General features: G+C 63.5%; 215 protein-coding genes and 1 riboswitch (2 of these 216 running past the window's edge). Of the genes, 105 read left to right on the top strand and 110 right to left on the bottom strand.

Annotation, left to right across the window (positions count from 1 at the left end; all coding sequences use genetic code 11):
• On the bottom strand, positions 1-745 hold the 5' end (the start) of the coding sequence (prs, locus tag HUN39_RS06675; RefSeq protein ID WP_175093674.1) for a ribose-phosphate diphosphokinase. It extends 776 nt beyond the left edge of the window; only the first 745 of its 1,521 coding nucleotides appear in the window; its start codon is at positions 743-745; its stop codon lies off the left edge, out of view.
• A 30-nt stretch (positions 746-775) separates the two neighbouring features.
• Positions 776-1,432, bottom strand: a complete 657-nt coding sequence (locus HUN39_RS06670) for a dienelactone hydrolase family protein (RefSeq protein ID WP_175093673.1) — start codon at positions 1,430-1,432, stop codon at positions 776-778.
• Between the two features lie 149 nt (positions 1,433-1,581).
• On the opposite strand from HUN39_RS06670, the gene HUN39_RS06665 reads away from it, so the two are divergent.
• From HUN39_RS06665 to HUN39_RS06640, 6 genes are all read left to right on the top strand, one after another.
• Positions 1,582-2,145, top strand: a complete 564-nt coding sequence (locus tag HUN39_RS06665) for an HPF/RaiA family ribosome-associated protein (protein ID WP_175093672.1) — start codon at positions 1,582-1,584, stop codon at positions 2,143-2,145.
• A gap of 11 nt (positions 2,146-2,156) precedes the next feature.
• On the top strand, positions 2,157-2,600 hold the full coding sequence (locus HUN39_RS06660) for an archease (RefSeq protein WP_175093671.1): 444 nt from the start codon (positions 2,157-2,159) through the stop codon (positions 2,598-2,600).
• Between the two features lie 15 nt (positions 2,601-2,615).
• Positions 2,616-4,046 carry an RtcB family protein gene (locus HUN39_RS06655; protein ID WP_175093670.1) on the top strand — a complete coding sequence of 477 codons (1,431 nt, stop codon included), beginning with the start codon at positions 2,616-2,618 and terminating at the stop codon, positions 4,044-4,046.
• A 62-nt stretch (positions 4,047-4,108) separates the two neighbouring features.
• Positions 4,109-5,125 (top strand): hypothetical protein, encoded by a 1,017-nt coding sequence (locus HUN39_RS06650; protein ID WP_232365953.1) that lies wholly within the window; start codon positions 4,109-4,111, stop codon positions 5,123-5,125.
• 7 nt (positions 5,126-5,132) lie between these two features.
• Positions 5,133-5,804, top strand: coding sequence for a phosphoribosyltransferase (locus HUN39_RS06645; RefSeq protein WP_175093668.1), 672 nt, complete (start codon positions 5,133-5,135; stop codon positions 5,802-5,804).
• A 102-nt stretch (positions 5,805-5,906) separates the two neighbouring features.
• Positions 5,907-6,476, top strand: a complete 570-nt coding sequence (locus HUN39_RS06640; RefSeq protein ID WP_175093667.1) for a L,D-transpeptidase — start codon at positions 5,907-5,909, stop codon at positions 6,474-6,476.
• Here the strand turns inward: HUN39_RS06640 and yidD are convergent.
• From yidD to HUN39_RS06570, 14 genes are all read right to left on the bottom strand, one after another.
• Complete coding sequence (gene yidD, locus HUN39_RS06635) at positions 6,473-6,829, bottom strand: membrane protein insertion efficiency factor YidD (RefSeq protein ID WP_332310732.1); 357 nt, start codon at positions 6,827-6,829, stop codon at positions 6,473-6,475. The genes HUN39_RS06640 and yidD overlap by 4 nt on opposite strands.
• Positions 6,830-6,956: 127 nt before the next feature.
• A complete protein-coding gene (locus tag HUN39_RS06630; protein WP_175093666.1) occupies positions 6,957-7,463 on the bottom strand; it encodes an AAA family ATPase in 507 nt (168 codons plus the stop codon).
• A 94-nt stretch (positions 7,464-7,557) separates the two neighbouring features.
• Entirely contained in the window at positions 7,558-11,739 is a 4,182-nt protein-coding gene (gene rpoC, locus HUN39_RS06625; protein ID WP_175093665.1) for a DNA-directed RNA polymerase subunit beta', read from the bottom strand.
• A gap of 157 nt (positions 11,740-11,896) precedes the next feature.
• Positions 11,897-16,036 carry a DNA-directed RNA polymerase subunit beta gene (gene rpoB, locus HUN39_RS06620; protein WP_175093664.1) on the bottom strand — a complete coding sequence of 1,380 codons (4,140 nt, stop codon included), beginning with the start codon at positions 16,034-16,036 and terminating at the stop codon, positions 11,897-11,899.
• A 181-nt stretch (positions 16,037-16,217) separates the two neighbouring features.
• Positions 16,218-16,595, bottom strand: coding sequence for a 50S ribosomal protein L7/L12 (gene rplL / locus HUN39_RS06615; protein WP_175093663.1), 378 nt, complete (start codon positions 16,593-16,595; stop codon positions 16,218-16,220).
• Positions 16,596-16,637: 42 nt separating this feature from the next.
• Positions 16,638-17,153: a 50S ribosomal protein L10 gene (gene rplJ / locus HUN39_RS06610; RefSeq protein WP_175093662.1), complete on the bottom strand. Its 516-nt coding sequence runs from the start codon at positions 17,151-17,153 to the stop codon at positions 16,638-16,640.
• 500 nt (positions 17,154-17,653) lie between these two features.
• Positions 17,654-17,950, bottom strand: coding sequence for a hypothetical protein (locus tag HUN39_RS06605; protein WP_232365952.1), 297 nt, complete (start codon positions 17,948-17,950; stop codon positions 17,654-17,656).
• A gap of 92 nt (positions 17,951-18,042) precedes the next feature.
• Positions 18,043-20,457 carry a phenylalanine--tRNA ligase subunit beta gene (pheT, locus tag HUN39_RS06600; protein ID WP_175093660.1) on the bottom strand — a complete coding sequence of 805 codons (2,415 nt, stop codon included), beginning with the start codon at positions 20,455-20,457 and terminating at the stop codon, positions 18,043-18,045.
• A gap of 191 nt (positions 20,458-20,648) precedes the next feature.
• Positions 20,649-21,728 (bottom strand): phenylalanine--tRNA ligase subunit alpha, encoded by a 1,080-nt coding sequence (pheS, locus tag HUN39_RS06595; RefSeq protein WP_175093659.1) that lies wholly within the window; start codon positions 21,726-21,728, stop codon positions 20,649-20,651.
• Between the two features lie 280 nt (positions 21,729-22,008).
• Complete coding sequence (locus HUN39_RS06590) at positions 22,009-23,001, bottom strand: bifunctional enoyl-CoA hydratase/phosphate acetyltransferase (RefSeq protein ID WP_232365951.1); 993 nt, start codon at positions 22,999-23,001, stop codon at positions 22,009-22,011.
• Positions 23,002-23,016: 15 nt separating this feature from the next.
• Positions 23,017-23,544, bottom strand: coding sequence for a DUF3280 domain-containing protein (locus HUN39_RS06585; protein WP_175093658.1), 528 nt, complete (start codon positions 23,542-23,544; stop codon positions 23,017-23,019).
• On the bottom strand, positions 23,541-24,308 hold the full coding sequence (locus HUN39_RS06580; RefSeq protein WP_175093748.1) for a M48 family metallopeptidase: 768 nt from the start codon (positions 24,306-24,308) through the stop codon (positions 23,541-23,543). Before HUN39_RS06580 ends, HUN39_RS06585 begins: the two co-directional genes overlap by 4 nt.
• A 117-nt stretch (positions 24,309-24,425) precedes the next feature.
• The gene (locus HUN39_RS06575; RefSeq protein ID WP_232365950.1) at positions 24,426-25,040 is read right to left on the bottom strand and encodes an SCO family protein; all 615 of its coding nucleotides are present in this window, start codon (positions 25,038-25,040) and stop codon (positions 24,426-24,428) included.
• 104 nt (positions 25,041-25,144) lie between these two features.
• Positions 25,145-25,495 carry a hypothetical protein gene (locus HUN39_RS06570; protein ID WP_175093656.1) on the bottom strand — a complete coding sequence of 117 codons (351 nt, stop codon included), beginning with the start codon at positions 25,493-25,495 and terminating at the stop codon, positions 25,145-25,147.
• 153 nt (positions 25,496-25,648) lie between these two features.
• Here HUN39_RS06570 and HUN39_RS06565 point away from each other — a divergent pair, with 153 nt between their 5' ends.
• The 4 genes from HUN39_RS06565 to HUN39_RS06550 all read left to right on the top strand — a co-directional run bounded on the left by HUN39_RS06565 (position 25,649) and on the right by HUN39_RS06550 (position 29,634).
• Positions 25,649-27,166, top strand: a complete 1,518-nt coding sequence (locus tag HUN39_RS06565; RefSeq protein WP_175093655.1) for a helicase HerA-like domain-containing protein — start codon at positions 25,649-25,651, stop codon at positions 27,164-27,166.
• A 319-nt stretch (positions 27,167-27,485) separates the two neighbouring features.
• On the top strand, positions 27,486-27,701 hold the full coding sequence (locus HUN39_RS06560) for a DUF2283 domain-containing protein (protein WP_175093654.1): 216 nt from the start codon (positions 27,486-27,488) through the stop codon (positions 27,699-27,701).
• 181 nt (positions 27,702-27,882) lie between these two features.
• Positions 27,883-28,767 (top strand): RNA polymerase sigma factor RpoH, encoded by an 885-nt coding sequence (rpoH, locus tag HUN39_RS06555; RefSeq protein WP_175093653.1) that lies wholly within the window; start codon positions 27,883-27,885, stop codon positions 28,765-28,767.
• A 189-nt stretch (positions 28,768-28,956) separates the two neighbouring features.
• Positions 28,957-29,634 carry an SDR family oxidoreductase gene (locus HUN39_RS06550; protein WP_175093652.1) on the top strand — a complete coding sequence of 226 codons (678 nt, stop codon included), beginning with the start codon at positions 28,957-28,959 and terminating at the stop codon, positions 29,632-29,634.
• Here the strand turns inward: HUN39_RS06550 and HUN39_RS06545 are convergent.
• The 3 genes from HUN39_RS06545 to HUN39_RS06535 are packed head-to-tail and all read right to left on the bottom strand — an operon-like array spanning position 29,607 to position 32,033.
• Positions 29,607-30,356 (bottom strand): ABC transporter ATP-binding protein, encoded by a 750-nt coding sequence (locus tag HUN39_RS06545; protein WP_175093651.1) that lies wholly within the window; start codon positions 30,354-30,356, stop codon positions 29,607-29,609. The genes HUN39_RS06550 and HUN39_RS06545 overlap by 28 nt on opposite strands.
• Complete coding sequence (locus HUN39_RS06540) at positions 30,298-31,053, bottom strand: ABC transporter permease (RefSeq protein ID WP_175093650.1); 756 nt, start codon at positions 31,051-31,053, stop codon at positions 30,298-30,300. Before HUN39_RS06540 ends, HUN39_RS06545 begins: the two co-directional genes overlap by 59 nt.
• On the bottom strand, positions 31,050-32,033 hold the full coding sequence (locus tag HUN39_RS06535) for an ABC transporter substrate-binding protein (RefSeq protein ID WP_175093649.1): 984 nt from the start codon (positions 32,031-32,033) through the stop codon (positions 31,050-31,052). The genes HUN39_RS06540 and HUN39_RS06535 overlap by 4 nt, the downstream gene beginning before the upstream one ends.
• A 404-nt stretch (positions 32,034-32,437) precedes the next feature.
• Here HUN39_RS06535 and HUN39_RS06530 point away from each other — a divergent pair, with 404 nt between their 5' ends.
• Positions 32,438-32,809, top strand: a complete 372-nt coding sequence (locus tag HUN39_RS06530; RefSeq protein WP_175093648.1) for an endonuclease domain-containing protein — start codon at positions 32,438-32,440, stop codon at positions 32,807-32,809.
• Positions 32,810-32,956: 147 nt separating this feature from the next.
• Here the strand turns inward: HUN39_RS06530 and HUN39_RS06525 are convergent, their stop codons facing one another.
• From HUN39_RS06525 to HUN39_RS06515, 3 genes are all read right to left on the bottom strand, one after another.
• Positions 32,957-33,700: an oxygen-binding di-iron domain-containing protein gene (locus tag HUN39_RS06525; protein WP_175093647.1), complete on the bottom strand. Its 744-nt coding sequence runs from the start codon at positions 33,698-33,700 to the stop codon at positions 32,957-32,959.
• 61 nt (positions 33,701-33,761) lie between these two features.
• Positions 33,762-34,247, bottom strand: coding sequence for a DUF6790 family protein (locus HUN39_RS06520; RefSeq protein ID WP_175093646.1), 486 nt, complete (start codon positions 34,245-34,247; stop codon positions 33,762-33,764).
• Positions 34,244-35,794 carry an alpha/beta hydrolase gene (locus HUN39_RS06515; protein ID WP_175093645.1) on the bottom strand — a complete coding sequence of 517 codons (1,551 nt, stop codon included), beginning with the start codon at positions 35,792-35,794 and terminating at the stop codon, positions 34,244-34,246. The genes HUN39_RS06520 and HUN39_RS06515 overlap by 4 nt, the downstream gene beginning before the upstream one ends.
• A gap of 193 nt (positions 35,795-35,987) precedes the next feature.
• Here HUN39_RS06515 and parE point away from each other — a divergent pair, with 193 nt between their 5' ends.
• A complete protein-coding gene (gene parE / locus HUN39_RS06510) occupies positions 35,988-38,003 on the top strand; it encodes a DNA topoisomerase IV subunit B (protein ID WP_175093644.1) in 2,016 nt (671 codons plus the stop codon).
• Between the two features lie 163 nt (positions 38,004-38,166).
• Positions 38,167-39,231 (top strand): sensor histidine kinase, encoded by a 1,065-nt coding sequence (locus HUN39_RS06505; protein WP_175093643.1) that lies wholly within the window; start codon positions 38,167-38,169, stop codon positions 39,229-39,231.
• Between the two features lie 21 nt (positions 39,232-39,252).
• On the opposite strand, the gene HUN39_RS06500 is transcribed toward HUN39_RS06505, so the two are convergent.
• From HUN39_RS06500 to HUN39_RS06475, 6 genes are all read right to left on the bottom strand, one after another.
• Positions 39,253-39,645, bottom strand: coding sequence for a (deoxy)nucleoside triphosphate pyrophosphohydrolase (locus tag HUN39_RS06500; protein ID WP_014892397.1), 393 nt, complete (start codon positions 39,643-39,645; stop codon positions 39,253-39,255).
• A 17-nt stretch (positions 39,646-39,662) separates the two neighbouring features.
• Positions 39,663-40,181, bottom strand: coding sequence for a carboxypeptidase-like regulatory domain-containing protein (locus HUN39_RS06495; RefSeq protein WP_175093642.1), 519 nt, complete (start codon positions 40,179-40,181; stop codon positions 39,663-39,665).
• A gap of 67 nt (positions 40,182-40,248) precedes the next feature.
• Positions 40,249-40,929 carry an HAD family hydrolase gene (locus tag HUN39_RS06490; protein ID WP_175093641.1) on the bottom strand — a complete coding sequence of 227 codons (681 nt, stop codon included), beginning with the start codon at positions 40,927-40,929 and terminating at the stop codon, positions 40,249-40,251.
• 8 nt (positions 40,930-40,937) lie between these two features.
• Positions 40,938-42,185, bottom strand: a complete 1,248-nt coding sequence (argJ, locus tag HUN39_RS06485; RefSeq protein WP_175093640.1) for a bifunctional glutamate N-acetyltransferase/amino-acid acetyltransferase ArgJ — start codon at positions 42,183-42,185, stop codon at positions 40,938-40,940.
• Between the two features lie 203 nt (positions 42,186-42,388).
• Positions 42,389-43,291 carry a peptidylprolyl isomerase gene (locus tag HUN39_RS06480; protein WP_175093639.1) on the bottom strand — a complete coding sequence of 301 codons (903 nt, stop codon included), beginning with the start codon at positions 43,289-43,291 and terminating at the stop codon, positions 42,389-42,391.
• 125 nt (positions 43,292-43,416) lie between these two features.
• Entirely contained in the window at positions 43,417-46,374 is a 2,958-nt protein-coding gene (locus tag HUN39_RS06475) for a bifunctional [glutamine synthetase] adenylyltransferase/[glutamine synthetase]-adenylyl-L-tyrosine phosphorylase (protein WP_175093638.1), read from the bottom strand.
• Between the two features lie 294 nt (positions 46,375-46,668).
• On the opposite strand from HUN39_RS06475, the gene HUN39_RS06470 reads away from it, so the two are divergent.
• Together HUN39_RS06470 and HUN39_RS06465 are read left to right on the top strand one after the other, a co-directional pair.
• Complete coding sequence (locus HUN39_RS06470) at positions 46,669-47,517, top strand: ATP-binding protein (RefSeq protein WP_175093637.1); 849 nt, start codon at positions 46,669-46,671, stop codon at positions 47,515-47,517.
• Between the two features lie 113 nt (positions 47,518-47,630).
• Complete coding sequence (locus HUN39_RS06465) at positions 47,631-48,143, top strand: hypothetical protein (RefSeq protein ID WP_175093636.1); 513 nt, start codon at positions 47,631-47,633, stop codon at positions 48,141-48,143.
• 297 nt (positions 48,144-48,440) lie between these two features.
• Here HUN39_RS06465 and nth read toward each other — a convergent pair whose 3' ends face one another.
• Positions 48,441-49,145 carry an endonuclease III gene (nth, locus tag HUN39_RS06460; RefSeq protein ID WP_175093635.1) on the bottom strand — a complete coding sequence of 235 codons (705 nt, stop codon included), beginning with the start codon at positions 49,143-49,145 and terminating at the stop codon, positions 48,441-48,443.
• Positions 49,146-49,193: 48 nt separating this feature from the next.
• Between nth and HUN39_RS06455 the strand changes: the two genes are divergently transcribed.
• Positions 49,194-49,685: a DUF2244 domain-containing protein gene (locus HUN39_RS06455; protein ID WP_175093634.1), complete on the top strand. Its 492-nt coding sequence runs from the start codon at positions 49,194-49,196 to the stop codon at positions 49,683-49,685.
• A 33-nt stretch (positions 49,686-49,718) separates the two neighbouring features.
• Here HUN39_RS06455 and HUN39_RS06450 read toward each other — a convergent pair whose 3' ends face one another.
• The 3 genes from HUN39_RS06450 to HUN39_RS06440 all read right to left on the bottom strand — a co-directional run bounded on the left by HUN39_RS06450 (position 49,719) and on the right by HUN39_RS06440 (position 51,701).
• On the bottom strand, positions 49,719-50,360 hold the full coding sequence (locus HUN39_RS06450) for a DedA family protein (RefSeq protein WP_175093633.1): 642 nt from the start codon (positions 50,358-50,360) through the stop codon (positions 49,719-49,721).
• Between the two features lie 108 nt (positions 50,361-50,468).
• Positions 50,469-50,828 (bottom strand): hypothetical protein, encoded by a 360-nt coding sequence (locus tag HUN39_RS06445; RefSeq protein ID WP_232365949.1) that lies wholly within the window; start codon positions 50,826-50,828, stop codon positions 50,469-50,471.
• Positions 50,829-51,260: 432 nt separating this feature from the next.
• Positions 51,261-51,701: a VOC family protein gene (locus tag HUN39_RS06440; protein WP_175093631.1), complete on the bottom strand. Its 441-nt coding sequence runs from the start codon at positions 51,699-51,701 to the stop codon at positions 51,261-51,263.
• Between the two features lie 101 nt (positions 51,702-51,802).
• Here HUN39_RS06440 and HUN39_RS06435 point away from each other — a divergent pair, with 101 nt between their 5' ends.
• Both HUN39_RS06435 and HUN39_RS06430 read left to right on the top strand, forming a co-directional pair.
• Entirely contained in the window at positions 51,803-53,230 is a 1,428-nt protein-coding gene (locus tag HUN39_RS06435; protein WP_175093630.1) for a cation diffusion facilitator family transporter, read from the top strand.
• Positions 53,231-53,263: 33 nt separating this feature from the next.
• Positions 53,264-53,521: an exodeoxyribonuclease VII small subunit gene (locus HUN39_RS06430; RefSeq protein ID WP_029648658.1), complete on the top strand. Its 258-nt coding sequence runs from the start codon at positions 53,264-53,266 to the stop codon at positions 53,519-53,521.
• 15 nt (positions 53,522-53,536) lie between these two features.
• Here the strand turns inward: HUN39_RS06430 and HUN39_RS06425 are convergent, their stop codons facing one another.
• The 5 genes from HUN39_RS06425 to HUN39_RS06405 all read right to left on the bottom strand — a co-directional run bounded on the left by HUN39_RS06425 (position 53,537) and on the right by HUN39_RS06405 (position 58,465).
• Positions 53,537-54,895 (bottom strand): DUF3422 family protein, encoded by a 1,359-nt coding sequence (locus HUN39_RS06425; RefSeq protein ID WP_332310729.1) that lies wholly within the window; start codon positions 54,893-54,895, stop codon positions 53,537-53,539.
• A gap of 31 nt (positions 54,896-54,926) precedes the next feature.
• Complete coding sequence (locus tag HUN39_RS06420; RefSeq protein ID WP_175093629.1) at positions 54,927-56,567, bottom strand: alpha-D-glucose phosphate-specific phosphoglucomutase; 1,641 nt, start codon at positions 56,565-56,567, stop codon at positions 54,927-54,929.
• A 135-nt stretch (positions 56,568-56,702) separates the two neighbouring features.
• Positions 56,703-57,155 carry a hypothetical protein gene (locus HUN39_RS06415; RefSeq protein WP_175093628.1) on the bottom strand — a complete coding sequence of 151 codons (453 nt, stop codon included), beginning with the start codon at positions 57,153-57,155 and terminating at the stop codon, positions 56,703-56,705.
• A gap of 134 nt (positions 57,156-57,289) precedes the next feature.
• Positions 57,290-57,760 (bottom strand): cyclic nucleotide-binding domain-containing protein, encoded by a 471-nt coding sequence (locus HUN39_RS06410; RefSeq protein WP_175093627.1) that lies wholly within the window; start codon positions 57,758-57,760, stop codon positions 57,290-57,292.
• 72 nt (positions 57,761-57,832) lie between these two features.
• Entirely contained in the window at positions 57,833-58,465 is a 633-nt protein-coding gene (locus HUN39_RS06405) for a winged helix-turn-helix domain-containing protein (RefSeq protein WP_175093626.1), read from the bottom strand.
• A gap of 96 nt (positions 58,466-58,561) precedes the next feature.
• Here HUN39_RS06405 and HUN39_RS06400 point away from each other — a divergent pair, with 96 nt between their 5' ends.
• Positions 58,562-59,092 carry a L,D-transpeptidase family protein gene (locus HUN39_RS06400; RefSeq protein WP_232365948.1) on the top strand — a complete coding sequence of 177 codons (531 nt, stop codon included), beginning with the start codon at positions 58,562-58,564 and terminating at the stop codon, positions 59,090-59,092.
• Between the two features lie 48 nt (positions 59,093-59,140).
• Here HUN39_RS06400 and HUN39_RS06395 read toward each other — a convergent pair whose 3' ends face one another.
• Positions 59,141-59,812, bottom strand: coding sequence for a YggS family pyridoxal phosphate-dependent enzyme (locus HUN39_RS06395; RefSeq protein WP_175093624.1), 672 nt, complete (start codon positions 59,810-59,812; stop codon positions 59,141-59,143).
• Positions 59,813-60,010: 198 nt separating this feature from the next.
• Here HUN39_RS06395 and HUN39_RS06390 point away from each other — a divergent pair, with 198 nt between their 5' ends.
• The 4 genes from HUN39_RS06390 (at position 60,011) to holA (ending at position 65,023) form a co-directional block, all read left to right on the top strand.
• Entirely contained in the window at positions 60,011-60,574 is a 564-nt protein-coding gene (locus tag HUN39_RS06390; RefSeq protein WP_175093623.1) for an HdeD family acid-resistance protein, read from the top strand.
• A 145-nt stretch (positions 60,575-60,719) separates the two neighbouring features.
• Positions 60,720-63,356, top strand: a complete 2,637-nt coding sequence (gene leuS, locus HUN39_RS06385; protein WP_175093622.1) for a leucine--tRNA ligase — start codon at positions 60,720-60,722, stop codon at positions 63,354-63,356.
• Positions 63,343-63,972, top strand: coding sequence for an LPS assembly lipoprotein LptE (locus HUN39_RS06380; RefSeq protein ID WP_332310728.1), 630 nt, complete (start codon positions 63,343-63,345; stop codon positions 63,970-63,972). The genes leuS and HUN39_RS06380 overlap by 14 nt, the downstream gene beginning before the upstream one ends.
• 25 nt (positions 63,973-63,997) lie before the next feature.
• Positions 63,998-65,023, top strand: coding sequence for a DNA polymerase III subunit delta (gene holA, locus HUN39_RS06375; RefSeq protein ID WP_175093621.1), 1,026 nt, complete (start codon positions 63,998-64,000; stop codon positions 65,021-65,023).
• Here holA and HUN39_RS06370 read toward each other — a convergent pair whose 3' ends face one another.
• The 3 genes from HUN39_RS06370 to purS all read right to left on the bottom strand — a co-directional run bounded on the left by HUN39_RS06370 (position 65,024) and on the right by purS (position 66,479).
• Positions 65,024-65,380 carry a DUF1428 domain-containing protein gene (locus HUN39_RS06370; protein WP_175093620.1) on the bottom strand — a complete coding sequence of 119 codons (357 nt, stop codon included), beginning with the start codon at positions 65,378-65,380 and terminating at the stop codon, positions 65,024-65,026. It abuts the gene before it with no gap.
• 70 nt (positions 65,381-65,450) lie between these two features.
• On the bottom strand, positions 65,451-66,140 hold the full coding sequence (gene purQ, locus HUN39_RS06365) for a phosphoribosylformylglycinamidine synthase subunit PurQ (RefSeq protein ID WP_175093619.1): 690 nt from the start codon (positions 66,138-66,140) through the stop codon (positions 65,451-65,453).
• Positions 66,141-66,242: 102 nt separating this feature from the next.
• Positions 66,243-66,479, bottom strand: a complete 237-nt coding sequence (gene purS, locus HUN39_RS06360) for a phosphoribosylformylglycinamidine synthase subunit PurS (protein ID WP_175093618.1) — start codon at positions 66,477-66,479, stop codon at positions 66,243-66,245.
• Between the two features lie 33 nt (positions 66,480-66,512).
• Here purS and HUN39_RS19460 point away from each other — a divergent pair, with 33 nt between their 5' ends.
• Positions 66,513-66,647: a hypothetical protein gene (locus tag HUN39_RS19460; protein ID WP_269750307.1), complete on the top strand. Its 135-nt coding sequence runs from the start codon at positions 66,513-66,515 to the stop codon at positions 66,645-66,647.
• A complete protein-coding gene (locus HUN39_RS06355; RefSeq protein WP_175093617.1) occupies positions 66,644-67,756 on the top strand; it encodes an AI-2E family transporter in 1,113 nt (370 codons plus the stop codon). The genes HUN39_RS19460 and HUN39_RS06355 overlap by 4 nt, the downstream gene beginning before the upstream one ends.
• Before the next feature lie 155 nt (positions 67,757-67,911).
• Here the strand turns inward: HUN39_RS06355 and purC are convergent, their stop codons facing one another.
• Complete coding sequence (gene purC / locus HUN39_RS06350) at positions 67,912-68,706, bottom strand: phosphoribosylaminoimidazolesuccinocarboxamide synthase (protein WP_014892432.1); 795 nt, start codon at positions 68,704-68,706, stop codon at positions 67,912-67,914.
• 167 nt (positions 68,707-68,873) lie between these two features.
• Here purC and HUN39_RS06345 point away from each other — a divergent pair, with 167 nt between their 5' ends.
• Genes HUN39_RS06345 through HUN39_RS06335 form a run of 3 tightly spaced genes read left to right on the top strand, consistent with a single transcriptional unit; the run spans position 68,874 to position 70,633 of the window.
• Positions 68,874-69,248 (top strand): hypothetical protein, encoded by a 375-nt coding sequence (locus HUN39_RS06345; RefSeq protein WP_175093616.1) that lies wholly within the window; start codon positions 68,874-68,876, stop codon positions 69,246-69,248.
• A gap of 28 nt (positions 69,249-69,276) precedes the next feature.
• Positions 69,277-69,600 carry a DUF1476 domain-containing protein gene (locus tag HUN39_RS06340; protein ID WP_026222812.1) on the top strand — a complete coding sequence of 108 codons (324 nt, stop codon included), beginning with the start codon at positions 69,277-69,279 and terminating at the stop codon, positions 69,598-69,600.
• Between the two features lie 46 nt (positions 69,601-69,646).
• A complete protein-coding gene (locus HUN39_RS06335; RefSeq protein WP_175093615.1) occupies positions 69,647-70,633 on the top strand; it encodes a tyrosine recombinase XerC in 987 nt (328 codons plus the stop codon).
• Positions 70,634-70,887: 254 nt separating this feature from the next.
• Here HUN39_RS06335 and ribB read toward each other — a convergent pair whose 3' ends face one another.
• The gene (gene ribB, locus HUN39_RS06330) at positions 70,888-72,021 is read right to left on the bottom strand and encodes a 3,4-dihydroxy-2-butanone-4-phosphate synthase (protein ID WP_408631393.1); all 1,134 of its coding nucleotides are present in this window, start codon (positions 72,019-72,021) and stop codon (positions 70,888-70,890) included.
• Positions 72,022-72,272: 251 nt separating this feature from the next.
• Between ribB and HUN39_RS06325 the strand changes: the two genes are divergently transcribed.
• Entirely contained in the window at positions 72,273-73,034 is a 762-nt protein-coding gene (locus tag HUN39_RS06325; RefSeq protein WP_175093745.1) for a phosphodiester glycosidase family protein, read from the top strand.
• On the opposite strand, the gene HUN39_RS06320 is transcribed toward HUN39_RS06325, so the two are convergent.
• Positions 73,031-75,865 (bottom strand): valine--tRNA ligase, encoded by a 2,835-nt coding sequence (locus HUN39_RS06320; protein ID WP_175093744.1) that lies wholly within the window; start codon positions 75,863-75,865, stop codon positions 73,031-73,033. The two genes, HUN39_RS06325 and HUN39_RS06320, sit on opposite strands and share 4 nt — an antisense overlap.
• Positions 75,866-76,014: 149 nt before the next feature.
• Entirely contained in the window at positions 76,015-77,298 is a 1,284-nt protein-coding gene (gene eno / locus HUN39_RS06315) for a phosphopyruvate hydratase (protein WP_175093613.1), read from the bottom strand.
• 239 nt (positions 77,299-77,537) lie between these two features.
• Between eno and HUN39_RS06310 the strand changes: the two genes are divergently transcribed.
• The 3 genes from HUN39_RS06310 (at position 77,538) to HUN39_RS06300 (ending at position 80,633) form a co-directional block, all read left to right on the top strand.
• Positions 77,538-78,314: a hypothetical protein gene (locus tag HUN39_RS06310; RefSeq protein ID WP_175093612.1), complete on the top strand. Its 777-nt coding sequence runs from the start codon at positions 77,538-77,540 to the stop codon at positions 78,312-78,314.
• 46 nt (positions 78,315-78,360) lie between these two features.
• The gene (gene queF, locus HUN39_RS06305; RefSeq protein WP_175093611.1) at positions 78,361-78,822 is read left to right on the top strand and encodes a preQ(1) synthase; all 462 of its coding nucleotides are present in this window, start codon (positions 78,361-78,363) and stop codon (positions 78,820-78,822) included.
• A gap of 170 nt (positions 78,823-78,992) precedes the next feature.
• Positions 78,993-80,633: an adenylate/guanylate cyclase domain-containing protein gene (locus HUN39_RS06300; RefSeq protein ID WP_232365947.1), complete on the top strand. Its 1,641-nt coding sequence runs from the start codon at positions 78,993-78,995 to the stop codon at positions 80,631-80,633.
• On the opposite strand, the gene HUN39_RS06295 is transcribed toward HUN39_RS06300, so the two are convergent.
• Positions 80,545-81,627: a HoxN/HupN/NixA family nickel/cobalt transporter gene (locus HUN39_RS06295; protein WP_175093609.1), complete on the bottom strand. Its 1,083-nt coding sequence runs from the start codon at positions 81,625-81,627 to the stop codon at positions 80,545-80,547. The genes HUN39_RS06300 and HUN39_RS06295 overlap by 89 nt on opposite strands.
• A 124-nt stretch (positions 81,628-81,751) precedes the next feature.
• On the opposite strand from HUN39_RS06295, the gene HUN39_RS06290 reads away from it, so the two are divergent.
• From HUN39_RS06290 to HUN39_RS06275, 4 genes are all read left to right on the top strand, one after another.
• Positions 81,752-82,021 (top strand): type II toxin-antitoxin system Phd/YefM family antitoxin, encoded by a 270-nt coding sequence (locus HUN39_RS06290; protein WP_175093743.1) that lies wholly within the window; start codon positions 81,752-81,754, stop codon positions 82,019-82,021.
• Positions 82,018-82,407, top strand: a complete 390-nt coding sequence (locus HUN39_RS06285; protein ID WP_175093608.1) for a type II toxin-antitoxin system VapC family toxin — start codon at positions 82,018-82,020, stop codon at positions 82,405-82,407. The genes HUN39_RS06290 and HUN39_RS06285 overlap by 4 nt, the downstream gene beginning before the upstream one ends.
• Positions 82,408-82,470: 63 nt before the next feature.
• Entirely contained in the window at positions 82,471-83,160 is a 690-nt protein-coding gene (locus tag HUN39_RS06280; RefSeq protein WP_232365946.1) for a Crp/Fnr family transcriptional regulator, read from the top strand.
• A gap of 83 nt (positions 83,161-83,243) precedes the next feature.
• Positions 83,244-83,594, top strand: a complete 351-nt coding sequence (locus HUN39_RS06275) for a hypothetical protein (RefSeq protein ID WP_175093607.1) — start codon at positions 83,244-83,246, stop codon at positions 83,592-83,594.
• A gap of 72 nt (positions 83,595-83,666) precedes the next feature.
• Here the strand turns inward: HUN39_RS06275 and kdsA are convergent, their stop codons facing one another.
• The 3 genes from kdsA to HUN39_RS06260 are packed head-to-tail and all read right to left on the bottom strand — an operon-like array spanning position 83,667 to position 85,774.
• Complete coding sequence (gene kdsA, locus HUN39_RS06270) at positions 83,667-84,506, bottom strand: 3-deoxy-8-phosphooctulonate synthase (RefSeq protein WP_175093606.1); 840 nt, start codon at positions 84,504-84,506, stop codon at positions 83,667-83,669.
• A gap of 12 nt (positions 84,507-84,518) precedes the next feature.
• Positions 84,519-85,163 (bottom strand): uracil-DNA glycosylase family protein, encoded by a 645-nt coding sequence (locus HUN39_RS06265; protein WP_175093605.1) that lies wholly within the window; start codon positions 85,161-85,163, stop codon positions 84,519-84,521.
• Entirely contained in the window at positions 85,163-85,774 is a 612-nt protein-coding gene (locus HUN39_RS06260) for a glutathione S-transferase family protein (RefSeq protein ID WP_175093741.1), read from the bottom strand. Before HUN39_RS06260 ends, HUN39_RS06265 begins: the two co-directional genes overlap by 1 nt.
• A gap of 131 nt (positions 85,775-85,905) precedes the next feature.
• Here HUN39_RS06260 and queC point away from each other — a divergent pair, with 131 nt between their 5' ends.
• From queC to ykgO, 3 genes are all read left to right on the top strand, one after another.
• Positions 85,906-86,640, top strand: coding sequence for a 7-cyano-7-deazaguanine synthase QueC (queC, locus tag HUN39_RS06255; protein ID WP_175093604.1), 735 nt, complete (start codon positions 85,906-85,908; stop codon positions 86,638-86,640).
• Between the two features lie 140 nt (positions 86,641-86,780).
• Entirely contained in the window at positions 86,781-89,069 is a 2,289-nt protein-coding gene (locus tag HUN39_RS06250) for a TonB-dependent receptor (RefSeq protein WP_175093603.1), read from the top strand.
• Between the two features lie 339 nt (positions 89,070-89,408).
• Positions 89,409-89,534 carry a type B 50S ribosomal protein L36 gene (ykgO, locus tag HUN39_RS06245; RefSeq protein ID WP_018407448.1) on the top strand — a complete coding sequence of 42 codons (126 nt, stop codon included), beginning with the start codon at positions 89,409-89,411 and terminating at the stop codon, positions 89,532-89,534.
• 91 nt (positions 89,535-89,625) lie between these two features.
• Here ykgO and HUN39_RS06240 read toward each other — a convergent pair whose 3' ends face one another.
• Complete coding sequence (locus tag HUN39_RS06240) at positions 89,626-90,528, bottom strand: histone deacetylase family protein (RefSeq protein ID WP_175093740.1); 903 nt, start codon at positions 90,526-90,528, stop codon at positions 89,626-89,628.
• Between the two features lie 278 nt (positions 90,529-90,806).
• Between HUN39_RS06240 and HUN39_RS06235 the strand changes: the two genes are divergently transcribed.
• Positions 90,807-91,418, top strand: a complete 612-nt coding sequence (locus tag HUN39_RS06235) for a L,D-transpeptidase (RefSeq protein WP_175093602.1) — start codon at positions 90,807-90,809, stop codon at positions 91,416-91,418.
• Between the two features lie 675 nt (positions 91,419-92,093).
• Here HUN39_RS06235 and HUN39_RS06230 read toward each other — a convergent pair.
• The 4 genes from HUN39_RS06230 to HUN39_RS06215 all read right to left on the bottom strand — a co-directional run bounded on the left by HUN39_RS06230 (position 92,094) and on the right by HUN39_RS06215 (position 95,824).
• Positions 92,094-92,660 (bottom strand): hypothetical protein, encoded by a 567-nt coding sequence (locus HUN39_RS06230; protein WP_175093601.1) that lies wholly within the window; start codon positions 92,658-92,660, stop codon positions 92,094-92,096.
• Positions 92,661-92,737: 77 nt separating this feature from the next.
• Entirely contained in the window at positions 92,738-94,162 is a 1,425-nt protein-coding gene (lpdA, locus tag HUN39_RS06225; RefSeq protein ID WP_175093600.1) for a dihydrolipoyl dehydrogenase, read from the bottom strand.
• Positions 94,163-94,250: 88 nt separating this feature from the next.
• Positions 94,251-94,679, bottom strand: coding sequence for a DUF1772 domain-containing protein (locus tag HUN39_RS06220; protein WP_175093599.1), 429 nt, complete (start codon positions 94,677-94,679; stop codon positions 94,251-94,253).
• Between the two features lie 80 nt (positions 94,680-94,759).
• Complete coding sequence (locus HUN39_RS06215) at positions 94,760-95,824, bottom strand: GSCFA domain-containing protein (protein ID WP_175093598.1); 1,065 nt, start codon at positions 95,822-95,824, stop codon at positions 94,760-94,762.
• 162 nt (positions 95,825-95,986) lie between these two features.
• On the opposite strand from HUN39_RS06215, the gene HUN39_RS06210 reads away from it, so the two are divergent.
• Positions 95,987-97,036, top strand: coding sequence for a WcbI family polysaccharide biosynthesis putative acetyltransferase (locus HUN39_RS06210; protein ID WP_175093597.1), 1,050 nt, complete (start codon positions 95,987-95,989; stop codon positions 97,034-97,036).
• 142 nt (positions 97,037-97,178) lie between these two features.
• Here HUN39_RS06210 and HUN39_RS06205 read toward each other — a convergent pair whose 3' ends face one another.
• The 4 genes from HUN39_RS06205 to HUN39_RS06190 all read right to left on the bottom strand — a co-directional run bounded on the left by HUN39_RS06205 (position 97,179) and on the right by HUN39_RS06190 (position 101,069).
• Positions 97,179-98,018, bottom strand: coding sequence for a class I SAM-dependent methyltransferase (locus tag HUN39_RS06205; protein WP_175093596.1), 840 nt, complete (start codon positions 98,016-98,018; stop codon positions 97,179-97,181).
• 78 nt (positions 98,019-98,096) lie between these two features.
• Positions 98,097-99,398, bottom strand: a complete 1,302-nt coding sequence (locus tag HUN39_RS06200) for a polyhydroxyalkanoate depolymerase (protein ID WP_175093595.1) — start codon at positions 99,396-99,398, stop codon at positions 98,097-98,099.
• A gap of 154 nt (positions 99,399-99,552) precedes the next feature.
• Positions 99,553-100,515, bottom strand: a complete 963-nt coding sequence (gene cbiB / locus HUN39_RS06195; protein WP_175093594.1) for an adenosylcobinamide-phosphate synthase CbiB — start codon at positions 100,513-100,515, stop codon at positions 99,553-99,555.
• Complete coding sequence (locus tag HUN39_RS06190; protein ID WP_175093593.1) at positions 100,512-101,069, bottom strand: YbhB/YbcL family Raf kinase inhibitor-like protein; 558 nt, start codon at positions 101,067-101,069, stop codon at positions 100,512-100,514. Before HUN39_RS06190 ends, cbiB begins: the two co-directional genes overlap by 4 nt.
• Before the next feature lie 92 nt (positions 101,070-101,161).
• On the opposite strand from HUN39_RS06190, the gene HUN39_RS06185 reads away from it, so the two are divergent.
• The 4 genes from HUN39_RS06185 to HUN39_RS06170 all read left to right on the top strand — a co-directional run bounded on the left by HUN39_RS06185 (position 101,162) and on the right by HUN39_RS06170 (position 105,076).
• Positions 101,162-102,280, top strand: a complete 1,119-nt coding sequence (locus HUN39_RS06185) for a cobalt-precorrin-5B (C(1))-methyltransferase (protein WP_175093592.1) — start codon at positions 101,162-101,164, stop codon at positions 102,278-102,280.
• 270 nt (positions 102,281-102,550) lie between these two features.
• A complete protein-coding gene (gene cobU / locus HUN39_RS06180; RefSeq protein ID WP_175093591.1) occupies positions 102,551-103,081 on the top strand; it encodes a bifunctional adenosylcobinamide kinase/adenosylcobinamide-phosphate guanylyltransferase in 531 nt (176 codons plus the stop codon).
• A 75-nt stretch (positions 103,082-103,156) separates the two neighbouring features.
• Positions 103,157-104,218 carry an extracellular catalytic domain type 2 short-chain-length polyhydroxyalkanoate depolymerase gene (locus HUN39_RS06175; protein ID WP_175093590.1) on the top strand — a complete coding sequence of 354 codons (1,062 nt, stop codon included), beginning with the start codon at positions 103,157-103,159 and terminating at the stop codon, positions 104,216-104,218.
• Between the two features lie 267 nt (positions 104,219-104,485).
• The gene (locus HUN39_RS06170; RefSeq protein WP_175093589.1) at positions 104,486-105,076 is read left to right on the top strand and encodes an outer membrane protein; all 591 of its coding nucleotides are present in this window, start codon (positions 104,486-104,488) and stop codon (positions 105,074-105,076) included.
• Positions 105,077-105,773: 697 nt separating this feature from the next.
• Here the strand turns inward: HUN39_RS06170 and HUN39_RS06165 are convergent.
• The gene (locus HUN39_RS06165) at positions 105,774-107,072 is read right to left on the bottom strand and encodes an O-acetylhomoserine aminocarboxypropyltransferase/cysteine synthase family protein (protein WP_175093588.1); all 1,299 of its coding nucleotides are present in this window, start codon (positions 107,070-107,072) and stop codon (positions 105,774-105,776) included.
• 264 nt (positions 107,073-107,336) lie between these two features.
• Here HUN39_RS06165 and HUN39_RS06160 point away from each other — a divergent pair, with 264 nt between their 5' ends.
• Both HUN39_RS06160 and HUN39_RS06155 read left to right on the top strand, forming a co-directional pair.
• The gene (locus tag HUN39_RS06160; RefSeq protein WP_175093587.1) at positions 107,337-107,693 is read left to right on the top strand and encodes a hypothetical protein; all 357 of its coding nucleotides are present in this window, start codon (positions 107,337-107,339) and stop codon (positions 107,691-107,693) included.
• A 267-nt stretch (positions 107,694-107,960) separates the two neighbouring features.
• Entirely contained in the window at positions 107,961-108,197 is a 237-nt protein-coding gene (locus HUN39_RS06155) for a hypothetical protein (protein ID WP_175093586.1), read from the top strand.
• A gap of 64 nt (positions 108,198-108,261) precedes the next feature.
• Here HUN39_RS06155 and HUN39_RS06150 read toward each other — a convergent pair whose 3' ends face one another.
• Positions 108,262-110,424, bottom strand: a complete 2,163-nt coding sequence (locus HUN39_RS06150; protein ID WP_175093585.1) for a S9 family peptidase — start codon at positions 110,422-110,424, stop codon at positions 108,262-108,264.
• Between the two features lie 184 nt (positions 110,425-110,608).
• On the opposite strand from HUN39_RS06150, the gene HUN39_RS06145 reads away from it, so the two are divergent.
• Together HUN39_RS06145 and HUN39_RS06140 are read left to right on the top strand one after the other, a co-directional pair.
• Positions 110,609-110,779 (top strand): hypothetical protein, encoded by a 171-nt coding sequence (locus HUN39_RS06145; RefSeq protein ID WP_175093584.1) that lies wholly within the window; start codon positions 110,609-110,611, stop codon positions 110,777-110,779.
• 164 nt (positions 110,780-110,943) lie between these two features.
• Positions 110,944-111,273 carry a PsiF family protein gene (locus HUN39_RS06140; RefSeq protein ID WP_175093583.1) on the top strand — a complete coding sequence of 110 codons (330 nt, stop codon included), beginning with the start codon at positions 110,944-110,946 and terminating at the stop codon, positions 111,271-111,273.
• A gap of 147 nt (positions 111,274-111,420) precedes the next feature.
• Here the strand turns inward: HUN39_RS06140 and HUN39_RS06135 are convergent, their stop codons facing one another.
• Positions 111,421-112,431: a polyprenyl synthetase family protein gene (locus HUN39_RS06135; RefSeq protein ID WP_175093582.1), complete on the bottom strand. Its 1,011-nt coding sequence runs from the start codon at positions 112,429-112,431 to the stop codon at positions 111,421-111,423.
• Positions 112,432-112,737: 306 nt separating this feature from the next.
• On the opposite strand from HUN39_RS06135, the gene HUN39_RS06130 reads away from it, so the two are divergent.
• Positions 112,738-113,421 carry a tRNA1(Val) (adenine(37)-N6)-methyltransferase gene (locus HUN39_RS06130; RefSeq protein WP_175093581.1) on the top strand — a complete coding sequence of 228 codons (684 nt, stop codon included), beginning with the start codon at positions 112,738-112,740 and terminating at the stop codon, positions 113,419-113,421.
• A gap of 161 nt (positions 113,422-113,582) precedes the next feature.
• Here the strand turns inward: HUN39_RS06130 and HUN39_RS06125 are convergent, their stop codons facing one another.
• Both HUN39_RS06125 and HUN39_RS06120 read right to left on the bottom strand, forming a co-directional pair.
• Positions 113,583-115,133 (bottom strand): radical SAM protein, encoded by a 1,551-nt coding sequence (locus tag HUN39_RS06125; RefSeq protein ID WP_175093580.1) that lies wholly within the window; start codon positions 115,131-115,133, stop codon positions 113,583-113,585.
• 261 nt (positions 115,134-115,394) lie between these two features.
• Positions 115,395-116,450 (bottom strand): DUF2778 domain-containing protein, encoded by a 1,056-nt coding sequence (locus HUN39_RS06120; protein WP_175093579.1) that lies wholly within the window; start codon positions 116,448-116,450, stop codon positions 115,395-115,397.
• 835 nt (positions 116,451-117,285) lie between these two features.
• On the opposite strand from HUN39_RS06120, the gene HUN39_RS06115 reads away from it, so the two are divergent.
• From HUN39_RS06115 to HUN39_RS06105, 3 genes are all read left to right on the top strand, one after another.
• Positions 117,286-118,758, top strand: coding sequence for a P-loop ATPase, Sll1717 family (locus tag HUN39_RS06115; RefSeq protein ID WP_175093578.1), 1,473 nt, complete (start codon positions 117,286-117,288; stop codon positions 118,756-118,758).
• 76 nt (positions 118,759-118,834) lie between these two features.
• Positions 118,835-119,767 carry a glycine--tRNA ligase subunit alpha gene (locus HUN39_RS06110; RefSeq protein WP_175093577.1) on the top strand — a complete coding sequence of 311 codons (933 nt, stop codon included), beginning with the start codon at positions 118,835-118,837 and terminating at the stop codon, positions 119,765-119,767.
• A gap of 278 nt (positions 119,768-120,045) precedes the next feature.
• Entirely contained in the window at positions 120,046-120,459 is a 414-nt protein-coding gene (locus tag HUN39_RS06105; RefSeq protein ID WP_175093576.1) for a hypothetical protein, read from the top strand.
• A 95-nt stretch (positions 120,460-120,554) separates the two neighbouring features.
• Here HUN39_RS06105 and HUN39_RS06100 read toward each other — a convergent pair whose 3' ends face one another.
• Positions 120,555-121,154 (bottom strand): gamma-glutamylcyclotransferase, encoded by a 600-nt coding sequence (locus tag HUN39_RS06100; protein WP_175093575.1) that lies wholly within the window; start codon positions 121,152-121,154, stop codon positions 120,555-120,557.
• A 440-nt stretch (positions 121,155-121,594) separates the two neighbouring features.
• Here HUN39_RS06100 and smc point away from each other — a divergent pair, with 440 nt between their 5' ends.
• The 3 genes from smc to HUN39_RS06085 all read left to right on the top strand — a co-directional run bounded on the left by smc (position 121,595) and on the right by HUN39_RS06085 (position 127,082).
• A complete protein-coding gene (gene smc / locus HUN39_RS06095; RefSeq protein WP_175093574.1) occupies positions 121,595-125,050 on the top strand; it encodes a chromosome segregation protein SMC in 3,456 nt (1,151 codons plus the stop codon).
• A 193-nt stretch (positions 125,051-125,243) separates the two neighbouring features.
• On the top strand, positions 125,244-126,293 hold the full coding sequence (locus HUN39_RS06090) for an AI-2E family transporter (RefSeq protein WP_175093573.1): 1,050 nt from the start codon (positions 125,244-125,246) through the stop codon (positions 126,291-126,293).
• Between the two features lie 114 nt (positions 126,294-126,407).
• Positions 126,408-127,082 (top strand): ceramidase domain-containing protein, encoded by a 675-nt coding sequence (locus tag HUN39_RS06085; RefSeq protein WP_408631392.1) that lies wholly within the window; start codon positions 126,408-126,410, stop codon positions 127,080-127,082.
• On the opposite strand, the gene HUN39_RS06080 is transcribed toward HUN39_RS06085, so the two are convergent.
• Positions 127,037-127,636, bottom strand: coding sequence for a CPBP family intramembrane glutamic endopeptidase (locus HUN39_RS06080; protein ID WP_175093571.1), 600 nt, complete (start codon positions 127,634-127,636; stop codon positions 127,037-127,039). The two genes, HUN39_RS06085 and HUN39_RS06080, sit on opposite strands and share 46 nt — an antisense overlap.
• A gap of 313 nt (positions 127,637-127,949) precedes the next feature.
• Between HUN39_RS06080 and HUN39_RS06075 the strand changes: the two genes are divergently transcribed.
• The 5 genes from HUN39_RS06075 to HUN39_RS06055 all read left to right on the top strand — a co-directional run bounded on the left by HUN39_RS06075 (position 127,950) and on the right by HUN39_RS06055 (position 130,653).
• Entirely contained in the window at positions 127,950-128,297 is a 348-nt protein-coding gene (locus HUN39_RS06075; RefSeq protein ID WP_026222820.1) for an AtpZ/AtpI family protein, read from the top strand.
• Between the two features lie 171 nt (positions 128,298-128,468).
• Positions 128,469-129,236 (top strand): F0F1 ATP synthase subunit A, encoded by a 768-nt coding sequence (locus HUN39_RS06070; RefSeq protein ID WP_018407488.1) that lies wholly within the window; start codon positions 128,469-128,471, stop codon positions 129,234-129,236.
• A 45-nt stretch (positions 129,237-129,281) separates the two neighbouring features.
• Positions 129,282-129,503: a F0F1 ATP synthase subunit C gene (locus tag HUN39_RS06065; RefSeq protein ID WP_014892520.1), complete on the top strand. Its 222-nt coding sequence runs from the start codon at positions 129,282-129,284 to the stop codon at positions 129,501-129,503.
• A gap of 89 nt (positions 129,504-129,592) precedes the next feature.
• The gene (locus tag HUN39_RS06060) at positions 129,593-130,162 is read left to right on the top strand and encodes a F0F1 ATP synthase subunit B family protein (RefSeq protein ID WP_232365945.1); all 570 of its coding nucleotides are present in this window, start codon (positions 129,593-129,595) and stop codon (positions 130,160-130,162) included.
• An 11-nt stretch (positions 130,163-130,173) separates the two neighbouring features.
• Positions 130,174-130,653, top strand: a complete 480-nt coding sequence (locus tag HUN39_RS06055) for a F0F1 ATP synthase subunit B family protein (RefSeq protein ID WP_175093569.1) — start codon at positions 130,174-130,176, stop codon at positions 130,651-130,653.
• A 13-nt stretch (positions 130,654-130,666) separates the two neighbouring features.
• On the opposite strand, the gene HUN39_RS06050 is transcribed toward HUN39_RS06055, so the two are convergent.
• Both HUN39_RS06050 and HUN39_RS06045 read right to left on the bottom strand, forming a co-directional pair.
• Positions 130,667-131,275, bottom strand: coding sequence for a hypothetical protein (locus HUN39_RS06050; protein WP_175093739.1), 609 nt, complete (start codon positions 131,273-131,275; stop codon positions 130,667-130,669).
• 19 nt (positions 131,276-131,294) lie between these two features.
• Positions 131,295-131,831: an invasion associated locus B family protein gene (locus HUN39_RS06045; protein WP_175093568.1), complete on the bottom strand. Its 537-nt coding sequence runs from the start codon at positions 131,829-131,831 to the stop codon at positions 131,295-131,297.
• A gap of 327 nt (positions 131,832-132,158) precedes the next feature.
• Here HUN39_RS06045 and coxB point away from each other — a divergent pair, with 327 nt between their 5' ends.
• The 10 genes from coxB to HUN39_RS05995 all read left to right on the top strand — a co-directional run bounded on the left by coxB (position 132,159) and on the right by HUN39_RS05995 (position 141,044).
• Positions 132,159-133,022 (top strand): cytochrome c oxidase subunit II, encoded by an 864-nt coding sequence (gene coxB, locus HUN39_RS06040; RefSeq protein ID WP_175093567.1) that lies wholly within the window; start codon positions 132,159-132,161, stop codon positions 133,020-133,022.
• Between the two features lie 56 nt (positions 133,023-133,078).
• Positions 133,079-134,740, top strand: a complete 1,662-nt coding sequence (gene ctaD, locus HUN39_RS06035) for a cytochrome c oxidase subunit I (protein WP_175093566.1) — start codon at positions 133,079-133,081, stop codon at positions 134,738-134,740.
• A 113-nt stretch (positions 134,741-134,853) separates the two neighbouring features.
• Entirely contained in the window at positions 134,854-135,786 is a 933-nt protein-coding gene (locus HUN39_RS06030) for a heme o synthase (RefSeq protein WP_175093565.1), read from the top strand.
• A 12-nt stretch (positions 135,787-135,798) separates the two neighbouring features.
• Positions 135,799-136,008 (top strand): CoxF, encoded by a 210-nt coding sequence (locus HUN39_RS06025; RefSeq protein ID WP_232365944.1) that lies wholly within the window; start codon positions 135,799-135,801, stop codon positions 136,006-136,008.
• A gap of 2 nt (positions 136,009-136,010) precedes the next feature.
• Positions 136,011-136,604, top strand: a complete 594-nt coding sequence (locus HUN39_RS06020) for a cytochrome c oxidase assembly protein (protein ID WP_175093564.1) — start codon at positions 136,011-136,013, stop codon at positions 136,602-136,604.
• A 76-nt stretch (positions 136,605-136,680) separates the two neighbouring features.
• Entirely contained in the window at positions 136,681-137,571 is an 891-nt protein-coding gene (locus HUN39_RS06015) for a cytochrome c oxidase subunit 3 (protein WP_175093563.1), read from the top strand.
• A gap of 71 nt (positions 137,572-137,642) precedes the next feature.
• Positions 137,643-138,020 (top strand): DUF983 domain-containing protein, encoded by a 378-nt coding sequence (locus HUN39_RS06010; protein ID WP_018407500.1) that lies wholly within the window; start codon positions 137,643-137,645, stop codon positions 138,018-138,020.
• A complete protein-coding gene (locus HUN39_RS06005) occupies positions 138,017-138,757 on the top strand; it encodes an SURF1 family protein (protein WP_175093562.1) in 741 nt (246 codons plus the stop codon). The genes HUN39_RS06010 and HUN39_RS06005 overlap by 4 nt, the downstream gene beginning before the upstream one ends.
• Positions 138,758-139,013: 256 nt before the next feature.
• Entirely contained in the window at positions 139,014-140,420 is a 1,407-nt protein-coding gene (gene thrC / locus HUN39_RS06000; protein WP_175093737.1) for a threonine synthase, read from the top strand.
• Between the two features lie 21 nt (positions 140,421-140,441).
• Entirely contained in the window at positions 140,442-141,044 is a 603-nt protein-coding gene (locus HUN39_RS05995; protein WP_175093561.1) for a GNAT family N-acetyltransferase, read from the top strand.
• A gap of 137 nt (positions 141,045-141,181) precedes the next feature.
• On the opposite strand, the gene rph is transcribed toward HUN39_RS05995, so the two are convergent.
• Positions 141,182-141,895: a ribonuclease PH gene (gene rph / locus HUN39_RS05990; protein WP_018407504.1), complete on the bottom strand. Its 714-nt coding sequence runs from the start codon at positions 141,893-141,895 to the stop codon at positions 141,182-141,184.
• Positions 141,896-142,053: 158 nt separating this feature from the next.
• Here rph and HUN39_RS05985 point away from each other — a divergent pair, with 158 nt between their 5' ends.
• The gene (locus HUN39_RS05985; protein ID WP_175093560.1) at positions 142,054-144,153 is read left to right on the top strand and encodes an elongation factor G; all 2,100 of its coding nucleotides are present in this window, start codon (positions 142,054-142,056) and stop codon (positions 144,151-144,153) included.
• Between the two features lie 4 nt (positions 144,154-144,157).
• Here HUN39_RS05985 and HUN39_RS05980 read toward each other — a convergent pair whose 3' ends face one another.
• Entirely contained in the window at positions 144,158-145,462 is a 1,305-nt protein-coding gene (locus HUN39_RS05980) for an SCP2 sterol-binding domain-containing protein (protein WP_232365943.1), read from the bottom strand.
• 47 nt (positions 145,463-145,509) lie between these two features.
• Positions 145,510-145,962, bottom strand: coding sequence for a MarR family winged helix-turn-helix transcriptional regulator (locus tag HUN39_RS05975; RefSeq protein WP_175093559.1), 453 nt, complete (start codon positions 145,960-145,962; stop codon positions 145,510-145,512).
• Between the two features lie 136 nt (positions 145,963-146,098).
• Between HUN39_RS05975 and HUN39_RS05970 the strand changes: the two genes are divergently transcribed.
• Together HUN39_RS05970 and HUN39_RS05965 are read left to right on the top strand one after the other, a co-directional pair.
• Positions 146,099-146,308 (top strand): hypothetical protein, encoded by a 210-nt coding sequence (locus HUN39_RS05970; RefSeq protein ID WP_232365942.1) that lies wholly within the window; start codon positions 146,099-146,101, stop codon positions 146,306-146,308.
• 74 nt (positions 146,309-146,382) lie between these two features.
• A complete protein-coding gene (locus HUN39_RS05965) occupies positions 146,383-147,282 on the top strand; it encodes a pirin family protein (protein ID WP_175093558.1) in 900 nt (299 codons plus the stop codon).
• Positions 147,283-147,318: 36 nt separating this feature from the next.
• Here the strand turns inward: HUN39_RS05965 and HUN39_RS05960 are convergent, their stop codons facing one another.
• From HUN39_RS05960 to HUN39_RS05945, 4 genes are all read right to left on the bottom strand, one after another.
• Complete coding sequence (locus HUN39_RS05960; RefSeq protein ID WP_175093557.1) at positions 147,319-147,924, bottom strand: L,D-transpeptidase; 606 nt, start codon at positions 147,922-147,924, stop codon at positions 147,319-147,321.
• Between the two features lie 13 nt (positions 147,925-147,937).
• On the bottom strand, positions 147,938-149,083 hold the full coding sequence (locus tag HUN39_RS05955) for a lysylphosphatidylglycerol synthase transmembrane domain-containing protein (RefSeq protein ID WP_232365941.1): 1,146 nt from the start codon (positions 149,081-149,083) through the stop codon (positions 147,938-147,940).
• Between the two features lie 89 nt (positions 149,084-149,172).
• The gene (gene phbB, locus HUN39_RS05950) at positions 149,173-149,898 is read right to left on the bottom strand and encodes an acetoacetyl-CoA reductase (RefSeq protein ID WP_175093555.1); all 726 of its coding nucleotides are present in this window, start codon (positions 149,896-149,898) and stop codon (positions 149,173-149,175) included.
• Between the two features lie 116 nt (positions 149,899-150,014).
• Complete coding sequence (locus HUN39_RS05945; RefSeq protein ID WP_175093554.1) at positions 150,015-151,187, bottom strand: acetyl-CoA C-acetyltransferase; 1,173 nt, start codon at positions 151,185-151,187, stop codon at positions 150,015-150,017.
• Between the two features lie 244 nt (positions 151,188-151,431).
• Between HUN39_RS05945 and phaR the strand changes: the two genes are divergently transcribed.
• On the top strand, positions 151,432-152,061 hold the full coding sequence (gene phaR, locus HUN39_RS05940; RefSeq protein ID WP_175093553.1) for a polyhydroxyalkanoate synthesis repressor PhaR: 630 nt from the start codon (positions 151,432-151,434) through the stop codon (positions 152,059-152,061).
• Positions 152,062-152,231: 170 nt separating this feature from the next.
• On the opposite strand, the gene ychF is transcribed toward phaR, so the two are convergent.
• Positions 152,232-153,329: a redox-regulated ATPase YchF gene (ychF, locus tag HUN39_RS05935; protein ID WP_175093552.1), complete on the bottom strand. Its 1,098-nt coding sequence runs from the start codon at positions 153,327-153,329 to the stop codon at positions 152,232-152,234.
• Positions 153,330-153,451: 122 nt separating this feature from the next.
• Positions 153,452-155,230, bottom strand: a complete 1,779-nt coding sequence (locus tag HUN39_RS05930) for a di-heme-cytochrome C peroxidase (RefSeq protein WP_175093551.1) — start codon at positions 155,228-155,230, stop codon at positions 153,452-153,454.
• Positions 155,231-155,402: 172 nt separating this feature from the next.
• Between HUN39_RS05930 and HUN39_RS05925 the strand changes: the two genes are divergently transcribed.
• A complete protein-coding gene (locus tag HUN39_RS05925) occupies positions 155,403-156,734 on the top strand; it encodes a L,D-transpeptidase family protein (protein ID WP_232365940.1) in 1,332 nt (443 codons plus the stop codon).
• Positions 156,735-156,737: 3 nt separating this feature from the next.
• Here HUN39_RS05925 and HUN39_RS05920 read toward each other — a convergent pair whose 3' ends face one another.
• The 11 genes from HUN39_RS05920 to HUN39_RS05870 form a co-directional block, all read right to left on the bottom strand.
• Positions 156,738-157,178 carry a GNAT family N-acetyltransferase gene (locus tag HUN39_RS05920; RefSeq protein ID WP_175093549.1) on the bottom strand — a complete coding sequence of 147 codons (441 nt, stop codon included), beginning with the start codon at positions 157,176-157,178 and terminating at the stop codon, positions 156,738-156,740.
• Entirely contained in the window at positions 157,175-157,972 is a 798-nt protein-coding gene (locus tag HUN39_RS05915) for an ABC transporter permease (RefSeq protein WP_175093548.1), read from the bottom strand. The genes HUN39_RS05920 and HUN39_RS05915 overlap by 4 nt, the downstream gene beginning before the upstream one ends.
• Complete coding sequence (locus HUN39_RS05910; protein ID WP_175093547.1) at positions 157,969-158,769, bottom strand: ABC transporter ATP-binding protein; 801 nt, start codon at positions 158,767-158,769, stop codon at positions 157,969-157,971. Before HUN39_RS05910 ends, HUN39_RS05915 begins: the two co-directional genes overlap by 4 nt.
• Positions 158,766-159,788: an ABC transporter substrate-binding protein gene (locus tag HUN39_RS05905; RefSeq protein WP_175093546.1), complete on the bottom strand. Its 1,023-nt coding sequence runs from the start codon at positions 159,786-159,788 to the stop codon at positions 158,766-158,768. The genes HUN39_RS05910 and HUN39_RS05905 overlap by 4 nt, the downstream gene beginning before the upstream one ends.
• A gap of 15 nt (positions 159,789-159,803) precedes the next feature.
• Positions 159,804-161,138: a TldD/PmbA family protein gene (locus HUN39_RS05900; RefSeq protein ID WP_175093545.1), complete on the bottom strand. Its 1,335-nt coding sequence runs from the start codon at positions 161,136-161,138 to the stop codon at positions 159,804-159,806.
• Positions 161,138-161,902, bottom strand: a complete 765-nt coding sequence (locus HUN39_RS05895; RefSeq protein ID WP_232365938.1) for a hypothetical protein — start codon at positions 161,900-161,902, stop codon at positions 161,138-161,140. Before HUN39_RS05895 ends, HUN39_RS05900 begins: the two co-directional genes overlap by 1 nt.
• On the bottom strand, positions 161,838-162,302 hold the full coding sequence (locus HUN39_RS05890) for a DUF488 domain-containing protein (RefSeq protein ID WP_232365937.1): 465 nt from the start codon (positions 162,300-162,302) through the stop codon (positions 161,838-161,840). The genes HUN39_RS05895 and HUN39_RS05890 overlap by 65 nt, the downstream gene beginning before the upstream one ends.
• A 68-nt stretch (positions 162,303-162,370) precedes the next feature.
• Complete coding sequence (locus tag HUN39_RS05885) at positions 162,371-163,903, bottom strand: TldD/PmbA family protein (RefSeq protein ID WP_175093543.1); 1,533 nt, start codon at positions 163,901-163,903, stop codon at positions 162,371-162,373.
• A gap of 60 nt (positions 163,904-163,963) precedes the next feature.
• Positions 163,964-164,653 (bottom strand): RluA family pseudouridine synthase, encoded by a 690-nt coding sequence (locus tag HUN39_RS05880; RefSeq protein ID WP_175093542.1) that lies wholly within the window; start codon positions 164,651-164,653, stop codon positions 163,964-163,966.
• A 35-nt stretch (positions 164,654-164,688) separates the two neighbouring features.
• The gene (locus tag HUN39_RS05875) at positions 164,689-165,456 is read right to left on the bottom strand and encodes an SGNH/GDSL hydrolase family protein (protein WP_175093541.1); all 768 of its coding nucleotides are present in this window, start codon (positions 165,454-165,456) and stop codon (positions 164,689-164,691) included.
• A gap of 72 nt (positions 165,457-165,528) precedes the next feature.
• Positions 165,529-166,602, bottom strand: coding sequence for an acyltransferase family protein (locus HUN39_RS05870; protein ID WP_175093540.1), 1,074 nt, complete (start codon positions 166,600-166,602; stop codon positions 165,529-165,531).
• A gap of 271 nt (positions 166,603-166,873) precedes the next feature.
• Between HUN39_RS05870 and HUN39_RS05865 the strand changes: the two genes are divergently transcribed.
• From HUN39_RS05865 to HUN39_RS05855, 3 genes are all read left to right on the top strand, one after another.
• Positions 166,874-167,674 (top strand): enoyl-CoA hydratase, encoded by an 801-nt coding sequence (locus HUN39_RS05865; protein ID WP_175093539.1) that lies wholly within the window; start codon positions 166,874-166,876, stop codon positions 167,672-167,674.
• Positions 167,671-167,901 carry a transposase gene (locus HUN39_RS19620; RefSeq protein ID WP_175093538.1) on the top strand — a complete coding sequence of 77 codons (231 nt, stop codon included), beginning with the start codon at positions 167,671-167,673 and terminating at the stop codon, positions 167,899-167,901. Before HUN39_RS05865 ends, HUN39_RS19620 begins: the two co-directional genes overlap by 4 nt.
• A gap of 208 nt (positions 167,902-168,109) precedes the next feature.
• Complete coding sequence (locus HUN39_RS05855) at positions 168,110-168,766, top strand: hypothetical protein (RefSeq protein WP_175093537.1); 657 nt, start codon at positions 168,110-168,112, stop codon at positions 168,764-168,766.
• Positions 168,767-168,804: 38 nt separating this feature from the next.
• Here HUN39_RS05855 and HUN39_RS05850 read toward each other — a convergent pair whose 3' ends face one another.
• Positions 168,805-170,511 (bottom strand): hypothetical protein, encoded by a 1,707-nt coding sequence (locus tag HUN39_RS05850; RefSeq protein ID WP_175093536.1) that lies wholly within the window; start codon positions 170,509-170,511, stop codon positions 168,805-168,807.
• Between the two features lie 139 nt (positions 170,512-170,650).
• On the opposite strand from HUN39_RS05850, the gene HUN39_RS05845 reads away from it, so the two are divergent.
• Entirely contained in the window at positions 170,651-171,187 is a 537-nt protein-coding gene (locus HUN39_RS05845) for a SixA phosphatase family protein (RefSeq protein ID WP_175093535.1), read from the top strand.
• Positions 171,188-171,329: 142 nt separating this feature from the next.
• A complete protein-coding gene (locus tag HUN39_RS05840; RefSeq protein ID WP_175093534.1) occupies positions 171,330-172,436 on the top strand; it encodes a hypothetical protein in 1,107 nt (368 codons plus the stop codon).
• A 116-nt stretch (positions 172,437-172,552) separates the two neighbouring features.
• On the opposite strand, the gene HUN39_RS05835 is transcribed toward HUN39_RS05840, so the two are convergent.
• Both HUN39_RS05835 and HUN39_RS05830 read right to left on the bottom strand, forming a co-directional pair.
• Positions 172,553-173,371 carry a hypothetical protein gene (locus HUN39_RS05835; RefSeq protein WP_175093533.1) on the bottom strand — a complete coding sequence of 273 codons (819 nt, stop codon included), beginning with the start codon at positions 173,369-173,371 and terminating at the stop codon, positions 172,553-172,555.
• Positions 173,372-173,445: 74 nt separating this feature from the next.
• Entirely contained in the window at positions 173,446-173,778 is a 333-nt protein-coding gene (locus HUN39_RS05830) for a DUF6477 family protein (protein ID WP_175093532.1), read from the bottom strand.
• Between the two features lie 125 nt (positions 173,779-173,903).
• Between HUN39_RS05830 and HUN39_RS05825 the strand changes: the two genes are divergently transcribed.
• From HUN39_RS05825 to HUN39_RS05810, 4 genes are all read left to right on the top strand, one after another.
• On the top strand, positions 173,904-174,854 hold the full coding sequence (locus HUN39_RS05825) for an IS1595 family transposase (protein ID WP_175093531.1): 951 nt from the start codon (positions 173,904-173,906) through the stop codon (positions 174,852-174,854).
• A gap of 6 nt (positions 174,855-174,860) precedes the next feature.
• Positions 174,861-175,043: a hypothetical protein gene (locus HUN39_RS05820; RefSeq protein WP_175093530.1), complete on the top strand. Its 183-nt coding sequence runs from the start codon at positions 174,861-174,863 to the stop codon at positions 175,041-175,043.
• Positions 175,044-175,838: 795 nt separating this feature from the next.
• The gene (locus tag HUN39_RS05815; RefSeq protein WP_175093529.1) at positions 175,839-176,183 is read left to right on the top strand and encodes a helix-turn-helix domain-containing protein; all 345 of its coding nucleotides are present in this window, start codon (positions 175,839-175,841) and stop codon (positions 176,181-176,183) included.
• Positions 176,180-177,037: a DUF6456 domain-containing protein gene (locus HUN39_RS05810; RefSeq protein ID WP_175093528.1), complete on the top strand. Its 858-nt coding sequence runs from the start codon at positions 176,180-176,182 to the stop codon at positions 177,035-177,037. The genes HUN39_RS05815 and HUN39_RS05810 overlap by 4 nt, the downstream gene beginning before the upstream one ends.
• 260 nt (positions 177,038-177,297) lie before the next feature.
• Here the strand turns inward: HUN39_RS05810 and HUN39_RS05805 are convergent, their stop codons facing one another.
• Positions 177,298-177,729 (bottom strand): DUF1330 domain-containing protein, encoded by a 432-nt coding sequence (locus HUN39_RS05805; RefSeq protein ID WP_175093527.1) that lies wholly within the window; start codon positions 177,727-177,729, stop codon positions 177,298-177,300.
• The gene (locus HUN39_RS05800) at positions 177,713-178,372 is read right to left on the bottom strand and encodes a DUF2239 family protein (protein WP_175093526.1); all 660 of its coding nucleotides are present in this window, start codon (positions 178,370-178,372) and stop codon (positions 177,713-177,715) included. Before HUN39_RS05800 ends, HUN39_RS05805 begins: the two co-directional genes overlap by 17 nt.
• A 112-nt stretch (positions 178,373-178,484) precedes the next feature.
• On the opposite strand from HUN39_RS05800, the gene HUN39_RS05795 reads away from it, so the two are divergent.
• Complete coding sequence (locus tag HUN39_RS05795; protein WP_175093525.1) at positions 178,485-178,820, top strand: GIY-YIG nuclease family protein; 336 nt, start codon at positions 178,485-178,487, stop codon at positions 178,818-178,820.
• A gap of 383 nt (positions 178,821-179,203) precedes the next feature.
• Here HUN39_RS05795 and HUN39_RS05790 read toward each other — a convergent pair whose 3' ends face one another.
• The gene (locus HUN39_RS05790; RefSeq protein ID WP_175093524.1) at positions 179,204-181,135 is read right to left on the bottom strand and encodes a tetratricopeptide repeat protein; all 1,932 of its coding nucleotides are present in this window, start codon (positions 181,133-181,135) and stop codon (positions 179,204-179,206) included.
• A 744-nt stretch (positions 181,136-181,879) separates the two neighbouring features.
• Positions 181,880-182,302, bottom strand: coding sequence for a SufE family protein (locus tag HUN39_RS05785; protein WP_175093733.1), 423 nt, complete (start codon positions 182,300-182,302; stop codon positions 181,880-181,882).
• A gap of 136 nt (positions 182,303-182,438) precedes the next feature.
• On the opposite strand from HUN39_RS05785, the gene HUN39_RS05780 reads away from it, so the two are divergent.
• The 9 genes from HUN39_RS05780 (at position 182,439) to HUN39_RS05740 (ending at position 193,465) form a co-directional block, all read left to right on the top strand.
• Entirely contained in the window at positions 182,439-183,035 is a 597-nt protein-coding gene (locus HUN39_RS05780) for a LemA family protein (protein ID WP_018407545.1), read from the top strand.
• A 3-nt stretch (positions 183,036-183,038) separates the two neighbouring features.
• Positions 183,039-183,878, top strand: a complete 840-nt coding sequence (cysE, locus tag HUN39_RS05775) for a serine O-acetyltransferase (RefSeq protein ID WP_175093732.1) — start codon at positions 183,039-183,041, stop codon at positions 183,876-183,878.
• Positions 183,879-184,016: 138 nt separating this feature from the next.
• Positions 184,017-184,994 (top strand): glutathione synthase, encoded by a 978-nt coding sequence (gshB, locus tag HUN39_RS05770; protein ID WP_175093523.1) that lies wholly within the window; start codon positions 184,017-184,019, stop codon positions 184,992-184,994.
• Positions 184,991-187,801, top strand: coding sequence for a [protein-PII] uridylyltransferase (locus tag HUN39_RS05765; protein ID WP_175093522.1), 2,811 nt, complete (start codon positions 184,991-184,993; stop codon positions 187,799-187,801). The genes gshB and HUN39_RS05765 overlap by 4 nt, the downstream gene beginning before the upstream one ends.
• A gap of 55 nt (positions 187,802-187,856) precedes the next feature.
• Positions 187,857-188,453: a nucleotide exchange factor GrpE gene (gene grpE, locus HUN39_RS05760; protein ID WP_175093521.1), complete on the top strand. Its 597-nt coding sequence runs from the start codon at positions 187,857-187,859 to the stop codon at positions 188,451-188,453.
• 16 nt (positions 188,454-188,469) lie between these two features.
• Positions 188,470-189,474 (top strand): magnesium/cobalt transporter CorA, encoded by a 1,005-nt coding sequence (gene corA / locus HUN39_RS05755; protein ID WP_175093520.1) that lies wholly within the window; start codon positions 188,470-188,472, stop codon positions 189,472-189,474.
• A 218-nt stretch (positions 189,475-189,692) separates the two neighbouring features.
• Positions 189,693-191,210, top strand: a complete 1,518-nt coding sequence (locus tag HUN39_RS05750) for a Do family serine endopeptidase (protein WP_408631391.1) — start codon at positions 189,693-189,695, stop codon at positions 191,208-191,210.
• Between the two features lie 175 nt (positions 191,211-191,385).
• A complete protein-coding gene (locus HUN39_RS05745; protein ID WP_175093519.1) occupies positions 191,386-192,069 on the top strand; it encodes a response regulator transcription factor in 684 nt (227 codons plus the stop codon).
• A complete protein-coding gene (locus tag HUN39_RS05740) occupies positions 192,053-193,465 on the top strand; it encodes a sensor histidine kinase (protein ID WP_175093518.1) in 1,413 nt (470 codons plus the stop codon). The genes HUN39_RS05745 and HUN39_RS05740 overlap by 17 nt, the downstream gene beginning before the upstream one ends.
• Here HUN39_RS05740 and HUN39_RS05735 read toward each other — a convergent pair.
• Positions 193,357-195,795, bottom strand: coding sequence for a PAS domain-containing sensor histidine kinase (locus HUN39_RS05735; protein ID WP_175093517.1), 2,439 nt, complete (start codon positions 195,793-195,795; stop codon positions 193,357-193,359). The two genes, HUN39_RS05740 and HUN39_RS05735, sit on opposite strands and share 109 nt — an antisense overlap.
• 161 nt (positions 195,796-195,956) lie before the next feature.
• Complete coding sequence (gene pepN, locus HUN39_RS05730; RefSeq protein WP_175093516.1) at positions 195,957-198,593, bottom strand: aminopeptidase N; 2,637 nt, start codon at positions 198,591-198,593, stop codon at positions 195,957-195,959.
• Between pepN and HUN39_RS05725 the strand changes: the two genes are divergently transcribed.
• The 4 genes from HUN39_RS05725 to HUN39_RS05710 all read left to right on the top strand — a co-directional run bounded on the left by HUN39_RS05725 (position 198,585) and on the right by HUN39_RS05710 (position 204,594).
• On the top strand, positions 198,585-198,782 hold the full coding sequence (locus HUN39_RS05725) for a hypothetical protein (RefSeq protein ID WP_175093515.1): 198 nt from the start codon (positions 198,585-198,587) through the stop codon (positions 198,780-198,782). The genes pepN and HUN39_RS05725 overlap by 9 nt on opposite strands.
• 116 nt (positions 198,783-198,898) lie before the next feature.
• Complete coding sequence (locus tag HUN39_RS05720; RefSeq protein WP_175093514.1) at positions 198,899-200,071, top strand: efflux RND transporter periplasmic adaptor subunit; 1,173 nt, start codon at positions 198,899-198,901, stop codon at positions 200,069-200,071.
• A gap of 9 nt (positions 200,072-200,080) precedes the next feature.
• The gene (locus tag HUN39_RS05715; RefSeq protein WP_175093513.1) at positions 200,081-203,227 is read left to right on the top strand and encodes an efflux RND transporter permease subunit; all 3,147 of its coding nucleotides are present in this window, start codon (positions 200,081-200,083) and stop codon (positions 203,225-203,227) included.
• A 215-nt stretch (positions 203,228-203,442) separates the two neighbouring features.
• Positions 203,443-204,594 carry a TolC family protein gene (locus HUN39_RS05710; protein WP_232365936.1) on the top strand — a complete coding sequence of 384 codons (1,152 nt, stop codon included), beginning with the start codon at positions 203,443-203,445 and terminating at the stop codon, positions 204,592-204,594.
• An 18-nt stretch (positions 204,595-204,612) separates the two neighbouring features.
• Here HUN39_RS05710 and HUN39_RS05705 read toward each other — a convergent pair whose 3' ends face one another.
• A complete protein-coding gene (locus HUN39_RS05705) occupies positions 204,613-205,494 on the bottom strand; it encodes an alpha/beta fold hydrolase (protein ID WP_175093511.1) in 882 nt (293 codons plus the stop codon).
• A 173-nt stretch (positions 205,495-205,667) separates the two neighbouring features.
• On the opposite strand from HUN39_RS05705, the gene HUN39_RS05700 reads away from it, so the two are divergent.
• Together HUN39_RS05700 and HUN39_RS05695 are read left to right on the top strand one after the other, a co-directional pair.
• Positions 205,668-206,633, top strand: a complete 966-nt coding sequence (locus HUN39_RS05700) for an acetyl-CoA carboxylase carboxyltransferase subunit alpha (RefSeq protein WP_175093510.1) — start codon at positions 205,668-205,670, stop codon at positions 206,631-206,633.
• 155 nt (positions 206,634-206,788) lie between these two features.
• Positions 206,789-208,030 carry a L,D-transpeptidase family protein gene (locus HUN39_RS05695; protein ID WP_175093509.1) on the top strand — a complete coding sequence of 414 codons (1,242 nt, stop codon included), beginning with the start codon at positions 206,789-206,791 and terminating at the stop codon, positions 208,028-208,030.
• A 234-nt stretch (positions 208,031-208,264) separates the two neighbouring features.
• On the opposite strand, the gene HUN39_RS05690 is transcribed toward HUN39_RS05695, so the two are convergent.
• Genes HUN39_RS05690 through HUN39_RS05635 form a run of 12 tightly spaced genes read right to left on the bottom strand, consistent with a single transcriptional unit; the run spans position 208,265 to position 220,743 of the window.
• Positions 208,265-209,677: a cobyrinate a,c-diamide synthase gene (locus HUN39_RS05690; protein WP_175093508.1), complete on the bottom strand. Its 1,413-nt coding sequence runs from the start codon at positions 209,675-209,677 to the stop codon at positions 208,265-208,267.
• Entirely contained in the window at positions 209,674-210,438 is a 765-nt protein-coding gene (cobM, locus tag HUN39_RS05685) for a precorrin-4 C(11)-methyltransferase (RefSeq protein WP_175093507.1), read from the bottom strand. The genes HUN39_RS05690 and cobM overlap by 4 nt, the downstream gene beginning before the upstream one ends.
• Positions 210,435-210,851 (bottom strand): cobalamin biosynthesis protein, encoded by a 417-nt coding sequence (locus HUN39_RS05680; RefSeq protein WP_175093506.1) that lies wholly within the window; start codon positions 210,849-210,851, stop codon positions 210,435-210,437. Before HUN39_RS05680 ends, cobM begins: the two co-directional genes overlap by 4 nt.
• The gene (cbiE, locus tag HUN39_RS05675) at positions 210,830-212,032 is read right to left on the bottom strand and encodes a precorrin-6y C5,15-methyltransferase (decarboxylating) subunit CbiE (protein WP_175093505.1); all 1,203 of its coding nucleotides are present in this window, start codon (positions 212,030-212,032) and stop codon (positions 210,830-210,832) included. The genes HUN39_RS05680 and cbiE overlap by 22 nt, the downstream gene beginning before the upstream one ends.
• Positions 212,029-212,781: a precorrin-3B C(17)-methyltransferase gene (gene cobJ, locus HUN39_RS05670; RefSeq protein WP_175093504.1), complete on the bottom strand. Its 753-nt coding sequence runs from the start codon at positions 212,779-212,781 to the stop codon at positions 212,029-212,031. Before cobJ ends, cbiE begins: the two co-directional genes overlap by 4 nt.
• Positions 212,778-213,542, bottom strand: a complete 765-nt coding sequence (locus tag HUN39_RS05665) for a precorrin-2 C(20)-methyltransferase (protein ID WP_175093503.1) — start codon at positions 213,540-213,542, stop codon at positions 212,778-212,780. Before HUN39_RS05665 ends, cobJ begins: the two co-directional genes overlap by 4 nt.
• Positions 213,539-214,171, bottom strand: coding sequence for a precorrin-8X methylmutase (locus HUN39_RS05660; protein WP_175093502.1), 633 nt, complete (start codon positions 214,169-214,171; stop codon positions 213,539-213,541). The genes HUN39_RS05665 and HUN39_RS05660 overlap by 4 nt, the downstream gene beginning before the upstream one ends.
• Positions 214,168-215,448, bottom strand: a complete 1,281-nt coding sequence (gene cobG, locus HUN39_RS05655; protein WP_175093501.1) for a precorrin-3B synthase — start codon at positions 215,446-215,448, stop codon at positions 214,168-214,170. Before cobG ends, HUN39_RS05660 begins: the two co-directional genes overlap by 4 nt.
• The gene (gene cobN / locus HUN39_RS05650) at positions 215,432-218,848 is read right to left on the bottom strand and encodes a cobaltochelatase subunit CobN (protein ID WP_175093500.1); all 3,417 of its coding nucleotides are present in this window, start codon (positions 218,846-218,848) and stop codon (positions 215,432-215,434) included. Before cobN ends, cobG begins: the two co-directional genes overlap by 17 nt.
• 6 nt (positions 218,849-218,854) lie before the next feature.
• Positions 218,855-219,886, bottom strand: a complete 1,032-nt coding sequence (cobW, locus tag HUN39_RS05645) for a cobalamin biosynthesis protein CobW (RefSeq protein ID WP_175093499.1) — start codon at positions 219,884-219,886, stop codon at positions 218,855-218,857.
• Complete coding sequence (locus tag HUN39_RS05640; protein WP_175093498.1) at positions 219,883-220,545, bottom strand: CbtA family protein; 663 nt, start codon at positions 220,543-220,545, stop codon at positions 219,883-219,885. The genes cobW and HUN39_RS05640 overlap by 4 nt, the downstream gene beginning before the upstream one ends.
• A 12-nt stretch (positions 220,546-220,557) precedes the next feature.
• Positions 220,558-220,743 (bottom strand): CbtB domain-containing protein, encoded by a 186-nt coding sequence (locus HUN39_RS05635; RefSeq protein ID WP_175093497.1) that lies wholly within the window; start codon positions 220,741-220,743, stop codon positions 220,558-220,560.
• A gap of 51 nt (positions 220,744-220,794) precedes the next feature.
• A riboswitch (cobalamin riboswitch) is annotated at positions 220,795-220,990 on the bottom strand.
• Positions 220,991-221,038: 48 nt separating this feature from the next.
• On the opposite strand from HUN39_RS05635, the gene cobO reads away from it, so the two are divergent.
• The 3 genes from cobO (at position 221,039) to HUN39_RS05620 (ending at position 223,813) form a co-directional block, all read left to right on the top strand.
• Entirely contained in the window at positions 221,039-221,659 is a 621-nt protein-coding gene (gene cobO / locus HUN39_RS05630) for a cob(I)yrinic acid a,c-diamide adenosyltransferase (RefSeq protein ID WP_175093730.1), read from the top strand.
• A 184-nt stretch (positions 221,660-221,843) separates the two neighbouring features.
• Positions 221,844-222,887, top strand: a complete 1,044-nt coding sequence (locus tag HUN39_RS05625) for a sterol desaturase family protein (protein ID WP_175093496.1) — start codon at positions 221,844-221,846, stop codon at positions 222,885-222,887.
• The gene (locus tag HUN39_RS05620; protein ID WP_175093495.1) at positions 222,884-223,813 is read left to right on the top strand and encodes a DMT family transporter; all 930 of its coding nucleotides are present in this window, start codon (positions 222,884-222,886) and stop codon (positions 223,811-223,813) included. The genes HUN39_RS05625 and HUN39_RS05620 overlap by 4 nt, the downstream gene beginning before the upstream one ends.
• A 150-nt stretch (positions 223,814-223,963) precedes the next feature.
• On the opposite strand, the gene HUN39_RS05615 is transcribed toward HUN39_RS05620, so the two are convergent.
• Complete coding sequence (locus HUN39_RS05615; protein ID WP_123175284.1) at positions 223,964-224,155, bottom strand: hypothetical protein; 192 nt, start codon at positions 224,153-224,155, stop codon at positions 223,964-223,966.
• A gap of 422 nt (positions 224,156-224,577) precedes the next feature.
• Here HUN39_RS05615 and HUN39_RS05610 point away from each other — a divergent pair, with 422 nt between their 5' ends.
• A protein-coding gene (locus tag HUN39_RS05610) for a 30S ribosomal protein S2 (RefSeq protein ID WP_175093494.1) crosses the window boundary here: on the top strand, positions 224,578-225,468 show its 5' portion. The gene runs 162 nt beyond the window's last position; the window shows 891 of its 1,053 coding nt (coding positions 1-891); the start codon lies at positions 224,578-224,580; the stop codon falls past the right edge of the window.

The raw sequence follows: 225,468 nt of genomic DNA, 5'->3' as shown, positions 1-225,468 counted from the left end.
GCTTGTCGGCGCTGCTCGCGATGTGATCGCCATTCAGGGTGAAGACGATGTAGCAGTCGCGGCCGCGCACATTTTCGAGCGGCCTGATCTTATATTCGCCGTCTTCGAACTCGCGGTCTTCCAGCGGCGCGAGTTCAGCGCCAAGCGCCTGTGCGACGTCTTCGCCAGCAGATATGCTTGCGCCGAGCGCAAATAGCGCAAGGCTGCTCTCCGCTGTTTCGCGCGTCGTCCGTCTGGGCGCGCCATCCAGAACATGCGCCGAAATCGCGGTGAGCGCCGAGTCGATCGTGCTCCCGTCTTCCGAAAGCGGTGCCACCAGAATTTCCACAATGGCGCGATCGCGTCCACGTTCCGCGCTGGTGTATTGCGCGAGCACGGGTTGGCCGGTTCGCCGCACCTCCTTGAACAGACGACGCAGCCGCACTGCGCCGCGGCGATTTCCCGCTTCGCTCAGCCTGTCGCCGATCCGGTAGGGGCCCAATAACATCGCCGCGGCCGACGCGCCTTCGGTCAGGACGCCGTCGTCGTCCGGTCCCTCGAATCGATGAACGAACAAGGTTTCGGCGGCGCCGCGCTCTTCCGGCGCAAAGCTGATCGCGCTTCGCCGAGGCGCGACAGCGCCGGCGCGCGCCGCCTCCCAGCGCTCATGTATGAGATCGAGTTCCAGTCGTTTCGGCTGAGGCGCGAAGTCCAGACGGTCGAAAAGCCGCTTGAGCGGTGGTTCGGTCTGCGCCATCGTCGTCATTTCTTGAAACCTTCTTTCGTTGCAATGACGTCATTCATCCACCGCGCCGCGACTCGCGCAAAGATTCTCGACAAACCATTTGGTCGCGCGCTCGACGGCGCTCTCCAATGTGCCGGGCTCCTCGAAGAGATGGGTGGCGCCGGGAACGATGTCGAGACGGTTCCGGCATCTGAGCAGCTGCTGCGCGCTGCGATTGAGTTCAATCACGCCATAATCCAGTCCGCCGACGATCAGCAACGTCGGCGCTTGAACCCGCCGCAGCGCGTCGCCTGCAAGATCTGGCCGACCGCCGCGCGAGACGACGGCGGCGACGCGTGGTTCGTCGGCTGCGGCGACGAGCGCGGCGGCGGCGCCCGTGCTCGCCCCGAACAGCCCGATGGGCAAGCGAGCGGCGTCACTTTCTGCGGTCCAGGCGATCGCCTCGCCGACGCGCGCGCCGAGCAGTTCAATGTCGAAAACATTGCGGCGGAGTTCGCCTTCCGTGGCGGTCAGGAGATCGAACAGCAAACAGGCGAATCCCTGCGCGACGAGCCGCTCGGCGACATATCTGTTGCGCGGACTAAAGCGCGAGGAGCCACTGCCATGCGCGAAAATGATGAGCCCCTGTGGCGATTGAGGCAGGTACAGCGATCCCTCCAATCGATGGGGGCCGATTGCGACGTCGGCGGTCGTGAAGTCGCGCGTCATAGGGACCTCGTGCAGATTGGACGTTTCAGCCTACATGGCGTCCTAAATGGCGTCGCAGCATGAATCTTCTGTGTGGAGAAACCGCTGAGCCCTCGCCATATTCCCTTAAGGACGCTCGCTTGTCCGCCTCAGTTCAGAGGGAGGTTCGCATGCAAACGCAGCCGAAGATAGATTTCCAGGGCGTTGAGCCCTCATCCCGCCAGCAAGAACAAATCATGCGACAGATAGAAAAGCTCGAGGATCGCTACGGACGTGCGACAGCCTGTCGCGTCGTCGTGAAGGGTCCGGGCGCGCATCATCACACGGGCGGGCTCTACGAGATCAATCTGCATCTCGTCCTGCCCGACAAGCGCGAGGTTGCGATCGAGCGCACGCCCCATCAGGACGAGCGGTTCCAGGATTTCGATTTCGCGCTCAATGACGTGTTCAAACGGGCGCGTCGCCGGTTGCAGGACCAGGTCCGGCGCATGCGCGGCAAGGTGAAGCATCACGAGACGCCGCCGACCGGCGTCGTGAAGAAAATGGTGGCCGAGGATGGCTATGGCTTCATCGAAGCTCCCGACGGCCGAGAGATCTACTTCCACCGCAACAGCGTCGAAGAACCCGGATTTGACGCGTTGAAACCTGGCGCGCGCGTTCGCTACAGGGAGGAGGAGGGCCAAGAAGGCCCACAAGCAAGCCGCGTCACTCCGCTCGGCCGCGACGCCGCCTGAGCTTGGCCGTGATGGCTGTCCTCGGCGATCACTCGGCGACCGTGCGGTGGGAGCATTTTCCGCACGACGCCGACATCGGCGTCCGCGGCTATGGCGCGACGCCCGGCGAAGCCTGCGAACAGGCCGCCTTGGCCACGATGGCGGCGATCCTTGATCCGGCGACCGTTCGGCTTGAGCAGACGGTAGACTTTGCGCTCGAAGCGCCCCGCCTCGACCTGCTGCTCGTCGACTGGCTTAACGCGCTCATATACGAAATGGCGGAGCGTCGGATGGTGTTTGGCGCGTTCCATGTAAAGATCGAGAACGATCGTCTCAAGGGCCGCGCTCTTGGCGAGGCAGTGTCGCGCGCGCGACACGCGCCCGCCGTGGAAGTGAAAGGCGCGACCTACACCGAACTTGCCTTCGTCGAGGATAGGCCAGGACTTTGGCGCGCGCAGTGCGTCATCGACGTTTAGGCGCGGGAGGATGCGATGGACGTTTCACGTTTCGAAAAGCTCTCGGAGACGGCGTGGCGAATTGCGCCCTTCGAGGGCATGCGCGTGCCGGCGATCGTTTATGCGACTGAAGACCTCATGACGGAAATGGATGACAAGGTCTTCGATCAGGTGACCAATGTCGCGAAATTGCCGGGCATCGTGCGCGCTTCCTACGCCATGCCCGACGCGCATTGGGGCTATGGCTTTCCGATCGGCGGCGTTGCTGCTTTTGATGCAGACGAAGGCGGCGTGGTGTCCGCTGGCGGCGTCGGGTTCGACGTCTCCTGCGGCGTACGCACGCATCTGACGCATCTGACGCGCGAGCAGGTCGTTTCCGTTCAGCAGGAACTCGCCGACGCGCTCTTTGAGCATGTCCCGGCTGGAGTCGGTTCAGAGGGCGAGATCGCCCTCGATGCGCAGGGCATGAACGCCATGCTGCTCGGCGGCGCGCAATGGGCGATCGAGCGCGGCTTCGGGCGGCCCGAGGATCTCGATCGCATCGAAGAGAGAGGATGCGCGTCGGGCGCCGACCCCGCCGCAGTGTCGGAACATGCGCGAAAACGCCAGCGGCGCGAAATGGGCACGTTGGGGTCGGGCAATCATTATCTGGAGGTGCAAGAAGTCGCCGAAATCTTCGATGATGAAATCGCCGCCGCATATGGCCTCGTCAAAGGCGAGTGCGTTGTGACGATCCATTGCGGCTCGCGCGGCCTCGGCCATCAGATCGGCACGGAATATTTGCGCGAGATGGTGCTGTCGGCGCCAAATTACGGGATTGAGTTGCCCGATCGTGAATTGGCCTGCGCGCCGATCAAATCGGAACTCGGCCAGAAATATCTTAGCGCCATGCGCGCGGCGATCAATTGCGCGCTCGCCAATCGCGAGATCATCGGCCATCTGGCGCGACAGGTCTTCGCCAGATTTTTCGCGCAGGAAGGCTTGCCGCTCATGTTTGATGTTTCCCACAACACATGCAAGGTCGAGCGCCATGCGATCGACGGCGAGACGCGCCAGCTTTTCGTTCATCGCAAGGGCGCGACGCGCGCGTTCGGTCCCGGCCATGAAGGTTTGCCGGAGGCGCTGCGGCCTTATGGGCAGCCGGTGCTGATCGGCGGCAGCATGGGCGCGGGCTCCTATGTTCTCGCCGGCGTGAAGACGAGCGAGCCCCAGGCGTTTTCATCCGCCTGTCACGGCGCGGGCCGACGCATGAGCCGCCATGCGGCGACGCGGACCTGGGGCGGACGCCAAGTCGTTGACGATCTTCGCGCACAGGGGATCATCGTCAAGAGTCCGTCGCTGCGCGGCGTCGCTGAAGAGGCGCCTGGCGCCTACAAGGACGTTCGCGCGGTCGTCGATTCCGCCGAGGCGGCAGGATTGGCGCGAAAGGTCGCCTTTCTGAAACCGCTCATCTGCGTCAAGGGCTGAGAAAGCAGCGCGACATGGAGTCGATCCCCCATAGCGGAGCGAGCGCCATTGGCGAGGCGGACTTGCCCTCAATTGCCGAGAAGGTTCGATTTCTTAGCGCGCCCGGCGCCTATTCGCACGCTCCGGCGTCGGTGGCGGTGCTGGAAACGCATATGTCCTATGTCTTTCTGGCAGGCGATAAGGTCTACAAGCTCAAGAAGCCCGTTCGCTATCCTTTTCTCGACTTCTCGACGATCGATGCTCGCGAACACAATTGTCGCGAGGAGGTGCGCCTCAACCGCCGGCTCGCGGACGACGTGTATTTGGGCGTCGCGCCGTTGACCTGTGGTCCGATTCGCCGCATGGCGCTCGGCGGCGATGGCGCCGTCGTCGACTGGCTTGTCGTGATGCGCCGCCTGCCGCGCGACGCGATGCTCGATCGGCTGATCGCCGAAGATCGCTTGAGCGCGGCGCAGATCGACATGCTCTGCGACACCTTGGCGGCGTTCTATCGCGGCGTGGAACGCTCCTCGATCAGCGCCGAGGATTATGCGCTGCGGTTTTTTCGCGAGCAGGAAAAGAATCGAGACGTTCTGACGCGGCGGGATTTCGCGCTCGACCATGGGCGCACGCCCATTCTTCTCGACCTTCTCGACGCACGACTGGCGGCCAGCCGATCACTGTTGCAGGAGCGCGTCTTTCAGGGCCAGGTCGTCGACGGACATGGCGACTTGCGCCCGGAGCATATCTGCTTTCGCGACCCCATCGCCATATTCGACTGTCTGGAGTTCAACGCCGAACTGCGCCAGGTCGATCCCTTCGATGAGCTCGCCTATCTTGGCGTCGAATGTGCGCTGCTTGGCGCGAATGCGCTCGGCGTCGAACTCGTCGACAAAGTGGCGCAGCGACTCTCCTGCGCACCCCCGCGACGCCTGGTGTCGCTTTACGCGGCTTGGCGCGCGGTGCTGCGCGCGCGGCAGTCTGTGGCGCATCTTCTCGATGAATCGCCACGTGAGCCATCGAAGTGGGAACCGCTGGCGACGCGCTATCTGAATCTTGCGCAATCGGCGCTCGCCGCCGACAATCGGACGGGGAAGTGAGGGCGCCATGTCCTTTTACGACCGAACCGACGCTGGGCGTCGCCTTGCCGCCGAGCTTGAGAAATTCAAGGGCGAGGATGTTGTCGTCTTCGCCCTGCCGCGCGGCGGAGCGCCCGTCGCCGAGCCGATCGCGGTTTTGCTGAAGGCGCCTCTCGATCTCGTGCTTGTCAGGAAAATTGGCGTGCCCTTCCAGCCGGAGCTGGCGATGGGCGCCGTGGCGGATGGCGGCGCGCCGGTGATCGTGCGCAATGAGGACGTGATCGCCATGGCGGATGTGAGCGAACAGGAGTTTGAGAGCGTGTGCGCGCGCGAACTTGAGGAGATCGAGCGGCGCCGGCAGCTCTATCTTGGCCGCCGCGAGCGACCGGAGGCGAAAGGGCGCATCGCCATTGTCGTCGACGACGGCGTCGCCACCGGCGCGACGACGCGCGCGGCGCTGCGCGCCGTCCGCGCACGTGCGCCGAAGAAGCTTGTGCTGGCCGTGCCAGTCGCGCCTCCAGATACGCTGGAGTCTCTTAGCGCTGAAGTCGACGAGATTGTCTGTCTTGAGACGCATCGCGCGTTCGGCGCGATAGGGTTTTTCTACCGTGATTTTCGCCAGATCAGCGATGAGGAAGTGATCGAAATCCTCAACCGATGCGCCAAGAAGGCCGGGGACGCGTCGAACGCGACGATCTGAGCAGCCGACGGAGCGTATCGCATCTATGTCGTCGATATCAGCCACCTGAAATCAGCCATAATTGCCCAAAAAGCTCGGTCCGCGGCTTTTGGGAGATCAACCATGCGCCAAAACAGCGGATCGATCATTTTTGCCGCGCTTCTCTTCACGGCGGCCCCGGCGCAGGCTTTCGACAGCCCGATCAATCGCGGTCCGCTCGCCGACTTCCTCAACGTATTTCGCGAGCAGGCGATACCGCGGCAGGCCGTCTATTGGCGCCATCCGCAATTCAAGCGCGGCACGGTCGTCATCTCGACCAAGGACCGTCGGCTCTATTACGTGCTCGGCGACGGACGCGCGATTGAATATGGCGTCGGCGTCGGTCGAATGGGCTTCACCTGGTCCGGCGTGAAAACGATATCGCGCAAGCGCGAGTGGCCGGACTGGAGTCCGCCGCCGCAGATGCTCAAGCGCAGACCGGATTTGCCGCGCCATATGGCCGGCGGCATGGAAAATCCGCTTGGCGCGCGCGCGCTCTACCTCGGCTCGAGCCAATATCGCATTCATGGCTCCAACGAGCCGGACACGATCGGCGCCGCCGTGTCATCGGGCTGTATCCGCATGACCAACAAGGACGTCGTCGATCTCTACAGTCGCGTTAAGGTCGGGACGAAAGTCGTCGTGCTCAATTAAGGGCGCCCGGCGTTCACCTTGTCCTCGGGCGCGACGGCTTCGCAGACCAAGCGCTGGCGCCAAACGCCGTAGCGCCAGGGCGTAAGCGGGCGCGCATCGGCGCGCAGGGTTTCGGGCACGGGGTCGAAACCCGCGCCGCCGCCCGGACGGCAGCGGCAGATGCGCGCGAACCCCATCCAACCGCCAGCCCATAAGCCATGTTTCGCGATGGCTTCGTCGGCGTATTCCGAGCAGGTGGGCGCATAGCGGCAGAAGCGTCCCGCGAAGGCCGAGAAGGTGACGCGATAGACGAAGATCAGCGCGCGCGCCGCGCGAGCGGGCAGGGATCGCAGCAGGGCAAGGAGGGTCGGCACAAACACAATCTATTTCCGCCGGACGTGAATCTGAAGGGCGCGCGATACATTTCCCGGGCCTGAGCGAGATGGCCGCGCAGGAGGAATTGGGAAGGATCGTGTTTCCTGGGAATTGGGCGGGTATGCATCAGTCCGATTCTCGATAGACGATGGTATTGAAACCCTCAGACTGCGCCGGAGGCGCAAAATAGCTCGTGATTAAGTCGAACTGATCGTCTGTTACAAGGAACTCGTGCTCGCCGCGAGCGTAACGCGCATGCATGCGCGCCCTGCAAAGAGCGTCTGAAGCCTTCAGATAATGAAGCTGATGCGCGACGCCGGCGTTCTCGAAAATGCCGCGCATCCATTGCCGAGTAGCGACGGTGTTCGCCGGGAAATCCAGGACGACCGACAGTCCCGCGCGCATCACATCCTCTATATGCGGGCCCATTACATCGCGGAAGCGCGCCGAGTAACGCACATAATCCTTTACCGAATGCATCTCTGGACCGTAAAGGCGTTTCATCCACCTGTCTTCGCTGACCAGCAAGGTCGCCGGCGCCGCGGCGAGGCGATTGCAGAGCGTCGATTTGCCGGCTGCAATCTTGCCGCAGACCAAATGGAGGGTGGGTTGATGCGTAGTCACGATCATCATCCGCCAGTCGGAATTCGAAAACGAAACTCGGCGTTATATTGAAAAAGGCCGCCCGACGAGGGCGGCCTTTTTCGGTCTCAGTGTGTAGGCGATCTCATTCCGCAGGCGGCAGCGCCGGCGCAGGCTCGGCCGCTTCGGCGCCGCGCTGCTCGATGATGAGTTCGTCGCGCCCGCCCGCGACGGCGCGGAACTTGGACATCGCAGCGCCGGTGCCGGCCGGAATGAGCCGGCCGACGATGACGTTCTCCTTGAGGCCGACGAGCGGGTCGATCTTGCCGTTGACGGCGGCCTCGGTGAGGACGCGGGTCGTCTCCTGGAAGGAGGCGGCCGAGAAGAAGGAGCGTGTCTGCAGCGAGGCCTTGGTGATGCCGAGCAGCACCGGCGTGCCATGCGCAGGCTTGCCGCCATTCTCGAGCGCCTTGGCGTTCGCTTCCTCGAGCTCCAGCTTGTCGACCTGCTCGCCTTCGAGGAAGCCGGTGTCGCCCGGATCGACGATGTCGATCTTCTGCAACATCTGACGCACGATCACTTCGATGTGCTTGTCGTTGATGTTGACGCCCTGCAGCCGATAGACCTCCTGGATCTCGTTGACGAGGTAAGCCGCAAGCTCCTCCACGCCCTTGATCGCCAGAATGTCGTGCGGCGCCGGATTGCCGTCGACGATGTAATCGCCCTTCTCGACGACATCGCCATCCTGAAGATGGATATGCTTGCCCTTCGGGATCAGATATTCGACCGGATCCGCGCCTTCCTCGGTCGGCGTGATGGTGATGCGCTGCTTGTTCTTGTAGTCCTTGCCGAAGGCGACCGTGCCGGAGATTTCCGCGATGATCGCGTGATCTTTCGGACGGCGCGCCTCGAAAAGCTCCGCGACGCGCGGCAGACCGCCGGTGATGTCGCGGGTCTTGGCGCTCTCCACCGAAATACGCGCGACAATGTCGCCGGCCTTCACCGTGCCGCCGGGTTCGACGGCAATGATCGAGTCGACGGGCAGCAAGTAGCGAGCGTCGCCGCCGCGGGCCAGCTTGACGATCTTGCCATCGGCGCCCTTGATCAGGATCGATGGCTTCAGGCTCGCCGAGCGCAGGTTGAGGCGGTAGTCCATGACCATGCGCTTGGTGATGCCGGTCGATTCGTCGACCGTCTCCGACATCGATTGCCCTTCGACGAGTTCCTCGAAGCCGATGACGCCGTCGACTTCGCTGATGATCGGACGCGTGTAAGGGTCCCACTCGGCCAGTCGCTGGCCGCGCTTCACCTTGTCGCCCTCGTCGACCTTCATTTTGGCGCCATAGAGGAGGCGGTTCACCGCCCGCTCCTCGCCGTTCGGGCCGAGGATCACGATGGCGACGTTACGCGCCATGACGATGAGATCGCCGTCCGAGTTGCGGGCGAGATGGCGGTTGCGCACATGCACCTTGCCCTCGAAGTTCGACTCGATGAACGACTGGTCAGCCAGCTGCGCCGCGCCGCCGATATGGAAGGTGCGCATGGTGAGCTGCGTGCCCGGCTCCCCGATCGACTGCGCCGCGATGACGCCGACGGCTTCGCCCATGTTGACGGGCGTGCCGCGCGCGAGATCGCGTCCATAGCACTTGCCGCAGACGCCGTTCTTGGCCTCGCAGGTCAGGACCGAGCGGATCTTCACCTCCTGAATGCCGGCGGCGTTGATCGCGTCGATGTGCTGTTCTTGGATCATCTCGCCGGCCGGCACGATCACGGTCTTGCCGTCCTGCGACATCAGAGCCTCCGCCGCGGTGCGGCCGAGGATGCGCGACGTCAGCGAGGCGACGACCTGTCCCGCGTCGATGATCGCGCGCATGCGGATGCCGTTCTGCGAGCCGCAGTCGGTCGACGAGATGATGGAATCCTGCGCGACGTCAACGAGGCGGCGCGTGAGATAGCCTGAGTTCGCCGTCTTCAACGCCGTGTCGGCGAGACCCTTGCGGGCGCCGTGCGTGGAGTTGAAGTATTCAAGGACGGTGAGGCCCTCCTTGAAGTTCGAGATGATCGGGCTCTCGATGATCTCGCCCGAGGGCTTGGCCATCAGTCCGCGCATCGCCGCGAGCTGCTTCATCTGCTGCGGCGAGCCGCGCGCGCCGGAATGCGACATCATATAGATCGAGTTGATCGGCATGTCGCGGCCATGCTCGTCTTTGCTCACCGACGAGATGCGCTGCATCATTTCCTCGGCGAGCTTGTCGGTGCACTTCATCCAGGCGTCGACGACCTTGTTGTATTTTTCGCCCTGGGTGATCAGGCCGTCGTTATATTGCTGCTCATATTCCTTGGCCGCCGCGCGCGTCTCGGAGACGATCGCCTCCTTGTTTTCCGGCACGACCATGTCGTCCTTGCCGAAGGAGATTCCCGCCTTGAAGGCTTCGCGGAAGCCAAGCGACATGATGCGGTCGCAGAAGATGACCGTCTCCTTCTGACCGCAGTTGCGGTAGACGGTGTCGATCATGTTCGAGATTTCCTTCTTGGTCATCAGTCTGTTGACGACGTCGAAGGGAATCTTGTCGTGCCTCGGCATCAGCTGGCCGAGCATCATGCGGCCGGGCGTCGTGTCGAAAATCTTCGATACGCGCTTGCCCTTCTCATCATAGGTCCAGGCGCGGCCCTTGATCTTGGTGTGGAGCGTGACCGCCTTGGCGGCGATCGCGTGCTCGATCTCACCCTGGCTCGCGAACGCCATCCCCTGTCCGGGTTCGCCGTCGCGCTCGAGCGTGAGATAATAGAGGCCGAGAACGATATCCTGCGACGGCACGATGATCGGCTGACCATTGGCCGGGTGCAAGATGTTGTTCGTCGACATCATCAGCACGCGCGCTTCGAGCTGCGCTTCAAGCGACAGCGGCACGTGAACAGCCATCTGGTCGCCGTCGAAGTCGGCGTTGAAGGCGGCGCAGACGAGCGGATGCAGCTGGATCGCCTTGCCCTCGATCAGCACGGGCTCGAACGCCTGAATGCCGAGACGGTGCAGAGTCGGCGCGCGATTCAGCAGCACCGGATGCTCGCGAATGACCTCGTCGAGGATGTCCCAGACTTCCGGCTTTTCCTTTTCGACAAGCTTCTTCGCCTGTTTGACGGTCGCCGAATAGCCCTTGGCGTCGAGACGCGAATAGATGAAGGGCTTGAACAGCTCGAGCGCCATCTTCTTGGGCAGGCCGCACTGATGCAGCTTCAGCTCCGGGCCGACGACGATCACCGAGCGGCCGGAATAATCGACGCGCTTGCCCAAGAGGTTCTGACGGAAGCGGCCCTGCTTGCCCTTCAGCATGTCGGCGAGCGACTTCAGCGGACGCTTGTTGGCGCCCGTGATCACCCGTCCGCGGCGGCCATTGTCGAACAGCGCGTCGACGGCCTCCTGCAACATGCGCTTCTCGTTACGGATGATGATGTCCGGCGCGCGCAATTCGATCAGCCGCTTCAGACGATTGTTGCGGTTGATGACGCGGCGGTAGAGATCGTTCAAATCCGAGGTCGCGAAGCGGCCGCCGTCCAGCGGCACGAGCGGACGCAGATCCGGCGGAATGACCGGGACTTCCTTGAGGATCATCCATTCGGGGCGGTTGCCCGACTGGAGGAAAGCCTCGATGATCTTGAGGCGCTTCGCCAGCTTCTTGGGCTTGAGCTCGGTCTTCGCTTCGGAGATCTCGATGCGCAGCGACGCGGCGATCGCTTCCAGGTCCATCGACTCAAGAAGCTTGCGGATCGCTTCCGCACCGATCATGGCCGTGAACGTGTCTTGGCCATATTCGTCCTGCGCGCGCATATATTCGTCTTCCGACAGCAACTGACGCTCTTTGAGCGGCGTCAGGCCCGCGTCGAGGACGATATACGACTCGAAATAGAGGATTCGCTCAAGATCCTTGAGCGTCATGTCGAGCAACAGGCCGATGCGCGAGGGCAGCGACTTCAGAAACCAGATGTGGGCGACGGGCGCGGCGAGCGAGATGTGGCCCATGCGGTCACGCCGCACGCGCGCGAGGGTGACCTCGACGCCGCACTTCTCGCAAATGACGCCCTTGTATTTCATCCGCTTATATTTGCCGCACAGGCACTCATAGTCCTTGATCGGACCAAAGATGCGCGCGCAGAACAGTCCGTCGCGCTCTGGCTTGAACGTGCGGTAGTTGATCGTCTCTGGCTTTTTGATCTCGCCGTAAGACCAGGAAAGAATCTTCTCCGGGCTGGCGATCGAAATCTGAATCTGGTCGAAGGCCTGCGTCGCCACGACCGGATTGAAGAGATTCATGACCTCTTGCTGATTCATGGTCTTCTCCTAGGGCGCTGCGAATGCGGCTTCGAGCCTTATTCCGCGCGCCGTGAAATCCTTATTCAGGCCGTCACCGCGAAAAGCGAAACGGCGAAGCAATCCAGGATTGCTTCGCTTCGCTCGCAATGACGTTCTGCAGCTTCATCGGCAGGGATTACTCCGCCGCCTCGACTGCCGTCGGCGGCGCTTCTTCTTCTTCCGGCTCCGCGTTGGTCAGTTCGACGTTCAGCGCCAGCGAGCGCATCTCCTTGATGAGCACGTTGAAGCTTTCCGGAATGCCTGATTCGAACGTGTCGTCGCCGCGCACGATCGACTCATAGACCTTGGTGCGGCCGGCGACGTCGTCCGACTTCACGGTCAGCATCTCCTGCAGCGTGTACGCGGCGCCATAGGCTTCGAGCGCCCAGACCTCCATTTCGCCGAAGCGCTGACCGCCGAACTGCGCCTTACCGCCCAGCGGCTGCTGGGTGACGAGCGAGTAGGGGCCGATGGAGCGCGCGTGGATCTTGTCGTCGACGAGATGGTGCAGCTTCAGCATATAGATGTAGCCGACGGTCACCTTACGGTCGAAGGTCTCGCCGGTGCGTCCGTCGAAGAGCCTCACCTGACCTGACGAGGCCAGGCCCGCCTTCTCCAGCATGTCGACGATGTCCTTCTCGCGCGCGCCGTCGAACACCGGCGTCGCGATCGGAACTCCGCGCTTCAAATCCTTGCCGACTTCCACAAGGCTCGTCTCGTCGAGCGAGGCGAGCTCCGGATCGTCGCCGTAGATTTCGGTCAACGCTTTGCGCAAAGGCTTGCTGTCTCTGCTGCGATAGTAAGCGTCGACCGCCTGGCCGACCTGCTTGCCGAGACCGGCGCAGGCCCAGCCGAGATGCGTCTCGAGAATCTGTCCGACGTTCATCCGGCTCGGCACGCCGAGCGGATTGAGCACGATGTCGACAGGCGTGCCGTCCTCTAAGAACGGCATGTCTTCCTGCGGCACGATGCGCGAAACGACGCCCTTGTTGCCGTGACGGCCGGCCATCTTGTCGCCGGGTTGGATTTTGCGCTTCACCGCGACGAAGACTTTGACCATCTTCATCACGCCGGGCGGCAGTTCGTCGCCGCGCTGCAATTTTTCGACCTTGTCGAGGAAGCGGTTCTCAAGCCCCTTCTTCGACTCGTCATATTGCTTGCGCACGGCTTCGATCGACCCCATCAGCGCGTCGTCCTCGACGACGAAGGTCCACCACTGCGAGCGGGGATATTCGTCGAGGATCGCCTGAGTCAGCTTCTCGCCCTTCCTGAACGACTTCGGGCCGGCGATGCCGACCTTGCCGATCAGCGTTTCGCAGAGACGCGTATAGACGTTGCGGTCCAGAATCGCGAGCTCGTCGTCGCGGTCCTTGGCCAGACGCTCGATCTCCTCGCGTTCGATCGCCTGGGCGCGCTCGTCCTTCTCAACGCCGTGGCGATTGAAGACGCGCACCTCGACGATCGTTCCCTGAACGCCCGGCGGCACGCGCAGCGACGTGTCGCGCACGTCGGAGGCCTTTTCGCCAAAGATGGCGCGCAGGAGCTTCTCTTCCGGCGTCATCGGGCTTTCGCCCTTGGGCGTGATCTTGCCGACGAGGATGTCGCCCGCCTGCACTTCGGCGCCGATATAGACGATCCCCGCCTCGTCGAGATTCTTCAGCGTCTCTTCCGAGACGTTGGGAATATCGCGGGTGATTTCTTCCGGACCGAGCTTCGTGTCGCGCGCCATCACCTCGAATTCATCGATGTGAATGGAGGTGAACACGTCGTCCTTGACGATGCGCTCGTTCAGGAGGATCGAGTCCTCGAAGTTGTAGCCGTTCCAAGGCATAAAGGCGACGAGCACATTGCGTCCGAGCGCCAGATCGCCAAGGTCGGTCGACGGACCGTCGGCGATGATGTCGCCCTTCACCACAAGATCGCCGACGCGAACGAGCGGCTTCTGGTTGATGCAGGTCGACTGGTTCGAGCGCTGGAACTTCATCAGCCGATAGATGTCGACGCCGGGCTTGCCCGGATCAAGCTCTTCGGTCGCCCGGATGACGATACGGGTCGCGTCGATCTGGTCGACGACGCCGGTGCGGCGCGCCGAGATGGCGGCGCCGGAGTCGCGCGCCACGATCGCCTCCATGCCGGTGCCGACGAGCGGCGCGTCGGCCTTGACGAGCGGCACGGCCTGACGCTGCATGTTCGAACCCATCAGCGCCCGGTTGGCGTCATCGTTCTCAAGGAACGGAATGAGCGCCGCGGCCACCGACACGAGCTGCTTGGGCGACACGTCCATCGCGTCGACTTTCTCGCGCGGCACGAGCATGACGTCGCCGGCGTGACGGCAGAGCACGAGGTCTTCCGTCAGATTGCCGTCCTTGTCGACTTGCGCGTTCGCCTGAGCGACGTGATATTTCGCTTCCTCCATCGCCGACAGATAGGCGACTTCGCCCGTCACCTTGCTGTCGCGCACGCGGCGATACGGCGCTTCGATGAAGCCGTATTTATTGACGCGGGCGAAGGTCGCGAGCGAATTGATCAGGCCGATGTTCGGACCTTCCGGCGTCTCGATCGGACAGATGCGGCCGTAATGCGTCGGGTGCACGTCGCGCACCTCGAAGCCCGCTCTTTCACGGGTCAGTCCGCCCGGACCAAGCGCCGAGAGACGACGCTTATGCGTGATCTCCGACAGCGGATTGGTCTGGTCCATGAACTGCGACAGCTGCGACGAACCGAAGAATTCGCGCACGGCCGCCGCCGCCGGCTTGGCGTTGATCAGGTCCTGCGGCATGACCGTGTCGATGTCGACCGACGACATGCGCTCCTTGATGGCGCGCTCCATACGCAGCAGGCCGAGGCGATACTGATTCTCCATCAGCTCGCCGACCGAGCGCACCCGGCGGTTGCCGAGATGGTCGATGTCGTCGATTTCGCCGCGACCATCGCGCAGATCGACGAGCGCCTTGACGACCGCGAGGATGTCCTCGCGGCGCAGCGTCCGCGTCGTGTCCGGCGCGTCGAGATCGAGGCGCATGTTCATCTTCACGCGGCCGACGGCCGAGAGGTCATAGCGCTCCGGATCGAAGAACAGCGAGTGGAACATGTTTTCCGCCGTGTCCATCGTCGGCGGCTCGCCCGGGCGCATCACGCGGTAGATGTCGAACAGCGCCTCTTCGCGGATCGAGTTCTTGTCGACGGCGAGCGTATTGCGGATGTAGGGGCCGATATTGATGTGGTCGATGTCGAGCACCGGCAGCTCGTCGAAGCCCTTTTCGATCAGCAACGGCAGCGTCTTCACAGTGATCTCGTCGCCCGCTTCGGCGAAGATCTCGCCGGTGGCGGGGTCGAAGAGGTCCTGCGCGAGATATTGGCCGTAGAGCTCTTCGGGCGCGACTCGGATCGCCTTCACGCCCTTCTCGGCGAGTTGGCGCGCGGCGCGCACGGCGAGCTTCTTGCCGGCTTCGAGAATCACCTGGCCCGTGTCGGCGTCGACCATATCGGCGACGGCCTTCACGCCCTTGATGCGCTCGGCGTCGAACGGCATGCGCCAGTTCTCGCCGTCCTGCGTGTAAAGGATCGTCTTGTAGAACGTCGACAGAATCTCTTCGCCGTCGAGGCCGAGCGCGAACAGGAGCGACGTCACCGGAATCTTGCGGCGGCGGTCGATGCGCGCATAGACGATGTCCTTGGCGTCGAACTCGATGTCGAGCCAGGATCCGCGATAGGGAATGATGCGGGCGGCGAAAAGCAGCTTGCCCGAAGAATGGCTCTTGCCCTTGTCGTGGTCGAAGAACACGCCCGGCGAGCGATGCATCTGCGAGACGATGACGCGCTCGGTGCCGTTGACGACGAAGGTGCCGTTCGACGTCATGAAGGGCATGTCGCCCATGTAGACGTCCTGCTCCTTGATGTCCTTGACCGACTTCGCCTGCGTATCGGGATCGACGTCGAATACGATGAGGCGCAGCGTCACCTTGAGCGGCGCAGCGTAGGTCATGCCGCGCTGGCGGCACTCGTCGACGTCATATTTGGGCTGTTCGAACTCGTAGCGCACGAATTCGAGCAGGGAGACCTGCGAGAAGTCGGAGATCGGAAAGACGGACTTGAAGACGGACTGCAACCCCTCGTCAGGACGGCCGCCTTTGGGCTCGTCGACAAGGAGGAACTGATCGTAGGAGGCCTTTTGGACCTCGATCAGATTCGGCATTTCCGCCGCTTCGCGGATATGTCCGAAGAATTTGCGGATGCGCTTGCGACCGGTGAACTTTCTCGCCGACGTCTGAGCCATGTCGCTTTTCGAGCCTCTTTCTTCGTTGGGCCGACCGTCCCGCTGCGAGAGGTCCTTTGCCCGTCAAGCGCTCGTCATTGCGGCGTGATTCCCGCGTCCGTGAGCGCCTTCTTTTATCATTGGCCGCAGCCCCGGCGCGCCGGGGCTGCGACGATCGCGACGCCGCCAAAGGCGGCGGCAATTACTTGAGTTCGATCTTGGCGCCGACCTTTTCGAGAGCGGCCTTGATCTTCTCGGCCTCGTCCTTGCTCACGCCTTCCTTGATGGGCTTGGGCGCGCCTTCGACCAGGTCCTTGGCTTCCTTCAGGCCGAGGCCGGTGATCGCGCGGACCTCCTTGATGACCTCGATCTTCTTCTCGCCGGTCGCGGCCAGGATCACGTTGAACTCGGTCTTCTCTTCCGCGACCGGCGCGGCGGCGGCGGCGCCCGGAGCGGCGGCGACGGCGACGGCTGCGGCGGCGGAAACGCCCCACTTCTCTTCGAGGAGCTTCGCGAGTTCAGCCGCCTCGAGGACGGTCAGCGCCGAGAGGTCTTCGACGATCTTTTCGAGATTTGCCATTTGTTGCGTCCTTTGAATTTGGTTTGTCTGGTTCTCGGCCTCTTAGGCCGCGTCTCGATTGGCGTAGGCTCCGAAGACGCGCGCGAGCTTGGCGGCTGGCGCGGTCGAGAGCTGAGCGATCTTGGTCGCGGGCGCCTGGATGAGGCCCACGAGCTTGGCGCGCAGTTCGTCGAGGGACGGCATCGTCGCAAGCGACTTGACGCTGTCCGGATTCAGAGCAGTCTTGCCCATGGCGCCGCCGAGGATGACAAACTTGCTGTTGTCCTTAGCGAAGGCCACGGCGACTTTCGGCGCCGCCACCGGATCGTCTGAATAGGCGATCAGGGTCGGCCCCTTGAGCAGGGGCGCGATGGAGGCGACGTCGGCGCCATCGAGAGCGATCTTGGCGAGGCGGTTTTTCGCGACCTGGACCGTCGCGCCAGCATTGCGAGCCTGCTTGCGCAGGTTTTGCAGCTGGGCCACGGTCAGGCCGGAGTAGTGAGCGACGACGACGACGCCGGTCTTCGAAAAGACTTCGCGCAACGCCGCGACCGCTTCCTTTTTCTCCGCTCTGTCCACGGTTGCTCTCTCTAACTGGCGGGAATCCCGCCGGTTGCGACATGCCGCTCGCTTGAGGCGAGCGACGCCGTAGATCCTGTCCCCGTCACGGCGCAACGCCGCGGCGGTTGAAGGGGCGCGAACCAAATTCGAAGGACGCTCGCGGGAAGCCCGCTTGCGGCCTTTAAAATTCCGGTTTCCCCGTCTGTGCAGGCCGCCTTCAAGACGACGGATCGCTCCGCCTTCCCTTGGGCCGATTGAGCCGCTACAGGGTTGAAACCCCTTGCGTGCGCCGGCAGTCTCGGACAGGACATGGCCGGACGGGACACGAGGGAGAACCCCCGGGTCCGCCGGCCTATCCACCGCCTTTTCCTAAGTCCTGTAGCGGCTTGGGTCGAGGCGGAAGCTCAAATCTGAAAATGGGGCCGCACGTCGATTGGCCAGCCCCGGATCGTCTATTTAAGGGGAGTGGAGCGGTTTGCCAAGAGGGAAAACGATGTTTCTCACCCAGTTCAGCGGCGTTACCGCCGCCCCGGCGTGAACTCCATCCGCACGCGGCCGCCGCGCCCGCGCGAAAGCTCGGCGCGCCCGGAGCGCGACGCGGGACGAGAGACGCTGCGGCCCGAAGCTTTTCCGCTGTGGCCGCCCTCGCTGGCGACGCCGGGATAGGTCGCCCCATGCTGGCCGCGCATCGGCCCGAAGGAGGCGAGGCAGCGGTTATAGGCGTCCGCCTCCTTGATCGCTTCGCAATCGTCGATGCTTCGCGGCGCGGCGAGCGCCGGAGCAGCGAGGACAGCAAGGAATGCCGCAACCGCCACGGTCAAGCCGTGACGAGGAGCTTCGCGAAAAAGCCATCCAGCGGCCGCTTCACGGCTTTGGACGGCTTCATGGCGCTGGAGATGACGGCGGCTCATCCCCTCAGCGTCGCGCCGCATTTCTTTTGCGCCTCCGCCACGATCTTCTGCGCCACCGTCTCGATTTCCGCGTCCGTTAGGGTCCTTTCACGCGGCTGCAGCGTGACGGCGAGGCCGATCGATTTTCTGCCCTCTGGGACGCCCTTGCCCTCATAGACGTCGAAAACGGAGACATCGGCGATCAGGGTCCGGTCGGCGCCCTGCGCCGCCTTCACCAGATCGCCGGCCGCCGCTGTGCGATCGACGATGAAGGCGAAATCGCGCGAAACCGGCTGGAGATCGGAAATCTCCAGCTTCGGCTTGATCTTCGTCGGCTTCGCCTTGGGGGCGGGAAGCGCGTCGAGAATGATCTCGAACGCCGCGACCGGCCCCTCGACATCCATGATTTTCAGCGCGCGCGGATGCAATTCGCCGACATGGCCGACGATGTTCTTCGGCCCGAATTGCAGCGTCGCCGAGCGGCCGGGATGAAACCACGCCGGCCCGCCGGAAACGATCTGCAAGCCGCCGGCAGCGACGCCGAGCGCATTCAGCAGCGCGATGGCGTCGGCCTTGGCGTCGAAGGCGGCGGCCTCGCGCGCCGGCGCCGACCAGTGACGGCCTGCGCCGGCGAGGCCGCGCCGCACGCCCGCCGCTGCGAGGCGCTGGCCGGTATCGGCGGCGTCGAAGAAGATCTGGCCGACTTCGAACAGGTTTTGATCGCCAAGCCCCCGAGCGGCGTTGCGGCCGGCGGCCGCGACGAGGCCCGGCAACAGGCTCGGCCGCATGTCGGAAAGATCGGCGGCGATCGGATTGGCGAGCGCCAGCGACGGCTTGCCGCCGCCAAACGCCTCCGCCTGCTCCTTGGAGACGAAGGACCACGTCACCGCCTCGACGAGGCCCTGGCTGGCGAGCGCGCGGCGGGCGTTGCGGGCGCGTTTCTGCATCATCGTCAGCACGGGCGGCGCGACGCCCTCGGCGCGCGGCAGCGGCGTTGAGGGCACATTGTCGACGCCGATCATGCGCACGACTTCCTCAACGATGTCCGCCTTGCCCTCGATATCCGGACGCCAGCTCGGCGCGGCGACATGGGCGATGTCGGCGCCGGCGCTCTCGACGCTGAAGCCGAGGCGCTCGAGAATCTTCGCCGCGTCTTCACGCGGCGCGTCGATACCCGTGAGCCGCTTGGTTTCGCTCCAGGGAAAATTGATGGCGCGCGAGAGCAGCGGCAGTTCGCCCGCGAGCGTGAGTTCGGACGGCTCGCCGCCGCAGAATTCCAGCACGAGCTGCGTCGCAAGCTCGATCCCCGGCAGCGCAAAGGCCGGATCGACGCCGCGCTCGAAACGGTAGCGCGCGTCGGTGACAATGCCGAGCTTGCGGCCGGTGTGCGCGATATTCATCGGGTCCCACAGCGCCGTTTCGATCAGCACGTCGGTCGTCGAGTCATCGCAGCCTGAGGCCTCGCCGCCCATGACGCCCGCAAGCGATTCCGGCCCGTTGTCGTCGCAGATGACGACCATGCTCTCGTCGAGTTCATAGGTCCGTCCGTCGAGGGCGAGCAGCGTCTCGCCCATCTTCGCGCGGCGCACGACGAGATCGCCCTTCACCTTTTTCGCGTCGAAGACATGCAACGGCCGAGCGCGGTCGAAGGTGAGAAAATTGGTGATGTCGACCAGAGCGTTGATCGGGCGAAGGCCGATTTCGCGTAAGCGCGCCTGCAGCCAGGCGGGGCTGGGTCCGTTCTTGACGCCGCGCACGAGACGCAGGCCGAAGAAGGGCGCGAGATATTTGTCTTCTTGCGCGAAGTCCAGCGTCACGCCGACGGGGCAGGGGAATTCACCCTCAACGGGCGCAATGTCCTTGGTCTTAAGGACGCCGAGCTCCGCCGCCGCGAGGTCGCGCGCGATGCCGTAGACGCCGGCGGCGTCCGGCCGGTTCGGCGTCAGATTGATCTCGATAATGGGATCGTCGAGCCTGGCCCATTGCGCATAGACGGCGCCGACCGGCGCGTCTTCCGGCAGATCAATGATGCCTTCATGATCGTTGGAAAGTTCGAGTTCGGCCGCAGAGCACAGCATGCCGAGCGATTCGACGCCGCGGATGACGCCCTTGCCGAGCGTGATCTTCTTTCCGGGAATGTATGTCCCTGGCGCTGAAAAGACGCTCTTCATGCCGGTGCGCGCGTTCGGCGCGCCGCAGACCACCTGCACGGGCGCGCCGCTCCCCGTGTCGACCATGCAGACCCGCAAACGGTCGGCGTTTGGATGCGGCTTCGCCTCGATCACTTGCGCGATGGTGAAGTCTTTAAGTTGCGCGGCGGGGTCGTGCACATATTCGACTTCAAGGCCGATGCGCGTCAGCGTCTCGACGATCTCGCTGAGCGAAGCCGACGTGTCGAGATGTTCCTTGAGCCAGGAGAGGGTGAGTTTCATTTGTTGAGAACTTTGAAGTTGTCGAGCGCCGGCGCCAAGGGCGCGTCATGCCCGCGCTTGTCGCGGGCATCCACGCCGTGAGGCTGCGGAATAATGAAAGTGAGCGGCGTCATTTGCTTCGTGTCTCTATGACTGGTGATCTTTGCGTGGATGGCCGGGACAAGCCCGGCCATGACGCCGCGAGGTTGTTGCTAACCGCTCAATCCGCCCGCCAGCGTCGGGAAATCGAGCGGCCTGAACCCATAGTGCTCCAGCCAGCGCGTGTCGGCGTCGAAAAAGGCGCGTAGATCCGACATGCCATATTTGAGCATGGCGAGGCGGTCGACGCCGACTCCGAAGGCGAAACCCTGATAGCGGTCGGGATCGATCCCGCAATTTCTCAGCACATTGGGATGCACCATGCCGCAGCCCAGAATCTCCATCCAGTCTTCGCCCTCGCCGAAGCGGATTTCGCCGCCCTGGCGCCGGCACTGAACGTCGACCTCCATCGAGGGCTCGGTGAAGGGGAAGAAGGAGGGACGAAAGCGCAGCTTGACGCCCTTCACCTCGAAGAAGCTCCTTAAAAATTCTTCGAGCGTCCATTTGAGATGCCCGAGATGCGTCGTCTCATCGATGACGAGTCCTTCGATCTGATGGAACATCGGCGTATGCGTCTGGTCGAAGTCGCAGCGATAGACCCGGCCCGGGCAGATGACCCGGATCGGCGGCGTCTGCGACAGCATGGTGCGCACCTGCACCGGGCTCGTATGGGTGCGCAGCAGCCGCTTCTCTCCTGACTCGGCGGTCAGAAAGAACGTGTCCTGCATCTCCCGCGCCGGATGCCCCTCCGGGAAGTTGAGCTTGGTGAAATTATAGTCGTCGCTCTCGATGTCCGGCCCCTCGGCGACCGCAAAGCCCATATCGGCAAAGATGATGGAGAGCTCGTCCGTGACCTGCGAAATCGGATGGATGCGACCGCGCTCCAGCGGTCCCGCCGGCGCAGGCAGCGTCATATCGAGCGTCTCGGCCGCAAGGCGCGTCTCCAAAGCCGCTTCGGCAAGCTGTTCGCGCCGCGCGGCGATCGCCTCGGCCGCCTTGTCTTTCAGCGCGTTGATCTTCGCGCCCTCGGTCTTGCGGTCCTCGGGCGACATTTTGCCCAGCGTTGCGAGCAGCGCCGAAATCGCGCCCTTCTTGCCGAGCGAGGAGAGGCGCACGGCTTCGAGCGCCGCCTCGTCGGCGGCCTCGTCGATCTGGCGCAGCGTGTCTTCTTCGAGTTTGGCGAGGTCGGTCATATTGGTTTCTAATGTGGACGTTTCCTCGTCCGTCGAGACGCCCGCTCCGCGGGCTCCTCAGGATGAGGAAACGTAAAGCGCGCCGCTTGCGCCCTCATGCTGAGGAGGCGCCGCAGGAGCCGTCTCGAAGCATGCGGGCGAAGGTCAGCCGCCCTTTTCGGGAAATCTTGCGCCGCGTTCTGCCACGCGGAGGGCGATCTGTCGAGAACGACAGATCGCGCTGCATTTGGGCGCGCCCGCTTTGCGCGAAAAACCGGGTTCCACTTATTCGCAGCGCGCTCTACGGCGCGGCGCGCGGCCGATGCGTGAAAATCTGCGCCAGCGCCGAAGAGACGACGCGCGAATCGACGTCGTCGGCGCGGCTCGTCAGCACGATCGGGACGCGCGCGCCGAGGACCAGCCCCGCCGTATCGGCGCCGCCCAGGAACACGAGCTGCTTCGCCAAAATATTGCCTGCCTCGAGATCGGGCGCGACCAGAATGTCCGCGTCGCCGGCGACCTTGGACTCAATGTGCTTGGCGTCGGCCGCTTCGCGCGAGATGGCGTTGTCGAAGGCCAGCGGTCCGTCAAGCTCGGCGCCGGCGATCTGGCCGCGGTCGGCCATCTTGCAGAGCGCCGCCGCTTCGATCGTCGACGGGATTTTCCCCTCGACCGTCTCCACGGCCGAAAGCAGCGCCACTTTGGGACGCTCGATGCCGATCGCATGCGCGAGATCGACGGCGTTGCGCACGATGTCGCGCTTTGTGTCGAGCGTCGGCGCAATGTTGATCGCGGCGTCGGTGACGAGCAGCAACTTGTGATAATACGGCGCGTCGATCACAAAGACATGGCTGATCCGCCGGTCCGTGCGCAGGCCGGCCCCGTCGCGTATGACCGCGGTCATCAGCTCGTCCGTGTGCAGCGCGCCTTTCATCAGGGCATGCAGCCGGCCGCGGCGCACGAGCTCCACCGCTTGATCGGCGGCGGCGTGGCTGTGTGGCGCGTCGACGATCTCGACGCCTTCGAGCGAGACGCCGCTCGCGCGCGCGGCCGCCTCGATCTTCGCTCGTGGTCCGATGAGAGTCGGGACGATCAGCCCTTTGTCGCGCGCGGCGATCGCGCCTTCGACCGAGCGCGCGTCGCAAGGATGGATGACGCCCATGCGGATGGGCGGCAGCGCCTGCGCCCGACGCACCAGCGCGTCAAGCAAGGCGCCGCGCGTGCGGGCTTGCGCCACCATGGACCAGGGCGGGCGCGACGTCGCCGTCGGTTCACAGCCAGCGCTCTGGCTCATACGGGCCTCCTTCGCTCAATTCGGCGGATCGCGGGCGATGCGATCGACGAAGAATTTCGTCGCGCGCGCCCAGGATTGATCATTATCGCCGCGAAAATCGAACCCCTGATGATAGATCAGCTCGCCCGTCGAAACGCGCGCGATTGAAACGCCCATGCTGAGGATCAGCGTGCTGACTTTATTGACGACGCCCGTCAGAACGAGATCGGCCCCGGCCTTGCGGGCAAGCGACAATTCGCAGCCGTTGCAGGTGCGAATGTAGGTTTGTTTCAAGATCGCGTCGAGATCCGCCGCGATCGGGGCTCGGTCGACGACCTCATAGACGCGCCGCGCGGCGAGTCCCGCGCCGATGTCGTCACGCGCCCGCGCCAGTCTTTTTGCATGTTCGGCGCTTTGGTCGACAGGCTCGTTTGACGTGTCGACCAGCTCGAAATCGAGAACGAGCAGCCGGTTGCGCGGCTCTTCGGCCAGCGCCGACGCGGCTTGCGACAGCGGCAGGGTCAGGAGCAGGGCGAATCCGAGCAGGCGGCGGCGGTCGATCATCGCGGCTTGGCTCCATATTTGTGAAGGTGCGCGCCATGGGCGGAGAGCCAGGCTTCGGCGTGATCCGTGTCGGCGCAGAGCCGCCGCGTCAGCTTCCAAAATCGCGGCGAATGGTCGAGATGCACGAGATGCGCGACCTCGTGGGCGGCGAGGTAATCGAGCACGAACGGCGGCGCCATGATCAGCCGCCAGGAAAAGTTCAGCGAGCCGGAGGCCGAACACGATCCCCATCGGCTGATCGGATCGCGCAGGCCGACGCCGCGGGGCGGCAGACTGAGCGCGCCGGTATGACGGGCGACCGCCTCCTCAAGGTCGCGCCGCGCCTCCCGCTTCAAATAGTCCTGAACGCGGCGGTGCACATGTTCGGTCTGACCGGCGACGCAAAGCGCGAAGGGAGCCTCAGCGTCGTCTCTTGGCTCGATCCAGGTGACCCCGCGGCGGTCCGGATGATGGGCGATCATATGATCGATGCCGCGAAGAGGCGCGACCGAACCATGCGCGAAAGGAATGGTTGCAGGAAGCCTGTCGAGACGCGAAGCGAGCCAGGCGGCGTGGCGCTGAGCGAAATCTCTCGCATCGCGCAACGACGCCCGCTTCGGCATCGTCAACACCGCATCGCGTGCGGCGAAGCGCACGCGCAAAGTGAATCGCCGCGCATTCTGTGACCGACGCAAAGCGACGAGGATCGTTTCGCCGGCGTGGACCAATGTGAGAATCGACGCGCCGCCAGTTGGCGCCGGTCCTTCGCGCAGGAGTCGAAGCATAGCGCTCATGCTAGCGCAAAGGCCATATGAGTCGCGAGTTCCAAAATTGCGGCGTGATGAAAATATTTCCCTTGCGTTGCTTTTTTGCGCGCTCTGCGATGCAGGCGACCGCGCGCGCTACAGATGGCGTTCAAGCTCACGCGCGCCTTCGGCAGGGCGTCGCGCCACGTTGAACGGGCTCACGAAGCGGCCGTTCTTGTCCATCAGATAGACGACGGTGGTGTGGTCGACGGAATAGTCCTCGTCCTTGCCAGGCGCACGCTTAGAGAAGATGCGATATTCCCGCAACACGGGATCGATCGAAGCGCGCGGACCGGTGACGCCGATGATGCGCGGATCGAAATTGGAGAGATAGTCTTTGAGAGCCTCTGGCGTGTCCCGTTCCGGATCGACGGTGACGAACAGCGCGCCGACTTTCGTATCCGGTCCCATCGCCCGCAAGATCTCCGACATCTCGAAGAGCGTGGTGTGACAAATATCGGGACAATGCGTATAGCCGAAGAAGACGAGGAAGGGGCGGCCGAGAAAATCCTGCTCTGTCACCTGCTGCCCGGTATGCGCGGTGAGCTGAAAAGGTCCGCCGATGATTTCCGTCGACGTCGTCGGCTTGCCGCTGGTGAAGTAGACAAAGGCGCCGAACATGAGCGCGAAGACAGCGCCGACGCCGATCAGCAGCGGCCTCGAGATGCCTGGTCCGCTGGCGGATTGTGCGCCCTTTGCGCTGCGCTTCATTCCCTTTGCGCCACCCTTCGATCCGTTGGCCATCGTGCGTTTCCTGATTGTTGTCATGGGCGGCGCGCGCCGCAGCGGGTCCGCTTCGCGAACCGCGGATAGGATCAGTCCGCGAAAACTATATGGGCGTCATTGCATAAGTCCACGTCGCCTGAATCCTTCGCGTCGTCGAACGCCCAACGCGCCTGAAAGCGGCAACCTCTGGCGCCGGTGATCGGAAACCGCATGCGGCCTCCCGCGGCCAGCGGCGTATCGAGCTTGCCGACGATGGCTTCCGGGGACTTATCTTTTGCCGCCATGACGATCTCGAAGCTTTTCAGCGGCACGGGACGCTGGTTCTCCAGATCGACGGTTTGCGCCAGCTTCGCCGGCGCCGTTCGCGGCTTCGTTGCGCCGACCGCCTGCGCGACGCCGGCGGCGGCGATGACGCCGATCATCGCCAAGCGTAGCTTCATTGGACCTTCTCCCGGCGGGAACTTATCCCGCCCTTTTGCATTCGCCAAGCGCTGTCGCGCCGAGACCACGCCGAACCGGCCGAACATGCGCGTCCCGCGCCGATGGTGTAGCTTCGCGCAATTGCGATTCCTGACTGTGAAAGCGCTTTAACCATGAGCGAAACTCCGAGCCCCGCTCCAGGCAAAATCCTCGTCGGCGCAAGCGTAACGGACGGAAAACCGCGCGCTTACCGCTACCTTCTGCTCGCGCTTGGCAATCGCCATGGCTTGATCGCGGGCGCAACCGGCGGCGGCAAAACCGTTTCGCTGCAGCTGCTCGCCGAAGGCTTCTCGAACGCCGGAACCTGCGTCTTTCTCGCCGACGTCAAAGGCGATCTCGCGGGATTGTCGCAGCCGGGCGAAGGCAAGTCGGCCTTCGTCGCACGCGCCAAGGAGATTGGCGTTGCTTACGAGCCTGATCGGTTTCCCGTCGCCTTCTGGGACGTTTTTGGCGAACAGGGACACCCGGTTCGGGCTTCGATCTCGGAAATGGGGCCGCTGCTGCTTTCGCGCCTGCTTGATCTGAACGACACGCAAGAGGGCGTTCTGAATATCGTTTTCAAGGCGGCCGACGAGCAGGGCATGTTGCTGCTCGACTTGAAGGATCTGCGGGCGATGCTCGCGCATGTTGCGGAGGCCGCCGCGACATACAAGCAGACACACGGGAACGTGGCGCCCGCGAGCGTCGGCGCCATTCAGCGGCAGCTGTTGGTGCTGGAGACGCAGGGCGGCGCAAATTTCTTCGGCGAGCCGGCGCTCGACATCATGGATTTCCTGCGCGTCGATCGCGACGGCCGCGGGGTGATCAATATTCTGGCGGCCGACAGGCTGTCGCGCGCGCCGCGGCTCTACGCGACCTTCCTTCTTTGGATGCTTTCCGAGCTGTTCGAAACCCTGCCGGAAGTGGGCGATCTCGAAAAGCCGAAGCTCGTCTTCTTCTTCGACGAGGCGCATCTTCTGTTCAACGACGCGCCGAAGGCGCTGCTGTCCGCGATTGAGCAGGTCGTGCGTCTCATCCGCTCGAAAGGCGTCGGCGTTTATTTCGTCACGCAAAATCCGCTCGACGTGCCGGACACGGTTCTGGGCCAGCTCGGCAATCGCATCCAACATGTGCTGCGCGCATTCACGCCCCGCGATCAGAAGGCGGTGCGCGCCGCCGCCGAGACCTTTCGCGACAATCGCGCCCTCGAGGAAGCCGAGGCGATCATGCAGCTTGGAGTCGGCGAAGCGCTCGTCTCAATGCTCGACGCCAAGGGAACGCCGGAAGTCGTCGAACGAACGCTGATCGCGCCGCCGTCCGCCCGCGTTGGACCGATATCGCCGCAGGAGCGGAAGGCCGTCATGGCCGCGAGCGCCTTCGGGGGAAAATACGACACGATGGTGGATCGCGAATCCGCTTTCGAAATGCTGCAGGCGCGCGCCGTCAAGGGTGCGGCCGAAAGCGGCGCAGGCGGCGGTCTGCTCGGCGCGCTCGGCCGCATATTGGGGGGCATCTTTGGCAAGGGCGACAAGAAACGCATGTCGCCCGTGGAACTTGCGGCGCGCGCCGCGATCCAATCGGCGGCGCGGTCCGCCGGCACACAGATCGCGCGCCAAATTCTGCGCGGCGTGCTGGGCGGAATGTCGAAGTGAATTCGGGCGAAATCAGGACGGCCATCGAATCCATTCGTTGACATGGACGTCGTGATGAAGTCGACGCGCTATTTTTCTGAACAAGTGCTGCGCAAGCGACCCTATATTAATGAGTCGATGTGATTAATGAGTCGATGTGCAAGGCCGTTATAGCGTCACCGCTCAAGCGGCTGGTCCAACCAGATGGTCGGCTTCGTCATTGGGGATCGGTGGTCGACACACGCGACGGAAATGAGCGTATATTGAGGGTCATCACGCTCGAGGACGGCGAAACCCTGCACAACGCCTTTTTTGACCGAGATTTTAGGAAAGAAGACCAATGAAACTGCACTACTACCCTGAGACCGACAGTCTCTACATAGAATTGAAGTCCGGTCCAGGAACGGAGACGCGAGAGGTTGTGTCGGGCCTCAACGTGGATATTGACGCGTCTGGCGACGTGGTCGGACTCGATATCGACCACGCCTCGAAAAAACTCGATCTCACCACACTTGAGACGATTTCATTGCCCGTGCGAGTCGCCAAAGTGGCGTGACTGTTCTTTTGAGCGCGCCATTCACATTGCTGAATCTTAATCCGTGCTTTAGCCTCCCTTCACGCAATTGTCATTTTCCAGCCCTCTAGGGGCGCCCTATAATGTCCCCCTGTCGCGGCCGGCGTTTCGTGGCCGCGCTTTGCGGACCCGCCATACTCAGGGGGTTCGCCAGGAGGGACTTATGGCGAATGCCTTGCCAATCGTCTCAGAAGACGGCCTAGCCCGCTATCTATCTGAAATCAGGCGGTTTCCAATGTTGGAGCCGCAGCAGGAATATATGCTTGCCAAGCGCTGGCGCGAGCATGAAGACGCTAAAGCCGCGCAGGACCTGATCACGTCGCATCTGCGGCTCGTGGCGAAGATCGCCATGGGGTATCGCGGTTACGGCTTGCCGATCGGGGAAATCGTCTCCGAAGGCAATGTCGGCCTCATGCAAGCCGTCAAGCGCTTCGAGCCCGAGCGCGGCTTCCGCCTCGCGACCTATGCAATGTGGTGGATCCGCGCCTCCATCCAAGAGTATATTTTGCGCTCCTGGTCGCTCGTCAAAATGGGCACCACCGCGAGTCAGAAGAAGCTCTTCTTCAATCTTCGCAAGGCCAAGAGCCGCATCTCCGCCTTCGAGGAAGGCGACCTGAAGCCCGAGAACGTCGAGAAGATCGCGCATCGGCTTGGCGTGTCCAAGCAGGACGTCATCGACATGAATCGCCGCATGGGCGGCGACGCGTCGCTCAACACGCCTTTGCGCGAGGAGGGCGAAGGCGAATGGCAGGACTGGCTCGTCGACGACAGCGTCGATCAGGAGCATCTGCTCGTCGCCCACGAAGAAAGCGACAATCGCCTGAAGGCGCTGCGCGGCGCGCTTGATGTGCTCAATCCGCGCGAGCGGCGCATCTTCGAGGCGCGGCGACTGTCCGACGATCCGGTCACGCTCGAAACGCTGTCCGAGGAATTCGGCGTGTCGCGTGAGCGCGTGCGCCAGATCGAGGTGCGCGCCTTCGAGAAGGTGCAGGCGGCGGTGCGCGACGGCGTCGCGCGTATCGAGTCGGCGGCGGCGCCGGCGGCGTAACGGCTCCGGAATCCGAGGCACGATTGAACGACGCGGCGCAAGAAGCGCGCCGCGCCTTTCAGTCCGATCACGCCAAGTCGGTCTGCTCTCCGCAAAAAGTCGCACGAACTCACCAGAGCTGTTGCACCTGCCCCAAGCCTTCGCTCGCTCTATATTGGTGAGGAACTGGGGGCGCGCCAGAACAGCGACATGTCTCACTGGCTCATTGTCGGCGCCAGCCGCGGCATCGGACTTGAAACTGCGCGTCAGCTTTCGGCGCGAGGGGAGCGCGTGACCGCGAGCGTGCGCAGCGCGGCGGGCCTGGCGGCGCTCAAAGCGGCCGCGCCCGACGCGGCGACTTTGCAGTTCGATGTTCGCGACGCGGCGGCGATCAGCGCCGCCGCCGGGCAAGTCTGCGATCCGATCGACGTGCTGATCGCCAACGCCGGCGCCTATGGGCCACAGCGCCAATCCTCGACCGACATGGATTTCGAAGGCGCGCTCGATCTTCTCTCGGTCAATACGCTGGGTCCGCTGCGCGTCGTTCAGGCCTTCCTGCCGCTGGTGAAACGGAGCGCCCGTCCCCGCATCGTGTTGATGACCAGCAGATTGGGCTCGATGTCGCTGGGCGGGACGGTCAATGTCGCCTACCGCGTCTCAAAGGCAGGGTTGAACAAGATCGCGCAATGTCTCGCTGACGATCTGAAGGCGGAAGGCGTCGTCGTCGTCGCCCTCAGTCCAGGGCGGGTGCGCACCGACATGGGCGGGCCGGACGCGCCGCTCGACGTGCGCGACAGCGTGGCGGGCGTCATTCAAGTCGCCGAGTCGTTGACGTTCGCCGACACGCGCCGCTATCTCGACTATCGCGGCGAAGAGATTCCCTGGTGAATGGCCCGCGCCTGCGCCTCGATTTTCGCCGCCGCCTCTCTTTCCAGTTGTTTTCGTGGCGCCGGCACCTCGAGCGTCGCGACGACGCGAGCCGGACGCGGCGATAAAAGGAAGATTCTGTCCGCGAGCGCAATTGCCTCGCGCAGATCGTGAGTCACGATCAGCGTGGTGATGCGCCGCTCGTCGATGAGCCTTGCGATCATCTCGCGCAGATCCTTGGCCAGCGCCGCGTCGAGCGAAACAAGCGGCTCGTCGAGCAGCAGCAGGTCCGGCTTGACCGCGAGCGCGCGCGCAAGCGCGACGCGTCTGGCGAGCCCCAGCGAGAGTTCGCGCGGGAAATGCGATGCGTGCTCGGCGAGACCGAGTTCGTCGAGGAGCGCGGCGATGTCGTCTTCGCGCGCATGCGGCGCGGCGATGCGGATATTATCGATGACGCTGCGCCAGGGCAGCAAACGCGGCTCTTGGAAAACCATGCCGAGCCGGCCGTGTTCGGGCAGGACGATCGTTCCGATGTAGTCCTTGTCGAGTCCGGCGATGAGCCGCAGCAGAGTCGTCTTGCCGCAGCCGGAAGGGCCGACGACCGCGCCCGCCTGTCCCGCGGGCAGCGTCAGCCGCAAATCTTGCAGCGCGCGAAGCGGGCCGCCGCCGGCGGAATAATAATCCTTAGACGCGATCGAGACGTCGAGAGACGCCGCGCCGCCAGCGCGAGACGTGTCGTTCAAGTGGCTGCACCAGAAAAGTTTCGACGCCGAGCATCAGCGCGACGAAGGGAAGCGCGTAAGCAAGCAGAAGCTTCATGTCAAAGAGCTGAAAGGCCATGTTGATTTCAAAACCGACGCCGTTGGAGCGCCCCAGCAGCTCCACGACGAGGACGATCTTCCAGACGAGCGACAGGCCGGAGCGCGTCGCCGCCGCCAGATAGGGCGCGAGCTGCGGCAGGACGAGATGCTTGAAACGCGCGGCGGGCGAAAAGCGAAAGACATGCGCCATGTCCTCAAGATGCGGATCGAGCGCCCGCGCGCCTTCGCGCACGACGACGATGGCGTTGGGCAGCTTGTTGAGCGCGACGGCGCCGATCGCGGCGACTTCCGTGAGGCCGGCCCAGACATAGGCGAGCACGATGACGACCAAAGCCGGCAGATTGAGCAGCGTGACGAGCCAAGGATCGAGCAGCCGGTCGGCGAGCTTGTTGCGACCCATGACATAGCCGATCGCCGACCCGAAACTCATGGCGAGCGCGAAGGCGGCGACGACGCGCGCGAGCGTGATCGTGAGATTGAAGAACAGCCCGCCGGAGACCGCCTCTTCGTAAATCTTCTCGAAGACGGCCGTGGGTCCCGGAAGTCGGCGCGGATCGGACAGAGACGCGCCGATTTGCCAAAGCAGGAGCAGAGCCGCAAGCGAGATGAAACGGATCAACGCGGCTTGCCCTTGGCGTCCTTGTAGAAGGTTCCGGGATCGAGCGTTTTGCCGGGGCCGACAAGCTTTGCGCCGCCAAGCGCGGCGAGCGCGCCATAGAGCGTCCGGGCGTCGGCCTCTTCCTGCGCGATCGAGCGTTTCGGCGCGCCGGCGACATAGCGCTTGCGATAGATGTCGACTGTCTTGGCGTCCCTGCCGCCGAGGCGCTGCGCGATGACTGCGCCCCAGGCCCTGTCGGATGTCGCGATCAGCTCCTTGGCTTTCTTCGTCATCGAGAAGAACCGCGCCAGCGCGTCCTTGTTCTTCGCCGCGAAACCTTCGTCGAAGACATAGCCGGTGACGACGACGTCGCCTTTGGCGCCGAGCGCCTTTTCGACGTCGGTGAGTTCGACGGCGCGCGTGAAGCCTTGCGCCTCAAGATCGGCGGCGAAATTCCAGAATTCGAGCGCCGCGTCGATCTCGCCCTGCAGCGCCTTTTCGGCGATGAGCGGCGGCGCGCCATAGAGTACCGTTGCGGTCTTGTCGAGATCGACGCCATGTTTAAGCGCATAGGCTTTGAGCATCAGCCAGCTTTTGTCGAGCGGCCCGCCGGCGACGCCAAGTTTCTTGCCGACGAGGTCCTTGACGCTCTTGATCGCGGGGTTCTTGGTCATCACCGCGCCGATCGCCGATGAGTGCGGGTAGAAGGTCAGCTTCGCGCCCTGCGCGCGCTGGCGGGCGACCCATAGCCAATCGGAGATGATGAGGTCGGCGCCGCCGCCCTGGATGGCGATCTTGCCGGCGTCGGTCGAGGCGAGCTCGGTGGCGTTGATGTCGAGCTTGGCTTCCGTATCGAGGCCGAACGCCTTAGCGACGGCGAGTTCCCAGCCGAGCGTGCCGGTTTTCTGCAGCGCGATACGCAGTTTTTCCGCCTGCGCCGGCGCGGCGAGGAGAAAGACGCTGGCGAGACAGGCGGCGAGAGCGACGAAGAAGCGTTGCATGTTTTTCCTTAGGTTTCTCGGAACGTCTTACCGCAGGTTCGACATATCGTCGATGCGTCTGCGCCTTCACCCTCCCCTGCATTGCTTCGCAATGCGACCCTCCCTGATAGGGGAGGGTGGCTAACCGATGCACGAAGCTCGACGAAAACTCTCTTGACGATAGCGTTCGATCCCACTTGCGCGCTTTCACCCTCCCCTAGAGGGGGAGGGTCGGCGCGAAGCGCCGGGGTGGGGTGGAGCCGCATCGCAAATCATTGTCGTTAAGCGCACGGCTCGACGCGCGCCTGTTGACGGATTGATCCGTGCGGTCACCCCACCCCGCATTGCTTCGCAATGCGACCCTCCCCCTCAAGGGGAGGGTGAGGTTACGCCCTTTGCTCAAAGAAGCGTAAGAATGAAGCTCGATGAGAACGAACGACAAACTTAGCGGCTTTCGTCGAGCCAATGCGAAGCGGCTTCGCGCCAATACGACGAGCGCCGAAGATCGCCTGTGGCGCGCGCTCGAACGCGTGCCGCTCGTCAAGACGCATTTTCGGCGTCAGGCGCCGATCGGCCCTTATGTCGTCGATTTCGTCTCGCTGCGCGCGCGGCTTGTGATCGAACTCGACGGACCGTCGCATACGGAACCAGGCGCGGAGGAGAAAGATGCGCGCCGCACGGCATGGCTTGAAAGTGAAGGCTACCGTGTTCTGCGCTTTTGGAATGTAGACGTCTTCGACAATATTGATGGCGTGCTGGATACGATCCATGCGGCGCTTTACCCACCCTCCCCTTGAGGGGGAGGGTCGGCGCGAAGCGCCGGGGTGGGGTGGAGCGACAACTCAACTCGATGTCGTAAGCCGCGCGGTCCGCTGCACCTTTTCTGACGAATTTCTCCCGGCGATCACCCCACCCCGCATTGCTGCGCAATGCGACCCTCCCCCTCAAGGGGAGGGTGAGCGCGAACTTTTCGCTGCAAGCGCCGCGTCATAAAAATCGGCGAGCTGCGAGAGCAGGGCGGCGCAGTCGCCTTCGAAACTCGAGCCGTGCATTATGGCGAGGCGGCGGGGCTCGAGCGCCGCGAGCATGCGGATCGTCGGGCCGGTCATCGGCGTCAGCGAGGTGGCCTGGAAGGCGTTCTCCGCCGCGATTGCGGCTTCAAGCACGCTCTCCGTCGTGACGGCCGGTCCTTGACCGATCTGCGTGAGGAGATCGCCGCAGAACAGCGTGCGGGTCGTCTCCTCGTAGATCAGCCCCGATTCCCACGCATGCGGCACATGCGGCGTATCGATGTAGCGCACGCGCCTTCCGCCGATGTCCATGATTTCGCCATTCGCAAGGGCGCGCGGCGGTCGGTCGGCGAGATCGTTGAGCGACACCATGCAGGCGGTCTGGCCATGAACCACCTGCGCCCGCGGCGCGGCGGCGAGCCAGAGATTCATCGCGCCGCATTCATCGGCTTCAACATGGCCGAAGGAAATCCAGCGCAGCCGTTCGATCGGCATGATCGCGGCCAAGGCTTTCGATACGCATGGAAACAGCGAACGCGGCCCGCAGTGAAACAGCAGCGGCTCGTCGGCGTCGACGAGGAACTGGTTGAAGGTGAATCCGGCCGGCGCGGCGATCTCCGGCACATATGTCGACAGGCGATAGATGCGCTCGGCGATTTCATCGACCTTCGTTTCCATCTCACCCTCTGACGGCATTCGGTCGCCGCATGCGTGACTCCGCGCGGCCCTTCATCTGCGCCTAGCCTTTCTCCGCGCCCCATCGATGGCGAAGGTAAAGCAGCAGGAGCAGCCAAACGGCGATAAAGCCGTCGGAGAAAATCGTCAAAAAGTTGTAGGGCGCATAGTCCCCTGCGCGAAGCGTCTGCTCGATGTGGCCGTAGGTCGCCCCGAGCATGAACAACGACCATCCAAGCCCGGTGGCGAGCCAGAAGGCGCCGCGGATCCAAATGCAGAGAAAACCGAGAACGCCCCAGGCGCCGTCGTGAACGCCGACTTCGAACTGGAACGGGCTTCCCGGCGCCCAGCCGATGCTGCGCGCGGTCTCATCGGCGAAGAACACATGCGGGACGAAGCCGAGCGGCAGGCCGATGACTCCGACGTCGAGAACCAGCGCGTACAGCAGAAGCAGGCGAACGACGCGCGCGCGAGTCCTTGCGACTTTGCTTAGCGCCAGATGCGCCAGCGGCAGCAGCACGCTGAAGAGCGCGACGATGAGGCCGATCATGGCGACACGGCCGCTTTCGCGTCTTCGGCCGCAGCGGCGGCGACGCTGCGCTGGCCCGGTTTCAGCGCCTTGATCTGATATTTTTCACATTCCGCGCTCAACGCTGCGAGGCCACCGTAAAGCTCCTGAGTATCGCCATAGCCGATGGACGCGAATCGATAAATGAGCCGACGTACCAGGCTGGGCTTCAGGAAATAGCCGGAGTGGACGTCAACCTCGCCTCTGACATAGACCCAAAGCAGGCGCAGATGTCCAAGCCAGGATAGATTCGGCGACACGCCGGGCGCAGCGTCCGTCACCACCCCATGTCCCTCGGCGTCGATGCTGTCGGTGCAGTCGAAATAGGTCAGCCGCTGAGCGAATGACTCCTCCGACTGCACGGCGTCGAGTTCAGCGTAAAGCTCGTAAAGGGTGCGCGCGCCGACGCGCAGATTGCCGAGCGTCAGTTGTTCGGAAAGGCCCCAGCCGGTCAGCACGCCGACATTGCCGAGGCGATAGCCGAACCTGCGGCTCTTCGTCGGCAGCGAAAAGAAATTCGCCGTCGTCGAAATGTCGCGCAGGACTTCGTCGCCTTCGTTGGAGAAAAGATGGGCCTCCTGAAAGCGGATCAATGACGAATGCAGCGCATTGCTTCGGCCCAACAGCAGCACCTCTGATGGAATGTCGGGCGAGACCAGCACGAGGCGGCGCAATATAAAATTCTTTCCAATCTTCGATCTGAGCTCCCGCCGCCCGCGCTCCTCTTCGCTTCCGAGCGTCTCTGGGCCGTGGCGCATGGCGGCGATCGCGAGTGGGGAAAACACGTCGGAGAGAATGCGCACGGCGTTGGTCACGACGAAGCCGCCCATGCTGTGGCCGATAAAGGAAAGGTCGACCCTTCCGATAAGATCGTCGGGGTCATCGCTCGGCCGTTTGGGAAGCCTGTCGTCGATCTCGCGAATAAGATTGACGAGGTCGGGCACGCCGTAATTCGTCGCTCGGAAGCCGTCACGAAAATAGACGATGAGCCGCAAGCCAAAAAGGGTGAGGGGAATGACGGCCATCGCCGCAGTCACAGCCGTTACGACGACGCGCGTGAGCTTCCACCAGTCGCAAATCTCGAAAGAGAAGTTCACGAGATATACGGCGGCGAGTGAGACGAAGAGAATGCCGAGGAGGAATACTGGCGCAGCGTTCAAACCGCTTCGCCAAGGGGTTCCCATCGCTTCTGAGGGCCAACGATAGCCGATGCAAACGAGGCCGCGGTTCTTGAGCGCGTCGTCGTCGTTCAACGCGATGAACGACTCTTTGAAGGTTTCGAGAACTTTCTTTCGAGGCGTGTTGAAGCCATGGACGGTAATCAGGAGTTTAGGGTTTTTCTGATTCGCCAGTGTCTCGACGATCTTCTCTAATTCGGAAACCTTGCAGTTATCTGGAGCCGGCAGAACGGATTCCTTGTCGTCGATATTATCGGGCGCCGTGCTTTCGACGAAGAAAGCGGGTGTGAAGGCCCTGGCGGCAGGTGGTGGGGTGACCTCGTACACCGCTAATTGTTTGTCGTGCGCCATGGGGCCGCTCCGAAATTTTTGATTGAGCGATAAACCTAAGGTGAGTATTTAGCCGGGTCCGAGCATGCCTCAGCGTCGCCTGTGCGACAAGCCGAAGCGCTGTCTGCCTTTTTTGTGAACTCCCTATGTCGGCCAGGCGAGGACGCTTGCGCCGAACCGACCCATCCTGTCGCGAATCGCGCTAAGATCGCCCATGGCATCAAAACCCGATCTTTTCAGCGGCGCGCCGCGCAAGGCGCCCGCGTCGAAACCCGCCCCAAAGCGCGGGCCGGCGGAATATTCCGCCGCCTCGATCGAAGTGCTGGAGGGGCTCGAGCCCGTCCGCCGGCGCCCCGGCATGTATATCGGCGGCACCGACGAGGCGGCGATGCATCACCTCTTCGCCGAGGTGCTGGACAACGCCATGGACGAGGCTGTGGCGGGCCATGCGACCTTCATCGAAGTGACGCTGGAAACTGACGGCTGGCTCACGGTCAATGACAACGGCCGCGGCATTCCGGTCGAGTCCCATCCGAAATTTCCCAAGAAATCGGCGCTGGAAGTTGTGATGACCACGCTCCACGCGGGCGGCAAGTTCGATTCAGGCGCCTATCAGACCTCGGGCGGTCTGCACGGCGTCGGCGTCTCCGTCGTCAATGCGCTGTCCGAAAAGCTTGAAGTCGAGGTGGCGATCGCCGGCCAGCTTTACGGCCAGGAGTTTTCGCGTGGCCTGCCGCTCGGCAAGCTCAAGGCGCTTGGCCGCGTCAACAACCGGCGCGGCACCAAGGTGCGCTTCAAGCCCGATGCGCAGATTTTCGGCGCCGGCGCGCATTGGAAGCCGGCGCGGCTCTTCCGCATGTCGCGCTCCAAGGCCTATCTCTTCGGCGGCGTCGAAATCCGCTGGCGCTGCGATCCTTCGCTGATCGACCCCGGCGCGGACACGCCGCCTGAGGCGGTGCTGCGCTTTCCCGGCGGCTTGAAGGATTATCTGGCGCGCGAAATCCATGGGAAGGAACTCGTCGCCGATCAGCCCTTCGTCGGCAAGATCACGCGCGAAGGCGGCCATGGTTCGCTCGAATGGGCGGTCGCCTGGCTCGCCGAGGATGACGGCTTCGTCCACTCCTATTGCAACACGATTCCGACGCCCGACGGCGGCACGCATGAGGCAGGGTTTCGCGCCGCGCTCCTAAAGGCGCTTAAGGATCACGCCGAGCGGGTCGGGCAGGCGAAGCGCGCCAAGGACATTACCGCCGACGATCTCATGGGCCAGTCGGCCGCGATGATCTCGGTCTTCATGCGCGAGCCGGAGTTTCAGGGCCAGAACAAAAGCCGGCTGATGAGCGCCGAGGCGGCGCGCATCGTCGAAAGCGCGGTGCGGGACGCCTTCGACCATTGGCTCGCCGGCGCCCCCTCGCAGGCCAATAAGCTCCTAGATTTCGCCGTGGAGCGCGCCGAGGAGCGCCTGCGCCGGCGCGCCGAGAAGGACATCGCCCGCAAGACCGCGACCCGCAAGCTGCGGCTGCCCGGCAAGCTCGTCGACTGCACGAATAATTCGGCGCAGGGCTCGGAGCTGTTCATCGTCGAAGGCGACTCCGCCGGCGGCTCGGCGAAGGAGGCGCGCAACCGCACGACGCAAGCGATTTTGCCGCTGCGTGGCAAGATTTTGAACGTCGCCTCGGCCACGAAGGACAAGCTCCTCGCCAATCAGCAGCTCGCCGATCTGGCGCAGGCGCTCGGCTGCGGACTGGGCGCGCATTACCGCGACGAAGATCTGCGCTACGAGAAGGTGATCGTGATGACCGACGCCGACGTCGACGGCGCGCATATCGCGTCGCTGCTCATCACCTTCTTCTATCGGCAGATGCCGCGTCTCATCGAGAACGGCCATCTCTATCTGGCGCAGCCGCCGCTCTATAAGCTGACGCAAGGCGCGAAGACCGTCTATGCGCGCGACAATGAACATCGCGAGGAATTGATCGCCAAGGAACTGACCGGGAAGGGAAAAATCGAGACTGGCCGCTTCAAGGGGCTTGGCGAGATGAGCGCGGCTCAGCTCAAGGAAACGACGATGGACCCGAGCAAGCGCACGCTGCTCAAAGTCGTCGTGGAGCCGGAAGATCGCGAGGAGACCGCGGACTGCGTCGAGAGGCTGATGGGCAACAGGCCGGAAGCGCGCTTCGCCTTCATTCAGGAACGGGCCGCGTTCGCGACGGAACTCGTGGATATCTAGCCCAGGGCGATCGGGTGAGGAAACATACGCGAAAACGGGTTTCCTCGTCCTTCGAGACGGCCTCTATGAGGCCTCCTCAGGATGAGGAAACCCTTTGCCAAGCCCCTCGCGCCCGGACGCGTCCGGGAGTATGGTGTCGTCCTCCCACGACGATAGGCGCCGCGTGACCGACACGGAAATTCGCCCAACGACCGAGGATGCGCGCCCCCCGCGGTCCGTCTGCGACGAGCAGGCCTTCGCCCTGGAGCGGATGCAGCTCGCGCTCGACGCCGGGCGCACCGGCATCTGGGATTGGAACCTCCTGACGGGCGAAGTGCATATCGACGAGCGCGTACGCCGCTTGTGGGGCCTTCCCGAGGGCGTTCCGGCAAGCTTTGAAATCTTCCGCAGCGCGCTGCATCCGCAGGACAAGAAGCGTACGAAAGAGGCAGTCGGCGTCGCGCTCGATCCCACCCACGAGGGCGATTACGAGATCGAATATCGCGTCATCGGTCAGACCGACCGCATCGAGCGCTGGGTCTCGGTGCGCGGCCGCACTTTTTTCGACGAAGGCCGCGCGGTTCGCATTCTCGGCACCGCGCGCGACATCACGCCGCGCAAACAGCGCGAGCAGCATGTGCGCGTGCTCTTGCGCGAACTCGTGCATCGCTCGAAGAACCTGCTCGCCGTCGTGCAGGCGATGTCGCGGCAGACGGCCGCCGGTTCGCCCTCGGTCGAAGATTTTCAGCGCAAATTCGGCGCTCGCCTGCAGGCGCTGTCGATGGCGCATGATCTGCTCGTGTCGCAGGATTGGCGCGGCGCCTCGATGCGCGAATTGGTGCGCGCTCAGCTCGCCTATTGCATGGACGTGCCGCAGGGCGACGTGTCGTCGCGCGCGACGATCGATGGCCCGAAAATCATGCTGAAGCCGGAGGCGGCGCAGAACATCGGCCTCGCCTTGCATGAACTCGCCACGAACGCGCTAAGCTTTGGCGGCCTGTCACGGCCGGACGGCGCCGTCTCGCTGACATGGCGCTTCGAGGACGGTCGGCTCAATATCGAATGGCGCGAGAGCGGCGGCCCGGCGGTGGCGATGCCGCCGCGCGAAGGCTTCGGCCATAAGGTCATCAAGCGACTTGTCGCGCAGGCGCTCGATGGAACGGCGACGCTCAACTTTCCGCCCGACGGATTGATTTGGACTCTGTCGATTCCGGCGAGCTACGCGACCGTCAGGGACGATCAGGCCTGATCGCTCAAGTTCCTGTCGCACTCAACCCAGCAGATCGATCAGCGGACCGATCAGCGGCGCGTCGGCGGGCGGCATCGGATAGTTGCGCAGATCGCGGGCGCGCGCCCATTTCACCGCCTGTCCCTCCATCGGCGAAATAAAGCCCTCCCACTTACGGCAGACGTAAAGCGGCATCAGAAGATGGAAATCGTCGTAGGCATGGCTCGCGAAAGTTAACGGCGCGAGGCAGGGCGCGCAGACCCGCACGCCAAGTTCCTCTTCGAGTTCGCGCGCGAGAGCGTCTTCCGGCCGCTCGCCGGGATGTAGCTTGCCGCCTGGAAACTCCCACAGACCGGCGAGCTGCTTGCCTTCGGGACGTTGCGCGATCAGCACGCGATTGTCGGCGTCGACGAGCGCCGCCGCCACGACGAGCAATAGAGTCACAGGCGCCCTCAATTGCCGGAGAGAACGACTTTCACCGGGCCGTTTTCCTTGCCGGTGAGCGTCACTTCTTCATACATCGCGCCGCCTTCAGGCGTGGGCGCATCCTTTGGCTTCCAGATGAGCTGGGTGGTGAGATAATAGCGTCCGGGAGCGACATTCTCGAAGGTGAATCGCCCGTTCGACTCCGTCGTCGTCGTGCGGGTCAGAGAGGCGTATTGCGTGTCCGGCTCGACCTTTGGAATTGACGCGGCCGGCAGGAATTTCACCGACCCGTAAAAATTCTTGATGCGGGTCTGCGCATAGGTCGTGGCCGGTATCAGCCTCACGGTTTCGCCGGCGGCGTAGCGCACATTCGATCCCGAGGCGTCGCGCAGAAAGGCCTGTCCGGCAATGACGCCCCTGCCGGGCGCCCTGATGTAATTCGCCTGCGACGGATCGAAGCCGACGCCGGGGGTCGGGCCGCGCCCGGCGTTGCAGGCTGAGAGCAGTACGAGCGGCGCGACGAAGAGAAGCTTGACGCAACGCATGACAATAACGCTCCACCAGAACGCAGGTCGCACACTTTGACCAGCGCCGACGCCCACGCCCCGCGGATCAGACCGAAGAGGCGGCTTCGGCGGCGATCAGGCAATCTAGCACGTCATGCATCGATCTGACGACTGCGACGCACAGCGACCGCTCAGCCGCAGTCGCCGGCGCGAGGTCGGGAATCATGATCGTCATCGCGCCCGAGCCCACGGCGGACTGGACGCCAGCAGGGGAGTCTTCAAGCGCGAGACAATATTGAGGCGCAACAGCAAGCTCCTCCGCGGCCTTCAGAAAGGTCTCCGGCGCGGGCTTTGCCTCTTTCACCATGTCCGCCGTGACTTGCGCCGCGAAATAGTTCAGAAGACCGGCGCGCTCGAGCTGGCGTCTTGCAACCTCGCCGCTCGTCGACGTCGCGACGGCCATGGGCGTGGATCTTGACTGAAGATGCGCCAGGAGTTCGCGCACGCCGGGCTTAACAGGAATGCCGTCCCGGGTGAGCGCGCCAAAGCGATCCTCGAACAGGCCGTCGAAACGCCCCCGAACGAAACCGCCGCCGAACCGGCGTTCCATCAGCGCGTAGCAATTCGACCAGGGCGTTCCGAGCATCTGCAGAAAGAAGCCGTCGTCGGCCTCCAACCGCATCGCGGAACACGCATCGCTAATGGCGCGAAGATAGAGCCGCTCCGTGTCGAGGAGCGTGCCGTCCATGTCGAAAATCGCGGCGCGAACCGCGTTCGGGAGGATCATCCGGCGGATCAGCTCCTGTAATCGCCGTTGATCGCGACATAGTCCTTGGTGAGATCGCAGGTCCACACGGTCGCAGCGCCTTTGCCGAGTCCAAGATCGACGTTGATGACGATGTCGTCACGCTTCATGATCTGCGAAACTTCCGCTTCGTCATAGTCGGGGTCGCGCAGACCCTTGTGGGCGACGCGCACGCCGCCGAACCAGATCGCCAGCTTGTCCCGATCGGCTTTCTCGCCGGCCTTGCCGACGGCCATGACGATGCGGCCCCAATTGGCGTCCTCGCCGGCGATCGCCGTCTTCACAAGCGGCGAATTGGCGATGGAGAAGGCGACGCGCTTCGCCGCCTTGGCGCTGTCGGCGCCCGTCACCGTCACCTCGACGAATTTGCGCGCGCCCTCGCCGTCCCTCACCACTTGATGGGCGAGATCGAGCAGCACGGCGTCGAGCGCACGCTTGAATTCGATCAGCCGCTTGTCGCTCGCCTTCTCAATCTTCGGCGCGCCTCGCGTCTTCGCTGCGCCGGTGGCGAAGAGCAGCAGCGTGTCTGACGTCGACGTGTCGCCGTCGACGGTGATGGCGTTGAAGCTGCCCTTAACGCCGCTCTCGAGCAGCGCCTGCAGCGCCTCGGCGCCGATGGCGGCATCGGTGAAGACGAAGGCGAGCATCGTCGCCATATCCGGCGCGATCATGCCCGCGCCCTTGGCGAAGCCGCTGATCGTCACTTCGACGCCGGCGATCGTCGTTCTTCGGGTCGAGAGCTTCGGATAGGTGTCGGTCGTCATGATGGCGCGCGCGGCGTCCAGCCAGCCGTCGGGCCGCGCCTCCTGCGCGAGCTTCTCAAGCACGCCGTCGAATTTATGCGCGTCGAGCGGTTCGCCGATGACCCCCGTGGACGCCAGAAAAATCTGGCGCTCGGGCGCGCCGGTGGCCGCGGCGGCGAGCTTCGCCGAGAACTTGACCGCCTGTGCGCCGGTCTTGCCGGTGAAGGCGTTGGCGTTTCCGGAATTGACGAGCAGCGCCCGCGCCTTGCCGCCCTTCAGCTTGTCGCGGCACCAATCCACCGGCGCCGAGGGACATTTGGATTTGGTGAAGACGCCCGCGACCGTCGTTCGCGCGTCGAGCAACGCCAGCATCACGTCGGTGCGTCCGGCATAGCGCACGCCCGCGGCGCCGACGCCGAAGCGCACGCCCTCGAGCGGCGGGATTTCGGGCGCGGATTTCGGCGCGAGCGGGGAGACAGCGGCGTTATGAGCCATAGCGGAGCCTTGTCAATGGAGTGGACCTGCGCGGATGTGCCCGGCGCTACAGCTCCGCGTCAAGGCCGAGAAGCGGACCCGCGCAATTCACGCTCCCCCTTGAGGGGGAGAGTCGCGCCGTCATCCACGCGGGGGCGCCCCCACCCGAAAATGCTTCGCGCTTCAACCCTCCCCATTAAAGGGGAGGGCGAAGGGCTCGGCGCTTACTTCTTCTTGGCGTCAGCCGGCTTTTGCGTCGGGGCCGCCGGCTTGGCGCCTGGCGCGCCCTCGGCCGGCGCGTCGGAACGTTCGATCTTGGCGCCCTCGCGCAATTTCATGACGAGTTCGCTCTGCGCTTTCTGCACGACATAGCGGGCGACCTGATCCTTCACCTCATTGAGCGGCGGAAAAACTTTCGGGCGCTTCTCGTCGAGCTTGATGATGTGCCAGCCGAATTGCGTCTTGATCGGATCGGAGACCTGACCCGGCTCCATCTTCGCCGCCGCGTCGCCGAACTCCGGCACCATGCGGTCTTTCGTGAACCAGCCGAGGTCGCCACCCTTGGCGCCGGGGTCCTTGGAAAGTTCTGTCGCGACTTTGCCGAAATCCTCGCCGGCCTTGACGCGCTTCAGCGCGGCCTTCGCCTCTTCTTCGGTCGGCACCAGAATGTGGTGCGCGTGATATTCCGTTTCGGGCTTCTGGTTCTTCGCCGCTTCGTCATAGGTCTGCTTGACGGCAGCTTCAGTCGCCGCATTCTTGGCGACGTCGCCGAGCAACGTCTCCATCAGCGCCTTGTCGCGCAGATAGGCGAGCTTCTTGGCGAATTCCGGCGTCTCGGCGAGCTTGTCGGCCTGCGCTTTCTGCACGACGAGCTGCTCGTCGATCAGGAAGTCGAGCACATAGGTTTCGCGCGCCTTTCCTTCAAGCTGACGCGGAATGGCGGCGCCAAGATCCTCCATGGCGAGCTTCAGGTCCTCGTCGGTGATCTCGACGCCATTGACCTTGGCGAGGGTTTTCGCGACCGCAGATGTCGCGCCGACGGCGCTCATCGCCAGCAGGGCGGCGAGCGCGGTCGCTCCGAGCGCGGCGCGGGCGAGAGAACGCGCATTCTTGCGGGCGTGAGACATGATGTGCTCCAAAAAGAGGCCAGGGCGGCCCTGAACAAAAGCGGCCGTCGCCGCTGGCGGGAAATGCTCCTGCGCGAGGAATCCGGCGTATCTATGCCCGAGGAGCCGGTTCTGACAACTCCCGGCTACGCCGAAACCGGGCGCTCGGCGACCTCTCCGACGACGCTCGTGAAAATTTCCCGGGTTCTCTTCTGCGTATCGGCGAGCAGGGCTTCGAGATTGGAAAGATCTGGCGCGTCGCCGACGCGCAGCAGCAGCTCCGTTAGTCCGCGCGGCGCGTCGGCGGGACGGAAAGCGTCGTCGATGGCGAGCCGCAGCAATTGCGTCAGCCCTTGATAGAGCTTTGAGGCCTCCGCCAGCGCGTCCGCCGCGCCTGCGTCGAGAAATCCGGCGTCTTTGACACGCTGCAGGGCGAGCGTGGCGTTCGTTGAAAAAAGCTCAGGATGTTGCGGGCCATGCAGCAGCATCAAATATTGCGCGATGAACTCGATGTCGATCAATCCTCCGGGGACTTGCTTAACCTCCCAGGGGCTCGTCGCGCCCTTTTCCTTTTCTATTCGCCGGCGCATGGACAAAACGTCGTCCTTGAGTTTTTGCGCGTCGCGAGGACTCGTCAGCGCCACGCGGATCGCCGCTTCGACCCGTTGTGTGAACGGCTCAGGACCCGCGACGACGCGGGCGCGCGTCAAGGCCATGTGCTCCCATGTCCACGCTTCGTTGGCCTGATAATCCGAAAAGGCGGCGAGACTTACTGCGAGCGGCCCGCTGTTGCCGGAAGGGCGCAAACGAAAATCCACCTCATAGAGCAGGCCTTCGGCCGTGGGAGCGGAAAGGGCGCTGATCAGCCTCTGCGTGAGGCGCCCGTAATATTGCTGCGTTGAAATCGGCCGTCCGCCGCCCTGTGATTCCGCCAGCGGGTCGGCGTCGTAGAGCAGCATCAGATCGAGATCGGACGCGGCCGTCATCTCGCATCCGCCGAGCTTGCCCATGGCGACGACGGCGCACGCGCCGCCATCGATCGTTCCATGAGTCCTGGCGAATTCCTCGCAGACGTGCGCGAAGAGCCGGGCGATCAGCGTTTCGGCGAGTCGCGTATAGGCGAAGCCGGCTTCCGCTACCGACAGTGAGCCCGTCAGAATGCGCACGCCGATGAGGAATTTCTGCTCCTGTCCGAAGATGCGGGCGCGGTCGAGCGCGTCTTCATAAGAGCGCGCCTCGGCGAATTGCCCGGCGAGGCGCTGCTCCAATTCGCTTTGCGTCGGCACCGTCTCGAAAAAGGCGGGCTCCATCAGCGCGTCGAGCACGCGCGGGCGCCAGGAGATCGTTTCGGCGAGCTTGGGCGCCGCGCCCGTAATCGCGGCGAGGAGTTTGAGAAGCCGCGGCTGCGAGACGAGCAGGGAAAAGAGCTGCACCCCCGCCGGCAGTTTCGAGATGAGCCTGTCGAAGGCGAGAAATGCGGCGTCGGCGTTCTCCGTCGCGGCGATGGCTTCGAGCAGGATGGGGGTGAGCTCCGTCAGTCGTTCGCGGGCGACGGTCGAACGCGTCGCGGCGTAGCGGCCGAAATGCCAGCCGCGAATGGTCGCCGTCACCGTCTTAGGGCTGGCGAAGCCCATATTCGCGAGCGTTTCGATCGTCCCCGGATCGTCGTCGTCGCCGGTGAAGACGAGATTGCCGGCCGCTGATGTGAGCTGCGGCGCGCTTTCGAAAAGCTTCGCATAATGGCTCTGCACCACGTCGAGCCGCTTCAGCAGCGCTGCGGCGAAGTCGGCGTAGCCCGCAAAGCCCATCATACAGCCGATAACGGCGACGCCGTCTTCAGTTTCCGGCAGCGTGTGTTTCTGCTCGTCGGCGACCATCTGGATGCGATGCTCGACGTCGCGCAGAAAGAGATAGGCTTCGCGCAGATCATCGCGCGCTTGCGGCGCCACCCAGCCGCTCTCGACGAGCTGGTCGAGCATCGCCAGAGTCGAGCGCCCGCGCAGGCGCCGATCGCGGCCGCCGGTGATGAGCTGCTGCGTCTGCACGAAAAATTCGATCTCGCGAATGCCGCCGCGTCCCAGTTTGATGTTGTGGCCGACGACGGCGACCTTGCCGTGTCCCTTATGGGCGTGAATCTGCCGCTTGATGGAATGGACGTCGGCGATCGCGGCGAAGTCGAAATATTTGCGCCAGATAAAGGGCGCGAGCTCCTGCAGGAATTGCTCGCCGGCGAAGATGTCGCCCGCGACCGGCCGCGCCTTGATATAGGCGGCGCGCTCCCAGTTCTGGCCCATGCTCTCGTAATAGCTCAGCGCCGCTTCGAGCGGGATGGCGATCGGCGTCGCGCCCGGATCGGGACGCAGTCGCAAATCGGTGCGAAACACATAGCCGTCGACCGTGCGCTCGCTCATGATCCGCACGATCCGCTTCGTCTGTCTGACGAAGAAATCAACGTCCTCGGACGGTTCGGCGAGGCGCGCCCGCGAGCGGTCGAAAAAAACGATGAGGTCGATGTCGGAGGAGTAGTTCAGCTCAAAGGCGCCGCCCTTGCCCATGCCCAGAAAAATCCATCCCGATCCGCGTTCCGGGTCGCGCTGATCGGCGAGTTCGATCTTGCCGGCGAGCGCAGCGGCGCGCAGCGTGAAGCGAATGGCGGCGGAAAGCGTGGCGTCGGCGATCCGGGTGAGCGCCCGCGTCGCCTCCGGCATGTCCCAGACTTTGGCGAGATCGGCGAGGGCGATCACGAGCGCGGCTTCTTGCTTGGTGACGCGCAGCAGGCGCATCAGCTCGGCTTCGTCTTGGGTTTCGATGTTTCGCGTTTCTTCGATCAGGGCCTCGACACGCTGCGCGGGATCGCTGGTGAGGATGCGCGCGAGCCGCGCCGGATCGCGGGCGGCAAGGTCGGTCAGATAGGTCGAGGCGCCGAACACGCCGAGCAGCAGATCGCGCGCTTTCGGCCGCTCCAGCAACAGCGCCGCGAGCGCGCCATTGGCCGCGCCGTCTTTTTCGAGAACGCGCGCCAGCGCCGCTTCGGCCTTCTCGGCGTCGAGAGGCGCGATGAAGACCTTGGCGCTGTCGAGAAGGGCGTTGGCGTCCGACGTCAAATTGATTTGCCTTTCAGGGCGTCGAGAGCGGTTTTGCGCCGGGATATAAATCCGGCTATGCGGTAAATCAGCTTTGAGAGTCGACAGGCGATCGTCAACGGAAAAAGGAGCCGGACCCTCGTCCTTCGAGACGGCTCCTGCGGAGCCCCCTCAGGATGAGGGTCCTTGGTTCCGCAGAAGGAACAGGCTTCACGGCGTCATTGTGGTCTTGATGCTGAGTGAAGCAGCGCACAACAAGCTCCCTCATCCTGTCGAAGGACGAGGGAGCGTGGCGCCAATGATGAGAAAGATTTCATGTCGCAAGAGGATGTCGCGCAGCTGCTCGCCCGCATCGCCGGGGCGCTGGAGCGCCTGGCGCCGCCGCAGCCGCAGGCGCCCGACTTCTCCGCCGCCGAGGCGTTCGTCTGGCGCGCCGCCGGCGAGGCGTTCCATCCCGTGCGCCGCGTCAATCGCGTCGATCTGGCGCTGCTCAAGGGAGTCGACCGTCAGCGCGACATGCTTCTCGCCAACACCAGCCGCTTCGCGCAGGGGCTTCCCGCCAACAACGCGCTCATGTGGGGCGCGCGCGGCATGGGCAAATCCTCGCTGGTGAAATCGGTTCACGGCGCGCTCGCCGAGAAGGGGCTGAAACTCATCGAAATCCATCGCGAGGATATTGAAGCGCTGCCCGCGCTGCTCGGCGCGCTGGCGCAGGCGCCCTTCCGCTTCATCGTCTTTTGCGACGACCTTTCATTCGACGGCGCGGAGACGAGCTACAAGGCGCTCAAGACCGCTCTCGAAGGCGGCGTCGAGGGGCGGCCGGACAATGTGCTGTTTTACGCCACGTCGAATCGCCGCCATTTGTTGCCGCGCGACATGATGGAAAATGAGAGCGCCACCGCCATCCACCCAGGCGAGGTGATTGAAGAGAAAATCTCGCTCTCCGATCGCTTTGGACTTTGGATCGGCTTTCACAATTGCAGCCAGGACGACTATCTGGCGATGGTCTTCGGCTACGCCGACCATTTTGGCCTGAACGCGCCCGAGGCGACGATCCGCGCCGAGGCGCTGGAGTGGTCCATCACCCGCGGCGGCCGTTCCGGCCGTGTCGCTTGGCAGTTCGTGCAGGATCTCGCGGGGCGATTGGGCAAAGAATTGTCTTAGGATCGTCCGGCGTTTACGCGTCCACGCCTGACTTCGCCCGGTTTTATTTTCGCGCTTGCTGGCTTTCGTCCCGCGTCAGGCTTAGCCTGAGCTGGGGCGGAAAAGGGGGCAGCATGAGCTTCAGACGTATTGCGCTTATCTCGACCATAATGTTCCTCTCGCTGGTTTCTCTTTCGGAAAGCGCCTTTGCTTTCTGCGGCGTGTTGCAGGCTTCGGCCAGCGGCTATTCCAGAGAGGAAGCGCTTTCAAAGGCCAACAACAAGGGACTGGTGGAGGTTCGAAGGCTCGAAGGCAATTATGGGAGCCGCAATGTTCATTACCAAACCGCCTCGTCGTCTTGCCGGGAAGGCGGGAGGGTGACGTGCTTCATCTCGCAGAAGTTCTGCGTCGACAGCGGCCAACGACAGCGGCCGGGTCGCGGCGAGGAAGGCCATTCGATGCATGGCTGCCCGCCCGGAACGCGGCCCGTGCCGGAAACCGATAATTGCGCGCCTGTACGTAAACGATCCAGCGAATTTGAAAGCCAGCCGTGGAAAAAGCCGGGTTGCCGGACCTGGAAACAGAGCTGCGACAGGGGCGACGCCCGGGCCTGCGGCAGATATGAGTCGACCTGCCAGGTCAATTGACGCGAGAACATTGCGAGACGCCTGCACGGCAGGCGTCTCGGATCGCCGTCTGACGGATTAATACGGACGCTCCGGCGTGCATTCCGCGGTCGTGCATCGCGGTTGGTAGGCGTAGGGGATCATGGCGGCGACAAGCAGCAATCCGCCCATGATGATGATCGCCATTTTGTAATTCATCGCGGTTCCTCTCCGACAGCGTTCGGCCCTTGGGCTAGATTTCAAAAAAATCCCACGTCGCCCGCCGCGCGTCTGTGACTTTGTCCTCATCGCCCGCGTGGGGCAGGAAGGATCGGAAAATCAAATCGTCTTGGCTTTGAACCGGCAGAGATCGGCGATCAGGCAACGCGGGCATTCTGGCCTGCGCGCCTTGCACACATAGCGACCGTGCAGAATGAGCCAGTGATGCGCGTGCAGCAGATATTTGCCTGGCACGATGCGTTCCAGCCCCGCTTCGACCTCTTCTGGCGTCTTGCCGCTTGCGAGCGGCAACCGGTTGGAGACCCGGAAGATATGCGTGTCGACGGCGATCACCGGCTCGCCGAAGGCGACATTGAGCACGACATTCGCGGTCTTGCGGCCGACGCCGGGGAGCGCCGTCAATTCCTCGCGCGTGCGCGGCACGTCTCCGCCATGCCGTTCGACCAGCAATCGCGACAGGGCGACGATATTTTTCGCCTTGGCGCGGTAGAGGCCGATCGTTTTGATCAGGTCGCGCACGCGCTCTTCGCCAAGCGTCGCCATCTTGGCGGGCGTGTCGGCCTGCACGAAGAGCGCCGGAGTCGCCTTGTTGACCCCAGCATCCGTCGCTTGTGCGGACAGCACGACGGCGACGAGCAGCGTGAAGGGGTTTTTGTAACCGAGTTCGGTCTTGGGTTCAGGATTTGCGGCTGCGAGACGCGCAAATATCTCTTCGATGCGCGCCGCTTCAGCGGCCGCCGGCCGCCGCCCACCGGCTCGCGGTTTTTTCGTGACGCGCGCGCGCTGACTGTTTGTTTCCGCCATGGGCGCGTTATAACTTTTAGAATCTGAGGGACAAAGCCGGCAGGAGAAATGTCCGACCCCTTCGAGCGGAAAATTTACGCAGCGCGGCTGACGCCGCATCGGTCGATGACGCCGCACGCCTTCTATCTTTTCATCATGATTTTCTGTTTCGGACAGGTCCTGTTCGCGCTGCCGTTCTTCTTCATGGGCGCCTGGCCCGTCGCCGGCTTCATGGGCCTCGATGCGGTTGGTCTCTATCTCGCCTTCCGCGTCAGCTTCCGCGCCGCCCGCAGTCATGAGACGCTCGACCTCACGCCGCTGGAGCTCGTTTTCGCGCAAATCGGCGCGCGCGGACAACGAAAGGAATGGCGCTTCAACCCTTCCTGGGTGCGGCTTGAGCAAACGATCCACGAAGAATTCGGGACAGAGCGGGTGGCCCTGATCTCGCGCGGCGAATGCATTGAGATCGGCGCCTTTTTGGGGCCGGATCAGAAAGCGGAGCTGGCGCGAGAACTCAACCGCGCGCTCATCGACGCGCGCATGGGAACCCGTTTCGGCTAGAACGCGCTCCATTCCGCCCAAAAGCGGCAAGATCTATCGTCGCTGGCTCAACATAGCGTCGGCTTCCCGCATCAGCCGCGCCTCGTGCCGCTTATAGTAGCGCCAAAGCACAAACAGCCCGATGACGAGCCCGCCGGCGAGGGCCATCGCGATAGGACCTTCGATTTTTTCGAAGCCGGCCGTAAGGTAATAAGCGCCAAAGCCGAATACGCACGCCCAAACGACGCCGCCCGTCGCGTTATAGATGAAGAAATGGCCAGGCGGCAGATGGTTTGCGCCTGCGAGCGAGGCCGCGAGAATGCGCAGCAACGCGATGAAGCGGCCGAAAAAGACGATCGCGCCGCCCCAACGATAGAAGAGATATTGGCCCAGGCGCAGCTTTTCGGGCCCGAGCCCGACATGATGGCCGTAGCGTTCGAGAAGCTTCGTTCCATACTCCCGCCCCAGCCAATAGCCGACATTGTCGCCGACGATCGCGCCCGCAGCGGCCGCCACGACAATATTCTCGATGGCGATCGCTCCGGAGAGCCGCGCGTAAATTGCCGCGCCGACCAGCATGGTTTCGCCGGGCAGCGGAATGCCGGCGCTTTCCAGGGCCACGACGATAAAGATCGCCCAATAGCCGTAGGTCGAAAGGATCGCGGCGATCTGCGCCTGGTCGAGAAAATGCGTCATCCATGGCCCAGAAAGTGTCGGCTTCCGCGACTCTCATGTAGGCCTAAACGCGCAAATGGCGACGTCGCCGAAGCGAGGCCGCCATTCAAAAACGTCGATCGGACAGGGTCAGTGATATTGCAGCGCATTCTCGCGCGCGGCGCTGAAGGCGTAGGGCGGCGTCACCGCCATGGCCTCGCTGTCGACGAAGAAGGGGTGGCGCTCCAGCGCCACTTGCAGGACCTCACGCAATCCTCTGAGCAGAGGCTGGTCGTCGCGGACAACCTTGGCCCGAAGCGCCTCTTGCGCGGCTTCATCCGAGCGGCTCGCGAAATCACGCACCGCCAGCGCGACGAATCTGCCAACGCTGACGCCTTTCTCCTCAGCCGCGGCGCGCACGCGCTCGGCGAAGCCGCCGCCAATGCATGCCAAGGCGGCATGCGCCACCTTGTCGTTCGAGCAGGAATTGATCAGATCTACGATGACCATGACGACCTCCGCCCTTGAACGTTCCATGTTTTGGAACCCTTTGTTGGCCGCGGTGTCTCCGCGACATCAGTTCCCTCGCGCCGTTCGGCGCGTTCGCTTCCGCCAAGCTATCCAGTCAAGCTGAACGTTATCTGTATGAGTGCTGAAAAAATTCCGCATCCGACGATCGGATGGGATCTCTCAAGCCCGGCGAACAAGGCTGTCGGCGCAAGAGCCGAGAGACGTTCGCTCCCCATGCCGTGCGCTGCTGCCTTCTAACTGAAAGCCGTGACAGCTTCGCGACGAAGTTCGCCAGCATATCAACAACATAATGATCAGCCGAGCTGAGGCCACAGCACGACCTCTGACTCAACTCGTGGCTAGAGCAATGGTTCCGAGCAGCTAAAAAATTCGTAGCTGCGGCGCAAAAGATCACGCGGCGCCGCGGAATCCTCACCAAGCGCCAATGTTGGGCGCCGAAGCCCAGGGTTCCGTTGGCGGCAGCGGCGCGCCCTTCTGCAACAACTCGATGGAGATCGAATCCGGCGTTTGCACGAAGGCCATATGGCCGTCGCGCGGCGGCCGATTGATCGTCACGCCCGCCGCCTGCAGTCGCGCGCAGACTTCGTAAATATTCTCAACGGCGAAGGCGAGGTGACCGAAATTCCGCCCGCCGGCATATGTGTGTTCGTCCCAGTTATGGGTGAGTTCGATTGTCGGCGCGTTGTTTTCCTTGGCTTGCGCGGCATCCTCGGGCGCGGCGAGATAGACGAGCGTATAGCGCGCCTTTTCGTTCTGGGTGCGGCGCACCTCCTGTAGTCCAAGCGCGCCGCAAAAAAACGCTAGCGCGCGGTCGAGGTCGCCGACTCGGATCATGGTGTGCAGAAATCTCATATGCGGCTCCTATCTGATGCGTCCGCCATAATAATAGCGTTTCGCGGGCGCGGATTTGCACCCACGCCGGGCGCCTGCTAGAGCGCTGGCGCTCCCAAAACATGGTGCGTATTGAGTTGACCGAGACGAATGCTCTTCCGCGAGCGGCGACCAGCGTCAAGCTGGCGGCCGCGAAGGCCTCGATCGCCGCCAGCGCTTTGCTCGCGGCGGCGAAACTCGCAGCCGGTCTGTGGTCTGGCTCGCTCGCGCTTCTGTCCGAGTCCGGGCACGCCTTCGTGGACACCGGCGCGACAGTGCTGACTTTCTTTGCAGTGCGCGAAGCAGAGAAGCCGGCGGACGAGGAACATCACTATGGCCATGGCAAATATGAGGCGCTGGCCGCGCTGATCCAAACCGGCTTCCTCTTCGGCCTCGCCTTGTTCATCGTCGGCGAAGCCTGGAGGCGGTTGCAGGAAACGGATGTCGTGATCGACGCCGGCTGGCCGATCTATGGCGTTCTGGTCGTCTCGATCGTCGTCGATTTCGTGCGCTCGCGGCAGTTGCGGCGGATCGCAAAGGAAGAGGGCAGCGACGCTCTGGCCGCCGACGCGCTGCATTTTTCGAGCGATCTGGTGTCATCGGCGCTGGTGCTGCTCGGACTCATTGCGGCGCATTATGGGTTTGAGCGCGGCGACGCGCTCGCCGCCTTGGGCGTGGCCGCTTTCATCGCCATCGCGGGTTTTCGGCTGGGCCGTCGCACGATCGACACTCTGCTCGACGCTGCGCCACGCGAAGTGGCGCCGCATCTCGAGAGGGCGATCGTCGACGTGCCGGGCGTCATCGCGATCGATTCGCTGCGGCTGCGCACGATTGGCCCTGACATCATCGGCGAAGCGACGATCGGCGTTTCGCGCGGCTTGCGCGTCGAGCAGGCGGCGCGCATCAAATCGGCCGTCGCCGAAGCGATCGCCACAGTCACGCCGCGCGCCCGGGTCACGCTGTCGATCGAGCCGCGGGCGCTTGACGACGAAACGATCGCGGAACGCATCCTGCTGGTTGGGGCGCGTCGCCACATTCACGCCCATCATGTCATCGCCCAGCAGATCGAGGGCAGACTATCGATCGGCGTCGACGTCGAACTCGATGGCGCGATGCCGCTCGGCCGCGCGCATGCGATCGCCGCCGACTTCGAGAGCGCGCTGCGCGACGAATTTGGCGCCGACGCCGAAGTCGACACGCATATCGAGCCGCTCGAGCTGCAATTGCTCGCGGCGCAGGTCGCCGATCCCGGGCTTGCCTGCGCGATTGAAACGGCGCTTGCGCGCGTCGCCGCTCAGACCCGACCGCCGGCGCAAGTGCGGGACGTACGAGTCCGCGAAACCGCCGGAGGCATCGTCGTCAACTTCCGCTGCCGTCTGGACGCGGCCGCATCCGTGCAAAGCGCCCATGACGCGCTCGACGAGATCGAGCGCCGCACACGCGAGGAATTTCCGGCGATTCTGCGCATCGTCGGCCGCGCCGAGCCCGGCGATCGCTCAACCGCCGCATAGCCAAGGATGCGCGCTTCGTCTATGAGAGACGCCATGACACAGCAGTCGGACGCCGCCGCTGACATCGCCTCGCTGCCTTTCGAACAGGCGATGCAGGAGCTCGAGCGTATCGTCGCCGACCTGGAGAAAGGCGCCGTCTCGCTCGACGAGTCGGTGAAGCTCTATGCGCGCGGCAAGGCGCTGCAGGCGCGCTGCGAGGCTCTTCTCGCCGAGGCCGAAGCCCGCATCGAGAAAATCACGCTTGGCGAGAACGGCCAGCCGACAGGAGTCGCGCCCTTCGACGTCGAATAGACGTTAATCCAAGTGTTAATCTAAGTGTTCCTCCTCCGCCGCCTCTCGCGACAATCTGTGGACGCGGGCCATGAACGCGATAGCGATGAGCACCGCGATCGGCATCGCGAGGGCGGCGACGAGATCGGCGGAAACCTGCGGCGGCAGAGCGCCAGCGGCCTTGAGCCCCTTAGCGACAAAGCTGAAGAGTCCGGTGAGAAAATAGGCGAGCCCGGCGATCGTGATTCCTTGCACGATGCGGTTGAGCCGCATCTGCAAACGCGTGCGGCGGTTCATCTCTTCAAGCAGCGCGCTGTTCTGCCGCTCCATTTCCAGCGTGATGCCGGTGCGCATCAGATCGGTCGCCCGCTCGACCTGCGCCGAAAAGCGGGTCTGGCGCGCCTCGACGGCGTTGCAGGTTTCGATCGCTGGATCAAGGCGCGCATTGAGAAAATCCGAAATCGTCACATATTGTCCTTCGCGCCGTTCCTGCAGCTGGGAGAGCCGGTTCTTCACCAGCGCGCGATAGGCGCGGCTCGCGTCGAAACGGAAGGCCGTGCGCGTCGATAGCGCCTGACCGCTCGCGAGCAGGTCCGAGAGCCGTTTCAGCAAAAGGTAATTGACGCGCATATCATGCGCTTCGTTCAGCGCTTCGGTGATGCCCGAAAGCTCTCGCTCCATGTTGGCGAGTTGCGGCGACACTTGCCGCGCGAGCGGCAGCCCGAGCAGCGCCATCGTGCGATAAGTTTCGATCTCGAGGACGCGCTGCGCGAGACGGCCGGCTTCGAAACGCGGCAGCGCCTTTCCGCGGATCAGCATGCGCGTAAAGCCATAGGCGTCGACGGCGAAGTCGGTCAGAACCTGCGCGTCGCGATCTTCGACGCAGACGACGCACAGACTCTGCGAATTGAAATAGGATGCAAGCTCTTCGACCGATCGCGCGCCGTCGACGACGCAGAGCTGCGTCGCGACGATGAGAACTCCCGGCGGCTTAAAGGAGATTTCGCCCGCTTTGAACGGATCGGCATGCGCGAAGGGGATATCGGCGCCGACGCCAGTCGACCAGCTGTAGGTGGTGAATTCGCTATGTTGCTCCCAGCGAAGCCGCCAGTCGCCAAAGATAAAGTAGTGGAACCGCGCGCCCGGATCCGGCGCCAGCACGCCATGCGCGAGCGCGAGCGCGCCGATCGCTTCACGATCGGCGGCCGCCGCTTCATGGTCCGTGGCGAAGGCGTAGTGATAGACGCGCCGGGGCGCGTCGAGCGGCAGGAACGGCCGCGCGTGCAGCTCCGCGAGAACCGCTTCGCGGAACGGATGCTCGCTGAGAGTCTTGGGTTCGTCTTCGCTGATTTCCATTGCGTCTCTCGGCTCGCATTGGAGGGGTGCATCGTTCACGCGACTGAATCCTATTCACCGGCCTGGGGGCTCAGGTGATCACGCTTGGCGCAGCGCGCTGCGTATAGCGTTCGATGGCGGCAATTTCGCGCGACAGGTTTACGAGATCGGCGAGCGCCGCCTGAGTCTCCATATGCTGCCGCGCGGGATCGGGTTCGTAGCGCTCGACATAAACCCGCAGCGTCGCGCCGGCCGTGCCGGTGCCCGATAGCCGGTAAACGATCCGCGAGCCGTCGGCGAAGATCACCCGCAAGCCCTGATGCTGCGAGTCCGAGCCGTCCACCGGATCGTGATAGGCGAAGTCGTCGGCCGTCGCGACCTCAAGGCCGCCGAGATATTGGCCCTTGAGAGTCGGCAGACGTTGGCGTAACGCGTCGATCAGCGCATGGGCGCCGTCGCTCGCGACTTCCTCATAGTCGTGACGCGAATAATAATTGCGTCCATAGGTCGTCCAATGTTGTCGGACGATGGCGTCGACGCTCTCCTTGCGCGCCGCGAGGATGTCGAGCCAGAACAGCACCGCCCATAGCCCATCCTTCTCGCGCACATGGTCGGAGCCGGCGCCGGCGCTTTCCTCGCCGCAGATAGTCACGAGACCGGCGTCGAGCAGATTGCCGAAATATTTCCATCCCGTCGGCGTCTCGTAGAGCGGGACGCCGAGCCTTTCCGCGACGCGGTCGGCGGCGGCGCTTGTCGGCATCGATCGCGCAATTCCTGCGATCCCCTTGCGATAGCCCGGCGCGATTGTGGCGTTGGCGGCAAGGATCGCGAGACTGTCCGAGGGCGTGACGAAACGGCCGCGGCCGATGATGAGATTTCGGTCGCCGTCGCCGTCCGACGCGGCGCAAAGATCTGGCGCGGCGTCCGACATGGCGAGATCATAAAGATGCCTAGCGTGGACGAGATTGGGGTCGGGATGATGGCCGCCGAAATCGGGCAGCGGCGTCGCATTGATGACGCTGCCCGGCCGCGCCCCGAGCTCCTCTTCGAACAGCGCGCGCGCATAGGGGCCGGTGACGGCCGACATGGCGTCGAAGGTGAAGGTGAAGCCTGACCGAAAAGCGTCGCGGATGCGATCGAAGTCGAAGAGCGTCTGCATGAGCGCTTTGTAATTCACGACGCTGTCGACGACATCGACGCGCATGTCGCCGACGCGCGTTTTGCCGAGCCTGTCGATATCGACGTCCTGGGCTTCGACGATCCTGAACGACGTGATTTCGCGCGTGCGCGCGTAGATCGCGTCCGTCACCTTCTCGGGCGCCGGACCGCCATTCGCGACATTGTATTTGACGCCGAAGTCGCCGTGCGGGCCGCCAGGGTTGTGGCTGGCGGACAGCACGATTCCGCCGAAGGCCATGAGCGCGCGAATGAGCGCCGAGGCCGCAGGCGTGGACAATATGCCGCTTTGTCCGATGACGATGCGGCCGACGCCGTTGGCGGCGGCGATCTTCAGGATCTTTTGAATCGCCTCGCGGTTGTAATAGCGGCCGTCGCCGCCGACGACGAGCGTTGCGCCCTGATATCCCTCCAGACTGTCGAAAATCGATTGAATGAAGTTTTCAAGATAGTGGCGCTGCTTGAAGACCTCGACTTTCTTGCGCAGGCCGGATGTGCCCGGGCGTTGATCGGCGAAGGGCGTCGTTGCGATCGTGGTCGCCTGTGAATTCCCCATTTTGGAGCGGTGGCCTCGCGTGTTGGTCGGCGCCGCGGGGACGCGGCGTCCGCTTCTACAATTCGTCTCCGGCAACGGCAAAAAGGCGGCGCGAGTCCCGCGCCGCCGTTCAGACTGCCTGGAGAAATGTTGAGCTTACCAGCCCCAGCCGCCGCCCCAGCCGCCGCCGCCCCAGCCTCCACCCCAGCCGCCGCCCCAGCCGCCGCCCCAGCCGCCCCAGCCGGCATAGGGGTCTCCCCATCCGCTGTAGGCGGTCGGGTAATAGCCATAGCCGTAGCCATAGGGGTAGCCATAATAGCCGCCATAACCGCTTGAGGCCGCGAGGCCGGCGCCGAGCAGCCCGAGGCCCACGCCCGCGGCGATGGCGCCGCCGGGGTTGTAATAGCCGCGCCGGTAGCCGTAGCGCCGGCCCCAGCCGCCGCGATAGCCCCAGCCGCGACGATACCAAACATTTTCGACCGGGCTCGAAGGTGCGACAATTGACCGATCGGGCGCGCTCATCGGCCCGGCGATCGCTTCCGGAACGGCGGCCGCCAATGTCGCGCTGCAGAGCGCGCCGGACAGCGCCAATTTCAGGCCTTTTCGCATCGTTCATCCTCCTCCTGGCGCGGCGTCCTGCCGCGCTGCGCCGCAAACTCCCCTGGAGCTCACGCCGTAATAACAACTTAGTTAGGCGGAAATTGATCCGCTGCGAGAGGCTGAAACGTGACTTTTTTTGGCGTTTACGTTAAGCGCCCAACGTCGCTGTCAGTGGCCGACGCCTCGGCGCCGATATCGTGGATGAAATCCAAAAGCCTGCAACGAAAGAAATCGCGCACGCGAGCGGCGGTCGCCGGATGCTGCTCCAAAATCAAATGAAACAATGGCCGCAAGATCTTAAGCGCCGTGGCCGGCTCCTGCGCGATCGCGGCGGCGGGGCGCGTTGAGGCCGCGAGGAGGGCGGTTTCGCCGATCAGCGTCCAGGGCCGGACGATCTTCGACTGAGGACGTCCGTCGTTTTCGGCGGTCAGCGCGATCGACCCCAGGGTGAGCACATAGCCTCCGTCCGACATTTCGCCGCGTCGAAACAGGACGTCGCCGGCTCGCAGCAGGCGCGTTTCTGCAGAAAGCGCGAGCATATGCAGGGCGTTCGGCTCGAAGATCGAAAAGAGAGGGATGCGCGCGAGATTGTCGATATCGTCGTCCAGCGTCATGTCACTTTTGTTCGGCGTCCCCCACGCTATCTCTATATGCGCCGGCGGCGCGGCGTAAGCGTGGCGTAAGCGTTAAGACGCGGGGTCCTCTTCGCTGGCGGCGAGCCGGTATCCGTCGCGTTCCGTTTTGAGCCAGCGCGGCTGTTCGGGCGATGGCTCGAGTTTGCGTCTCAGACGGTGAATGTGCGTTTCGAGCGTACGGGTCGACATATTCGGACCGTAGCCCCACACATCGCGCAGCAGCGCCGCGCGAGACACCGTCGCGCCGTGTGCGCGCGCCAGCCTCGCGAGTATCGCCGTCTCCTTTTCGGTCAGCTTCAAGCGCGCGCCAGAAGGCGCCCGCAGTTCGCCGGCCTCGAAATGATAGGGCCCGACAGCCGCCCGAGAAGGCGTGGAATCTATCAGCGCGACCAATTCCGCAAAGCGGAAAGGACGCGTAACGACGGCGTCGACCCCTGGCGGCGGCGATTTCGGCCCATCCGTGATGAGCACGACACGGGTCCTGCAGCCGCGCGCGCGCGCGTCGGCAAGCGCCTCAGGGTCGTAATGGGATTCGTCCAAGATCGCCGCATCCGGCCAATCTTCTCCCGGCGCGCCGAGCTGGTCGTCGCGCAGCGCATAGCGGCCGAGCGCGGCGAATTGCTCGACGAGCGTCGCCCGCAACTGGGGTTCGGCGGCGATGATCAGAGCGCGCGGAAAGAACATCGGCCGGGGTCGCTCCTCGCTTCGAAGAGAATATTCCTGCTATAGGCCGTCAGACGCGCCGGCGAGCGGCGCATATAACGCATCATGCATCGCCGAATGAACCGGACGAAACCTGCCGGACTGGCCTTGCTGCGCGTCGCGCGGCGCATCGGCGGCCGCCCGCATGAGGGAAGGCTGATCGCCGGCTCGCTCGTTCTTCCTTGCGCGCTCGGCCGCAGCGGCGTTGCGCGCAACAAGCGCGAAGGCGACGGCGCGAGCCCGGCCGGCCGCTGGCCGCTCCTCCATTTTTACCTGCGCGCGCCCGCGCCCCTGCGCCTGCCATGGCGGCGCACGCGGCCGGGCGACCTCTGGTGCGACGATCCGCGCGCCTTTCTCTATAACAAACCGCTGCGGGCGCCGTCGCGCCTCGGCCATGAGGAGATGTGGCGCAAGGACGCGCTCTATGACGCCGTCGGCGTCATAGGCTACAATCTTCGTCCTCGGGTGTGCGGTCGCGGCAGCGCAATTTTCTTTCACATCGCCACGGATGATCTTTCCCCGACCGCCGGCTGCGTCGCATTGCGCGCCCGCGACATGGCGCGGCTGCTGCCGCGGCTGGGACGCAAGGTCGCGCTGTTGATCGGATAGCGCTGACCGCCCGCCATCATCCGCGCGAGTTTGGGAGGGGCCGCCGTCTCACGCCGGATAGTCGCGCTCGCCCATGATCGCCGAGCCGACCCGGACATAGGTCGCCCCTAACTGGATCGCGAGTTCGAAATCCGAACTCATGCCCATGGAGAGTTCGGCGATTCCGTTGCGCGCGGCTATGTCGGCGAGCAGCGCAAAATGCGGAGACGCCTGTTCGCCCACGGGCGGCACGCACATCAGCCCCTCGATTTTCAATCCATAAACGTCGCGACAGGCGGCCAGAAAGCTGTCGGCGCTTTCGGGCAGAACGCCGGCCTTTTGCGGCTCGGCGCCAGTGTTGACCTGCACGAACAGCCGCGGGCGCTTGCCCGTCCTGGCGATTTCCTCGGACAGCGCCTTGGCGATCTTTTCGCGGTCGACGCTCTCTATGACGTCGAAGAGCTCGACCGCCTCGCGCGCCTTATTCGACTGCAGCGGGCCGATGAGATGCAATTCGATGTTCGGATATTTTTCGCGCAGCGCCGGCCACTTCGACAAAGCCTCCTGCACGCGGTTTTCCCCGAAGACGCGATGGCCCGCTTCCAGCAGCGGCGCCACGTCCTTGGCCGGAAAGGTCTTGGTGACGCAAATGAGCGTGACCGAGGCCGGATCGCGCCCGCAGTCGAGCGCAGCGCGGCGAATCGCTTCGCGTGTCGATTCGAGGCGATCGGCGGCTCCCATGGCGCGAAAATCGCGATTTCGGCGGCCGGGTCAAGCGCCGAATCTTTTACGCCTTCGCAGCGCGGAACTTCGTGCAGTCCGGCGCGTTAAGCTTCCGGCGGGCGAGGGGCCGGGCGAGGGGCGGTATCGTCGCAACGTTCATCATTGAGAAACGCGTCCCGCCTACCAATGATTGTTCCTACTAAATTGGAGGCCGATATGGTCAATGACAGCCTGATTTACGACGGGCGCGCGATGCATTTGCATCATCTGCGCCGCAAATGGGGATGGATCGTCGCGCTCGGCGCGCTCATGCTCGCCGGTGGACTATTTGCGCTCTACGACGTGACGACCGCCACGCTCGTGACCGTGTTCTATGTCGGCGCGGCGATGCTCGTCGCCGGCGCAATGGAGATCATTACCGCCGTTCAGATCCGGCCCTGGACCAGGGCGCTGCTCTGGGGCGCGATCGGTGTCATCACGATCGTCGCGGGCTTTCTGGTCTTCCGCGATCCTTTGCTCGCGGCGGTGTCGCTGACGGCGATCATCGGCGTCGCGCTGGTGGTCGCCGGGCTGTTCAAACTGATCCTCGCCTGGCACATCCGCGATGTCGGCCCCTGGGGCCTCGTGGCGTTCTCGGGCGTGATCAGCATCGTGTTGGGCGGAATGATCCTGGCCCAGTGGCCGATGTCGGGCCTCTACATCCTTGGCCTCTTCCTCGCGATCAATCTGATCTTCGAGGGCGTCAGCTGGATCACCGTCGGGCTTTCGGCGAAGGCGTGAGTTCATGGGGAACTGTCGGGGGCCGTGCTTGCGGCCCCCGAGCTTTTTCGGGGCTCTGCGAATGGCTCCTGCCTTTGACATCGCCCGGACCGCCCGGCATTAGAGGCGCAATCCCGCAAGCCTTTTGACCGGACGCGCCAGCAAGATGAGACCCGAACGCTATAATTTCGCCGAGGCGGAGCCGCGCTGGCAAGAGATTTGGGAAGAAAAACAGTCTTTTAAGGCAGGTAACAGCCCAGCCGCGCCCAAATATTACGTGCTCGAGATGTTTCCCTATCCCTCGGGTCGGCTGCACATGGGCCATGTGCGCAATTACTCGATGGGCGACGTCATCGCGCGCTTCATGCGCGCCAAGGGCTTTGACGTCTTGCATCCGATGGGGTGGGACGCCTTCGGCCTTCCCGCCGAAAACGCCGCGGCGCAGACCGGCGCGCATCCGGCGCAATGGACTTACGCCAATATCGCGGCGATGCGGGCGCAGCTCAAAACGCTGGGGTTGTCGCTCGACTGGTCGCGCGAGATCGCGACCTGCGATGCCGAATATTACGGGCGCCAGCAGAAGCTTTTCCTCGATTTCCTGAAAGCCGGCATCGTCGACCGCAAGAAGTCGAAAGTGAATTGGGACCCCGTGGACATGACGGTGCTGGCCAATGAGCAGGTCATCGACGGCCGCGGCTGGCGCTCAGGCGCGCTGGTCGAGCAGCGCGAGCTGACGCAGTGGTTCTTCAAGATCACCGACTATTCCGAAGAGCTGCTCGCCGCGCTCGACGATCTCGAGCGCTGGCCCGACAAGGTGCGGCTGATGCAGCGCAACTGGATCGGGCGCTCGGAAGGCATGCTCGTGCGCTTCGCGCTCGCGCAGCAGCTCGGCGAAACGCGAGAGATTGAAGTCTTCACCACCCGCGCCGACACGCTGTTCGGCGCGAAATTCGTGGCGCTCGCCGCCGACCATTCGCTGGCGAAGGCCGCCGCCGAGAAGGACCCGGCGCTCGCCGCCTTCGCCGACGAGTGCCGGCGCGGCGCGACGTCCGCGGAAGCGATCGAGACCGCGGAAAAGATGGGCTACGACACGGGGCTGCGCGTCGTTCACCCGTTCGATCCGAACTGGACGCTGCCCGTCTATGTCGCGAATTTCATCCTGATGGACTATGGCACGGGCGCGATCTTCGGCTGTCCGGCGCATGACCAGCGCGACTTGGATTTCGCGACGAAATATCGGCTCGGCTTCAAGGTCGTGGTCTGCCCGGAAGACCTCGCTCCCCAAGAGCTCGAAAAGCAGATTGCGACAAGCGGCGAAGCCTTCGAGGCCGAGGGCAGGTTGGTGAATTCCGGCTTCCTCGACGGCATGACCGTGCCGCAGGCGAAGGACGAGGTCGCGAACCGTCTGACGACGATGGCGCTTTTCGGCCATCCCCAGGGCGAGCGGAAGGTGAATTACAAGCTGCGCGACTGGGGGATTTCGCGCCAGCGCTACTGGGGTTGCCCGATCCCGATCATCCATTGCGAGACCTGCGGCCCGGTTCCGGTTCCCGAGGCCGATCTGCCGGTGCGGTTGCCGGAGGATGTCTCCTTCGATCAGCCCGGCAATCCGCTCGATCGCCACGCAAGCTGGAAAAACGTCCCGTGTCCCTCCTGCGGCGCGCCGGCGCGGCGCGAGACCGATACGATGGACACCTTCGTCGACTCGTCCTGGTATTACGCGCGCTTCGCCGATCCGCATAATGAGACGGCGCCGGCGCGCGCCGAGGCGCTCGCGCGCTGGCTGCCGGTCGATCAATATATCGGCGGCATCGAGCACGCGATTCTGCATCTTCTCTATTCGCGCTTCTTCGCGCGCGCCATGCGCGACAGCGGCCACGCCGCGGTGGCCGAGCCCTTCGCCGGACTGTTCACCCAGGGCATGGTCGTGCATGAGACCTATCGCGCGCCGGACGGCCAATGGGTCGCGCCAGACGCGATACGCGTCGAGGCCAAGGACGGCGGCCGCCGAGCCTTTCTCCTCGACGGCGATGTCGAGATCGAGATCGGCCCGATCGAAAAAATGTCGAAGTCGAAGAAGAACACGGTCGACCCCGACGATATCGTCGCGAGCTATGGCGCTGATACGGCGCGCCTTTTCGTGCTCTCCGACAGCCCGCCCGATCGCGACGTCATCTGGTCGGACGAGGGCGCGCAGGGCGCATGGCGCTTCGTCCAGCGCCTGTGGCGGCTGACCGGCGAATTGGGACGGGTGGCGGCTCCCGCCGGGGCTGAGCCGCCGGCGGCCTATCACGATCTCGCGCTCGCCGTGCGCAAGGCGACGCATCGTTCGATCGCCCAGGCGAGCGAAAATATCGAGCGGCTGCGTTTCAACAGCGCCATCGCCCGCATCCGCGAATTCGCCAATGAGCTGACCAGCGCGCTCGACGCCGTGACCGAAACGCCCGTGCCCCCCGATCTCGCCTTCGCCTTCCGCGAGGCGGCGGACGCGCTCATTCGGCTTGTCGCGCCGATGACGCCGCATGTCGCCGAGGAGTGCTGGGCCGATTTGGGCCACAAAGGTCTGGTTGCTGAAGCGCCGTGGCCGGCGGCCGATCCTACCCTGTTGGCCCAGGAGATGATAAGCCTGCCGGTGCAGGTCAACGGCAAAAAGCGCGCCGAAATTCTTGTCGCCCATGACGCCGACGAGGAAACGATTCGCAAAGAGGCTTTGGCGCAAGATGGCGTTCAGCGCGCCATGGAAGGCAAGCCGCTGAGGAAGTTCATTCTCGTTCCGAAAAGGATCGTCAATGTGGTCGTTTAGCAAATCGGCGGTCGGCAGGTCGGCAGTCGGCGCGCGTCCTACTGCCGAAGGCCGACTGCCGACTGCCCTGTTCCGGCAAGTGATGGTTGTTTTGGCGGCGCTGCTCGTCCTGCCGCTCGCCGGCTGCATCCAGCCGCTTTATGCGCCGGCAGGATTTGGGCTCGACTCCGCGCCGCTCGCGGCCGAGCTGCAGTCGATCGCGGTTGACGAAATTCCGCAACGGCTCGGTCACTATGTCCGAAACGACCTGATCTTCGGGCTGAACGGCACCGGTTCGCAGCCGCCGCCGCGCTACCGTCTGATGGTTGTGCTCCGCGAGCGCGTGCAGACGCCGATTCTCGACACCGTGACCGGCCGCGCCACGTCGGCGACGGTGATCGTCGACGCCGAATATCGGCTGGTCACCTTGCCTGATGAGGTGGAGGTCACGAAAGGCATCGCTTTCAACATTGCGAGCTACGATCGTTTCTCGAATCGCTTCTCCAATGTGCGCGCCGCGCGCGATGCAGAGATCCGCAACGCCCGGGTCATCGCCGATTCGATCCGCACCCGAATCGCCACCGTGCTCGCCACGCGCCTGTCGCCTGTCCCGCCGCCCGCCGTCGTTCGCTATTGACGGCGAAGACGGACAATAGCGCCTCATGACGGCGGTCAAGAGTCGCGACGCCGAACGTTTCATCGCCGCACCGCCCGAGGGCGTTTTTCTTTTCCTGGTCTTCGGTTCCGATGCGGGCATGGTGCGCGAGCGCGCGCTCGCGCTCGTCGAAAGGCGCGTCGACGATCGCCGCGATCCCTTCCAATTCGTCGAGATGAGCGGCGATGGCGTCGCTTCCGACCCGCTTGCGCTGCTTGACGAGGCCAACACCACGCCGCTCTTTGGCGGACGGCGCGCCATCCTCGTCGAGACCGGCGGCAAATCTGTCATTCCGGCGCTGACGTCCCTTATCGGCGCGCCGCCAGCGCATTGCACGGTCGTGCTGACCGCTGGCGCGCTAAGGCGCGACGCGCCGCTGCGCAAGCTGGTCGAGGGCGCCAAGCAGGGCGCGGCGATCGAGTGTCAGCCCGACGCGGAAGCGGATTTGCAGGCGCTGATCGAGCGCAGCCTGCGCGACGCCGGCCTTGTCGCGAGTCCCGAGGCCCGCGGCCTGCTCCTCGGCGCGCTTGGGGAAGACCGGCTGATGAGTCGCGCCGAGCTTGAAAAGCTTGCGCTCTATATGCACGGCCGCGAACATGTCGAAGCCAAGGACGTCGAAGCGATCGTCGCGCATGCCTCGAACATCGCGTCGGACCGCATGGTGACGGCGGCTTTCGCGGGCGCCGCCGATATCGCCGTGGCGCTCGACGCCTATTTCGCGCAGGACGGCGATGCGCAGCAGCTTGTCATCGGGGCGCTGCGCTACGCCGTGGCGCTGCACCGCGCCCGTCTCGCCATGGAGCGCGAGGGGGGACGACCCGACGTCGGCGTTTCGGCGCTGATGCGCGCGGGCTTCGGCTTCATGCATCGCGCGCTGATGGAGGAGCAGCTCAAGAGCTGGTCATCCGCGCGTCTTGGCGCACTGATCGAGCCGCTGCGGGCCGCACAGATGCGGGCGCGCGCCAACGCCGGCGTGGCGCAGATGGAGGCCGAACGCGCGCTGTGGAACATCGCGCGCGCGGCGCGGCGTTAGTCAGCCCTGGCCTTCGTCCATCAGCATTTCGAAGCCGCCGAAGATCATGCGCTTGCCGTCGAACGGCATCGGCATGTCCTTCATGCGTGGGTCTTCGTGCATCTTCTTGTGCGCCGCGTCGCGCACGTCTTTGGACGGCCACAGCACCCACGAGAACACGATGTTTTCGCCGCCCTCGGCGGCGACGGCGCGTTTAAAATCGGTGACTCTGCCGTCGGGCAGGTCGTCGCCCCAACATTCGACGACGCGTAGCGCGCCCCACTCCTTCATGATGGGCCACATCTGCGCGGCGGCCTTATGGTAATCTTCCTTCTTGCCCATTGGCACGGGAATCACGAAACCGTCGACATAGCTCATTGCGCGGCTCCTTCTTTCTGACATGCCTGTGAGGCGGCCTCGGGAAATGACAATCGGTCGTCTCGTTTGTTCACGCCGCGCTGGCGAGGCTCTCGAAAAGCCCGCGGCCGTCGGTTCCGCCGACGAGCGCGTCGATGAGATTTTCAGGATGCGGCATCAGGCCGAGCACATTGCGCCCGTTCGAATAAATCCCCGCGATGTCGTTGCGCGATCCGTTGGGATTGGCGTCGCCGCCGACATTGCCGGCGGAGTCGCAATAGCGGAAGGCGACGAGGCCATCGCCCTCAAGCCGGTCGATCGTCGCATCGTCGGCTTCGTAATTGCCCTCGCCATGCGCGACGCAGACTTCGATCGTCTGGCCCTTGGCGTAATGGCGCGTGAAGGCGGTGTCGTTGCGTTCGACCCTGAGATGCTGCATCCGGCATACGAAACGCAGATTGGCGTTGCGCATCAGCACGCCCGGCAGAAGTCCGCTTTCGCAAAGAATCTGGAAGCCGTTGCACACGCCCAGCACCAGTCCGCCGCGCGCGGCATGGGCGCGCACCGCGTCCATGATGGCGGCGCGGCCGGCGATCGCGCCGCAGCGCAGATAATCGCCGTAGGAAAAGCCTCCGGGCAGAACGACGAGGTCGGTCCCGGCGGGAAGTTCATGATCGGCATGCCACAACATCGACGGCTGGCGCCCGGTCGCCTGTGTCAGCGCGCGGGCCATGTCGCCTTCGCGATTGGAGCCGGGAAAAACGACGACGGCGGCTTTCATGGGCGTGTCCTAGGCGGCAGGCGGCCAGTCGGCAGATCGGCAGTTGGCAGCTCGGCGCTCTTCCGATTGCCGACTGCCGAAGCCCGACTGCCCTCGATCGCCTCACACATCGATCTGATAATTCTCGATCACCGTATTGGCGAGCAGCTTCTCGCACGCCGCCTGCAACTGCGCCTTGGCGGCGTCGGCGTCGGCGCCGGCGAGCTCCACGTCGAATACCTTGCCTTGCCGCACGCTGGCGACGCCTTCGACGCCAAGCGACTTTAGCGCCCCTTCGATCGCCTTGCCTTGCGGATCGAGGACGCCGGATTTGAGGGTGACGACGACGCGGGCTTTCATAAGCTGAGGTCCAGGCTGAATGGAGAAGTGTTAGTGGGGGCCACACAAACACGCAATCTCATTTACGCCGATATTCACCAGATCGCCATCGGTCTCGGCGAGGTTGCGTTCGGCCTTTTTCTGAAGGCGTTCGGGGTCAGCATTCCGGGGAGTAAGATCAACCCATGAATCTTCAACGTCTACCGATTTTCTGGATCGCGACGGCTGTCATCATCGCCGGAACGGTTGTCCTGTTACGCGAAATCCTGACGCCCTTTTTGGTCGGGATTGCTCTGGCTTATCTACTCGATCCGCTCGTCACTCGGCTCGAGCGCTTCGGATTGGGTCGCGGCGTCGCGGCGCTCGGAATCATCAGTCTTTTCTATGGCGTCATTATCGCTTTGATCGTTGTTCTCACGCCGATCATCGGCGAGGAGATCGCGCTTTTCATCGAAAAGCTCCCCGGCTATCTGACGCAATTGCAAACATTGGCGACAGATCCGGGCCGGCCATGGATGCGCAAGATCATCAACGAGGGGCTTAGCGAAGCTCGGCAATCGTCAGGAGAACTGACCACTCTCGGCGCCCATCTGAGCGCACACCTCTTGCGCCGGCTATGGTCGGACGGCCGCGCATTGGCGTCGATCTTCTCCCTGCTCATCGTCGCGCCAATCGTCACCTTCTATTTGCTGATTGATTGGGACCAAATCATCGCGGCGCTCGACAAGATGATTCCGGCGACGCAGCGGGGGACCGTGCGGGCTCTGGCGTCCGAGATCAATGAGACGATCAGCGTCTTTCTACGCGGCCAGGGGATTATTTGCCTCATTCTCGCTTTGTATTATGCCGTGGCGCTGGAATTGATCGGGCTCAATCATGCCTATCTGATTGGAATAGCCGCAGGGCTGATCAGTTTTATTCCTTATTTGGGCGTGCTTACCGGCGTCGTCCTGTCGGTCGGCGTGGCGCTGCTTCAGTTCTGGCCAAGCTGGACCTCGATACCGATCATATTGGCGATTTTCATCGTCGGAGAACTGACTGACGATAATGCTTTGACCCCCCGTCTCGTCGGCGCGCGCGTGAAGCTCAGTCCGCTCCTGGTCATGTTCGCCATCGCCGCCTTCGGCTATCTGTTCGGCTTTGTTGGTCTTCTTATCGCCGTGCCGTTAGCGGCGACGATCGGCGTGATCGTGCGTTTTATCCTGGCGCAAAGCTTGGAGGCGTCGTTTGGCCAAGCGTCGGGGTCGGGCGTCGACGCGCCGCCTGTTCCGCCGAAGAAGCGCCATTGGTGGTTTTGACCAGCATCGAGTCCTGGAGGGGGGCGCTTCGACGAGCGGTCGGATCGCCGCGCACGAGATGATTCCGCGCCCCGGATGCGACAAAGCCGCGTTCCGGCTTCAGCCGACGCGGCTTTTCTGTTCGCGCGGCCTTATCCCAGCGCCCGCGGCGCCGGCTACTGCACGAGCTTCGGCGCGCCGGTGCGGATCGTCTCGTTTTCCTGCATGATGCCGAGACGGCGCGCGACTTCGGTATAAGCCTCGACCAGCCCGCCCAAGTCGCGGCGGAAGCGATCCTTGTCGAGCTTGTCGTTCGACTTGATATCCCACAGCCGGCAGCTGTCGGGCGAAATCTCGTCGGCGACGACGATTCGCATCATGTCGCCTTCCCAGAGCCGACCGCATTCCATCTTGAAGTCGACGAGGCGGATGCCGACGCCGAGAAAGAGCCCGGAGAGGAAATCGTTGACGCGGATGGCGAGCGCCATGACGTCGTCGATCTCCTGGGGAGTCGCCCAGCCGAAGGCGGTGATATGCTCCTCGGACACCATCGGGTCGTCGAGCGCGTCGTTCTTATAGTAGAATTCGATGATGGAGCGGGGCAGCTGCGTGCCCTCTTCCATCCCGAGGCGCTTGGCGAGCGAACCGGCCGCGACATTGCGCACGACGACTTCGAGCGGGATGATTTCCACCTCGCGGATGAGCTGCTCGCGCATGTTCAGCCGGCGGATGAAGTGGGTCGGCACGCCGATGCTGTTCAAATGCTGGAAGATATATTCGGAGATCCGGTTGTTGAGCACGCCCTTCCCGTCGATCACCTCGTGTTTCTTCGCGTTGAAGGCCGTGGCGTCGTCCTTGAAGTGCTGAATCAAAGTGCCGGGCTCAGGGCCCTCATAGAGGACCTTGGCCTTGCCCTCGTAGATGCGGCGTCGGCGGTTCATTGGGATCAACCGGGGCTTGAGGAAGTCCATCTGGCGGGTCGTCGCTCCTCCGAAGTGTGAACGCATGCCGGCTTGTGGGCGGCTCTCAGGGAGCGGCGGCGGGCGTGCGCCCAGCCGCGAGCACCGGCGGTCCTAGCGTCTTTGGCGGCCAGTGACAAGCCGACAGGGCACTCTATCGCAAAGGGAAAGACGATACAATGAAACTGAGAGGGCGGCGGCCCAGCGGCGCCGTCGCCGTGTCGGTTCCTCCCGCACGCGCCGGCGCCCCCAATTTGAGCATCTGGTCGGCGATTTTCCGACCGCGCCCGTTCACCCCTGCGACGCTTATGGCGCGTAGCGTCCCTGCTTTGTCCGATCGCCGGACGGAAAACTCTTCGCCCCGACAAATAGCCGCACCGGCGCGCTTTTTGCACTTCGGCACGGCCCGTGGCCATATCGCGCTCGAGCTGGCGCCGTGGCGGGCATGGGGCGGTTTCGTCGCGGCCAGGACCACGCTTTCCGGCATTGGCTTTGCGCGCGAATACGCATATATCGAGCGCACGCCGATGCGGCGCATGATCGCCGAGTCCTGATTTAAGAACAACCCGGCCGAGGATGGACATGAGCACGTTCGACCAGCGCGAAGATTCCTTCGAAAAACGCTTTGTCCATGAAGAGGAGCTGCAGTTCCGCGCCGAAGCGCGCCGCAACAAGCTGCTCGGCCTCTGGGCGGCCGAAAAGCTTGGCAAGACGGGCGCCGAGGCGCAGGCCTACGCGGATGCCCTAGTCGCAGCGGAAGTGACCGCCGACGCCGACGAGCGGGTCGTGGCTTTGGTCAAGAAGGATTTCGAGGCGGCGGGCGTGAATCAGTCCGAGCATCAGATCCGCCGCACCATGGACGAGATGCTGACCAAGGCGAAAGCCGAGATCAAGTCGGGCCAATAACCGACGATTCACGGCCTTTATTCATTTTCTTGGGCGATAGTCGCTTATGCGCGATTCGTCCTTAAAAGCGCCCCGCCAGAAGCCGCTTCCCGACGCCTCCTATTTTCAGGGGGCGCCGGCGATCGCCGAGGAAGCGGCGCTCTGGCTGCGCTATCTTGCCGGCGAGCGGCGCGCCTCCCGGCACACGGTCGAGGCCTATGGCCGGGACCTCGCCAATTTTTTGGGTTTTCTGGCGCATCATACTGGTGAGCGGCCGGACGCGGCCGCGCTTAAGTCACTTCAACCCGCCGACCTGCGCGCCTTCATGGCCAAGCGTCGCCGCGACGGGCTGGAAAGCCGGTCGCTGTTGCGGGCGCTCGCCGCCGTTCGCAATTTTCTGCGCTTCATTGAGAAGAAGGGCCTCGCCCGTACGGACGTCTTCGGCGCCGTGCGTCCGCCCAAGCGCCCGCACAGCCTCCCCAAGGCGCTCACCGTGCCCGACGCCCGCGACGTCGTGGACCCCGAACAGAGAGCGGGCGAGGCGCGAGAGCCCTGGGTGATCGCTCGGGACGCCGCCGTGCTGGCGCTGCTCTACGGCGCCGGCCTGCGAATTTCCGAGGCGCTGTCGATCGGGAGCGCCGAGGCGCCGGTCGGCGCCGCCGATCGGGTCACGATCCTGGGGAAGGGCGGCAAGAGCCGGACCGTGCCGGTCATCGCGCCGGTGCGCTCGGCGATCGAGGCCTATCTCGCGCTCTGTCCCTATGATCTCGCCGGCGGGCCGCTGTTTGTCGGCGCGCGCGGCGGGCCGCTCTCGCCGCGCATCATTCAGCTCGCCGTCCAGCGCCTGCGCGGGGCGCTCGGCCTGCCCGAGAGCGCGACGCCGCATGCGCTGCGTCATTCCTTTGCAACGCATCTCCTGGGTCGCGGCGGCGATCTGCGCACGATCCAGGAATTGCTCGGCCACGCCTCGCTCTCGACGACGCAGATTTATACCGCGGTCGATAAAACGAGGCTCCTCGACGCTTATCGCTCGGCGCATCCGCGGGCGAAGTGAAACTGAAGGCCGCGTAAAAGCCCTGAGAAGCCGCGAACTTTACCCTCCCCTTGAGGGGGAGGGTCGCATTGCGAAGCAATGCGGGGTGGGGTGACAGCTCGGATGACTGTAAGGGATGACGCACCGAGCCGCTCGTATAGCGACAATATTTTGAGATGCGGCTCCACCCCACCCCGGCGCTTCGCGCCGACCCTCCCCCTCGAGGGGAGGGTGAAAGGTCGACGCCGCTCAATTTCGCGCAGCGTGCGCAACTCTCACTCCACCGGCTCCACCGCGCTGATCTCGATGCCGAAGCCCGAGAGCCCGACGAAAGCGCGGGGCTTTGACGACGAGGAACGCAGACGGATCGAGGAAACGCCGAGGTCCTTCAAAATTTGGGCGCCAAGACCGACGTCGAGCCATTGCCGCTTGCGCGTTTCCTCCGCTCTTTCCTCCTCGTCCTTCTGGCGTCCGACGATATTCGCCGGGACGCCGGCCGCGCCGTCGCGCAGATAGACGAGCACGCCGCGCCCTTCGCGGGCGAAGCGCGCCAGAGTCTTCTTGATCGTCGGCGCGCCGCACATCACATCGGAGATGATATCGGCGCGATGCAGGCGCGTCGGCACGTCGCGTCCGTCGCCGATCGCGCCCAGAACGAAGGCGAAGTGCTGCACGCTGTCGAACGGCGTCACATAGGCATGGCCGATCATTGCACCGACTTCCGTCTCGACGGGGAAAGTCGCGACGCGTTCGACGAGCTTTTCGCGCGCCTGTCGAAACGCGATAAGATCGGACACCGACACGAGTTTGAGATTATGCGCGCGCGCGAACTCCTCGATCTGGCGGCCGGTCATCACCGTGCCGTCGTCATTGGCGAGTTCGCAAATGACGCCGACCGGCGGCAGGCCGGCAAGCTTGCACAGATCGACGGCGGCTTCCGTATGTCCGGAGCGCATCAGCACCCCGCCGTCCTTGGCGATCAGCGGGAAAACATGGCCGGGCCGCACGAAGTCGGCCGCGCCCATATTGCCATTGGCGAGCGCGCGCACCGTATTGCAGCGCTGCTCGGCGGAAATGCCGGTGGTGAGCCCGTGGCGCGCGTCGACGGTGACGGTGAATGCCGTTGCGAGCGGCGCGTCGTTTTCGGCGACCATGGGCGCGAGATGCAGACGGCGCGCTTCCTCGAGCGTGAGCGGCGCGCAGACGATCCCGCTCGTGTGGCGGATGATGAAGGCCATTTTCTCCGGCGTGCAGAGCGCGGCGGCGACGACGAGGTCGCCTTCGTTTTCGCGATCGTCGTCATCGGTGACGACGACGATCTCGCCTCTAGCCACGGCCTCGACGGCTTCAGTGATGGAATGGGACAATGAGATCTCCGGAACCCGCCGCTTGCGACGCCTGCGTCGCATATCTAGCCTTGCCGCGGCGACGTTTCAAACGGGTGGCTGCGCAGCTTTCGCAATTGTCATTCCCGAGGCGCGGAGCGCGATCGGGAATCCAGCATAAAGCCGGCCATTCATGGCGTTGCTCTGGATTCCCGGTCAGGCCCGCGGCCTGCCGGGAATGACACAGTCCCAAAGTCGGTGCTTCCGGATGGTGATTTAGACGATAGGAAGAAAGGAGAGGGCATTTGCTCGTTACGAAGCTAATGACGCGCATGATGCGCGTCTTTTCAAAAACGCTCGCGGCGCTAGGGCTGGCGCTTTTTATCGCATCCGGGGCGGCGGCCGAGCCCGGCCCCTGCGCCGAGCTCGAGGAGCAAGGCGTCGCCTATGCGGTCTGCGACTTCGACGCGGGCAAGAGCGACATCCGGCTCTTTCTGCGCGACGGAAAAGGCGAAATCCTGGGCGCCTTTTCCCGCCTTGCGAGCGAACTGGAAAAGAAAGGCGAAACGCTCATCTTCGCCATGAACGCCGGCATGTATGCGGAAGACCGCGCGCCGGTCGGCCTCTATGTCGAGAACGGCCGCACGCTCAAAGGCGCCAATACGCGTCCCGGTCCCGGCAATTTTCACATGAAGCCCAACGGCGTGTTCTGGGTCGACGGATCGCGCGCCGGCGTCACCGAGACGGCGCGCTTCCTAAAGAGCCGTCAGCGGGCGCAATTCGCCACGCAATCGGGACCGATGCTCGTCATCGGCGGGCGCATTCATCCCCGCATTCATGGGGACGGCATGTCGCAGAAATTTCGCAACGGCGTCTGCGTCCAAGACGGCCATGTCGCGCGTTTCGCGATCTCCAATCAGCCGGTGACATTTTACGAATTCGCGCGACTTTTTCGCGATCGCCTGCACTGTCTGGATGCGCTGTTTCTCGACGGCGGCGCCGCTTCGGCGCTTTATGCGCCGTCGCTCTCGCGCCATGATCGCTTTATGCCGGCGATGGGGCCGATCGTCGGGGTCGTCGAGAACGCGGATCGCTAGCTTAGTCGCGTAAGAGCCGCATTGAGCTTTTCGATGCGCGCCGCGGTCTCTTCGCGCCGTTCGCGATGCTCGTCGATCACCTCTTCTTCAGCCTTGGCGAGGAAGCCCTCATTGGCGAGTTTGGCGTCGAGCTTCTTCAACTCGGCTTCGAGCTTGGCCGTCTCCTTCGCCAGTCGCGCCCTCTCGGCGCCAAGGTCGATCACGCCTTCGAGCGGCATGGCGGCGACGCCGCCGCGCACGATGATTTGCGCGCTGCTCTTTGGCGCCGCCTCAGCGAAGCCAATGTGCGAGAGCCGGGCCAGCTTGCGGATCGTCTCGTCCCAGCGCGTCGCGCGCGCTTTCAGCGCGTCATCTGCGCCGATCAGCAGCAGCTCGGTCTCGCTGGTCAAATTCATTTCCGCACGCAGCGAGCGAACTTCGGAAATAAGGTCGACGACCCAGCCGATTTCGCTTTCGGCCTCCGCATCTTCGAGTCCTTCGAGCGACGGCCAGGCGGCGAGCGCCAGCATCGTCTCGCGCTTGGGACCGTCCGCGCCCTTGATCGCCCAAAGCTCCTCGGTGAGGAAGGGCATGAACGGGTGCAGCAGCGCGTAAATCTGGTCGAGAACGAAGGCGGTCGTTGCGCGCGTCTCGTCCTTGTCAGCGCCGTCGGCGCCTTGCAGCAGGGGCTTCGCCAGCTCGACATACCAATCGCAGAAGACGCTCCAAACGAAGCGATAGACGGCGTTCGCCGCATCATTGAAGCGATAGGCCTCGATCGCCGCGCTCACGTCCGCCGTTGTGCGCGCCGCCTCGCCGATAATCCAGCGGTTCAGCGTGATCCTGTTGGCGCGCGGATCGTAACCCGCAACGCGCGCGCAGCCGTTGATCTCGGCGAAGCGCGAGGCGTTCCACAGCTTCGTCGCGAAATTGCGATAGCCTTCGACGCGCTGCGTCGAGAGCTTGATGTCGCGTCCCTGCGCCGCCATCGCCGCGAGCGTGAAGCGCAGCGCATCGGCGCCATATTCGTCGATGAGGCGCAGCGGATCGATGACATTGCCCTTCGACTTACTCATCTTCGCGCCCTTCTCGTCGCGAACGAGGGCGTGGATATAGACGTCGCGGAAAGGGACTTCATCCATGAAATAGAGGCCCATCATCATCATGCGGGCGACCCAGAAGAAGATGATGTCGAAGCCGGTGACGAGGGCGCTCGTCGGATAATAGCGCGCGAGCTCCGACGTCTTCTCCGGCCAGCCGAGCGTTGAGAAGGGCCAAAGCGCGGAAGAGAACCAGGTGTCGAGAACGTCTTCGTCGCGCCAGATAGCGAATTTGCTTGGCGGTTTCCCGAGTCCTCTTTGAGAGTCGTAGACCTCATCAAGCGCGGCTCTTTCGTCGCTGACCAAAACCACGTCATCCGAGCCGTAGTAAAGCCGGGCGGCGGCCAGCGCCTCGTCTTCGGTCTCTTCCACGAAGACGGTCTCCGCACGATTGGTTGACGCTAACGTCAGCAGACCATCCTCGTATCGAAGCCCATACCAAGCCGGGATGCGATGGCCCCACCAGAGCTGGCGCGACACGCACCAGGGCTGGATGTTTTCGAGCCATTCGAAATAGGTTTTTTCCCAATTCCTCGGCACGAAGCTCGTGCGGCCTTCGCGCACGGCTTTGAGCGCCGGCTGCGCCAAAGTCTTGGCGTCGACATACCATTGGTCGGTGAGCCGCGGTTCGAGCACCGCGCCCGAGCGGTCGCCATGCGGAACCATGTGCTTATGGTCGTCGACGCCCTCGAGCAGCTCGCGCGCCTCCATCATTTCGACGACGCGCTTGCGCGCTGCGAAACGGTCGAGCCCGTCAAGAACGGAGACCGTCGCCGCAAGTTCGGGGGAGGGGTCGACGCCTTCGTGAAACTCGGCGCTGGCGGCAAGCGTCATCTGCGCCTGCGGGTCGAGCACGTTGACGAGCCGCAGCCCATGCCGCTTGCCGACCTCGAAATCGTTGAAGTCATGCGCCGGCGTGATTTTCACCGCGCCGGTGCCCTTCTCGGGATCGGAATATTCGTCGGCGACGATCGGGATCAGCCTGCCGACCAATGGCAGACGAACGCGCTTGCCAATCAGCGCCGTATAGCGCTCATCTTCCGGATGCACGGCGACCGCCGTGTCGCCAAGCATCGTCTCGGGGCGCGTCGTGGCGACGACGATATATTCGCCGGTCTCGTGCCCAGCGTCGTCGACGATCGGATATTTGAAGCGCCACAAATGGCCCTTCACTTCGACCTGCTGCACTTCGAGATCGGAGATCGCCGTGTGCAGCGCCGGGTCCCAATTGACGAGGCGCTTGTCCTTGTAGAGCAGGCCGTCGCGATAGAGCTGAACGAAAACCTTCACCACCGCGCGCGACAGGCCTTCATCGAGCGTGAAGCGCTCGCGCGACCAGTCGCAGCTGGCGCCGAGCCGCTTCAGCTGCTCGACGATCTTGCCGCCGGACTCCGCCTTCCACTCCCACACGCGCTCGACGAATTTCTCGCGTCCGAGTTCGCGGCGATGTTCCTGGCGCTCCATCAGCTGGCGCTCGACCACCATTTGCGTCGCGATGCCGGCATGGTCGGTGCCCGGCTGCCACAGCACGTCGTCGCCCTTCATGCGCCGGTAGCGAACCAGAATATCCTGCAGCGTGTTGTTGAGCGCATGGCCCATATGCAGGCTGCCGGTGACGTTCGGCGGCGGAATGACGATGGAATAGGGCGCCGCCCGCGCGCGTTCGGGCCGTCCGGCGCGGAAGGCTTGAGATTCCTCCCACGCGTCGCGGATGCGCGATTCAATTGAGGCGGGAGCGAAGGTTTTTTCCATGGTCATCGGGCAGGAGCCTTTTGGCCCCCACCCTGTCCCTCCCCCGCTTGGCGGGAGAGGGGACGCTAACGATCGGCGTTTCGTCGCACGTCAGTGAAGGCTCGAATCTATTCCCTCTCCCGCGAAGCGGGGGAGGGTAGGGGAGGGGGTTACGCCAGCGCCTTGAGCGCGCCTTTGCCGGCGTAGATCGCCGCGTCGCCCAGCTCCTCCTCGATGCGGATGAGCTGGTTATATTTGGCGGTGCGGTCGGAGCGGGCGAGCGAGCCGGTCTTGATCTGGCCGCTGTTCGTCGCGACGACGAGATCGGCGATGGTCGAATCCTCGGTCTCGCCGGAGCGATGCGAGAAGACGGTGGTGTAACCGGCGCGATGCGCGGTCTCGACCGAAGCGAGCGTCTCGGTCAGCGTGCCGATCTGATTGACCTTGACGAGCAGCGAATTGGCGACGCCCATCTTAATGCCCTCATTGAGGCGCACGACATTGGTGACGAAAAGATCGTCGCCGACGAGCTGCACTTTGTCGCCGATCGCGTCGGTGAGCTTCTTCCAGCCCTCCCAATCGTCCTCGGCCATGCCGTCCTCGATCGACACGATCGGATAGGCGCTGGCGAGCTTGGCGAGATAGGCGACCTGCTCGTCGATCGAGCGCGTCACGCCCTCGCCTTCATAGACATATTTGCCGTCCTTGAAGAATTCCGTCGCGGCGCAGTCGGAGCAAAGATGCACGTCGACGCCAGGCTTGAAGCCCGCCGTTTCAATCGCCTTCATGATGAAGTCGAGCGCTGCTTCGGCGGAGGGAAGATTGGGCGCGAAACCGCCTTCATCGCCGACCGAGGTGCTGAGGCCGGCTTTCTTGAGCGCCGCCTTGAGCGTGTGGAAAATCTCCGCGCCCCAACGGATGGCGTCGCGCACATTCGGCGCGCCGGTCGGCATGATCATGAATTCCTGGAAATCGATCGGATTGTCGGCATGCACGCCGCCATTGACGATGTTCATCATCGGGGTCGGCAGCACCCGCGCCTGCACGCCGCCGACATAGCGATAGAGCGGCAGAGCGGTCGCCTCGGCCGCCGCCTTGGCGACGGCGAGCGACACGCCGAGAATGGCGTTGGCGCCGAGCCGCGCTTTGTTCGGCGTCCCGTCGAGCTTGATCATCGCCTCGTCGAGCGCCACCTGATCCTCAGCTTCGAATCCGAGCAGCGCGCCGGCGATTTCGTCGTTGACGTTGTCGACCGCCGTGAGCACGCCCTTGCCGAGATAGCGAGACTTGTCGCCATCGCGCTTTTCCGCCGCTTCATGCGCGCCCGTCGAGGCGCCGGACGGCACCGCCGCCCGTCCAGACGATCCATCCTCCAGGGTGACGTCGACCTCGACGGTCGGGTTCCCGCGAGAATCCAGAATTTCACGGGCGTGGATGTCGACGATCTCGGTCATGGGTGCCTCTTCATGATGCGGCGCGGAGCGGCGCGACTTCTTAGACCTATTGCGCGGTCCCGAAAAGCCTCAGCCGTAAAAAGGTTCTGCGTCCGCGGCGGGCTTTTGTGGGATCTGTGCTGCGCCGCGGCGAGCCGCGCCGGTGAAATCCGTTGACTGGGGAGGGGACCTCCCTATCCTTGAGCTTAATTAATGAGCGGGCGTTCGCCGCCAAGCGCGACGGTCGGCGGGAGGTTCGGATGGCCCTAAGCACAACGCGGTTCGCGCGTGGCGTCGTGTTCACCCTTTGCTTTGGGCTTTGGAGTCCCGCCAGCGCTTGGGCTCAATCGCCGGAGCACGTCGCCGCCGCCAAGGCGGTTTTGGAGAAATCTCCCGTCCGAGGCAATTGCGCGCCGGCGCAGGAAGATTTTCTGGGCTGGCCGGCGAGCCTCGTGCAGCGGTGCGAATATCAGCGCGAGGACATGCCTGGCCTTGCCTATGTGCTCGACATCAAGCCGGAAACTCTGGCGCGCTGGGTCGAAACCGGATGCAGCGCGCTGATGGTCGGCGCCGGCCATTGTTTCGACCGGACGCTGAAATGCGCGCTCGACAGCACAGGCGCCAGCTTCGTGATCGGCGGCAATCTGATCGCGGCGCGCAGCGGCGTGAAGCAGAATCGCTATTATCGCAACGGCGTCGCGATTGTTGCGCCCAAGAGCGGGATGCCGGGCGCCGTGCCGATCCAAGAGCAGGAGCAGATCGCGCATATTCCGGAAAAGGACGTCTCGGCGATGCTCGACCGCGGCGGCGTCGCCTTGTGGAACACCTTGCCCTATCAATTCGCGGTGAAGGCGCTCGAAATCGCCGTGCCGGCGGAGATGAACACGCCGGACAGGCGCGAGAAATGGCTCGAAATCACGCGCGTCGAAATGCTGAAGGCGCTGGAGAGCCCCGAGAATCGCCTTCTCTCCGGCTGGATGTCGGCGCATCCGATCACCTTGCGCGCGGGCGAATGTCCCGACTCGCGCGACCCGTGAGCGGGTTGGCGCTTGACGCGGCGGCGATCGCGCCTTTGTTACGCGCATGACCAAGACGCATAAGGGCGCCGCGCTGCTCGGCCGCACGGCCGCGCTGCCGGCTTCGCCGGACGAGGCCGAACTCGATCTCGTGCCCAATCCGCACAAGGACGCGACCTATCTCGTGCGCTTCACCGCGCCCGAGTTCACCTCGCTCTGCCCGGTGACCGGGCAGCCCGACTTCGCACATATCGTCATCGATTATGCCCCGGCCGAATGGCTGGTCGAGTCGAAGGCCCTGAAGCTTTACCTTGGAAGTTTCCGGAACCACGGCGCCTTTCACGAAGACTGCACGCTGCGGATCGCACGCGATCTCGTTGCGGCGATGACGCCGAAATGGCTTCGCATCGGCGGCTATTGGTATCCGCGCGGCGGCATGCCGATCGACGTCTTCTGGCAGACCGGGGCGCCGCCCGAAGGGCTGTGGCTTCCTGATCAGGGCGTGCCGCCCTACCGGGGGCGAGGCTAGGCGTATAGGCGCTCCAAAGTCGAGCCTTGTGCGTGCGCCAGTAAATCACCTATGGGTCGCTGTGGTCTCCTGACAAAGAGACCGTCCGATCGCGGGGCCCAGAGAACATGAAGCTTCGGACGTTTTTCTCGATCTTCTTCCTGTTGCTCGTCGCTCTCGCAGGCGGCAATTTGGCGCTGGGCGTTTTTCTGGAAAAAGCTCAGCAGGACCTGGAGACATCGCATCGCGAGTTGCAATCCTTGACCACGCTTGCGGAGGATTTGGTTTTTTCCTCGCAGTGGCAGACTCGCTTTGCGCGAGGCTACATCTCCAGCAACGATCCGAGACGCGTTGAGTGGTACAACATCATCGGGGCCATTCTCAACGGCGAAACCGCTCGGCCGAAGGACTATAACTTTGGCTATTGGGATCTCGTGAACGGCGGAATCATTCCGCCGCCCGAGAAGAAAAGCGACGGCGCAGTTTCCATCGAAGAACGCTTCCTAAGCCAAAATGTCACCGCGCATGAATTGAACAAGCTTAAGGAAGCGCGAAGCTTTTTGGAAAAAGTGGTCGCGATCGAACGCGCCGCAATGCATGCGGTCGATGGCGAATTCGATGACGGCGCTGGAACCTATTCCCGCAAGGGCAAGCCCGATCGCGTTTTAGCGACAAAGCTGTTGTTCAGCGATGAATACCGCAAGCTCAATGGAGATCTGACTCTGAGAATTGCGCAGATGCAGAACTTGATTCGGCAGAGGTACGCCGGGCGAGTTTTACGGGAACAGGCGTTCGCCAACCAATTGTTTGAAGTCAACTCTTACTTGAATATCGGGTTGTTTGGCGTTGTTGTTTTGTCCCTGATCTTTTTGCGCAACCGCTTCGCGGTTCGAGCGTCGCATCTCATGTCGGTCGTTCGCGAGATTGGCTCAGGCAATCTTGCAGCTCAGGCCTCGGTTTTCGGGAGCGACGAGATCAGCGAACTCGCCACCACCGTCAACACGATGGCTGCAAATCTGAACGTCGCGTTCGACAAGCTCGAAGACAAGATAAAGCTTTCGGGCAAAGCCTTGTCGGACCTGGAGATCGAACGCTCCCGTTGGGAAAAGCTGCTCCACAACATTCTTCCTGCCGCCATTGCCGAAAGACTGCGTGGCGGAGAGGAGACAATCGCGGAAGTTTTCCCCGAAGTTACGGTATTTTTCTCCGACATTGTCGGTTTTACTGAACTTTCGGCAAAGCTTGGACCGCATGCCACCGTCAATATGCTCAACGTCCTCTTCGAGAAATTCGACGAGCTTGTCGAAAAGCACGGCGTCGAAAAAATCAAGACGATTGGCGACAGCTACATGGTGGTCGGCGGCGTCCCGAACCGTGACCCGCTGCACTGTCAGCACATCGCGGATTTCGCTTTGGAAGCGCAAAGCTACATCATGAGCTACGCAGAAGAGGTTCCTTACCCGCTTCAAATGCGCATGGGCGTGCATACCGGCACGGTGGCGGCCGGCGTCGTGGGGAAAAAACGATTTTCCTACGATCTGTGGGGCGATGTCGTGAATGTCGCCAGCCGATTTGAATCGACATCCAAGCCCGACAAGATTCACGTGTCCGAAGCGGTGAAGGTGCGTCTCAGCGACGATTACGTATTCCTGGACGGCGGGACCGTCGAACTAAAAGGCAAAGAGGCGACGCGCTCGTTCTTTCTGATCGGCAAAAAGACGCAGATGCCGGGAATTTTGGAGTTCACGACTCCTGGCGCCGCGCCGGATAGTCCATCCCGACTGCGCCGCGATACGCCTTCATTTGCCCCTGGCTTCGATAGAAGAGCATAGAGATGATCCAGCTCGCGATCAGGATCGCGGCGATCGCAAAGCCGAAATTGGCAAGATTGTCGTTAAGCCCTTGAACGAGGCGCCAAAGGCCGCCTTCGAAGCCGAGCTTATCGCCGATCAAGCCGAGCGCTTCGATGCCGCCGATGAAAATGGCGACGATCACCGACATCGCGGTCATGACCAGATTGTACCAAAGTTTCCTCAGCGGATCGTCGAACGCCCAGCCGTAGGCGCCGGTCATCACGAGGCTGTCCGTGGTGTCCATCAAGGACATGCCGGCGGTGAACAGCGCCGGAAACACCAGAATCGTCGAAAATGACATGCCTTGCGCGGCCTGCGCCGCCGAAATGCCGAGCAGGCCGATCTCCGTCGCCGTGTCGAAGCCCAGTCCCAACAGAAATCCGACGACGTACATGTGCCATGACCGCGAAACAAAGCGGAACAGCGGGCGGAAAACCCGGGTGAACACGCCTCGCCCGTTGAGCAGACGGTCGAGGTCCTCTTCGAGGACCGGTTCGCCAAGTCGGGCGCGGCTGTAGGCCGACCAGATGCCCCTGAGCAGGAGAAGATTTGCAAGGCCGATGACAATGAGGAACGAAGCTGACGCCATCGTGCCGATGGCGCCGCCGAAGGCTTGAAAGTCATGCGCCTGGCCCTGCATGGCCACGGCCGCCGCCGCCATCAGGACCGAAGCGAGCGCGACAAAGGTGGAGTGGCCGAGCGAGAAGAAAAATCCGACCGAATAGGGCGTCTTGCCGTCCTGCATCAATTTGCGGACGACATTGTCGATGGCGGCGATGTGGTCGGCGTCGAAGGCGTGGCGAAGTCCGAACATAAAGGCCAGAACGGCCGCACCCATCAGGCCCGGTCGATCGGAGAAGGCTGTCCACGCCCAAGTCCAGGCGAAGATATTGGCCGCGATGATCACGCCATAGGTCGCCGAAGCCTTGGCTTTGAAATTGTCGCCTTGGTCATCGAAAGGATTGAGCGCCATGACCCCCGCCGCCTGAGCAATAAAGACCCTTAACCGTAATCGCTTAATTAGGAAAGTTCATACGGGCGACGAGCGGGCGGGAGCCGACTTGACCAAGTGGCTATGGGTAGCCACTATTCGCCCCATGACGACTGTTTCGATCAAAGACGCCAAAAATCGCCTGACCGAACTTGCTCGACAGGTCGAGAAGGGCGAAACGATCGTCGTGACGCGGAATGGGAAACCGGTGTTCGATTTGGTTCCTCATCAACCCAAACGCGGCTTGCGGCTCGAGGCCGTCGACGAATTCAAGAAACGACACGGCCTCCAGTCCATCGTCACTTTCCTCGCCGAGGATTTCGACGCGCCATTGCCGGAAGATTTCCTGCTGCGCCCGCTGCCGGATGATGCATGAGGCTGCTGCTCGACACGCATATTCTGCTGGCGTTGATTGAAAACCGTGTCGCCGAGTTCGGATCGCACGTGCAGTCTTTGCTGAAGAATGAAGATGCGGAATTTCTGGTCAGCGTCGCGAGTCTTTGGGAGATCGCCATCAAGTGGCGTCTGGGCAAACTCGAACTCGCGATAAATCTTGAGATGCTTCCCGAACTGCTGGAAGCGATGGGGATCGAGGTCATCTCAATTAACGCGCGGCACGCGCTCGTCGCGGTCGAACCTGAGCCGCACACGCGCGACCCGTTTGATCGCCTGTTGCTGGCGCAATGCAAAATCGAGGCGTTGCGTCTCGTGACGATTGATCGCGCGCTTCTCGACCATCCGTTGGCTGCGCGCAAGGCTTAGCGGATCGCCTTCGCCAGACGGTCTCTTAAGCAAAATGGTTTGCGCAGCTTCGATTTTGATAGGATGCGCGGTCAGGCGGAAGTTCCGGGTAACGACATGCTGTCGGAAGAGAATATCGCCGAGTGGCGGCTCTGCGCGCCTTCGCTGCGGGAAGCGGAGTTCTCCGACGGCGAAACGCTGTATCGGCAAGGCCAGGAGCCGGGCTTTCTCTATTGTTTGATGCGGGGCGTCGTCAGGCTTTCTCATGTCGCGGAAAGCGGCGCGCAGATCACGCTCGCCATCGCGGGCGCGGGCGATCTCTTCGGGCGCGTGTCGCGGGGAAGAGCGTCGGCGCACAGCGCGAACGCCATCGGCGACGCGCGCGTTTTGATGATCGCCCCTTCGGACGTGGCCTGTCTCGTCGCGAACAGCCCGTCGTTCTCAGGCTTCCTCAACGCCGGACTGGAGGCGTCGCGGGAACGCGCCGAGCGCAGGCTGATAGATCGCCAAACAAAGACAGTCGCCGTGCGGCTGATCGAAACGCTGGGGGAGCTTGCCCACGCGTTCGGCGCGCCTTGCCCGCATGGCTATTCGCTCGAGATCAGGCTCACGCAGCAGGATATCGCTGACCTTGTTCATGCGAGCCGCCCCGTCGTGACCCGGATCATGAACGGTTTGAGGCGCCGGGGGGCGCTCGACTATCGGCGTGACCTTATCTGCGTCAATCACGTCGCGCTGCAATCCCTCGCGAAAGAAAAAGGCGGCGATCTGTGATCAAGATGACAGACCGCCTCCGCGCCGCGCCCTAACGAGAGGAGAAGGCGGCCAATCCGCGCCGCCAACGCGGAGAAACCACAATGAAACCACTCACGGCGAGCCTGCATGGATATCTGGACTATCTGACGGTGTTGATTTTCCTGGCCGCGCCAAGCGTCCTTGGTTTCGGCGGCCTGCCGGCGAAGCTCGCCTGGCTGCTCGCGGGCGTGCATCTGGCGATGACGCTCGTGACGAAATTTCCGCTCGGCGTGTTTCGGCGGCTGGCGTTCACGCTCCATGGCTGGGTCGAAAGGATCGTCGGCCCGGCGCTCATCGCCGTCGCTTTTCTTCCAGATATTTTCAGCGTCAAGCCAGCCTTCGCCTTTTTCGCGGGAATGGGCCTTGTCATCATCGCCGTCGGCTGGCTGACGGATTATGCGGAGGCGCGTTAATGCCGACGCCCTCCCGATCAGGCCTTCGGCCTGTCGGGAATGACAGCTACATAGGAATTGCTCCGCCTCGCTTCAGACGGGCATTTTCGCCAGACGGTCGAACGCCATCAGTTCCTCGAACATTGTCTCCAGCTCTCCGAGCGGGACTTGCGTCGCGCCGTCCGAGATCGCCGCGTCGGGATCGGGATGCGTCTCGACGAAAAGCCCGGCGACGCCGACGGCGACCGCCGCGCGCGCGAGCGTCGAAACGAAGCGCCGCTCGCCGCCCGATGACGCGCCTTGCCCACCTGGCTGCTGCACGGCGTGCGTGGCGTCGAAGACGACAGGCGCGCCGGTGGTCTCCTTCAGGATCGGCAGGGCGCGTATGTCGGCGACGAGCGCATTATAGCCGAAGCTCGTCCCGCGCTCGGTGACGAGCACGCCGGCGGCGCCGGCTTCACGCGCTTTCTCGACGGCGTGGATCATGTCCCAGGGCGCCAGGAACGGACCCTTCTTGATATTGACGGGGCGTCCGGTTTTCGCCGCCGCAACGATGAGATCGGTCTGGCGGCAGAGGAAGGCGGGAATCTGCAAAAGGTCGACGACCTCGGCGACGCGCGCGCATTGCCATGCTTCATGCACGTCGGTCGTGATCGGGAGGCCGGTCTTTTCCTTGATTTCAGCAAAGATCGGCAGGGCGGCGTCGAGGCCGACGCCCCGCGCCGCTTCGCCGCTGGTGCGGTTCGCCTTGTCGAAGGACGCCTTGAAGACGACGCCGATCTTCAGCCGCTCGCCGAGCCGGGCAAGCTCTTCAGCGACCTTGAGCCCCATGTCCGCGCTTTCAAGCGCGCAGGGGCCGGCGATAAGCGTCAGCGGCCGATCATTGCCGATCTCAACGCGGCGCGCGCCGTCTCCGATGATTACGCTTGTCACCCAGGCCTTTTCTCATGTTTTCACGAGCCGCGCGACCTCGGCGCGCAGCATGGGCAGGACCTCGGCTTCGAACCAGGGATTGCGCTTCAGCCAGCCGCTGTTGCGCCAGGACGGATGGGGGAGGGGAAAGATCAGCGGCGTCGTGTTCTGGAATTCGCGCCAGCGCGCGACGATCTCTGAAACGCTCGCGCCCTTCCGCAGCGCATGGCCGAGCCGCTCGAAATGATAGTCCTGCGCATAGCGCCCGATCGCGACGACTGTCTCGATCTGCGGCAGCGTTGCAAACAGCGAGTCGTGCCAGCGCGGGCGACATTCAGGGCGCGGCGGCAGGTCGCCGCCGGCGGCGTCGTAACCCGGAAAGCAGAAGCCCATCGGGACGATGGCGATGCGCGAGACGTCGTAGAACGTCTCGCGATCGACGCCCATCCAGTCGCGCAGCCGATCACCAGAGGGATCGTTGAAGGGAACGCCAGTCTGATTGACGAGGTTGCCCGGCGCCTGGCTGGCCAGGAGAAGCCGCGCGCTGGGCGAGACGCGCAGCACCGGCCGCGGCTCATGCGGCAGTATCGCGCCCTCTGGCGTCTCCGCGCAGAGACGGCAGGCGCGGATGCGCCCCGTTATCTCCTCAAGCTTCCTGCTCAACGAGCGCCGCGTCATTACGGCACGGCGCTAGGACGCGCCGAGACGTCCGCGCGCCAGCGCGAAAGATGCGGCAGGTCTTGAGGAATATCGACCCGCGCGGCCTTGGTCAGGTCCATGGCGACGATGGCGGTGATGTCGGCGATCGTGAAGTCATCGGAGGCGACGAAGCGCCGCGAGGCGAGTTCCCCATCGAGAAAGCGCATCATCTGCTGCGCGCGCGGCCGCTGCAGTTCGGCCACTTGCGACAACTGCGGCGATTCGAGCCGCGCCAGCGCCGGATGGCTGTGACGAAAAGCGAGCCCGACCGGCGTGAACAGGCGAAATTCCACTCGGCGCTGCCACATCTCGACAAAGGCCTGTTCGCGCGCGCCGCGGCCAAAGAGCGGCGGCTCCGGGTAAAGCGACTCGATGTAGCGGCAGATGGCGACGGATTCGGTGAGAGTCGCGCCGTCGTCGAGAACGAGCGCCGGAACTTCCTCCAGCGCATTGACCGCCGCATAGGACTCCTGCTTGTGCTCATGGGACATGAGGTTGACGTCGCGAATGGGAATCGTGACGTTTTTCTCAGCCAGAAAAATGCGGACGCGTCTGGGATTGGGCGCGAGCGGCGTGTTGTAGAGCAGCATGTCGGTCTCGGTTCGGGTTTCGATATGGGTGGACGGGTTGCGATTGGTGAGGGCGGCGCGAAAACTGTCCGAAAACGCATTCCCGTCAGCGGCGGTTCGCAGTTTTAGCGCCATGATTTAAGTTAAGTGCGATGACGAACGATCTCCCGACTCAACCTGCCGCCGCGCTCGTGCTGTTTTCCGGCGGGCAGGATTCCACGACCTGCCTTGCCTGGGCGCTGTCACGCTTCGACCACGTCGAGACGGTCGGATTCGATTACGGCCAGCGCCACCGCGTCGAACTCTCGCGCCGCGCGGGGCTACGCGACGGCCTTATTCGCCTCTCGCCGCTGTGGGCCGAGCGGCTTGGCGAGGATCGCACGATTTCGATCGAGGCGCTCGGGGCTATCTCCGAGACGGCGTTGACGCGCAACGCCGAGATCGCCTTCGCCGCCGACGGGCTTCCCAACACATTCGTTCCAGGGCGCAATCTGCTGTTTCTGACCTTCGCCGCGGCGCTCGCCTATCGTCGCGGCATCGCCGATCTCGTCGGCGGCATGTGCGAAACGGACTATTCGGGCTATCCCGACTGCCGCGACCAGACGATCCGCGCCATGGCGCAGGCGCTCAGTCTCGGCATGGATCGCAGCATGAATATTCATACGCCGCTGATGTGGATCGACAAAGCGGCGACCTGGCAACTGGCTGAATCGCTCGGCGGCGAAGCGCTGGTGCGGCTCATCGTCGAAGAAACCCACACTTGCTATCTCGGCGAGAGGGGCCGCCGCTTCGACTGGGGCTATGGCTGCGGCGAATGCCCCGCCTGCAAGCTGCGCGCGCATGGCTGGGAGAACTATCGCGCCGCAAGCGTTCGCGCGACCGCTTGAGACCTGTCCGACCGCTCAACTGTGGCATGAGGGCCACAGTCGGCGCTGACGTCATCACGCCGAACGAAGACTCATTGACAGGCTTCAGCCAGCTCTTGATATGTTATGTTATAACATATTCGTAAAGAGAGCGGGCGTCGATGAGGAAGAGCGTTTGGGTCGGCGCAGCGGCCGGCGGCGCAGTAGTCGGGCTTTTCACCAGCGTCGTAAGCGCCTCGGCTCAGCAGGCTTTGCCGCCGATCGAAGTCGGCGCAGTGAGTCCGATTAAACGCGCCAAGATCGTCTCCCCGCCACAGATCCCCCCAGCGCCCGGCGGGCGCAACCGCAGCGTCGCGGGCCCGAGCGGACCTGAGCCGCGCGAACCGGCCGTGGCGCCGCAAGGCGTCCTTCCCATCGTCGCCGATCAGTTCGCGACAGTGACGGTCGTCACCAATGAGGAGCTGCGGCGCTCGCCGGGCGCGACCCTTGGCGACGTGCTCTTCGCCAAGCCGGGCGTCACCGGATCAAGCTTCGCGCCCGGCGCGGCGAGCCGTCCCATTGTGCGCGGCCTCGACAACTACCGGGTGCGCATCCAGGAAAATGGCGTCAGCAACAGCGGCGTCTCGGAACTCGGCGAGGACCACGCCGTACCGCTTGATCCCGTCGCCGCAAGCCAGGTCGAGGTGGTGCGCGGCCCGGCGACGCTGCGCTGGGGGTCGCAAGCGATCGGCGGCGTCGTCAACGTCGAAAACAACCGCATTCCCACGGCCTTGCCCTGCCGTCTTGCTTTCATCCCTACGGCCGAGACGGAGGGTTGTTCGGTCATCGAGACTCGCGGCGCGGTGATGACCGTCGACAACGCGCTGGAAAACGCGACGCTGCTCGACGTCGGCCGCGGCAACGTCGCCTTCCACATGGATGTCCATGGCCGTCGCAGCAGCGACTACCTTATTCCCGGCTATCCTTATCTTTTTCCGCCGGATCCGCCGCCGCCGGTCTTCGGACGCCAGCCGAATTCCTCAATGCGCTCGGCCGGCGGTTCGGTCGGCGGCTCCTATTTCTTCGACGGCGGCTTCGTCGGCGTCGCGGTGACGCAGTTCAACTCGCGCTATCACATCCCCGGCATTGAGCCGACGGAGACCAATACGCGCATCGAGCTTCGCCAGACGCGCGTGACGACCAAGGGCGAGTTCCGTCCGCAGTCGGCCTATATCGAAGCCGTCCGTTTCTGGGCGGGTCTGACCGACTACAAGCACCACGAACTCGCCAATGAGGAGGGTTTCAACGGCGTTCAGCAGACCTTCACCAACAAGGATCTCGAGGCGCGGGTCGAAACGCAGCTTCGCCCGGTCGACTTGTCCTTCGCGACTCTGACAAGCGCCTTCGGCGTGCAGGGCATGCATCAGATCCTGACCTCGCCAGGACGCGAGGGCGGGCTCTTCGACCCCAATCGGACGCGAAGCGTCGCCGGCTATTGGTTCAACGAATTCAGACTGACCGACACATCGAGAATGCAGCTTGCGGGACGCATCGAACATGCGACCGTCTCCGGCGCGTTTCCCGAACTCCTCGTCTCCGGCGCATTTCCCGAACTCCTCGCTGATCCGGCGCAGCAAGTCGCTCGCGTGCGAAATTTCACGCCAAAGAGCGCAGCCTTTGGGTTCCTCCAGGATCTGCCGGAAGGCGTCGTCGCCAGTCTGACCGCGCAATATGTCGAACGCGCGCCGCGCGCGCCCGAACTCTTTTCGCGCGGGATCCATGAAGCGACGGGGACCTTCGACATCGGCAATCCGAATCTTCGCATTGAAGGGGCGAAGACCATCGAAATCGGCCTGCGCCGCCCAGTCGGCCCATTCCGCTTCGAGGCGACAGCCTACCTCACGCGCTTTGACGGCTTTATCTTCCGAAATCTCACCGGCGCGGTCTGCGAGGCCGATATTGCGAGTTGCGCCTTGGACGGCGAGGGCGATCTGCGCGAGGCAATCTATTCGCAGCGCAATGCGCTCTTCCGGGGCGGCGAGTTTCAAAGCCAACTCGACGTCGCGACGCTGGCAGGCGGCGTTTTTGGGGCGGAGCACCAGTTCGACGTGGTGCGGGCGACATTCGTGGGCGGCGGCAACGTCCCTCGCATCCCGCCGGTTCGGCTCGGCGGCGGATTGTTCTGGCGAGATACGAACTGGCTGCTGCGGGTCAACCTCCTGCACGCCTTCGCGCAGCGCGACATCGACCCAACCAATGAAACGCCAACGAAGGGCTATAATTTGCTGAGGGCTGAAATCAGCTACCGCATGCTGCTCGATCCGGGCGATCCGCTGAGCCGCGAATTAAGGCTGGGACTGGTCGGCGACAATCTCCTCAACGAGGACATCCGCAACAGCGTCTCCTACCGCAAGGATGAAGTGCTGCTCCCGGGCGCGAATCTGCGGTTTTTCGCGAATGCGCGCTTTTAAGCGCCTGTGGCAGAGCGATCGGGTGAAGGGCTTCCTCATCCTGAGGAGCGTGCGCAGCACGCGTCTCGAAGGACGAGGAAGCCCGTTTTTGCGTATTTTTCCTCACCCTCGTCCTTCGAGACGCCGCCTTCGCTCTCGGGCCTGCCCGAGATCGACATTAAATTCGCAAGTCGGGTAAACCCGACTTGCGAGCGGCTCCTCAGGATGAGGGTGAGGAAAACAATCCCCACTGGCGCCGGAGGCGTTTCGGCTTGATCGCCGGGGCGAAATAGGGCATAGGCGGGGCCAACGAAGCGCTGGGCGTATCCCGGCCAGTTCACTATTGCCGGGGTAAGATCGATGAAAGTCCGCAACTCTTTGAAATCTCTGCGTTCGCGCCATCGCGCCAACCAGATCGTGCGCCGCAAAGGCCGCGTCTACATCATCAACAAGGTCCAGAAGCGCTATAAGGCGCGCCAAGGCTGAGTCTCGCCACGCTTGTTGATCCAGATGCATGAAGAAGGGCCGGAGCGTCAGCTCGCGGCCCTTTTGCACTTCTCAATCGCGTACCGCCGCGTTAGACGCCGCCGACTTCCGCAACGCCCATGAGCGCGAGCACATGCGCGTTGACGCTGCGGCTCAGAGCGTCGACGTCATAGCCGCCTTCGAGCGTTGAGACGACGCGGCCGCCGCAACGCCGATCAGCGATATCCATCAGCCGTTTGGTCGCGTCGCCGAAATCCGTCTCGCGGAGCCGCAGGCCGCCGAGCGGATCCCGCTCATGGGCGTCGAAGCCCGCAGAAATCAGGATCAGATCGGGCGCGAAATCGCGCACCCGCGGCAGGATTCGGTCGGCGAGCGCTTCTCGAAAGGCGTCCCCCGTCGAGCCGGCGAGCAGCGGCGCATTGACGATATTGTCATGGTCGCCGGTTTCGTTGCGTCCGCCGGAGCCTGGATAAAATGGCGCCTGATGCGTCGAGCAAAACAGCACTTTGTCGTCGGCCCAGAAAATCTCTTGCGTTCCATTGCCGTGGTGGACGTCGAAATCGACGATCGCGACGCGTTCGGCCCCATGCGCCGCCAGGGCGTGACGCGCGGCCACGGCGACATTGTTGACGAAACAAAAACCCATTGGATTGTGCGCGCCGGCATGGTGTCCCGGCGGCCGGACGGCGACGAAGGCGTTGTCGGCCCGTCCCGACATGACTTCATCCACTGCCGCGACGGCGCCGCCGGCGGCGCGCCACACCGCTTCGAGCGTCTTCGGACACATCAGCGTATCGCTATCGAGCGCTGAATAGCCTTCGCGCGGCGCGGCGCGCTCGAGGGCTGCAAGATAGGATTGCGGATGGACGCGTTGCAGGGCCTCCGCTTGCGCTTCGGGCGCGCTCATTCGGCTCAGGGACGCGAATCGCGCTTGTTCTAAGCCGCGTTGGATCGCCCGCAACCGTTCGGGGGCTTCGGGATGGCCGGGACCCATCTCATGAAGGAGCCCGCTTTCATGTGTGATGAGGAGGGTTTTCAATGCTGCGACGCAATCCAAGCGGGCGACGCTACGCCAGTCAACGCAAGGATTTTCGGCCTTCCGCGGCCTCCTGTCCATGAAAAAGAAATGGTAAAGCTCAAGCGCGGGGCTGCGCCGGTTAGCGTGGCGCCGGCGCAACAGTAAGGGAATAATTCTGAAGACGTGATCCCAGCGCCAAAGTTCATGATAAGAAAATCGTAACAACTGTTTTTCGGCGGGAAGGAGTGCCTGAAATGAGTTTCAGATATGTGACAGCGGCGTCTGCGCTTCTCGCTGTCTTTTTGGCGGGTTGCAATGGCGGAACGCCTCTTCCCGATCCGAGGCTTAATGGCCGCGACGCCGAATTCATGGCGCTTGCTCCCAAGGCTGGGGTAAGCTCGCAATACGAACGCTACCTCGTCGATTATAAGACGAACGAGCCCGTCGGTTCGATCATCGTCGATAACCGCTCGAAATTCCTTTACTATGTCATGCCGGGCGGAAGGGCCGTGCGCTACGGCGTCGCCACCGGTCAGGACGCGATGGCCTTCACCGGCCGGGCCTATGTGGGCGGCATGCAGGAATGGCCGCGGTGGATCCCGCCAAAGGACATGCTTGAGCGTTGGCCGCATCTCCAGCCGACGGCGGATGCCGGCGGTCTGCCTGGCGGTCCCGACAATCCGCTCGGCTCGCGCGCGCTCTACCTCTATCAGAACGGCAAGGATACGCTTTATCGTATCCACGGCACCAATGAGCCGGACAAGATCGGACAGGCGGTGTCCTCGGGCTGTATCCGCATGCGCGACATCGACGCGATCGATCTCTACAACCGCGTAAAGGTCGGCACGAAAGTCGTCGTGCTCTAAGGCTTTTCGCCACAGTTCATTAAGCTTTCTGCGACGCCCTCCGCCCAGCGCGCGAGGGCGTCGTCTTTTTTGCCATCAGACGTCTTGCCCGTCGCTCGGCGTAACCGCAGCCCGAGCAAACCGGTCTTCGACCGATCGCCAGTGTGCGCCGTCGCACTGCGCCTTGGTAAAGCGAACCTTAACGTTGTGAATGTTCGCAGGGTGCGGGCGACAGAAGAGGGGAAATGGTTATGCGTCCGACGACAAGCATGGGCTGCTTAGTCCTGGTGGTCTGCGTTCTCTTGCTGGAATTCGCTGGCGCGGGCGCTTACTTCGCGTCGTCCGCGCAAGCGAAACCCTCGGACCCATGCTACGGCTATGCGATTTGCCAGTAAAAATTTTCATTCGGTCGCGCAATTCGTGGAACGCGCGCGCGACATTTGCGTTTTTGTTCTGAAAGGCCGGCGCGCCCAAAATCAATGCTCGAAAGAGCGGAGACTCGGAGCGCCGCGCCTTTCAAGTTTTCATATCCGTTGCAGCGAGAGGCGGAAGGCTGGGCCCGTCATGCGCAATTTGGTTTTGTATGTATTGATGTTGTTCCTATTCGCCGCAAGCGTTGCAAGCGCCACGACGATTCTCTCTCGACCGTCGCCCAGCGACGACGATTTTTGCTTTGGATATGCGATTTGCGAATAGTCAGACCGAACGTTTCTGACGCGCGAGTTCGCGCAAGCGCGCGACGCTGCGGGTTAGCGAGCCTGCTTCAACGCCGATAAACGCTTCTATTCGCCTGCAGATCGCGTCGGCGGTCTGATGGACGCGCTGTTTGAACGGCGCGACCAGTCTGGCCGCCCAAGCGCGAATTTCAAGGACAACCGAATAGATCTGACGGAAGCGGTTCATCTGCATCAGCTTGTCCCGGCAGATGTCGAAAAGAAACGACATGACGCCGAGCGCCATTGTTTTGGCGAGAAGGATCGCCAACAGCCCCGTGAACACATGTCCATGCGCGATTAACTCAAAACCTACCAGCTTGGCCGGGAGAATCGCGAACATTGGCGCGATAAATATCGCCAATGTTTTTACGGGCGTCAGCGTCGCAACGAAGTCCTTGAACTGCTGCTCGTAACGTTCAAGCCCAAGCGCGCGCGCGAAATCGTGCAGCCAATCTCTGAAATGATCCCACAGCCAGGTTTCGACCAGAAAGAGGACGGCGAGCGTGAACCAGAACGCATCCCTCAGGCGCCGTTTCCAATCTTCCATAAGTTCTTCCTCTCACATGCGGCGGGCGCGTAGCGCCAGCGCGCGGCGTGAACCACGACAGCCGATCATAGACCAGCTCACATGTGAATGGCGCGCTTGGCGACGGCGAAGGCCGCCTCGCGCATCGCCTCCGAGAGCGTCGGATGGGCGTGGCAGGTGCGCGCGAGATCTTCCGCCGAGCCGGAAAATTCCATCAACACCGCAGCTTCAGCGATTAATTCGCCGGCCGCGGCGCCAACAATATGGACACCGAGCACACGGTCGGTCGCTGTGTCGGCGATGATCTTCACGAAGCCGTCGGTCGCGCGCATCGCGCGCGCGCGGCCATTGGCGGTGAAGGGAAATTTGCCGATCGCAACCTCGATCCCTCGGGACTTGGCTTCTTCCTCGGTCATGCCGACGGCCGCGACTTCCGGCATCGTGTAGACGACGCTGGGAATGACGCCGTAATTCACATGCCCCGCCTGTCCGGCGAGGATTTCGGCGACGGCGATGCCTTCGTCCTCAGCCTTATGGGCGAGCATCGGCCCGCGCACGACGTCGCCGATGGCGTAGACGCCCGTAACATTGGTCGCGAAGCTTTCGTCGATGACGATGCGCCCGCGCTCCAGGGCGACGCCGGCGTCCTCGAGTCCGAGACCCTGCGTGAACGGGATGCGGCCCGTCGCGATGAGCACCGCGTCCGCCTCGACCGTGTCGGACGTCGCGCCGTCGACCGACGAATAGGAGACGACAGCGCGCTCGGCCTTGCCGGTTCCCTCGCGCCGCACGCCTGTCACCTTGGAGGCGAGGCGGAAGTCGAAACCCTGTTTTTCGAGGATTTTCTGGAAGCGCGCGGCGATCTCAAGATCGAAGCCCGGCAGAATGCGATCGAGATATTCGATCGCATTCACTTCGGCTCCGAGCCGCCGCCAAACCGATCCAAGCTCCAGTCCGATGACGCCCGCGCCGACGACGACCAGCCGCTTCGGCGTCTTCGCCAGGGCCAAGGCGCCGGTCGACGAAAGGATCAGCTTTTCGTCGACCGCAATCTCCGCGCCGGAGGCGTCGCGCAGCGGCGCGACAGCCGAACCGGTGGCGAGAACAATGTTCTTCGTTTCGAGCGTTTGAACGGCGCCGTCGGGGCCGACGACCGCGACTCGCCCGGCGCCGTTCAGCCGGCCAACGCCACGAAACGACTCGATCTTGTGCTTTCTAAACAGGAAGGCGACGCCATTGACGTTCGCGCCGACGGTGTCGTCCTTGTGCTTCATCATCGCCGCAAGATCGAGACGCGGTGGATCGACCATGACGCCGAGCGGCGCCAATCCATGCGCGGCTTCTTCGAACATATGCGACGCGTGGAGCAGCGCCTTTGATGGAATGCAGCCGACATTGAGGCATGTGCCGCCGAACGTCGGGTCCTTCTCGACGACGGCCGTCTTCAATCCAAGTTGCGCCGCGCGGATCGCGCATACGTAACCGCCTGGACCGGATCCGATCACGATAAGATCGTAGGTCATGTCATCCGCAACTCAAAAATGGCGCCGCTTCCAAGATCCGTTTCTCAGATGAACGCATCCGAGATGAATTTTGGCTAAACGCCGGAAATCAGGCGGCGGCCCAGACGTAGATGAGCGTTGCGACGAGCCCGAGCGCGGTTTGACCCAGCTCCAGGCGCCCCCAAAGGTCGATGACCTTGCGCGCCTCATGCGCCGCATCGGCCTCGATCAGCGCCAGGATGCGATTGTTGAGCGGCACGATGGCGAGATAGGTATAGGGCCAGCTCGCGATGGCGAGCAGGGCGCCGAAAAGCCATCTGACGTCATCGAGCTCGCGATAGGCGATGAAGCCGAAGAGGGCGGCAAGCGCGGCAAAACTTGCGAGCACAATGAAGCCGCGGTGATCGGAGGGCTCCCACTCCTTGATCAGCGCGTCGTCAGTGAGCGCAAGCCGCGCCGGCTGTTCGACATAGTTGACGTAGAGCGAGGCGCCGGTGAAAGCGCCAGCCGTCGCGAGCGCAAGCGAACCAATAATCATTCAAGCGTCCTTTGGCGGTCGGCGCATAACTCGGCGTTCCTGGCGAATCGACCCCGACCGCCGACCCGCCGCCGTTATTCTTAAGCTGACTCGATCGCTTCCTCGTCGCAGACGACGCGGGAGTTGCTCTCGGCTTCAGCGGCGATGTCGATTTTCACCGCCTTCACCGCATCCTGCTCGTTTCGGCGATCGGTGAAATGGTCGAAGAACACCCTCATGGCGCGATCGACGCCATAGGGATTGATGCGTCTCGTATCCTCCCGATAGAACATCGGCACGTTCGGGGAAACCGTGGCGAGATCATAGGACGGGAGATAGGCGATGTTCGGCCTTGCCCGGACCACCTCGTCGGCGGCGGCGCGCAGAATCGCCTTGACGGCGCAGTTCGATTCGATGACGTGCCGGTCTTCGTAGGTCGCGATAATGCCGACAGGCGACACGCTCAGCACGATGCGAACCTTGGGATTGACCTCGCGAATGCGATCGACGGCGGCCATGAAGTCGCGCACGACGTCGCTGACGGTCATATTGTAGAACTCGTAGACGCTCGGATCCCAGGCGCCGCCGGCGACGCCAGGCGCGAGCTGCAGGATTGCGCCATCCGGCTTGTGGCGCCAAGTCTCGGTGTGGCCGAATGTGAAAACGAAGACGTCCATCGTCTCGAGCATGTGGCGGACTGCGGCGAGATGCCGCTCGCGATCGGCGCGCATCTCGTCGACAGTGGCGTATCCGTCCGGCTCGATGCGCGGCCGGAACGGATCGACGACGCGGCCGTCTTCCGGACGATTCCAGTGATCGAGCTGCGGCGTGAAGCGTCCATAGGCGCGTTCGATCAATTGCAGCAGCTGAGCGGTCGTGTAGAGATTGCCGTAGCGGCAGGAATACATTGAGTAGTTGCGGCGCAGCGCCTCATCCGCGGACATGCCGGCCGGCGGCTGCTCGGCGAGATAATAATGGAATCCGCTCGCCTGCAGGCCCATGGCGATCTCCTGCGCGAAGCAGCTGCCGCCTGTGGCGACCTTGTCCTGCGGCGAAATCTTAAAAGGCGTGCGAATGATTGGATCGAGCGCGAAGGGCGGCAGCGACGTCACCGCCTTGCGCCAAAAGCGATGGTCGGGTAGGGAGCTATAGGGGTTCTCCGCCATGGTCGCACTCCTTTCTGATCCGGCCGATGGTCGCGGATCGAGCTTTTCCCGCGTCGTTCGCGAGCCGCCTTCTGGCGTCGCAACATAGACGGCGCCCGCCCGCTTGTCACCCGGCGGCGTCGCTGAGAACGCCCGCGCCGTCGCCAATCCATGAAAGACCGCATGTTAACGCAGGTTGACAGACAGATTCTAAAATCCTGGCGGCAATACGCCATCGAGCCGAGGATCGCGAAATTCACCGGCCGCGTCATGCGCAACACCGGGCCGCGGATTGCGATCGTCGGCAACTGCCAGAGTTTCGGCGTCGCCTACGCCATGAAAGTGCTCGATCCGAGCGCGACGGTCGACCATTTTTCGATGATCGCCCGCGCCCGCTCGACGATGGGCCTCTTCGTCAAGACGCTGGAGACCTACGACTACGTCTTCTCGCACGACTTTCTTGACGGTCATGTGCGCGGGGGCGGCTCGGAGGAACTACGCCAGCGTCTGCCGAAAACAATAATCTTTCCTGCGATCGGCTTCGCGGCCTTTCATCCCGATCTCGTCTATATCCATGATCTGACGCGCTTGCACGGTTTCGTCTCCGGTCCGATCGGAGCCTATCATTCAGCGATCGGGCTTTTCGCCTACCGCAAAGGCCTGTCGCTTGAGATGGCGAACGCCCTCTTCAACGAAAACGTCTTTGAGGCGCTCGGCTATTTGGACATGTGGAACGACGCGTCGCGCGAGCTGCTCGACGCCGCGCGCGACAAATATGGCGTCGATCTTTCGGCCGAGCTGATGAACTGGTCGCGCCGGGGCGTCTTCATGTACAGCACGGTGCATCCGATGAGCTTCGTGCTGTTCGATCTCTCCAAAAAACTTTTCGAGAAGGTCGGACTCAAGCCGCGCGCGGTGAATTTCAACTACTACGACATTCACGATCTTGCGCGCAGCGAGATCTTCCCGATCTATCCGCCGATCGCCAAGCGATATGGGGCGCAGGGCGGCTATATGTTCAAGCTGCAGAACCACCATATATCGACGACGGTGGGCGATTTCCTGAACCTGCCGCAGTTTCTTGCGTCCTGTTACAAGAGCTACAGCGCACATGATCTGTCAAAGCTCAGCAATGCGCGCGTCGACGCCTGGCTCGCCGACGAGGCGACGAGCGGATTGCTGATGAGATTGGCGCGGGAGAATTTCGCCGCGGGCCTCACGCCGACCCTGTGAGCTGATTGCGTCATTCCCGACGCGCGCAACGCGCGCGATCGGGAATCCAGAGCAAGACCAGCGCGCTTGGATCGGCCCTGGATGCCCGGTCAGGCCTTTGGCCTGCCGGGAATGACGTGGCCCAAATGCACGGATATCCGTACTATTTCCAGCGCGTGTCGAATTTCGACAGGTTGAACGGCGGCTTATAGGGATGCAGCGGATTTTCGCCGCTGAAGGGCGTCACCACGGTGAGAATGCGCTCGCGATGTTTCAGGGGCGCGAAACCCGAAGGGTCCAGCGCGCCGGTGAAGCCGATAAGATGCGCCGGATCGACATTGAGCTTGAACGCCGGCGGCGGGCGCATCCAGCTCTGCGCGGCCACATCCATATAGGCCGTCTTCAACATATGGTTGAGGCCCCACTGCGTCGGCACGAAGCAGGATTTGGCCGAATCCGACATGTCCCAATAATAGGTGTCGGGTCGCAATTCGAGCGTCGCGTCGCCTTCGAAAACCGCGATTGATCCTTCGTGCATGAGATGCCGCACTTCGGCAAATCCCGCGAAGGGGTCGACGAGATGGTAGTAGACGCCAAGACAGAGGACGATGTCGAAGGTCTCATTGAGCTTCGAGGCTTCGTAGATCGAAACGTTCTGATTGATCTCGACGTTGGACTTTAAAAGCTTCTTGGCGAGGCGCAGTCCGGCGCCGCTCGCCCAGTTTTGGCTCACGTCGTCGGTGGCGACAACGCGCTTGGCGCCCCGTCGCTCGGCGTAAAAGCTCCAGAATCCGTCCCAGCAGCCGATTTCGAGCACGCTCTTGCCGGCGAAATCGATCTTGTCGAGCTCGTTCTCGATGAAGCGCCAGATGCGACGGTGATCATCGGCTTGCGACACGCTGAGGGCGCGCAGCCCGTCTCCGAAATCGAACTCATGATACCAATGAATGGCGTCAATTTCTTTTTGCAGCGCTTCGCGCGAGGCTGCGTCCTGCACGTCCATCGAATGTTCCTTGGATAATTGCGTCAGGCGCGCGAAAGCGTCCACTCTGATCGCGCGGCGAGGGCGCGGAGTTTGCCTTTATTCCGCGCTCCATGCAAGGTGAGGACGCGCCGTCCCGACGCCGTCGAGACTCTCCATGTCCGTCGCGAAGGCGCGAATGCGCGGCGCGATCTCGTCGCGAAAGCGCGAGCCGTTGAAGACGCCGTAATGGCCGACGCCTTTCTGCACATAATGACGCTTCCGGGCGGCAGGAATGTTGGCGCAGAGATCCAGCGCGGCTTCGGTCTGGCCGACGCCGGAAATGTCGTCTTTTTCACCCTCGACGGCAAAGAGCGCCGTGCGGCGGATCGCTTTGAGGTCGATGAGATTGCCTCGGTGGCGCAACAGGCCGAGCGGCACCTGGTGGCGGACGAACACGCGATCGACGGTTTGAAGATAGAATTCTGCGGTCAGGTCCATCACCGCGAGATATTCGTCGTAAAAATCGCGGTGTCTTTCGGCGGAGTCGCCGTCCCCCTCGACGAGATGGTTGAACATTTCGAGATGCGCCGAGATATGGCGCTCGAAATTCATCGACATGAAGCCGGAGAGCTGCAGAAAGCCCGGATAAACTTGGCGTCCCATGCCCGCGTGCGGAAACGGCACGGTGTGGATGCAATGGCTGCGGAACCAATCCATGCCGCGCTGCTGCGCCAGCTTGTTGACGGCCGTCGGATTCACCCGGGGGTCGATGGGCCCGCCGATCAGCACCATGGATTCCGGGACGTCAGGATCGTTGTCCGCCTCCATCGCGGCGATCGCGCAGATGAGCGGCACCGAGGCCTGACAGATGCCAAGCGTATGCAAAGGCGTTTGGGTCGCGTCCAATGCAAGGAAGCACATGATTTCGCTGAGATAATCGACGTAATCATCGAGATCGAAGGTGCCGTCGACGAGCGGCACCGTGCGCGCGTCGCTCCAATCCGTGATGTAGACGTCATGGCTCGGCAGGAACGCCTCGACCGTGCCGCGCAGCAGCGTGGCGTAGTGGCCGGACATCGGCGCGACAATCAGCATTTTCGACTGTCGGGGCGCCGGACCAGTAAACAGCCGCTTGAAATGCAGCAGGCCGCAAAAGGGGCGGCTCCAGACAACCTCCTCGACGATCTCGACCTCGGCGCCGTCGATAACCGTCGTGTCCAAGCCGAACAGTGGCTTCCCATAGCGGCGAGTCATGCGCTCGAACAGCTCCGCCGAAGCGGCGACGTTGCGGCCGAACGACGTGTGATGCAGCGGATTGAGCGGATTCTTCATCGCGTGCAACATCGCGTCCGTCGCCGCCCGCGCCGGCGCGAAAGCCAAGTGCAACATTTCGTACAGCTGGTAAGACATACGGTCCATCTTTACGCTTCTCCCCGCCACCCCCGTCGCAGCCGCCGCGCTGCGGTTTCATGTTGCACTGCACAATCAAATTTATAACACATTCAAGATGGGCTAAGTTAGAAATCTGGCGAGCAGAGCTGTTGCGCCACGGACCTGAAAATTTGCAGTTCTGTCATATTCTCGCAGTCAAGGCCCCGACTGCAAGCGAAAACCAGAGCGTGGCGGTTGAAATCCGATAGAGCGCCAAAGCGCGGCGAATATCCGCCGCATTGGCCTCGCGCCTGCCGTCGCCAAGACTCGCGCCGTCCACCGCCTCCGCCCCGCCGTAGGAGCGTGGCCCGCCGAGCTTGAGGCCAAGAGCGCCCGCAGCCGCGGCTTCGGGCCAGCCGGCGTTTGGGGAGGCGTGATTCGGCGCATCGCGCCAGGCCGCCGTCAGCGCTTTGGCCGGGAAGGCGCCCCTCGTCGCCGAGGCGCCGATCGCCAGCAGGCCCGCAGCCGCGCGCGCGGGGAGAAAGTTCATCACATCGTCGCAGCGGGCCGCGGCCCAGCCGAAGGCGAGATAGCGCGGCGACTTGTGGCCGATCATGCTGTCGGCGGTGTTGACGATCTTATAAGCCAGCGCGCCCGGCAGGCCGAAGACCGCGAGCCAGAGCGCCGGCGCGACGACGCCGTCGGAGAAATTCTCGGCAAGGCTCTCGATGGCGGCGCGGGCGACGCCGGAGGCGTCGAGCGCCGATACGTCGCGGCCGACGATTTTCGCCACCGCGGCCCGGCCGTCCTCTACCGAAATCGCCAGAGCCTCCGCGACTGCGGCGACATGCGCATGAAGGCTGCGCTGCGCCAGAAGGCTGGACGCAACCACAGCGAGCGCAATCCAGCCGAGCGGAAGCGCGAGCGCCGCGCGTTCGATCAGCGCGCCGCTCCCAATCGCGACGACAAGAAGCGCGGCGAGAGCGAGAGCGCCTTTCGACCGTCGAAGCGCAAAGGAGTCGCTCTCACGGTTCAGTCCTCGGTCGAGCGCGGCGATCAGCGCCCCCATCCATGTCACCGGATGGCCGATCCTGCGAAACAGCGCATCCGGATAGCCGGCGCCCGCCTCGATGGCGAGCGCCAGAAGCGCAACGCCGAAATTCACCGTCCAAAAAGCGCGGTGATCGAGGCCTTGGCCAGCGCATTCTGATTAATGGTGAAGCCGGCGATGGCGGTGCGGCCATGAGCGGCGTCGCCGAGCTTCTCGGTCTTGAGCGCATAGACGGTGAAAACGTAGCGGTGCGGCTTGCCGGGCGGCGGGCAGGGGCCGCCATAGGCTTTGTCGCCGAAGTCCGTCTCCAAATGATGCGCGCCGGGCGGCAGATTTTTCCCCGAAGCGTCGCCTGCGCCCCGCTTCAGACCCCGAACGTCGGCCGGAATATCGACGACGAGCCAGTGCCAGAAGCCGGCGCCGCCCGTCGGCGCATCGGGATCGTGCACGGCGACAGCGAAGCTCTTGGTTCCAGGAGGCGGGTCGCTCCAATTGAGCTCCGGCGAGACGTTCTCACCGGTGCAGCTCATGGAATCATAGACATGCTTCATATCGATCGTCTTGCCTTCGGCGATGTCGGGGCTTGTGAGTTCGAACGCATGGGCGCCGCTCGAATCGGCGACGGCCAGCGCGATCAGGCCGAGAAAGGATGAAACGCTGCGCAACATGTAAGCGTGCTCCTCAAATCTGGAATTCGCCGCATCTTTAGCGGATCGGCGCGCTGGTGTCGCGCGCCCGCGCTTCGCGGTAAAGAGGGCGCATGAGCGATGCGGGAAGTGGGCGTCCTTTGCGCCGCGGCTGGACGACGGGCGCCTGCGCGACCGCCGCGACGCGCGCCGCCTTCGAGGCGCTGATGACGAACGCGCCGCCTCCCGATCCGGTCGAGATCGCGCTGCCGTCGGGAAAGCGCGTCGCCTTCGCGCTGGCGACCTTCGAGCGGGAAGCGGATGTCGCCCGCGCCGGCGTGGTCAAGGACGCCGGCGACGATCCGGACGTCACCCACGGCGCCCTGATATGCGCGCAGGTGCGCCGAGGCGCTCCGGGCGCGGGCGTGCGGTTTTTCGCGGGCGAGGGCGTTGGCGTCGTGACGCGTCCGGGGCTTCCGCTGCCGCCCGGCGAGCCGGCGATCAATCCCACGCCGCGCAAGATGATGACCGACACGATCCTCGAGGCGAGCGCGAAGATCGGCGTCGGCGTGGACGCCGACATCGAAATTTCGATTCCCGGCGGCGAGGAGCTCGCCAGACATACGCTCAACGGCCGGCTGGGGATCGTCGGCGGACTCTCCATTCTCGGCACCACCGGGATTGTGACGCCCTTTTCCTGCGCCGCCTGGATCGACAGCATCCATCGCGGCGTCGATGTGGCGCGCGCCAGCGGCCTGGCGCATATCGCCGGCACGACGGGCTCGACCTCCGAAGCGGCGGTGAAGCGGCTTTATGATTTGCCCGAGACGGCGCTCATCGAAATGGGCGATTTCGTCGGCGGACTGTTGAAATATCTTCGCGCGCATCCGGTCGCGCGCGTCACGATCGGCGGCGGCTTCGCCAAAATGACCAAGCTCGCGCAAGGACGGCTCGATCTTCATTCGGGACGCTCGAGCGTTGATTTTGCGCGGCTTGCCCAAACCGCGCGAGAGGCGGGCGCGGGCGAAGAGATTGCCGCGCTCATCGCCAACGCCAATAGCGCGCTCGAAGCCTTGCAGATCACGCGAAGCGCCGGGGTCGATCTCGCAGCGCCGATCGCGCGCGATGCATGGAGAACCGCCGCGCGGGCGCTCGATACGGCGGAGAGCGAATTGGAGATCATCATATTCGATCGCGAGGGCGCTCTGCTTGCCCGCACGCCGCTCCGAAAGGCGATTCATGGGCGCAACTGAAAAAACCAGCGCGTCATTGCGAGCGAAGCGAAGCAATCCACAGCGCCGGGACCCGTGGATTGCTTCGTCGCTGACGCTCCTCGCAATGACGGACGGACGATTGTTGCTTTCTCCGTCAGAACCGTTCCCATGTCATTCCCGACGCGCGAAGCGCGATCGGGAATCCAGAGCAAAACCAGCGCTGCTGGATCGGCTCTGGATTCCCGGTCAGGCCTTTGGCCTGCCGGGAATGACGCGCCCAGCGAACGGATTAACTGGAATTCGTTCGCCATGAACGAAAATCCGTATCTCACCCTTGTGCTCGGCGGCGCGCGCTCCGGCAAAAGCGCTTATGCGGAAAGTCTCATCGTCACGCATCCGTCGCCCTGGACCTATATTGCGACGGCGGACATTCTCGATGAGGAAATGCGCGCGCGCGTCGACGCGCATCGCGCAAGACGCGGCGGGGAATGGCGCACTGTCGAAGCGGCGCAAGCGCTCGTTGAAGCGGTTCGCGAGGCGCCAGTCGATGGGCCGCTGCTGATCGACTGTCTCACGCTCTGGCTGAGCAATCGGCTGCTTGGCGGCGCCGATCTTTCGCGCGATCGCGCCGCGCTTGTTCATGCGTTGTCGTCACGTTCGGCGCCGACTGTCGCCGTCTCGTCCGAGGTTGGGTTGTCGATCGTGCCGGATAATGCGCTGGCGCGTTCTTTCCGTGATGCGGCAGGCGAATTGCATCAGGCTGTCTCGCAGATTGCGGGAAGGGTCGCGCTTGTCGTCGCGGGCAATCCGCTGATCGTGAAGGGTCAGCCGAGCATCTGATTTTTGGGTTCCGCGCAGATTGAGTCTTGGGGCGCGTAATGAATCTTGTGGCGCGTAATTTGAAGGAGAAAGTTCATGTGCAACAGTTTGCTCAAATCAAAAATCCTTGTCGCTGTCGCCATCGCGGCCCTATTTGCGATCGAAGCTGCGTCGGGCGCCGAGCGCCTGCCAGCTTACGGCGCAAATCTGTCCGAGACTTCAGTGTCAGGGCTTTCATCGGGCGCCGCGATGGCCTTGCAATTCCATGTGGCGCATTCCGGCGTTGTCAAAGGCGCGGGGATCATCGCCGGCGTGCCTTACGACTGCGCGGAGCAGAGCTCTAATCGCGCGACCGGCAATTGCATGAAGCCGGACGCCGCGCATCCTGTCCCGGATCCGGCGCATCTTACGGACATCACCGACTCGCTCGCGCGCTCCGGCGCCATAGACGACGTCGCCAATTTGAACGATGCGCGCGTCTGGCTTTTTTCCGGCCGCAAGGACGGTGTGGTGCTTCCGGTCGTGATGGATGCGGCGCGCGACTATTATTCGTTTTATGTGCCGCCGGATCGCATCGTCTACCGAAACGACATCGGCGCGGGCCACGCTATGGTGACCGAGGACTATGGCGACAAGGACTGCGCCGCGACCAAGGCTCCGTTCATCGTCGATTGCGACTTCGACGCCGCGAAAGCGTTGCTCGAACAGATTTACGGTCCGCTCAATTCGCCGAGCGCGCAGCCTTCGGGAAAATATGTCGAGTTCGATCAGAAAGAATTTCTGCCCGACGGCAATCCCTACAATCACAGTTTAAGCGATGTCGGCTACGCCTATGTGCCGCATGCCTGCGCCTTGGAGACGTGCCGCGTGCATGTCGCGCTGCATGGCTGCAAACAGCAGGCCGCCCAAATCGGCGACGCATTCTATAAGAACGCCGGTTACAATCGTTGGGCGGATACGAACCACATTATCGTTGTGTATCCGCAAACCATCAGCCGCTGGGGCTGGGGCTGGCCGTTCTACACGCTGAATTTCGTATGGAACCCTAACGCCTGCTGGGACTGGTGGGGCTATGACAACGCCGAGCACCACACCAAGAAAGGTCCGCAGATCGCCGCCATTCGCGCGATCGTAGACCGACTTGCGACGAAGCCTTGAGTTTAGCGCCTAGCATGTGGCCATCGTTCGGGTCGTGTGGCGTTGATGGGGGACGGGCAATCTCGTCGCGCCAAAAGGCAGACGTCGCGAGGGGCCGAGAGCGCTTTTATTCTTGAGTTTGCACGAGCGACTGCCCGAAACAACTTGAAATCAATTGGCCCCAGTCCGGCCGAGGAAGTAGCCCCATATGCTAGGCGCAGCTCGGAACTGTCGGACGTCACTGCGTTCGCTCGACCCGGACGGCGTGGATAAAAAAGGGGTAAGGATATGAAAAGATCGCTTGGCGCGCTCATGGCATTTAGCGCGATTTCAATGGGCGCACAGGCGGCGGACTTGTCTTCCCGTAAATCTTCGCCGCCGTACTTGATTGCGCCACCTCCGCTTTGGACCGGCTTCTACGTTGGCGCAAACCTCGGAGGAGGAGTGCCGAATAGGGGAGCCGGCGGCGTAATCGGCGGCGGTCAGCTGGGTTACAATTACCAATTTTCGCCGCTGTTTGTTGCCGGCCTTGAAACCGATATCCAGGGATCAAGCATGAGTGGCGTGCATTGGTTTGGAACGGTTCGGGGACGCTTGGGCACAACTGTAGTTAATCCGACATTGCTCGTTTATGGGACCGGCGGATTCGCCTATGGTGGAAGCGGCGGCGCGCGGGCAGGCTGGACCGCCGGCGGCGGCGTCGAATGGGCTTTCGCTCCGAAATGGTCCGCGAAGGTTGAATACCTCTATGTCCGCCTTTCCCAGAACGAAGATTTTGGGCCACGTCGACATGGCGGCCAGGGATTCCACGTCGTGCGAGCGGGACTCAACTATCGCTTCGATCCATATGCATTTCTAAGCCCGCCAAAGGCCTTCTAAGCGTTCCCAAGGGTCGCAGATATTCCACGGAAACGCTGAGCCGCTTGGCGATGTTCATCACCATAGCGCGTTCTTTCCTATCAAGCGTGAAGACATCATGTGTAACAAAGATGTGTCGTCTCGACGGCGCAAACGGCTGACCGCGACGGCGGGAGCGCTGGCATTTGCTATTTGTTGTAGCGAATTGGCCGCGCTCGCCGGCGTCGTCTCAGTTGCGTCGGCGACTTTCGCACAAGCGGAGCCTGGCTGGGGACCGCCGCCTCCGGGGCCCGGCTGGGGACCGCCGCCTCCGCCCCCAGACTCGTGGGGACCACGCCGCAGACGATGGCGTCGATTGCCTCCACCGCCACCACCTCCTCCTCCGCCTCCCCTGCCTCCCCTGCCTTTTTTTTGACGAATGGCAGGTCCGATCGTCAGGACGGACACAAGCGCCGAATGCGAGGCGAAAGCGTCGATAAGCTTCACTAAAGCGCGGATTGCCGTCGCGTTCGAGGTGAACGCCGCGCCGTTGTCCGAAACGATCATGCTCGGGCGACCGCGCCTCGAGATCAACGCCAAACGATGGACGATTCGCTCACATGGCTTCTTGAACTTCTGAGGTGTCGTCGCCTGTAAACCAAGAAATGTCGTCGCCATCGCCCTTATCCGACCCCGCGTCGCGGGGCCACTCTCCCGCTTCACGGGAGAAGGGAGCGCCTTACGCTCCCGCCGCGTTCAGCCCCGTTTCGAGATCGGCGATGATGTCGTCGATATGTTCAATGCCGATCGAGAGCCGCACATAGCCGGGCGTCACGCCCGATGCGAGCTGCGCTTCTTCGGCGAGCTGCGAATGCGTCGTCGTCGCCGGATGGATGGCGAGGCTGCGCGCGTCGCCGATATTGGCGACGTGATAGAACATCTCCAGCGCGTCGATAAATCTGCGGCCGGCGTCGAGGCCGCCCTTCAGCTCGAAGCCGAGCAGCGCGCCATAGCCGCCCTTCAGATAGGCGTCGGCGCGCCGTCGCATCTCGCCTGTCTGCTGCGACGGATGAATGACCCGCGTCACTTCGTTGCGCTTACTCAAGAAGTCGACGACCTTCTGCGCGTTCTGCACATGACGCTCCATGCGCAGCGTCACCGTCTCGACGCCCTGCAGCGTGAGAAAAGCGTTGAACGGCGAGGGCGCCGGACCGAGATCGCGCAACAGCGTCGCGCGCGCCTTGATGATATAGGCGACCGGCCCGATCGGCTTGACCGCCTCAACCCAGACGGCGCCGTGATAGCTCGGATCTGGCGTATTCAGCGCCGGCTGACGTTGCGGAAATTTCTCCCAGTCGAAATTGCCGGAGTCGATGATGGCGCCGCCGATCGACGTGCCGTGTCCACCAAGATATTTTGTGGTCGAGTAAACGACGATCGCCGCGCCATGATCGATCGGCCGGCAGAGGATTGGCGCGGCGGTGTTGTCCATGATCAGCGGAACGCCGAGCTCCCGGCCGATCGCCGCCACTTCGGCGATCGGAAACACCGTGAGTTTCGGATTAGGCAGAGTCTCGGCGTAATAGGCGCGCGTGCGATCGTCGGTGGCGCGGCGGAAATTCTCAGGATCGGCCGGATCGACGAAGCGCACCTCGAGCCCTTGATCCTTCAGCGTATTGGCGAAGAGGTTCCAGGTGCCGCCGTAAAGATCGGTGGACGAGACGACATTGTCGCCGACGCGCGCGAGATTCTGAATCGAGAGCGCCGACGCCGCCTGTCCTGAAGCCAGCGCCAGGGCCGCCACGCCGCCTTCCAGCGCCGCGAGCCGCGCCTCCAAGACGCCGGTCGTCGGGTTGCCGATGCGCGTATAGATGTGGCCGAGCTCTTTGAGGGCAAAAAGATTGGCGGCGTGCTCGGTGTCGTGAAACTGATAGGAGGTCGTCTGATAGATCGGAACGGCGACGGCGCCGTTGGTCTCATCCGCGCGCCAGCCGGCGTGGAGCGCAATCGTTTCGGCGTGCGTGCTGTCGACGGCCATCATTTTCCTCCTAAAGCAGGTTCCGAAAAAGTTGATAGACGTTTTCGAAGAGAACCGGCTCCAACATTTTGATTTTGAGCGATTCCTAATCCCATCACATGACTCCATGTGATCGGGAAGCGCTGTGGCGTAAGCGCAAGCTGAATACGGCAAAGCGTGTGCGAGCGCTACATGGCGCGCTTCACGCCATTGCTAGTTTTGTTCCCTCCTCCATTTACCCGCGGGGCGAATGTTGCGCGTTGGCGCCCCGCCAGGGAGTTCGACATGAAGACAGGAATCGCCGTCATCGGAAGCCTCGCCCTCGCCTTTCTGGCGCCTGCGGCGTTGGCCGAGGAGGAGCAGCAGGGGCAATCGCCGCAACAACAGTCGGAACAGCAGTCACAGCCGCAGCAACAGGAGCAGGGCGTGACGTCGGGGCCGGCCGCCGGCACGCCTGTTGAGCCTTCGGGATCGGTGCAGAAGGACAATCCCAAAGCGGAGGACGTCAACCCAAGCGGCGTTTCCGGCCCAAGCGGCACCTCCGCCGGCGCGCCGGCGGTGGAGGGCAAGAAAGGAACACAGAGCGGGCAGGAATGGGCCCCGCCCGAAGAGATCAGGCGGAAGAAGGGGCCAACCTCTTAGCGTCAGTTCGAGCTGCGATCAGCGGCAAGAAAAACACCGGTCGGGAATCGCCGTGTGCGAATCGATCGGCGGCTTCGCGATGCATGGGCGACTGAACTCAGCGTCGTGAGAGTCGCCGATCGCCTTTCCACATGAATGCGAATCAAACATGCGAATCCAAGCTTGGCGTTATTCCTTGAGTCGAGGAACTCGCCGACTATAATCCGCCCCGGCCATAAATGAGCGCAACCCCGCGACTCGGGCCCAATCCAAAGGGGGATTCGCCATATGAAAAAACTACTGCTGTTGACGGCCGCAATCGCTGCGGGCGCAATGTTCGGCGCGCCGGTCCGCGCCGAAGATCAAAGCGAAGCGCCTGCTGCGGCGAGCGCAGCGCCCGCTGCGGTGAGCGCAGCGCCAGCCGAAACGGCGGCGCCCAGCGCGCCCGCCGAAACGAGCGCCCCGGCCGCCGAGAGCAAGCCCGTCATACCCCCCGATTCGGAGTGGGTGCATCCCACCAAGTGACTTTCTTCGCTAAGTGACTTTCTTCGCTGCATTTCCCGACTCTCGGGAAATGCAGCGGCTCGCCTCAGCATTCCGCCAGGACATCTGTGTCGTCTTTGAATGCGCGTGCGGCGCAGGCGAGCGCGAAGGCATATTCCAGCGCCGTGTCTTCAAGCGCTTCGAAACGGCCCGAGGCGCCGGCGTGGCCCGCGCCCATATGGGTGAACAGCAACACAGGTCCGCCGCCGCTCATCGTCGCGCGAAGCTTCGCGACCCATTTGAGCGGCTCCCAATAGGTGACCCGAGGATCACTCACGCCGGCGACGGCGAGTATCGGCGGATAGTGGTGCGCGCGCACATTGTCGTAAGGCGAATAGGATGCGAGGCGATCATAGGCTTCGGCGCTGGCGATCGGGTTGCCCCATTCCAGCCATTCGGGCGGCGTCAGCGGAAGATCGTCGCGCAGCATCGTATTCAGCGTGTCGACGAAAGGCACGCTGGCGATGATGCCGGCGAACAGCTCCGGCGCCTCGTTGGCGACAGCGCCCATCAGCAGACCGCCCGCCGATCCTCCCTGCGCGACGACGCCGCCTTCGCGCGTGTAGCCTGCCGAAACCAGATGCCGCGCGCAATCGATGAAGTCCAAGAAGCTGTTTTGCTTCTTCTCGAGCTTGCCGTCTTCATACCAGCGCCAGCCCTTGTCCGTTCCGCCGCGAATATGGGCGCGCGCATAGACAAAGCCGCGATCGACGAGCGATAGCGCGTCTTCGTTAAAGTGTGCCGAGAGCGCGTAGCCATAGGCGCCATAGCCGTAGAGCAGCAGCGGCGCGCCGTCTCCGCCGGGCGTGAAGTCGGCGCGATGCAGGAGCGTGATCGGCACGATTTCGCCGTCGCGCGCCGTTGCGAACAGGCGCCGCGTCACATAGTTCTTTGGATCGTGGCCGGAGGGAATTTCCTGGCGCTTGCGCACGACGCGCGTGCGCGCAGCCATGTCGTAGTCATAAGTCTCGTCTGGCGTCGTCATCGACGAATAGACGAAGCGCAGAATGTCGGTGTCGAATTCAAGCCCCGGATCTATCGACAGCGCATAGGCGTCCTCCTCGAAGTGAATCGCATGTTCATCGCCGCTGGAGAGCGCGCGGATGACGAGCTTCGGTAAGGAGTTTTCCCGAAGCAGCCAGACAAGATAGCGCGCATAAACGGTGAAGGAGTCGATCAAGACGCTGTGGCGATGGTGCACGACGTCCTTCCAGTTTTCGCGGCCCGGCTCGGCGAGCGGGGCGACGGAAATGCGGAAATCATCGGCGCCGTCGGCGTTGTTGCGGATGTAGAGAAGGTCGCCATGCGGCTCGACGTCGTAGCGCAATCGCGGTTCGCGCGGCGCGACAATGCGCGGCGTCGGATTGTCTTCGCGAAGGTCGATCAGCCAGCATTCCGTCGCGTCATGGCCGTGGATGGACACAATGGCGAAACGCCTGCAACGGCTTTCATGCAGGCTGACGAACCAGGCGCTGTCCAATTCCTCGATGATCAGCGCGTCGTCGGCGGGATCGGCGCCCACTTCGTGTCGAAAGACCTGCGCGGTGCGATGGTTCTCGTCGATCAGCACATAATAATAGGCGTTCGAATCGGCGCTCCAGACAATGGCGCCGTCGCTGTCGCTCACGACGTCGGCGCGGTCGAGGCCATCACTCAACGCCCTGGTGCGGATGTCGTAAAGCTCCGAACCCGCGTCGTCGACGCTCCAGGCAAGCTGCGCGTGATCTGGCGCATGCGCCGCGTCGCCGATGTCGAAGAAGTCGTGGCCCTTGGCGAGCGCATCGCCGTCGAGGAGCACGGTTTCGGCGCCGCCTTCCCGCGGCGTCCGGCAGTAGAGCGGATGTTCCGCGCCTTCATGAAAGCGTTCGTAATAGGCGTAAGGCCCATCCGGCTCGGGAACTTCGCTGTCATCCTCCTTGATGCGGCCGCGCATTTCGGCCACCAGCGCTTTTCGTAAATTCTTGAGCGGCGCCATGACGCGATCGCAGTAAATGTTTTCCGCCTTGATCAGCTCGGCGATGTCGGCGGGAAGAGCGTCGGGATCGCGCAGCACCTCGCGCCAGTTTTTGGCGGCAAGCCAGTCATAAGGATCATCAAGCACGCGGCCATGGATGACTCTGCGCGTGTGGCGCTGCGCCGCGACGGGCGGCGCCGCGCCTGCAAGTTCGAATCGCCAATCCGATAATTTCGCCGCCGTGTCGCGGGCCATGGCATCCTCCGCCGATTGTCGTCAGAGGCTTTTATCATCGCATGGCGCGCAACGCAGCGATCTCTCGGGCAGCGATCTCTCGGGCAGCGATCTCTCGGGCGGATGGGATCGAAGCAATTTGTAAATCAATCGCGCCTTAGCCTTGCCGCTAATGACCTGTCCGTTTTTGGATAAGGAGCGATTCATGCGTTACTCCCATGCTGCGCTCAGTCCGGTTTCCGTCGGCGAGCGAAAGATCTCCCGCCCTAATGTCCTTCCTGTGCGCCGTGCGTCCACGCTGCGCCGGCTCGCATGGAAGGTCATCTATTCGAGCTTCATCGCCGGCGTCGCGATCTACGTGTGGTGGCGGCGCTAGGCGGCATTTCCACGCTGCTGCGCTGCATCAAGACAAACTGTCATAAATCGCCTAAGCTAGAGGCGCGGCCGACGCGGACGCGCGCTCGCGCGTGATGGAGTCGCGCCGCAACTGGATCAACATGCGGCGTTGCGGCGCGCCTCGAAGCAAAGAAGAAATTTAAAATGTTCACCAATATGAAAAGCATCGCCGCTGGCGTCATTTGCGCCAGCCTCTCCTTAGGCGCCGCCGCGCTCGCCGAGCCGAAGGCGTCTACGCCAACTGACGCGCCGACCGCCTGGGCGCCGCCCGCCGAGATCGCGCCGAAGAGCGCCGCGCCTGCAGATGCGCCCGCGCCAAGCGCCGAAGCGCCTGCCGCCGCTGCGCAGCCAACGAGCGCCGCTCCGGCCAGGACGCATGCGGAGAGGGAAAAAGACTGCCGCGCGCAGGCCGAGGCCAAAGGGCTTCACGGCAAAGAGCGCAAACACTTCAAGACCGACTGTCTGAAGGGATGATAGGCCCGCCGGTCGCCTCGCGCGGCCGGCGACGCGAGAGCGCTTATCGATCACATGGAATCATGTGATCGATAAGGAATCGCTCCAAATAAAAGCGTTGGAGCAGGTTTTCATCGAAAAAGTCTGTCAACTTTTTCGGAACCTGCTTTAGTAGACGCGGTCGATGCAGAAGTCGACGACTTCGAGCAGCGCGCTCTTCCACGGCGATGCGGGAAAAATCTCCATCGCGTCGCGTGCGATGGCGCCGTAGTGCGTCGCGCGCTCAATCGTGTCGTCGAGCGCCTTGTGCTTCTTCATCAGACCGCAGGCGGTCTCGACGTCGCCGTCCTTGATCTCGGCCTTTTCCAGCGTGCGCCGCCAGAACTCGCGTTCTTTCTCATTGCCGCGACGGAAGGCGAGGACCACGGGGAGCGTGATCTTGCCCTCGCGGAAGTCGTCGCCGACATTCTTGCCGAGCTTGGCCGAGGAGCCGCCGTAATCGAGCGCGTCGTCGATGAGCTGGAAAGCGATGCCGAGATTCATGCCGTAGCTGCGCGCGGCGGCTTCATCGGCCTTCGGCTTGCCGCCGAGCATCACCCCGACTTCGGCCGCAGCGGCGAACAGCTCGGCCGTCTTGCGGCGGATGACGCCCATATAGGCGTCCTCGGTCGTGGTCGTGTCCTTGGCGGCGTTGAGCTGCATGATCTCGCCTTCGGCGATCACCGCGGCGGCTTGCGAAACCACGGAGAGCGGCGCGATGACGCCGGGCTCGACCATCATTTTGAAGGCGTGGCCGAGCAGGAAGTCGCCGACGAGCACGCAGGTCTGATTGCCCCACAGCATGCGGGCGGCGATCTTGCCGCGGCGCATGTCGCTTTCGTCGACGACGTCGTCATGGAGCAGCGTCGCCGTATGCATGAATTCAATGCCGGCGGCGAATTTCAAATGCCCGTCGCCCCTGTAGCCGCACATGCCCGCGGTGGCGAGAACGAGCATCGGCCGCAGACGCTTGCCGCCGGCGGAGATGAGATGATTGGCGACCTCGGGAATCGTCGTGACGTCGGAGCCCATGCGCTGAATGATCAGCTGATTGGTGCGCTCCAGGTCGGGCTTGATGAGTTCGAGGAGGCTGTCGAGGCCGGCGTCCTTTTTCTCATCGAGCGGAATGACGATACCCACGGACCCCCCTTAAGCCTTACGTTTTCTGGGGCGAACTTACGGCTTTGGGATGGAGGCGGCAAGTCGCCGAGGATGTTCGTGTTCCGTCCTTGTCCCGAATGAGCGCCCCGCGCAACGGCCGCCAAATGTCTCATATCATGCCCGACCGAAGAGTCGTCATGCGAGGTCGAGGCGGGGAGCCGCTTCGCCGCCTCCAGCGAGGCTCGCCGGCGCGTTTCTGCGCTTTCGCTCGGAGCCTCGGCGCGCGCGACCTCCCCACACGGGCGAGGCGTGCGCGCGGTCCGCCGTGGTAAGCCTCCCGACGCAATGACAAAACGCGGCGCAGAGTTTGACGGTTTTCTCGACGGGCGCCTGCGCCTGCGTCAAAGCGCCGCCGGCCATCGCTCCGGCACGGAGGCCGAGCTGCTCGCCGCCGCGACGCCCGAACATCAGCAGGGGCTCATTCTCGACGTCGGCGCCGGGTCGGGTGCGGTCGGACTGATGGCGGCGCTGCGCGCCCCTCGCGCGACCGTTGGACTTGTGGAGATCGACCCCGAGTCTTGCGCGCTCGCGCGTGAAAACGTCGCCGAAAATGCGCTGGGCGCAAGGGCGACAGTTTACGAAGCCGACGTGCTCGCCGCGAAATCGCGCCGCGCCGCTGCTTTGATCGACGAGAGGGCGGCGCTCGTGCTCACCAATCCGCCGTTTCATGACGCCGGCAAGGTGCGCGTCACGCCTGACGCCGCCAAGGCGCGCGCCCATGTCGCCAGCGCGCCGCTGATTGATTGGGTGCGGGCCTGTCTCGCGCTGCTCGCGCCTAGCGGAACTTTCGTGATGATCCATCGCGCCGACGCGCTCGCCGAATGTCTCGCGGCTGTGGAGGGCAGGCTAGGGGGCGTGTCGATCCAGCCGATCCACACGCGAACTGATGCGCCGGCGAAGCGCATTCTTCTCGCCGGCGTCAAGGGCTCGAAAGCGCCGCTGTCGATTTTGAAGGGCATCGTTGTCTAATACGAATTCCGGTTGATCAGTTCGCTGGGCCTGTCATTCCCGGCAGGCCGCAGGCCTGACCGGGAATCCAGAGCCGATACAGCAGCGCTGGCCTTGCTCTGGATTCCCGATCGCGCTCCGCGCGTCGGGAATGACAGGCGGCGACTAAGGCGGAACGAGCGCTACGCCGCGCGCTGCGACGCCGCGGGCGGGCTCGAGAGCTGCGGCTCCCAGTAATTGCCCTTATCAAACATGTGCCGCGCCTGCGCATATTGAAACATGATGCGCGCGACGATGGTGATGGTCTCGGGCTTGCGCACGGCGGCGCCCCAGACCTTGTTCCACATGCGGCCTTCCGCCTCGCCCATCTTGCGCACGTCCATGCCGACCTGCATCGCCTGCTGTTCGACCTCGCGCAGCGCTTTGGGGTCGAAGGGCTGCGGCGCCGGCGCCTTGCGATGGCGGCCGAACGCGCCGATCAGGCGCAGCATGCGTTCGCCGAAGGCGGCCGGGGCGTAGATCGCGTTGCAGAGATTCTGCATGCCGTGATGCAGTTCCTCCATGCTCATCGTCTGGCACTGGATGTTGGAGCTCCACGGCACCGCCTGGGTCTCGACGCCGCCGGTGATGAGGCGGCCTTCGCGGGTGATGCGGTCGAAGAGCGGCGTCGCTTCCGACGCCATCAGCGCGCCGAGGCTGAAGATCGGGATCGGCGTCGCCATGGCGAACTCATACTGCTGGGCGAAGACGCTCGGCCCGTCATGGTCGAAGCCGACGATCATGCCGCCCATCACCGACATGCCGTGGTCGACGAGCTTCTGAATTTCGTCGACGAGGCTGATCTTGAGATTCTGCCGCTTGCCGGTCTCGCGCAGGCTTTCGACATTGGGCGTCTCGATGCCGACGAAGACCTGCGTCAGGCCCGCCGCGACGCACATGTCGAGCAGCTCCTCGTCGCGCGTCGCGTCGATGGAGATCTGCGTGACGAACTCCATCGGACGATCGCGGCGCCAATGCGCGATCGCCGCGAGCAGCTCCTTGCAGTGCGCGCGGTAGGCGGTGAAATTGTCGTCGGCGAGGAAGGCCGTGCGATAGCCCGCCGCCCAGAGCGCATCGAGTTCGGCGAGGACGTTGGCGATCGGCTTGTGGCGCTGCTTGCGCCCCAGATATTGGATGACGTCGCAGAATTCGCATTCGAACGGACAGCCGCGCGAGGTCTGCACCGCGCCGAGAATCGCGCGGTCGTTGCGATAAAGGTCCCAGCGCGGCGGCGGCGAAGCGGCGAGCGACGGCTTGTCGCCGACATAGCTGTCCTTCGGCTTGCGGGCGCGAAGATCGGAGAAGAGGTCGCCGGCGATTTCCTCGATCTCGCCGCTCACCAGCACGTCGCAGTGATCGCGCAGCCGCGCCGGCGAAAGGCTCGCATAGGGGCCGCCGATGATGACGCGCTTGCCGCGGCGGCGGAATTCGTCGGCGATGGCGATCATGCGGCCGCGTTGGCTGACTTTGCCGGTGATCGCGATGTAGTCGGCGGGATGGTCGAAATTCACCGGTTCGACCGACTCCTCGCAAAGTTCGAAGGCGAAGTCCCTGGGCGCGAGCGCCGCGACGGTCGCCGTGGCGAGGTCCGCCATCATCACGCCGCCCGGCGCGCCCGACGCCGCCAGCGCCTCGCCGCCGAAATAAGTGGGAAAATCGCCGCCAGGATTGATGAGATAAATCGAAACGGACATGCACGACCCCTCATGCGATCCGAACCGTACGCTAATTGAACTTCGCAATCCCGACAAGAACTTGCCGTCATTCCAAATTGAATGATCGAGCGCAAATCACAAAAAAAGCGGCCGCTGGGGCCGCTTTTTTCGTGCGCAGGAAAAAAACGCTTAGAGCGCTTCCCGATCACATGGAATCATGTGATCGATAAGGAATCGCTCAATCAAAACGTTGGAGCAGGTTCTCATCGAAAAAGTCTATCAACTTTTTCGGAACCTGCTCTAGAGATGCGCGACGACGGCGAGCCGGCGAACCTCGCCGTTCTTATAAGCGCGCAGGAAGGCCTGATAGTCGCGGAACGACACGCAGCCGTTCGAATCGCCGTTCGGGCCGAGCATATAGGTATGCGCGAGAAGGCCGGCGCGGCCGAAGATCGCGCCTTCGCCGCCGACCGGGGTGAGGCGCAGCGCCTCGACGCCATGGAACAGCGCTTCGCGCGGCTTGAGATCGTAAAGATGCGGCGGCGTCGCGCCACGCATGCGCAAATGGACGTAGCGCGGATCGTCGAGATGTTGGCGCAGGCCGGAATGCGCCTCGAGCTTTGTGCCGTTCGGCAGATAGACCGTATGCGACGAGATGTCATAGACGGCGGTGTAGCGGTCGTAGCGCGCCGCAGGTCCGACCGCCGCGCCGGCCGCGCCGCCGAGGATGCCGGATTTGAGGTCCGAAAGCGTGCCGCCGTCCGGTGCCGCATAGGCGAGCGCCTGGCCGCGCGGCTGCTGCTGACGCGCCTCTTGCGCCGATTGCGCGGCGTCGCCGAGCCCAAAGAATCTCTCGAAAATCGAGCGGTCGTCCGGCCCCGAGCCGGGCACGACGGTGGTGCGCGCCATGCGGCGCAGCGAGCCTTCATAGAGGCCGCGATTGGCGACGGTGAGTTCGACCGGGCGGCGCGGCGGCAGCGGCGCGTCCTCCGCCGAGGCGATCTGATCTCCATCGATGTCTTGGCGCTCGGGAACGACGGCGGCCGGCGTTTGCGCGGCGGGCTGGATGCTGGCGTCGAGGGCGCCGCGCATGGTCGTTTCGGCGAACGCCAGCGTCTGCGGCCGGCCGCCGAGGCCGACGATGGCGCCGTAGGGATTTTGCGCGCCGGCGGCGCTCTGCCTGAAGGCCGCCGCGGCTGTCTCAGTAGACGGGCGCTGCGAGAGCGCCCACCACCCCGCCGACAGGCTCACCGCAAGCGCGACGCCGGCGATGACCAGATGGGACGAGCTCTTGCGAGAATAAATGCGACGATCCAAAGAAATGAAATCGATTGGCGCACCGATCCCTTGCATCATCCGCCCCTACCTCCGATTTACTCTTCCGTCGCAAGGCTCTGAGCTTCGCTGACATTTGCGCGAAATCGCGTCAAAGTTCGGCGAAAGCCAGAACTGCACGGAACGCCTTCACATATTCTCACCAGAACTAAGCGGCCTTGCTTTGGCTGCTTTAGGGCGAATTCTTGTCCGCGCTTACGGTAAAGACGAATAGTTAAGGCTTTGAAAACGCCCGCTTTCGCGAAATGTCCCGCCACGGCGCGGCCAAGTTTGCCGCCGCTTTGGCGGCCAGATTAAGGCTTTGCCGCAGGCGCGCTTTGGTTAAGCGCGAGGGCGAAAGCTGCGCTGCTTCAAATCGTTCTGAAAAGGGGACGCGGTCTGAACTATTTGAAGCGCCAATCGGATGCAAGGTTGGCCGTAACGGGCGCGTTGAGCCGCCGCGGCGCAGTCGCGGGGCGCGATCTCGCAGCGCGCGGGCGATTTCGGAAGGGTTGCGCTGAGAAGGGCGGCAGGATCGCACGACGACATCATGCCCGGCGCGGTTGGGGCCGAATTGAAGACCGGGACGTCCGACGTTGAGCCGCACATATGTCGACGATTTTTATAAGCTGGCGATCCCGGCCGATTCGATCGCCCGCGCGATTGAGCCGCCGGCGGATGTCAATGTGAATTAGATTGTGGTGAGGCCGACCGTGCAGGAGTTTTAAGGGAAAGAGCATAGCAATTGGATCTTGATCCCTCTCCAACTACGAGAAGTTCAGCATATGATAGCGAATCAGGTCGACGTAGCAGTTCATATGTTTGGCGCGAGCTTTCGTTATGCGGGCTTGATTCCGGCAAGAGGGGTTTTCGAAACATGAGTTTAGCCGCGGTAGGAAAAACATTTGCTGACTTCGAGATAGGTGCGCCCGACGCTGAAGCCGATCGGCGGCTGGCATCTTATTTTGTGAGAACGCCGTACGTTGATTCAGCACTTAATCTTCGTCGAGCTCTTTATCTTGGTCGTAAGGGGTCAGGAAAATCCGCGCTATTTACTCAGCTTGGTCGGCTGATAAACGAGGCAGGATACACAAGAAGTCTCGTTATCGCGATCACACCTGATCAGTATGCTTGGAATGCGCTCAGGCAGTATTCCGAAGGAGGACTTCTTCCGGAACAAGCTCATTCGAATGCCTGGAAGCTGACTATTGCTATTGAAATTGCTGCTGCGTTGTCTTCGGTTGCTGTCGACGAGCTGACGGACGCGGGTGCTAAGGAAGCCTGTCAAACGCTGAGGACCTTCCTTGAGCAGAACTATGGAAGTGCCAGCAAGCCAAACCTCATGGCATCGGCCACTAGGTTGCTCAAAGGCATCAAAAGTTTCAACGTTTCCGCGTTCGGATTTGGAGCAGGGCTCACCCGAGAAATTGAAGACCAGTTACTGACGCCACAGATCATAGATTCCCTGCTTGAGTCTATTTCACGAATTTCCAGGGAAGTGGGAATTGTAGTTGCACTGGACAAACTCGACGACTCTTGGGAAGGATCTGATCAATCAAAGCAATTGCTCATTGGTTTGTTGAAGGCGAGCAAGGAATTGAATGACAGATTCCGAGGAGACTCGCCTGCCAACGGCTTGGCTGTTTTGGTTTTTTTGAGAACAGATATCTATGAGGGTCTCCGTTTCGATGACAAAGATAAGCATCGCGCGACGGAAGAAAACATTGTTTGGACTCCTGAGCTGCTCAAGGACATGGTGAAGGAGCGGCTACCGGAGGGTGTAGCAGTTGATGAGCTTTTCGAACCAGGAGAAATGCGCGGCTCGATCTCTCCCTTCAATTACATTGTAAAGCGAACGTTTCTTCGGCCGAGGGAGGTGCTGCAGTTCTTGCAGGAGTGCATTCGGCGTGCTGGACCGAGCGCAACATTTATCACGAAAGATCAAGTAAGAGAGGCCGAGGAGAGATATAGCTCGTGGAAGGTAGAAGATCTTAAACAAGAATATCGACGCTTATATCCTGATTTTGACGAGTTGCTAGAATCATTGCGGCAGGGCTTGCACCGATACGATTCTATGGAAGAAATTGGTCAGCATTTGCAGGATCGTATTCCCAGATTGGTGGACGAATACGGCACTCGAAGAATTATTGAGCTTTTATTCAATGCCTCGGCAATAGGTGTCCGACTTGGTAATTCCGGATCAGCAAAGTTTAGGTCTGAAGATAGTGATTTGGTCCTTCCTGCGGTGGGCGCTGTTTACGTTCACCAATGTCTCTATCGCGGTCTGAGCCTGCGTGAGAAGCGCGCGCGAGAGGACGGTGGGTTGGAGGATGTAGAGGAAAGACAATAATAGGTTCGAGCTGCGTTGACCTTACTAAGGTGCATCCCTAGACCGGATACCCAATGCCAACTCGTGCAGGTCTCCCATGCCCACCGTCTCACCCCATCTCTCCCCCATCCGCTCCTTCCAGGGGCTCATTCTCACCCTGCAAAACTTCTGGGCGGCGCAGGGCTGCGTCATCCTGCAGCCCTATGACATGGAGATGGGCGCGGGCACCTTTCATCCCGCCACGACGCTGCGCGCGCTCGGGCCAAAGCCGTGGCGCGCGGCCTATGCGCAGCCTTGCCGGCGTCCCAAGGACGGGCGCTATGGCGAGAACCCCAACCGCCTGCAGCACTACTACCAGTTCCAGGTGATCCTCAAACCGTCGCCCCCCGATCTGCAGGAGCTCTATCTCGCCTCGCTCGCCGCGATCGGCATAGATCCCAAGCTGCATGACATCCGCTTCGTCGAGGACGATTGGGAAAGCCCGACGCTCGGCGCCTGGGGGCTCGGCTGGGAATGCTGGTGCGACGGCATGGAGGTCTCGCAGTTCACCTACTTCCAGCAGGTGGCGGGCTTCGAATGCGCGCCGGTCGCCGGCGAACTCACCTATGGGTTGGAGCGTCTCGCCTGCTATCTGCAGGGCGTCGACAGCATCATGGAACTCAATTTCAACGGCCGCGACGGCGACGAGAAAGTCACCTACGCCGACGTCTTCCTGCAGGCCGAGCAGGAATATTCGCGCCACAATTTCGAGGCCGCCGACACGGGAAAACTTTTTGAAGATTTCAAGGACGCCGAATCGGAATGCGAGCGCCTGCTGCATTTTGGCGCGGGCTCGGGCGACGAGATGCATCTCATGGCGCTGCCGGCCTATGACCAATGCATCAAGGCGAGCCACGCCTTCAATCTTCTCGACGCGCGCGGCGTGATCTCGGTGACCGAGCGCCAGAGCTATATTCTGCGCGTGCGCGAACTGGCGAAAGCCTGCGGCGCGGCCTGGCTGCGCACGGCGGGCGGCGGCGCGAACGGATAATCGCTCGCGCTATTGCGAAAGCCTCAATCGGCGCCCACCTCGATAAGAGGTAAAGCGTTTGTCATGCGCGTTGGCGCACATCTTTCACGATCATCGCCATGCATCACTAAGCGCGAGACGGGAAACCGTCTTGCGCCGTTGGCGAGTAGCGGCGCGTCGCGCGCCTGTCCTGTCTTTTGCCAGGAACCCAAGAGATATGGACGGGCGCGCGCTTCTTGACCACGTGCTGGTTTTGTTCTAGTCATGTTCCGTGTTCATCCTCGTTAGCGGATCGTGCCATGTATCAGCCTCGTTATCCGTCTTTCAGCATTTCTCGCAGCGTCTCTCGCAGCGCCTTCGGGCAAACGCTTGCGGACGCCGCGCCGCGCGGCCAGGCGCTTCAATCGCTCGCCGAGACGGATTCGCTGCGCAGCCGGTTCTTTTCCTGGCGCGGCGCTTCCGGCCGCCGCTATGTGTGCTCGGTGTTTCAGTCGGGCGAGGCTTCTTTCGTCGCCGACGTGACGAATGGCGTCGTCATCGGCGTCGCGCGCGAGGGCGCGACGACGCGGCCGGTCTGCGCCTTTCTCGCGCAGGAACGCGACCGCCGCGGGCTGCGCGAGATCGCGCGGGAGCTCGGCGTCGCCGAATGGCATGTGCATTTTTGCGCCGACGCCGCGTCGCTGCGCGATCTTTCCGCGTCACTGCTCAACTGATCAGGCGGACCTGTCTGTAGCGTAAGCGTTGCGTCACGAGTTTCGTGCGCGCAAGCGTTGCGTCATTGCGCAAAAGCGTTGCGTATGGCGTCGCGTCAAAGCGGCGTCGGCTCATCGCCGGCGCCGCCGGTCGCGGGCCCGGCGGCTCTGCACGACTGATGATCGAGCCGGCGGACGACCTCGGCGAGTTCGGCGTCATGGATGTCGAGCCGCAGCAGATGTTCGTAGGTGTTGCGCACATAGGCGGGATTGTCGCCATTGAGGCCGACGCCCTCGGCGATCAGGCGAATCATCTCGTCTTCCGGCAGCCGCCCGGCATATTGGATATGCGTGCGGTCGACGACATAGGCGAGGGCCTTGGCGCCGCCGCCGTCGACAAAGCGCACGCCGAGCGTTTTCTCCAGATAGACCGAGGTGACCAGTTCGCGTTCGCGCAGATAGCGAATCGTTTCGGCGCGGTCGCGCCCCGCGATCTTGAAGGCGACGCCCTGGCAGGAGCCGCCGCGATCCAATCCGAGCACCAGTCCCGGCCGCTCCGGCGTGCCGCGGTGGACATGCGAGAAGATGCACAGCGCCCGGTGATAGCCGTGCACCCAGGCGAGCGCGCTGTCGATGAAGTCGAAGCCCGGCCGCCACATCAGCGACCCGTAGCCGAACACCCAGAAATCTTCGTCCCGCGGACTGGCTGAACCCATTCTTCGCCTTTTAAGCCTCGCGATTTCGGTCAAAGATTCGCAGTGCTCGACTGAAGGTTTCCTCATCCTGAGGAGCCTGCGCAGCAGGCGTCTCGAAGGACGAGGGGAACCTTCACGCACGCCGTTTAAGCTCTCCCTCGTGCTTCGAGACGCGCCTTCGATCTCGGGCTTGCCCGAGATCGACATTAAATCCGCAAGTCGGGTAAACCGCGACTTGCAGGCGCTCCTCAGCATGAGGGAGAGGATAGCTGTCCTTCACTAGGCGCCCAGCGCCTCTTTCCTATTTTTTCCGCCGCAATCCTGCGATGCAATGAAAATCGTGATTCGGTGGCAAAATGCGACGCGCCTCCGTCTCGGGAGCGCCCTTCGGTAGAGCCTACCCACAACATATCGCGTCGGTTTTCTTGCTTTCCCCTGCAGTTTGTGGCGGTCTTTAGGCAATGAAATTCGAGCGCCTGCGCCTTCTGGGCTTCAAGAGCTTCTGCGAGCCGACCGATTTCCTCATCGAGCCGGGCTTGACCGGCGTCGTCGGCCCCAATGGCTGCGGCAAGTCGAATCTCGTCGAAGCCCTGCGCTGGGTGATGGGCGAAAACTCCTATAAAAACATGCGCGCGTCCGGCATGGACGACGTGATTTTCTCCGGCGGCGGCTCGCGCCCGGCGCGCAATCTCGCCGAAGTCGGGCTTGTTCTCGACAATTCGTCGCGCACCGCGCCGGCGGCCTTTAACGACGCCGACGCGATCGAGGTGACGCGCCGAATCGAGCGCGAGCAGGGCTCCACCTACCGAATCAACGGCCGCGAGGTGCGCGCCCGCGACGTGCAGCTTCTCTTCGCCGACGCCGCCACCGGCGCGCGCTCGCCTTCGCTCGTGCGCCAGGGCCAGATCGGCGAGATCATTTCGGCGAAGCCGCAGGCGCGCCGCCGCATTCTCGAAGACGCCGCCGGCGTCGCCGGGCTGCATTCGCGCCGGCACGAGGCTGAGCTGCGCCTCAACGCCGCATCCGAAAATCTCACGCGCCTCGAAGACGTGTTGAAGCAAGTCGACAGCCAGGCCGACAGCTTGAAGCGGCAGGCGCGCCAGGCCAACAAATACCGCGGGCTTGCGGCGCAAATCCGCAAGAATGAGGCGCTGGCGGCGCTTCTCGCCTATCAGCTCGCCGCACAGCAGCTGCAGGGCGCCGCCGAGAAGCTCGACGCCGGCCGGCGCAGCGTTCAGGAACGCACGCTGGAGCAGGCGGAGGCGGCGAAATTTCAGGCGGTCGCCGCGCATGAGCTGCCGCCGCTGCGCGAGAAGGAGGCGGAGGCCGGCGCGGCGCTGCATCGGCTCGTCGTCGCGCGTCAGGCGCTCGAGGCCGACGAGCAGCGCGCCAAGCAACGAATCGCTGAACTTCAGCGCCATATCGAACAGTTCGGCCGCGATCTCGAGCGCGAACGCGCGCTGATCCAGGACGCGGCCGAGGTCGCGCAGCGGCTTGAGGACGAGCGCGCCGAGCTCCAGGGCGGCGACGCGCACGACGCTGGCCGCGAGACCGAGGCGCAGGCGCGGCTGGTCGACATCGAAGCGGCGCTGGCGGCGACCGAGGCCGAGCTGTCGAGCGCGCAGGAGCAGCTCGCCGGCGTCAACGCCAAGCGGGCGGCGCTTGAGGCGGCGCTGCGCGACGAGAATCAGCGGGTCGCGCGCTTCGAGGCGGAGCTGACCCGCATCGAGACGGAATTTGCGCTGATCGCCGGGCAGGGCGGCGGCGCGGACGAGGTCGAGCGTCTCGCCCAGGCTTTCGAACAGGCGGCGCAGGACGCGCGCGCCGCCGAAGAGGCGGCGCATGAGGCCGAGGCCGCCACGCGGCGGGCGCGCGACGCCGAGACCGCGGCCCGCGCGCCGTCAGAGCAGGCGGCGCTGCGCGCCCAGCGGCTCGAGACCGAGATCCGCACGCTCGAACATCTGCTGCAAACGGGCTCCGGCGGCCTCTGGGCGCCCGTGGTCGAGAGCATGACCGTCGAGAAAGGCTATGAGACCGCGCTGGGCGCGGCGCTCGGCGACGATCTTGACGCCTCGGCCGACGATTCGGCGCCAGCGCATTGGTCGGTGACGCCCGGTGAGGGCGATCCGGCCCTGCCCAATGGCGTGCGCGCGCTCGCCGCGCTTGTCGACGCGCCGCCGGCGCTGCGCCGTCGCCTCGCGCAGATCGGCGTCGTGCTGCGCACCGAGGGCGAGAGCCTGCGCAAGCTTTTAAAGCCCGGCCAGCGGCTCGTCTCGAAAGAGGGCGACCTGTGGCGCTGGGACGGCTTCACCCAGGCCGCCGAGGCGCCGACCGCCGCCGCGCGCCGCCTCGCCGAGAAGAACCGGCTCGCCGATCTGCGCGTCGAAGCCGCCGCCGCGCGCGCCGCGGCCGATGCGCTGACCCAAGAGCTGAACGCCGCGCGCGAGGCCGCGCGAGCGGCCGCCCAGGCCGAAGCGGAGGGGCGCGACGCGCATCGTCGCGCCCGCGTCCGCCTGGAGGAAGCGCGCGAACGCCATTCGACGGCGGAGCGTCGTCAGGCGCAAATCGCCCAGCGCCTGTCGGCGCTGCAAGAAGCCAAGGCGCAAACGCTCGCCAATCGCGACGAGGCTGCGCAGAAGCGCGCAAGCGTGACGCAGGCGCTCGACCAGCTTGAGGAGCCGGCCTTTCTCGCCGGCGCTTTGGAGAATTTGCGCGGCCGCGCCATGGCCGAGCGCGCCCAGGCCGGCGAGGCGCGGGCCGCGGTCGCCTCCCTGCGCCACGAAATAGCGGCGCGCGCGTCGCGGCTCTCGGCGATCGCGCGAGAAACCTCGTCATGGGCGGAGCGCCGCGATCGTGCGCAGGACCGCATCGGCGAGCTGGAAGAGCGGCTGGCGACGTCGCAAGAGGAACATGCCCGCATCGGCGACGCGCCCGACGCTTTCATCGGCCAGCGCCGCGCGCTGATGAATGCGCTCGAAGAGGCCGAGGCCGCCCGCCGCGACGCGTCCGACGCGCGCGCCAGCGCCGAAACGCGTCTCGCCGAAACCGACCGCGCCGCCCGCGCCGCGCTCGAGGCGATGAGCGCCGCGCGCGAAGACATGGCGCGCAGCGAGGCGCAGTTGGAGGCCGCGCGCCAGCGCGTCGCCGACGTCGAGCGCGCCATCGCGCATGATCTCGAATCGACGCCGCAAGCGCTCGCCCAACTTGCCGAGGTCAAGGACGGCGACGATCTGCCGGAGATCGCCGACATCGAACGGCGGCTGGAGAATTTGCGCGCCGACCGCGAACGGCTCGGCGCCGTCAATCTGCGCGCCGAGGACGAACTCACCGAGGTCGAGACGCAGCGCGAAAAGATGATCGCCGAGCGCGACGATCTTTCGGAAGCCATCAAGAAATTGCGCGCCGCGATCGCCAGTCTCAACAAAGAGGGGCGCGAGCGCATGCTCGCCGCCTTCGACAAGGTCAACGCGCACTTCAAGGAGCTGTTCACGCTGCTCTTTGATGGCGGCGCGGCGGAATTGCAGCTTGTCGAAAGCGACGATCCGCTTGAGGCCGGCCTCGACATTCTCGCCCGCCCGCCCGGCAAGAAGCCGACGACGATGACGCTGCTGTCGGGCGGCGAGCAGGCGTTGACCGCCATGTCGCTCATTTTCGCGGTCTTCCTGACCAATCCGTCGCCGATCTGCGTGCTCGACGAGGTCGACGCGCCGCTCGACGACAGCAATGTCGAGCGCTTCTGCGATCTCCTCGAGGAGATGCGCAAGAAGACCGACACGCGCTTCGTCACCATCACCCATAATCCGATCACCATGGCGCGCATGGACCGGCTGTTCGGCGTGACGCAAGCCGAGCGCGGCATCTCGCAGCTCGTCTCGGTCGATCTCGAGCAGGCGGAGAAATTCGCGCTGGCGAGTTGATGAATTGAAAGTTTTGGTTTGGTTTGAGTTGCGAAAGCAGTCGCTCGAAGCCAAAAGCTTTCGCTTTGTCGCCGCTGGCGTGTTTCGGCGCTCGGAGTCGTAAGCGCTTCGGCCGTTCGTCGCACTAAATGTCCCGAGTATGCGCTTGGCTTGCGGCTTACGCGCGTTGACCACGTGACCGGGCGAAGCTGATATGACCAGAAGCGAATTCGTTCTGCGCTCAGCGATTTTTATCGCGCTCGCCCTAACGCCGTTTCTCATCTGGCTGCTCTTCGACGTCATCGTCCTTGCGACAGGCGCGGTGCTCGTCGCGACGCTCATTCACCTCGTCGCGACGCCGTTTCTCAAGCTCCGCCTGCCGCGCGGCGTGGCGCTCACGCTGTCGGGCCTGCTGATCGCCTCGATCATCGGCGGGACCTTCTATCTCTTCGGCCGGACGATGGCTGGCGAGTTTCACGACGTGCTGCGCCGCGCCGAGCAGACGGCGGACGTTATCTCGCTCGAAATCACCCGATCAGGACTCTCCGACTATCTGCCGTCATCCTTCGGCGAAAATATTTCGCTGTCGGGTCTGCTCGGACGGTCGTTCACCATCAGCATCGAGGCCGTTCTTGGCGGGCTCGTGGCTTTTTTCGCCGGCGTGTTTCTCGCGAGCGAGCCGGCGCTCTACAGCGAAGGCTTCACGCTGCTGTTCGCGCCGCGCTGGCGCAATAGAGCGCGCGAAACACTCGGTCACGTCTCCACCGCGCTGCGCCGCTGGCTGCTCGGTCAGATGATTGAAATGGTCACGATGGGCGTCATGGCGGGCGTGGCGGTCTGGCTCATCGGCCTGCCATCGCCCTTCGCGCTTGGCGCCATATCGGGGCTCTCGGAATTCATCCCCTATATCGGGCCGATTCTGGCGATTTTTCCATCAGTGGCGGTCGCGGCGACGATCGGACCCTATACGATGCTTTGGACGATCCTCGCTTACCTTGCGATTCATCAGCTCGACGGCAACATGATCATGCCGCTCATCCAGCGGCAATTGGTGCGCGTGCCGCCGGCGCTCATGCTGATTTCAATTGCGCTGTTCGGCACGCTGTTCGGATTGGGCGCGACGATCTTCGCCGCGCCGCTGACGGTCGTCCTCTATGTCGCGGTGATCAAGCTCTATGTGCGAGATACGCTCGGCGAGTCGACGACGCTACCGGGAGAGAAAGCGGATCCGAAGAGTCTGCCTGGCGCTGGCATGAGTGGGTGAGAAGCTGCGCAAAAACCCTCCCCTTGAGGGGGAGGGTGGGCGACACGACGAACGCCGTCGTCCTGCCGTAGCAATTGACTTGCAAAAAAGCTCATGGAGTGGCGCGCGCCGGTAATGGATTATTGCGAAAGGCAGAGTTCGGCCTTCTGGGCGGAGCCGGCGAATGCGCTGAGCAATTTCGCCTTTGTGATCGCGGCCGCCAGCGCCTTCATTCTTTGGCGACGGCGGGGCGGGGCGGATTATCCTGCGCTCGCGCTCATCATCGTTACGGCGTCGGTTGGCGTCGGGAGTTTCGTCTTCCATACGGTCGCGACGCGCGGCGCCATGCTGCTCGACGTCGTTCCGATCGCGCTTTTCATCTATGGCTATTTCCTGCTGGCGCTTCGCCGTTACTTTCGTCTGTCGATAATTTTGGCGACGGCGATCACGCTCGTTTTCGCGGCGCTTTCATTTTTTGCGACGACAGTTGACGCGCTGAACGGTTCGGTCGGCTATTTGCCGGCTCTCGCGGCGCTGTCGATCTTCGCCGCGCTGCTGTGGACGTCGAGAGGACGGCGCGAGACGGGGCGCACACTTGCCGCCGCCGCGCTCCTGTTCGCAATCTCGCTTGTCTTTCGAACGATCGATCGCGCGATCTGTCCCGCCTTTCCGCTCGGCGCGCATGTCCTGTGGCATATGCTGAACGCCTGCGTGTTGTGGCTGCTGCTGCGCGCGGCGATCATCGCCGGACCGCGCCCGGACGATCAGGCGACCCCGATCCAGAACGCGAAAGAGCCGACCGCCGCGTGAGAAGCGGTCAGCGGCCAGACGTTGCGCGTGAAAAGATAGGCCGTGCTCCACGCGACTCCGGCGAGAAACGTGTTGGCGAGCAGGACGGGATCGCCATAGGCGCCATGCATCAGCGAAAAGACCGCCGAGGAAAACAGCACGTAGTGGCGTCCGCTCATCTGCAGCCGATCGGCGATCAGCTTGGGGACCGAGCGGCAGACGATCTCCTGGCAGGGGCTCGACACGAGCACATAGAAGGGCGCGAAGGCGACCCAGTTCGGCTCCGGAGTCGAATGCTTCAGGAACTGCGCTTCGACGACGATTCCCGCCAGAAGCAGGCAGGTCAGGGCGCCGCAGATCAGCCAGGCGCGGCCGCCCCTGGGCGCGCCCAGACCGAGTTCAGCGAAGGAATATCCGCCGAGCACGCAGGCGGCGATGCAAAGGCCGGAAACGACGAGCAGCGCTTCGAAGCGGATCTGGAATGACAGCGCGCCGGCGGCGATCGCGAGGCTCGGCGCGAGCAGCAAAAGCACGAAGCCGATCAGCGGCGCCAGGGATCGCGAGGGAAGCGTCATAAAAGCGTAACAGACTTCCCTCTGTCACAGTTCCGTGCGCCCGAGCTCCGACAAATTGCCGCGCCGCGGCGCCTCGTTGGAGAGCAGATGGGTCTGTTCAGATAAACAGGCTTTTGTTTCAACGAGTTATCTGGACGAGCCTCGCCTTGACTAAATGAAAGACCGGAAATATGTTGCGCGCGGCTCGAAAGGATTGGCCGCAAAGCCGAGAATTTCGCGCCGTTCTCCCGAACGGTTCGACTTTTCCGTCGCGCGGCGTCGCGCCATCGTTCAATTTTTGCGCATGGCGCAATCTGCGAGGCGAAAAACGCCGATGAGCGACGAAAACGACGACGACGCGGAAGACGCGGAGCGCGCGGCGCTCAACGCGCGGCTTCAAAAGCTCAACGCGGCCTTGCGCAAGGTCGACGAAGAGCAGGCCGCCGCCGAAGCGGCGCCGCGGACGGAGCGCAAGGGCTTCACGCGCGCCATGCGCGTCGGCCTCAACGCGTTCTCCGAATTCGTCGGGGCGGTGTTGGTCAGCGCCGTTATCGGCTGGCAGGCGGATCAGTGGCTTGGCACGACGCCATGGCTTCTGATCGTGATGCTCGGACTGGGCGTCGCGGCGGGATTTTGGAATGTCTATCGCGTGGCGAAGCCGAAAGCGCCGGGCGAGGAGTAGAGCAGGTTCCGAAAAGTCGACAGACTTTTTCGATGGGAACCTGCTCCAGCGTTTTGATTTTGAGCGATTCCTATCGATCGCATGATTCGATGTGATCGGCAGGCGCTCTAGGGAACACGAAGGCGCGTCCTAGCGCCAAGCGGGGCCGGGCGGCGACGCCCGGAAAAAGCGATGAATCCGGAAGAAGCAGCCGCAAAGTCCAATCCCATCGAGCAGTTCGAGCTGCATCGACTGTGGCCCTTCGAGATCAACGGCGTCGAGACATCCTTCACCAACGCCTCGCTGTTCATGTTGCTCGCCGCGCTCGGCGTCGTCGCGCTGATGATCCTCGCGACCTCCAAAAAGGCGATCGTGCCGGGCCGCGTGCAGGCCATGGCTGAGATGCTCTATGAATTCGTCGCCGGCATGGTGCGTCAGACCGCCGGGACGGAAGGGATGAAGTTCTTCCCCTTCGTCTTCACGCTCTTCGCCTTCATTCTCATCGCCAATCTGATCGGGCTTGTGCCCTACACCTATTCGGTGACGAGCCAGATCGTCGTCACCTTCGCCTTCGCGATCGTGGTGATCTCGCTCGTGGTCGTTTACGGCCTCTATCGCCACGGCTTCGGCTTCCTCAACCTTTTCGTGCCGCATGGCGTGCCGCTGCCCGTGCTCGTCGTGCTGGTGCCGATCGAGATCATCTCCTTTCTGTCGCGGCCGGTGTCGCTTTCCGTCCGTCTCTTCGCCAATATCCTCGCCGGCCACATCACCCTCGCCGTGTTCGGCGGCTTCGTGGTGATGCTGCTCGGGGCCGGCGCCTGGGCGGCGCTCGCGCCCGTGCCGATCCTGGCGATTGTCGCGCTCTATGCGCTCGAACTGCTCGTCGCCTGTCTGCAGGCGTTCGTCTTCAGCGTTCTCACATGCGTCTATCTGAACGACGCTATTCACCCGGGCCACTGATAAAAATCGAACAATAAACGTCGCCCCATTCAGCAGGAGAAAGATATGTCAGAAATGCAACTCGTCGGCGCCGGACTGGCGGCGATCGGCACCGGCGCTGCGGCGATCGGCGTCGGCATCATTTTCGGCAACTTCGTCAACGGCGCCCTGCGCAATCCGTCGGCGGCCGCTTCCCAGTTCACCAACGCCATCATCGGCGCGGCGCTTGCCGAAGGCCTGGGCATCTTCGCCTTTCTGATCGCAATCCTGCTGTTCCTGAAGCAGTGACGTTTCGCGTCCGGCCTTTCGGCCGGGCGCGCTTTCTCATGCGCCGCGCGGCCGCCGCGCGGCCTTTGTCCGAGACTTGGATCATGTCCATGGCGATCATCTCTTCCGCTTTCGCCGCCGAGGGCGAGCAGACGACGCACGAGGCCGTCGGCGCCGGCGAGGCGCATCACGAGGGCGTCTTTCCGCCCTTCCAAACCGAAAATTTCGCGCCGCAGATTTTCTGGCTCGTCATCATTTTCGGACTGCTCTACGTGCTGATGTCGCGCATCGCGCTTCCGCGCGTGGGCGGCATCATCGAGAACCGGGGCGCCAAGATCGCTTCAGATCTCGGCGCCGCGCGCGAGATGCAGTCGAAGGCGCAGGCCGCCGCCGCCGCGAATGACGAAAACCTTCGTCGCCGTCGTGACGAGGCGCAAGGCATCGGCCGCGAGGCGCAGCACAAGATCGCCGCTGAGAGCGCAAGGCAGCGCGCGCTTGCCGAATCGCAGGCGGCGGAGAAGATCCGCGCCGCCGACGAACGCATCGCGAGCGCAAAGACTCAGGCGCTGGCCAATGTCGAGCAGATCGCCGTCGACGCCGCCGCCTCCATCGTCGAGAAGCTCACCGGCGCCAAAATCGACCAGGCCGCGCTCGCCAAGCACGCGACATCGTCGAACTGAGGAGAGGCTCAATGCATTTCGACGCGGAATTCTACGTCGCCGTCGGCTTCACGATCTTCGTTCTCGTGATGGTTTGGGTCGGCGCGCACTCTAAGTTCGCCGCGTTCATTGATGCGCGCATCAACCGCATCAAGGGCGAACTCGCCGAAGCCGAACGCCTGCGCAACGAAGCGGAGGCGCTTCTTGCGTCCTTCGAACAGAAGCGGGCGGAAGCGGAAGCCGAAGCCAAGTCCATCGTCGCGCAGGCGAAGGAAGAGGCGGAATTGATCGCCGCCGAGGGGCGTCGTCGCCTCGGCGAATTCATGGACCGCAGCGTCAAGCAGGTCGAACAGAAGATCACTCAGGCGGAGGCGCAGGCCTCGGCCGAAGTGCGCGCCGCCGCCGCGGACGCCGCAGTCAAGATCGCCGAGCGCGCGCTCTCCGCCGGCGCGGGCGCTGGCAAGGATTTCGTCGGCGACGGCATCAAGGAACTGAAGTCGCTCGCGCACTGATGAGAAGGGCGAGCTAGCCGCCCTTGCGCTTTTTTTCGGCTGCGGGCTTTTCTGCACCCTGGGTAAAGCCGACGAGAATTTCGTAATCGTCCTGGGCGCGCGGGCTCATGAGAGGCACCGTGAACGGATCGGCGATGACTTGAAATTCGCCGCGCGCGCCGCCCTTTGGGATTGAAGCGTTAACGCGATAGGTCTTCGAGGTGACGAGCGTATCGTCTTTCAGACGGCGAATCGCCACCCGCAGATTGGCGCCAAAGGCGCCGGGCTGACCGGCCGCGCCGAGTACCGCCGAACCTTCGACTCCCACTCTGATCGTCAGATGGTCGCCGTCGACAATGCATTGGCGCGCGGTTTCACCGAGCGAAAGCTGATAGCGCACATTGGGGCCATCGGCGTCCGGCGGCGACCGCAGCATCGCCGCGCCGCTTTCAATGAAGACTTCAGGACAATCGGGCGTCGCGCCGGGCGGCGCTGGCGGCCCTTCCTTTGGTTCGCCGCCGCCGAAGATGCTGGGCACGCGAAGCCGCGGCAGTTCGAACGCCGCCGCCACAGGCGTGAGCGCGATGGACGCTGAAACAGCAATCGCCAGGCGACTCCGCGCAGTTCTAAAGAGCTTGCCCACCGGGCGCTTCGTGCAAACGTTACGGCAGCTTTGCGAATCCATCCTTGAATCCCTGCAGAGTCAGCGGCAATCCTATGCCTTCTTCCGGAACCTGGTGAATGATGAAGGTTGCGGTCTTGCCGCTCTTCAGTTGATCGATGAGCTTGTCGTCCATCATCACCTCGGCCACGCAGCCCGTCGGCAGACATTTGACGAAGCCGGCGCGGCCGACGTCGGCTTGGTCGATTTTCAAGCCGAGCCCGCTAGGCAGGAGCACGCCGAGCGGCGCGATCACGCGCAGCAGACGGCTCTTGCCGTCGCTCGTCTTCAAGACGATGACGACGAGGTTGATGTTGCTCTTATCCTCGGCGACGACGCTCTGAATCAGCGCGCATTGTTCCGCGGCCGCGCCTGCGGGCTTTTCGCAGCGCATTTCCCAATCGCCGAATTTGGCCTTGGCGGGGCCGCCTTGCGCATGGCTCGCGTTGGCGCTGAGTCCGAGCAACAGCAATGAGACCGCCGCCGCGACCTGATGTCGCAACAGGCGACGCGTTTTCGCAGCGCGCAAGGGCTTCATGATGGCTCCTGGCCGACGGCTCCGTGGCCGTTCCAATTTCGTGACGCAGGGAAAGTGGCCGGTCGCCTCGGGCCGTCCTGCGCGACAGGCCGTTGCCTATCAAATGGACTTCAACTGTCAAGGTCGTCGGCGTTCGCGCCGCATTGTTTGGCAAACCCTTTGACGCGACGATTTGTCTGTCGAATCTGGCGTTGCAACAATTGCGCGGACCGACGGTTTGTGATTGAACCGGCCGACTACCGAGCGGGGCGGGCTTTGGGCGGGCTGCGCACGGAAATCACAAAAAGAACAACGACTGTCTGGCGAAGGGTTCGAAAGGCGGCTTTAATGTTTAACGTCAATCGACAGATGCTCACACGTGGCGCATTGGCGGCCGCCGTGGCGATTTCTGCGACTTTGTTCGCGGGCTTCGCCCTCGCACAAGTTGAAGGGCAGCCCACCCCGGGCGGCCTCGGCCTGCCGAACATGGTCACGCCGGTCGGCTTGGGGACTCAGCAATTCTACAACATGGTGCTGATGCCGATCATTTCGTTCATCGCGCTCTTCGTTCTGGGCTTGCTGGTCTATGTGAGCTATCGCTTCAACGAGCAGAAGAACCCCATTCCTTCGAAGCTGACGCACAATACGCCGCTCGAAATCGTCTGGACCTTGATTCCGGTTCTGATCCTTCTGTTCATCTCCGTTCCGTCGCTGCGACTGCTGGCGGAGCAAGTTGAGGTGCCGGAGGCGTCCGTCACGATCAAAGTGACCGGCAACCAGTGGTACTGGTCCTATAAATATCCGGAGGATCAGGGCGGCGGCTTTGGCTTCGATCAGATGATGAAGCCCGAATCCGAACTCCAGCCCGGCGATCTTCGTCTGCTGTCCGTCGACAATGAGGCTGTTGTGCCGGTCAATGAGGTCATCGCCGTGCACATCACGTCGAACGACGTCATCCACGCGTTCGGCGTCCCTTCGTTCGGCGTTCGCATGGACGCGATTCCCGGTCGTTTGAATCAGACATGGTTCAAGATCGAGAAGGAAGGCGTCTACTACGGCCAGTGCTTCTTTATCTGCGGCAAGGATCACGCCTATATGCCGATCGTGATCCGCGCGGTCAGCCGCGAGAAATACAATGAGTGGCTTGCCGAGGCGAAGCAGAAGTTCGCCAGCGCCGACTCGCGGGTGCGGGTCGCCGCCGAGAGCCACTGAATAGCCGCTGAAACGAGACGCAACGGAACACACTAGTTTTTCTAAGGAACATGACGATGGCGAGTTCGACGATGGCCGGGGCGCATGATCATCCGAGGGGTTTGCGCCGCTTCCTCTTCTCCACCAACCACAAAGACATCGGCACGCTCTACATCATCCTTGGGTCAGTCGGCGGCGTCATCGGCTTCCTGCTTTCGCTCGGCATGCGGCTCGAGCTGGCGTATCCGGGCGTGCAGATTTTTCCGGGGCTTGCGGAAGCGCTCCAGGGCGCCGATCCGTCGATGGCGCTGGATGCGGGCAAGAACCTCTACAACGTGTTCATCACGGTCCATGGCGTGCTCATGATCTTCTTCATGGCCATGCCGATTCTCATCGGCGGCTTCGGCAATTGGTTCGTGCCGATCATGATCGGCGCGCCGGACATGGCCTTCCCGCGCCTCAATAACATCTCATTCTGGCTGCTCTTCGCCTCACTCGTGCTCGCCGTCATTTCGATGTTCGTCGAGGGCGCGCCGGGCATGAAGGGCTTCGGCGGCGGCTGGACCTTCTATCCGCCGCTGTCGTCGAACACCGGCTCGCCCGGCCCGGCGATGGATTTCGTGATCCTGGCGCTGCATCTCGCCGGCGCATCGTCGATCCTTGGCGCGATCAACTTCATCACGACGATCTTCAACATGCGCGCGCCCGGCATGACGCTGCACAAGATGCCGCTGTTCGTATGGTCGATGCTCGTGACCGCCTTCCTGCTGCTGCTCGTGCTGCCGGTGCTCGCGGGCTGCGTGACGATGCTGCTCACCGACCGCAACTTCGGCACGATGTTCTATGACCCGGCGGGCGGCGGCGATCCGCTGCTGTTCCAGCACCTGCTGTGGTTCTTCGGCCATCCGGAAGTTTACATCGTCATTCTTCCCGGCTTCGGCATCATCAGCCAGATCGTGTCGACCTTCTCGAAAAAGCCGGTGTTCGGCTATCTCGGCATGGCCTACGCGATGGTCAGCATCGGCGTGCTCGGCAGCATCGTGTGGGCGCACCACATGTATACTGTCGGCCTGTCGCTCAATGCGCAGCGCTACTTCACGCTGGCGACCATGGTGATCGCGGTGCCGACCGGCATCAAAATCTTCTCCTGGATCGCGACGATGTGGGGCGGATCGATCTCGTTCCGCGCGCCGATGGTCTGGGCGATCGGCTTCATCTTCGTGTTCACGATGGGCGGCATCACCGGCGTCGTGCTCGCCAACGCCAGCGCCGACAAGCAGTTCCACGAGGGCTACTATGTCGTCGCGCACTTCCATTACACGCTGTCGCTCGGCGCGGTCTTCGCGCTCTATGCGGGGTTCTATTACTGGTTCCCCAAAATGACCGGCTACATGTATTCGGAGACTCTGGCTAAGGCGAACTTCTGGCTGCTCTTCATCGGCGTCAATGTCGTCTTCTTCCCGCAGCACTTCCTCGGACTGGGCGGGATGCCGCGTCGCTACATCGACTATCCGGACGCTTACGCGCTGTGGAATCTGGTGTCGTCCTCCGGCATGATCTTCGTCACGCTCTCGCTGGTCGTCTGGTTCTACGCGATCATTGAGGCCTTCATGAAGAAGCGGCTGGCCGGCGCCAATCCCTGGGGCGTGGGCGCAACGACGCTGGAATGGACTCTGTCGTCGCCGCCGCCCTTCCATCAGTTCCAGGTTCTGCCGCGGATCACCGGGGCGAGCCGGTAATAAACGAAGCGTCGGCGCGAAGAACTCGCGCCGACGATGCAAGCCGGCGCCGGCGAGCAATGACTCGGCTCTTCTGCGCCCGCCTCAGCGGCCAAGGTTCTGAGTGAAACGCCATGAGCGACGCATCCTATCTGCACGACGAACAGGCTCCGAGCATCTCGGTCGCGTCGCCATCCGACTATTTCGCGCTGCTCAAGCCACGCGTGATGTCGCTCGTGGTGTTCACCGCGCTCGCCGGTCTGTTGCTCGCGCCGACGCCGCCGCATCCGCTGATCGGCTTTGCCTCGCTCCTCGCGATCGCCGTCGGCGCCGGCGCTTCCGGCGCGCTCAACATGTGGTACGACGCCGATATCGACGCGCTGATGACGCGCACGCGCAAGCGGCCAATTCCCGCCGGTCGCCTCGATCCCGAAACGGCGCTCGCCTTTGGCCTCGTGCTGGCGACGCTGTCGGTCTTTACGCTCGGCTATGTCGCGAACTGGTTTGCCGCCGCGCTGCTCGCCTTCACCATTCTCTTCTATGTCGTGATCTATACGATGTTGCTGAAGCGCTGGACGCCGATGAACATCGTCATCGGCGGCGCCGCCGGCGCGCTTCCGCCGATGGTCGGCTATGCCGCCGCGACGGGCGAGATCAGTCTTGCGAGCGTCGTGCTCTTTGCGATCATCTTCATGTGGACGCCGCCGCATTTCTGGTCGCTCGCGTTGCTGAGAAGCGAGGACTACGCCCGCGCCGGCGTGCCGATGCTGCCGAATGTCGCCGGCGAAGACCGCACGCGTCTCGAAATCCTGATCTATGCGCTGGCGCTCGCGCCGCTTGGCGTTGCGCCATGGCTGTTGGGCTTCGCATCGCTCGCCTACGGCCTCGTCTCGATCGGCTGCGGGATTGCGCTCGTCGGCGGAGCCGCGGCGGTGTTCAAGAAGCGTGAAGGCGATGCGGCCCGTCTGGCCGCCCGACGGATGTTTTTGTTCTCCATCCTCTATCTGTTCCTGCTGTTCCTGGTCCTCGTCGTCGAGCAGACCGCGCATATTTTCGCGCTGATCTAGGCGGCCAAGCGAATGGTGAACGAAATGATCGATGCAGGAGAGAAGATGAAAGAGCGCGCAAGCTTATTCGACCGGCCAGGAGTCGTTCTGACCGAAGAGCAGGCGCGCAGCCGTCGCGCGCGCAACATCGCGATCGGCGTGACGATCGCGCTCCTCGCTGTCTTATTCTACGCCGTCACGCTCGTGAAGTTTGGCGCCGCCATCGTCAACCGGACGATCTGAACATGAACGCGCCGGCGCCTCGTTCACGCAAACGCCCGCGGATGATCGCGGCGGCGCTGGTCGTGGGCACGGCGGCGATGCTCGGCCTGTCTTTCGCTTCGGTTCCGCTTTACCGGGCCTTTTGCGCCGCGACCGGCTTTGGCGGCACGCCGAGGACCGATGTCGCCGGCGCGCCGTCCCCCGGCGAGCGCGTGCTCACCGTGCGCTTCGACGCCAATGTCGCCCGCGATCTGCCGTGGCGCTTTGAGCCGGAGGTCGCCAAGATCTCCTTGCGCACCGGCGAGACGAAAACCGTCTATTACAAGGTTGCCAATCTCTCTGATCGCGAGACCAGCGGCCAGGCGGCCTACAATGTGACGCCCGGCCAGGCCGGGGCCTTCTTCGTCAAGGTCGCCTGCTTCTGCTTCGAGGAGAAGCGGCTCGGACCGCACGAGGCCGAGGAATGGCCGGTGGTGTTCTATCTCGATCCCGCTCTCGAGCGCGAAGAAGGCATGCGCGGCGTTCGCGAGATCACGCTTTCCTACACGTTCTTCGCGATCAAGGATTCCACTGCGGCGAAGACGAGCGAGACGGCGACCGCAAAGCCGAAGGGTTGACTGCGCCGCGCGACTTGACCGCGTGGCAAACTAGGGGACTGGCCGGTACCGCCGGCCGATGACAAGGAAGAGCAAGATGGCGGACGGACACGCGAAACCCGAACACGACTATCATCTGGTCGATCCGAGTCCGTGGCCGATCGTGGGCGCGCTCGCCGCGCTCATAACTGCGATCGGCGCGGTCATGTGGATGGCGCAGCACAAGGGCGCGCCGATCGGCGGCATGACCTTCGGCGGCGCCATGTTCTTCGTCGGCATGGGCGGCATTCTGCTCGTGATGTACGCGTGGTGGAGCGACATCATCCGCGAAGCGAGCGTCGGCGGATTCCACTCGCCGGTCGTGCGGTTGCATCATCGCTACGGCATGATCCTGTTCATCTTCTCGGAGGTGATGTTCTTCGTCGCCTGGTTCTGGGCGTTCTTCAATTCGGCGCTCTTCCCCGCCGATGCGGCGCAGGTCCTGCGCACCGAATTGTTCCAGGGCGTCTGGCCGCCCAAGGGCATGGAAGTGCTGAGCCCCTGGAAACTGCCGCTCATCAATACGCTCATTCTGCTCAGCTCCGGCGCGACTCTGACCTGGGCCCATCACGGCCTTCTGGAAAACAAGCGCGACGTGTTGAAGAAGGGCTTGATCGCGACGATCGCTCTTGGCCTGCTGTTCACGACGATCCAGGCCTATGAATATCTCCACGCGCCCTTCGCCTTCGCCTTCGACCCGGCGAAGCCGGCGGCGACGAATTACGGCTCGACCTTTTTCATGGCGACCGGTTTCCATGGCTTCCACGTGATCGTCGGCACGATCTTCCTCATCGTGTGCCTGCTGCGCGTCTTCAGGGGCGCCTTCACGCCGGACCAGCATTTGGGCTTCGAATTCGCCGCCTGGTACTGGCACTTCGTCGACGTCGTCTGGCTGTTTCTGTTCGCCTGCATTTACGTGTGGGGGAACTGGGGCGGGACAATGGAATAGGCGCGTCGACGCCAGTTAGAACATTGGACGGTCACGGGCGCGCCCGTGACCGTTTTCGTTGGAGGACCAACATGTCACAAGAGCACGTCTATCCGCCCGTTTCGCTCTATGTCGACGGAATCCTCGGCAGATGTCCGCGCTGCGGCAAGGGCCACATGATCCGCGGCCTGCTGACCGTCGCGCCGACCTGCGAGGTTTGCGGGCTCGATTTCTCCTTTGCCGACGCGGGCGACGGTCCGGCGATCATGGTCATGACCGTCGTCGGCTTCGTCGCGATCGCGGTGCTGTGGTATGTCGAGGTGACATATCAGCCGTCCTATTGGGTGCACGCCGCGATCCTTGTGCCCCTGTCGGCGATTCTCTGCGTGGGGCTGCTGCGGCCGATGAAGGGCCTGCTGATCGCCCTGCAATATTTCAACAAGGCTGAAGAAAGCCGCCATCAGTCGTGAGCTCCGCCGTCCGCGCGCTTCTGGGGCCGGCGGTTGCGACGACGTTGCTCTTTGCGCTGCTGGTCAGTCTGGGATTTTGGCAGGTGCGGCGGCTCGGCGAGAAAGAGGCGCTGATCGCGCGCGTCGAACAGCGCGCCACACAGTCGCCGCAGCCGCTGCCGCCGGCTGACCGATGGGCGAGCCTTCGCGCTGAAGATTACGACTTCATGCATGTGCGCGCGGCGGGTCGTTTTATCGGCGGCCGCGACGCGCTCGTCTTCGCCGCGCCGCCGGAAGGCGCGAGCCGAGAGCCGGGCTATTGGCTGCTCACGCCTTTCGCGCTGACGGGCGGCGGCGTTGTGCTTGTCGATCGCGGATTTCTTCCAGCGTCAAAAGCCGGCGACGCTGCGATACGCGCCGCCGCTCCCGACGAAGTGACGCTCGTCGGACTGCTGCGTGCGCCGGAGCGCCGCAACTCCTTTACGCCCGCCGACGAGCCCGAGAAGGGCGTCTTCTATGCGCGCGATCCTACGGCGATCGCCGGCGCTCTCGGCTTAGCCGACGCCGCGCCTTTCGCGCTCGTCCTCGACGAGGTTCCTGCAGCGGGGCCGGATTGGCCGCGCCCGGTGGGGGGCGTTCCAACGATCGTCAATAATCACTTCTCCTACGCCGTGACGTGGTTCAGCCTGTCCTTCGCGCTTCTAGTGATATTCGCGCTTTATGCCCGCGGCGTCCTGGCGCGCGCGGACGCGCCGTAGCCTCGGCCTTGCGGCGATCGCGAATATGCTATGAAAAGGCGCAATGAACTGAACGCCGATTGATCCGTTCGCTGATCTGTCATTCCCGACAGGCCGAGGCCTGATCGGGAATCCAGAGCCTACCCAGGAGCGCTGGTTTTGCTCTGGATTCCCGATCGCGCTCCGCGCGTCGGGAATGACCCCTGAACGGCTCAGAAGGAAATCGTATGACATGCGCGTCGCAAGCGGCGCGCCCGCCGCATCGATGGATCGAAGATTGCGCTATCTCTCAACCCGCGGCGAGGCCGCGCAGCTCGGCTTCGACGACGTTCTGCTCGCCGGTCTTGCGACTGACGGCGGGCTCTACACGCCGCTCGCCTATCCGCGTCTCGCGCCTTCCGAGATCGCCGCGCTCGCGGGCCGGTCCTATGCCGAAGCGACGGCGAAAGTGATCGCGCCCTATCTCAGCGAGACGTTTTCGCGTGAGATTTTGCGGGCGCAGACCGAGAGCGCCTATAGCGGGTTTCGTCACCGCGCGATCGCGCCGCTGACGCAGATCGCCGACAATCTCTTCGTTCTCGAACTTTTTCACGGTCCGACGCTCGCCTTCAAGGATCTGGCGATGCAGCTCCTCGGGCGCATGATGAATCATGTGCTCGAAGAGCGAAATCTGCGCGCCACCATCGTCGGCGCGACGTCCGGCGATACCGGCGCCGCGGCGATCGAGGCGTTCAAGGGTCTGGACCGCGTCGACGTTTTCATTCTGTTTCCGCATGGCCGGGTCTCCGACGTGCAGCGCAAGCAAATGACCACGGTCGCTGACGACAATGTTCATACGATCGCGCTGCAGGGCTCGTTTGACGACGCGCAGGCGATATTAAAACGGCTGTTTCGCGCCGCCGACTTTCGCACGCGCGTCGGACTCGCCGGCGTCAATTCGATCAACTGGGCGCGCGTCGTCGCGCAGACCGTCTATTATTTCACGAGCGCCGTCGCCCTCGGCGCGCCGCATCGGCATATTTCCTTCGCCGTGCCGACAGGCAATTTTGGCGACGTGCTGGCCGGCTATGTCGCCAAGCGGATGGGTCTGCCGATCGACAGACTGGTCGTCGCGACCAACGCCAACGACATTCTTGCGCGCGCGCTTGCGAGCGGCCGATACGAGCCGCGGGGCGTCACGCCGACTCAGTCGCCGTCGATGGACATTCAGGTCTCATCCAATTTCGAGCGCTTGTTATTCGACGCGAGCGGGCGCGATCCGGCGGTGGTCCGCGCCGCTTTCGCTTCGCTCGATCAATCCGGCGCCTTCGAGATTCCGCCTGCGGCGCTCGCCGCCATTCGCGCCGAATTCGATGCGCAGTCCGTCGGCGAGACCGAGACGACGGATGAGATTCGCCGCACCTGGCGTGAGACCGGCTATGTGCTCGATCCGCATACCGCGACCGGCGTCAGCGCGGCGCGCGCGCGGCTTGCGAAAGATCCGGCGACGCCCGTCATCGCGCTTTCGACGGCGCATCCGGCAAAGTTTCCGGACGCCATTGAGCGCGCCATCGGACTGCGTCCGCAGCCGCCTGAAAATATTGCGGCGCGACTTGACGCGCCGGAACGATTCACGATTCTTGAAAATGATGGCGCGCGAGTCGCCGAATTCATCTCGTCGCACGCGCGGGCGGCGAAGAACTGACAAGGTTTGGCAAGGAGCAGGATGGCGATCTTCAGCGTAATCGGGCGGCGCGACCTGCCGATTAGAGGCGACGGTCTTTATCTGCGCGCGTCCGAAATGCGCGACTACATGGAATGGGCCGAGCTGCGCGAAAAAAGCCGCTCCTTCCTGACGCCCTGGGAGCCGCTCTGGCCGATCGACGATCTCACGCGGGCGAGCTTTCGCTATCGCGTGCGCCGCCACGCCGAGGAAATGGCCCGTGACGAGGCCTATTCCTTCTTCGTCTTCCGTGAGGAGGACGACGCGCTGATGGGCGGCCTCTCCTTCGGCCATGTCCGGCGGGGCGTGTCGCAGGCGGCGACGCTCGGCTACTGGATGGGCGAACCCTATGCAGGCAAGGGCCACATGACCCGCGCCGTTCGCGCCGCTTGCGCCTATGCTTTCGAGAAGCGCGGCTTCCATCGCATCGAGGCGGCTTGCCTGCCGACGAACGAGCCCTCGAAGCGCTTGCTGGAGCGCGTCGGCTTCAAGCAGGAGGGCTATGCGCGCTCCTATCTCAACATCAACGGCCAGTGGCGCGACCATTTGCTTTATGCGCTGTTGGAAACTGATCCTCAGCCGATCAATCCGCCATCGCCAGCGTAAGCGGAACACTGAATGAAACGCGCCCGGCGATAGATGCAGGGCGCGTAACAAATCGGCTTGAGCTGCGCCGCCTCTTCAAGCGCTAATGGATGAAGAGCCAATTGCGGCCTTTGTGCTTCTGACGCGGACGAGATCGCTTACGCGAGCGCCGCTTTCTGCAGAGCGACGAGGTCCGCCACTCCCTGCTGGGCGAGCGCCAGCATGGCCGACAACTCATCCTGGGAAAAAACCGCGACTTCGGCTGTCGCCTGAATTTCAACGAGGCCGCCCGACCCGGTGAGGACGAAATTGGCGTCGGTCGCCGCGGTTGAATCCTCGGCGTAATCGAGGTCGATCACCGGCGTTGCGTTGAAGATGCCGCAGGACACGGCGGCGACATGATCGCGCAGCGGGCTTTCCTTGACGATGGAGCGCGAACGCATCCAATCAAGGCAATCATGCAGCGCCAGCCAGGCGCCGGTGATCGATGCCGTGCGCGTGCCGCCGTCCGCCTGGATGACGTCGCAGTCGACGACGATCTGCCGCTCGCCAAGCGCTGGCAGATTGGTGACGGCGCGCAGCGAGCGGCCGATGAGGCGCTGAATTTCCTGCGTGCGTCCCGAGAGCCTTCCGGCGGCGGCCTCGCGACGCGTGCGCGTGTGGGTGGCGCGCGGCAGCATGGAATATTCCGCCGTCACCCAGCCTCGGCCCTGGCCGCGCAGCCACGGCGGCGGCTTGTCCTCGAGCGACGCCGCGCAGAGCACCTGCGTATTGCCGAATTTTACGAGGCAGGAGCCCTCGGCGTAGCGGGCGACGCCTCGCTCGAAACTCACCTGGCGCATCTCGTCGGGCGCGCGTTTACTGGGGCGCATATTAGCTCCGTTGTCGTATGGGTTGCGCCTTCTATCGCGCTTTCCGCGAGCGTGGAAGCGCCGGGCGAGGGACGGCGTCTTGCGCTGGCGGCCGCATGGTGAAACCATGAGCTAACGGGGCCGGACGAAACCAGGCTGCGACAGATAAGGAGGGAGTGATGGGTCAAACATTGTCCCCAGCGTCGTCCCAAGGAGCGCATTCTCACGAGGCGAGAGCACAGGGCCCCCGGCTGATTGCGCTGGCGGGCCCTTTCCAATGCGGCAAGACCACTCTTCTCGAGGCTATTCTGGCCCACGCCGGGGCGATCCCGCGGCAGGGCCCCGTCGCGGCAGGAGCCAGCGTCGGCGACTCCAGTCCGGAAGCCCGCGCCCATCAGATGAGCGTCGATTCCAATGTCGCGACGGTCGATTATATGGGCGACGGCTATACATTCGTCGATCTGCCAGGCTCCGTCGAATTCGCCCATGACTCGCGCAATATCCTGCCGACGGTCGACGCCGCCGTCGTCGTCTGCGAGGCCGACCCCCGCAAGATACCGGCGTTGCAGCTCATTTTGCGCCAGCTCGAAGAGCTCGGCGTGCCGCATTTCATTTTCCTGAACAAGATCGACGCCGCGACCATCGATGTGCGCGAGGCGCTCACCATTCTGCAGCAGGCTTCGCGCACGCCGCTGTTGCTGCGCCAGGTTCCGATCTGGAACAATGGCGTCGCGGTCGGCTTCATCGATCTCGCGCTGGAGCGCGCCTATGTCTATCGCGAACATGCGCCGTCGGAAGTCGTCGACATTTCCGGGGGCGACGTCGCGACCGAGAAGGAAGCCCGCTACTCGATGCTGGAGCGGCTCGCCGATTACGACGACGCGCTGATGGAGGAGCTGATTTCCGATATCGAGCCGCCGCGCGATCAGGTGTTCGACGACCTCACCAAGGAATTGCGCGCCGGGCTGGTCGTGCCTTTGTTCATCGGCTCGGCCGAACGGGGCGCCGGGGTGACGCGGCTGTTGAAAGCGATGCGCCACGAGGCGCCGGGAGTCGAAGCGACCCGCGTGCGGCTTGGCGTCGGCGAGGGCGGCCCCGCGCTCGCGCGCATCATCCGTACGATCCACACGCCGCACGGCGGAAAAATGTCGGTCGCGCGCGTGCTGCGCGGCTCCCTTGCGGACGGGCAGACCGTCGCTTCGCCGCAGGGAGAGGATCGCATTTCGGGCATGTCGCATGTGATGGGCGCGGCGACGAGCAAGACGACGGAGGCGAAGACCGGAGACGTCGTCGCGCTCGGGCGTCTCGATCATGCGCAGACCGGTGACACGATCGTCGCCGACGCCCGCTCCGGCGCGGCGGATTTGCAGAAGACGCGCGCGGACGCTCCCGATCCGGTGCACGCCCTCGCGCTCAATGTGAAGGACCGCAAAGACGAGATGCGCCTCGCCGCGGCGATGACGAAGCTCATCGAAGAGGATCCTTCGCTCGTTTTTGTCCATGACCAGGAGCTGTCGCAGATCAAGCTCTTCGGCCAGGGAGAGATGCATTTGCGCGTCGCGCTCGAACGCCTCGCCTCGCGCTTCAACGTCGCGGTCGACTGCTCAAAGCCGACAGTCGCCTATCGCGAAACGATCCGCCATAAGGTCACCGTCCGCGGCCGTCACAAGAAGCAGTCGGGCGGACATGGCCAGTTCGGCGACGTGGTGATGGAGATCGCGCCACGCGGCCGCGGCGAAGGATTCGCCTTCAGCGAGCGCGTGCACGGCGGCTCCGTGCCCAGGCAATATTTCTCGTCCGTCGAGGCCGGCTGTCAGGACGCCTTGCTGCACGGCCCGTTAGGCTTTCCGGTGGTCGACGTCGAGGCGGTGCTGACCGACGGCTCGTACCATTCCGTCGATTCTTCCGACATGGCGTTCCGCACCGCGGCGCGCATCGGCATGAGCGAAGCCTTGGAAAAGGCCGAGCCGATCCTGCTGGAGCCGGTGCTCGCGGTCGATATTTTCGTGCCGAGCGACGCCATGTCGCGCGCAACCGGCATCGTCTCGGCGCGGCGCGGCCAGATCATGGGCTTCGGCCCCCGTGAGGGGTGGGAAGGCTGGGACAAGCTCGAAACTTTGATTCCCGAGGCGGAGATGGACAATCTCATCGTCGAACTGCGCTCGGCGACCGCCGGCGCGGGCTTTTACCAAGCGCGCTTCGACCACCTCGCGGAAGTCGTCGGCAAGCAGGCGCGCGACATCGTCGCCGCGCATACGGCGAAGGCGAACGCGGGATAGCGGTTCAGCCTGGAAAGCAGCGCCCGAAGGCCAGCAGCAGGCGCGGATCGCCGCGCAGCCGGATCTTGCCGCGCAGCAGCGCCCAGACGAGGCTCGTCTCCTTGCGCACGAAGCGCAGCCAGGTTTCGGAGTCGGCGGTCACGGTCAGTCGCTTGTCGCCGACAAGCCCGTCGTGGACGCTGAGCGTTTTGTTGGCGATGACGACGGTGGCGCTGCGACGGTCCGCGCCGGTAAAGACGAAGTGGTAGACCGCGTCGAGACCGGTCGACTTGCCGCGCTGGAAGAATAGCCGCAAGCCGGAGAGGAAGCCCTCGATCGTCACGGGACGTGGCGTCGAGCCCACGCGTTTCGGCGTCTTGCCCGGAAACCGGCGCGACACATAGGCTTCGGCGTCGGAGTCAGCGACGACGTAGACCGTCTCGGCTTTCTTCTGCAGCGGATCGACGATCTCCTGAAGATAGCGCTTCTTGTCGGCCTGATAGGCGCCGATGACATCGGCGCCCGCCGGGCAGACGGCCATGCAATAGGCCGCCTTGTAGTTCGGACCGAAGGCCAAGCTCTGCCACATCGAGACGGTCTCGGCGTCGCTGACCTTTGCGCGATAGGCGCGCGCGCTTTTTGAATCCGCGATCGTCTCTACCCACTCGCCGAAACCGCCCATGAACTCGCGATAATTATGCGCGTAGCAGGCGCCGAAATCGAAATGTCCGTCCGGCGCGATCGCGCCCGTCGGACAGGCGGCGACGCAGAGCTTGCATTCGAAGCATGGATTGAAGTCGATTGGTCTGGCGTGCGCCTCAAGGTCGATGTCGACGGCGACCGTGCCGAGCAGAATGAAATTGCCGAACTTCGGATGGATGACATTGCGATGGAGTCCCATGCGCCCGAGACCTGCGGCGACGGCGACGGGTTTGTGCGCGATGATCCACATCTTGCGCGGCCACCGTGACGCCTCCATTGGGAATCCCATTGACGGATAGGCGGCGCGCACGCCGCACGCTTCGAGGGAGTGGGCAATCGCGCGCGCGACTTCGTCGCAATCATCGGCTGCATGGTGGAATTCGAGATTGGCGACGGATCGCGCGGGACTGCGGATGTTCTCGCGGTTCATGTGGAGGACGAAGGAGATGAGCGTGCGCGCGAAGGGAAAGGCCGCGAGGATGTCGCCCCGCTGATCGTCAAGCGCCGGATCGTCGAGTGAGACAAGGCCGACGTCGTCGGCGCCAGCCTCAAGAGCAATGTCGCGGAGGGCGTTCGCATCGAGATCTGCGGCGTCACGTGCGAAGGAGAGGCTGCGATCTACCATCATTGCATATACCCCTTTTCAGCGCGGCGACAGTCTCGGCGCCGTTCAGCTTAGATTGGCGAGGTCGCTTCCGTCAGGACGCGCAGTTCGGAGAGAAGCTTTTGCAGGCGTTCGGCGCCGAATTTCGACTCCACTGCATTCTGCGCCTCCCGCCAGTGCGGCAGCGCGTTGGCGAGCGTCGCCTCGCCGAACGGCGTCAGCGCAATCTTGCGCGTGCGGCGATCGTCGCCGCGCTTCACCTTCACAAGCCCGCGCTTCTCCAAAACCGCGAGGTTTCGCGCAAGCGCGCTACGATCAAGCGCGAAATATTCGGCCAGTTTGCTGACCGTCGCGCCTCCGGTGAGAGAGCAGGCGACGAGCAGCGAATATTGCGTCGGCTCCAGACCGGTCGCCGCCATGAACTGCCCGTAGAGCCGCGTGATGGCGCGGCTGGCGCGGCGGATATTCGCGGCCGCGCAGCTTTGCGCGCACAGCTTGACGTCGGCTTGGTCTAACGAAGTCATGATATATGTATATGCCCGTTTATTCGCGCCGTCAAGTGCGGCCGGCGCTCGCTTGTGCGCGAGAGCACAGTAAACCAACGCGCTTCGGATGAGGGTCGTGAACTGCTTTTCTCATTATCAAAAGGGGAGTGATGAGATGCGAATGTTCATATTCCTGGTGGTCGCCGCTCTGGCCATGTCGTTCAGTCTCTATTCGAGCGCTGGCGGCTTGAAGCGCGCGTCGATCTCTGCGCCGCAGGCGACGGGTCTCGACGCCAATCCGCCGCCGCGTTGCGCCAATAGCAAGAGGGTGCGACAGGTGGCGAATGTCGGATGCGTCATGAAGGGCAAGCGCCGCAGCGCCTAATTGCGCGGCGCTTGATCCGTCAACGGGCGGCGTTAGCTACTCGCGCAACCTTCACGCGCGAGAAGAGGTTCAGCATGTCCATCCCCGGCGGCGCCGAGACGGCGGCGAAGACGATCGAATTGCAGATTGCGCCGCGCGCGCGCGATCTCGGCGGCTTCAGCGTCAGGCGGGCCTTGCCCGACGACAGGCGCCAGATGGTCGGGCCGTTCGTCTTCTATGATCATTTCGGCCCGGTTCAATTCGCGCCGGGACAGGGGATAGACGTGCGTCCGCATCCCCATATCGGTCTTGCGACCGTCACCTATCTTTTCGACGGGCGCATTCTGCATCGCGATAGTTTGGCCAATGTGCAGGAGATCGCGCCAGGCGCCATGAATTTGATGACCGCCGGGCGCGGCATCGTTCATTCCGAGCGCACGCCGCCGGGGCCGCGCGCGGCGGGGCAACAGATGCTCGGCGTGCAAAGCTGGCTGGCCTTGCCGCTGGCGCATGAAGAAACCGAGCCGAGCTTCCAGCATTTTAGCGCGAACGTTCTTCCCGTCGTTGAGGATCAAGGCGTGTTCGCGCGCGTCATCGCCGGCGCGGCGTTCGGGGCAACGTCGCCCGTGGAGACCCTGTCGGATTGGTTCTATGTCGAGCTGCGTCTCGCCGCCGGCGCTTCGGCGCCGCTCGACGCCGACTATGAGCAGCGCGCGCTCTATCTCGTCGAGGGCGCCGTAGAGATCGCCGGCGAGCGTTTCGACGAGCCGCAACTGCTGATCTTCAGCCCCGGCGCCGCGATCACGATCCGCGCGCTTGTCGATGCGCGGATGATGCTGCTCGGCGGCGCGCCGGTCGACGGACGCCGCTTCGTCTGGTGGAACCTCGTCTCTTCCAGCAAGGAGCGGATTGAGCAGGCCAAGCGCGACTGGCGGGAAGGGAAATTCCCTTCAGTGCCGGGCGACGCGGAGTTCATTCCGCTGCCGGAAGAGTAGCGGCGATCAGCCGCCGACCGTTCGGCGTGAGGCGGCTTACGGAGTCACCACCACGGTCGCGCCCACGGCGACGCGGTCATAGAGGTCGACGACGTCCTCGTTCAGCATGCGGATGCAGCCATAGGAAGCGGCCGAGCCGATCGACTTGCGCATCTTCTGCGTCGTGCCGTGGATCGCGACCTGACCCTCGCTGAGCGTCATGGCGCGGGCGCCCATCGGATTGTTCGGCGCGCCGCCCGGGATCACCTCGGGAAGCTCAGGATGATCGTGCTTCACATCTTCCGGCGGCGTCCAGTCGGGCTCGACGAATTTGGCGTTGATCTGCACGACGCCGCTCCATTCCTTGCCCGCCTTCGGAACCGCCACCTTGTAGGCGATGGCGTCGTCCTGATCGACGATGAGATAGAGCTTGCGCTCGTGCTCGCTGACGACGATGGAGCCGGGATCGAGCTCGGAGTGATAATGAACGAATTCGCGGGCGGCGGCGGCCTGGGGCGCCGAGGCGGCGCCGATGAGGGCGGCGGCGAAAGCGAATTGGGCGATCCTGGAAGTGCGGCGGTTCATTGTCTTGCGCTCGATGTTCGATGTCTCGATGAGCGCGTTGTAGAAGAGGCGCGGCCCGCAATCCGTGCGGCGGCGCACGCGGGAAATTCCGTCAGGTGAGCGTCGAAGCGGAGTCTTGCGGCTGCGCGCGACTCGGCGCAGCGCCCTCGGGCGTCGAGCGCTCTCTCAAAAACCGGAAGAGCGCCACGCCCAGAAAGCCGACGATGATCAGCGTGTGGGGCGCGGTGATTGAGAAATGATACGCCAAGGCCGCGGAAATGGCGCGTTCCTTCTGAACGCCATAGCCGTTGACGAGATAGGCGACGATGCCGGCCTCAAACAGTCCCAAGCCGGCGGGGCTTGCGGGAACGGCGACCGCGAGCGCGCCGATCATCAATAATGTCATCGCGTGGATAAGGGTGAAGTCGATTTCAGGCAGCAGCGTTCTGAAGGCGACATAGACCAGGCAGACATTTGTCGTCCATATCGAGGCCGTGAAGAACGCCGTTCTCGCCGCGCGATGATGGGCGACCAAACCTCCGGCCTGTTTGAAAAATGCGTCCAGTCGCAAGGCGTCCACGATGCGCCAATCCGGAAGGCGCCAGACGACGGCTTTCCGCCGGAAGACGAACATGCCGCAAAAAACAATCGAAATGAACACGGCGGCGGCGATCAACAAGCGCGGATCGACAATGCGCGAATCTGAGCTCGCAAGGATAAGCAACGACAAAATGACGATCGCTGTAACGTCGTAGAGTTTCTCCAGCAGGACTGCGGCGCTGATGCCGCCGATCGCATAACTGAAATATGAATGTCCAAAATAGATTTTTACGCCTTCGCCAGCTCTGAATGGAACTAAACTGTTGAAGGTAAAACCCATCGTGGCGATCAGAAAGCCGGACAAGAGTCCGCCCTCAAGCAGCGTCGAGAGGCGCGACCCGTAGAACAGCAAGACGAACACATTCATCGTCATTGCGATCAGAATCGCGCTTAAGGGGAGCTGCTTGAGCTCCTGCGACAGATCGACGAATTCGATGTTCTGATAGAGCCAGTAGGATATGTAGGCAAAAAAAGCGGCGTTCAAAATCAGCGCGACATATCCGCTACGCTGAGAGATGTATTTTATTGAGCCGGTCGCCTGCTGCGCACCGGCGCTCAGGGGCAAAGGCGGAAGGCCGCCGACCGGCGAGACAATCTCGCTCAATCGCAGCTCGGGCGCGAGACGCGTCGGTCGAAGTCGATCGTCCTCTACGCTCATGGCCATCTCGCTATGCGCGGAATAGCGCTTCGCCTCATAGATCAGAAAAACGGCCGGCGCGAAGACCGGCCAGTTCTCTGGCCATCCGCTTAGTGCAGATACTGGCCGCCGTTGATCGTCAGCGTCGAGCCGGTGATGAAGCCGGCGTCATCGGCGGCGAGGAATACGACGGCGCGCGCGATTTCTTCCGGCTCGCCGAGGCGGCCGACGGCGATATAGGGAATGATGTGCTTGTCGAGCACGTCCTGCGGAACGGCCTTCACCATTTCGGTGGCGATATAGCCCGGCGCGATGGCGTTGACGGTGATGCCCTTAGACGCGCTCTCCTGCGCGAGCGCCTTCACGAAGCCGATGTCGCCGGCCTTGGAGGCGGAATAGTTGGTCTGGCCGGCCTGGCCCTTCTGGCCATTGATCGACGAGATGACGATGATGCGGCCAAAGCCGCGATCGCGCATGCCGTTGATGACCGGGCGCGTGACATTGAACAGCGAATTGAGATTGGTGTTGATCACCGCCTGCCACTGGGCAAGCTCCATCTTGTGGAACAGGCGGTCCTTGGTGATGCCGGCATTGTTGACCAGAATATCGACCGGGCCGACCTCTTTCTCGATCTGCGCGATTCCGGCGGCGCAGGCGTCGTAATCGGAAACGTCGAACTTAAAGACCGGAATGCCCGTCTCGGCCTTGAACTTATTGGCGGCTTCGTCATTGCCGGCGTAGGTCGCCGCGACAGTATAGCCCGCCGCCTTCAGCGCCTTGGAAATCGCTTCGCCGATGCCGCGCGTGCCGCCTGTCACAACTGCAGTTCTTGCCATTTAAAGAGTCTCCTCCAGAATTGTTAATCGTTTGAAACGGCAGTCGGCGGTCGTGAGTAGGCAGTCGGAGAATATCGCAATCCGAATGCCTACTGCTTACCGACTATTGCCGATGATTACCGTTCCACCGTCAGCGCGATGCCCATGCCGCCGCCGATGCAGAGCGTCGCGAGGCCCTTCTTGGAGCCGCGACGCGCCATCTCGTGCAGGAGCGTCGTGAGCACGCGCGCGCCGGAGGCGCCGATCGGATGGCCGATGGCGATCGCGCCGCCATTGACGTTCACGATGGCGGGATCCCAGCCCATGTCCTTGTTGACCGCGAGCGCCTGCGCCGCGAAGGCTTCGTTCGCCTCGATGAGATCGAGGTCGGCGACCTTCCAGCCGGCCTTCTCCAGCGCTTTGCGCGATGCGGGGATCGGCCCGGAGCCCATCAACGACGGATCGACGCCGGCGGTCGCCCAGGAGGCGATGCGCGCCAGCGGCGTCAGGCCGCGCTTCTTGGCCTCTTCGGCGCTCATCACGATGAGCGCCGCGGCGCCGTCGTTGAGGCCGGAAGCGTTCGCCGCCGTCACTGTGCCGTCCTTGGCGAAGGCCGGGCGCAGCTTGCCGACGCCCTCCATGGTCACGCCATGCTTGATGTATTCGTCGGCGTCGATAACGACGTCGCCTTTCTTGGTCGAGATCGTATAGGGGACGATTTCGTCCTTGAACTTGCCGGCCTTCTGCGCGGCCTCGGCCTTGTTCTGCGACTTGACCGCGAATTCGTCCTGCTGCTCGCGGGTGATCTGCCACTGCCGGGCGACGTTCTCGGCGGTGACGCCCATGTGATAATTGTTGAAGGCGTCGGTGAGCCCGTCAATGATCATGGTGTCGACGAATTTGACGTCGCCCATTTTCGTGCCCGTGCGCAGCTGCGACGCGTGCGGCGCGAGCGACATCGACTCCTGACCGCCGGCGACGATGATGCTGGCGTCGCCCGCCTGGATCTGCTGGGCCGCGAGCGCCACGGCGCGCAGGCCGGAGCCGCAGACCTGATTGATTCCGAAGGCCGTGGCGCTGTCCGGAACGCCGGCCTTGATCGCCGCCTGACGCGCCGGATTCTGGCCCTGCGCGGAGTCGAGCACCTGCCCGAGAATGACCTCGTTGACCTCGCTTGGCTGGACTTTGGCGCGCTCGAGAGCGGCCTTGATGGCGACGGCGCCGAGCTCGTGGGCCGGAACCGCTCCAAAGGCTCCGTTGAACGATCCGACGGCGGTGCGCGCCGCGGAAACGATCACGATATCGGTCATCTGTCGATCTCCTTAAAAAAATAGTCCAACCGCCCGACCGCCTTGGCCGGTCAGGGGGCGAAGTGTTGGTCCTTTCGCGCTTGCGGTGGGCAAGCCGCGGCCCGTTTTGCACGGAATCGAGCGGTAGCGAAAGGCTTTCGGCATGAAAATATTGCCGCAGGCGCCAATTTGCGCGTATCGTCCAACGCTAGACGACTGTTTTTAGGCGGGGGCGGTCGTGCGGCGAGGGGAGCGTGTCAGGCGTATGGCGACTGAGAAAAAACCCACAACGATCAAGAAATACGCCAATCGTCGGCTCTACGACACGGGAACGAGCACCTATGTGACGCTGGAGGACCTTGCCGGGATGGTGAAGCGCGGCGAGGATTTCGTCGTGTGCGATGCAAAAACCGGCGATGACATCACCCGTCCGGTGCTGGCCCAAATCATCTTCGAGCAGGAGGGCAAAGAAGGCCAAAGCCTGCTGCCGATCGCCTTCCTGCGCCAGCTCATCCGCTTTTACGGCGACTCGATGCAGATGCTGGTGCCGAGCTATCTCGAATTCTCGATCGACAAGCTGACGAAGGAACAGCAAAGATTCCGGGATCAGTTCACCTCGGCGCTCGGCGTCGGGGGCGCTCCGTTCGCAGAGCCGACACGGGCGGCGTTCCAGTCGCTCGAAGAGCAGGCGCGCAAGAACATGGCCGTGTTCCGTCAGGCGCTGACCATGTTCAATCCCTTCGGCGTGCCGACGGAAGGCATGATGACCACGGCGCCGACGCTCGACGAGCAGGAGAATGGCGGCGCCCGCAAGGAAGGCGGCGGCGACGTCGCCGACCTGAAGCGCCAGCTCGACGAACTCAACAAGCGGATCGATAATTTGTCGAAGGGGTGAGGCGGTCAGCGTAATGCTGAGTTTCTCCTTCTCCCGCAAGCGGGAGAAGGTGTCGCGCGAAGGCGCGACGGATGAGGGCAACGGCGTTCAGGAAATTGCGACGCCCTCACCCGACCCGGCTTCGCCGGGCCATCCTCTCCCGCATGCGGGAGAGGGGAGTCGCCGCGGATTTACGTATTAAACCTGAAATGCATCACGTCGCCGTCGGCGACGACATATTCCTTGCCTTCCAGCCTTAAGCGCCCGGCGTCGCGCGCCCCCGCCTCGCCCTTGTTTGAAATGTAATCGCCATAGGCGATCGTTTCGGCGCGAATGAAACCCTTCTCGAAGTCCGTGTGAATCACGCCCGCCGCAGCCGGCGCGCGCACGCCTTTCTCGATGGTCCAGGCGCGCGCCTCCTTGGGGCCGACGGTGAAATAAGTGATGAGATGCAGGAGGTCATAGCCGGCGCGGATGACGCGATTGAGCCCGGGCTCGGTGAGGCCGACCGCCTCCAGATAATCCTTCTGCTCGGCGGCCGGCAGCACGGCGATCTCGCTTTCGATCTTCGCCGAGACGACGACCGCAATCGCGCCTTCCTCGGCGGCGCGCGCCGCGACTTTCGCCGATTGGGCGTTGCCTTCGGACGCCGACGCTTCTTCGACATTGCAGACATAAAGCACGGGCTTCGACGAGAGGAGCCCGAGACCCGCGAAGGCGACGCGCTCCTCCGCGCTGACCTTGGCGAGACGCGCGGGCTTGCCCTCGCGCAGCAGGACAAGGCAGCGGTTCATTAAATCGGCGAGTTCCTTCGCCTCCTTGTCGCCGCCCTTGGCTTTCTTCTCCATGGCGACGACGCGCTTTTCGAGGCTGTCGAGATCGGCGAGCATTAGCTCCGTCTCGATCGTCTCGACGTCGCGGATCGGATCGACGCCGCCTTCGACATGGGTCACGTCGCCGTCCTCAAAACAACGCACGACATGAGCGATGGCGTCGCATTCGCGGATATTGGCGAGAAACTGGTTGCCGAGCCCTTCGCCCTTGGAGGCGCCGCGCACGAGGCCGGCGATGTCGACGAAGGTCAGGCGCGTTGGAATGATCTCTTTGGAGCCGGCGATCCTGGCCAGTTCCTCAAGCCTCGGGTCCGGAACGGCGACTTCGCCGACATTGGGCTCGATCGTGCAGAAGGGATAGTTCGCGGCCTGCGCCGCGGCGGTCTGCGTGAGGGCGTTGAAAAGTGTCGACTTGCCGACGTTGGGCAGGCCGACGATGCCACATTTGAACCCCATATCCGTCCCGGTTTTTGGATTGCGCGTTGCGGCGCGGTATGCGGGGCGGCGCGAGAAAAGGCAAGGGGGACGCGCGTCCCCCTCGTCTTCATGCTGCGATCGTCGCGCGCGCGGCCTTCGCGCTACAGGCTCTTCAAATATTCAAGAAGCGCCTTCTTGTCGGGATCCGAAAGCGAAGTCCCGAAGTCATGGCCGCAGCGGCTGTTGCCGGAAGCGTCGCGGTTTTTCGGATCGCAACTGGCGGTGGTGGTGTAGGTGTCGTCGAACTTCGTCTGTTCCTTGGCGAGGCCGACGTTTTCGATGTCATAGGCGGGGCCGACCTTGAAAGACGCCGGACGGTCGGCAGGCTTTTTCAGGAGATCGGCGAGCGTCGGCACAGAGCCATTGTGCAGATAAGGCGCCGCCGCCCAGATGCCTTGCATGACCCGAGCCTCATATGCAGGCGGCGTCTTTTCCTCCGGCTTTTGATAGAGAGTGGCGAGGCTTTTCCCGATGACGCCGAGAAAGTTCTCCCTCAATGCCTGCGCCGTCACATCCGCCCTATCGGACTCATTATTTAGGCACTCCCGCAGCAGGGGCTCATACAGTGCGATGTCTCTGAAATGTATGGGCGCGCGAAGGATCGATTGGACGACAGCCACGGTTAAAATGTTGATTTGGCTTTCACCCTCGCGCTTTAATCTCTGATTAAAGGGAGGTTTTGGGAGCAACTGGCCTTCGAGCACGCCGGTTTTGCCGACACGCTCGAGAACCCCATATTCCGCGACGTCTGTTCCGACGTCCTGTATCGGCGTTCTCCAGGTAAATTTCGCGCACAAACGCTTGGCGGCGTCTTTGGTGTTGATCTCGTGGCAATTCGCTCCGCATTCGCGGTCGTAAATTTTCTTTCCGGCGTCGGCGAGTCTCTTGTCGACGGCCCACTGCCACTTTGGCGGCTCAATTTGCCTTATGAGCGTTTCGAGACGCATGAGGCCCGGCATATTGAGTGAAGAGCCATTCAGATATTCGACCCCGTCCGGATACAAAAAATCCTTACGGGGATGAAAGACGCCGAAGACGCCATAAACCTCGCCGACGTTGCGCGCGAGCCCGAGAATGTTGTTCCCGTTTTCGGCAAACCCCGGCCACTGGGTCATATCCTGGACCGGCGCGTTCCAAAGGAAGGGATAGCGCACGGGCGCGTTGGCCCTCTTTATATTCTCCTTGATGATGTGATCGGGTGAAGTCCCGATGTCCAATCCCGAGACGCGGTTGAAGATCATCGACACGGCATCGAGACGCCCGACGCCCCATCCTTGGGGCGGCAGGGATTCTTTCATCAGCACATGGTAGGGCTTGAACCAGTCCTCCACCTGCTTGTGGAGCAGTTTGCGTTCCAGCTCCGTCGCATGCTGGCCCAGCACTTGTTTGGCGAATTCGGCGAATGTCGGCGTGTCGTTGACAACCTTATCGACGGACGTGTCGATGTCCGCGAAGAAGTGCTGAATGTCGACGATCGCCGGACCTCCGTCGATTCGCCACGACACTCCGCCGACGTCGATCTGGCGCGTATGGCACGCGGCGCATGTCATGCTGAGCGTCTTGCTCTCAGGCGCGACAAGAAATCCAACAGGGAGGCCGGCGGCGCTGTCCGGATTGCGCAGATAGCCGTAGCGCGTCATTCCGTCGTCGAGAAAATGTGAGCCGTCGGGACGCTTCAGCGCCTTGAACCAGTCGAGCGGCATGATTCGCGAGCCCTGATCGAGACTGTAGAATTCCTTGCGCTCGGCGGGCGTCCAATGAACTCCCTGATTCGCGTAGTTCGGTTCGGCGGCTGACGAAGGATTTGCCGCGGCGAGTGCGAGCAGCGCGGCGGCGATATGCGCCCGCAATAGCGGGCGCAGTGTTTTGTTTGCAATCATGGCTCCCCCAAAACAATAGAATATGCGATGAAATTAGAGCATAGGCGCGCGTGATTCACAACGGGCGGCGGCGCGCCGCCGCTGTGCGCGACGCGCACGCCGACACGGCATGAAAATGAAGAGAACTCCTTCCGCTTCGAGCCTTCGCCTCCTAATTGGGGCGCTGTTGGCGATGCTCGCGACAGACGCGCCGGTGCGCGCTCAGACCGCGACGCCCGAATTGGCGCCTGCGCCCGCGCAGACGGCGCCGACGCCCATAGCGCCGCCGCCGCCCGCGGCGCCGTCCGAACCCGCGCCTGTGATATCTGCGCCGCCTGTCAGCGCCGCGCCCGCCGCGCCGCAAGCGACAAATCCAGCGCCCGCTCAGACCGCCGTGAAAAAGCCAAAACCAAAACCAAAACCTGCGCCGCCGCGCGAGGCGGCGCTTTCCGACGATCCGACGCCCGCATTGCAGCCCCAGACATTTTTCACCACCTCGAAGGCGGCGGATCGCTATCGGCAGATCGTCGATCTCGGCGGATGGCCGAGAGTGGGCGTCTCGCTTCGGCCTGGCGCGAAGGGATCTGCGGTCTCGGCGCTGCGCCGGCGCCTCGCGGCCGAAGACGACAGCATCGTCGACACGGCGAAAGAGAAGTGGGACGCCGATCTCACGGCGGCGGTGAAGCGCTTTCAATATCGCCTGGGGCTGAAACAGACGGGCGTCGTCGCCGGCGCGACATTACGCGAACTCGACGTGCCGGCGGAGACCCGCTTCCATCAGCTCGAGTCCACCGCACAGCGGCTCACCGCGTTCGATTTCGCCTTTGGCCCGCGCTACATCGTCGTCAATATTCCGTCGACGGCGGTCGATGCGGTGGAAGATGATCGCGTCGTGCGCCGCTACGCCGCGATCGTCGGCGATCCCGAGCACCATTCCCCGGAGCTGCATGCAAAGGTCGTCGCGGTCAACATCAATCCGACATGGACGGTTCCGGTCTCGATCATCAAGAACGAGATCGCGCCGAAGATGCTGAAGGATCCGACCTACCTGCAGCGCTCGCACATTCGCGTGCTGAACGGCCATGGCGAGGAGGTGGATCCGCGCTCGATCAACTGGGCGAGCGAGCGCGCCGCCCAATACACGCTGCGGCAGGATTCCGGCGCGGACAATTCGCTGGGCTCGATCCGCATTTCGATGCCCAATTCCCATTCCGTCTACATGCATGACACGCCGTCGCGGAATCTCTTCGCCAATGACTATCGCTTCCTGTCGCATGGCTGCGTGCGCGTGCAGGGCGTCGTCGATCTCGCGGCCTGGCTGCTTGACGGCGAATCCGGCCCGCAGATGAGCAAGGATGAGATCAACGCAAAAATCGCGTCGGGCGAACGCGAGGAGGTGCGGCTGACGCAGCATGTGCCGGTGGCGTGGGTGTATATGACCGGCTGGGCGTCGGCGGACGGCCTCGTGCATTTTCGCGACGACGTCTACCATCTCGACGAAGTGAGCGGAGTCGCCGAGCAGTGAGCGCTACAGCGTCACGCGGTAGCGAACGAAAGTGTCGGCTTCAACGAATGAATCATAGAGGCGCCGCGCGCGTTCATTGTCGGCCTGCGTGTGCCAATAGACGCGGGCCCATCCGCGAGCGCGTCCAAGATCGATGAGGTCTTGAACGAGCGCGCGCCCCAGGCCCGCGCTCCGAACATTTGGATCGACGAAAAGGTCTTCGAGGTAACACGAAGGGGAGGAGGTCCAACTGCTTTCATGCAGCACGGAGACGGAAAAGCCGGCGATGCATCCCTCCCTTTCAGCAATCCGGCCGATCATGGCCGAGGTCGGGTCGAGAAGCCGGCGCAAGGTCAATTCCGTCACGTCTATGGGCACAGCCGTCTGATAAAAATCATTGTAGCCTGCCCACAGCCTGCGCCACGCCGTGGCGTCCGCCTCGCGAATGTCCCGGATGAGCGTCATTCGTCTTGCGCTCTCGCGCTTTCGTGCCAGCCGCGCAGCAGAACATAGGACAGCGCCGCGAGCGCGCCGTAGATCGCCAGCCCGCTCAGCGAGATGAGCGCCAGCGCCGCGAACATGCGCGGGATGTCGAGACGAAAGCCCGCCTCGACGATGCGATAGGCGAGGCCGGTTCCTTGACCCGACGCGCCCGCGGCGAGTTCCGCGACGATGGCGCCGATGAGCGCCAGTCCGCCGCCGATGCGCAAGCCAGCGAGGAATTGCGGCAGCGCCGAGGGCAGGCGTAGATAAATCAGCTTCTGCCACGGCGAGGCGCGATAAAGGTCGAACAGGTCGCGCAAGCCGAAGTCGACGGAGGCGAGTCCGAGCGACGTATTCGAAAGAATCGGAAAGAAGGCGACGAGAAAGGCGCAGACCAGCACCGCATTGCCGGGCTGCAGATAAACCAGCAGCAAAGGCGCGATGGCGATGATCGGCGTGACCTGCAAGGTGATGGCGAAGGGCAGCAGCGCGCGCTCCAGCCATTTCGACTGGGCGATGAGCAGCGCCAGCGCCACGCCGCAAACCGTAGCGACGATAAGCGCCTCGAAGGTGACGCCGAGAGTCACCAATAACGACGAGAACAGGAGTTCACGGTCCTCGATCAGCTTGGCGAAGATGACGCTCGGCGCCGGGAGAATATAGGGCGGAATGTTTTTCCAGTGCACGAGCCCTTCCCACAGCGCCAAAGCAGCGAGAAGCACTGCGAGCGGAACGCCGATGTCGCGCCATGCGATCGCGCTTGGTTTCTGGATCACGGCGTCGCCTCTTCGATTGAGACGCGAAGCGCCTGCGACGCCCGGCGACACACGTCGGCGAAAGTCCTGCTCGAGCGATAGTCGTCGTCGCGTGGGATCGCCGGGTCGATCTCGATGTCGTCGATGATTCTGCCGGCGCGCCGCGACATCACCACGATGCGCGTCGAGAGATAGGCGGCTTCGAACACCGAATGGGTGACGAAGACGATCGTCGCGCCGAACCGGCGTTTGAGCGCGAGAAGATCGTCATTGAGCTTGAAGCGCGTCACTTCGTCGAGGGCGGCGAAAGGTTCGTCCATCATCATCAGCGTGGGCCGCGTCACCAGGGTGCGGGCGATGGCGCAGCGCATTCTCATCCCGCCGGAGAGTTCTCGCGGCAGTGCGCGCGAAAAGCTGAGAAGACCGACATGCGCGAGCGCCTCTTCGATGCGCGGCGACGCCGCTTCGCGCGGAACGCCCTTAAGCCGCAGCGGCAGAAAGACATTGTCGAAGACGCTCGCCCAGGGCAGCAGGGTGGCGTCCTGGAACACGACGCCGATATTGTTCTTAACTTGAGGCGCGCTCCAGTTGATCACGCCCGCCGTCGGACTCGCGAGCCCTGCGATGAGCCGCAGCACCGTCGACTTGCCGCAGCCCGAAGGCCCGAGCAGCGTCAGGATCTCGCCTTCGCGCACGTCGAGGTCATAGTCGGCGAGGGCGACGAGCCCGCTTGGAAAAATCTTGCCGACCTCGCGCAATGAAACGAGCGCGGGCGCCGTCACTTGCGTCTCTTCGACCGCCGAAGCGCCGAGCGTCATTTCGGCCGCAGCTCCATGCCGACCTTCTTGCCGATAAAACGCAGCGTGTAGCCGCGCTTGTAATCGATGTCGGCGGGAACCACGCCGGCCTTCGCCATTTTGTCGAAAAAGCTCTTCATCCGCGCGTCGGTGATGACGCCGACGCCAAAGGTCAGCGCGTCGCCGGAATCGACGATCCCGCGCTCCTTCATTTTGGCGAGGGAATAGGCGATCTGGCCGTCGGTCATCTCCGGATTGTCGCGCTTGATCATCGCATTCGCCTGAGCGTTGTCGCCATAGAGGTAATTGTACCAACCGACAATCGAGGCGTCGACGAAGCGCTGTACGAGGTCAGGGCTCTTGGCGATCGTGTCGGCGCGCGTCTCGATCGTCGTCGAATAGCTGTCATAGCCGTAGTCATGCAAAAGAAAGACGTTAGGCGTAAAGCCGCCTTGGCGTTCGATGGCGTAGGGCTCTGAGGTGAGAATCCCCTCCTGAATCGACGTCTTGTCGGCAAGGAAAGGCGCCGAGTTGAAATTATAGGGCTTGGCGTTTTGGTCCTTGAACCCATAGGCCTGTTTCAGCCATTGCCAGACGGAAGCGCGCATGTCGCTGGCGATGAAAGCCGTCGCCTTCGGCAGATCTTCGAAACGATCGAGGCCGACGCCGGGATGCGACATGAAAATCACCGGGTCGACCTGGAACATGCTGGCGAGGGTGACGACCGGCACGTTCTGCTGCACCGATTCGAACATCTGAATCGTGTTTGCGCCCATCGCGAAGTCGACCCGGCCCGCGGCGAGCAGCAGCCGCGCGTTGAGCTGCGGGCCGCCTTGCAGAATGGTCACGTCGAGTCCGTAGCGCGCGTACGTGCCGTCGGCGACGGCCTGATAGAAGCCGCCGTGCTCGGCCTGCGCCCGCCAATCGGTGGCGAAGCGCACCTTGTCGAGTGCGAGGGCGGGCGCCGCGATGAGGAGAGCGATGAGCAAGGCGACAAGGCGCATGGTGCGGGCTCCGGCTGCGAGGCGCGCATCATACATGAACGCGCGCGGGCTCTATATCCCGCTCGATTTCGACGAGAAATTGAAGCCTTCGACGAGCATCGCCGGCGCCGCCGGCGCGCCGCCTTCGCCCGCCGCGCGCCAGGTCCGACGCGTTGGACCGAGCGCTTTGATGTTGCTGAACAGCTCGCCGAGCCGCTGATTGAAGCGCATGTTGCGCATGGGCGCGACGATCCGGCCGTTTTCGATGAGAAAATTGCCGTCGCGCGTGAGGCCGGTCAGCAGCAGGCTCTTCCGGTCGACGATATTGGTGTACCAAAGTCTCGTCACCAGAACGCCGCGCCGCACCGAGCGGATCATGTCGTCCAGCGATACGTCGCCGCCGGACATTACGAAATTCTTCGCAAAGGGGATCGGTTCGGATTCGGTCTTTTGCGCCCAGACGCGCGACCGATAGAGCGTCGTCACAACGCCGTTCTCAACGAAGGCGCGGGCGCGATACGGCACGCCCTCGAAACCGAAGGCCGCTTCCGGCGCCAGCGGGTCGGCGGGATCGACGCGGATCGTGAGCTGTTCGTCAAAGAGCTTCTCGCCCAAAAGCGCTCCGCCGCCAGGACGCGCGAAGAAGCTTCTCCCTTCGTCGGCGGCGCGCGCCTCCATCGTTCTGATGAGCCAAAAGGCAAGCTCTGCCGTCGCCTCCGGCTCGAGAACGACGGTATAGGCTCCGGGTTCGAGATCGACGGGCGTCGCGTCATGCGCGCCCTTGGCGCAGGCCACGCGGGCGATTGCTTCGGCGTCGAGACGATCCGCGAAGAATTGATGCGCGCCGGCCCACCCCGACCAGGCGTCGGCGCGATTGCGCGCCGTGGCGGAAAGATCAATTTCGCTGCGCCTCTCATAGGCGAAGAGGCCTGCGCTCGTCGCGAATGCGTCGAACCGCCTTGCCGTCGTCGCGCAGCCGAAGGTGTCGACGCCGATGCGCGCGCCTTCCTCGATGACTCGCGACGCCGCGTCGGCGAGGGCGTCGAGGCGCAGATGGGCGGTCGCCTCGTCATAGCGGTCGGAGAAGCCGTAATTCTGCGGGCCGAGCGGCGCGACATAATCCGCGTCGACGGGCAATAGGCGCGCGATCTCTTCCGAGCGCGCCACGGCGGCGGCCAACGCCGCGTCGTCGAAACGCGAGATGCTGCAAGAGCCGATGCGCCCGCTGATATGCGACGAGATGCGCAGATTGGCTTCGGCGGTCGCAAGATTGGTCGTGGCGCCGCCCCGCGCGAAGCGCAGACTCTGATCCAGGCCGCCGTGAATCTGCACGGCGCAGGCGTCGGCCTTGGAGCGTGCGAGAACATTGTCGGCGATCGACTTTGCGTCGTCTGAAGAAAGGAACATTAGAACAACTCGTCTTGAGTTGTTTCGTCCAGTCGGATTACCCCCAGCAGCTGCCACGTCTGCGGCCGCTTGGCCATATTACCTAGTGCGAACACCATTCCCTTCTTAGGATAATCCTCATTGAACACGTGATTCATCCATTGCAGAGCGTCTACTGTCGAGATTTCTTGGCTTTGGCGCCAAAACATTGCGTGTGCTTCCCAATCGCCATTATGGTAGTGATGAGCGCCGTCCTCGTCATCGAACCTGAAGCTAAATTTGTAGGGAGTTGGCTCGAGTTCGGCGAGTTCTTCATCGTCGAGCATATCAGGCTGACGCGCGGCGAGGCGGAACACCTCACGCTCTTCGGAGATTTCTTCGGCTGTTTTCAGCTTCCATAGAAAGCGAGTGTTTCGAGGTCGAATAAGCGCGAGAGATTGACCTTTCTGAGCCGCAGCCTTGGCGGACCCTAATAGCATGGGCGTCAGGAGACGGACTCTTTCGCTTTCTTTGAGTCTGCCCTCAATGGCGATTGACTCCTCGTGCACGTGGCAACTTTCCACGCGCCTATCAGATTTCGGTCGACCGTAAGTGAAGCTGACCCAGTCCCATCGTGAAAAGCTATTGTCGCCTTTCAGACGGCGAAATCGGACAGGGAAAAGCCGTTTCCATCGCCGATCTGCTGTAACGCCCGCGCAGCAGACCGTTTCCCCATACTTCTTACTCGGCTGCGGCAAGGCTTTGACGAGAATGACAACGCGCTCTAACGGGGGAGAAATCTTCATAGCGCCTCGGGAGATCGCCGTAGAGATCGAAATGATTGAGCCCCATCGGAACCAGATGAGCGGTAACGATTGAGCGGTGACAGTGTTTCGGATCACGCTCAAAGCAGAGCAAGCAAACTGATTGCATAACCGCTAATTCCGCTAGTATCTTCAGAGATGCTTGCGCGTCAGCGCTGCGAAGATGGTTGTTGTAGATTCGACGGAATTCGCCGAGACGACCAGCACGCGCCGCGTCTCTCCCTGGCTTGGGGTCGCCGAGTTCGCTCAAGTGGTGGTAGGCGATGCCCTCTGCATTGAGTCTTGCACTCAACGCAGTTTTCGAAAACCCTTTTTTGCGTGATATCGCAATAGCTCGGACATCGACGAGCGCGGCAATCTGCACGGCGTGAAGCGTAGCCATGAACCTCTCTATGTCGGTACCTTCGTAACCAATTGTGAAGACTGTGCTCATTTTCGCCTTGTCGTGTATTAGTCGCTCGTGTTCAGCACGCGCACATTGCGAAAGAGCGCCGGCGGGCTGCCATGCGAGACCGGCGCCACCTGTACCGGCTCGGCCTTGCCGCAGGTGAAGGTGCCGTCGAGATGATAGGCGCTCGCGTCGCATAGCCCTGCGAGAGAGTTCCAAAATTGCGTGGTTCGGCCCTGATAAGCGCCGTCGCGCAGCAGATCGCCGAGCTTGCCGTTCTTGATCTCATAGAACAGCTGTCCGCCGAACTGAAAGTTATCGCGCTGCTGATCGATGCTCCAGCTGCCCGCGCCGACGACGTAAATGCCGTTCTCGACATCGCTGATGAGATCGCTGAAGGAGCATTTCTGAGGGTTGGGCTTGAGCGAAATATTCGGCATGCGTTGAATGGGAAACGTCGTGGGGCTGTCCGCATAGGCGCAGCCGTTCGAATGCGACAGGCCGATGAGATGCGCCTGTCCAAGCGCCATCTGGAAATTCCTGAACACGCCCTTTTCGACGATGGCGAAGTCGGCGGCTTCCGCAGGGGCGCCGTCGTCGTCGTAACCGATCGTGGCGAGCGCGCCGGGTTGCGCGCGATCGGCGACGATTGTCATCAATTCGGAGCCGAACTGCAGTTCGTTGAGCATATGGGGTTTGACGAAGCTGGTTCCAGCGAAATTCGCCTCCCATCCAAGCGCGCGGTCGAGCTCGGTCGAATGGCCGACCGTCTCGTGAATGGTGAGCCACAGATTCGTCGGGTCGATCACAACGTCGCAATCGCCTGGCGTTACGGGTTTTGCATCAAGCTTCGCGCGCGCTTCCTCGCCGGCCTGCGCGGCCTCCTCGATCAGGCCGGCGCCGACGACATAGTCCCAGCCGGCGCCGCGCGCCGGCGCCAGGCAGTCGCGCGTCGCGAAACGGCCGCTGGCGCGGTCGATGGCGGTCGCCTGAAAGTTCGGCGCGACGCGCGTGCGCGTCTGATGAATGCGGCTGCCAAGACTATTGGCGAAGAATCGCTCCTCGCAGGTCGCCGAAAGCGAGGCTGAACAAAAATCCGCGCCGTGATCGCGCGCGCTGGCGATGATCGAAAGCAACAGGTCGGCCTTCTCGCCAGCGGACACTTCAAGGGGATCGATGCCCATCGGCATGATCCATTCGGCTTCATGCACGGGCAGACGCTCGAGCGCGATCGGCTGGAACTGTATCCGCTTCACCGCGCGGGCGTTCTCCAGCGCGCGCTCGACGCCATCGCGCAGGCTCTGCGGATCGAGCCGCCGCGCGCCGTAAAATCCCCAGCAGCCGTCGAGCAGCACGCGCATACCGAAGCCTTGCGAGGCGCGCTCGTCGAAATTCTCCAGGCGATCGTCCTTGGCGAAGGCGTATTCGCGGCGGGTTTCGCCGATCCTGACGTCGGCGTAGCTGGCGCCGTTTCGCCTCGCGGCGGTCAGCGCGATATCGGCGAGATCGTAGAGCAGCGCGCGGTCCAACGCGAAGGCGTTGCCCCCCCTGGGGCGTGAGGCTTCGCTCGTCGAAGGCGGGGCGGCAGGCGCCATTGGTCGCTCCAAAATTCCATCATATGGTGGTCGTTTCGGCGACGATTTGCAATCGCCGTGTTACGGTTGCGCTTCGCCGTTCCATCCGCATGCGGCGAGCGCCGCGCACATATGTTCAGGCGGCGCAGCGACAGCGTTCACGGGCGGCTTGCCGTCCTGCATCGGCACGCTCACCGCGCGCGCATGAAGATGCAGAGGGGCCGAGTCCTCGCGGCGACCTGAGCCATAGATCGGATCGCCGAGAATGGGCCACCCCATCGCCTGCGCATGCACGCGGATCTGATGCGTGCGGCCGGTGTGCGGCGTGAATTCGATGAATGTCAGCGCGTTGTCCGGACTTCCGCCAAGCACGCGCCAGGATGTTCTGGCGGGCAGACCCAGAGGGTCCGGACGCATCCACCAGCCGCGCGTCGCGTCGAGCCGCCCGAGCGGGAGGTCGATTTCGCCTTCTTGGCCCGTGGGCGCGCCTTCGACCACCGCCCAATAGGTCTTGCCGATGCGGCCGGATTTGAACAGCCTGCCGAGCCGCTCGAGAGCCTTACGGTGGCGCCCAAGAACGAGGCAGCCGGATGTGTCCTTGTCGAGTCGGTGGGCCAGCGCCGGCGGCCGGGGCAGGCCAAAGCGCAGCTGGTCGAAGCCGTCTTCAAGGCTTGCGCCGTCCTTCGGCCCGCGATGGACGGCGACGCCCGCGGGCTTGTCGATGATCAGCATCAGCCCGTCGCGGTGGAGCAGGCGAGAGAGGAGGTCCATCAGCGGCTTATAGCAGCGAGGTGGGCAAGACGGCGCTATTTCACGGCCGGCGCGGCCTTTCCGAGCGAAACCGCGCCGCCGATGAACTCTCCGTATTTATGAAAATATTCGTCAGTCAGATGCACCCCGTCGGCCGTGTAAGACCGCTCGTTTCCTTCGTAGCGATCGATGAAGGCGTCATATTCGAGAGTGTTGAGATCGGGATGGTCGCGCCACAGCGCGACACGATAGAGGTCATTCACCTGTCGCTCGCAGTCATCATAGAAACAGCTCAATATCGACCGCTTGAGGGCGCTGTAGAAATTCGGCGGCCTGAAATTCCGCTCGTTGACCCGCGGTATGGAGATGAGTTCGACGTCGTCGACGTCGGCAAAATATTCGACGAGCTTTTCTGTATATTCGACATAGGCCGATGCGCCGATGTGCTGAATCGCGTCGTTGACGCCGTTCATCAGGACGACCTTGTCGGGCTTCTTGTCCTCAAACATGCGGTAGAGTTTGTATTTGGGGAATTTCTCGCGCAGCTCGGCGTAGAGCAACCGTGAGTTGCGGCCGGCAAAACCGAGACTGCACGCCCGGACGCCGCGGCCTTCAAGTCTTTTTGAGACGGCGCGCGGCAGTTCGGGCAGGACCTTGCCGTCCGAGGCCCAGGACTCGCCGATGACAAGGATTCTGTAGTCGTCCCCGCCGCCGTTCACATTGGCGCAGTAGAGCGTCGGCTCATCCGACCGCTTCAGGCTGAGAAGCGTCAGCCCGCTGGCGACGGCCAGAACAAACGCCAGTTTGTGCGCCCCCGGGAACATGGCGAACCCATATCCCGGCGACTGGACTCAAGCAAATTTCTGGATGTGCTTGCTGCCGCGCGATCGATCCGATCACATGAGTCCATGTGATCGGGAAGCGCTCCAGGCGAATGCGGGCGCGGCGCTCGCCGGCGTCGCCGAGGGGATCGCGCCCGGAGCGTCCATAAGTCGGCCATGCACCCAGGCGGCGCGCAATCTATTGATCGGCCGATCGAATAGCCGCCAGATCAGGTAGGAGGCGACGAAGATGATGACGAGCGCCTCGGAGCAGAGCAGGGCGCGATCGAGATAGGAGCCTTCGCCCGTCTTCAGGGCGCCGAGCACCGACCAGTGCAGCAGATAGAAGATGTAGGAAAGCTCGCCCAGCATTCGGTCCTTGGCGCCGCTCGCCTGCTGCGTCGTATAGAGCGCCCAGGGCGTCATCATCACCGCGATGACGAGATTCATCTTGTCGCTGAAGGCGAGCAGCTCCGGCTTTTCGCCGAGCATCATGTCCTTGGCGAAGATCAGCGCGCAGAGGAACAGCGTCGCGAGCGTCGTGAACAATGCGCGATAGGCGAAGGCGCGATCGGGCTTCAAATCGTGGCTCGCCGCCGCGACGCCGATTCCAAAAAACAAAAGGAAAGGCGCGACCGTGGCGGAGCCGCCGAGCCACGGCGCGCCGGCCGAAACGACAAGGCAAATCAGCAAGAGAAAGATGTTTTTCGAAATGAGAAAAATGATCGCCGGCGCGATAAGATAGAATTGCAATTCCACATCCAGCGACCAGCCGGGAATGTTCGCCTGGAACGGCAGCGCGCTGTAGCCGAGGATCATGATGTTGGAGAAGAGCTGATGCATCAGCCCGCCGAAGGCGACGGGCGCGTCGCCGCGCCAGAGCAGCAGCGCCCAAGCGATCGCCGAGCAGAGAGCGAAAACCGGCGCGATGCGCCATACGCGCGAAACGAGATAGGTGAAATAAGCCGACGTCGTTTTCGAATAGGTGTTCTTCCACATCGCCGCGACCCAGTAGCCGCTGAGCACGAAGAAGACCAGCACGGCTGACATGCCGAGGTTGAAACTGGTCGTGTGGTGGAGGAAGACCGCAAAGGCTAAAGTTAGCCGCAGGGCGCCAGGCGACGCGAATGTGTCTGGTCTCATCGCCATCGCTGCTCCACGGCTGGCAGGAGATGTCCTTTAAATGCGCGACATTGATCTTAATCTTGATCAGCGCGTGGAATGCTGTGGCATGAGGTCGCGACGAGGGGCTTATGGCGCGACATGGCGTCGCGATTGCAGCGCTTGCGCGGCGGTTGGCGCCTGGTTCGTCGCTTTGCGTGTGTCGGCTTAGAGTGGTCGGCGAATGTGGTCCAAAACACGCCGACATGCGCTCCTAGCCAGCGGTCCGGCGACTTGAAACTTTGCTGTACGAGGAACAATGGCGATCATATCTCCGACCCCGAAGCTGCGCGTCACAATCGAATTCGGCGTCGCGCGCCTCTACATCGAAAATCCCGCCAAGCGGAACGCGTTCGACTTTGAGATGTGGCGCGCGCTGCCGTCGCTGCTGCGCGCCGTCGACGCGGCGGAGGACGCGCGCGTCCTCGTCATCAGCGGCGCGCCGGGTCTGCCGTTCTGTTCCGGCGCCGACATCAGCGAATTCTCCAACCTGCGCGCGACGAGCGAAGGCGGACGGACGTATGAACACGCCAATGTCGAGGCGTTCGACGCGATTTCGAATCTTTCCAAGCCGACGATCGCGGCCGTGTCGGGCTTCTGCATGGGCGGCGGATTCGGAATCGCCGCGGCCTGCGACCTGCGCATCGCCGATGGGCAAGCGACGTTCGCGATTCCGGCGGCGAAGCTCGGCGTCGGCTATCCGCCCTCGGCGATGGCCTATGTCGTCGCCGCCGTCGGCCCGCAACTGGCGTTCGATCTCTTTTACACGGCGCGCCGCCTGACCGCTGATGAAGCCAAGGAGCGCGGCTTCGTCAGCCGCCTCTTCGCCAGTGAGAGTTTCGAAGGCGCGGTGCATGCGCTGGCCGAAACCATCGCCGCTGGCGCGCCGCTGACCTTGCGCGCCGCCAAGGCGGCGATCCGCGCCGCCGCGCGCCTGCCCGGCGCGTCGTCGCATGAGCAGTGCGAAGCGCTGACGAGCGCCTGCTTCGACAGCGCGGACTATATGGAGGGGCGCGCCGCGTTCCTCGAGAAGCGCGAGCCGCGTTTCTCGGGGCGGTGACATCCATCCATATCAACACGGCAGAGAGCTTTTTCAGCATCGTGAAGCGCGGCATCATTGGCAACTACGATCACGTTTCGGAAGAGCACCTTCACCGCGACATGCTCGAATTCGATTACCGTTACAACACGCTCTCTCGCGACTTTGACCGCATGGCCGGAAGCATTCTCGGCATTGTTGGGAAGGGACTCACGTATCGGCGGGCGGGTGAATCAAGGCCGCAATAAGCAAGCGGCCTACGCCTTCATTCGCTGGCGCAAGAAGATCGCCCTTGGGAGCGCGTCTTTCCCTTGTGGACGCCCCCTGCTCGCGGGCCGTTCTTTCTTGCTCACGCCCACGGTAGCGGCTGCCTTATGTTCCGGGCCGCTATTGACCGCAGCGTCAACAGCGCGCTCAAATCTGGACTAGGCAGATTCCTTCGACTCGGCATCAGGCATGAAACTTCCAAGCTCATTTGAGGAAGCAGCGCAATTCATTCGCCGTGTAGACGAACCGTATCATGACTTCTGGATGGAGCTCGGGCAGTTTATTCACGCATTCGCGGATGCAGAAGAACAACTAATACAACTGCTTATCAAGACGTCTAAACTTGGACGGGCGCGAGGCGGACTAATATTTAGCGAATATAGACAGGAAGCAGCGAGAGATGCAATAAATAAACTGCTCCAGTCGAGCGACAAAATTGAACAAAGGCAGCGCCTTGAAAGCCCATTTTCTCAATTTGCTGCGATAGCTACGGTTAGAAACAACATTGTTCACTGGGGCGTGCGTCTCGACAAAGGCTACAAATTCCGCGTTTCTAATGAAACACGCAAGCCGTCAAGGCCAAAGAAATTTTTTATAGACCCGCTAGATTTAAGCAACATGACTTGGGACTTGGGCGGCATCTCAATCATGTTTCGCGTTGAGCGCGGGGCGAAATTGGAGGTGGATAACTCTGATCAGATTTACCAAGCAATCTTGCGCGAACCATGGCGATATAGACCGCCTCAGCCTTCTCTTCAGCAGAAAACCCCAAGTCAGGGTCAGACAAAATCTCAGCACCACTTTCGCGCATCTCGCGAGTCACGAGATAAATGTGCGACCGATTAGCTTCCTCTAAAGAAGTTCGTGTGCAATCTCGCGCATCATCACCTGTCGGCGCTCGCCTCCACGTCGAGGCTTTCCAGAATTTCGCCGGGCTTTCGCGCCAATACGTCGATCGCGTTGACGCCCTTTGGCGCGGCAAAGCGCAGATGCAGGCGTTTCGGCTTCTCAATATAGGCCGAGACCGCGTCGGCGATGCGCTTGGCGTTTGCCCCTGCGCCGCCGAGCGCCGTAATCGCCGTCGCGGCGGCCTTGGCGTAATCGGTGCGCGCCTTGTCGACGGATGTTTTCTGCTCTTTGGCTTCAAGCGCGAGCACGCGATCGACGAGACCGTCGCCTTCGAGGGTCAGATCGATCGATTTGATCGACGTCGTGAGCATGGCGGCGCGGGAAATGAGCGGCGAAGACGAGAACGCCGCGCTCGACACATTGCCGAAGAGCGCCGACAGATGCGCGACGCCCATGTCTTTGGCGTTGACCGCGACAGGCTCCAGCGCCGCTTCGGACGTTTTCTCGCGCCACTCTCCGGCGGCGAGTCCGGAGAGCGCGAGTTCGCGATAGCCGAGCGCGAGGAAATGCGCCGTCGTCTGGGTTTCGCCGCGCGCCGAAAGATCGACGACGAAATTGTCGACGCGGCCGGAGAATTTTGTCGGCGTCGATGCAAGAAAATTGTCGAATGTCGCGCTGGCGTTCTCGACGCTGAATTTCATTCGCGACGTTTCTTCGGTTTTGGAGTCGGGCAGATCGGCGGCGACGCCGCGCACCTCTATGCGCGCGAGCTTGGGATAGGCGGCGCCCTCTAAAACCGGCGCCAGTTGCACTTCGTTCAGCGCAAATCGCTTGACCGACAGATGGCCGCCGTCCGACGCGGCGAGCGAGAAATCGTCGAAAAACATTTCGCCGGCGCCGGCGCCCGCGACTTTGCGCAGGCCGGCGCGCGCGATCTTCGCCGTGAACGGCTTCCCGGCGGGTTCGCCCTTGCCGGCGGCGACGACGTCGTCGACCTCGATCGCCGCCGCTTCGAAGGATTGCAGCGCGTCGAGGACATCGCGCATCAGCGCGGGATCGTTTTCCGGTTTCGCCGGATCGAGCTTCTCGAATCTTTCAATGAGTTTGACGGCGGGAGTCCGCAGCGCGCGGCCGCGCACGCCCTCAATCTTCAGGCGGCCCGTCGTCAGAACGAGATTGGCGCTTGCGTCTTCGAGGCGCGACGATTCGACGATTTCCTCCTCGACCAACGGCTTCAGCGGCGCATTGGCCTCGCCGCGCGTGGAGAGCGCCAGACGCGCGAGTTCGGCAAGATCAACCCCCTTGGCGACAGAGGCGCCCCAGGAAACGCGCTGAACCCCGCCCTTCGCTGACTCGATCGTTTCCTCGCCGCCGTCGCCGCGCACGATCGCCGCGCGTCCCGAAACGACATCCTCGAAAAGCAGCTTGCGATACGCGGCGCGTTCAATGTTCGACTCATTGCGGCTTTCGCTCGACATCGCCCGCACGGCGATTCGCCGCGCCGAAATGCGCGCAAGACGCGCCGCGACATTTCCGTCGCCGCTCAAAAACAGCGCGGCCAACTCCATCGCCGGCAGACTCGCGCCTTCGATTTCGATGTGCGGGATACGATAGGTCGTCGCCCCGAGCGTGATGACGAGATTGTCGAGCGTCAGCGGCTTTTCGCCGGCGCCCGGCGAAGGCGCGGCGAAACTCATGAGCGAAAGCGACGTCATGACGCCGACAGCGAGGAATTTGCGCATCAGGAAACCTTGGGAAGACGAACGGAGAGAGCTTGCACGCCGCGCCTTTCGGGGTAAAGAGGCGCGTAGTTTCGTCGCAGCCGGCGTTTAGCGAGGGGCGGCGCGTGGCGGCGCGGCGGCGCCGTGATAGAGAGGCCGCATGCGTCGACTCCTGCTCCTGCGCCATGGCAAGGCCGATCGGCATTCGGCCGGCGGCGACCGCCAACGTCCGCTCACCCGTCGAGGGATGGAGGATGCACGGCGCATGGGCGAGTATCTGCGAGACGCCAGCATTGTGCCGGGCCTCGCCGTCGCCTCCGATGCGCGTCGCGCCAAACAGACGCTCGACCAGGTGCTCGACGCTTTTCCAGGCCATGTCACGCATCTGATCGAGAATACGATTTATCTTGCGACCGTCGACCATCTGGTCGAAATTTTGCGGCAGACGCCTGACAAGGTCGCGACGCTGCTCGCCGTCGGTCACAATCCCGGCTTTGCCGAACTCGCCTCATGGCTCGCCGGCTCGGGCGAGGCCGATGACTTGGCGCTGATGCGCTCTAAATTCCCAACGGCGGCGCTGGCGATGCTCGACTTTGAGAGCGATCATTGGGGGGACGTCGGCAGGGGCGGGGCGCGACTTGCGCGCTTCGTCACGCCGGGCATTCTACGGGGCGAGGCGACGGAAGACCCCGACTAGAGCGCGCTGCGAAAAAGTGGGAACCGGTTTTTCGCGTTGAGCGCGCTCTAAACTTTTGGAATCGATCACGTTATCTGCATTTGGACGATTCCGCCCAAATGCAGCGTGATCTAGCGCAGTCGCAAACCCGCAAAGAGCGGCCATGCTGATCGAAGCGCTCCTGACGATGCTGGCCGTAGCTGCGCCGCACAAGGCGCCGGCGGCGCTCGTCGCGCCCTCGTCGATATTCGCCGCGACGCCGAGCCCCGCCTATCAGCCTCAAACGCGCGCCGTGGACAATTGGCGCTTCGAAAGCGCCCTGGCGCTGGAGATGGCGCCTGTCGCCGCGATCCGCCGGGCGTTCGGCGCGGAGGCCGGCGAGCCGGCGCGCTGCGTCAAGCTTAACAATTACTGGTGCATCAAGAGCGCGGGCTGGAGCGGCGAGATCGCCGCCGACGCCGACGGCCATGTCGCCTTCGCATCGGCGGAGGAGGGAGCCGCCGTCGCCGCGCTGCTGCTGCGCCGATATTACGTCGACTATGGGCGGCGCACCGCGCGCGCCATCGTCGAGCGCTGGGCGCCGGCGCAATGTTCGCTCGTCGTCATGCCCACCGCGCCTCGGCGGCCGGCGGCCGCTCCCGGGTTGCCGGCGTCGCGCGGCGGCATGGCGCGCATGCCGCCGCAGCGCGTCGCGCCCATGGGGATTGCGCCGCGCGGCATTCAGAACACGCTTCGCGCGCGCTGGCTGGCGGCTCATGGGCGCGGCGGGGTCAATCTGAAGACGGCGCGGCGACCGCTCGCAAAACCCGTCGACCTGATGCCGGCGCCCTCGATCATGGCGGGCGTCTCCGAGCTTCCGGCGCGGCGGGAAAAGCTCGCCGAGCTGATCCAACCATCGCCCCAGACGAGTGTCGTCGACCTGCCGCCGTCGCCCGCGCCTCGGCCGCCGCCGTTTGGCGTTTCGAATTGCTCGGGGGAGCTGGCGCGGATCGCCACTTACGCGGCCAATATGGCCCAGGGCGTCGTCGGCGGCGCCAACGAGGATTTGGCGCTGTTCACCGCCGCCGGCCTGCCGACCGAAAACCTGGCCAAGGTGATGGCGAATATGGCGGCGGTCGAGATCGGGCCGGCGCGGCCGCGCGATGCGCTGATCCGGATCGCCGTCGCACAACTGCGCCAGATGCTAGAGGCGCCCGCAAAGTCGGGAGGCGATGCTGCGCCGGCTCCCCCGGCGCAGGCGCCGCCGCCGCCGGCGCATGCGGGGCCATGACGCGCCAAGGGCTTCCAGATCACATGGACTCATGTGATCGATAAGGATTCGCTCAATATGAAATGTTGGAGCAGGTTCTCATCGAAAAAGTCTGTCAACTTTTTCGGAAAGCTGCTCTACGAGCGCGCCATCAGCTCCAGCGCGAGCCCATAGACTTTCGTGCGGGCGGGTTCGGGTAGGGTTTTCAGCACTTCAAAATAGGCCTGCCCGGCGCCGCACATGCGCGCGTCTTCGAGCGGCGGCGTGGGCATTTTGCCGTCGAGCAGCGCGTCGATCTCGACCTTGCTCAGACCCCGCGCGGCGAGCGCCGTCTCCAACAGGCGAAAGTCCGCCTCCGTCGGCGCGGTCCTATCGATCTTTTTGGCTTGTCCGCTGACGATCGCCTCGAGTCCCGCAAGCGCCATGTCCGAGACGATCTGGCGGCGGGAGGCGGCGAATCGCTGGAAGTCGAGATTGGTCGCGCCGTAGAGGAAGGCGACGCACATGCGCTTGTCCTCCCGCGCCACCGCCTGCAGCACTTCCAGCTGCTTTTCGAAGACGCGGGCGATCGGCTCTGGCTCGGCCTTCGCCGCGAGGGCGCCGCGCGAGGTTCGGATGCGGCGGACCGCCTCGGAAAGATAATAGTCGACGCTCTGCTCTTCTTTCGTCTGCGCGAGGCGGGTGGCGAAATCATTGATCGCCGCTTCGTAATCGGCCGTGAAGGTCTCGCGGAGCCGGGCGAAGTAGCGCGCATAATCCGGCGTCGAGGCGATCAGCGCCTCGATCTGTTGCCGCGCGCTTCCCTTGTCGACTTGCCCATTGGCGGGCGCGGCGATCCCCGATCCCGCATCGGCCATGCGCGGCGCGGGGTTAAGGGCCAGCCAGGTCAGGCCGATGCCGGCTCCGACCGCGACCAGCGCCGCAGCCAACAGCGCCAGAATTTTCTCCAGATACATCGCCGGCCTTTGCGTCTCTGACGGAAAGCGCGAAGCTTAAAGCATCGCGCAGGTGGGCGGAAGCGCGGCCGCGCTCATGCGCGGTTCAACAGGCGATGAAGCCGCGCGGTCTCGGCGCGATGGGCGACGAGCAGGCTGATATGCCGGTTGAGATCATAGCTCCAATGACCGCGCCGGGCGCGTTCGCCGCGCATCGCGCGCTCGATTTCCTTGAGCGCGGCGCGCGCCGCATCGGGCGATTCGCTGGCGATCGTGTCAGGCGACAGGCGATGGAAACGCGCCAGCGCGCGCGTGCGATCATAGGCGTTGAGACCCGCGACGAGGGCGGCGTCGAGCGCCGCGCCAGCTTCTGTGGCGAAGCGGGCGGGGCGGTCGTCTTGCGGGGCGTGAACGGGCCTGAGCGTCATGGATCATCCTCCGTGACGCTCAGAATGCTTTCCCTCGAACGGATGAGGATAAGTATTTTGTCCTAATATTGTATTTGACATACCCACTCTCGTGAACTAGGCTGATTTTCGTAGGAGATTTGGCTATGTCGGTTTTGAACGCGCCACACTTTCACAACGAAGAAGCCGCCTATGCGTGGGTTGAGGCGCGAATTTGGGGAAAAAATCCTATTTGCCCTCATTGCGGCGGCGTTGAGCGCATCTCAAAGATGCAGGGCAAGAGCACTCGGATTGGCGCCTATAAGTGCTACCAGTGTCGGAAGCCGTTCACTGTGAAGGTCGGGACCATCTTCGAGTCCAGCCATGTTCCTATGCGGATTTGGTTGCAGGCTATCTTCCTGATGGCGTCTTCCAAGAAGGGCATTAGCTCCAATCAGCTTCACCGAACTCTTGGAGTGACCCTGAAAACCGCTTGGTTTATGAGCCACCGCATCCGAGAGGCGATGCGCGACGGCGGGCTTGCTCCGCTCGGCGGCAACGGCGGCATTGTCGAAGCTGATGAAACTTACCTGTGGAATACTGAGAAGCCGATTGCCCGCTCACGCGGCCGCATCCCGCAGCCCGTCAAAGGCGGCAAGATCGGCACCGCCGACAAGCGCGTGATCATTTCGCTTGTTGAGCGCGGCGGCTCGGTTCGCTCATTCCATGTTGAGAACGCTGACAAGCTCACCGTGAACAAGATCATCACCGAAAACCTAGATCGCGAAACTCGGCTCCATACCGATGAAAGCCGCATCTATGGTGACGCGACCAATCATGTGGTTTCTCGAGAGACCGTCAATCATTCGCGCGGCGAATATGCTCGCGGAGACGTTAACACCAACAGCGCCGAGGGCTATTTCAGCGTCTTTAAGCGCGGGATGCGCGGGACCTACCAATATTGCAAGGAAAAGCACCTACATCGGTATCTTGCCGAATTCGACTTCCGGCACAACAATCGAGTGAAGCTCGGCTGTAATGACGTTGAGAGGGCGGAACGCGCGCTTAGGGGCGTCGTCGGCAAGCGGCTCACCTATCAAACGACTCGTGCGCAGTGAGGCACAGTGGATAAGAAGCCCAAAGCTCGCGGCATCACGCGAAAAGAAAAACAGAAAATAGAAGACATGGAACAATCCTCGCGGTTCTTGAATACCGCGAGGGAATTGAAAGTTGATGAATCTGGAAATCTATTCGAAATTGCTATGAAGTTGATTATCGATAAAAGTAAATTAGCTAAGAAAAAGTGAATTATATGCTCTAGACTGAGCGACTCTTACATCAACCTCAATCACCAATCTTACTGATGCAACGTTAGCGCCTTGTCCGGTTAAGAGGGTTTGCGTATCAATCGACAGGCTTGAGATTAGAGCGTCATCCTCGACCAAGCAAAAAATAGGATCATTAATCGTTGTATCATCTTTTATAACCAGACACGGGTCGTTAGGCGCGCACAAAGCGTCCAGCAACGTTTTAATTCTGTTATCTATATCCCCGCCTTGATAGATTTTTCCGGGAGTCTCCTTCCTTAAAAATAAGATTTTAAGACCACAGTGAAGGGCAAGCGACGATCTTACTAAGGGGACAAACGATCTTCCTGCGCATACTATAGGTTCGATCAAATTGATTTCGTTAGGTTTCCGCTCGCGGGGCGTATCTTCAATTATATTATAACTGTGATGAGCGTCTGCTCGCCACGCGCCTGTTATAGGCCAAGTCGGATTCCTTTTAAGCTCAACAAGCGATGGATGGGTGTCCCACAATTCTCTTAGTTGAGGGTCAAAATGTTTTTTTACCTCCCACTTTTTTAGAGCCTTACGTGACCCGCCATTTCCCGTTGAGGGAAGATCACCGTCGAATGTGAGAGTGAATTTCATTATCGAAGGTCCGCAAGGTAGCCGCCCGAATCGGAAATGAGCATCGGTGAATTTCATTTTATTCCATTTCCTTGCGATTGGGTATGCCAACTACAATAGTTGGTATTTTGTCCTTGAATAGGATTATTTTCCAGCTTACGCTTGCGCGCCACCCAGCTGGAGACCTCGATGTTTCTCGATCCGACGCCTATTCCGGGGCTTAGCGCCGCCGCGGCCGCCGCCGCTCAGGGCGCGCCCTTCGCCGATCTTTTTTCCCCCCGCCGCTCCTGCGCCTCGGTCGCGAGGGCGCGTCAGCTCGCCGTCTATCTCCACCATGTCGCCCTCGGCGCCAGCGTTTCGGCCTGCGCCAAAGCTTTCGCGCGCGACCGCGCCACTGTCCGTCACGCCTGCGCGACGATCGAAGACTTGCGCGACGATCCGTTGTTCGACGCCGGCGCCCGCCGGCTCGAAACCGCGCTGGCCGCGCAGCGCGACATGATCTGCGGCCTTCTCACGCAAGGGAGCGCGCAATGAAGAAAAGATCGGGGACCCCAACAAGGGAGGAAACCGGCCGCGCCATGCGCCGGCTGCTGCAGGCGCTTGCCGAGCCTGGCGCGCGCGGCGCGCTCAGCCCGCTCGAAGCCTCGACGCTCGTCGTGCTCGCCGCGCGTAAAGGCGTCACCGTGGCGCGCGCGCGATTTGCGGCGGCCGCCTCCGACGCCGCGCTCGCCGAAGGACTCGCGCGATGGGAGCAGGACGGCGGCGAGCGTCGGCTGGCGCTCACCGACGCCGGCCGCGCTTATCTGCGCCGATTGTCTGCGCCCGACGTCGATCAGGCGGAGCCCTTTCGCGCCCAGCACGCATCCTATGCGCTGCGTCAGCTCGAGAAGGCCGCGCGTCCGACGCTCGTCAATGATGCGGAAAGTCCGCTCGCCTGGCTGGCGCGGCGAAAGGATCGCGAGGGGCGAACCTTTCTCGACGCCGCGCAGCTCGAAGCCGGCGAGCGCTTTCGCCGCGACATCGAGCGGGCGCAGCTCTTGCAACGCGTGACCGCGAATTGGGAGGCTTCGATCAACGCGGCGCGCCGCGGCGCCGACGCCGGCGCCGTCTCCGAGGTTGCGATTGATGCGCGCCGGCGACTCGCGCGCGCCGTCGATGCCGTCGGGCCGGAACTGGCGGGCCTGTTGACCGACGTCTGCGGCTATCTGAAAGGCATGGAGATTGTCGAAAGCGAACGCGGCTGGCCGCCGCGCTCGGCGAAAGTCGTGCTCAAAATCGCGCTCGATCGATTGGCGCGCCATTACGGCCTCGCGGTCGAAGCGCGCGGCCGCGACCGCGCGGAGGCGCTGCTGCATTGGGGCGCCGAGGATTATCGCCCGAGAGTGTAAGGCTTACCCTCCCCTTGAGGGGGAGGGTCGAAGCGCGCAGCGCTTCGGGGCGGGGTGACAAACGCGAAGCGCCGAAGAAAGACGATGCGAGCAGAGCGTTGGGTGGGGGTTCACCCCACCCCGGACTGCTTCGCAGTCCGACCCTCCCCCTCAAGGGGAGGGTGGGTCGCGCCGCTTCGCGGGAGAGGGGAGCCTTCAAAAACTCGCGCCCCGCCAGATGAGTTCGTCGACGACGGCGGCGTTCGTGCTTGCTGTCATGTTCAATCGACGTTTGGAAGTGGATATTGGAGCAGCGGCAGCAATCGCGAATCCTCGACCGCGGCCGTCCGATGTCCGAGGCCGGCGAGATAGGCGTCGTGGCCGGCGAAGGCCATGAAGGCCTGCACGGAGCTCTGCTTCACGAGCGTCGCGCGGTCCCATCGCTCGCCCTCGGGGCCGATCAGGAAGGGGCCGCCTTCACCAAGGAAGAGGAGCGCTCCGCCGCTTTCGGTCAGATATGGGAGGGTATGGGCGATGTAGCGATCATAGGCCTCGGCGCCGCTGATCGGCCGCGCGGGCGCCAGTTCGGGGTTAGCGGCATAGTCCGCCACCTGGCGCAAGCGCAGCAGGTTGAGCATGACGACCTCGCCTTGAATGCCGCGCATAAAGAGCGCGCGCCCTGCCTTTTGAGTTGGTTCAAGGTAGGTCTGCATCGGTCCGCTCTCCCTGTTGCGGCGCGGCGAGTCCAGTGGTCATGAGGGTTTCGGCGTAGGATCGGATATCCGGCGGCCAAGCACGGCTATGTTCGGCGAACCGCTCACGATCCCCAGCGAACAAGGCGCGCGTCGCCTCCTCGAATCCCGCAAGGTCGCCGGCCATCGCCGAGATGAAGGCGTAGGTCGCGGCCTGCGCGGCGCGGACCTGGCTCCGGCCGCCGTCCATGCGCCGCGCCTCATCCACCAGCCTGCGCAACGCCTGCGACGCGCCGCCTGATTGCGAGGCCAGCCAATCCCAATGCCGGGGAAGCAATGTCACTTCCCGGGCGACAACGCCCAATTTCGGCCGGCCGCGGCCGCGCTCCGGCGTCCCATCGCTGACGTCAGGGCGGCGAGGCGTTCGCCTCGCGCGATCTTCCATGTTGGCGCGTTGCGCCAAGCGCGCCACGATTTCCGCTGTCTCGCCTCGCAGATCGAGGTCCACCACAGCGCCGGTCGCATCGTCAAAAGTGAGGAAGGAGCAATTGGGATTGGCGTCCATCGCCGCCTTTACAGCCCGCGCGACATCGATCAGCGGGCCAGCAGCTATTCGGCGCGTTCCCTGGAAAGCGGTGCAAGGCTTGGACAGAAATTCCGGCATGAAGGACTCTCTAATGCAGTCATATATTACCCGGGTAATTTTGCTTTTGTAAATATCATCCGGGTATAAATTGTGTGAGCGGCCTGGCCGTAGACAAATTGGAGGGTGAATCTTGAAGCCGGAGGATAGGAAGGCGGCCGTCGCCGCCTACAAGGAACGCAAGGCGGTCGCCGGCGTCTATGTCGTGCGCTGCGTGACGACCGGCCAGCAATGGGCGGGCAGCGCGCCGGATCTCGCCACGATCTGGAACCGCCTGTCGTTCACGCTTCGCCAGGGCGTCGACCCACATCGCTCACTGCAGACCGCCTGGCGAGAACATGGCGCCGCAAGCTTCACATTCGAGATCGTTGAACGGGTGGATGTCGAGAAGCTTGTCTATGGGCGTGAGCGCGCTCTGAGAGAACGACGGGACCATTGGCGCCAAACTTTGCACGCCGAGCCGATCTGAAGATGGCTGCTTTTTGTGGTCGAGCGCATTTGAGCTGAGCGCATCTGGCAGGAGACTTTGGCGCAGCCAAGCGTCGAAGTCTTCGTGTCCGATGCCGGCAACCGCATCGCGGCGACATGTATGCTCGTCAGCGCCGAATCTCCTGCGCCCCCTCCCTGTCCCTCCCCCGTTTCGCGGGAGAGGGGACCCTAACGAGCGGCGCCGCGCAGCCAGCGCGGCATTGATGCGTCGGCGCAACGTTGATGAAGCGCCGAGTCGGACTCCCTCTGCCGCGAAGCGGGGGAGGGTTGGGGGTGGGGGTCTACGCCGCCATCGCCTCGCGCGCTTCCCTCGGATGCGCTCAACCGTCGAGCGCGGATCGCGCCAGTGCAGCTACGCGAATACTATCTTCTTCGTCGCGCAATTAAAGCCTGCGCGCGACTGAGATTTCGCTGCGCTAATTCATGCTGGTAGGAAGCAGCTTCGGGCGTCCATTCCTCAAGCGCCTCGCGATAGGCGGCGACCGCATGTTGCAGCGTCTTTGTCCCGCTCTCGCGTTCACCGAGCGCCGCCAGCGCAAGTCCCAGATTGTTCTGCGTCATCGCCCAATCGAGCGGAACGCGGTCGCGCGTCCTTTCCATGAGCGCCTCCCGGAAGGCCGCTACGGCCTGTTCCAGAGTCGCTGTTCCGCTCTCGCGTTCGCCGAGCTTCGCTAGCGCACCCCCAAGATTATTCTGCGTCATCGCCCAATCGAGCGGAACGCGCTCGCGTGTCCTTTCCTTGAGCGCCTCGCGGAAGGCCGCTATGGCCTCTTGCAGAGCCGTCGTTCCCCTCTGGCGCTCCCCAAGCCGCGCCAACGCACTCCCCAGATTGTTCTGTGTCGTCGCCCAGTCGAGGGGAACGCGCTCGCGCGTTCTTTCCTTGAGCGCCTCGCGGAAAGCCGTCACCGCTTCTTGGAGCGTCGCCCAACCGCTCTCGCGCTCACCGAGCGTCGTTAGCGCACTCCCCAGATTGCTCTGTGTCGTCGCCCAATCGAGGGGAACACGCTCGCGCGTGCTTTCCGTGAGGACCGCGCGGAAAGCCGCCACCGCTTCTTGCAGCGTCGCCGTTCCGCTCTCGCGCCCCCCGAGCCGTATAAGCGCAAGGCCGAGATTGTTCTGAGTCCCAGCCCATTGGAGTGGAACCCGATCGCGCGTCCATTCCTTGAGCGCCTCACGGAAGGCCTCCGTGGCCCGTCTCAGCGTCGCTGGATCGCTTTCGCGTTCGCCTAGTCTAAAAAGCGCAAGGCCGAGATTGTTCTGGGTCATCGCCCAATCGAACGGAACCCGCTCGCGCGTCCTTTCGAGAAGCGCCTCTTTGAAAGCCGCCGCTGCCTGTCTCAGCGTCGCCGGATCGCTCTCGCGTTCGCCTAGTCTCGTAAGCACAAGGCCGAGATTGCTCTGCGTCGTCGCCCATTGGACCGGAACCCGCTCGCGCGTCGTTTCCTGGAGCGCCTCTCGCAAAGTCGACACGGCTAGTTGCAGGGTCGCCGTCCCACTCTCGCGTTCGCCGAGCCGCGCCAGCGCGACTGCAAGATCGTTCTGGGTCATCGCCCAGTCGAGCGGAACGCGCTCGCGTGTCCTTTCCTTGAGCGCCTCTCGCAAAGTCGCCACGGCCTGTTGCAAGGTCGCCGTCCCGCTCTCGCGCTCGCCGAGCCGCATAAGCGCAAAGCCGAGATTGTTCTGGGCCATCGCCCATCGGAGCGGATTCTGCGCGCGCGTGTATTCCTTGAGAGCGTCACGGTAAGCGGTGACGGCCTGTTGCAAGGCCGCCGTCCCGCTCTCGCGTTCCCCCAGCCGCAAAAGCGCAAAGCCGAGATTGTTCTGGGCCATCGCCCATCGGAGCGGATTCTGCGCGCGCGTGTATTCCTTGAGCGCCTCGCGGTAAGCGGCGACGGCCTGTTGCAGCGTCGCCGTCCCGCTCTCTCGCTCGCCGAGCGCACGAAGCGCATTGCCGAGGTTATTCTGGGCCATCGCCCAGTGATGCGGAACCCGCTCGCGCGTCCACTCCTTTAGCGCCTCGCGCAGGGCCGCCGCGGCCTGCTCCAGGGTTGTTCTACTGCTCTCCCGCGTCCCGAGCAGTTGAAGCGCGGCGCCGAGATTATTCTGCGTCGCCGCCCAATCTCGCGGAGATCGCGCGCGCGTCCTTTCTTTGAGCGCCTCTCGGTAGGCGGCGACCGCCTGTTGCAGCGTCGCCGTCCCGCTCTCCCGCTCCTCGCGCGCCCAAAGCGTATTGCCGAGATTGTTCTGAATACCCGCCCATTGGAGCGGAAACGTCCTGCGCGGGAGCAGGTCCAAAAGTTTTTTCCAGCGATCAATAGCGGCGTCAAACGCGGCTTTATCTCCAGATGCAATTCCTCGCTTGTAAAACGCCTCCGCTTCGCGCGCCAATAACTCGAAACGCTTGTTATCGGACGGCGACAAAGATCCACGCTTCGCGAAATGCTCCGCCGATTGCGCATTACGCATATGCGAAGTGCGTGGCGCAGCATCGGCTTTGATCGGGGTGAGACAGGCGAAGATCGCCCAGAGCGCGGCATGAACTGCTATCGTTTCCACGCCATCGAAAAAAATCCGACGGAAACATTTATCTTTGGCGTCGATCGCCGACTGAAATCCCATAAAATGCCCCAGCGATATCTTCTCTAATATTCGACAAGCGTAACATGAGCGGAGCCGTTGCGCGAGAGGCGCCGGCGGCGCGAGACGCGTTGCGCCAGCCCGTCATGGCCGGGGCTTGTCCCACGGGCTCTCCACGTGAAGACGGGCGCATTCGTGGATGCCCGGCTCAAGGCGGGCGTGACGCGGCAAGGTTTCGCAGCCCTACGCGTCGCTCATGTCGCGAAACGGCCGAACGATGACAGAACATAGTGCTGCTGGACTGGCGCCCCCTCCCTGTCCCTCCCCCGCTTCGCGGGAGAGGGGACGCTAATGAGCAGCGCAGCGCTATGGCGTCGGGATAGATACGCCAGCGCGGCATCGATGAAACGCCCGAGTCTCACTCCCTCTCCCGCGAAGCGGGGGAGGGCTGGGGAGGGGGGCTTACGCCGCCATCGCCTCTTTGGCTTCTTTCTTGATGCGCTCGACCATGGACCGCAGGCCGTTGGCGCGCTGCGGCGTCAGATGTTCGGAAAGGCCAAGCTCCTTGAAGAGCGGCGCAGCGTCGGTGTCGACGATCTCCTGCGCCGGCCGCCCCGAGTAGAGCGCGAGCACGAGCGCGACGAGGCCGCGCACGATATGCGCGTCGCTGTCGCCGCGAAACGAGAGCGCGGTCCGCCCCTCGGCGTCGCGCGTCGGCGTCGTTTCGAGCCACACCTGGCTGGCGCAGCCGCGCACCTTGTTCGCGTCCGTATAGGCGTCTTTCGGCAGCGGCTCGAGCGTGCGGCCAAGCTCGATGAGATAGCGGTAGCGATCCTCCCACTCATCGAGCAGTTCGAAATTGCCTATGATCTCGTCGATCTGCATTTGCTCCGCATCCTTCCGGCCAAGACGCATTCTACCTCATTTCGGCGCTAAGCCGCGCCCTTTCCTTGGCGAGGGCCACGCCTTACATTCCGCGCGACGATCGCTGGCGCGCCGCGCCGCTCTTTGGGAGTTTTATATGAGCGACTTTTCCCGCTGGCGCGCCGTCGCCGCCGCGATTTTTCTGAGCCTGGGTCTTGCAGGCTGCGGCTACAATACGATTCCAACGCTCGAAGAAAACGCCAAGGCGAAGTGGTCGGACGTGCAGTCGCAATATCAGCGCCGCGCCGATCTCATTCCCAATCTGGTCGAGACCGTGAAGGGCTACGCCAGGCAGGAGAAGGACGTGCTCACCTCCGTGGTCGAGGCCCGCGCCAAGGCGACGTCCGTCAAGGTTGACGCGGGTTCGCTGACCGATCCTGAAAAGATGAAGCAGTTCCAGGAGGCGCAAAATCAACTGACCGGCGCGCTCGGCCGGCTGATCGCGGTGAGCGAAGCCTATCCGGATCTGAAATCGAACCAGAACTTCCTCGCCCTGCAGTCGCAGCTCGAAGGCACCGAGAACCGCATCAATGTCGCGCGGCGCGACTACATCGACGCGGTGCGGGAATTCAACACGTCGCTGCGCACCTTCCCGACGCTCCTCTGGGCGAAGACCTTCTTCGCCGGCACGAAGCCGATGGCGGAATTTTCCGCGGCCGGCGCGGCGCAATCGCCGCCGGAAGTGAAGTTCTAAATGATGAGCGCCGACGCGCCGACAGAAGAGCTGATCGCGCGGGAGGCGATGTGGGCGCATATGCGCCGCGAAGCCGAGGAGGCGCTGCGTCTCGACCCGTCGCTGACGCCGCTGATGCTCGGCGCGATCCTCAATCGCGCGTCGCTTGAAGAGGCGGTGGTCCATCGCATCGCCATAAGACTTGGCGCGTCAGCCGTGGACGCCGACACGATCGCCGACGCCTTCCTGCAGGCGGTGCGCGACGACGCGGCGATCGCTACGGCCTTCCGCGCCGATCTCGCCGCCTATGTCGAGCGTGATCCCGCCTGCGGGCGGATGATCGAACCGCTGCTCTATTTCAAGGGCTTTCACGCGATCCAGTCGGCGCGGCTGGCGCATGCGCTGTGGCGCGCGCGGCGCCACGACTTCGCTTTCTATATCCAAAGCCGCGCCTCCGACGCGCTCGCCGCGGACATTCATCCGGCCGCGCGCTTTGGCAAAGGCCTGTTCCTCGATCATGGCGCCGGTTTCGTCGTCGGCGAGACGGCGGTCGTCGACGACGACGTCTCGATTCTGCATAACGTGACGCTGGGCGGCACGGGCAAGGTCGCGGGCGACCGTCATCCGAAGGTCGGGCGCGGCGTCATGATCGGCGCGGGCGCCAAAATTCTCGGCAATATCGAGATCGGCGCCTGTTCGCGGATCGCCGCGGGCTCGGTGGTGCTGCAGTCGGTTCCGCCGAATTCCATCGTCGCCGGCGTTCCGGCGAAGGTGGTCGGGACCGAATCGCGTATGGAGCCGGCGCGCGACATGGACCAGATCCTCCGCGGCCTCGCCTATGATTCTTTCGATTACGTCATCTGACCCGCGCCGCCGCGTCCGCTGAGGGCCGGGGCGATTGAGGGTTGCGCAGGGCCACGGTTCTCCTGCTATGTGTCGCCGGGCGGCGGCGCCGTTCCCAAGGGCCGGCGCAGGGCGCCGGCGGCCGGGGCAGGGGGATCAATGCTCGAGATTGCGGTCCAGATGGACCCCTTGGAACGCATTAATTTTGCTGGGGATTCGACCTTTGCGCTGATGCTGGAGGCAAAGCGCAGGGGCCATCGCCTATGGTTCTACACGCCGGATCAACTGTCGCTTGAAGGCGACCGGCTGACGGCGCGCGCGCATCGTATCGACGTTTTCGACGATCCTTCCCGCTATTACACGCTTGGCGAGGCCACCGATCTTGAACTCGGCGCCATGGACGTGGTGCTGCTGCGTCAGGACCCGCCGTTCGATCTCGCCTATATTACCTCCACGCATTTTCTGGAGCGGCTCGCGCCGAGGACTCTCGTCGTCAACGACCCCGCGCATGTGCGCAACGCGCCGGAAAAAATCTTCGTGATGGAGTTCGCCGACCTGATGCCGCCGACGCTGATCACGCGCGACCGCGCGGCGATGGAGCGCTTTCGCGCCAAGCATGGCGAGATCGTCATGAAGCCGCTCTACGGCCATGGCGGCGCCGCGGTGTTCAAGGTCGCGCCACGCGATCCGAACTTCGGTTCGCTGTTCGACATGTTCGCGACGACGTTCCGCGAACCCTGGGTCGTGCAGCGATTCCTGCCGGAGATCGTGAAGGGCGACAAGCGTATTCTTCTCATTGACGGCGAGGCGATGGGCGCGATCAACCGCATTCCCGCCGATGACGACATCCGGTCTAATCTGGTTCGCGGCGGGGCGCCGGCGGCTTCCGAGCTCAATGCGCGTGAAAGAGAGATCTGCGCGAGGCTCGGGCCGGAGCTGAAACGGCGCGGATTGGTTTTCGTCGGCATCGACGTGATCGATGGCTGGCTTACCGAGATCAATGTGACCTCGCCGACGGGGCTCCGCGCGCTAAAACGCATCGGCGGGCCGGATCTCGCGCCGCCGCTCTTCGACGCCATCGAGGCGCGTCTGCGGGCCCTGCGCGCATCGGGCCGATCGCCGGAATTGACTCCATGAACCAAGTGGCGCCGCTCAGCGTTTTCGCCGGCCTTGATCCCAACGAGCAGTTTCGCGGTCTGCGGCAGGCGCTCGCGCCGGCCATCGCGGCGATCTGCAAGAGGGAGCGCGGCCATGCGCGACGCACGGCGATCGTCGAATTGTTTCGCTCGGCTTTGGCGGAAGGACGCGAGATTGCGCGCGTGCGGCTTGAGGCGCGCGGCTCGGGACTGGCGTGCGCGAGATTGATTTCAGGGCTCGAAGACGAGCTGATCGGCGCCATCTATGACTATGTCGTGCGCTATGTTTACGTCGTCGACAATCCGACGTTTGCCGAGCGTCTCGCCATAATCGCGGTTGGCGGCTATGGACGCGGGACGCTGGCGCCGGGCTCCGACATCGATCTGCTGTTTCTCGTCCCTTACAAACAGACTCCGTGGGGCGAAAGCGTCATCGAGGCGATCCTGTATATTCTCTGGGATCTACGTCAGAAGGTCGGCCATGCCACGCGCTCCGTCGCCGAGTGCATGCGCCAGGCCCGCGCCGACATGACCATTCGAACAACGCTTCTCGAAGCGCGTTTCATTCTCGGCAACGCCGAGCTGTTCAGCGAGTTCCGCGAGAGCTTCGATCGCGAGATCGCCCGTTCGGATGCGCGCGAATTCGTCTCCGCCAAGCTCGCCGAACGCGACGCGCGGGTGATGCGCGCCGGCGCCTCTCGCTATCTCGTCGAGCCCAATGTGAAGGAAGGCAAAGGCGGCCTGCGCGATCTCAATACGCTGTTCTGGATCGCCAAATATGTCTATCGCGTGCGTGAGGCGAAGGAACTCGTCGCCGCAGGCCTCTTCACCGCGGCGGAGCTCAGTCTGTTCGAGCGCTGCGAGGAGTTTTTGTGGCGCGTGCGCTGTCATCTGCATTTCGCGACGGGACGCGCCGAAGAACGGCTGGCTTTCGACGTGCAAACGACGATCGCCAAGCGTCTCGGCTATCACGACCGTAGCGGACTGTCGCCGGTCGAGCGCTTCATGAAGCACTATTTTCTCGTCGCCAAAGAAGTCGGCGATCTCACCGCGATCGTCTGCGCGGCGCTTGAAGAAAAGCAGGCGAAGCCGCGCGCCATCTTCGAGCGGTTTCTGCAGCCGTTTCGGCGCCGGCGCAGCCGCGCCCCGCAAGGCGACTTCATCGTCGATCACGACCGCATCAGCATCGTCGACGCCGATGTGTTCACGCGCGATCCCGTCAACATTATCCGGCTTTTCTGGATGGCCGATCATCACGGCCTGCCGCTGCATCCCGACGCTCTGCGCGCGGTGACTCTGTCGCTGCGCCTGATCGACGCCAATCTGCGCGCCAGCAAGGAAGCCAATCGGCTGTTTCTCGAAATCCTGCTCTCGCGTAACATGACCGAGATTACGTTGCGCCGGATGAATGAGACCGGCGTGCTTGGGCGTTTCATTCCGGATTTCGGCAAAGTCGTCGCGATGATGCAATTCAATATGTATCATCACTACACCGTCGACGAGCATCTGCTGCGCGCGGTCGGCGGACTGTCCGATCTCGAAGCCGGGCGCATGCCGGAGCATCAGCAGCTCGTTGACGAAATCCTGCCGACGATCGTCAACCGCAAGGTGCTTTATCTGGGCCTGTTCCTGCACGACATCGCCAAGGGCCGAAAGGAGGATCACTCCCGCGCCGGCATGGAGGTGGCGCGCAGCCTGTGTCCGCGTCTGGGCTTCACCCCCGGCGAGACCGAGTCCGTGGCCTGGCTCGTCGAGCATCATCTCACCATGTCGAGTTTCGCGCAGAGCCGCGATCTCTCCGACCGCGTCACGATCGAGAATTTCGCCGCCATCGTTCAAACGATGGAGCGGCTGAAGATGCTGTTCGTTCTCACCGTCTGCGACATCAACGCGGTCGGGCCCGGCGTGCTCGACGCCTGGAAGGCGCAGCTGCTGCGCGTGCTCTATTGGGAAACCGAGGTTGTGCTCGGCGGCGGCCATTCGGCGGTCGATCGCAAGAGTCGCGTCGCCGCCGCGAAAGCCGAGCTGCGCGCGGCGCTTCCGGAGTGGAGCGACGAGGCGTTCGACGCCTACGCCAAGCGTCACTATCCGGCCTACTGGCTCAAGGTCGACGTCGCCCGCAAGCTGCGTCACGCGGAGCTGCTTCGCCAGATGAACGGCGCATCGGCGCCGCTCGCAACCGCGGTCGAACTCGACAGGACGCGCGGCGCCGTGGAGCTGACCGTCGTCGCGCCCGACAATCCGCGTCTGCTGTCGATCATCGCCGGCGGCTGCGCGGCCGGCGGCGCCAATATCGTCGACGCGCATATTTTCACCACCGCGGATGGTCTCGCGCTCGACACGATCTTCTTCTCGCGCGCCTTCGATTTTGACGAAGACGAAATGCGTCGCGCTGGGCGCATCGCCGGCCTCATCGCCAGGGCGCTGCGCGGCGAGGTCGTCGTGTCCGATGAGCTGCGGGCGCGCGCCAAAGCGCATCTGCCGACCGACGCCTTCTCGGTCGCGCCTGAGGTCGTCGTCGATAACAGCCTGTCGAACGTCTATACGGTGATCGAGGTCTCGGGACTTGATCGCGAGGGCCTGCTGTTCGAGCTCACCAACGCGATCTCGCGGCTCAATCTCAATATCGCCTCGGCGCATATCGTCACCTTTGGCGAACGCGCCGTCGACGCCTTCTATGTCACGGATCTGACGGGGGCGAAGATCGCTTCCCCGCAGCGACAGGCGGCGATCAAGCGCCAGCTCCTGGACGTGTTTCGCGCTCCTGGCGCGCGCGGGGCCAAAACGCCGGCCGCCGCCGCGACTTGATTTTGACGTTTCGCGCGCAGATATCGAAGCCTTTACGAAGAATGATGGTGACAGCATGAGCGATCCAACGAATACGGACAAAAAGGCTGACTCGACCGAAAATCGGGGGGGCGCAGAGCCTTCGTCCTTGTCGCAGCCGTCGGCCGAATCCGACATTGCGCAGCCGGAGCCGTTCACTGAACTCGAAAATTTATATGCGGAAAATGCGGGCTTAAAGGACAAGCTCCTGCGCGCGCTCGCCGAAGTCGAGAATGTGCGCCGTCGCGCCGAGCGCGAGATCGCCGACGCGAAGACTTATGGCGTGGCGAATTTCGCGCGGGAGATGCTGTCGTTCGCCGATAATCTGCGCCGCGCGATCGAGAGTGTGCCCGAGGAGGCGCGCGCCGAGCCGGCGGTTGCGTCGCTGCTTGAGGGGGTCGACGTGATGGAGCGCGATTTCCTCGCGCGGCTCGCGCGCTTCGGCGTCAGGAAGATCGACGCCAAAGGCGCGCGCTTTGATCCGAATCAGCATGAAGCGCTGTTCGAAATTCCCGACGAGACGCAACCCGCGGGCACGGTGGCTCAGGTCGTTGAGCAAGGCTACATGATCGGCGAACGCGTGTTGCGCCCCGCAAAAGTCGGCGTGGCGCGCGGCGGATCTAAGCCGTCCTGACCGATCGAGGATGCGCATGGACGAGCGAGCGACCGCGACAAAGCCTAAGGAAGCCGGGGTCGTCGCAGCGGCGGTCTATCACGGCGGACGTAAGATCGCCGATATCGAGATCGACGAGGCCGGAGAGTGGACCAAGCGCGAAGGCTATGTCGTCTGGATCGGACTCCACGAGCCGTCACAAAAGCTGCTGGAGCGCGTCGGCGAACAGTTCGCGTTGCATCATCTCGCGATCGAGGACGCATTCAAGGCGCATCAGTTTCCCAAGCTCGAAGAATATGAAGACAGCGTTTTCATCGTCGCGCGCACCGCGCAGATGGTCGACGGCCACATCGCCTTCGGCGAGACGCATATTTTTATTGGCGCCGGCTATGTCGTGAGCGTGCGCCATGGCGCATCGAGCTCCTATGCGCATGTGCGAGAACGCTGCGAGGCGCGCGCGGAACGCCTCACGGAGGGCGAAGATTTTATCGTCTACGCCATTCTCGATTTCATCGTCGACAACTACTTTCCGGTGCTCGACGCGATCAACGATCAGGTCGAGGACATCGAGGATCATGTTCTCGCAACGACGATGGGCAAGCCGGAAATCGAGCAGCTCTATAGTTTGCGGCGTGACCTCTTGCATCTGCGCAACGCCGTTACGCCGCTATCGGACGTCTGTCGTCGCTTGGAGCGCAGCGACATCGTCGCCATCGACCGGGAAATGCGGCCGCATTTTCGCGACGTTCGCGACCATCTGCGCCGCGTCCAGGAACGCATCGACACGATGCGGGAGACGCTCGCCTTCGCTTTCGAGTCGAGCCTGATGAACGCGCAGATCCAGCAAACTGACATTTCGCGCCGGCTCGCCGCCTGGGCCGCGATTCTGGCGGTGCCCACCGCCATCGCCGGCATCTACGGCATGAACTTCCGTCACATGCCCGAACTCGACTGGAAGTATGGCTATTACGTGGTCCTCGGCATGACGGTGTCGATCTGCGGCTATCTGTACTATCGGCTGCGCCGCGCCGGCTGGCTGTGAGCGCCGCGCGCCATCACGGGGCAGGCGTGTCAGCAATGCTCTCACGCCGCGCGTGTCTCAGGCGCAGTCGCCTGCGACCGTTTCCGTGGGCCTAGCGCCTTACGAAAGTTTCATCCCGCCGCCATTGGCCGGCAAAGCGGCGATCTCCATGTTCCATCTTGCGGCGACGTTGCGCTTCTCCTCCACGCGGCGTCGTTCAAGATGGAGATTTTCGAAAAATGCCTATCGCAAACAATCCTCGCGCCCGCGCCGCAGAAGCGCCGCGCCGCGCGTCCCGTCTGGCGCTGATGGGCGCTGCGGCAGCGTTCGCGCTTAGCGCTGCGATCGGTCCGGCGCCGCTGACGCCGGCTTACGCCGAAGCGCCGCTTTCAGGATCTGTCACCGCCGCCGGACCCGCCTCCTTTGCGGACGTCGTCGAGCGCGTCAAGCCCGCCGTCGTCGCCATCAAGGTCAAGGCTGTCGATGATCAGCACGGCGGCGGCATCTTCGAGATGCCGGACGTGTCGCCCGACGACCCGATGTATCGCTTTTTCAAGCGCTTCGGAGAAGGTCAAGGGGGCCGTCCGCAGAAGCACATGACAATGTCGCAGGGCTCTGGCTTCATCATCAGCCCAGACGGCTATGTCGTCACCAATAACCACGTTGTGGATCACGCCAGCGAAGTCGACGTTGCGCTCGACGACGGAAGAACGCTGCCCGCCAAGGTTATCGGCGCGGATAAGCGCACCGATCTGGCGCTGCTCAAGATCAGCGACGGCGCCAAGCTGCCCTATGTCGACTGGGGCTCCGCGGCGCCGCGGGTCGGCGACTGGGTGATCGCGGTCGGAAACCCCTTCGGTCTTGGAGGCTCAGTCACCGCCGGCATCGTTTCGGCGCGCGGGCGCGACATCGGCGCCGGCCCTTACGACGACTTCCTGCAGATCGACGCGCCGGTCAATCGCGGCAATTCCGGCGGTCCGGCGTTCGATTCGCGCGGCAATGTGATCGGCGTCAATACGGCGATCTATTCGCCTTCGGGAGGTTCGATCGGCATCGGCTTCGCCATTCCGGCCGAGGTCGCCAAGGACGTCGTCGCGGCGCTCAAGGAAAAAGGCTCCGTGTCGCGTGGCTGGATCGGCGTCAAGATTCAGAACGTTACGCCGGAAATCGCCGACAGCATGGGGCTGAAGTCCGCGAAAGGCGCGCTGATCGCGCAGCCGCAGCGGGGCGCTCCGGCGGAAGAGGCCGGCCTGAAGTCTGGCGACGTCATCGTCGCCGTCAATGGCGACAAGATCGACACGTCGCGCGATCTCGCGCGCCGCATCGCGGCTCTCGGCCCTGGCAAGACGGTGGACATCACTTATCTGCGCTCGGGCGCCGAAAGGACGGTGAAGCTGAAACTCGGCGTTCTTCCCGACGAGCGGGAAGCGCGCGCTGACGATGAAGGCTTCTCGGAGCGGGGACCGGAACTGTCCGGCCTTGGGCTCGAGGTCGCCCCGGCGGCCGAGGTCCGAGGCGCAGGCCGGGAAGGGCTGTTCGTGACGGATATCGATCCCTCCGGCGCCGCCGCGCAAAAAGGATTGCGCAGGGGCGACGTGATTATCGAGGCCGCGGGGCAGCCGGTGAGTTCCCGTGGCGAGCTCGCCTCCGCAATCGAGGCGGCTCGCAAGGAGGGACGGCGCTCGGTGCTGCTGCGTGTGAAATCTGCGGACGGCGCGAAGTTCATCGCCGTTCCGGTGAAAGGCGGCGCCGGCTAAGGCCGTTTAAGGAACTTCTTGCGTTGAGGCCGTCGTCACTGCACCCGCCCGCAGCCGGTCTCCGCAACGAAGAGCGTCGGGCAGAGCCAGTCCCCTCCTGGCGCCCGATCGCGGGGCAGGCTGGCGCGCAATGCGCCGGCCTGCCGTTTTTTTGCAATCTCAGCTATAGTGAAACATGCGCATTCTGATCATTGAAGACGACAGCGAAGCGAGCGAATACCTCGTCAAGGCGTTCCGCGAACAAGGCCATGTCGCTGAACACGCCGCCGATGGGCTCGCGGGCTATGGACGCGCCAGCGAAGGCGATTACGACGTGCTGATCGTCGACAGGATGCTGCCCAAGATGGACGGGCTGTCGCTGATCTCGGGCTTGCGCGAGCAAGGCGTTCAAACGCCGACGCTCATTCTCTCCGCGCTCGGCCAGGTCGACGACCGCGTGAAGGGTCTTCGCGCCGGCGGCGACGACTATCTGCCAAAGCCCTACGCCTTTTCGGAGCTGCTGGCGCGGGTCGAGGCGCTGGCGCGACGCCGCGTCGGGCCCAAGGGCGAAGAAACCCAGTATCGCGTCGGCGATCTGGAGCTCGATCGGTTGTCGCATAAGGTGACGGTCGGCGGCCAGGAGGTGGTGCTTCAGCCGCGCGAGTTCCGGCTGCTGGAATATCTGATGAAACATGCCGGTCAGGTGGTGACCCGCACCATGCTGCTCGAAAACGTCTGGGATTATCATTTCGATCCGCAGACCAATGTCATCGACGTGCATATTTCCCGTTTACGCTCCAAGATCGACAAAGGTCGCGAGAACCCGCTTCTGCACACCATCCGCGGGGCTGGGTATATGATCCGTGACGGCGCTCGGTAAGCTTTTCCGCACGACAGCGTTCAAACTGTCGATCGCCTATCTCGTGCTGTTCTCGATTGGCGCGGGCCTCGTGCTCGCGCGCGTCGGCGCACGCGTCAAGGAAGTTCTCGACGAACAGATCGAGCAGACCGTCGACGCCGAAATACGGGCGCTGTCCGAACAATATGCGCAGGGCGGGCTGCGCCAGCTCGCCAATGCGGTGGAGCGCCGTGTGCGCGCGCCCGGCGGCTCGCTCTATCTCCTCTCGAGTCATTCCGGAGACGTCATCGTCGGCAATATCGAGCCGCCGAATTTCACGCCGTCGGGCGGCACGGAACTCGTCGAGACGACCTATGAGCGACGCGGCGAGCCGGGCGTCAAACATCCGGCCTTGCTGCGGCTGTTCCTGCTTCCCGGCGGTTTTCGCCTGCTTATCGGCCATGACATCGAAGATCATGAAGTGCTTCGCGGCATATTGCGCCGCGCGCTCGGCGTGTCGCTATTCTGGCTCGCGCTCGTCGGCGCGCTAGGCGGCTTGTTCGTTTCGTATCGCATGCTGGAGCGCGTCGACGTGATGTCGGGCTCGGCGCGCCGCATCATGGCGGGCGATATGCACGAGCGACTCGCCATCTCGGGCGCCGGCGACGAACTCGATCGCCTGGCGGAAAACTTCAACGCCATGCTCGAGCGCATCAGCGAGCTGATGGCCGGCTTGCGCGAAGTTTCCGATAATATCGCGCATGACCTCAAGACGCCGTTGACCCGTTTGCGCAACCGCGCCGAGGCGGCGCTACGCGCAGACGCCGAGGACAGCGAGCATCGTGCGGCGCTGGCCGCCGTGATCGAAGAATCCGACAACCTTATCCGCGTGTTCAACGCGCTATTGATGATCGCGCGCGCCGAGGCCGGCTATTCAAGCGACAATATGGCGAACTTCGACGCTGACGCCGTCGTGCGCGACATCGCCGAGATGTATGAGCCCGTCGCCGAAGAGCAGGGCGTCCGCCTCGATGTCGCGGCGCAGGACGGACTTGCGGTCACCGGCAGCCGCGAATTGCTCGGGCAGGCGCTCGTGAATCTCGTCGACAACGCGCTGAAATATGGCGGGACAGGCGATGAGCCGCGCATCGCCATCGAGGCGCGGCGCGTCGGCGATCGTGTGGAAATTGTCGTCGCGGATCGCGGACCCGGCATTGCGCCATCGGATCGCGAGCGCGTGGTGGGACGTTTCGTGCGGCTTGAGAATTCCCGTTCGCGGCCGGGTTCAGGTCTCGGCTTGTCGCTCGCGGCGGCGGTTGCGCGGATGCATCACGGCGCGTTGCGGATAGAAGACAATGCGCCTGGATTGCGCGTGGCGCTGTCGCTGCCTGCAATGCGTACAACGGTCGGCCCGACGGCGCGGATGGAGCGCGCATAAGGCGCAATCTTCGTGGTCCCGCCCGCTTCGACGGCGCGCGCCTTCAATGGGGTCACCGTCGCCGAGGCCGCCGGCAAGCGCATCATGACGACCGTGCCTTCTCCAAGACGGGAGCGGACGCGCAGCGCGCCGCCATGCAGCTCGATGAGGGCGCGGGCGATGGCGAGGCCGAGCCCGGATCCGCGCATGCCGTTTTCCATCAGATCGGCGCATTGTTCGAACGGCTTGCCGAGCTTGGGGATGGCGCGCGGGTCGATGCCGCGTCCCGAATCCTCGACATAGACGTCGATCGCGCCGCCGTGGGCTCGCGCGCGCACCCGCACCACGCGTCCGAATTCGCTGAATTTGACTGCGTTGGACAGAAAGATGCTCAGCGTCTTGACGATCGCCGCTTCGTCTCCGACGCAACGCAGGTTTTCGCGGGCGTCGGCGACAAGCTCGATGTTCTTTACTTCGGCGCGCCCGCGCCAGGCTCCGACGGCTTTGCGCAGCGCCTCCGCGACGTTGATCTCCCGTTCGGCAAGGCGGATGAGGCCCGCTTCGAGACGCGACATGTCGAGAATGTCGGACAGCACTTCGTTGAGGTAATTGCCGCCCTGGCGTATGCCGCAGCAATATTCGAGATATTTTGGCGAACCGAGCGCGCCGAAAGGCTCCGCCTCCATCATTTCCGAAAAGCCGATGATGGCGTTGAGCGGCGTGCGCAACTCATGGCTCATATTGGCGAGGAATTCCGATTTCGCCACATAGGCGGCTTCCGCCTCGGCCTTTTGGTGATGATACTGCTCGGCGAGAATCGCGAGCTGCTGCGCCTGCATCTCCAGCGTCTGTCGCGAGCGGGTCAGATCGGCGACGCTCGCGGTGAGGCGGCGCTCCGATTCACGCAGTTTCTCCTCGTTGCGCTTGAGCGCCGTAATATCGGCGCCCACGGAAACATAGCCGCCATCCTTGGTGCGGCGCTCGTTGATCTGAAGCCAGCGCCCGTCGATGAGCTGCGCCTCGTAGGTGCGGGCGTCTGGCGAAGGTCCGTCGGGCGAGGCGACCTGGGTGCGGATCAGCGGCGCGATGGCGCAGCTCATGATCTGCCGATAGTTCGCTCCGGCGGATGCGGCTTCCAGCGAAAGGCCATGCAGTGAGAGAAATTTCGAATTGCAGGTCACGAGTCGGTTTTTGGAGTCCCACAGCACGAAGGCTTCGGAAATCGCGTCGATCGCGTCGCGCAGGCGCAAATTGGCCATCTCCGTTTGTTCGGCGAGCGCGCGTTGCTCCGAAACGTCGATTGCGATTCCAATAAGATGTTTGCCGGCTTCCCGACTATCTTCGACAATCTGCGCTCGCGCGCGCAGCCAGATCCATTCGCCCGTGGCGTTCTTCAGCCGAAACTCGTGATCGACGCTATTCGTCCGTGCGCTCGCGACCATGTCGGCCATCGTCTGGAAGTCGCCATCGTCGGGATGCAGCAGCGCGCTCAATTCGGCATAGGAGAGCGAACGCCGCTCGGCCGGCAGCCCCAACATTTCATACATGGAGTCTGACCAGTAGATCCGGCCGCGCGCAATGTCCCATTCCCAAAGGCCGCACCGGCCGCGCGAAAGCGCCGCCTCGAGGCGCCTGCGGATCAGCGTGTTGGCGCGTTCGACTTCCTGACGACGCCAACTCTGGCGGAAATAGGCGAGGACGATGACGAGCAGCAGCAGCGTGGTGCAGGCGAACAGCAGCGCATAGCGGGACGCGATCACGCGCCACTCGCCGAGCACATTGTCGACGGGATATATCATCGCCACCTGACCGAAGGGCGTCGGCAGCTTTCTGACGCTCACGAGGGCGGGAACGCCATCCGGCAAAGTGACCCGCAAGACGCCGGCGTTGTCGGCGAAGTCGACGAGCGCCTCTTCGGCGCCGATGGCTTGCGACAGCGTCAGGTCTTTCGATGGAATCGGCGGAAAGGCGGCGGCGACGCGGCCGTGCTCATCCGTCACCAGAACGCGTCGCCCTCGCGCGAGCGCGCCTTGCGGCACGAGCTGATCGAGCGGCGCGCCGAAGGGCTTTTGCGCGTCGGTCTTGATTTTATCGCGCAGGTCCTGCGACACGGCGCGCACGAAAAGGTCGAGATCGTCGACGGCCTGCTCGACCAGTCGATCCTGCATCGCGCTGGTCAGCGACACGACAAAGGCGGCGAGAGCGACGAGGCAAACCGCGCAGGCGGCGAACGCCAAAGGGCGCAGCCAGGAGAAGTCCTTCGGACGCTTTGCGCCGTTCTCATCGAACCGGTACGCTCCCCACACGGTATGGGCGTGAGTCTTCACGCGGGCAGCGGGAGCGCGCGCCATCGATAGCCTCCAAAATGAATATGATGCGAACGCGGCTTACGAGCGAATCACCTTCATTCGAATCTCTCGACGCGCGATTGTCCAGATCTTAACGCGACGTTAACGACTCTTTTTTGGGCGCCTCAGCCAAGCGCCTCAGCCAAGCGCCTCAGCCAAGCGCCTCAGCCAAGCGCCCGCGTGGCGATATCGCGCAGGTCCGCCGAGAGATTTTCCTGCGCGACGATATGCTTGAGCCGTGCTTCAATGAGGTCGCGGCGCCGCGACTCCATCGTGCGCCAGGACCGCAGCGCCGAGAGAAGCCGTGCGGACACCTGGGGATTCTTCGGATCGACTTCGAGAACCACGGCCGTCAGCAAATCATATCCTGACCCGTCGAGCGCATGAAAGCGCGTGAGATTGCCGTTCGCGAAGGCGCCGATCAACGCGCGTACGCGGTTGGGGTTGCTCATCGAAAATTCGCGATGCGTCATCAGGCCCAATACGCGCTGTGTGGTCGCCGCTTCCGGAATCATCGCCTGCAGCGAGAACCACTTGTCGATGACGAGCGCGTCACCGGCATATTGTGCGTAGAAACGGGCGAAGGCCTCCTCGCGCGCATGGCCGCCGAGAAGCGCCAATGTGGCGAGCGCGGCGAGCTTGTCGGTCATATTTCCTGCGGTTTCGAACTGCGCCGTAGCCAACGATCGCCCCTTTTCAGCGTCGCCTGCGGCCATGAGGTCGAGCGTCACGTTGCGCAAAGCGCGGCGTCCCGCGCTCGCGGCGTCGGGCGTAAAGGCGCCAGCGGCGGAAAAGCGCGCGTGGATCGCGTCGAGTTCTGAGCCGAGCGACCTGCCGATTTCCGCGCGCAACGCCATGCGGGCGTCGAAGAGCTGATCCGGGTCGACGTCGTTCGCCTTTTCGCGCGCAAGGTCGATGTCCGACGGCAGCGACAACGCCTGTGCGACCAATGCCGGATCGTCCTCGGCCTTGGCGAGCAGCAGTCGCAGCGCTGCGCAAAGTCCCCGGGCGTCCAATGCGCCGGTTTCAAGCCGACCGAAGATCGTTCGCAAGGCGAGGCTTTGCGACGCCTGCCAGCGATTGAACGAATCGTCGTCACAGGCGAGCAGACGTTCGAGATCCTCGCTGGCCGGCGCCGGCTCGAGGCGCACAGGCGCGGAAAAGCCGCGCAGCAGCGAGACCACGGGCCGCGAGGGAATCTCGCGGAAACGGATGACGCGCTCGGCGCGGTCGAGTTCGATCAAACCACGGGCAAGTTCAGTCGGCGCCGCGTCTTCGCTGACGAGATCGAGCTTTTGCCCGTTCTCGCCAAAGAGCGCCAGCGCCAGCGGGATCACGACTGGCTTCTTGTCGCTTTGACCCGGCGTTGGAGGTGTTTGCTGACTCAGCTTCAAGGCAAACGTCTGGGCGGCGGGATCGTAGTCGCTTGACGTCGTCACGACGGGCGTTCCTGCCTGACTGTACCAAAGCGCAAAATGCGTCAGGTCGCGGCCGGACGATGCGGCGAAGCAGGAGAGGAAATCTTCGATCGTCGCGGCCGTCCCGTCGAAGCGTTCGAAATAAAGATCCATGCCGCGGCGGAAGGTGTCTTCGCCGATCAGCGTCCGCAGCATTCGGATGATTTCAGCGCCTTTCTCATAAACGGTCGATGTGTAGAAATTGTTGATTTCCTGATAGACGTCCGGACGCACGGGATGCGCGAGCGGACCTGCGTCTTCGGGGAATTGCGCGAGGCGCAGGCCGCGCACGTCGCCGATGCGCTCCACCGCGCGCGAACGCATGTCAGCCGAAAATTCCTGGTCGCGGAAAACCGTCAGCCCTTCCTTGAGGCAAAGCTGGAACCAGTCGCGGCAGGTGATGCGATTGCCCGTCCAATTGTGGAAATATTCGTGCGCGATGACTCCTTCGATGCCGGCGTAATCGCCGTCGGTCGCGGTGTCGGGCGAGGCGAGCACATATTTGTCGTTGAAGATGTTGAGGCCCTTGTTCTCCATCGCGCCCATGTTGAAGTCGGAAACGGCGACGATGTTGAACACGTCGAGATCATATTCGCGGCCGAATTTCTCTTCGTCCCAGCGCATCGAGCGCTTCAGCGCGTCCATCGCATAGGCCGCGCGCGATTCCTTGCCATGTTCGACGTAAATGGCCAGTTCGACGACGCGGCCCGACATTGTCGTGAATTCGTCGCGCACAACGCCCAAATCGCCGCCGACGAGCGCGAACAGATAAGAAGGCTTTGGGAATGGATCGCGCCAGAGGGCATAGTGGCGATTGGATCCTGCAACATCGCCATGCTCGATCGGATTGCCGTTCGACAGCAGGATCGGCGCTTCGCTTTTCTCGGCTTCGATGCGCGTCGTATAGACGCTGAGCACGTCGGGTCGGTCTAGGAAATAGGTGATGCGGCGAAAACCTTCCGCCTCGCACTGCGTGCAATAGGCCGAGCCGGAGCGATAGAGCCCGGAAAGCTGCGTATTGCCGCTCGGATTGAGCTCCGTGTCGATGTTCAGCGTGAAAGGCGCGTCAGGAACATTGGCGAGAGTAAGGCGTTCCTGCGTCGCTTCATATTCGCCGGGCCCGAGCGTCCGGCCGTCGAGCTTCACGCCCAGCAGCATCAACTCGTCGCCGTCGAGCACGAGGGGCGCAGAAGAATCCCCCGCTGGATTGCGGCGCAGCGCCAGTCGCGCGGAGACGCGGGTCTTGGTCGGATGCAGGCTGAAATCAAGTTCGACAGAATCGATCGCGAAATCGGCAGGACGGTAATCGGCGAGCCGAATGGCGGCGGTCGAAGGATGACGCATATCTTCCTCAGGGCTAGGGTGACGGTTTCTTTGAAGATTATAGAACCCGCGCGCTCATTTGCGACGGTCGGAGCGGCCGAAAACACGGACGCGCAATCTATTTTTTTTGGAAAATCTCCGGCGAGCGGCCGAATTGCCTTGAGCCTGTCGCCGCATCCGGGCAAGATGAGCGCCATCGCGGCGCCGTAGGAATGCGGCGGCCGCTGTTGCGCGCGTCACTTCAGCGTGCGCCGCTTCGCCTCTGGAACGCGTCCCGCTGCCCTCGACAGCGGAAGGCAGGCGGACGGCCTGTAAAGCGAAGGTTCATGATCACTCACATGCGGCTGGCGCTTGCTCCTTTCTTTGGCCTTTGCATTCTCTCGGGCTTTTTCATTCTCGGCGGCGGCCTTCTGACCTTCAGCGCTCCAATAGCGCTAGGCGCCCCCGCCGAGACACAGAACCTGCAGCCGATCCTCGTCAAAATCAGCGAAGATCAGATGCGCGTCGCCGGCGTTGAGACTCAGCCCGTCGAGAAGGAGTCGGGCATGGGCGAACTCGTCGTGCCGGGCGTCGTCGCCGTGCCGCCACAACAGCTCCTCATCGTGGCCGCCCCCGCCGCGGGTCTCGTCGAGACTCTGCTCGTCGCAATCGACGAGGATGTCAAACAAGGTGCGCCGATCGCGACACTGAAGTCGTCGGAGCTCATCGAGGCCCAGCGCGCCTTCCTGCACGCTGTCTCGGAGGCGAATCTCGCGGCCGAGAAGCTGCGGCGCGACGAGCAGTTGTTCAAGGAGCACATCATCGCCGAGCGGCGATTGATCGTCACGCGCGCCGAGGCGACTCAGGCGCGTTCGGCGCTGGATGAGCGCGGGCAAATTCTGTCACTGGCCGGCATGACGGATAAGGAGATCGAGACGCTGAAGCGCGAGCGCAAGCTCGCAAGCTCGCTTGTCGTGCGCGCGCCGGTCGCCGGGACCGTGCTGCAGCGACACGGAACGACGGGCGAACGCGTGCAGGCGTCGGCGCCGCTCATCACCATTGCGCGGCTCGACCCCATTTGGGTCAATCTGCAGGTGCCCCTTGGCCGCGCCGCGGCCCTCGACAACGTCGACCGCGTGCATTTGCCATTGGCGGGCATTGACGGCAGACTCATTCGCATCGGCCGCACCGTGGACGCGGCGACGCAGTCGGTCACGGCCGTCGCCGAGTTTCGGACTGGATCGAGTCCGCTGCGCCCTGGCCAAGCGGTTCAGGCGATCCTGCGCCTTAAGGGCGGCGACGCTTCCCAGTGGCGTGTTTCCTCGGACGCTCTGGTGAACTTCAAAAATCACAATTGGGTGTTCGTGCGCTCGCCGGAAGGCTTTGTCGCGACCCCGGTGACGCTACTTTCCGAGACGCCGCAATCCGCGTCCGTCCAAGGCGCGCTTAAGGCAGGCGAGCGCGTTGCGACTCGCGGCCTGCTGACCTTGCTGGCGGAACTCGCCGAGGCCGAAAGGTGACGATACGCAATGCTTGAAAGACTGATCCGTGTCGCGCTCCAGCAGCGGCTGCTCGTCTTTCTTGGCGCGCTCGGCCTCGCCGCGTGGGGGGCGGTCAGCTATTTCAAACTGCCGATCGACGCATTTCCGGACGTCGCCCCGGTGCAGGTGATGGTCGCCATGCGCGCGCCGGGCCTCACGCCAGAGGAGTTGGAGGCGCGCGTCACCGTGCCGATCGAGCTCGCGGCGAAAGGCATTCCCAGCCTCGTCCGCATGCGCTCGACAACGCGTTATTCGGTGACGCTGATCACCTTCGAATTTTCGGAAGGGACAGACATCTACTGGGCGCGCGCGCAGGTCAACGAGCGTCTGGCGCAAGCGCAAAGTCAGTTGCCGGACGGCGTTTCCGGCGGCCTCGCGCCGATTGTCACGCCGCTTGGCGAGATGGTGATGTTCACCATCGTCGGCGGCCATCTCACGCCGACGGAGCAACGCACGCTGCTCGATTGGACGATACGCCCCGCCATCCGCGGCCTGCCGGGCGTCGCCGACCTCAACGTGCTCGGCGGCTTCGTGCGCACCTTCGAAGTCGCGCCGTTTCCAGCCGCCATGGCGTCTCGCGGCGTCACCGTGGAGATGCTCCAGTCGGCGCTCTCCAACAACAATAAGAACGACGGCGCGGGGCGCGTGCGCGATGGCGAGGAAGCGCTGCTCGTGCGCGCCGAAGGTCGTCTGCGATCGCTTGAGGAGATACGGTCCGTCGTCATCGCCGCGCGTGACACGGGCATCGTGCGCGTCGGCGACGTCGCCGAAGTGCGCAACGGCGCGTTGCCGCGCAACGGCGTCGTCGTGCGCAACGGCGAAGGCGAGGCGGTGTGGGGACTTGTTCTCGGGCTGCGCGGCGCCGACGCGCGCATGGTGGTCAGTGGCGTGAAGCAGCGCCTGGCCGAGATCGAGCCCACGTTGCCGAACGGGGCCAAAATCGAAATCTTCTACGATCGCAGCGAATTGATCGGCAAAGCAGTCTGGACCGTACAGAAGGTGCTGATCGAGGCGATCGTCCTCGTCGTCATCCTGCTCGTCTTGTTCCTTGGCGATCTTCGCGCCGCGATCGTCGTTTCGGTCATTTTGCCGCTCGCCGCGCTCGCGACGTTCGGCATCATGCGCTGGTGGGGACTCTCGGCGAATATCATGTCGCTCGGCGGTCTTGCGATCGCCATTGGACTTTTGGTCGACTGCGCGGTCGTCGTCGTGGAGAACGTCGAACATCGCATGGCGCATGCGCATGACGTCAGTCTTTCCGATCGCATTTTCATGACGCTTGAGGCGACTCGCGAGGTCGCCGTCCCGCTCACGTCTGGCGTGGTCATCATCGTCACCGTGTTTCTGCCGCTGCTCTCTCTCGAAGGGCTGGAGGGTCGTCTGTTCGCGCCGGTGGCGCTGACCATCGCCTTCGCGCTCGGATCGGCGCTCGTGCTGTCGCTCACCGTCGTTCCGGCGCTGAGCGCGACATTGTTGAAGCCCGGCCATGCCGACGAGCCCTGGCTTGTGCGCAAGCTCGCCGGGATTTACGAGCCGCTGCTCAGACGCTCGCTCGACAAGCCCTTAATTGTCGGCGCCGCCGCCATCATCGGCCTCGTCGTCGCTTTCACCGCCTATGCGGGCATCGGCCAGACCTTTATGCCGGTGATGAACGAGGGCACGCCCGTCATCACCATCCGCAAACATCCGACGATCAGCGTCAATATGGCCGCGGAGACCGACATGCGCATTCAGCGGGCAATCATGGAGCGCGTGCCGGAAGTCAAGGGAATGATGGCCCGCGCCGGCGCCGACGAGCTCGGCATCGATCCCGTCGGCCTCAACGACACCGACAATTTCCTGACGCTGGCGCCGAAAAGCGAATGGCGCGGCAAGGATATAGATTGGCTGATGGGCGAGATTCGCGCCGTTCTCGACAGCATGCCCGGCATTTCCTACGCCTTTTCGCAGCCGATCGACATGCGCGTGCAGGAAATGATCATCGGCGCCCGCGGCGACGTCGTCGTCAAGATATTTGGCGACGATATCGATGAACTCAACCGCCTCACCCGCGAGGTTGCCGCGACATTGCGCAAGATCAAGGGGTCGCGTGACGTTTTCGGTCTGCAGAACGACGGCATGCGCTATCTGACGGCGCGCGTCGATCGGCTGGCTGCCGGGCGCTTTGGCCTCAACGCCGGCGAGATTCAGGACGCGCTGCGCGTGTGGGTCGACGGTCAGCCGGTCGGCATCGTGCTGGAAGGGCCGATCCGCACGCCGCTCGTCATCCGCGGCTCGGAGACCTCGCGCCGCTCGTCCGTCGATTTCGCGCGGCTGCCGATGGTGTCGTCGGAAGGCAAAGTCGTCGAACTGTCGCAACTCGCCGACGTGCGCGTGGAAAATGGGCCGATCCAGATCATTCGCGAGGAAGGCCGTCGCTTCGCCACCGTCCTCGCCAATGTGACGGGACGCGATCTTGTCGGATTCGTCGACGAAGCCAAGAAAGCCGTCGCCAAAAACGTAAAGACGCCGCCGGGATATCGCTATCAATGGGGCGGTCAGTTTGAAAACCAGCAACGCGCTTCGGCCCGACTCGCGATCGTCGTGCCGATCGCGCTGGCGCTGATTTTTCTCTTGCTTTATCTAACCTTCAACTCGGTGCTGCAGGCGACGCTGGTGTTCTGCAATGTGCCTTTCGCGGCGATCGGCGGCATTTTGGGCCTGTGGCTTTCGGGAGAATTCATGTCCGTGCCCTCGTCGGTCGGCTTTATCGCGCTTATCGGAATCGCGGTTCTCAATGGCGTCGTGCTCATATCCTACATCAACAAGCTTGTGGCTGAAGGCACGCGCAGCACGCGCGAAGCGGTGTTAGAGGGCGCGCGTCGGCGCATGCGGCCCGTTATGCTCACCGCCACCATCGCGGCCTTCGGCTTGATCCCGTTCCTGTTCGCGCATGGGCCCGGCGCCGAGATCCAGCGCCCGCTCGCCATCGTCGTCATCGGAGGGTTGATCTCGGCCACGGTGCTGACCTTGATCCTGCTGCCGATTCTTTACGATCGCACCGCCAATCTCGGCTTGGTCATTCGTCAGAAGTTTCGCGCGCGCGCGAAGCGGCAACCCGCACCAATGCGTGCGCGCGAGGACGCTCGCGCATGAGGATGGGCGCGGTCTACACGGCATTTTTCTTGTTTGCGTTCGCTTTGCCTTTCGGGACGGGAGTCTTTGCACAGGAGCAGGGCGAGCCGGCGGAGATGCAGATCAAAGCGTCTGTCAAAGCTGTACCCAAGAAACCGCCTGGGACATCGCCCAAGAAAGCCCGTGTTCGGGCGCCGACCAGGCGAAGCGGCGGCGTGTTGGCGAAACACCTTGAGATGGCCGTCTTGGTTGATGCGCAGAGCCGTTCGCTCGAAGCGCAGTTTCGCGCCACCTCGGCGCGCTATGCGACGGCCAATTCGATTACGCCAGGCTCGCCCTATGTCGAGGGCTTGCAGCGAAACTCGGCCGCCGGCAATTTACGCAACTACAATGAAACCGAACTTGAGATCGGCATGCCCTTGTGGCTGCCCGGGCAGCGGGACGCCTATGCGGGAACTGTCACGACCGGACTCTTCGAGGTTGAAGAGCGACTGGCGCTTCGTCGATTAGAAGTCGCCGGCGTTTTGCGCGACGTGTGGTGGACTGCGCAGCGCGCGGCGCGCGAAGTTTCCGTTGCGCGCAATCGCGTCGCCACCGCCCGCGACATCGGCGCGGACATGACGCGCCGCGTCGAGCTTGGCGACGCCGCTCAGACCGATGCGCTGCTTGCCAGGAACGAAACGCTCGCCGCCGAAACGGAGCTTGCGCAGTCGGAGGGCGCGGTAAAGGTGGCGCGCGCCACCTACGCGGGCCTGACCGGCGGCGCGCAGCCGGATGGGAAGCTTGAATCCGTGCGGCCGCCGATCGACATCGAGGAGCATCCTGCGCTGCGCGCGCCCGTCGCCGCGCTTGCGCGCGCCAGAGCGCAGGCGGAGCTTGTCGACGCGACGCCGATCCCCAGTCCGGAGATCGGCATTTTCGGCCGGCAGGAACATAATGATCAATATGCGACCGACCGTTCGATCGATCTCTTGGATCCGATCACGAACCAGCGCACGGATGCGACCACGGTGGGGGTGCGCATCCGCATTCCGCTCCCGACCGCCGGCCGAAATGAGCCGAGACGCGCCGAGGCGCTCGCCGAAATGGATCGCGCCACCGCTGAATATGAGCGCGCGAAGCTCGTCGTGGTCGCCGAGATCAAGGCGGCGCACGCATCGCTGGCGGCGGCGCAACGCGCGGCGAAACTGGCCAACAGCCGTCTTACCGTCGCCAATGAACAGTTTGAACTGTCGCGCAAAGCCTTCAAGCTCGGAGAGATCAGCGCCTTCGATCTTTATCGCGTGCGGCAGATTCAACTCGAGGCGCAGCGCATGGAGGCGAACGCCGAGATCAATGTCGGCGTCGCGATCTCCCGACTTAATCAGGCGCAGGGATATGCGCCTTAGCAGTGGGCGATGCGCGATTTATGGACATTGGCGCACGAAGTCCGCGATACGCGCAATCGTCGGCTGATCGAGCAGCAGCGGCGCATGGCCCTGGCCTTCGACCCAGGCCCGCTCAAGGCGCGACGCGCGCCGGGCCATCTCGTCAAAGACTTCGGGCGAGAGAATGTCGGAGTTCGCGCCGCGAATGGCGAGAATCGGCACATCCGACAGCGCGGCGAAGTCGTCCCAATGTTCCTTTGGCGCAACGTCGGGCAGGACAGAGTCGAGCGTATGCGACAATTCCGGATCGTAGCGCAGCAGAACTTTCCCGTCCTTTTCGACGAAGGTAAGCCGCGCATAATCCTCCCACTCCTGCGGCGAGACGCCGGAAAAATTGACGCCGGCGGTCATTCGCATCAAGGCGATCGCTTCGCGCATAGACGGGATGGGCGGCAGCTTGCCGACGTAGCGCTTAATGCGGAGCAGGCCGGCATGCTCGATCTTCGGTCCGATGTCGTTGAGCACCGCGCCGCGCACGACGCCGGGCCGGCGCGCCGCGATGCGCATCGTGTGAAGACCGCCGCGTGACGTGCCGATGAACACCGCTTGCGCGACGCCCGCGTCGGCAAGTTGAGCCATGATGTCGGCATGCTCGACGTTGAAGTCATAGCGTCGCCAGTCCTGATCCCAGTCGGATCGGCCGCGTCCACGATAGTCGAGCGCAAGAATCCTCCGGCCGTCGGCTTGCAGGGTCCTGGCGATGCGGTCGAAATCATCGGCCGAGCGCGCAAGCCCCGGCAGGCAAACAACCGGGAGCAGACCCCCGCCGCCGTCCGGCGGCGCGGGATAGTCGAAATAATGCAAGCGGAGCCCGTCGGCCGCGTGGATGTAGCGGCTAAACGGTTCTTGCGCAGACGCCATGGAACGACCATTCCCGCATGTAAAACCTGCCCGGTCGACAGCGACATTGACGCGATGAATCGAGTTTCGCAACTGCGCCGCTGGCGCTTTGTGTTCCTTGACTTCAAAGCCGGTTGCGGCGAGTTTGCCCGCGCCCGCGAGGCGTCCCTCGCCTAAAGGAAAACGCCGCCTCAATGCGCTCCTATCTCGACTTCGAAAAGCCCGTCGCAGAACTCGAAACCAAGGTCGACGAACTGCGCGCGCTGGCCGGAAACGGAGAGGCCGTGTCGATCGGCGAGGAGCTCAGCAAGCTCCAGGCCAAAGCCGCGAAGGCGCTCGCGGATCTCTACGCCGGCCTGACGCCCTGGCAGAAGATCCAGGTGGCGCGGCACCCGCAGCGGCCACATTTTTCTGACTATGTGCGGCAGCTTGTCGACGAGTTCACGCCGCTCGCCGGAGACAGGCTGTTCGGCGAGGACTTCGCGATCGTCGGCGGTTTCGGGCGGTTCCGCGGCGAGCCGATCTGCGTCATCGGCCAGGAGAAGGGCTCGGACACCTCGAGTCGTCTTCATCACAATTTCGGCATGGCGCGGCCGGAAGGCTATCGCAAGGCGGTCCGCCTGATGGAGCTCGCCGACCGTTTCGGTTTGCCGGTCGTCTCGCTTGTCGATACGGCTGGCGCTTTTCCGGGCATCGACGCCGAAGAGCGCGGGCAGGCCGAAGCGATCGCCCGGTCCACCGACGTGTCGCTCTTGCTCGGCGTGCCCAATGTCGCGGTGGTGGTGGGCGAGGGCGGGTCGGGCGGGGCGATCGCGATCGCCGCGGCCAACAAAGTGCTGATGCTTGAGCACTCAGTCTACACCGTCGCGTCGCCCGAAGCTTCGGCCTCGATCCTGTGGCGCGACTCCGCCAAGGCGCAAGAGGCGGCGACGAGCATGAAGATCACAGCGCAGGATCTCTTAAAGTTCGGCATCATCGACCTGATCGTAACGGAGCCGCCGGGCGGCGCCCATCGCGATCCTCAGGCGGCCATTGGCGCAGTCGGAGATGCGCTCGCCAAGGAACTTGCCGGCTTGGCGAATTTGTCGCGCGAACAGCTGAGACAATTCCGCGCCGACAAGTTTTTGGCCATGGGCCGGAAACTTGAAGAGAAGCGTTAACGTAAATTCCAGAAGATTGGCCCTAAAAGCGCGTACGCGCGCGGTTCTTCGCTGATTTGGACACGTTCTCGTCCCATTGTTTGGTTTTCGTGATCAGGCGCGGCGGCTCGCTTCCGAGACCTTCGCGAGGCGACTGCGCCGCCAGAGGGGACATTATGAAGACTCGAGGCATTGCGCCGGCGCTGGGGCTTGCCGTCCTGGCCGCCTTTGCGCTCTCAGCCTGCGAGCAGAGCGGTCTCGCGCATCGCTCGCTAGCGCCGATCCCCTCCGAGACTGTCGCGCTGATGGAGCAGGCCGGCACGACCAAGGAAGCGCCGATGCTGATCCGCGCCTACAAAAAGGAAGCGGAGCTCGAAATCTGGAAGATGCGGTCCGATGGTCGTTACGTCCATCTGAAAACGTTTCCGATGTGCCGCTGGTCGGGTCAGCTCGGACCCAAGCGTCGCCAGGGCGACCGCCAAGTGCCGGAAGGCTTTTACGCCATCGGCCCGGCGCAGATGAATCCGAACTCAAGCTATTATCTGTCGTTTAACGTCGGCTATCCGAACGCGCTCGACCGCGCCCTTGGCCACACCGGCGGCGACATCATGGTGCACGGCGCCTGCTCGTCGGCCGGCTGCTTTTCCATGACCGACAAGCAGATCGCCGAGATCTACGCGATCGCCCGCTCGTCGCTCGCCGGCGGTCAACGCGCGATCCAGATGCAATCCTTCCCCTTCAAGATGACGGCGGAAAATCTCGCCAAGCACCGTCTCGATCCCAACATCGACTTCTGGAAGCAGCTCAAGGAAGGCTCCGATCATTTCGAGGTGAGCTTGCAGGAGCCGCAGGTCGCCTTTTGCAACCGGCGTTACGTGTTCAACGCCGCCGGCTCGGCCAATCTCGATCCGGAGGCCGCCTGTCCGCCGCTCAAACAGGACCCGGAGATCGCCCAGGCGGTGGCCGAGAAGACCGCCAAGGACGAAGCCAAAATCGCTCAGCTCGCGCAAAGCGGCGTGAAGCCGGTGCGAATCGTTTATCAGGACGGCGGCCAGCACCCCGCCTTTGCGTCGCGGGTTCCGGAGGTCAGCCGGCCGGAAACGATCCTTCCGCCCACCGAAATCGCCCTCGACGAGAAGCCGAACCGAGGCGCTGGGGCGGCTGCCGCCAAATCGCCGGTCGTGACCTTGGCCGCGGCGAAGGCCGCTGCCGAAAGCCGGCAGACCCGCGTCGTCGCATTGGCGCCGATGCGCAGCGACCACCGCGACCTCTCCGCGCTCGCCGCCTCGGATCCAAGCCCCACCAACAGCGTCAAAAAATTGGCGCGTTCTAACAAGGAAGCGGGAGATATTCCGACGCCGCCGGCCTCTATCGGAGTCAGGAAATCCGCGGCCGCTCACTCGACCAAATCGTTTTAAGACTCTCGGATCCTTCGAGCAAACTCAAAGCCGCGCCTAGGCGCGGCTTTCTTTTCTGTCCAAGGCGATGGGCGGCGACTCGCTGAACCTTTGCCGTGTAGCGAAAAATATCTTGACTCTTGTGCGGCGCAGCAATATAACAGTGCGACGCAGCGAGAGTTGTCTTGCTTCGTAGCCCTCCTTGGGCGTTTCCTCCCTTGACTTGGGCCGCTGGTTCGTCCGGCGGCCCTTTTTTTATGCCATCAGGTGGAAAAACGAGCCGGAGACGCCGTTTCTCGCCAGTCCGGCTGGGCGTTCGTCGTCGCTATAGGCGTCGCGCGCCAGCGCGAAGGGCGCGCCTTCTTCGCGAAGAACCGTCGCGTAGTGAAATTCATGGCCGCGCAGTCGAAATCCGACAGCGCCCAGCGGGTGGTCTGCCGCGAGTTGCGCCTGCCGATAGCCGAGATGCAATTTCCGCTGGGCGAAGCTCGTTTCCAGTTCGAGCAGTCCGGCCATTTCATGCGCCTCGCCCGCCGCGTCGATCAGCGCGCGGCCGAGAACCATGTAGCCGCCGCATTCGCCGTGGAGCCATCCTCTCCGAGCGAAACGCCGCAACCCCTTTATGAAGGACTGCGCCGCCGACAGCCGACCGGCGTGCAACTCCGGATAGCCGCCCGGCAGCCAGCAGAGATCGCAAGCTTCGGGCGGCGCCTCGTCGGCGAGCGGCGCGAAGAAGCAAAGCTCCGCGCCGGCGTCGCGCCAGCTCTGCGCGAGATGCGGATAAAAGAAGGAGAAAGCGTCGTCGCGCGCCACCGCGATGCGCTGGGCCGGCGGCGGAAGCGCCACGACGCTTGTCATTCCCGACGCCCGCGCAGCGGGCGATCGGGAATCCAGAGCCGCGACAGGCGCGTCTGGCGTCATGCTGGATTCCCGATCGCTTCGCTTGCGCGAAGCGTCGGGAATGACATCGCCAGTTGCGGCGATCGTCGCGCAAGCGACAATCGCCGCGATATCCACATGCGCGTCTACGAAGTCCGCGAGCGCCTCGAGACGCCCGTCGAGACCTGCCGTTTCGCCCGCCTGCACCAACCCCAGATGGCGTTCGGGGAGGGAAACCGCCTCGTTGCGGGGCAGCGCGCCGAACACCGGGATGCCCAGCGCCTCGATCGCTTCGCCGGCGAGTCTGCGATGACGCTCGGAGCCGACGCGGTTCAATACGACGCCGGCGACCTTTACGCGCGCGTCGTGTCCAGCGATGCCGCGAACAATCGCCGCCGCCGTCTGCCCTTGGCCGGAGACGTCATGAACGAGCACGACCGGCCAGCCGAGCATGGCGGCGATGTCGGCGCTGGCGCCGATTCCCGCCGCGCCGTCGGGCGCGCCGTCAAAGAGCCCCATCGCGCCTTCGGCGACCACGATGTCCGCGCCTTCGCTCACCCGCGCGGCGAGCCGCGCGATCAGCGCCGCATCCATCGCCCATGAATCGAGATTGACGCCGGCGCGGCCGGTCGCCGCCGCGTGAAAGGCAGGGTCGATATAGTCCGGCCCGCATTTGACCGGGGCGACGCGCAAGCCGCGCCGCGTCAGCGCGCGCATCAGGCCGAGCGTCAGCGTCGTCTTGCCCGATGAGGAGCGCGCCGCGCCGATCAGCAGGCCAGGCGCGTTCACCTTTCGCCACTCGGCCGAAAGCGCCGATCGTAGTCCGCGTCGTAAAGCGCGCTTTCGCGGAAATCTTCGCTCGCGAGCGCCGGTCCGACGAGAATAAGCGCGGTGCGCTCCATCGGCGTCTCGGCCGCGCGCCCTTCAATGTCGGCGAGCGTGCCGCGCACGACGCGCTCATCGGGCCATGAGGCGCGATAAACGAGGGCCACGGGACAGCCGCCGCCATAATAGGGCGCCAGCTCCTCCACGACCCGCGCCAGAACATGGATCGAGAGATGGATCGCGAGCGTCGCGCCGGACTGCGCGAATGTCGCGAGCCTTTCGCTTTCAGGCATCGACGAGGCGCGCCCCGACGTGCGCGTCAGCACCAGCGATTGCGCGACTTCGGGCAGTGTGAGTTCGCGCTTCAAGGCGGCGCTCGCCGCCGCGAAGGCGGGAACGCCAGGCGTCATTGTGCAAGGAATGCCGAGCGCGTCGAGGCGGCGCATCTGCTCTCCCACCGCGCTCCAGATCGAGAGATCGCCCGAATGCAGCCGCGCGACGTCGAGACCGGCGTCATGCGCCTGCTGCATTTCTGCGATGATGGCGTCGAGCGACAGCGGCGCGGTATCGACGATGCGCGCGCCTGGCGGACAATGCGCCAGCACGCCGGCAGGCACGAGCGAGCCGGCGTATAGGCACACCGGACATCGCGCGATGAGATCGCGTCCGCGCAAGGTGAGCAGATCGGCGGCGCCGGGGCCCGCGCCGATGAAATGCACGGTCATGAGTTGTTCTCTTCGCTGCGCTTCGCCAGAGCGCAGGCGGCGACCGGCGTCGTCAGGCGCGGCGCGACGAGGCGGCTGTTTGGTCCGGCGCCGACAAGCGCCGCGGCTTCGGCGACGCTGCCCACTCCAAACATCGCCTGCACGCGCGGCGAATGCGTCGCCGCCGTCGCCTTGCGGGCGCGCAGCGCCGCGAGCGGCAAAAAGACGAGTTTGAGCCCAAGTTTGCGCGCCGCCTCGTGCACCCCGGCTTCCTCCGCCTTGCTTTCAAGCGCGTAGAGCCTCGCCTCGCTGAGATCGACGTTATGCGTCTGCGCGACGCGGCGCACAAGTTCGACGATATCGTTCGCGGCGACGCCGCGCCTTGCGCCGAGCCCAAAGGCGTATGTGGCATTCATCTCTTTGTCGCTCGCCATTGCGTGACCGCCATTGCTGGATCGAGCGCATGGAAGCGGCCGATCGGGCGCGCATGCGCTATCTGCAGATGTATGAGCTCGCCGCCATTGTCGCGATAGGCGTCGGCGAGCAGCGACTGAGTCTCAATCGTAACGGCGTTGGCGACGATGCGTCCCAAGCGAGGGAGCGCGTCCCACGCGGCGGCAAGCGTCGCCGCATCGGCGCCGCCACCGATGAAGATCGCCTGCGGCGTATCGAGTTCGGCGAGCGCTTGCGGCGCTTCGCCAGCGACGACGCGCAGATCCGGAACGCCGAGCGACAGCGCGTTGCGCGCGATGCGCGCCGCGCGCGCCGCATCGCGCTCGATAGCGATGGCGCGGTTTCCGGGATCGCTCAGCATCCATTCGATGGCGACGGAGCCGGCGCCGGCGCCGACGTCCCACAGCAATTCGCCCTTGCGCGGCGCGAGCGCCGAAAGCGTCACGGCGCGGATGTCGCGCTTGGTGAGCTGCCCGTCATGCTCGAACCAATCATCGGGGAGGCCCGGCGCCAGCGGAATGACCATTGCGTCTCCGCCGGCGTCAACTTCAACGGCGACCGTATTGAGCGGCGCAATGTCATTGAGCGCAAAGGCGTCGGCGCGCGCGTCGCGGACGCGCTCATGTGGACCGCCGAGCCGTTCAAGCACATGGACGCGCGATCCGCCCATGCCGCGCAGAGCGAGATGCCGCGCGAGGCGCGCCGGCGTCGTCTCGTCCCAGGAGAGCGCAATGATCTTTGCGCGCGGCTGCAAATGCGGCGTCACACGCTCAAAGGCGCGGCCGTGCAGCGAGAGGAGCGCGCAATCCTGCAGGCTCCATTTGAGCCGCGCGGCCGCGAGTGAAAACGCTGATGGCGCCGGAACGCAGAAAATCTCGTCACGCGCGACATGGCGCGCGATGAGATCGCCGACGCCGTAGAAGAAGGGATCGCCTGAGGCGAGAACCACCGTGGGCCTGCCGCGCTGCGCCAGAATTCTGGGCAATGCGTCGGAGAGCAGCGAGGGCCACTGCAGGCGCTCCGCCGGCGCGTCGATCATCGCGAGATGTCGCGCGCCGCCGACGATCAGCGAGGCTTGCGCCACGAGCGCCCACGCCGCCGGCGTCAGCGCGTCGGCGCCGTCTTCGCCCAGCCCGATCAGCGACAGCCATGGCGCGTTCATGTCGCCTTCCGCGACGTATAGACCCAGTCGCGCGCGCCCTCGCGCGCGATGCGCCGCGTGCCGCTGGCGCCGATCACGACAAGCGTCGACATATCGACCTTGTCGCCCTCGGCTTCATCAAGTCGCGTCAGAATGATCTCTTCATTCTCGCGGCCGACGGATTTCGCAAGGCCGACGAAAGTCTCGCCGGGAAGATGACGACGCAGCAGCGCAAAGGCGTCGTTGATGCGCGTCGGCCGCGCGCGCGACGCCGGATTGTATAGCGCGATGACAAAGTCGCCTTGCGCGGCATGTTCCAGCCGCTTGGCGATGACGTCCCACGGCTTGAGATTGTCGGACAGCGAGATCGCGCAAAAGTCATGGCCGAGCGGCGCCCCGAGACGCGCCGCCGCCGCCTGCATCGCCGAGACGCCGGGCAGCACGCGAATGTCGAGATCGCGCCACGCGCGCGGACCGCAATCGACCGCTTCGAAAACCGCCGCGGCCATGGCGAAGACGCCGGGATCGCCGCCGGAGACGACGGCTACGCGGCGACCCTGCGCGGCGCGCGCCAGCGCCTCTTGGGCGCGGTCGATCTCGACGCGGTTGTCGCTTGCAAGCCGTGTCTGTCCTGCGCGCTCGGGAACGCGCGCGACGTAAGGCGCATAACCGATAATGTCCTGCGCCTCATCGAGCGCCGCCTGCGCCTCGTGAGTCAGCCATCGCGCGTCGGCCGGACCAAGGCCGACGATGTCAAGCGCGCCGCTCAAGGGCGCCGGCCTCGCCCCGGCACCAGCGCCATCGAGAAATAGGGCGCGTCATCGTCGCGCTTGTCGGCGAAGCGCATGATCTTTTCGCCGGGCATCGCGCCGCGTTCGACATAGATCGCGCGATCGATGACGCCGGCGCGAGTCATCGCGCGGCGCAGCTTGGCGAAATTGCCGCCAAGCTTCATCACCACCGCGGCGTCGGTTTCGGCGAGGCGCGACGCAAGTCTGTCTTCGTCGAGCGTCGCCGGCAGAACGGTGAGAATGTCGTCGCCCCAAGCCATCGGCTGGCGCGCCGCGGCGAAACACCCCGACATGCCCGAGACGCCGGCGCAAATCTCGACGCGAAAGCGCGTGTCAAGCCGTGCGAACATATGCATGAAGGAGCCGTAGAGCAGCGGATCGCCTTCGCAGAGCAGCGTCACGTCGCGGCCGGCTTCGAGCACGGCGCGAATGCGCGTCACGCAATCTTCGTAGAAGTGCTGAAGCGACGAGACATATTCCGGCTGATCGAAAGGAATCTCCGTCGTCACTGGATAGAGCAGCGCGATCTCTTCGCACCCCGGCGCGAGATAAGGCGCAGCGATCGCGCGCGCGTGGCTTGCGCGTCCGCGCTTGGCGAAGAAGGCGACGACGTTCGCCGCGCCGATGAGGCGCGCGGCCTTCACCGTCACAAGCTCCGGATCGCCAGGACCGAGGCCGACGCCGATCAGCGCGCCGAGCGTCGCGACGGTTTCATGCGATGTCGAGGCGAGCGCGTTCATTCCTGTTCGCTCGCCAGCGCATTTATGGCGGCGGCGGCCATGGCGCTGCCGCCTTTGCGGCCTTTCACGATCACGAAGGGAACGCGGCCGTATTCGCGCAGCGCGTCCTTCGATTCCGCCGCGCCGACAAAGCCGACCGGCATGCCGATGATGGCGGCCGGAGGCGCCGCGCCTTCGTCAATCATCTCGAGGAGACGGAACAGCGCGGTGGGCGCATTGCCGATCGCGACCAATGCGCCATCCAGCCGGTTGCGCCACAGCTCCAGCGCCGCGGCGCTGCGCGTGGTTCCGATCTCGGCGGCAAGCGCCGGCACGCGCGGCTCGAGCAGCGTGCAGACCACCTGGTTCTCCGCCGGCAGACGCGAACGCGTGACGCCATGCGCGACCATGTTGGAGTCGCATAGAATCGGCGCGCCCTTCTGCAGCGCGTTGCGCGCCGCCGCAACGAAATCCGGCGAGAACTCGATGTCGTCGGAAAGCTCCACCATACCGCAGGCGTGGATCATGCGCACGGCGATCTTTTCCTGCTCGGGCGTGAAACGCGCGAGGTTCGACTCGGAGCGAATGGTTGCAAACGAGCGCGCGTAAATCTGCGCGCCTTCGTGGATATAGTCGAAGCGGCGGCTCATTGCGTCCTACCGCTTGCGCGCGCGGAGAGTTCGCGCATCACGGCCTCGAATGTCAGCGATCTGAAGCGCGGCGCGCCATCGGCGCCGGCGTTCTCGATGAGATCGAACCCTTCGGCGTTGGCAAGCAGCGTGATCGGCGAGGCGCTCTGCCGGGCGCAGCCTTTCGCGCAGCCCGAAAGATGAAGGCCAACGCCGTCAGCGCCGCCGATCATCTGCGCAAGCGGCGCGAGATCCATCGCATGCGCGCGCGTCTCGGCGATCGCCTGCGGACATTCCGGCGCGCCGGGACAGGCGATGACGGCGAGGCGCTTGTCGTCGGCCGACGTGATGAGGTCGTGGTCTTGCGCGCGCGAGACGACGCGTCGCGCGTTGTCTTTATCGGGCGTGACGATCAGCAAGGCGCGCCACGGCGTGAGGCGCAGTTCGCTGGTTCCTTCGCTTTGTGCAAGATCGGCCACGGCGGCGAGTTCATCTGCGCGCCAGCGGCCGAAGGGCGCGCCGACGCCGGCGAAAGCGAGGGCGCCGCAGCGTTGCGCCCCAAAAATATGCGCGCGGGACGCGGGCGCCGGCGCTTCCCTGGAGACGCGCATGACGAGTCCGGCCGCGCGTGGCAGCGCGTCGGCGCCGAGCGCCTCGACCAGCGTGCGGACGCGCCTGAAGCTATTTGCATGACGGTCGCGCAGCTCCACGAAGGCGCGCGCAAAGCGCAACGCCACGTCGAGCGCGTCATCGGTCGCGACGACTACGGCGCGATTGGGAACGCTGGCGATGCGAATTGCGACGTCGCCCTTTGCAATCGCTTCGATCCGAATGTCGGCCTCGACGTCGGCAAGCGACAGCGCGCCGCCATCATCCAGAAGAAACAGAAATTTCGGCGGAAGCGCGCGCAGCGCCGCGTCGCGCTGCAATTCCGCAGCAAGCTCCACAGCCATGACGTTGGCGTCGAAAGCGCCGGCGACGAGGCCGGCGAGCGGCGACGCGATGACATTCGTCACGCGTTCGGCGTCGGCGCTGGGCGCGAGCATGCCGATCGCCTCGAGGCCGCGCAGGGCTTCGGCGATCGTCGCTTCGCTGATCCCGCGCAGCTGCAGTTGAGCGCGCTGCGAGAGATCGATGAGCCCATTGCCGCAGTTGTCCGCAATTCTCGCGATCTCGCGCGCCTGCGCCGCGCTCATGCGAGAGCCGACCGCCTTGGCGCGGATCAGCAAACCGTCGCCGCTCGGCATCGGCGCGAAGGCTCCGGGACACCAGCCCTTGATCTCAGGCCTCGGCTGCAATACGCCCTCCCTCTTGGCGTTCGATATCGCTTAAGGCGCCGCGCACGCTGTTGCGTTGCGTATTCCACAAGCCGCGCGCGAGCGCTTCGCTAAAAACCCGAGCGATTGCGGTGAGCGCGCGGGGATTTTCCATGGCGAGAAAATCGCGTGTCGCATCATCGCCTAAGGTGGCGTCAAAAGCGAGATCGAATTGCGCATCGCTAATGAGGCCGCTTGTCGCGGCGAAAGCATAGAGATTGTCTATCGTCTCGGCGATTTCGCCGGCGCCGCGGTGGCCGTGCCGCTTCTGGCCTTGCAGCCATTGGGGATTGGCGAGCCGCATGCGCAGGACGCGCGCGATTTCGTCTTTCAGAGCGCGCGGCCGTAACCGTTCCGGCCGCGTCGCATCGATATGCACCAAATCGGCGTCTCCGCCAAGCATGGCGTTGGCGGCGGCAAAGCCCCCTTCGTAATCGGCGAAGGCGGGTCCGATCAGAATGTCGACCTCCGCCATGTCTTGCACATGGACATGCGCATCGGCGTCAGCGACGCGCGCGCTGAACGCCGCGATGGCCTCGTCGCTTTCACCCGCGCGATCAAAGGCGTGACCTGCGGCGAAAAGATAGGCGTGCGCAAGATCGTCGCGGCCGGACCAATTGCCGCGCAGCGCGCGATCGCTCACGCCAAGGCCGTAAGTTCCGTCGGCGGCGCCGAAGACGCGGCGCAGATCGTCTGCCGCTTTCAGCGGATTGATTTCAGCGTCTTCATCGCGCGCGGCGACCGCATGCACGGCGTCGTCGAACAACGCAATGAGATTTCCGAACATGTCGCGAAACAGCCCCGAAACCTGCAGCGTCACGTCGACGCGCGGAAACTCGAGCCGCGCCTGCGGCAGAATTTCGAAGCCGATGACGCGTGCGCTCGCCGTGTCCCAGCGCGGCGCGACGCCGAGAAGCGCGAGCGCTTGCGCGAAATCCTCGCCGCCGGTGCGGATCGTCGCGCTTCCCCACAGGTCGAGCATGATGTGGCGCGGGAATTCGCCATGCAGTTGCGCATGGCGCGTCATCACCTCAGCGGCGGCGCGGCGACCGATGTCATAGGCCGTTTGTGTGGGCGCATGGCGCGGATCGATGCAATAAAGATTGCGTCCCGTCGGCAGAACGTCTGCGCGCCCGCGCGACGGCGCGCCGGCCGGACCGGGCTCGATGAAGCGGCCCGCAAGCGCGGCGATGAGCGCCTCGCGTTCGGCGCGCGCGCAGGCGTCGCGCGCGGGATCGGCGATTGAATGTTCCTGGGCGCGCCCGAAGATATGGAGTCCGTCGCCGATGCGCATGTCCTTCAGGTCGCACATCCAGGCGTCGAGGCGCGTCAATGTCTCGGCGATGTCCATCTCGCGCGCGACGCCGCATTCCGCTGCAAGACCGCTGCGCTCGGCTTCGTCGATGATGGCGCCGGCGACGAGTCGCGCGCGGCGCGCGTCGAGCGCGCTTGCCGTCGCATATTCGTCGAGCAGCGTTTCGACTTTCGCCGCCGCGTCGAAGAGTTCCGCGTCGACGAGCGGCGGAGTCAGATGACCAATGGTCACGGCGCATGTGCGGCGCTTCGCCTGCGCGGCTTCGCCGGGATCATTGACGATGAACGGATAGATGAGCGGCGTCGGGCCTAACACGGCTTCCGGCGCGCACGCCTCGGACAGCATGACCGATTTGCCGGGAAGCCATTCGAGCGTGCCATGCGCGCCAAGATGAATGAGCGCGTCGATCTTTCGCATATGCCGCAGCCAGAGATAGAAGCCGACATAGGCGTGACGCGGCGGGCGCTGCACGTCGTGATAGGTCTCGTAACGCTCCGTGCGCGCGCCGCGATCGAGCTGCAGCGCGACGATGAGCTTGCCGGCTTCGAGACAGGAAAAGCGGAAGGCGCCGTCGACGACGGCAGGATCAATCTGCGGCGCACCCCAGGCGTCGTTGACGCTCGCGACGAAAGATGCGGGGAGGGCCCGGAGCAGCGCCAGATAGTCGGCGAGCGGGAAGCGGATAGCCTGATATCCATCTTCCAGTGCGCGCATCACCCTCCCCTTGATGGGGAGGGTCGGACTGCGCAGCAGTCCGGGGTGGGGTGAATTATCCTCGAATTTGTCACCCCCTCCCGCGTCGCTTCGCGACGCGACCTCCCCCCTCAAGGGGGAGGTGGGGATTGCGCCAACGTCATATCCCGCATCGGTCAGCGCCGAGACGATCTCATGCACGCTTGCTTCCGCATCGAGGCCGATGGCGTAGCCGCCACGGCCGCGCCGCGCCGGATAGTCCGAAAGAATGAGTGCGAGGCTTTTTTCCGTATTGGGTTTGCGGCGTAGCCGCGCCCAGTTCAACGTGAGGTCCGCGACGAAGTCGATGCGCGATTGCTCGGGCGCGTGGCGCGTTTCGCTGAATTCCGCCGCAAGACGCAGCGGCGCTTCTTCCTTGAAGGAAATCGCCCGCGTGAAGATGCGCCCGTCGACTTCCGGCAAGACGACATTCATCGCGAGATCGGCGCCATTCGCGCCGCGCATCGAAGCTTCCCATGCTTCGCGCGAAGAGGTGGCAAGAGCGACCTGGAGCACCGGCGCGTCGGCGCAATCGAGCACGCTTCCCGCATCGCGGCGCGCCGAAAAGGCGGTGGCGTTGAGGATGACGTCGGGCGCGAAAGATTCGAGCGCGCCCGACACGAAGGCTTCGCTCTCCGCTTCCTTTAGGCTTGCGACATAAATCGCCTCGACCGCGAACCCCCGCTCGCCCAGCGCGTCGGAGAGCGCGATGATCGGCGCGACGTCGTCGGCGAGGAACATGGCGCGATAGAAGACGATCGTCGCGCGCAAGGCCCCGCTGGCGCGGCAAGCGGCCTCCAATCGCCCGGCGTTGGCGACGGGAACGCTTTCCCGCCACGGCGCCGGATGGCCGACGTGAGTCGATGCGTAACCGAGAAACGAACGCAGATTGTCGGGACCGCCGTCCTGAAAGAACCGCCAGATTCGATTGAGAGTCTCTGTATCGAGCGTTGAAGCGTGCTGCAGGCGCGCGTCGTCATGGGCGTCGCCGGGCGCGATCGCGAGGGCGATTCCCTTCGCGCGCGCAAGCGCCTCGAGTTGCTCGACGCCATAGGGCCAATAGTCTTTGCCGCCGAGCAGCCGCACGACGATCAGCCGCGCATGTCGCGCCACAGTGTCAAGATAGAGATCGACGGAGTAGGGGTGCTTCAATTGCGCAAGCGACGCGCAGCGAAAGCTCGGGAGGGTCGCGCCGCTTTGCTCATAAAGCCGCGCCAGCAGCCGCAGCTCGGAATCCGAAAAGGACAGAAACACGATCTCCGCAGGAGATTGTCCAAGATCGACGGCGGCGCCGGCGTCGTCGAGATTATGGAGATCGCGCGGGAGAAGATGCATGGCGTATCACGGCTGCGCCAGCGTCGCGATAACCGCGTCGCGATTGAGGCCTTTCTCGCCGATGATCACGACGCGACTCATGCGCTGCTCATCGGGCTTCCACGCCCGATCGAAGTGATGTTCGATGCGCGCGCCGACGCCTTGCACGAGCAGGCGCATCGGCTTGCCGACGACTTCAACGAATCCCTTGATGCGCAGCACGTCATGCGCGCGCGCCGCTTCGGCGAGTCGCGCAACCAGCGCCGCCGGATCGGCGACGGCCGAGAGCGACACGACGAAACTGTCGAAGTCGTCATGGTCGTGTCCGGGCTCGGCGTCATGATGCGACGGACGGTTCGCCAGATCATCCTCCGCCGCCGCCGAAAGGCCGAGCAGCACGAGTGGATCGACGCGCCCTCCGCTGGCGCGCACGATCTTCGCCGATTTCCGGGCGCCTAACGCCAAACGGTTTGCGACGTCGCGTTCTTCATCGGCGCCCAGCAGATCGGTCTTGTTGAGGACGATGAGATCGGCGCAGGCGAGCTGATCTTCGAACACCTCTTCAAGCGGATTGTCGTGATCGATCGTCTGCGTGTCTTCGCGCTCCTTGGCGATCGCATCGAGATCATCGGCGAAACGGCCCTCCGCCACGGCCTTGCCGTCGATGACGGCGATGACGCCGTCGACAGTCAGCTTCGAGCGGATCGCCGGCCAATCAAACGCCTTGACGAGCGGTTTGGGCAGCGCCAGTCCCGAAGTTTCAATGATGATGTGATCGGGACGCTTTTCATGCGCGAGCAGCGCTTCGATCGCCGGGATGAAATCGTCGGCGACGGTGCAGCACAGACAGCCGTTCGCGAGTTCGACGATGTTCTCTTCCGGGCAATTTTCGACGCCGCAGGCGCGCAGGATTTCGCCGTCGACGCCGACGTCGCCGAATTCATTGATGACGAGCGCGAGGCGCCGACCCTTGGCGTTCTCGAGCACATGACGAATGAGCGTCGTCTTTCCCGCGCCGAGGAAGCCGGTGACGATCGTTGCAGGAATTTTGGCGCTCATGAAAGTTCCTGTTGGCGCGACTGGAGTCGCCAGACGAGACCGGCAAGCGCGCCGGCAAGCGCCCAGCTGATCGCCTGAACGGCGAGCGAGGCGGCCGCGAAGCGCGCGGCGAGCTCCGCCGGCGCCGTGCTCTCGGGCGTCGCGGGCTGCGGCGCGAAGAAATGCGGCGCGACGATCAGCGCGACGGCGACGATCTTTGCCGCCGTCGAGTCAAGCCGCAACAGGGCAAACAGTCCGGCGCCGGTGGACAGCGCGGTCGCGAGCCACCAGATTTGACGCGCGGCGAGTTCGGTTTCCGCCATGCCGGGAAGCTGCGGCGCGAGGCCAAGACTCGTCGCGAGCCCGGTCGCGGCGAAGGCGCAGGCGCCCCACAGGGCGGCGCGGCGCGGCGCGATGGCGTCGCCAGAGAGAAGCATCGCGGCGAGCAATATGAGCGCATAGCCGATCGAGACGGCGATCGTTGCGGCGCTGGTCGCCGCCGTGCGGCTCAGACCTGAAAACGCCGCGCCCGCGTCGGCGCCGTCATGCGCATGCTGCGCCGCCTCATATACCTCGGCGGCGAGGATCAGCGGCGTCGTGGTGAAGTGCTGCAGGGCCGCGACCGCAAGCCCGGCGACAAGGCCGGCGATCAGGCCGGTCGTCAAAACGCGCGCGATCAAGCGCGTTGTGGCCTAGTGACAGGGAAAGGAGAGCGCGTGGCGCGTGTCATGCGCCGCGTCATGGACGCTTTCTGGATAGGCGAAGCCCGCGAGCCAAACGAGTCCGAAGCCGAGAGTGAGCGCAACAAAGGCGGCCTTCAGCGCCTCAAGTCTCGAAGAGGGGAGGGCGGCGGCGGTGGCGGATGATTTGGCGTTCATATCGGTCTCCCTGCCGCCCCACCGGCGGCGATGCGATGTGCGCGGCGATGCAAAATGATCGCCCTGACGGCAGGTCTCCTGGCTCCCGGGTCGTCGGACCGCGCCGCCTTCCCAAGCCTCACGCTCAGTGGCAGATGGCGCGGACCTTGCCGGCTACAGTTGCGGGGGCAGCCGCGGATAGGGGCGTAATGCCCGCGCCGCGTTCCCTTTTCACTTCTTGCGAAGGACCGTCCCGACTAGTCATATGCGCGGCTCATGCTTCCGTCAAACCGGCCGAGGAGCGCCTGTGACCGAGATGAACGAAGAAGACGAGGCGCGCCGCCATCGCCTCAAAATGGAAAAGCGCAAGGCGGTTCAGGACGCCGAGGTCGCCGGCAAGACGGTCGCCCGCAAAGGCCTGCTGATGGTCCACACCGGCGCCGGCAAGGGCAAGTCGACGGCGGCCTTTGGGCTGGCGCTGCGCGCTCTCGGCCATGGCTGGAAGATCGGCGTTGTTCAGTTCGGCAAGGGCCAGTGGCGCACCGGCGAGCGCAACATGCTCGAAAAGCTTGGCCAAGAGCTCGGTCAAGTCGCCTGGCATACGCTTGGCGAAGGCTTCACCTGGGAGACCCAGGACCGCGCGCGCGACGAAGCGGCGGCGCGGCGCGCCTGGGAGAAGGCGCGCGAACTGATGGACGACCATGAGATCCGCTTGCTGGTGCTCGACGAATTGAACATTTCGCTGCGCTATGAGCATTTGCCGCTGGAGGAGGTGCTGGGTGCGTTCGCCGCGCGCCGCGACGATCTCAACGTCGTCGTGACCGGACGCAACGCCAAGGCGGAGCTCATCGCCGCAGCCGATCTCGTCACCGAGATGACCCTGGTCAAGCACCATTTCGGCGCCGGCGTCAAAGCGCAGGAGGGAATCGAATTCTAATCCGGAACCTATGCTCTGAAGGCCCGCCGGCATATCGCTCTTGGCAGCGGCTCGCGTAGAGAATACGCTTTGCAGGCAGGCAAGCCCGTGGCGGACAGGGACGCGCGCCAGCGACGCGAGCAGGCATCCCGAGGCGCGTCAGTCCTAGGCTGAACTCTCAACATCATCTGGACCCGAAAGCTCGATGGACGTTTACGGCGCGCTCCGCTTTTCCGCTGCGAAGATCTCCAACGAACTGTTTTCGGCGGGATCGATTTTTTCGGTCTATTCCCTGGCGACGACGTTTCTCATCGCCGTTGTCGCGCTGGCCTATCAGCGCAAGATGCGCCGGGGGCGCGTCAACCCGCGGGCCATCGCGCGGGCAATCTTCGACAAGAGACTCCTGCTGTCCAAATCGTTTGCCGCGGACGTCAAGCTCTTCATCCTGAGCGTCGTTCTCATGCCGGTCGTGGTGGGCGCGCTCGTCATATCGTCGAATGCCGTCGCGACGCTCGTGAGCGCCGCGCTGCGCAATTCATTTGGCGCGATTGCGCCGGTCTCTTGCTGTGACCTTTCGATAAAGCTCTTCTCTACCGCCGTGCTCTTTTTGGCCTATGAGATCGGCTATTGGGTCGATCACTACCTTAAGCATCGAATTCCGTTTTTGTGGGAGTTCCACAAGGTGCATCACACCGCCGAGGTGCTTACCCCGGTGACGAACTTTCGCAATCATCCGATCGACAACATCATTTTCGGCTACATGCTCGCGACGTTCATTGGCGGCGCGTCAGGCATATTGGCGTGGGTCTTTGGGCGAACCACAGAATCCTTCACGGTCGACGGGAAGAACATCCTTTTCATCTTCTTCCTTTGGACGATCGGGCATCTTCAACATTCGCAATTCTGGATTCCCTTTCGCGGGATTTTGGGACAAATCGTCCTAAGCCCCGCGCATCACCAGATCCATCATTCGACAGATCCGCAGCACTTCAATCGCAACTTCGGCAGCGTTCTCGCCATTTGGGACTGGATGTTCGGATCGCTCGAGATGCCTTCGACCAAGAACCCGCGCCTGAAATACGGGGTCGAGGAAGACGCCGCGGACCCGCATTCGTCGCTCGGACTATTGGCGACCCCGATTTATAGAGCTGCCCTCGCGCTCTGGCGCGCGCTCGCCGATGCGTGGAATGCAGGGACCGAGCGACTGGAGCAGCGCCGTCAAAGGCTAAAGAGCACAGGCATATTATGAGCCGTATTCGCGCCGATCTGCTGCTGGTGCTGGCGGCGTTTATCTGGGGGACGGCCTTTATCGCGCAAAAAAACGCCGGCGAGCTTATGGGTCCCGTCACCTTCGTCGGCGTCCGTTTTCTCCTGTCGTGCGTCGCGCTGGCGCCGTTGGCGCTCTATGAAGCCCGTCGCAGCGGCTCTCCGCTGAAAAAGGGCGATTTGCCTCTCGCAGGCCTGATCGGCTTTTGCGTCTTCGTCGCCGCGGCTTTGCAGCAAGTCGGCCTTGCCACGACGACGGCCACAAACGGCGGATTTCTCACGGCGCTATATGTCGTGCTCGTTCCAGTGTTCGTCTTTGCGCAGACCGGCGTAAGACCCCGGCAGGTCGTCCTCGTCGCGGGCCTGGGGTCCATCGTCGGCGCTTGGCTTCTGACGGACAGCGCGCAGCTCCAGAGTTGGACGTCGGGAGACGCCTTGGTTTTAATTGCGGATATTGCGTGGGCCGCCGGGATCAGTCTCGTTCCGACCTTTCTCGCTCGCGCCAACCGGCCGTATTTTTTGGCTTTCGCGCAGTTCGGCGTCATCGGCGTTCTTGGAACTGTCGTGGGCCTGGGCGGCGAGCCTTTTTCGCTCGATGGCCTGACCGCGGCCCTGCCGTCGATTCTCTATGCGGGGCTGTGCTCCGGGGGGATCGCCTTCACGCTTCAAATCGTGGCGCTCAACTACACGCCAGCGGCCGAAGCCGCGCTCATCATGTCGCTGGAGAGCGTTTTCGCAGCCTTGTCGGGCGTCATCCTGCTGTCCGAGCGTCTCACCGGGCCTGCGATGCTGGGCGGGTTGCTCATCTTGCTCAGCGCCGTGCTCGTCGAAGCTGGACCGGCCGCGCAAAATATTTGGCTGACGCAATATTGGACTTGGTTGGCGCAAGTGTGGAGTCGGGCGCGTTAGAGCAGGTTCCGAAAAAGTGGAAGCCGACGCTCGATCACGTCGAGAACGTCGGCTCCAAAATGATCTGCGCGGTAACCGGCCGATCACCCGCCAGAAAGACAAGGGCCGGGAGCTTGCGCGCCCGGCGAGTCTTTTCGGCAGGGGTATGTTTTACTGGATCATGCGGGCGGTAGAGCCAACGCCTTCGCCCTGGATGCCGCCGCGGTTGCCCGTGCCGTTGGTTCCTTCGGGAGAAATCCAGTCCGGAACCCAGGTCAGAGCGACGACGACGAACGCGACGAAGGCGGCGATCCAAAGCAGCATCTTGCCGATATCGCCGGTATTGTGAACGTTGACGGCCATGCGTTTTCCCCCTGTTCTTGATTTTACGTGAATGCTTGCCGCATCGAGAGGGAGCCTAGCTTGTTTCCGATCGGATGGCAATGCGCTCTTGCGGGGGCTCAAAGCTCCGTCAAAAAAGCAATATTACTTTTGAAATTCAATACGTTAACATGCGACAAGAGGTCGCGGACGTTGCAAAAAATTAAGCGCATTTCCTGTCCTCGCGTTCCCTTCGAACGCCGATGCGCCAGCCATGCATCTAACGGCTAAAGCGTCCGCGCGCGCTGGTCGGCGGCGGCCCTTGCCGGACGTAGGCGCATCGCCTATAAGCGCGCCATTCCACAGGCGAGGGTTACGCGGCGTCTGCCTCAAGACGTCGCTCCGGTGGCCGGCTCTCCGGCCTCTTTCATCTCTCGCCGAGGTTCAACCGGAGAAAAGACACTATGGCTCTGCCCGATTTCACCATGCGCGGCCTCCTGGAGGCCGGCGCTCACTTCGGCCATCAGTCGCATCGCTGGAACCCGAAGATGGCGCCTTTTATCTTTGGCGCCCGCAACAACATCCACATCATCGATCTCGCCCAGACGGTGCCGCTGCTCCATCAGGCGCTGAAGACGATTTCGGACACTGTCTCCAAAGGCGGACGCGTGCTGTTCGTGGGCACCAAGCGCCAGGCGCAGGAGCAGATCGCCGACGCCGCCAAGCGGAGCGCTCAATATTACATCAATTCCCGCTGGTTGGGCGGCACGCTCACCAATTGGAAGACGATTTCCGGATCGATCACCCGTCTGCGCAAGCTCGACGAGCAGCTTTCAGCCGGCGCATCGGGCATCACCAAGAAAGAGCGCCTGCTGCTGACCCGCGAGCGCGACAAGCTCGAAAAGGCGCTCGGCGGCATCAAGGATATGGGCGGCACGCCGGATTTGATCTTCGTGATCGACACCAACAAAGAGCAGCTCGCGATCAAGGAGGCGAATCGCCTCAAGATTCCCGTCGTCGCCGTGCTCGACACCAATTGCGATCCGGACGGCGTCACCCATCCGATCCCAGGCAATGACGACGCGGGCCGCGCCATCGCGCTCTACTGCGATCTCGTGGCGAGAGCCGCCATCGACGGCATTTCGCGCAGCCAGGGCTCGGTGGGGATCGATATCGGCGCCGATGAGTCGCCGGCGCTTGAGCCCGCCCTCGAGGCGCGCCCGGTGGTCCGCGAAGATTTGCGTCCCGCCGAGGTCGCCGGCGCGGAAGCAGATACGCCTGTCGAGGCCTTCGAATTGCTGTCGGCGCCGCGCGGCGCTCCGGACGATCTCGCCAAGTTGCACGGCGTCGGCCCG

This window comes from Methylocystis silviterrae, from assembly GCF_013350005.1.
In the GTDB taxonomy this organism is placed as follows: domain Bacteria; phylum Pseudomonadota; class Alphaproteobacteria; order Rhizobiales; family Beijerinckiaceae; genus Methylocystis; species Methylocystis silviterrae.
The sequence above is the reverse complement of the archived record's forward strand: the minus strand, read 5'-3'. Positions and strand labels throughout refer to the sequence as shown.

Coding starts and splice junctions, on each gene's coding strand:
- HUN39_RS06465 (WP_175093636.1), top strand. CDS start 47,631: ATGAGCTTCAGACGTATTGCGCTTATCTCGACCATAATGTTCCTCTCG.
- HUN39_RS05825 (WP_175093531.1), top strand. CDS start 173,904: ATGTCGGTTTTGAACGCGCCACACTTTCACAACGAAGAAGCCGCCTAT.
- HUN39_RS06405 (WP_175093626.1), bottom strand. CDS start 58,465: ATGTTCTTTCCGCGCGCTCTGATCATCGCCGCCGAACCCCAGTTGCGG.
- HUN39_RS06175 (WP_175093590.1), top strand. CDS start 103,157: ATGTGCAACAGTTTGCTCAAATCAAAAATCCTTGTCGCTGTCGCCATC.
- HUN39_RS06200 (WP_175093595.1), bottom strand. CDS start 99,398: ATGGACCGTATGTCTTACCAGCTGTACGAAATGTTGCACTTGGCTTTC.
- coxB (WP_175093567.1), top strand. CDS start 132,159: ATGTTTAACGTCAATCGACAGATGCTCACACGTGGCGCATTGGCGGCC.
- HUN39_RS06660 (WP_175093671.1), top strand. CDS start 2,157: ATGGCTGTCCTCGGCGATCACTCGGCGACCGTGCGGTGGGAGCATTTT.
- HUN39_RS06220 (WP_175093599.1), bottom strand. CDS start 94,679: ATGATTATTGGTTCGCTTGCGCTCGCGACGGCTGGCGCTTTCACCGGC.
- HUN39_RS06280 (WP_232365946.1), top strand. CDS start 82,471: ATGCGCGGTCAGGCGGAAGTTCCGGGTAACGACATGCTGTCGGAAGAG.
- HUN39_RS05785 (WP_175093733.1), bottom strand. CDS start 182,302: ATGCAGATCGACGAGATCATAGGCAATTTCGAACTGCTCGATGAGTGG.
- HUN39_RS06275 (WP_175093607.1), top strand. CDS start 83,244: ATGAAACCACTCACGGCGAGCCTGCATGGATATCTGGACTATCTGACG.
- HUN39_RS06310 (WP_175093612.1), top strand. CDS start 77,538: ATGGCCCTAAGCACAACGCGGTTCGCGCGTGGCGTCGTGTTCACCCTT.
- HUN39_RS06130 (WP_175093581.1), top strand. CDS start 112,738: ATGACAAAACGCGGCGCAGAGTTTGACGGTTTTCTCGACGGGCGCCTG.
- HUN39_RS06535 (WP_175093649.1), bottom strand. CDS start 32,033: ATGCAACGCTTCTTCGTCGCTCTCGCCGCCTGTCTCGCCAGCGTCTTT.
- HUN39_RS06045 (WP_175093568.1), bottom strand. CDS start 131,831: ATGAAGCCCTTGCGCGCTGCGAAAACGCGTCGCCTGTTGCGACATCAG.
- HUN39_RS06530 (WP_175093648.1), top strand. CDS start 32,438: ATGAGAACGAACGACAAACTTAGCGGCTTTCGTCGAGCCAATGCGAAG.
- queF (WP_175093611.1), top strand. CDS start 78,361: ATGACCAAGACGCATAAGGGCGCCGCGCTGCTCGGCCGCACGGCCGCG.
- pheS (WP_175093659.1), bottom strand. CDS start 21,728: ATGACCGACCTCGCCAAACTCGAAGAAGACACGCTGCGCCAGATCGAC.
- HUN39_RS05975 (WP_175093559.1), bottom strand. CDS start 145,962: ATGACTTCGTTAGACCAAGCCGACGTCAAGCTGTGCGCGCAAAGCTGC.
- HUN39_RS06420 (WP_175093629.1), bottom strand. CDS start 56,567: ATGGGGAATTCACAGGCGACCACGATCGCAACGACGCCCTTCGCCGAT.
- HUN39_RS05665 (WP_175093503.1), bottom strand. CDS start 213,542: ATGAACGCGCTCGCCTCGACATCGCATGAAACCGTCGCGACGCTCGGC.
- HUN39_RS05995 (WP_175093561.1), top strand. CDS start 140,442: ATGGCGATCTTCAGCGTAATCGGGCGGCGCGACCTGCCGATTAGAGGC.
- HUN39_RS06295 (WP_175093609.1), bottom strand. CDS start 81,627: ATGGCGCTCAATCCTTTCGATGACCAAGGCGACAATTTCAAAGCCAAG.
- HUN39_RS06445 (WP_232365949.1), bottom strand. CDS start 50,828: ATGGTCATCGTAGATCTGATCAATTCCTGCTCGAACGACAAGGTGGCG.
- HUN39_RS06415 (WP_175093628.1), bottom strand. CDS start 57,155: ATGCGAAAAGGCCTGAAATTGGCGCTGTCCGGCGCGCTCTGCAGCGCG.
- HUN39_RS06380 (WP_332310728.1), top strand. CDS start 63,343: ATGTGGTCGTTTAGCAAATCGGCGGTCGGCAGGTCGGCAGTCGGCGCG.
- HUN39_RS05725 (WP_175093515.1), top strand. CDS start 198,585: ATGACGCATATCTTCCTCAGGGCTAGGGTGACGGTTTCTTTGAAGATT.
- phaR (WP_175093553.1), top strand. CDS start 151,432: ATGGCGACTGAGAAAAAACCCACAACGATCAAGAAATACGCCAATCGT.
- HUN39_RS06155 (WP_175093586.1), top strand. CDS start 107,961: ATGAAAAAACTACTGCTGTTGACGGCCGCAATCGCTGCGGGCGCAATG.
- HUN39_RS06440 (WP_175093631.1), bottom strand. CDS start 51,701: ATGAGATTTCTGCACACCATGATCCGAGTCGGCGACCTCGACCGCGCG.
- HUN39_RS05985 (WP_175093560.1), top strand. CDS start 142,054: ATGGGTCAAACATTGTCCCCAGCGTCGTCCCAAGGAGCGCATTCTCAC.
- corA (WP_175093520.1), top strand. CDS start 188,470: ATGGACGAGCGAGCGACCGCGACAAAGCCTAAGGAAGCCGGGGTCGTC.
- HUN39_RS05845 (WP_175093535.1), top strand. CDS start 170,651: ATGCGTCGACTCCTGCTCCTGCGCCATGGCAAGGCCGATCGGCATTCG.
- HUN39_RS06010 (WP_018407500.1), top strand. CDS start 137,643: ATGTCACAAGAGCACGTCTATCCGCCCGTTTCGCTCTATGTCGACGGA.
- HUN39_RS06065 (WP_014892520.1), top strand. CDS start 129,282: ATGTCAGAAATGCAACTCGTCGGCGCCGGACTGGCGGCGATCGGCACC.
- HUN39_RS05635 (WP_175093497.1), bottom strand. CDS start 220,743: ATGAACGCCAAATCATCCGCCACCGCCGCCGCCCTCCCCTCTTCGAGA.
- HUN39_RS05745 (WP_175093519.1), top strand. CDS start 191,386: ATGCGCATTCTGATCATTGAAGACGACAGCGAAGCGAGCGAATACCTC.
- HUN39_RS06100 (WP_175093575.1), bottom strand. CDS start 121,154: ATGGGTTCAGCCAGTCCGCGGGACGAAGATTTCTGGGTGTTCGGCTAC.
- HUN39_RS05930 (WP_175093551.1), bottom strand. CDS start 155,230: ATGATTGCAAACAAAACACTGCGCCCGCTATTGCGGGCGCATATCGCC.
- HUN39_RS06060 (WP_232365945.1), top strand. CDS start 129,593: ATGGCGATCATCTCTTCCGCTTTCGCCGCCGAGGGCGAGCAGACGACG.
- pheT (WP_175093660.1), bottom strand. CDS start 20,457: ATGAAACTCACCCTCTCCTGGCTCAAGGAACATCTCGACACGTCGGCT.
- purS (WP_175093618.1), bottom strand. CDS start 66,479: ATGAAAGCCCGCGTCGTCGTCACCCTCAAATCCGGCGTCCTCGATCCG.
- HUN39_RS05700 (WP_175093510.1), top strand. CDS start 205,668: ATGCGCTCCTATCTCGACTTCGAAAAGCCCGTCGCAGAACTCGAAACC.
- HUN39_RS06205 (WP_175093596.1), bottom strand. CDS start 98,018: ATGGACGTGCAGGACGCAGCCTCGCGCGAAGCGCTGCAAAAAGAAATT.
- HUN39_RS06525 (WP_175093647.1), bottom strand. CDS start 33,700: ATGGAAACGAAGGTCGATGAAATCGCCGAGCGCATCTATCGCCTGTCG.
- HUN39_RS05720 (WP_175093514.1), top strand. CDS start 198,899: ATGATCACTCACATGCGGCTGGCGCTTGCTCCTTTCTTTGGCCTTTGC.
- HUN39_RS06235 (WP_175093602.1), top strand. CDS start 90,807: ATGAGTTTCAGATATGTGACAGCGGCGTCTGCGCTTCTCGCTGTCTTT.
- HUN39_RS06645 (WP_175093668.1), top strand. CDS start 5,133: ATGTCCTTTTACGACCGAACCGACGCTGGGCGTCGCCTTGCCGCCGAG.
- HUN39_RS06430 (WP_029648658.1), top strand. CDS start 53,264: ATGACACAGCAGTCGGACGCCGCCGCTGACATCGCCTCGCTGCCTTTC.
- HUN39_RS06075 (WP_026222820.1), top strand. CDS start 127,950: ATGAGCGACGAAAACGACGACGACGCGGAAGACGCGGAGCGCGCGGCG.
- HUN39_RS05835 (WP_175093533.1), bottom strand. CDS start 173,371: ATGTATCTGGAGAAAATTCTGGCGCTGTTGGCTGCGGCGCTGGTCGCG.
- HUN39_RS06115 (WP_175093578.1), top strand. CDS start 117,286: ATGAGTTTAGCCGCGGTAGGAAAAACATTTGCTGACTTCGAGATAGGT.
- HUN39_RS06030 (WP_175093565.1), top strand. CDS start 134,854: ATGAGCGACGCATCCTATCTGCACGACGAACAGGCTCCGAGCATCTCG.
- HUN39_RS06240 (WP_175093740.1), bottom strand. CDS start 90,528: ATGGGTCCCGGCCATCCCGAAGCCCCCGAACGGTTGCGGGCGATCCAA.
- cobO (WP_175093730.1), top strand. CDS start 221,039: ATGAACGAAGAAGACGAGGCGCGCCGCCATCGCCTCAAAATGGAAAAG.
- HUN39_RS06250 (WP_175093603.1), top strand. CDS start 86,781: ATGAGGAAGAGCGTTTGGGTCGGCGCAGCGGCCGGCGGCGCAGTAGTC.
- HUN39_RS06190 (WP_175093593.1), bottom strand. CDS start 101,069: ATGTTGCGCAGCGTTTCATCCTTTCTCGGCCTGATCGCGCTGGCCGTC.
- HUN39_RS05850 (WP_175093536.1), bottom strand. CDS start 170,511: ATGCGCAAATTCCTCGCTGTCGGCGTCATGACGTCGCTTTCGCTCATG.
- cobM (WP_175093507.1), bottom strand. CDS start 210,438: ATGACCGTGCATTTCATCGGCGCGGGCCCCGGCGCCGCCGATCTGCTC.
- HUN39_RS05885 (WP_175093543.1), bottom strand. CDS start 163,903: ATGGCGCCTGCCGCCCCGCCTTCGACGAGCGAAGCCTCACGCCCCAGG.
- ctaD (WP_175093566.1), top strand. CDS start 133,079: ATGGCGAGTTCGACGATGGCCGGGGCGCATGATCATCCGAGGGGTTTG.
- HUN39_RS06410 (WP_175093627.1), bottom strand. CDS start 57,760: ATGACGCTGGACGACGATATCGACAATCTCGCGCGCATCCCTCTCTTT.
- HUN39_RS05780 (WP_018407545.1), top strand. CDS start 182,439: ATGAGCGACTTTTCCCGCTGGCGCGCCGTCGCCGCCGCGATTTTTCTG.
- HUN39_RS06290 (WP_175093743.1), top strand. CDS start 81,752: ATGACGACTGTTTCGATCAAAGACGCCAAAAATCGCCTGACCGAACTT.
- HUN39_RS06455 (WP_175093634.1), top strand. CDS start 49,194: ATGTCCGACCCCTTCGAGCGGAAAATTTACGCAGCGCGGCTGACGCCG.
- HUN39_RS05910 (WP_175093547.1), bottom strand. CDS start 158,769: ATGACGCTCGGCGCTTCGGCGGTCGAAGAGACGCAAGTGACGGCGCCC.
- rplL (WP_175093663.1), bottom strand. CDS start 16,595: ATGGCAAATCTCGAAAAGATCGTCGAAGACCTCTCGGCGCTGACCGTC.
- ychF (WP_175093552.1), bottom strand. CDS start 153,329: ATGGGGTTCAAATGTGGCATCGTCGGCCTGCCCAACGTCGGCAAGTCG.
- rpoC (WP_175093665.1), bottom strand. CDS start 11,739: ATGAATCAGCAAGAGGTCATGAATCTCTTCAATCCGGTCGTGGCGACG.
- HUN39_RS06120 (WP_175093579.1), bottom strand. CDS start 116,450: ATGATGCAAGGGATCGGTGCGCCAATCGATTTCATTTCTTTGGATCGT.
- HUN39_RS05810 (WP_175093528.1), top strand. CDS start 176,180: ATGAAGAAAAGATCGGGGACCCCAACAAGGGAGGAAACCGGCCGCGCC.
- HUN39_RS06325 (WP_175093745.1), top strand. CDS start 72,273: ATGCGCGTCTTTTCAAAAACGCTCGCGGCGCTAGGGCTGGCGCTTTTT.
- parE (WP_175093644.1), top strand. CDS start 35,988: ATGGCATCAAAACCCGATCTTTTCAGCGGCGCGCCGCGCAAGGCGCCC.
- HUN39_RS05855 (WP_175093537.1), top strand. CDS start 168,110: ATGAAACTTCCAAGCTCATTTGAGGAAGCAGCGCAATTCATTCGCCGT.
- HUN39_RS06340 (WP_026222812.1), top strand. CDS start 69,277: ATGAGCACGTTCGACCAGCGCGAAGATTCCTTCGAAAAACGCTTTGTC.
- HUN39_RS05715 (WP_175093513.1), top strand. CDS start 200,081: ATGCTTGAAAGACTGATCCGTGTCGCGCTCCAGCAGCGGCTGCTCGTC.
- HUN39_RS05705 (WP_175093511.1), bottom strand. CDS start 205,494: ATGGCGTCTGCGCAAGAACCGTTTAGCCGCTACATCCACGCGGCCGAC.
- phbB (WP_175093555.1), bottom strand. CDS start 149,898: ATGGCAAGAACTGCAGTTGTGACAGGCGGCACGCGCGGCATCGGCGAA.
- HUN39_RS06550 (WP_175093652.1), top strand. CDS start 28,957: ATGTCTCACTGGCTCATTGTCGGCGCCAGCCGCGGCATCGGACTTGAA.
- HUN39_RS06160 (WP_175093587.1), top strand. CDS start 107,337: ATGAAGACAGGAATCGCCGTCATCGGAAGCCTCGCCCTCGCCTTTCTG.
- HUN39_RS05695 (WP_175093509.1), top strand. CDS start 206,789: ATGAAGACTCGAGGCATTGCGCCGGCGCTGGGGCTTGCCGTCCTGGCC.
- HUN39_RS05660 (WP_175093502.1), bottom strand. CDS start 214,171: ATGAGCCGCCGCTTCGACTATATCCACGAAGGCGCGCAGATTTACGCG.
- HUN39_RS06390 (WP_175093623.1), top strand. CDS start 60,011: ATGGTCAATGACAGCCTGATTTACGACGGGCGCGCGATGCATTTGCAT.
- HUN39_RS06565 (WP_175093655.1), top strand. CDS start 25,649: ATGAGCGAAACTCCGAGCCCCGCTCCAGGCAAAATCCTCGTCGGCGCA.
- holA (WP_175093621.1), top strand. CDS start 63,998: ATGACGGCGGTCAAGAGTCGCGACGCCGAACGTTTCATCGCCGCACCG.
- HUN39_RS06165 (WP_175093588.1), bottom strand. CDS start 107,072: ATGGCCGTCGACAGCACGCACGCCGAAACGATTGCGCTCCACGCCGGC.
- HUN39_RS06640 (WP_175093667.1), top strand. CDS start 5,907: ATGCGCCAAAACAGCGGATCGATCATTTTTGCCGCGCTTCTCTTCACG.
- HUN39_RS06055 (WP_175093569.1), top strand. CDS start 130,174: ATGCATTTCGACGCGGAATTCTACGTCGCCGTCGGCTTCACGATCTTC.
- HUN39_RS06395 (WP_175093624.1), bottom strand. CDS start 59,812: ATGGGAGCCGCCGATCGCCTCGAATCGACACGCGAAGCGATTCGCCGC.
- HUN39_RS06575 (WP_232365950.1), bottom strand. CDS start 25,040: ATGAAGCGCAGCGCAAAGGGCGCACAATCCGCCAGCGGACCAGGCATC.
- leuS (WP_175093622.1), top strand. CDS start 60,720: ATGAGACCCGAACGCTATAATTTCGCCGAGGCGGAGCCGCGCTGGCAA.
- cobN (WP_175093500.1), bottom strand. CDS start 218,848: ATGCATCTTCTCCCGCGCGATCTCCATAATCTCGACGACGCCGGCGCC.
- HUN39_RS05880 (WP_175093542.1), bottom strand. CDS start 164,653: ATGGACCTCCTCTCTCGCCTGCTCCACCGCGACGGGCTGATGCTGATC.
- argJ (WP_175093640.1), bottom strand. CDS start 42,185: ATGGCTCATAACGCCGCTGTCTCCCCGCTCGCGCCGAAATCCGCGCCC.
- cobU (WP_175093591.1), top strand. CDS start 102,551: ATGAACGAAAATCCGTATCTCACCCTTGTGCTCGGCGGCGCGCGCTCC.
- HUN39_RS05875 (WP_175093541.1), bottom strand. CDS start 165,456: ATGTTCCCGGGGGCGCACAAACTGGCGTTTGTTCTGGCCGTCGCCAGC.
- HUN39_RS05800 (WP_175093526.1), bottom strand. CDS start 178,372: ATGCCGGAATTTCTGTCCAAGCCTTGCACCGCTTTCCAGGGAACGCGC.
- HUN39_RS06670 (WP_175093673.1), bottom strand. CDS start 1,432: ATGACGCGCGACTTCACGACCGCCGACGTCGCAATCGGCCCCCATCGA.
- HUN39_RS06265 (WP_175093605.1), bottom strand. CDS start 85,163: ATGACGCGGCGCTCGTTGAGCAGGAAGCTTGAGGAGATAACGGGGCGC.
- HUN39_RS06085 (WP_408631392.1), top strand. CDS start 126,408: ATGGATTATTGCGAAAGGCAGAGTTCGGCCTTCTGGGCGGAGCCGGCG.
- HUN39_RS05620 (WP_175093495.1), top strand. CDS start 222,884: ATGAGCCGTATTCGCGCCGATCTGCTGCTGGTGCTGGCGGCGTTTATC.
- HUN39_RS06110 (WP_175093577.1), top strand. CDS start 118,835: ATGCCCACCGTCTCACCCCATCTCTCCCCCATCCGCTCCTTCCAGGGG.
- HUN39_RS05955 (WP_232365941.1), bottom strand. CDS start 149,083: ATGAGCGTAGAGGACGATCGACTTCGACCGACGCGTCTCGCGCCCGAG.
- nth (WP_175093635.1), bottom strand. CDS start 49,145: ATGGCGGAAACAAACAGTCAGCGCGCGCGCGTCACGAAAAAACCGCGA.
- gshB (WP_175093523.1), top strand. CDS start 184,017: ATGCTCGAGATTGCGGTCCAGATGGACCCCTTGGAACGCATTAATTTT.
- ribB (WP_408631393.1), bottom strand. CDS start 72,021: ATGCGACGCAGGCGTCGCAAGCGGCGGGTTCCGGAGATCTCATTGTCC.
- cysE (WP_175093732.1), top strand. CDS start 183,039: ATGAGCGCCGACGCGCCGACAGAAGAGCTGATCGCGCGGGAGGCGATG.
- cbiE (WP_175093505.1), bottom strand. CDS start 212,032: ATGAACGCGCCATGGCTGTCGCTGATCGGGCTGGGCGAAGACGGCGCC.
- HUN39_RS06520 (WP_175093646.1), bottom strand. CDS start 34,247: ATGATCGGCCTCATCGTCGCGCTCTTCAGCGTGCTGCTGCCGCTGGCG.
- HUN39_RS06170 (WP_175093589.1), top strand. CDS start 104,486: ATGAAAAGATCGCTTGGCGCGCTCATGGCATTTAGCGCGATTTCAATG.
- purC (WP_014892432.1), bottom strand. CDS start 68,706: ATGGACTTCCTCAAGCCCCGGTTGATCCCAATGAACCGCCGACGCCGC.
- HUN39_RS05905 (WP_175093546.1), bottom strand. CDS start 159,788: ATGTATGATGCGCGCCTCGCAGCCGGAGCCCGCACCATGCGCCTTGTC.
- HUN39_RS06400 (WP_232365948.1), top strand. CDS start 58,562: ATGAACCGGACGAAACCTGCCGGACTGGCCTTGCTGCGCGTCGCGCGG.
- HUN39_RS05920 (WP_175093549.1), bottom strand. CDS start 157,178: ATGACGCTCATCCGGGACATTCGCGAGGCGGACGCCACGGCGTGGCGC.
- HUN39_RS05735 (WP_175093517.1), bottom strand. CDS start 195,795: ATGGCGCGCGCTCCCGCTGCCCGCGTGAAGACTCACGCCCATACCGTG.
- HUN39_RS05895 (WP_232365938.1), bottom strand. CDS start 161,902: ATGAAGATTTCTCCCCCGTTAGAGCGCGTTGTCATTCTCGTCAAAGCC.
- HUN39_RS06215 (WP_175093598.1), bottom strand. CDS start 95,824: ATGGCGGAGAACCCCTATAGCTCCCTACCCGACCATCGCTTTTGGCGC.
- queC (WP_175093604.1), top strand. CDS start 85,906: ATGACGAACGATCTCCCGACTCAACCTGCCGCCGCGCTCGTGCTGTTT.
- lpdA (WP_175093600.1), bottom strand. CDS start 94,162: ATGACCTACGATCTTATCGTGATCGGATCCGGTCCAGGCGGTTACGTA.
- HUN39_RS05830 (WP_175093532.1), bottom strand. CDS start 173,778: ATGACGCTCAGGCCCGTTCACGCCCCGCAAGACGACCGCCCCGCCCGC.
- eno (WP_175093613.1), bottom strand. CDS start 77,298: ATGACCGAGATCGTCGACATCCACGCCCGTGAAATTCTGGATTCTCGC.
- HUN39_RS06470 (WP_175093637.1), top strand. CDS start 46,669: ATGTCGCAAGAGGATGTCGCGCAGCTGCTCGCCCGCATCGCCGGGGCG.
- HUN39_RS06655 (WP_175093670.1), top strand. CDS start 2,616: ATGGACGTTTCACGTTTCGAAAAGCTCTCGGAGACGGCGTGGCGAATT.
- HUN39_RS05680 (WP_175093506.1), bottom strand. CDS start 210,851: ATGGCGAGCGACAAAGAGATGAATGCCACATACGCCTTTGGGCTCGGC.
- rph (WP_018407504.1), bottom strand. CDS start 141,895: ATGCGCCCCAGTAAACGCGCGCCCGACGAGATGCGCCAGGTGAGTTTC.
- grpE (WP_175093521.1), top strand. CDS start 187,857: ATGAGCGATCCAACGAATACGGACAAAAAGGCTGACTCGACCGAAAAT.
- HUN39_RS06585 (WP_175093658.1), bottom strand. CDS start 23,544: ATGATCGACCGCCGCCGCCTGCTCGGATTCGCCCTGCTCCTGACCCTG.
- HUN39_RS06480 (WP_175093639.1), bottom strand. CDS start 43,291: ATGTCTCACGCCCGCAAGAATGCGCGTTCTCTCGCCCGCGCCGCGCTC.
- HUN39_RS05870 (WP_175093540.1), bottom strand. CDS start 166,602: ATGGCGATGAGACCAGACACATTCGCGTCGCCTGGCGCCCTGCGGCTA.
- HUN39_RS06090 (WP_175093573.1), top strand. CDS start 125,244: ATGACCAGAAGCGAATTCGTTCTGCGCTCAGCGATTTTTATCGCGCTC.
- HUN39_RS06580 (WP_175093748.1), bottom strand. CDS start 24,308: ATGCTTCGACTCCTGCGCGAAGGACCGGCGCCAACTGGCGGCGCGTCG.
- purQ (WP_175093619.1), bottom strand. CDS start 66,140: ATGAAAGCCGCCGTCGTCGTTTTTCCCGGCTCCAATCGCGAAGGCGAC.
- HUN39_RS05840 (WP_175093534.1), top strand. CDS start 171,330: ATGCTGATCGAAGCGCTCCTGACGATGCTGGCCGTAGCTGCGCCGCAC.
- HUN39_RS06495 (WP_175093642.1), bottom strand. CDS start 40,181: ATGCGTTGCGTCAAGCTTCTCTTCGTCGCGCCGCTCGTACTGCTCTCA.
- HUN39_RS05970 (WP_232365942.1), top strand. CDS start 146,099: ATGCGAATGTTCATATTCCTGGTGGTCGCCGCTCTGGCCATGTCGTTC.
- HUN39_RS06105 (WP_175093576.1), top strand. CDS start 120,046: ATGTATCAGCCTCGTTATCCGTCTTTCAGCATTTCTCGCAGCGTCTCT.
- HUN39_RS06320 (WP_175093744.1), bottom strand. CDS start 75,865: ATGGAAAAAACCTTCGCTCCCGCCTCAATTGAATCGCGCATCCGCGAC.
- HUN39_RS06450 (WP_175093633.1), bottom strand. CDS start 50,360: ATGACGCATTTTCTCGACCAGGCGCAGATCGCCGCGATCCTTTCGACC.
- HUN39_RS06140 (WP_175093583.1), top strand. CDS start 110,944: ATGTTCACCAATATGAAAAGCATCGCCGCTGGCGTCATTTGCGCCAGC.
- HUN39_RS06515 (WP_175093645.1), bottom strand. CDS start 35,794: ATGGCGCACGACAAACAATTAGCGGTGTACGAGGTCACCCCACCACCT.
- HUN39_RS05945 (WP_175093554.1), bottom strand. CDS start 151,187: ATGACCGATATCGTGATCGTTTCCGCGGCGCGCACCGCCGTCGGATCG.
- smc (WP_175093574.1), top strand. CDS start 121,595: ATGAAATTCGAGCGCCTGCGCCTTCTGGGCTTCAAGAGCTTCTGCGAG.
- HUN39_RS05625 (WP_175093496.1), top strand. CDS start 221,844: ATGGACGTTTACGGCGCGCTCCGCTTTTCCGCTGCGAAGATCTCCAAC.
- HUN39_RS06080 (WP_175093571.1), bottom strand. CDS start 127,636: ATGACGCTTCCCTCGCGATCCCTGGCGCCGCTGATCGGCTTCGTGCTT.
- HUN39_RS05865 (WP_175093539.1), top strand. CDS start 166,874: ATGGCGATCATATCTCCGACCCCGAAGCTGCGCGTCACAATCGAATTC.
- HUN39_RS05615 (WP_123175284.1), bottom strand. CDS start 224,155: ATGGCCGTCAACGTTCACAATACCGGCGATATCGGCAAGATGCTGCTT.
- HUN39_RS06145 (WP_175093584.1), top strand. CDS start 110,609: ATGCGTTACTCCCATGCTGCGCTCAGTCCGGTTTCCGTCGGCGAGCGA.
- HUN39_RS06490 (WP_175093641.1), bottom strand. CDS start 40,929: ATGATCCTCCCGAACGCGGTTCGCGCCGCGATTTTCGACATGGACGGC.
- HUN39_RS06070 (WP_018407488.1), top strand. CDS start 128,469: ATGAATCCGGAAGAAGCAGCCGCAAAGTCCAATCCCATCGAGCAGTTC.
- HUN39_RS06590 (WP_232365951.1), bottom strand. CDS start 23,001: ATGAGCCAGAGCGCTGGCTGTGAACCGACGGCGACGTCGCGCCCGCCC.
- HUN39_RS06020 (WP_175093564.1), top strand. CDS start 136,011: ATGAACGCGCCGGCGCCTCGTTCACGCAAACGCCCGCGGATGATCGCG.
- HUN39_RS06125 (WP_175093580.1), bottom strand. CDS start 115,133: ATGTCCGTTTCGATTTATCTCATCAATCCTGGCGGCGATTTTCCCACT.
- HUN39_RS05900 (WP_175093545.1), bottom strand. CDS start 161,138: ATGTTCCTTTCTTCAGACGACGCAAAGTCGATCGCCGACAATGTTCTC.
- HUN39_RS05815 (WP_175093529.1), top strand. CDS start 175,839: ATGTTTCTCGATCCGACGCCTATTCCGGGGCTTAGCGCCGCCGCGGCC.
- HUN39_RS06150 (WP_175093585.1), bottom strand. CDS start 110,424: ATGGCCCGCGACACGGCGGCGAAATTATCGGATTGGCGATTCGAACTT.
- HUN39_RS06370 (WP_175093620.1), bottom strand. CDS start 65,380: ATGAGCTATGTCGACGGTTTCGTGATTCCCGTGCCAATGGGCAAGAAG.
- HUN39_RS05925 (WP_232365940.1), top strand. CDS start 155,403: ATGCTCGCGACAGACGCGCCGGTGCGCGCTCAGACCGCGACGCCCGAA.
- HUN39_RS06345 (WP_175093616.1), top strand. CDS start 68,874: ATGAAACTGAGAGGGCGGCGGCCCAGCGGCGCCGTCGCCGTGTCGGTT.
- HUN39_RS06185 (WP_175093592.1), top strand. CDS start 101,162: ATGAGCGATGCGGGAAGTGGGCGTCCTTTGCGCCGCGGCTGGACGACG.
- HUN39_RS05710 (WP_232365936.1), top strand. CDS start 203,443: ATGGCCGTCTTGGTTGATGCGCAGAGCCGTTCGCTCGAAGCGCAGTTT.
- HUN39_RS06260 (WP_175093741.1), bottom strand. CDS start 85,774: ATGCTGCTCTACAACACGCCGCTCGCGCCCAATCCCAGACGCGTCCGC.
- HUN39_RS06025 (WP_232365944.1), top strand. CDS start 135,799: ATGGTGAACGAAATGATCGATGCAGGAGAGAAGATGAAAGAGCGCGCA.
- HUN39_RS06665 (WP_175093672.1), top strand. CDS start 1,582: ATGCAAACGCAGCCGAAGATAGATTTCCAGGGCGTTGAGCCCTCATCC.
- HUN39_RS06285 (WP_175093608.1), top strand. CDS start 82,018: ATGAGGCTGCTGCTCGACACGCATATTCTGCTGGCGTTGATTGAAAAC.
- HUN39_RS06630 (WP_175093666.1), bottom strand. CDS start 7,463: ATGATGATCGTGACTACGCATCAACCCACCCTCCATTTGGTCTGCGGC.
- rpoH (WP_175093653.1), top strand. CDS start 27,883: ATGGCGAATGCCTTGCCAATCGTCTCAGAAGACGGCCTAGCCCGCTAT.
- HUN39_RS05765 (WP_175093522.1), top strand. CDS start 184,991: ATGAACCAAGTGGCGCCGCTCAGCGTTTTCGCCGGCCTTGATCCCAAC.
- HUN39_RS05965 (WP_175093558.1), top strand. CDS start 146,383: ATGTCCATCCCCGGCGGCGCCGAGACGGCGGCGAAGACGATCGAATTG.
- HUN39_RS05980 (WP_232365943.1), bottom strand. CDS start 145,462: ATGATGGTAGATCGCAGCCTCTCCTTCGCACGTGACGCCGCAGATCTC.
- rpoB (WP_175093664.1), bottom strand. CDS start 16,036: ATGGCTCAGACGTCGGCGAGAAAGTTCACCGGTCGCAAGCGCATCCGC.
- cobW (WP_175093499.1), bottom strand. CDS start 219,886: ATGAGCGCCAAAATTCCTGCAACGATCGTCACCGGCTTCCTCGGCGCG.
- pepN (WP_175093516.1), bottom strand. CDS start 198,593: ATGCGTCATCCTTCGACCGCCGCCATTCGGCTCGCCGATTACCGTCCT.
- HUN39_RS06015 (WP_175093563.1), top strand. CDS start 136,681: ATGGCGGACGGACACGCGAAACCCGAACACGACTATCATCTGGTCGAT.
- HUN39_RS06355 (WP_175093617.1), top strand. CDS start 66,644: ATGAATCTTCAACGTCTACCGATTTTCTGGATCGCGACGGCTGTCATC.
- HUN39_RS05890 (WP_232365937.1), bottom strand. CDS start 162,302: ATGGCTACGCTTCACGCCGTGCAGATTGCCGCGCTCGTCGATGTCCGA.
- HUN39_RS06570 (WP_175093656.1), bottom strand. CDS start 25,495: ATGAAGCTACGCTTGGCGATGATCGGCGTCATCGCCGCCGCCGGCGTC.
- HUN39_RS05750 (WP_408631391.1), top strand. CDS start 189,693: ATGCCTATCGCAAACAATCCTCGCGCCCGCGCCGCAGAAGCGCCGCGC.
- HUN39_RS06210 (WP_175093597.1), top strand. CDS start 95,987: ATGTTAACGCAGGTTGACAGACAGATTCTAAAATCCTGGCGGCAATAC.
- HUN39_RS06435 (WP_175093630.1), top strand. CDS start 51,803: ATGGTGCGTATTGAGTTGACCGAGACGAATGCTCTTCCGCGAGCGGCG.
- HUN39_RS06560 (WP_175093654.1), top strand. CDS start 27,486: ATGAAACTGCACTACTACCCTGAGACCGACAGTCTCTACATAGAATTG.
- HUN39_RS06335 (WP_175093615.1), top strand. CDS start 69,647: ATGCGCGATTCGTCCTTAAAAGCGCCCCGCCAGAAGCCGCTTCCCGAC.
- HUN39_RS06230 (WP_175093601.1), bottom strand. CDS start 92,660: ATGGAAGATTGGAAACGGCGCCTGAGGGATGCGTTCTGGTTCACGCTC.
- ykgO (WP_018407448.1), top strand. CDS start 89,409: ATGAAAGTCCGCAACTCTTTGAAATCTCTGCGTTCGCGCCATCGCGCC.
- HUN39_RS05805 (WP_175093527.1), bottom strand. CDS start 177,729: ATGCAGACCTACCTTGAACCAACTCAAAAGGCAGGGCGCGCGCTCTTT.